This is a genomic window from Spirosoma validum, assembly GCF_014699035.1.
In the GTDB taxonomy this organism is placed as follows: domain Bacteria; phylum Bacteroidota; class Bacteroidia; order Cytophagales; family Spirosomataceae; genus Spirosoma; species Spirosoma validum.
Window position 1 is genome coordinate 57672 of the sequence record NZ_JACXAA010000012.1, and the last position, 202811, is coordinate 260482.

The 202811-nt window shown below is 48.5% G+C and carries 171 protein-coding genes, 4 tRNA genes, 1 pseudogene and 1 riboswitch (1 of these 177 only partly in view); of the genes and pseudogenes, 94 read left to right on the forward strand and 82 right to left on the reverse strand.

What is annotated here, in order from left to right; translation table 11 throughout:
* Positions 1-1040, forward strand: the end of a protein-coding gene (locus tag IC230_RS25885; protein WP_191041979.1) for a SusC/RagA family TonB-linked outer membrane protein. It extends 2086 nt beyond the left edge of the window; only the last 1040 of its 3126 coding nucleotides appear in the window; the start codon falls outside the window, past its left edge; its stop codon occupies positions 1038-1040.
* 60 nt (positions 1041-1100) lie between these two features.
* Positions 1101-2675 carry a SusD/RagB family nutrient-binding outer membrane lipoprotein gene (locus tag IC230_RS25890; protein ID WP_191041980.1) on the forward strand — a complete coding sequence of 525 codons (1575 nt, stop codon included), beginning with the start codon at positions 1101-1103 and terminating at the stop codon, positions 2673-2675.
* Between the two features lie 118 nt (positions 2676-2793).
* Here IC230_RS25890 and IC230_RS25895 read toward each other — a convergent pair whose 3' ends face one another.
* Together IC230_RS25895 and IC230_RS25900 are read right to left on the reverse strand one after the other, a co-directional pair.
* Positions 2794-4731 (reverse strand): histidinol-phosphatase, encoded by a 1938-nt coding sequence (locus tag IC230_RS25895; protein WP_191041981.1) that lies wholly within the window; start codon positions 4729-4731, stop codon positions 2794-2796.
* Between the two features lie 135 nt (positions 4732-4866).
* On the reverse strand, positions 4867-5502 hold the full coding sequence (locus IC230_RS25900; protein ID WP_191041982.1) for a hypothetical protein: 636 nt from the start codon (positions 5500-5502) through the stop codon (positions 4867-4869).
* Positions 5503-5903: 401 nt separating this feature from the next.
* Between IC230_RS25900 and IC230_RS25905 the strand changes: the two genes are divergently transcribed.
* The 9 genes from IC230_RS25905 to IC230_RS25945 all read left to right on the forward strand — a co-directional run bounded on the left by IC230_RS25905 (position 5904) and on the right by IC230_RS25945 (position 18606).
* A complete protein-coding gene (locus IC230_RS25905) occupies positions 5904-6701 on the forward strand; it encodes a HipA family kinase (protein WP_394355507.1) in 798 nt (265 codons plus the stop codon).
* A complete protein-coding gene (locus IC230_RS25910; RefSeq protein WP_191041983.1) occupies positions 6679-7062 on the forward strand; it encodes a DUF3037 domain-containing protein in 384 nt (127 codons plus the stop codon). The genes IC230_RS25905 and IC230_RS25910 overlap by 23 nt, the downstream gene beginning before the upstream one ends.
* 181 nt (positions 7063-7243) lie before the next feature.
* Positions 7244-7864 (forward strand): YceI family protein, encoded by a 621-nt coding sequence (locus IC230_RS25915; protein ID WP_191041984.1) that lies wholly within the window; start codon positions 7244-7246, stop codon positions 7862-7864.
* A gap of 263 nt (positions 7865-8127) precedes the next feature.
* A complete protein-coding gene (locus IC230_RS25920; protein WP_191041985.1) occupies positions 8128-9429 on the forward strand; it encodes a serine hydrolase in 1302 nt (433 codons plus the stop codon).
* A 109-nt stretch (positions 9430-9538) separates the two neighbouring features.
* A complete protein-coding gene (locus IC230_RS25925; protein WP_191041986.1) occupies positions 9539-10858 on the forward strand; it encodes a serine hydrolase domain-containing protein in 1320 nt (439 codons plus the stop codon).
* 1261 nt (positions 10859-12119) lie between these two features.
* Positions 12120-15287 (forward strand): SusC/RagA family TonB-linked outer membrane protein, encoded by a 3168-nt coding sequence (locus IC230_RS25930; RefSeq protein ID WP_191041987.1) that lies wholly within the window; start codon positions 12120-12122, stop codon positions 15285-15287.
* 79 nt (positions 15288-15366) lie between these two features.
* Positions 15367-16824: a SusD/RagB family nutrient-binding outer membrane lipoprotein gene (locus IC230_RS25935; RefSeq protein WP_191041988.1), complete on the forward strand. Its 1458-nt coding sequence runs from the start codon at positions 15367-15369 to the stop codon at positions 16822-16824.
* Between the two features lie 26 nt (positions 16825-16850).
* Positions 16851-17330, forward strand: coding sequence for a hypothetical protein (locus IC230_RS25940; RefSeq protein WP_191041989.1), 480 nt, complete (start codon positions 16851-16853; stop codon positions 17328-17330).
* Between the two features lie 118 nt (positions 17331-17448).
* Entirely contained in the window at positions 17449-18606 is a 1158-nt protein-coding gene (locus IC230_RS25945; RefSeq protein ID WP_191041990.1) for a pyridoxal phosphate-dependent aminotransferase, read from the forward strand.
* Between the two features lie 115 nt (positions 18607-18721).
* On the opposite strand, the gene IC230_RS25950 is transcribed toward IC230_RS25945, so the two are convergent.
* Positions 18722-19111 (reverse strand): DoxX family protein, encoded by a 390-nt coding sequence (locus IC230_RS25950; RefSeq protein WP_191041991.1) that lies wholly within the window; start codon positions 19109-19111, stop codon positions 18722-18724.
* Between the two features lie 525 nt (positions 19112-19636).
* On the opposite strand from IC230_RS25950, the gene IC230_RS25955 reads away from it, so the two are divergent.
* Positions 19637-20725, forward strand: a complete 1089-nt coding sequence (locus IC230_RS25955; protein WP_191041992.1) for an NAD(P)-dependent alcohol dehydrogenase — start codon at positions 19637-19639, stop codon at positions 20723-20725.
* A 57-nt stretch (positions 20726-20782) separates the two neighbouring features.
* Complete coding sequence (locus tag IC230_RS25960) at positions 20783-21289, forward strand: DUF4126 domain-containing protein (RefSeq protein ID WP_191041993.1); 507 nt, start codon at positions 20783-20785, stop codon at positions 21287-21289.
* 284 nt (positions 21290-21573) lie between these two features.
* On the opposite strand, the gene IC230_RS25965 is transcribed toward IC230_RS25960, so the two are convergent.
* The 4 genes from IC230_RS25965 to IC230_RS25975 all read right to left on the reverse strand — a co-directional run bounded on the left by IC230_RS25965 (position 21574) and on the right by IC230_RS25975 (position 28161).
* Positions 21574-24219 carry a DUF7133 domain-containing protein gene (locus IC230_RS25965; RefSeq protein WP_191042133.1) on the reverse strand — a complete coding sequence of 882 codons (2646 nt, stop codon included), beginning with the start codon at positions 24217-24219 and terminating at the stop codon, positions 21574-21576.
* A gap of 184 nt (positions 24220-24403) precedes the next feature.
* Positions 24404-25027, reverse strand: coding sequence for a bestrophin family protein (locus tag IC230_RS34140; protein ID WP_223860848.1), 624 nt, complete (start codon positions 25025-25027; stop codon positions 24404-24406).
* A gap of 21 nt (positions 25028-25048) precedes the next feature.
* Positions 25049-25420, reverse strand: coding sequence for a bestrophin family protein (locus IC230_RS34145; RefSeq protein ID WP_223860849.1), 372 nt, complete (start codon positions 25418-25420; stop codon positions 25049-25051).
* A 296-nt stretch (positions 25421-25716) separates the two neighbouring features.
* Positions 25717-28161: an outer membrane beta-barrel family protein gene (locus IC230_RS25975; RefSeq protein ID WP_191041994.1), complete on the reverse strand. Its 2445-nt coding sequence runs from the start codon at positions 28159-28161 to the stop codon at positions 25717-25719.
* Between the two features lie 593 nt (positions 28162-28754).
* Between IC230_RS25975 and IC230_RS25980 the strand changes: the two genes are divergently transcribed.
* From IC230_RS25980 to IC230_RS25995, 4 genes are all read left to right on the forward strand, one after another.
* Positions 28755-30941: an alpha-galactosidase gene (locus IC230_RS25980; protein WP_191041995.1), complete on the forward strand. Its 2187-nt coding sequence runs from the start codon at positions 28755-28757 to the stop codon at positions 30939-30941.
* Positions 30942-30959: 18 nt separating this feature from the next.
* Positions 30960-31328, forward strand: coding sequence for a VOC family protein (locus tag IC230_RS25985; protein WP_191041996.1), 369 nt, complete (start codon positions 30960-30962; stop codon positions 31326-31328).
* 202 nt (positions 31329-31530) lie between these two features.
* Positions 31531-31761, forward strand: a complete 231-nt coding sequence (locus IC230_RS25990; RefSeq protein WP_191041997.1) for a hypothetical protein — start codon at positions 31531-31533, stop codon at positions 31759-31761.
* Positions 31758-32180 (forward strand): PIN domain-containing protein, encoded by a 423-nt coding sequence (locus IC230_RS25995; RefSeq protein ID WP_191041998.1) that lies wholly within the window; start codon positions 31758-31760, stop codon positions 32178-32180. The genes IC230_RS25990 and IC230_RS25995 overlap by 4 nt, the downstream gene beginning before the upstream one ends.
* 8 nt (positions 32181-32188) lie before the next feature.
* Here IC230_RS25995 and IC230_RS26000 read toward each other — a convergent pair whose 3' ends face one another.
* Positions 32189-33970 carry an ABC transporter ATP-binding protein gene (locus IC230_RS26000; protein ID WP_191042134.1) on the reverse strand — a complete coding sequence of 594 codons (1782 nt, stop codon included), beginning with the start codon at positions 33968-33970 and terminating at the stop codon, positions 32189-32191.
* Positions 33971-34245: 275 nt separating this feature from the next.
* On the opposite strand from IC230_RS26000, the gene nusB reads away from it, so the two are divergent.
* From nusB to IC230_RS34150, 9 genes are all read left to right on the forward strand, one after another.
* Entirely contained in the window at positions 34246-35382 is a 1137-nt protein-coding gene (gene nusB, locus IC230_RS26005; protein WP_191041999.1) for a transcription antitermination factor NusB, read from the forward strand.
* A gap of 76 nt (positions 35383-35458) precedes the next feature.
* The gene (locus IC230_RS26010) at positions 35459-35761 is read left to right on the forward strand and encodes a YtxH domain-containing protein (RefSeq protein WP_191042000.1); all 303 of its coding nucleotides are present in this window, start codon (positions 35459-35461) and stop codon (positions 35759-35761) included.
* A 119-nt stretch (positions 35762-35880) separates the two neighbouring features.
* Positions 35881-36330 carry a DUF1573 domain-containing protein gene (locus IC230_RS26015; protein ID WP_191042001.1) on the forward strand — a complete coding sequence of 150 codons (450 nt, stop codon included), beginning with the start codon at positions 35881-35883 and terminating at the stop codon, positions 36328-36330.
* A 15-nt stretch (positions 36331-36345) separates the two neighbouring features.
* A complete protein-coding gene (gene yajC / locus IC230_RS26020; RefSeq protein ID WP_191042002.1) occupies positions 36346-36675 on the forward strand; it encodes a preprotein translocase subunit YajC in 330 nt (109 codons plus the stop codon).
* A 7-nt stretch (positions 36676-36682) separates the two neighbouring features.
* Positions 36683-37396 carry a YbbR-like domain-containing protein gene (locus IC230_RS26025; RefSeq protein ID WP_191042003.1) on the forward strand — a complete coding sequence of 238 codons (714 nt, stop codon included), beginning with the start codon at positions 36683-36685 and terminating at the stop codon, positions 37394-37396.
* Between the two features lie 41 nt (positions 37397-37437).
* Positions 37438-38043, forward strand: coding sequence for a dephospho-CoA kinase (coaE, locus tag IC230_RS26030; protein WP_191042004.1), 606 nt, complete (start codon positions 37438-37440; stop codon positions 38041-38043).
* A gap of 50 nt (positions 38044-38093) precedes the next feature.
* The gene (locus tag IC230_RS26035; RefSeq protein ID WP_191042005.1) at positions 38094-39761 is read left to right on the forward strand and encodes an amidase; all 1668 of its coding nucleotides are present in this window, start codon (positions 38094-38096) and stop codon (positions 39759-39761) included.
* A 72-nt stretch (positions 39762-39833) separates the two neighbouring features.
* Positions 39834-40406 (forward strand): DUF4136 domain-containing protein, encoded by a 573-nt coding sequence (locus IC230_RS26040; protein ID WP_191042006.1) that lies wholly within the window; start codon positions 39834-39836, stop codon positions 40404-40406.
* A gap of 236 nt (positions 40407-40642) precedes the next feature.
* Positions 40643-42061 (forward strand): OmpA family protein, encoded by a 1419-nt coding sequence (locus IC230_RS34150; protein WP_223860851.1) that lies wholly within the window; start codon positions 40643-40645, stop codon positions 42059-42061.
* Positions 42062-42158: 97 nt separating this feature from the next.
* On the opposite strand, the gene IC230_RS26055 is transcribed toward IC230_RS34150, so the two are convergent.
* A complete protein-coding gene (locus IC230_RS26055) occupies positions 42159-43067 on the reverse strand; it encodes a nucleotidyltransferase family protein (RefSeq protein WP_191042007.1) in 909 nt (302 codons plus the stop codon).
* Positions 43068-43317: 250 nt separating this feature from the next.
* Here IC230_RS26055 and IC230_RS26060 point away from each other — a divergent pair, with 250 nt between their 5' ends.
* The 7 genes from IC230_RS26060 (at position 43318) to IC230_RS26090 (ending at position 49824) form a co-directional block, all read left to right on the forward strand.
* Positions 43318-44493: a homogentisate 1,2-dioxygenase gene (locus tag IC230_RS26060; protein WP_191042008.1), complete on the forward strand. Its 1176-nt coding sequence runs from the start codon at positions 43318-43320 to the stop codon at positions 44491-44493.
* A gap of 47 nt (positions 44494-44540) precedes the next feature.
* Positions 44541-45662 (forward strand): 4-hydroxyphenylpyruvate dioxygenase, encoded by a 1122-nt coding sequence (hppD, locus tag IC230_RS26065; protein WP_191042009.1) that lies wholly within the window; start codon positions 44541-44543, stop codon positions 45660-45662.
* Between the two features lie 84 nt (positions 45663-45746).
* Complete coding sequence (gene phhA, locus IC230_RS26070; protein WP_191042010.1) at positions 45747-46472, forward strand: phenylalanine 4-monooxygenase; 726 nt, start codon at positions 45747-45749, stop codon at positions 46470-46472.
* Positions 46473-46528: 56 nt separating this feature from the next.
* Positions 46529-46966 (forward strand): MarR family winged helix-turn-helix transcriptional regulator, encoded by a 438-nt coding sequence (locus tag IC230_RS26075; RefSeq protein WP_191042011.1) that lies wholly within the window; start codon positions 46529-46531, stop codon positions 46964-46966.
* A gap of 39 nt (positions 46967-47005) precedes the next feature.
* A complete protein-coding gene (gene fahA / locus IC230_RS26080) occupies positions 47006-48193 on the forward strand; it encodes a fumarylacetoacetase (RefSeq protein WP_191042012.1) in 1188 nt (395 codons plus the stop codon).
* Positions 48194-48479: 286 nt separating this feature from the next.
* Positions 48480-48905 carry a hypothetical protein gene (locus IC230_RS26085; protein ID WP_191042013.1) on the forward strand — a complete coding sequence of 142 codons (426 nt, stop codon included), beginning with the start codon at positions 48480-48482 and terminating at the stop codon, positions 48903-48905.
* Between the two features lie 37 nt (positions 48906-48942).
* Positions 48943-49824 (forward strand): flavin reductase family protein, encoded by an 882-nt coding sequence (locus IC230_RS26090; protein WP_191042014.1) that lies wholly within the window; start codon positions 48943-48945, stop codon positions 49822-49824.
* Between the two features lie 25 nt (positions 49825-49849).
* Here the strand turns inward: IC230_RS26090 and IC230_RS26095 are convergent, their stop codons facing one another.
* Complete coding sequence (locus IC230_RS26095) at positions 49850-50857, reverse strand: AraC family transcriptional regulator (RefSeq protein ID WP_191042015.1); 1008 nt, start codon at positions 50855-50857, stop codon at positions 49850-49852.
* Positions 50858-51010: 153 nt separating this feature from the next.
* Between IC230_RS26095 and IC230_RS26100 the strand changes: the two genes are divergently transcribed.
* The 3 genes from IC230_RS26100 (at position 51011) to IC230_RS26110 (ending at position 53032) form a co-directional block, all read left to right on the forward strand.
* Positions 51011-51523 (forward strand): nuclear transport factor 2 family protein, encoded by a 513-nt coding sequence (locus tag IC230_RS26100; RefSeq protein WP_223860852.1) that lies wholly within the window; start codon positions 51011-51013, stop codon positions 51521-51523.
* 85 nt (positions 51524-51608) lie between these two features.
* Entirely contained in the window at positions 51609-52544 is a 936-nt protein-coding gene (locus IC230_RS26105; RefSeq protein ID WP_191042016.1) for a sugar phosphate isomerase/epimerase family protein, read from the forward strand.
* Positions 52545-52618: 74 nt separating this feature from the next.
* A complete protein-coding gene (locus tag IC230_RS26110) occupies positions 52619-53032 on the forward strand; it encodes a hypothetical protein (protein ID WP_191042017.1) in 414 nt (137 codons plus the stop codon).
* A 109-nt stretch (positions 53033-53141) separates the two neighbouring features.
* On the opposite strand, the gene IC230_RS26115 is transcribed toward IC230_RS26110, so the two are convergent.
* Complete coding sequence (locus IC230_RS26115; protein ID WP_191042018.1) at positions 53142-54569, reverse strand: glycoside hydrolase family 125 protein; 1428 nt, start codon at positions 54567-54569, stop codon at positions 53142-53144.
* Between the two features lie 204 nt (positions 54570-54773).
* On the opposite strand from IC230_RS26115, the gene IC230_RS26120 reads away from it, so the two are divergent.
* Together IC230_RS26120 and IC230_RS26125 are read left to right on the forward strand one after the other, a co-directional pair.
* Positions 54774-55346: an NADPH-dependent FMN reductase gene (locus IC230_RS26120; RefSeq protein WP_191042019.1), complete on the forward strand. Its 573-nt coding sequence runs from the start codon at positions 54774-54776 to the stop codon at positions 55344-55346.
* A 361-nt stretch (positions 55347-55707) separates the two neighbouring features.
* The gene (locus IC230_RS26125; protein ID WP_191042020.1) at positions 55708-57273 is read left to right on the forward strand and encodes a M81 family metallopeptidase; all 1566 of its coding nucleotides are present in this window, start codon (positions 55708-55710) and stop codon (positions 57271-57273) included.
* 188 nt (positions 57274-57461) lie between these two features.
* Here the strand turns inward: IC230_RS26125 and IC230_RS26130 are convergent, their stop codons facing one another.
* The 5 genes from IC230_RS26130 to rsmH form a co-directional block, all read right to left on the reverse strand.
* A complete protein-coding gene (locus IC230_RS26130; protein WP_191042021.1) occupies positions 57462-57809 on the reverse strand; it encodes a nuclear transport factor 2 family protein in 348 nt (115 codons plus the stop codon).
* A 153-nt stretch (positions 57810-57962) separates the two neighbouring features.
* Entirely contained in the window at positions 57963-59504 is a 1542-nt protein-coding gene (locus IC230_RS26135) for a YifB family Mg chelatase-like AAA ATPase (protein WP_191042022.1), read from the reverse strand.
* 113 nt (positions 59505-59617) lie between these two features.
* A complete protein-coding gene (locus IC230_RS26140) occupies positions 59618-59962 on the reverse strand; it encodes a hypothetical protein (protein ID WP_191042023.1) in 345 nt (114 codons plus the stop codon).
* A complete protein-coding gene (locus tag IC230_RS26145; RefSeq protein WP_191042024.1) occupies positions 59941-60396 on the reverse strand; it encodes a hypothetical protein in 456 nt (151 codons plus the stop codon). The genes IC230_RS26140 and IC230_RS26145 overlap by 22 nt, the downstream gene beginning before the upstream one ends.
* 148 nt (positions 60397-60544) lie before the next feature.
* Positions 60545-61450, reverse strand: a complete 906-nt coding sequence (gene rsmH, locus IC230_RS26150) for a 16S rRNA (cytosine(1402)-N(4))-methyltransferase RsmH (protein WP_191042025.1) — start codon at positions 61448-61450, stop codon at positions 60545-60547.
* A gap of 84 nt (positions 61451-61534) precedes the next feature.
* Between rsmH and IC230_RS26155 the strand changes: the two genes are divergently transcribed.
* The 4 genes from IC230_RS26155 (at position 61535) to IC230_RS26170 (ending at position 66408) form a co-directional block, all read left to right on the forward strand.
* The gene (locus IC230_RS26155; RefSeq protein ID WP_191042026.1) at positions 61535-62788 is read left to right on the forward strand and encodes a redoxin family protein; all 1254 of its coding nucleotides are present in this window, start codon (positions 61535-61537) and stop codon (positions 62786-62788) included.
* 81 nt (positions 62789-62869) lie between these two features.
* Positions 62870-63340, forward strand: a complete 471-nt coding sequence (locus tag IC230_RS26160; protein WP_191042027.1) for a MarR family winged helix-turn-helix transcriptional regulator — start codon at positions 62870-62872, stop codon at positions 63338-63340.
* 13 nt (positions 63341-63353) lie between these two features.
* On the forward strand, positions 63354-63944 hold the full coding sequence (locus IC230_RS26165) for a nucleotidyltransferase (protein ID WP_223860853.1): 591 nt from the start codon (positions 63354-63356) through the stop codon (positions 63942-63944).
* 10 nt (positions 63945-63954) lie between these two features.
* Positions 63955-66408, forward strand: a complete 2454-nt coding sequence (locus IC230_RS26170) for a 3-hydroxyacyl-CoA dehydrogenase/enoyl-CoA hydratase family protein (RefSeq protein WP_191042028.1) — start codon at positions 63955-63957, stop codon at positions 66406-66408.
* Between the two features lie 60 nt (positions 66409-66468).
* Here IC230_RS26170 and IC230_RS26175 read toward each other — a convergent pair whose 3' ends face one another.
* Complete coding sequence (locus IC230_RS26175) at positions 66469-67617, reverse strand: hypothetical protein (RefSeq protein WP_223860854.1); 1149 nt, start codon at positions 67615-67617, stop codon at positions 66469-66471.
* A 61-nt stretch (positions 67618-67678) separates the two neighbouring features.
* On the opposite strand from IC230_RS26175, the gene IC230_RS26180 reads away from it, so the two are divergent.
* Positions 67679-68347 (forward strand): DUF1345 domain-containing protein, encoded by a 669-nt coding sequence (locus tag IC230_RS26180; protein ID WP_191042029.1) that lies wholly within the window; start codon positions 67679-67681, stop codon positions 68345-68347.
* 9 nt (positions 68348-68356) lie between these two features.
* Here IC230_RS26180 and IC230_RS26185 read toward each other — a convergent pair whose 3' ends face one another.
* From IC230_RS26185 to IC230_RS26200, 4 genes are all read right to left on the reverse strand, one after another.
* Positions 68357-68542 (reverse strand): hypothetical protein, encoded by a 186-nt coding sequence (locus tag IC230_RS26185; protein WP_191042030.1) that lies wholly within the window; start codon positions 68540-68542, stop codon positions 68357-68359.
* Positions 68499-68963 (reverse strand): PIN domain-containing protein, encoded by a 465-nt coding sequence (locus IC230_RS34850; RefSeq protein WP_191042139.1) that lies wholly within the window; start codon positions 68961-68963, stop codon positions 68499-68501. The genes IC230_RS26185 and IC230_RS34850 overlap by 44 nt, the downstream gene beginning before the upstream one ends.
* 144 nt (positions 68964-69107) lie before the next feature.
* Positions 69108-69353 (reverse strand): hypothetical protein, encoded by a 246-nt coding sequence (locus tag IC230_RS26195; RefSeq protein WP_191042031.1) that lies wholly within the window; start codon positions 69351-69353, stop codon positions 69108-69110.
* Positions 69354-69403: 50 nt separating this feature from the next.
* Positions 69404-70639 carry a nucleoside recognition domain-containing protein gene (locus IC230_RS26200; RefSeq protein WP_191042032.1) on the reverse strand — a complete coding sequence of 412 codons (1236 nt, stop codon included), beginning with the start codon at positions 70637-70639 and terminating at the stop codon, positions 69404-69406.
* Between the two features lie 132 nt (positions 70640-70771).
* Here IC230_RS26200 and IC230_RS26205 point away from each other — a divergent pair, with 132 nt between their 5' ends.
* Complete coding sequence (locus tag IC230_RS26205; protein ID WP_191042033.1) at positions 70772-71455, forward strand: M15 family metallopeptidase; 684 nt, start codon at positions 70772-70774, stop codon at positions 71453-71455.
* Between the two features lie 11 nt (positions 71456-71466).
* Here IC230_RS26205 and IC230_RS26210 read toward each other — a convergent pair whose 3' ends face one another.
* The 3 genes from IC230_RS26210 to panC are packed head-to-tail and all read right to left on the reverse strand — an operon-like array spanning position 71467 to position 73010.
* Positions 71467-71973, reverse strand: a complete 507-nt coding sequence (locus IC230_RS26210; RefSeq protein ID WP_191042034.1) for a DUF6169 family protein — start codon at positions 71971-71973, stop codon at positions 71467-71469.
* Positions 71948-72121, reverse strand: coding sequence for a hypothetical protein (locus tag IC230_RS26215; protein WP_191042035.1), 174 nt, complete (start codon positions 72119-72121; stop codon positions 71948-71950). Before IC230_RS26215 ends, IC230_RS26210 begins: the two co-directional genes overlap by 26 nt.
* Positions 72122-72170: 49 nt before the next feature.
* Positions 72171-73010, reverse strand: a complete 840-nt coding sequence (gene panC / locus IC230_RS26220; protein WP_191042036.1) for a pantoate--beta-alanine ligase — start codon at positions 73008-73010, stop codon at positions 72171-72173.
* Between the two features lie 137 nt (positions 73011-73147).
* Between panC and IC230_RS26225 the strand changes: the two genes are divergently transcribed.
* The 5 genes from IC230_RS26225 (at position 73148) to IC230_RS26245 (ending at position 78863) form a co-directional block, all read left to right on the forward strand.
* Positions 73148-73954, forward strand: coding sequence for a glycogen/starch synthase (locus tag IC230_RS26225; RefSeq protein WP_191042037.1), 807 nt, complete (start codon positions 73148-73150; stop codon positions 73952-73954).
* Between the two features lie 182 nt (positions 73955-74136).
* Positions 74137-75975, forward strand: coding sequence for a glutamine--fructose-6-phosphate transaminase (isomerizing) (gene glmS, locus IC230_RS26230; protein WP_191042038.1), 1839 nt, complete (start codon positions 74137-74139; stop codon positions 75973-75975).
* 29 nt (positions 75976-76004) lie between these two features.
* The gene (locus IC230_RS26235; RefSeq protein WP_191042039.1) at positions 76005-77195 is read left to right on the forward strand and encodes a DmpA family aminopeptidase; all 1191 of its coding nucleotides are present in this window, start codon (positions 76005-76007) and stop codon (positions 77193-77195) included.
* A 160-nt stretch (positions 77196-77355) separates the two neighbouring features.
* A complete protein-coding gene (locus tag IC230_RS26240; RefSeq protein ID WP_223860855.1) occupies positions 77356-78063 on the forward strand; it encodes a GIN domain-containing protein in 708 nt (235 codons plus the stop codon).
* A 227-nt stretch (positions 78064-78290) separates the two neighbouring features.
* The gene (locus IC230_RS26245; RefSeq protein ID WP_191042041.1) at positions 78291-78863 is read left to right on the forward strand and encodes a DUF2911 domain-containing protein; all 573 of its coding nucleotides are present in this window, start codon (positions 78291-78293) and stop codon (positions 78861-78863) included.
* A 7-nt stretch (positions 78864-78870) separates the two neighbouring features.
* Here IC230_RS26245 and IC230_RS26250 read toward each other — a convergent pair whose 3' ends face one another.
* Both IC230_RS26250 and IC230_RS26255 read right to left on the reverse strand, forming a co-directional pair.
* Entirely contained in the window at positions 78871-79977 is a 1107-nt protein-coding gene (locus tag IC230_RS26250; protein WP_191042042.1) for an ABC transporter ATP-binding protein, read from the reverse strand.
* A 17-nt stretch (positions 79978-79994) separates the two neighbouring features.
* Positions 79995-82208, reverse strand: a complete 2214-nt coding sequence (locus tag IC230_RS26255) for a penicillin acylase family protein (RefSeq protein WP_191042043.1) — start codon at positions 82206-82208, stop codon at positions 79995-79997.
* Positions 82209-82454: 246 nt separating this feature from the next.
* Here IC230_RS26255 and IC230_RS26260 point away from each other — a divergent pair, with 246 nt between their 5' ends.
* Genes IC230_RS26260 through IC230_RS26270 form a run of 3 tightly spaced genes read left to right on the forward strand, consistent with a single transcriptional unit; the run spans position 82455 to position 84791 of the window.
* Complete coding sequence (locus IC230_RS26260; protein ID WP_191042044.1) at positions 82455-83012, forward strand: RNA polymerase sigma factor; 558 nt, start codon at positions 82455-82457, stop codon at positions 83010-83012.
* Positions 82984-83709, forward strand: a complete 726-nt coding sequence (locus IC230_RS26265) for a hypothetical protein (RefSeq protein ID WP_191042045.1) — start codon at positions 82984-82986, stop codon at positions 83707-83709. Before IC230_RS26260 ends, IC230_RS26265 begins: the two co-directional genes overlap by 29 nt.
* 2 nt (positions 83710-83711) lie before the next feature.
* A complete protein-coding gene (locus IC230_RS26270; protein ID WP_191042046.1) occupies positions 83712-84791 on the forward strand; it encodes a hypothetical protein in 1080 nt (359 codons plus the stop codon).
* Here the strand turns inward: IC230_RS26270 and IC230_RS26275 are convergent, their stop codons facing one another.
* A complete protein-coding gene (locus IC230_RS26275; RefSeq protein WP_191042047.1) occupies positions 84792-86615 on the reverse strand; it encodes a M61 family metallopeptidase in 1824 nt (607 codons plus the stop codon). It abuts the gene before it with no gap.
* Positions 86616-86967: 352 nt separating this feature from the next.
* On the opposite strand from IC230_RS26275, the gene IC230_RS26280 reads away from it, so the two are divergent.
* The 3 genes from IC230_RS26280 (at position 86968) to IC230_RS26290 (ending at position 93808) form a co-directional block, all read left to right on the forward strand.
* On the forward strand, positions 86968-87648 hold the full coding sequence (locus IC230_RS26280; protein ID WP_191042048.1) for a hypothetical protein: 681 nt from the start codon (positions 86968-86970) through the stop codon (positions 87646-87648).
* A 450-nt stretch (positions 87649-88098) separates the two neighbouring features.
* The gene (locus IC230_RS26285) at positions 88099-90666 is read left to right on the forward strand and encodes a TonB-dependent receptor (protein WP_191042049.1); all 2568 of its coding nucleotides are present in this window, start codon (positions 88099-88101) and stop codon (positions 90664-90666) included.
* Positions 90667-90943: 277 nt separating this feature from the next.
* On the forward strand, positions 90944-93808 hold the full coding sequence (locus tag IC230_RS26290; RefSeq protein ID WP_191042050.1) for a TonB-dependent receptor: 2865 nt from the start codon (positions 90944-90946) through the stop codon (positions 93806-93808).
* A gap of 251 nt (positions 93809-94059) precedes the next feature.
* Here the strand turns inward: IC230_RS26290 and rpoC are convergent, their stop codons facing one another.
* The 17 genes from rpoC to mnmD form a co-directional block, all read right to left on the reverse strand.
* Complete coding sequence (rpoC, locus tag IC230_RS26295; protein ID WP_191042051.1) at positions 94060-98409, reverse strand: DNA-directed RNA polymerase subunit beta'; 4350 nt, start codon at positions 98407-98409, stop codon at positions 94060-94062.
* Between the two features lie 106 nt (positions 98410-98515).
* Positions 98516-102385, reverse strand: a complete 3870-nt coding sequence (gene rpoB / locus IC230_RS26300; RefSeq protein ID WP_191042140.1) for a DNA-directed RNA polymerase subunit beta — start codon at positions 102383-102385, stop codon at positions 98516-98518.
* Positions 102386-102634: 249 nt separating this feature from the next.
* Positions 102635-103021: a 50S ribosomal protein L7/L12 gene (gene rplL / locus IC230_RS26305; protein WP_191042052.1), complete on the reverse strand. Its 387-nt coding sequence runs from the start codon at positions 103019-103021 to the stop codon at positions 102635-102637.
* 58 nt (positions 103022-103079) lie between these two features.
* The gene (gene rplJ, locus IC230_RS26310) at positions 103080-103613 is read right to left on the reverse strand and encodes a 50S ribosomal protein L10 (RefSeq protein ID WP_191042053.1); all 534 of its coding nucleotides are present in this window, start codon (positions 103611-103613) and stop codon (positions 103080-103082) included.
* Between the two features lie 3 nt (positions 103614-103616).
* Entirely contained in the window at positions 103617-104315 is a 699-nt protein-coding gene (gene rplA, locus IC230_RS26315) for a 50S ribosomal protein L1 (protein WP_191042054.1), read from the reverse strand.
* 26 nt (positions 104316-104341) lie between these two features.
* Positions 104342-104785 carry a 50S ribosomal protein L11 gene (rplK, locus tag IC230_RS26320; protein WP_191042055.1) on the reverse strand — a complete coding sequence of 148 codons (444 nt, stop codon included), beginning with the start codon at positions 104783-104785 and terminating at the stop codon, positions 104342-104344.
* Between the two features lie 168 nt (positions 104786-104953).
* A complete protein-coding gene (gene nusG, locus IC230_RS26325; protein ID WP_191042056.1) occupies positions 104954-105517 on the reverse strand; it encodes a transcription termination/antitermination protein NusG in 564 nt (187 codons plus the stop codon).
* A gap of 15 nt (positions 105518-105532) precedes the next feature.
* Positions 105533-105724: a preprotein translocase subunit SecE gene (gene secE / locus IC230_RS26330; protein ID WP_093832236.1), complete on the reverse strand. Its 192-nt coding sequence runs from the start codon at positions 105722-105724 to the stop codon at positions 105533-105535.
* Positions 105725-105737: 13 nt separating this feature from the next.
* Positions 105738-105811 (reverse strand) — tRNA-Trp (locus IC230_RS26335).
* Positions 105812-105924: 113 nt separating this feature from the next.
* Positions 105925-107112, reverse strand: a complete 1188-nt coding sequence (gene tuf, locus IC230_RS26340; RefSeq protein WP_191042057.1) for an elongation factor Tu — start codon at positions 107110-107112, stop codon at positions 105925-105927.
* 142 nt (positions 107113-107254) lie between these two features.
* Positions 107255-107326, reverse strand: a tRNA-Thr gene (locus IC230_RS26345).
* Positions 107327-107399: 73 nt separating this feature from the next.
* A tRNA-Gly gene (locus tag IC230_RS26350) sits at positions 107400-107472 on the reverse strand.
* A gap of 93 nt (positions 107473-107565) precedes the next feature.
* A tRNA-Tyr gene (locus IC230_RS26355) sits at positions 107566-107648 on the reverse strand.
* 115 nt (positions 107649-107763) lie between these two features.
* A complete protein-coding gene (locus IC230_RS26360) occupies positions 107764-108267 on the reverse strand; it encodes a hypothetical protein (RefSeq protein ID WP_223860856.1) in 504 nt (167 codons plus the stop codon).
* 118 nt (positions 108268-108385) lie between these two features.
* Positions 108386-110407 (reverse strand): M13 family metallopeptidase, encoded by a 2022-nt coding sequence (locus IC230_RS26365; RefSeq protein ID WP_191042059.1) that lies wholly within the window; start codon positions 110405-110407, stop codon positions 108386-108388.
* Between the two features lie 141 nt (positions 110408-110548).
* Positions 110549-111142, reverse strand: coding sequence for a thioredoxin family protein (locus tag IC230_RS26370; RefSeq protein ID WP_191042060.1), 594 nt, complete (start codon positions 111140-111142; stop codon positions 110549-110551).
* A 108-nt stretch (positions 111143-111250) separates the two neighbouring features.
* A complete protein-coding gene (gene mnmD, locus IC230_RS26375) occupies positions 111251-111919 on the reverse strand; it encodes a tRNA (5-methylaminomethyl-2-thiouridine)(34)-methyltransferase MnmD (RefSeq protein WP_191042061.1) in 669 nt (222 codons plus the stop codon).
* A 104-nt stretch (positions 111920-112023) separates the two neighbouring features.
* On the opposite strand from mnmD, the gene IC230_RS26380 reads away from it, so the two are divergent.
* The 3 genes from IC230_RS26380 (at position 112024) to IC230_RS26390 (ending at position 116681) form a co-directional block, all read left to right on the forward strand.
* Positions 112024-112497 (forward strand): DUF4293 domain-containing protein, encoded by a 474-nt coding sequence (locus IC230_RS26380; RefSeq protein WP_191042062.1) that lies wholly within the window; start codon positions 112024-112026, stop codon positions 112495-112497.
* A 134-nt stretch (positions 112498-112631) separates the two neighbouring features.
* On the forward strand, positions 112632-115127 hold the full coding sequence (locus IC230_RS26385) for a zinc-dependent metalloprotease (protein ID WP_191042063.1): 2496 nt from the start codon (positions 112632-112634) through the stop codon (positions 115125-115127).
* A 114-nt stretch (positions 115128-115241) separates the two neighbouring features.
* Positions 115242-116681: a hypothetical protein gene (locus tag IC230_RS26390; RefSeq protein ID WP_191042064.1), complete on the forward strand. Its 1440-nt coding sequence runs from the start codon at positions 115242-115244 to the stop codon at positions 116679-116681.
* A 72-nt stretch (positions 116682-116753) separates the two neighbouring features.
* Here the strand turns inward: IC230_RS26390 and IC230_RS26395 are convergent, their stop codons facing one another.
* Both IC230_RS26395 and mdh read right to left on the reverse strand, forming a co-directional pair.
* Positions 116754-117200 carry a DUF2846 domain-containing protein gene (locus IC230_RS26395; protein WP_191042065.1) on the reverse strand — a complete coding sequence of 149 codons (447 nt, stop codon included), beginning with the start codon at positions 117198-117200 and terminating at the stop codon, positions 116754-116756.
* 139 nt (positions 117201-117339) lie between these two features.
* Positions 117340-118281: a malate dehydrogenase gene (gene mdh / locus IC230_RS26400; protein WP_191042066.1), complete on the reverse strand. Its 942-nt coding sequence runs from the start codon at positions 118279-118281 to the stop codon at positions 117340-117342.
* A gap of 195 nt (positions 118282-118476) precedes the next feature.
* On the opposite strand from mdh, the gene IC230_RS26405 reads away from it, so the two are divergent.
* The 5 genes from IC230_RS26405 (at position 118477) to ruvA (ending at position 123344) form a co-directional block, all read left to right on the forward strand.
* On the forward strand, positions 118477-118938 hold the full coding sequence (locus IC230_RS26405; RefSeq protein WP_191042141.1) for a YkvA family protein: 462 nt from the start codon (positions 118477-118479) through the stop codon (positions 118936-118938).
* Between the two features lie 163 nt (positions 118939-119101).
* Positions 119102-119305: a Sec-independent protein translocase subunit TatA/TatB gene (locus tag IC230_RS26410; protein WP_191042067.1), complete on the forward strand. Its 204-nt coding sequence runs from the start codon at positions 119102-119104 to the stop codon at positions 119303-119305.
* A 143-nt stretch (positions 119306-119448) separates the two neighbouring features.
* Entirely contained in the window at positions 119449-120918 is a 1470-nt protein-coding gene (gene gatA, locus IC230_RS26415; protein ID WP_191042068.1) for an Asp-tRNA(Asn)/Glu-tRNA(Gln) amidotransferase subunit GatA, read from the forward strand.
* 94 nt (positions 120919-121012) lie between these two features.
* Entirely contained in the window at positions 121013-122623 is a 1611-nt protein-coding gene (locus IC230_RS26420; protein WP_191042069.1) for a lytic transglycosylase domain-containing protein, read from the forward strand.
* Between the two features lie 133 nt (positions 122624-122756).
* Positions 122757-123344 carry a Holliday junction branch migration protein RuvA gene (gene ruvA, locus IC230_RS26425; RefSeq protein ID WP_191042070.1) on the forward strand — a complete coding sequence of 196 codons (588 nt, stop codon included), beginning with the start codon at positions 122757-122759 and terminating at the stop codon, positions 123342-123344.
* A gap of 280 nt (positions 123345-123624) precedes the next feature.
* On the opposite strand, the gene IC230_RS26430 is transcribed toward ruvA, so the two are convergent.
* The 9 genes and pseudogenes from IC230_RS26430 to IC230_RS26465 all read right to left on the reverse strand — a co-directional run bounded on the left by IC230_RS26430 (position 123625) and on the right by IC230_RS26465 (position 133035).
* Entirely contained in the window at positions 123625-124701 is a 1077-nt protein-coding gene (locus IC230_RS26430; protein ID WP_191042071.1) for a Gfo/Idh/MocA family protein, read from the reverse strand.
* Positions 124702-124843: 142 nt separating this feature from the next.
* Positions 124844-125875 (reverse strand): galactitol-1-phosphate 5-dehydrogenase, encoded by a 1032-nt coding sequence (locus IC230_RS26435; RefSeq protein ID WP_191042072.1) that lies wholly within the window; start codon positions 125873-125875, stop codon positions 124844-124846.
* A gap of 50 nt (positions 125876-125925) precedes the next feature.
* A complete protein-coding gene (locus IC230_RS26440) occupies positions 125926-127527 on the reverse strand; it encodes an McrB family protein (RefSeq protein WP_191042073.1) in 1602 nt (533 codons plus the stop codon).
* A 119-nt stretch (positions 127528-127646) separates the two neighbouring features.
* Positions 127647-127814, reverse strand: a pseudogene (locus tag IC230_RS34155) (type II toxin-antitoxin system PemK/MazF family toxin); the annotation flags it as partial.
* Positions 127815-127960: 146 nt separating this feature from the next.
* Positions 127961-128188: a DUF2281 domain-containing protein gene (locus IC230_RS26450; protein ID WP_191042074.1), complete on the reverse strand. Its 228-nt coding sequence runs from the start codon at positions 128186-128188 to the stop codon at positions 127961-127963.
* A gap of 36 nt (positions 128189-128224) precedes the next feature.
* The gene (gene thrA, locus IC230_RS26455; RefSeq protein ID WP_191042075.1) at positions 128225-130696 is read right to left on the reverse strand and encodes a bifunctional aspartate kinase/homoserine dehydrogenase I; all 2472 of its coding nucleotides are present in this window, start codon (positions 130694-130696) and stop codon (positions 128225-128227) included.
* Positions 130697-130958: 262 nt separating this feature from the next.
* A complete protein-coding gene (locus IC230_RS34160; protein WP_223860859.1) occupies positions 130959-131201 on the reverse strand; it encodes a hypothetical protein in 243 nt (80 codons plus the stop codon).
* A 27-nt stretch (positions 131202-131228) separates the two neighbouring features.
* A complete protein-coding gene (locus tag IC230_RS34165) occupies positions 131229-131450 on the reverse strand; it encodes a hypothetical protein (RefSeq protein ID WP_223860860.1) in 222 nt (73 codons plus the stop codon).
* Between the two features lie 298 nt (positions 131451-131748).
* Complete coding sequence (locus IC230_RS26465) at positions 131749-133035, reverse strand: MFS transporter (protein ID WP_191042076.1); 1287 nt, start codon at positions 133033-133035, stop codon at positions 131749-131751.
* 673 nt (positions 133036-133708) lie between these two features.
* Here IC230_RS26465 and IC230_RS26470 point away from each other — a divergent pair.
* From IC230_RS26470 to IC230_RS26480, 3 genes are all read left to right on the forward strand, one after another.
* Positions 133709-135082: a neutral/alkaline non-lysosomal ceramidase N-terminal domain-containing protein gene (locus IC230_RS26470; protein ID WP_191042077.1), complete on the forward strand. Its 1374-nt coding sequence runs from the start codon at positions 133709-133711 to the stop codon at positions 135080-135082.
* A gap of 46 nt (positions 135083-135128) precedes the next feature.
* Positions 135129-137708, forward strand: coding sequence for a glycoside hydrolase family 9 protein (locus IC230_RS26475; RefSeq protein ID WP_191042078.1), 2580 nt, complete (start codon positions 135129-135131; stop codon positions 137706-137708).
* Between the two features lie 93 nt (positions 137709-137801).
* Positions 137802-138086 (forward strand): hypothetical protein, encoded by a 285-nt coding sequence (locus tag IC230_RS26480; RefSeq protein WP_191042079.1) that lies wholly within the window; start codon positions 137802-137804, stop codon positions 138084-138086.
* A gap of 66 nt (positions 138087-138152) precedes the next feature.
* Here IC230_RS26480 and IC230_RS26485 read toward each other — a convergent pair whose 3' ends face one another.
* From IC230_RS26485 to IC230_RS26505, 5 genes are all read right to left on the reverse strand, one after another.
* Positions 138153-139364, reverse strand: coding sequence for an ATP-grasp domain-containing protein (locus tag IC230_RS26485; RefSeq protein ID WP_191042080.1), 1212 nt, complete (start codon positions 139362-139364; stop codon positions 138153-138155).
* 155 nt (positions 139365-139519) lie between these two features.
* The gene (locus IC230_RS26490) at positions 139520-139954 is read right to left on the reverse strand and encodes a hypothetical protein (RefSeq protein WP_191042081.1); all 435 of its coding nucleotides are present in this window, start codon (positions 139952-139954) and stop codon (positions 139520-139522) included.
* An 81-nt stretch (positions 139955-140035) separates the two neighbouring features.
* Positions 140036-141517, reverse strand: coding sequence for a leucyl aminopeptidase family protein (locus IC230_RS26495; RefSeq protein WP_191042082.1), 1482 nt, complete (start codon positions 141515-141517; stop codon positions 140036-140038).
* Positions 141518-141596: 79 nt separating this feature from the next.
* Positions 141597-142673, reverse strand: a complete 1077-nt coding sequence (locus IC230_RS26500) for an alpha/beta hydrolase (RefSeq protein WP_191042083.1) — start codon at positions 142671-142673, stop codon at positions 141597-141599.
* An 87-nt stretch (positions 142674-142760) separates the two neighbouring features.
* Positions 142761-143189, reverse strand: a complete 429-nt coding sequence (locus IC230_RS26505) for a response regulator (protein ID WP_191042084.1) — start codon at positions 143187-143189, stop codon at positions 142761-142763.
* 410 nt (positions 143190-143599) lie between these two features.
* On the opposite strand from IC230_RS26505, the gene IC230_RS26510 reads away from it, so the two are divergent.
* From IC230_RS26510 to IC230_RS26535, 6 genes are all read left to right on the forward strand, one after another.
* Positions 143600-144766 carry a DUF4856 domain-containing protein gene (locus IC230_RS26510; protein WP_191042085.1) on the forward strand — a complete coding sequence of 389 codons (1167 nt, stop codon included), beginning with the start codon at positions 143600-143602 and terminating at the stop codon, positions 144764-144766.
* A gap of 77 nt (positions 144767-144843) precedes the next feature.
* A complete protein-coding gene (locus tag IC230_RS26515) occupies positions 144844-146013 on the forward strand; it encodes an imelysin family protein (RefSeq protein ID WP_191042086.1) in 1170 nt (389 codons plus the stop codon).
* A 30-nt stretch (positions 146014-146043) separates the two neighbouring features.
* Positions 146044-147393: an HTTM domain-containing protein gene (locus IC230_RS26520; RefSeq protein WP_191042087.1), complete on the forward strand. Its 1350-nt coding sequence runs from the start codon at positions 146044-146046 to the stop codon at positions 147391-147393.
* A 154-nt stretch (positions 147394-147547) separates the two neighbouring features.
* On the forward strand, positions 147548-149962 hold the full coding sequence (locus IC230_RS26525) for a TonB-dependent receptor domain-containing protein (RefSeq protein WP_191042142.1): 2415 nt from the start codon (positions 147548-147550) through the stop codon (positions 149960-149962).
* A 77-nt stretch (positions 149963-150039) separates the two neighbouring features.
* Positions 150040-150330 carry a nucleotidyltransferase family protein gene (locus IC230_RS26530; protein WP_191042088.1) on the forward strand — a complete coding sequence of 97 codons (291 nt, stop codon included), beginning with the start codon at positions 150040-150042 and terminating at the stop codon, positions 150328-150330.
* Positions 150323-150670 carry a HepT-like ribonuclease domain-containing protein gene (locus IC230_RS26535; RefSeq protein WP_191042089.1) on the forward strand — a complete coding sequence of 116 codons (348 nt, stop codon included), beginning with the start codon at positions 150323-150325 and terminating at the stop codon, positions 150668-150670. The genes IC230_RS26530 and IC230_RS26535 overlap by 8 nt, the downstream gene beginning before the upstream one ends.
* 120 nt (positions 150671-150790) lie before the next feature.
* On the opposite strand, the gene IC230_RS26540 is transcribed toward IC230_RS26535, so the two are convergent.
* The 7 genes from IC230_RS26540 to IC230_RS26570 all read right to left on the reverse strand — a co-directional run bounded on the left by IC230_RS26540 (position 150791) and on the right by IC230_RS26570 (position 159356).
* Complete coding sequence (locus IC230_RS26540; RefSeq protein ID WP_191042090.1) at positions 150791-152443, reverse strand: SulP family inorganic anion transporter; 1653 nt, start codon at positions 152441-152443, stop codon at positions 150791-150793.
* Positions 152444-152591: 148 nt separating this feature from the next.
* The gene (locus IC230_RS26545; protein WP_191042091.1) at positions 152592-152891 is read right to left on the reverse strand and encodes a hypothetical protein; all 300 of its coding nucleotides are present in this window, start codon (positions 152889-152891) and stop codon (positions 152592-152594) included.
* A 126-nt stretch (positions 152892-153017) separates the two neighbouring features.
* The gene (locus tag IC230_RS26550; protein ID WP_191042092.1) at positions 153018-154385 is read right to left on the reverse strand and encodes a HAMP domain-containing sensor histidine kinase; all 1368 of its coding nucleotides are present in this window, start codon (positions 154383-154385) and stop codon (positions 153018-153020) included.
* A 3-nt stretch (positions 154386-154388) separates the two neighbouring features.
* On the reverse strand, positions 154389-155072 hold the full coding sequence (locus tag IC230_RS26555) for a response regulator transcription factor (RefSeq protein WP_191042093.1): 684 nt from the start codon (positions 155070-155072) through the stop codon (positions 154389-154391).
* A 225-nt stretch (positions 155073-155297) separates the two neighbouring features.
* Positions 155298-156509, reverse strand: a complete 1212-nt coding sequence (locus IC230_RS26560) for a sialidase family protein (RefSeq protein ID WP_191042094.1) — start codon at positions 156507-156509, stop codon at positions 155298-155300.
* 2 nt (positions 156510-156511) lie between these two features.
* On the reverse strand, positions 156512-158878 hold the full coding sequence (locus tag IC230_RS26565) for a TonB-dependent receptor (RefSeq protein ID WP_191042095.1): 2367 nt from the start codon (positions 158876-158878) through the stop codon (positions 156512-156514).
* Between the two features lie 100 nt (positions 158879-158978).
* The gene (locus IC230_RS26570) at positions 158979-159356 is read right to left on the reverse strand and encodes a hypothetical protein (RefSeq protein WP_191042096.1); all 378 of its coding nucleotides are present in this window, start codon (positions 159354-159356) and stop codon (positions 158979-158981) included.
* A gap of 179 nt (positions 159357-159535) precedes the next feature.
* Here IC230_RS26570 and IC230_RS26575 point away from each other — a divergent pair, with 179 nt between their 5' ends.
* The 9 genes from IC230_RS26575 to IC230_RS26615 all read left to right on the forward strand — a co-directional run bounded on the left by IC230_RS26575 (position 159536) and on the right by IC230_RS26615 (position 175371).
* Positions 159536-159787 carry a hypothetical protein gene (locus IC230_RS26575; protein WP_191042097.1) on the forward strand — a complete coding sequence of 84 codons (252 nt, stop codon included), beginning with the start codon at positions 159536-159538 and terminating at the stop codon, positions 159785-159787.
* Between the two features lie 85 nt (positions 159788-159872).
* Positions 159873-163214, forward strand: coding sequence for a SusC/RagA family TonB-linked outer membrane protein (locus tag IC230_RS26580; protein WP_223860862.1), 3342 nt, complete (start codon positions 159873-159875; stop codon positions 163212-163214).
* A gap of 96 nt (positions 163215-163310) precedes the next feature.
* On the forward strand, positions 163311-164759 hold the full coding sequence (locus tag IC230_RS26585; RefSeq protein WP_191042098.1) for a SusD/RagB family nutrient-binding outer membrane lipoprotein: 1449 nt from the start codon (positions 163311-163313) through the stop codon (positions 164757-164759).
* A gap of 306 nt (positions 164760-165065) precedes the next feature.
* Complete coding sequence (locus IC230_RS26590) at positions 165066-167270, forward strand: penicillin acylase family protein (protein ID WP_191042099.1); 2205 nt, start codon at positions 165066-165068, stop codon at positions 167268-167270.
* Positions 167271-167409: 139 nt separating this feature from the next.
* Positions 167410-169053, forward strand: coding sequence for a TldD/PmbA family protein (locus IC230_RS26595; RefSeq protein ID WP_191042100.1), 1644 nt, complete (start codon positions 167410-167412; stop codon positions 169051-169053).
* 110 nt (positions 169054-169163) lie between these two features.
* On the forward strand, positions 169164-170480 hold the full coding sequence (locus IC230_RS26600; protein ID WP_191042101.1) for a TldD/PmbA family protein: 1317 nt from the start codon (positions 169164-169166) through the stop codon (positions 170478-170480).
* Positions 170481-170521: 41 nt separating this feature from the next.
* Positions 170522-171610, forward strand: a complete 1089-nt coding sequence (locus IC230_RS26605) for an alpha/beta hydrolase family protein (RefSeq protein ID WP_191042102.1) — start codon at positions 170522-170524, stop codon at positions 171608-171610.
* Between the two features lie 101 nt (positions 171611-171711).
* The gene (locus IC230_RS26610; protein WP_191042103.1) at positions 171712-174090 is read left to right on the forward strand and encodes a penicillin acylase family protein; all 2379 of its coding nucleotides are present in this window, start codon (positions 171712-171714) and stop codon (positions 174088-174090) included.
* A gap of 60 nt (positions 174091-174150) precedes the next feature.
* Complete coding sequence (locus IC230_RS26615) at positions 174151-175371, forward strand: serine hydrolase domain-containing protein (protein WP_191042104.1); 1221 nt, start codon at positions 174151-174153, stop codon at positions 175369-175371.
* A 39-nt stretch (positions 175372-175410) separates the two neighbouring features.
* Here the strand turns inward: IC230_RS26615 and IC230_RS26620 are convergent, their stop codons facing one another.
* Positions 175411-176022: an RNA polymerase sigma factor gene (locus tag IC230_RS26620; protein ID WP_191042105.1), complete on the reverse strand. Its 612-nt coding sequence runs from the start codon at positions 176020-176022 to the stop codon at positions 175411-175413.
* 333 nt (positions 176023-176355) lie between these two features.
* On the opposite strand from IC230_RS26620, the gene IC230_RS26625 reads away from it, so the two are divergent.
* The gene (locus IC230_RS26625) at positions 176356-176814 is read left to right on the forward strand and encodes a hypothetical protein (protein ID WP_223860863.1); all 459 of its coding nucleotides are present in this window, start codon (positions 176356-176358) and stop codon (positions 176812-176814) included.
* On the opposite strand, the gene IC230_RS26630 is transcribed toward IC230_RS26625, so the two are convergent.
* The 6 genes from IC230_RS26630 to metE form a co-directional block, all read right to left on the reverse strand.
* The gene (locus tag IC230_RS26630) at positions 176806-177732 is read right to left on the reverse strand and encodes an NAD(P)/FAD-dependent oxidoreductase (RefSeq protein WP_191042106.1); all 927 of its coding nucleotides are present in this window, start codon (positions 177730-177732) and stop codon (positions 176806-176808) included. The genes IC230_RS26625 and IC230_RS26630 overlap by 9 nt on opposite strands.
* Before the next feature lie 176 nt (positions 177733-177908).
* Positions 177909-179177, reverse strand: a complete 1269-nt coding sequence (locus IC230_RS26635) for a GTP-binding protein (RefSeq protein ID WP_191042107.1) — start codon at positions 179175-179177, stop codon at positions 177909-177911.
* 72 nt (positions 179178-179249) lie between these two features.
* Complete coding sequence (locus IC230_RS26640; RefSeq protein ID WP_191042108.1) at positions 179250-179561, reverse strand: hypothetical protein; 312 nt, start codon at positions 179559-179561, stop codon at positions 179250-179252.
* Positions 179562-179587: 26 nt separating this feature from the next.
* Positions 179588-179989: an acyl-CoA thioesterase gene (locus IC230_RS26645; RefSeq protein ID WP_191042109.1), complete on the reverse strand. Its 402-nt coding sequence runs from the start codon at positions 179987-179989 to the stop codon at positions 179588-179590.
* Entirely contained in the window at positions 179979-180227 is a 249-nt protein-coding gene (locus tag IC230_RS26650) for a cysteine-rich CWC family protein (RefSeq protein ID WP_223860864.1), read from the reverse strand. The genes IC230_RS26645 and IC230_RS26650 overlap by 11 nt, the downstream gene beginning before the upstream one ends.
* A gap of 116 nt (positions 180228-180343) precedes the next feature.
* Complete coding sequence (gene metE, locus IC230_RS26655; RefSeq protein ID WP_191042110.1) at positions 180344-182686, reverse strand: 5-methyltetrahydropteroyltriglutamate--homocysteine S-methyltransferase; 2343 nt, start codon at positions 182684-182686, stop codon at positions 180344-180346.
* A 163-nt stretch (positions 182687-182849) separates the two neighbouring features.
* Positions 182850-183053: riboswitch (cobalamin riboswitch) on the reverse strand.
* Between the two features lie 133 nt (positions 183054-183186).
* Here metE and IC230_RS26660 point away from each other — a divergent pair.
* The 3 genes from IC230_RS26660 (at position 183187) to IC230_RS26670 (ending at position 186788) form a co-directional block, all read left to right on the forward strand.
* The gene (locus IC230_RS26660; protein WP_191042111.1) at positions 183187-183516 is read left to right on the forward strand and encodes a DUF6660 family protein; all 330 of its coding nucleotides are present in this window, start codon (positions 183187-183189) and stop codon (positions 183514-183516) included.
* A gap of 71 nt (positions 183517-183587) precedes the next feature.
* Positions 183588-185792, forward strand: a complete 2205-nt coding sequence (locus tag IC230_RS26665; protein ID WP_191042112.1) for a TonB-dependent receptor — start codon at positions 183588-183590, stop codon at positions 185790-185792.
* A 72-nt stretch (positions 185793-185864) separates the two neighbouring features.
* Complete coding sequence (locus IC230_RS26670; protein ID WP_191042113.1) at positions 185865-186788, forward strand: cation diffusion facilitator family transporter; 924 nt, start codon at positions 185865-185867, stop codon at positions 186786-186788.
* A gap of 104 nt (positions 186789-186892) precedes the next feature.
* Here the strand turns inward: IC230_RS26670 and IC230_RS26675 are convergent, their stop codons facing one another.
* On the reverse strand, positions 186893-187624 hold the full coding sequence (locus tag IC230_RS26675) for a DsbA family oxidoreductase (RefSeq protein WP_191042114.1): 732 nt from the start codon (positions 187622-187624) through the stop codon (positions 186893-186895).
* A 12-nt stretch (positions 187625-187636) separates the two neighbouring features.
* Entirely contained in the window at positions 187637-188029 is a 393-nt protein-coding gene (locus IC230_RS26680; protein WP_191042115.1) for a DoxX family protein, read from the reverse strand.
* A 125-nt stretch (positions 188030-188154) separates the two neighbouring features.
* On the opposite strand from IC230_RS26680, the gene IC230_RS26685 reads away from it, so the two are divergent.
* The 5 genes from IC230_RS26685 (at position 188155) to IC230_RS26705 (ending at position 193101) form a co-directional block, all read left to right on the forward strand.
* The gene (locus tag IC230_RS26685) at positions 188155-188550 is read left to right on the forward strand and encodes a winged helix-turn-helix transcriptional regulator (RefSeq protein ID WP_191042116.1); all 396 of its coding nucleotides are present in this window, start codon (positions 188155-188157) and stop codon (positions 188548-188550) included.
* Between the two features lie 148 nt (positions 188551-188698).
* Positions 188699-189634 carry a heme-dependent oxidative N-demethylase family protein gene (locus tag IC230_RS26690; RefSeq protein ID WP_191042117.1) on the forward strand — a complete coding sequence of 312 codons (936 nt, stop codon included), beginning with the start codon at positions 188699-188701 and terminating at the stop codon, positions 189632-189634.
* Positions 189635-189898: 264 nt separating this feature from the next.
* The gene (locus IC230_RS26695; RefSeq protein ID WP_191042118.1) at positions 189899-190612 is read left to right on the forward strand and encodes a gluconate 2-dehydrogenase subunit 3 family protein; all 714 of its coding nucleotides are present in this window, start codon (positions 189899-189901) and stop codon (positions 190610-190612) included.
* Between the two features lie 115 nt (positions 190613-190727).
* Positions 190728-192446, forward strand: a complete 1719-nt coding sequence (locus tag IC230_RS26700; protein WP_191042119.1) for an FAD-dependent oxidoreductase — start codon at positions 190728-190730, stop codon at positions 192444-192446.
* 22 nt (positions 192447-192468) lie between these two features.
* Positions 192469-193101 carry a Uma2 family endonuclease gene (locus IC230_RS26705; RefSeq protein WP_191042120.1) on the forward strand — a complete coding sequence of 211 codons (633 nt, stop codon included), beginning with the start codon at positions 192469-192471 and terminating at the stop codon, positions 193099-193101.
* A 27-nt stretch (positions 193102-193128) separates the two neighbouring features.
* Here IC230_RS26705 and IC230_RS26710 read toward each other — a convergent pair whose 3' ends face one another.
* Entirely contained in the window at positions 193129-194058 is a 930-nt protein-coding gene (locus tag IC230_RS26710; protein WP_191042121.1) for a phosphotransferase family protein, read from the reverse strand.
* A gap of 33 nt (positions 194059-194091) precedes the next feature.
* Positions 194092-194574, reverse strand: coding sequence for a hypothetical protein (locus IC230_RS26715; protein WP_191042122.1), 483 nt, complete (start codon positions 194572-194574; stop codon positions 194092-194094).
* Between the two features lie 97 nt (positions 194575-194671).
* Here IC230_RS26715 and IC230_RS26720 point away from each other — a divergent pair, with 97 nt between their 5' ends.
* Together IC230_RS26720 and IC230_RS26725 are read left to right on the forward strand one after the other, a co-directional pair.
* Positions 194672-195181 carry a GNAT family N-acetyltransferase gene (locus tag IC230_RS26720; RefSeq protein WP_191042123.1) on the forward strand — a complete coding sequence of 170 codons (510 nt, stop codon included), beginning with the start codon at positions 194672-194674 and terminating at the stop codon, positions 195179-195181.
* Between the two features lie 99 nt (positions 195182-195280).
* The gene (locus IC230_RS26725; RefSeq protein WP_191042124.1) at positions 195281-195805 is read left to right on the forward strand and encodes a YdeI/OmpD-associated family protein; all 525 of its coding nucleotides are present in this window, start codon (positions 195281-195283) and stop codon (positions 195803-195805) included.
* A 3-nt stretch (positions 195806-195808) separates the two neighbouring features.
* On the opposite strand, the gene IC230_RS26730 is transcribed toward IC230_RS26725, so the two are convergent.
* Positions 195809-196741 carry a tryptophan 2,3-dioxygenase family protein gene (locus IC230_RS26730; protein ID WP_191042125.1) on the reverse strand — a complete coding sequence of 311 codons (933 nt, stop codon included), beginning with the start codon at positions 196739-196741 and terminating at the stop codon, positions 195809-195811.
* A 97-nt stretch (positions 196742-196838) separates the two neighbouring features.
* Here IC230_RS26730 and IC230_RS26735 point away from each other — a divergent pair, with 97 nt between their 5' ends.
* Positions 196839-197561: an SDR family oxidoreductase gene (locus tag IC230_RS26735; protein ID WP_191042126.1), complete on the forward strand. Its 723-nt coding sequence runs from the start codon at positions 196839-196841 to the stop codon at positions 197559-197561.
* A 455-nt stretch (positions 197562-198016) separates the two neighbouring features.
* Here the strand turns inward: IC230_RS26735 and IC230_RS26740 are convergent, their stop codons facing one another.
* Positions 198017-198505 carry an SRPBCC family protein gene (locus tag IC230_RS26740; protein WP_191042127.1) on the reverse strand — a complete coding sequence of 163 codons (489 nt, stop codon included), beginning with the start codon at positions 198503-198505 and terminating at the stop codon, positions 198017-198019.
* A 2-nt stretch (positions 198506-198507) separates the two neighbouring features.
* Positions 198508-198822 (reverse strand): ArsR/SmtB family transcription factor, encoded by a 315-nt coding sequence (locus IC230_RS26745; RefSeq protein ID WP_191042128.1) that lies wholly within the window; start codon positions 198820-198822, stop codon positions 198508-198510.
* Between the two features lie 477 nt (positions 198823-199299).
* On the opposite strand from IC230_RS26745, the gene IC230_RS26750 reads away from it, so the two are divergent.
* On the forward strand, positions 199300-199935 hold the full coding sequence (locus tag IC230_RS26750) for an FISUMP domain-containing protein (RefSeq protein WP_191042129.1): 636 nt from the start codon (positions 199300-199302) through the stop codon (positions 199933-199935).
* A gap of 319 nt (positions 199936-200254) precedes the next feature.
* On the opposite strand, the gene IC230_RS26755 is transcribed toward IC230_RS26750, so the two are convergent.
* Positions 200255-202465, reverse strand: coding sequence for a TonB-dependent receptor (locus tag IC230_RS26755; RefSeq protein WP_191042130.1), 2211 nt, complete (start codon positions 202463-202465; stop codon positions 200255-200257).
* Between the last annotated feature and the right edge of the window lie 346 nt (positions 202466-202811).

A 202811-nucleotide genomic window follows, 5' to 3' on the forward strand; every position in this document is an offset into this window, starting at 1 on the left:
GTCCGGCTGATAACCTGAAACCAGAAATATCGTCTTCAACCGAATTTGGCGCTGACATTCGCTTTTTCGGAGGTCGTTTAGGAGTCGATTTCACGTACTATAACAGCAACACCGTCAACCAGCTTCTCGAACTGGCCTTAGCACCAGCTTCAGGTTTTGCCAGCCAGTACGTTAATGCCGGAAAAATCAACAACAAAGGGTTTGAACTTACCCTGAGCGCGTCTCCGCTGAAAGGCCGCAGCTTTACCTGGGATGCTTCGCTGAATTTCGCCCGGAACGTGAATACAGTTGTCGAATTACACCCAAGTATTAAAACGGCTACGCTGGGCGGCAATACACGGACGACAACCGCTGTGGTAACCGAAGGGGGCTCTTACGGTGATCTTCAGGCCTATGGCTGGGCAACCGATGCGCAGGGGCGGCTCTTAGTGACGTCTGCTGGCGTACCGGTTGTGAGTGCGTTCAAAACCATCGGCAATTACAACCCCAAACTGACCTTCGGTTTCAGTAACACATTCAGCTACAAAAACTTTGTGCTGAGCTTCCTGATCGACGGTCGCGTGGGTGGTATTATGGTTTCCGGCACAGACGGCAACCTGGCGTATGATGGTACAGCGGCTTATACGACGCAGTACCGCGAAGGGAACTGGGTACTTCCGGCGGTAACGACAACCGGCGAAACGAACACCAAAGCCATTACGGCCGAGCAGTTCTGGCAAACCGTATCGCAGGGCCGCTACACCTGGGGTGAATTTTTCTCGTACTCAACGACCAACGCCCGCTTGAGAGAGCTCACGTTTGGGTACAACCTGCCCGTTCCACAAGGCTTCTTCATCCGGAATGCCCGCCTGTCGCTGACAGCCCGTAACCTGTTCTTCATTTACCGGGGCAATGCAACGATGGATATTCCTGGTTTAGCAACGCGCAAACTGCCGTTCGACCCAGATGTGAACCTTAGCGCAGCCAACTATCAGGGTTCTGAATACGGTGCGCTTCCGTCTACCCGTACGATTGGTCTTAACTTAAAATTAGGGTTCTAAGAACGACATTATCAGACAACATTTCTTTCTGGAACCAGGAAATAGAACACTGACATACTCATGAAACTAGCAGGTAATAAATTAATCAGAATTTCACTTTTAGGGCTTTTGGTCGGTACGTCCGGCGTTTGGGAAGGCTGTACGAGCAAGTTCGACGAAATAAATACCAGTAAAACAGCCATTACGACCTTAGGGCCAACGGAACTTCCGTATTTGTTTTCGAGAGCCCAACAACAGGCTTCCTATGCTGCAGGGACGTATCAAACCGCGCAGAATCTGTTCGCAGATTTATATGCGCAGTACTTCGCGACCACAACGCCTAATTTCCAGTCGGACCGGTACTTCATGCACCGCACCTGGATCAACTCCCACTGGAACCCGATTTACACACAGGTGGTGCCTCAGTTAAAGACGTTATTTGAGCAGACTGATCCGAATTCATCGCAGTATGCACTGGCCAATATCTGGTGGGTCTTTTCATTTCACCGGTTGACGGATTACTACGGTCCAGTGCCTTATTTCGATGCGGGCGTTCCGGCCAATAGTGTGAAATACGATGCTCAGGACAAGATCTACGATGACTTTTTCAAGCGTCTGGCCGCTGCTACGACTGTTCTGAAAGGCAAGACCTCGGAAAAGCCTTATGGTACGTACGACATCATTTATTCGGGTGACGTAACGAAATGGATCAAATTTGCCAACACGCTACGTCTTCGTTTGGCCATGCGCATCTCGAAAGTTGACCCGACCCGAGCCAAAACAGAAGCCGAAGCGGCTATCGCAGGCGGATTGCTGACTGATGTCGGCGACAATGCCGTAATGGTTAAAACACTGGCGGATAACAATGGTCTAGCTACCATTTCCGGCTGGGGCGAATTCCGGATGAGTGCTGCCATGGAATCGGTATTGAAAGGCTTTGAGGACCCACGTATCGGCGTTTATTTTCAGCCAGCCTATAATACCAAGACGTACGAAGGTATACGCAATGGCCTTGGATCGGTTGAGCTGACAGATCCGCTCAATACCAATGATAACAACTCGAACATTGGTGATCGATGGATAAAAAACACCGGGGCTGGTTCGGCTTGGGATCGTCAGTTGGGTTTCAGACAGGATATCATGCACACGGCAGAAGCTTATTTCCTGATGGCCGAAGCTGCGTTGAATGGCTGGAATGTCGGCAGTAATGGGACGGCTCAGCAGCTCTACGAAAAGGGCATTAAAGCGTCAATGGAAGGCTGGGGCATTACTGGTTCGGCTGTCGATACGTATGTGGCCAGCACAAAAACGCCGATCGCACCGCAAGATCAGCAAAAATCCCCGGCCCTATCGACCATTACGGTTAAATGGGGCACTACGGAAGCCGTTCAGCGCGAACAGATCGGTACTCAGAAATGGCTGGCCCTGTATCCTGACGGTATGGAAGCCTGGGCAGAAGCTCGTAGAACGCTTTTCCCAAAGCGCTATCCCGTTGTGAACTCGGTTAATACGGACCTGCCCATTACGGCATACCCTCGTCGAATTCCGTTCCTGTTATTGGAAGAACAATCCAACACAGAAGCCGTGAAAGCAGCCGTTTCACTGTTGGGTGGTCCAGACAACGCAGCTACGCGGCTGTGGTGGGACAAAAACTAACACCGTGAATTGACAGGTTTTCCGTAGTCTATCAACACCGAGGCCGTCTCAAACGAGACGGCCTCTTTTTGTCTTATAATAGAGGGAAGGTTTACATGCCTTTACTTAGCTTCACGTATCACTTACGACCTTCTTTTAATAGAAAATCGCGAGCCAGTTCCAGTTGATCCGTACTGATAAAATCGACACCTGCTTCGCGAAGTTTAGCCCACACCAGCGGATCTTCGGGACTAGCCCAGAGTCGGAGTTTTTTTCCTTCCCGATGCGTCCGATCAGCTAATTGACGCAGTTTCTGAATTTCTTCCGGGGAAATATCGCCTTTCCCACGCCAGTTTAACTGGTTTCCATACGCATCGCTAACGATTGGCATGACAGTCTGTTGATACCCTTTGCCCAAATCCCCAGGGCGACCGTCGAGCGACAGCAACCGTTTTTTGGCTTTCACTACGGTCTGTATGGGCCGATTACCCGACAAGACAACGTTTATGTTGCCCGGCTGGCTTTTACTGCCGTTGGTTAATAGCGATGGATACCGTTGCAGGAGTTTTTCCAGCACACGATACGTACTATCGGCTCCGGTTTTCGCATCGATCATAAGGTAGAAGGGGCCTTTATATCCTGCCAATACTTGCCCTTTGTTTTGCCGTAGGCGTTCAGCCAGGGGTTTGAGATACAGAGTTTCGAGAGTTGAAGCTGGATTTTTGAACGCAGGTCGGTCATGCGCTACGTATAACGTATCGCCGATGAGATGAACATCGGCTTCGACACTCGTGAAGCCATTATCCAGCGCATCCCAGAGTGGTCGTGACTGTTCATAATCATTGTGCGCATGGGCATTCGGGAGCGCTACAACGTTCGCGAGCGGTTGCGGAACCTGCCATTGCCCGATGGGTTGGGTCCAGGCTGTTTCAACATCACCCGGCATGAACGGATTGTATTTCGGCTTGCTCGAAATGATTTTAGACCGGACAAATAAAACCTCATCCGTTAGCGCATACGTAGCGTTTGTGTCGGCTACTTCCTGGAGCAGTTCAGCCTGCTGACGCCCTTTTCGAACCCCGAAAAACTGAATCCGGTACGTTACGTTCGGTTCAGGTTTGACCCGTATGGTAAGGGTTTTCTCAGTCTGAGGCAATTGTTTCAACGTAACGCCCGAAGTCGCATAGAATCGTCCGGCTTCCATAGCTTCGATCAGCGCCCGTGGCGTCAGTTCAGGCGCATCGACCATGACCCAGGCCCGCCCTGAATTACTGAATGATGGTCCGAAAAAATAGTAATTATGGCTATCGTCGGTCCCTAATCCGTACATCATAGGTCGCCCCTGCTGAAGGAAATGAAAGTTAATTTTATCCCACATTGATTCAGTTCCTTCATGCGCACTGTCGCCATAGTTATTCACTAGATGGTGGCCATTAAAAACCTCAAAAAACCGCTCGTACCGTAGTTTCATCAGGTCTTCGGCTTTAACAGCGTAGTAAAAATTCGGATGGTTAATGTGCGGGAACATAGGCTGTCCTGTCTGCCGACGTTGCGCTACGACCAGATCAATATTATTCTGCATCACTTCGGCTACACTATTACCCGGCTGGGGCCGAATGAGGTTCTGCACGTTCGTTACGTTCAGGTGAATTGGTTTACCCTGGTAACCCGTCGAGACTTCTTCGCTTTTGATGATCAGGAACTTGCCTGGCTCTTCGAAATAGCTCCGGTATTCGTCCAGTTTTTTAAGCCGAACTTTGAGCGAATCATTTGGTCCTTTCCGGTACGTTACCCAATCGGGTCCGAAGGTGCGCAGATACCGCTCAAACGTCCGTCGCCGGTCTTTCTGGTGGGGTACGTTCACCCACTTGTCAACGTCCTGAATGATATTATGATCCGACAGGCCAACAAACTGATACCCGTTGGCTTTATACCAGTCCATAATCATCTCAGGATAATCGTCGCCATCGCTCCAGAGCGAGTGTGTGTGCAAATTACCCTTGTACCAGTGTTGCGCCTGTGCTACGTATATAGTAAGACTCAGGATTAATAAGCTGAAACAGAGCCCTTTTTTCATTGCTGCTAGATCGTTTTTTCCGAAACACAATGATCGTTAAAATACCCGTTGGAAGGTACTCAACCAGTCTCACTACATACAAAATAAGCCAGTCATTATTACTGGCTTGCATAGCTAATCTCGACACGTATCAGTTTATGCTGTATGGTCGATCAGATAAGACATCAACCGGATCGCCGAATTAATGATCGGACCTGCCATCGGGTCAGCCTGCAAAGCACCGAACGGGCCTTGTCCAAAATACAGCCCATCCGAAACCAGGAAGGTCATTTTGATCATGCCCTCACCCGGAAACGGGGTACGCTCCTGCTCCCAGGGACCGATTTTACTGACAACCGCCAGGCTATCGGAAAAAAGCTGGTTGACTAAGTGGCTTGATTCGTTGGTCTGCGTATCCCAGACCAGAAGTTTTTCTGCATGATTAATGTATCGGCAGGTTCCATCGTTGAAGGCAGCTAACACATCGAGACCGTCAGCCAGGGGAACTTCAATAATGACGCCCAACAGCTCTTTCGTATTGATTGGAAAACCCTTTGCCAGCAATAGATTATAGGCCAGGATTTGCTGCCGCGTTTCAAGGCTTTCGTCCGAAGCAATAGCGGCTAGTTGGCCAGGCTCAGGATTATCGGACAGCAACGTATCCCAGGGATATTCCGATGACTGACTTTCTGTTTTGTACAGATCAATAGTGTCGCAAAAGAGGAGGTTATAAATTTTGTTCAGACTAGAATCGCGGTACGGGCTGATTGGTGTGTTCTGGATTGAATTCATTGGAATGAGTACATTTGGTTTTTGATATGGATTGATTAAGTGCTGCCAGAGTTGGTCTGAACAGTTTTGGACTTGATTGAACAGGACAAAGGTATAGCCACCAAAACTCCCGGCCCCGGCAGAATTAATAACTGGTCGAAACGGCTTAATAACTGACGGAAATACCGTATCGGTTAGCTCACGCGCTCTGGCGAGCTACGTATTGTGCAGGCAGTAAGGACAGTATTTATACGAAATTGGCTTTTAAAACCACGTTTTACTGTATAGTCGATTCAGGTACTTAATCGGTTTCAATCTCATGATCATTTAAGCTATTTCTCGAAAATTAACCCTAAATTTCCCCATCACTAGTTCGTCTGATCGCGGGTAATTCAATCGCTTATCAGACTACGTTTATTCTTGTGCTGAATACTGCTCCTCAACTTCGAACCGTCAACGTAACGCGCTACGTGATTCCATTGCGCGAAGGGGGCTCACTGCCCGCCCTTGCCGAGGCCGACGACGAATTTCTGTACGTTCTGAAGTTTCGCGGAGCAGGCCAGGGCACAAAAGCCCTGATTGCCGAACTCATCGCTGGCGAACTGGCGCGTGCTCTGGGTTTGCGTGTTCCGGAAATTGTATTCGCCAACCTCGATGCCGCCTTTGGCCGTACCGAACCCGACGAAGAAATTCAGGATTTACTACGTGCCAGCGAAGGGTTGAACCTTGGCCTGCATTACCTCTCCGGCGCCATTACGTTCGACCCTGTAATCAATACGGTTAGCTCTCAGTTGGCATCGCAGATTGTCTGGCTGGATGCGTTCGTCATGAACGTGGATCGCACAGCCCGAAACACGAATATGCTCATGTGGCACAAAGAATTATGGTTAATCGATCATGGTGCCGCGCTTTATGTGCACCATACCGGCCCGAACTGGCCCGAGCAAAGTGGGCGACCGTTTACACAGATCAAAGACCACGTATTGCTGCCTCAGGCTACTGAACTCGATGACGTTGATGCCGCTTTTCGCCAGCTTCTCACGCCCGACCGTATCGAATCCATTGTTTCGCTGGTTCCGGATGAATGGCTGACGAACGAAGCTTCCTCGGAATCACCCAGCGAACAGCGCCAGCTTTATGCCCAGTTTTTGAGAGATAGACTAGCTTCATCAGAAATTTTTGTCAACGCAGCGAAGGATGCCAGAAAAGCACTTGTTTGAGTATGCCGTTATCCGCGTCGTACCATGCGTCGAACGGGAAGAGTTTCTTAATGTCGGCGTCATTCTGTACTGTCGGTCACAAGGTTTCCTGCAAACGACTTCTGAACTGAACGAAGGCCGGCTTCGCGCTTTTTCAGCTAAACTCGACATCCAGGAACTACAGGAACGGCTTCGTGCTTTCGAACGGATTTGTGCGGGTCGTGCTCAGGGGGGCACCATTGGCAAACTTCCGATAGCCGAACGGTTTCGCTGGCTAACATCAACCCGTAGTACAGTCGTGCAGACGTCATCCGTTCATCCGGGCCTATGCACCGACGCGGGCGAAACCCTGGCCCGCTTGTTTGCGCAACTCGTTCAGTAACGAGAACACCTGATTCGCTACTTCGACTTAACTGGCGAAATCAACAATCTAGCTTTCTTTTTCAACAGCTCATCCGATTGGCTTTCCCGGAAATGGTCAGGCTTATCAATTTTTGCGCAGGTTTTGCCCAATGGCATGCACGTACTACACAACCTGTCAATCATTTTTCAGCCAAAATCAAATGAAAAAATTACCGCTATTTTTTGCCCTTGCGTTCTCAGCGTTCGTATGGAGTTGTACTGATCATAACGTACCGTCGTCAGCTAGTTACCAGCTCGACGATACCAAATCGGTTGCCGTTTGGAAAGGATCGCAACGAACCGGCTATTTCAACGAAGGGGCCATCACCGTAAAAAGCGAAAGTATGATGGTCACAGATGGTAAAGTAACGGGAGGATCGTTTACCATTCCTCTGTCTTCGATCGTCAATTTCAACCTGCCGACCGACGAGCTGAAACAGACATTGGTCCATCATCTGCAAAGTGCCGATTTCTTTAACATGGCTTTGCATCCGAATCTGACCTATACGATTACCAGCGTAACACCGTATTCCGGCACCGACGGGATTGCAGGAGCCAATTATCGGGTAAACGGCAATCTGACGATGCTAGGCATCAGTAATCCGGTTAGTTTCCCGGCGAAAATTGATCTGGCCAATAACCAAATTGCGGTCGATGCAAACGTAAAAGTTGACCGGACCAAATGGGGAATCGTCTACGCAGCTGATCCGGCTTTGTCTGATGCCAATTACATCAACCCTGACATCGACATTCAACTGAAACTGGTAGGCGGCAAACAATAAACAACACCCATCATCAACATACGAAAAGCCAGTTGGCAACGAATAAGTTTTCGTTGCCAACTGGCTTTTTATTACGTAACACCAGGTCTAGTGTGATACTAGTGTGACGTCGGTTACTCTTAACTGACGAGTGAGGTTTCTCAAAACCGAACGCTCAGGTACCAGAGATTTTAAGTCAGACCTAAGGATCTGACAACACGCAAGCCCGTTGCTACGTAACAAGCCGCTTGCGATTTCATGGGCTCTTCTGTATTTTGTTGCCCATGCAACCTTTCTCCGCGTTTCTCACGGTACTTTCTTTGTCAAGCCTGCTTGTTACGTCTGGCAATGGTCAGAGTCGAACCGATGCGTTGCTGACGAATCTGTTTGCCAAAAACAAAATATCGATTTTCCAGGAAGTAATCCGCCATCCGGAAACGTACCGCTTACAGATTATTTACACCCAAATCAATCGGGATAAACACAACGTTCCTTCGTTCAAAAACTATTATTTCCGCGTTGACAGTACGGAGTATTTCAATCCGGCGTCTACGGTTAAATTGCCGCTGGCGCTACTATCGCTGGAGAAGCTGAATAACCTGAAAATTCCGAACGTAACGAAGTTCACCCCAATGCAGTTCGATAGTGCTTACAGCGGACAAACAAAAGAACGGACAGATAAGACAGCAGAAAATGGGTATCCGTCCCTTGCCCACCTGATCAAAAAGGCTTTTTTAGTCAGCGAAAACGATCCTTATAGCCGGATGTACGAGCTTGTCGGGCAGGGCGATATCAACCGATCATTGCACGCACGAGGGTATCTCGACACACGGATTACGCACCGATTCGTACGGATGACTGCGGACGAAAACCGGCACACAAACCCAATTCGATTTATTCAGAAAGATGGTACGTTACTGTATGCGCAACCAGCCGTTTTTAATCAGGAGCCATTTGATTTCCGACGAATCGCCAAACTTGGCAATGGATATTACACCAAAGACAGCTTAATCCATAAACCGTTTGATTTCACGGAACGTAATAAACTTCCACTCGAAACTTTGCAGCAACTCCTGCAATCCGTTCTCTTTCCTCAGTCGGTTCCGGCGAAACAGCGGTTCAACCTGACGACGGATGATTACCGATTTCTCTATCAATACCTGTCGCAATATCCGGGCGAGACCAACTATCCTAAATATGACGCCAAGCAGTATTATGATAACTACGTTAAGTTCTTTTTTATGGACAGCCTGCACCACCAGATGCCCGATGGAGTCCGGGTCTTCAATAAAGTGGGATGGGCTTATGGCTTTCTAACCGACGCTTCCTACGTAGTGGATTTTGCGAACAAGATCGAATACATGCTAAGCGCTACGATCTACGTAAACAGCGATGGGATTTTGAATGATGATAAATATGAGTTCGAGACGGTCGGTCACCCGTTTCTATATCAGCTTGGTCAGACGATCTACTCGTACGAGCTAAAGCGAAAACGACAGTACGTATCTGATCTGAGTACGTTTACAATCAACTACGAAAAACGGATCAACGACAATCGGCCTGTGGTTAAAAATGTTGATAACTAACCACTGAGGCACGGAGAACACAGAGTTTTCAAAAAACTCAAAGGCAGAGAAAACTCTGTGTTCTCCGTGCCTCAGTGGTTAATTTTGGATTTATACAACAAAATCTCTCATGCTTCTTAAATCTACCTTCCGAATAGGGCTGCTGTTGGCCATAACGGCCTTCTCCCTTCGGGCACAAACTGCTACCAAACAGAGCCCTCCCCTGTTAACGGCGGCATCTCCCGAAACAGCTGGATTTAACCCGGAACGACTTAATCGACTCGACGGGCTTATCCAGTCTTATATTGACAAAGGCGCTTTTCCGGGCGTAGGCGCGATTGTGGTACGAAACGGCAAAATCGTCTATTACAAAGCGTTTGGCAAAGCCGATCTGGAAACCAATAAACCGCTCGCTAGAGATGCCATTTACCGCATTGCTTCCATGACCAAAGCCATTACGTCGCTGGCCGTGATGATGCTGCATGAAGAAGGCAAAGTCATGCTCGACGACCCGATCAGTAAATACATTCCGGAGTTTGCCAAGCCCGTTGTCCTCGACAAATTCAACGAGAAAGACAGTACGTATACAACCGTTCCGGCCAAGCGGGAGATTTCGATCCGTCATCTGCTTTCGCACATGTCGGGGATCAATTACAACGTGATCGCCAGCGATCCCAAAATGCGGGCCATTTATACCAAAGCCGGTATCCTCGATGCCTTTACCACCGACGACATCAAGATTGGGGACGTCGTCAAGAAGTTAGGCAAACTGCCGCTCAACCACCAGCCGGGCGAGAAATGGACGTATGGTCTGAGCATCGACGTACTGGGGTATTTGGTGGAAGTCATATCGGGTATGCCTTTGGATCAATTTTTCCAGACGCGGATTTTCGAGCCGCTAGGCATGAAAGACACCTATTTTTATCTGCCTGATTCAAAGAAGGATCGTCTGGTACCGCTATACACAGAAAATAAAGCTGAAAATAAGCTGGCGAAGCTGGCCGTAAATCGCGGCCTGGCGGCTAATCCCGACTATCCCATTACGGGCGCAAAAGCTTATTTTTCGGGCGGGGGTGGCTTGTCCAGCACGGCCTACGACTACGCTGTTTTTCTACAAATGCTGCTCAACAATGGAGTTTACAACGGTAAGCGGCTGCTGAGTCGGAAAGGGGTTGAGTTATTTACCAACAGTAATCAGACCGGTACGCTATTTCCTGATGCAGGCAATTATTTCAGTTTGGGTTTCAGTGTCATTAACCAGGCTGGGCATGCCAAAGACCTGAGTAGCGTGGGTACGTTCGCTTGGGGTGGCGCTTTCAGCACGCATTACTTTGCCGACCCGCAGGAAAAAATCTGCGTTGTGCTGATGAAGCAAATGTGGGGAACCAGTTTCGGCGGTGAGCTTGACAAAAAATTCGACGTGCTGGTTTATCAGGCGTTAGACGATTAATCGGTTACGCTCGCACAGGATCTGTCTAACCTTTCAGGAAGCAGATAGTGTCTTTAACATCGTCTTTTGTCATTTATTCCTCCGATCGAAATGACAAACCGCTCTAGCTATTGGCAAATCAACGAATGAACGTTCACCTAACGATACGCTCTGGACAGGCTAGCCGATGCCTATAAAACCAAGATGTACACACAATCGTATATTAAACGGTATCAGATCCGTAACTAGTAAGGTGCTTTTTTATTATGAAGGTAAAGAGTTAGCCACAAGTGTTGTGTCTAACGTTAAGCATGCGCTGGGTTTAAAAACGAGTAAACCAGCCAATCAGGCAACATGTACAAAGGAGTATTGGTCAAAAACAGTTCAGGTAGTCGGAGCTTATTACGGTCTGGCTGACGATACGATTCAAGCAGCCATCAACAGCCATAAAGAATACATTTCTAACAGATCGGCATAAGCTCATTTGATAGTAACCCAATTGTTTTTGTAAGGCTCCAGCTAAGGACCAGCAATGACTGCCTTAGCGCCGATGACGCCATGCGTCGGTTGTATAGCGGACAACTAAACAATCTGTTCCGTTTAATTTCTCAGGTTCTACCAGACTAGATGTTTCAACCCTCGTGAACAACAACGCATGAGGGTTGAAACATCTATAAATTAATCCGTTACGAAAGGATTACAGCAACAACAGCTGAATATAATTATTACAGGAAAAAATAGCTTATGAGTTATACTATATTTTACATTATTCTATTTTAATAAAATTTTATAGAGGTACTTAAAAAAATTATCAAAATACTGTTTGGCATTTAAGGCAAACACCTATCTTTGGCATCGTTAATAAATAGTTAAAATAAACTTCACGTACTGATTGCTTACTGGCCGCACTTGTGGAGTAATCAGTAAAGCTCACTGCTGGCGTACTAATTCGTCAGCAACTGAGAACCAGGCAGACTTTGTCTTACCGGGCATTGTATCTGTCGTTGAAAAATAGGATTGCCCGGTTGGCTCTGTCGATCAACCGCGACAATCAGCGTTCTTCTTTACCCGAATTTATTTCCTGCTTTATCCGCAGCCCATAAGGCACGCGGAGGCTGTTGTGTTACGCCTGGTCGGTTCGGATGGTTTCGGATCGGGCGGCCAGTATTCGGCATCGTTCGAGCCACCAGGAGTACGTAACAGTTTGATTACCAGTACCGGCTAGCGTACTAGCCAGCTCATCTTTCTTACCGCTAAACTAAGTACTTAATGTCGTTAACTTATGCAAAAACAGCTACTTATCTGGGCGCTGCTCTGGTGTTGGGCAGGGTTGAACGCGCATGCGCAAACCCGATTATTGACCGGTACCGTCAGTTCAAGTGAAGAAGGCGTATTACCCGGCGTTAACGTCGTCCTGAAAGGCACTTCTATAGGAACCACTACAGATTCGAAAGGTAAATATTCTCTCAATATTCCGGGAGATGGTACCATCGTTACCTTCAGCTCAATCGGCTTCACCACCGAAGAAGTTAATGTGGGCAACCGCTCCACTCTGGATTTTGTTCTGAAATCCGATATCCGGTCACTCTCTGAAGTCGTCGTAACGGCCTTTGGGGTTAAGAAAGAAGTAAAATCGCTGGGGTATGGCGTCCAGGAGATCAAAGGTAGCCAGCTCACCGAAGCCCGGTCGGCCAACGTAGCGAACGCGCTGTCGGGTAAAATAGCCGGACTACGGATCAGTAGTAATGGAGGCCCAGGCAGTGGGTCGTCTATCCAGATTCGCGGAGCCTCGTCGGTATCGGGTAACAATCAGCCGCTTATTGTCGTGGATGGGGTGCCCATTCAGCAAACGTCCGAGAAGCAATTTGGCGGAGGTTTATCCGAAATAAGCCCCGATAACATCAAAGATATCAGTGTTCTGAAAGGACCGAACGCAGCGGCTTTATATGGCTCGCGGGCAGCGAATGGCGTCATTATCGTTACGACCAAAAACGGGTCAGGCACGAAAGGCATCGGCGTTGAGATCAATTCCAATTTTACGGCTGAACGCCCCTGGATCAGTCCGAATTTCCAGAATATTTACGGGGGTGGCAACGGCTACCGTACCTGGTACAATGACGGCTGGAGCGGATCGATTACCGACCCCGCAGAAATCGCGCAGTATCGGGCGGCTTACCCGAATGGTGCCTTAAGCGGGACCGAAGGTACAGATGAGAGCTGGGGCGCACCCATGGATGGACGACTCGTTCGGCATTGGTGGAGCGGCAAAGACGTAGCGCCACTGACGCCCAATCCCAACAACTGGAATGATTATTGGCAGACAGGCAAAACCTTCACGAACAACGTAGCACTGTCGGGCAGTAACGATAAAGGCAGTTTTCGGATGTCGATTGGTCGGATGAAGCAGACCGGGATCATGGATTTCAATGATTTTTACCGGAACAACTTCAAACTGAATTCGGCCTACAACTTCACGCCAAAACTGAACGTAACGATATCGGCGGAATACGTCAAATCGGGCGGAAATCGGGGGTATCAGGAAGGGCAACAGTTCATCTGGGCACACCGCCAAACCGACTGGAATAAAATCCGTGACTGGCGTGATTACACCGGCGTTCACATTCAGCGCGCCCTGGCGGGCAAACCCGCCGATAACGATCCGCCGAACTGGCAGCACACGTTCTTTACGAATCCCTATTTTTCGAGCGAGCTCCTCCCTTACACCAACGAAAAAGACCGGCTGGTCGGCAATATCGCGCTGAATTACCAGATTCTGCCTTCTCTGAGCCTGATGCTACGTAGCGGTACCGATTTATGGACCGATACGCGGCTTAACGTAGTCAACTTCGCCCGTGTACGGAACGGAAATGCCACGCCGGGCCGCTATTCCGAAGAAGTGCTGCGTCGCCAGGAAACTAACAGTGACTTTATCCTGACATTCAACAAAGCACTGACCAGCGACATCACGGCCAACATTCAGGCGGGTGGCGTTCAGCGCACAAACTATTACAAGCGGAATTACACCTACGTTGGTGAACTCGTCGTCGATGGGGTTTATAACCTCTCGAACTCCAACGTAAGCCAGAACGCGGTTGAAAGTGCGATTCAGAAATCGGAGATGAACAGTTTGTTTGCCTCCGCTGAATTTGGCTGGCGTAATGCCCTGTTTTTGAGCGGTACAGCCCGAAACGACTGGTCCTCAACGCTGCCCAGCAATGCGCGCAGTTACTTCTATCCGTCGGTGTCGGTATCGGCTGTTCTGACGGAATTACTGGGCGTTCGGAGCAACGTATTATCGTTTGGCAAAGTGCGGGCTTCGTGGGCGCAGGTGGGGAACGATGCCGATCCATACCAACTGGCGCAAACGTTCCGCTCGGGCGGTTCCTGGAATGGCTCAATCCCGGAGTTTTACGAAAACACCAAAATTGCCAACTCCACGCTCAAGCCCGAAATCACGACCGGAACCGAACTCGGGATTGATCTGCGTTTCCTGAAAGGCCGCATTGGTTTAGACGTAACGTATTACGATCAGACCTCGCGAAACCAGATTCTGGCGGTCGATATTTCAAAAGCCAGTGGCTACAACCAGCGCGTTCTGAACGCAGGTCAATTGAGCAATAAAGGCGTCGAAGTGGTTTTAACCGGCATTCCGCTGAAATTCTCGAACGGATTTACCTGGGAGACGACGCTTAACTTTTCCCGGAACCGCAACCGGGTCATCGAACTGGCCGAGGGTTTAACAACCTACGTACTGAACAGTCGCCAGGGACTTAACTCAGAAGCTCGTGTTGGCCAGGCCTACGGTACGTTGTTTGGTATTGGTTTCGAACACGCACCCGACGGTCAGATCATTTATAACAATGGATTGCCAGTGGTATCGACCAATCCCCGCGTATTGGGCAACATCCAGCCTAAATGGACGGGTGGCTGGCTCAACTCATTCAGCTTCAAAGGATTCTCGATCTCGGCGCTGATCGACGCGAAAATGGGCGGTGATCTATTTGATGAAGGAACGGGCACAGCTCGCTGGACGGGTCAGTATGCCGAAACGGCCATTGGTCGTGAGGAGGGAATCATTGGAAAGGGGGTTATGAACGTCGGTACGGCAGAGTCGCCACAGTACGTTCCAAATACGGTGATCATGCCAGCCAATACGCTCTACGGCTACAACAACCCCCGGCGCTATCACGAAGCGGCTATTTTCGACGGGTCGTATATGAAGCTTCGCGAAGCAACTGTCGGCTATTCGATTCCCTCCTCCTTCCTGGTAGGCAAGTTCATTCGGACGGCTAAACTATCGGTGGTCGGTCGTAACCTGGCTATGTTGTTCAAAAACACGCCCCACATCGACCCCGAAGTCGACCGGTTTGGCGGCAACGCGCAGGGTTTTGCCTATGGCGAACTGCCTTCATCACGTAGCGTCGGGGTTAACCTAAGTCTTGGTTTTTAAATCCGTTTACGGCCTCGATTTGGGGATTATAGTGATCATCACCAAACCCTAAACCGAAGGCTCAAAACCATAAATTTCCATGAAACGAATCGTATTATGTATACTCACGCTGCTGACGGTCGGTTCCTGTACGAAGGAATTCGACAAGATGAACGTGGACCCCAATAACCCTACGGCTCTCAGCCCACAGTATCTGTTGCCGTATGCCATCGAGAAAGTAGTTGATCGCTCGTGGGGCGGGCGGACACGCTTCGAGCGACTGAATCTCGACGGTGCCATGCTCTGGATGCAATACCTGACCCGGAACATTTACTCCAACGAGGGTGATAACTACGGGCTGTCGGTTGCTTTTTACAACAACAACTGGACATCGCTTTTCAACGACGGGCTCGTTAATTTCCAGCGAATCGTTACGTTATCCGGCGCCGGTGGCCAGTACCAGAACACGAATTACGAAGGCATCGCGATGGTGATGCGAACCTGGACGTTCTCGCTGCTGACTGATCTCTACGGGCCAATTCCTTACACCGAAGCGCTGAAAGGAACCGCCGACCAGCCGAACTACACACCCTCGTATGACTCGATGGACAAGATTTACGCGGGCATGCTGGCGGATCTGAAAACGGCTAACGAGAAACTGGTCGTTGGTGGCGCAGCCGTATCGGGCGATATTCTGTATAATGGCGATATCCTGAAATGGAAGAAGTTTGCCAACTCGCTACGGCTACGGCTGGCGAACCGTCAGGCTGCGAAAAAGTTAGCGGAGTCGAAAGCCATTATGGCTGAGATTCTGGGCGATCCAACGAAGTACCCGGTCTTCACCAGTAATGCCGATAACGCTACGTTGAAAACGACCGAAGTGTTGTCGAGCAACAACGAGTTTTTTCTAGTGATGGTCAACGACAGCCGCACAGACTGGAACGTAAGCAAGACGCTGACGGACAAACTGAATGCCCTGGGTGATGAGCGACTAAAGGTTTACGCACAGCCCAACAAAGCCGGAAAATACGAAGGCCATGCCAACGGACTTCCTGACGCTATCGCCACGACGTATCTCGCGACCAGCTCAAACATCGGTACGTATTTCATCCAGAAAACTTCGCCAGAGGTGATCATGACGTTTGCCGAATTGAATCTGATTCTGGCCGAAGCCGCTCAGGATGGCGATATCACCGGTTCAGCGCAATCGTACTTTGAAAAAGGTATAACGGCTTCATTTGATCAGTACGGATTGAAAGTTACGGATACGTATCTCAAGACCGTTGGTGCTGTTTCGAAAGCGAACATCATGGAGCAGAAATGGATCGCGCTGTTTGGGCAGGGGCTGGAAGCCTGGACCGAATACCGCCGGACGGGTTTGCCGGTATTACCCGCCAAAGATCCACGGGCGGTGTTCGAGAATGATGGCGTTTTACCAACTCGACTGCCTTTCCCAACATCAGAATCGTCGCTCAATGAAGCGAATTATACCAAAGGCATTGCCCTCGTCGGCGGTAAGAACGATACGAAAGCGAAACTCTGGTGGGCCGAAAATTAAGGATCATTAAACGGACAATCAATCAAATGAAGGCATATAACCTACTCACGATAAGCTTGTTTTTGGCCACACTTGGGCTGTCGGCCTGCGAGAAAAAAGTAGATCCGTTTGTCGACCGTGTGCAATCGCCCGTCCTGGTCCTGATCGACAACGCGACCGGTGATGGTGGCGGCATGACGGCCGAACCGGTTGTATCGCAGAAAATAGGCGGTCCCGTTACGTTAGCGGTTCGGATTTATGAACTCGATAAGTCGGGGATTTTAGATAACAAGGTCGGTATTGATTCGATACCGGTAGCGTCGCTGGCCCTGAAACTGACAACGCGGACCGGTACAGCGCTTGGTAATCTAACAACCGATGCGTCGGGTAAAGCGACGATCTCAAAAACCTGGGCCGAACTGGGTGTTGCCAAACCGGCTGCAGGCAGCAGCGTATCGCTGACCTGGGTGGGCGAGTACAAGGGGCAGGCCTTTTCGCGGTATTCACGCGTACAAGGGACTAATTAATTGTAAGTGAAGAGTGTAGAGTGAAAAATAAATTATGGAAAGACTTTTTCTATTCTTCATTCTACTCGCTTCACTATTTATTCTTAACTCTTCATTTTTAATTCTTCATTGAAAGACCATGAATCTCAACCGTCGGAACTGGCTGAAAAATAGCCTAATGATGAGCGCAGGGGCCGTAGCGGCACCATCGCTGCTTTCTACAAATGCCTATTGCGAGCCCTGGCTCGATGCACCCGAAATGATGCCTACGCTGCCGCCCAAAGGGGGTGTCATGAAAGCCAGACTGTCAGCGAATGAGAATCCCTACGGTCCTTCGCCAAAGGCGTTGAAAGCGATTTCAGAAGCGGCATCCGACGGTTTTCTGTATCCGTTTAGCTATGCTGGTCAGCTCCAGAAAATGATTGCGGAACAGGAAGGGGTTCAACCAGAGCAGATTCTGTTAGCTCCTGGTTCGGGATCGCTGCTGACAGCGGCTGCCATTCACTACAGTCATATTAAACCCGGCGGCTCGATCATTTCAGCTGATCCAACCTACGAATCACTCATGCGTGCTGCCGTGCAACACGGTGCCAAGTGGGAAAAAGTCCCGCTGACGGCGAATGATTATGACCACAATCTGGCCGAGATGGAGAAACGCGTTGGCGACAACACCAGCCTGATGTACGTCAACAATCCCAACAACCCAACCGGCGTTACGATTGACCCTGTTGCGCTACGGGCGTTCGTGGATCGGGTATCAGCGAAGAAACCGGTGTTTGTCGACGAAGCATACATTCATTACACGAGCGATCCGAAGAAGTTTACGGTCATCGAAAACGTGAAAAAGGGGCAGGACGTACTGGTAGCCCGTACGTTCTCGAAAATTTACGGGATGGCGGGTTTACGACTGGGTTACCTGGTTGGCCAACCCGATACGTTAAAGGCGATCAGCAAGTGGGGCGGTGGTCCCGGTGGTCTGACCATGACAACGCTACGTGCCGCTCTGGCCTGCTACCAGGACGATGAGTTCATCAAATACTCGTTGAGCAAAGGTCTGGAAGCGCGTGAGTTTTTATATCAAACGCTGAAAACCAACGGCTATACGTATCTCCCATCGGGTACAAACTTCGTGTTGTTCCCAATTCGAATGAAGGGCGAAGATTTCGTGAGCCGGATGATGGATCAGGGCGTTAGTATCCGTCAGTGGAAGTTCGACGGTCAGTATTGGTGCCGCGTAAGCCTAGGTACCATGCCACAAATGCAGGCCTTTGCTGAAGGATTGAAGGTTATTTCCTAGTTGAGCTGGACGTACTGTGTGAATAAACGAAATGTAGCATGGGCATAAGCCCATGCTACATTTCGTTTATTCAGGAGATTCTATAAATCATGTATAGCTCCTGAATTGAACTGATTTATACATTATCGGTGCTCTTCAAGGCCCAATAGATCAGGACGGGCTGAAAAAACAACCGGACTAACCGTTTTCTATCTGTATCCAACCCAAATCCGTCTCGTTTACGGACGTACTGAGAGATGTTGCCAGGGAAAATTGCTGTAAAGAAACCCGCAGCTACTTTTCCCACCGTCTTTTGATGTTCTTTATCGGTTAGCAACAGGCTGCTGCCCAGGGCAATTTCGGCTATCCCCGAGTACACGACGGTGTCGTCTTTCGGCAGTGGAATCTCATCGGGGACCTGGGCCTTGAATTCTTTCCTGGCAAATGACAGATGGCTTATTCCCGCAAACACCAACATGCTCCCTAAAGCGATCCTGGCAATATTTTTCACGTTTTCTTCCTGCATAATACCTGTCTTGTTTATACACATTTACTAATCACTTCCCATCAATTCTATTCACATAATTCATCTAACCCGAATCTGTTTGATAAGTTTAGTGAATGGATTACCAGCCTAAAACGGATAGAACAATGAGCGAGCATCGGCCTGCGCTAATCGGGTTACTTTGTCGTAGTTGATAACCTTGATTAATTACAGACGCCTGCATTCAAGCCCCATAAACTACTGCAAGGCCCGAAGGTTAGGCGTTGACGAAACAAGAGTGCATTCCCTTACTTTTTCAAACTATGCTTTACTCGTGTAGTTACATGAAATAGTTTTCACTCCGTCAACACCGTCCATCATACGTAATGCGTATCGCTCCACTGGCATGGCTATTTCCTAACACGTGTTCCTTACGTAGCGGTACTGGACCAATACGTATCGTCATGCCCTGGCCAAGATTGGAAAACGAATTGGCTTAGCTCTACCCCAATACCGCTTACAAAACCCAGTGAATACTTACTCAACTACATAAACAGTTTTTAGTGAATGGAATCCTTAAAAACCAAAGCTTACGGCGCAAAAGCATCGCTGATTGACCAGTTCAGCAGCTTGTCCCGCATGGACATCGAACGACAGCCTCCCAAAGATGACGAAGTACAGATTGACGTGCTCTATTGTGGCGTATGCCATTCCGATGTGCACCAGGTTAGAAACGACTGGGCCAACACCATCTATCCCTGCGTACCGGGTCATGAAGTTATCGGTCGGATTTCGCAGACAGGCAGTGGCGTAACCAAGTTCAACGTCGGCGATACGGTGGGTGTTGGTTGCATGGTCGATTCGTGCGGACAGTGTTCCTCCTGCCACGAAGGCGAGGAACAATACTGCGAAGGGCCGGTAAGCTGGACCGCTACGTATAACGGCTATATGAAACCTAATGGTAACGGCTACAATACGTTTGGGGGTTATTCAACGTCCATTGTGGTCAAAGAATCGTTCGTGCTACGTATTCCAGACTCACTCGATATCAGCAAGGCGGCTCCAATCTTGTGTGCAGGTATTACGACCTACTCACCGTTGCGGCACTGGAACACCAAGCCCGGCGATAACGTAGCCATTGTTGGTTTGGGCGGACTTGGCCACATGGGCGTCAAGCTGGCAAAAGCAATGGGCGCAAACGTAACGGTCATTACGCACACCGAAGATAAGCGGGCCTTAGCTGAGGAACTGGGCGCGCACGAGGTATTGATTGAAAACGACAAAAAAGCGCTGAAGGATCACGAACGAACATTCGACCTGATTCTGAACACCATTCCCGACAAATACGATCCAAATCCATTTATCAAGCTGCTCAAGCGCGACGGAGTATTTGTAGCGGTTGGCGTGCTGGGGCCGTTTACAAGCCCGACCAATAACATGGAAGTAGCTATGGCCCGACGTAGCGTAGCGGGGTCAGTTATTGGCGGTATTGCTGAAACGCAGGAAGTATTGGACTTCTGCGCTGAACATCAGATTTTGCCCGATGTCGAAATGATCGCGATTCAGGACATCAATAAGGCGTATAGCCGGATGCTGGACGAGGACGTACGATTCCGGTTCATCATCGACATGCAATCACTCAAAGACGAAAATTAATCAGATTCCCAATTCGCCTGAATTGGGCAATTTTTCTAAAGAATAACTGACAACGTTATGTTTCAAACCTATTTAAAAGCCTTCCAGATCGGAGTAATTGCCGGAATGCGGGCGATGGCGGCCCCGGCGCTGCTGAGTCATAAACTGGTGCGGACAATCCCCGCCAAGGAACCCCAAAAACCAATTCATTATTTAACCCTGCCCCCAGTTTCTCTTGGCTTAAAGGTCGTAGCTGCTGGAGAAATGATTGCAGATAAACTGCCCAACGCACCGAATCGCACATCGCCCCCTCAGTTCATTGCCCGCGTTGCTTCGGGAGCGACTTGTGGCGCTTTCCTGAGCGAAGTAGAAGGTCAACCGGCTCCATACGGTGCCCTTGCGGGTGGTCTGGGTGCTGCCGTGGGAACACTTGTTTTCTTCAATCTACGTCGGTGGCTGGATCATGACCTGGGCATTCCCGATACAGTCGGGGCGCTAGCCGAAGATGCCCTGGTGATTGGTGTTGGCTGGCAAATTGCAAACAGCATCGAACCTAAGCTGGAAACCGCTGTCAGTGGAAATTGACAGGCAACATCGGTACTGGATAAGTCTCTTACATGACCACAAATGCAGGCTTTTTCCTATAGGCTGAAAATTCTCATAATTGATTATAAGTAGTTCAGCTAAGGTACATTAGGTTTTTTGTCATGCTTCGGCACCGGCCGCCCGGCTTCGTCAGCATGACAAAAACGCTATTGCAAAATACGCTAAATTATCTGTGCTTCAGCACTTAACAAGCAGAGCCTGGACATTTATATCCAGGCTCTGCTTGTTACAGGATTACTAGTTTTTACTTCCTAACGCATTCATCATTTCTTCTGCTGCGAGAGGAACGTAATGAGTGAGGCAAATTCTTCGTAGGAGAGGGCGTTCACTAGGCCGGTGGGCATCATGGAGGTTTCCATCTCTTTGCGGCTGAGAATATCGGACGCTTTGATGGTGTAGACCTGCCCGGCGATGTCGCGCAGAACAACTTTGCTGGACGACTCTTCCGTAACAAATCCTGTATAACTCTTATTGCCTTTAGCCGTAATCAGGACCGTAGAGAATCCCTGCGAGATGGACGCGTTGGGTTTCAGAATCGACTCGGCAATCTGCTCCCGGTTCATGATCGACCCGATTTGCCCCATGAACGGGCCTTTCATGGTTTCGCTACGTGTCAGACTATGACAGGCCACGCAGCCCTGTTGCGTAAACAGCGTTTTGCCCAGAGCCGCTTCCCCATTGATTTTAGCCATTGCCAGCATCACGTCTTCAATGGACGATTCGCCGACCTGGCCCTTTTTATTCCTGATTTTCTCCAGGTCCACTTTCGGTTCCTCTTTGGCAACCGTCACTTCTTCGACGCCAAACTCAGGAATCTCCATCCGAAGGCGGCTGTTCAAATCAGTGAAGACCGTTTTGTTGTCCGCCTTTTTCCATTCATCAACCAAAAACCGACTGATCACCGGCGACGATTCCCACGTAACACCTTTATAGTAAGGACCATGCGTATCGGGTCGGGTGCTCCACCACCAGGACCCGTCGTAGTCCGCTTCTTTTTTGTAGAGCCGGGATAAGGTCACCAGAATCTGATTTTTTAAAGCTGCATCGTTCGTCTTCTGATAGGCACTGATCAGGCCAGTAACGGCTTTAGGATCGTGCATATACCGTAACGCCCAGAGTGCCAGCGTTGAGTTCGCCGACCCGATGGCTTGTACGCAGGCATCGACGGCGTTCAGACTCACCAGCGATCGTACGGCAATGTGCGCCGGAATCAGGGCGGAGTTGGGCGTAGCGTGCGGGCCTTCGGTGCCCATAGCCGGTGCCGTAAACGAAGTCGGAACCTTCACCTGCAACAAAGCCGAAGCTGCTTCCGGCCGACCCAGGCGACCCAGGCCAATCGTAGCGGCCAGTTGTACGCGGGGTGACGTATCGGTAAGCCCCTGAAGAAAGGGCTCAATGGGCACTTTACTCAGAACGGGTTTCCGGTCGGCCAGTGCACGTAGCGCGAATTCCCGCATCGCTTCATCCGACGTTAGTTTCACCAGATTCGTAACGCCATCAGCCCCGGTTGCCTGTGCGTAGGTGTACATTCCGGCGACGCGACCGTAAAGCGGTACCCGTTTGTCGGATGCGATTTTCCAGGCCACTTTTGCTGTTTTTGCGGCCGGTCGTCTCAATAATTCCTGCTGAGCTGCTAACCGGGCTACAGCGCTCCCGGACGTCAGTAACGACGCCAGTTTTTTGACCGACGCTTTTTGTACATCCAGAAAGGGTTGATACGTCCAGTTTTTAGGCACCACCCGCACCACAAATCCTTTACTGTCACTGCCTGAATAACCCGCGCCGTCCCAGGCCGACAGATACATCCGGCCCGATGCATCGATATCCACGTCGGTAATCTGCGCCAGCTTGATAAACTCTTCTTCCTTCTGCGTATAACTGGCCCCATCCGGCGTCACCCGATGCAGATAAAGCTGACTACGGCCCCAGTCGGCCATCATCGGTACGTGATTGTATTTGTCCGGCCAGGTCGCATCGTCCATAAACAAAGAGCCCGTCCCGGAACCACCGCCCACATCGACCAGAGCGGGAATAATTTCATCCGTAAAATGCTTAAACAAAACAGGATAGCCGTATTCGCCCGATTGAATCTGGTTACTGAACCGGATGTTCCAGCCGCCCCCGTCGTTGGTGTTGTCGCGGGTAAATACGTTCATGTAGGGGTCAATCGCTACGTCGTAGATATTCCGCAGGCCGTGGGTAAAAATTTCCATTTCGGTGCCATCGGGTAGTACCCGAACGATGCCCCCGCCCAGCATGGTTAGTTTCTTTCCCGAACGATCCGTTGCGTTGTGGAAACCAAAATCGCCCACGGCAATATAGATCCAGCCGTCGATTCCCATGCGGATACCGTTCGTCGCGTGGTCGGTTCCCCGGCTTTTCAAAAAGTTCGGATTGCTGATGTGTTCAATCAGGGGTTTGGATGGCCCATCGGCCACGCCGTCGTGGTTCGTGTCGTCAAAAACCACCAAATCCATACCCGTTGCCAGCGCGGTTTCCGGCGAGAAAACGGTGTGCAGCACAAAAAGCTGATCGCCAACCGGCAGAATTCCCCGCGGATTATCGACCACCGCGAACGTCGTATGCTGATCGACTTTTCCATCGTTATTTGAATCGATCAGTTTGAGAATCCGTCCCTTACCCGGCTTTTTTCCAAGCGAGCCAATCATGTCCACCCCTACATAGACTTCGCCAGTGGGGGCAACAGCCAGGCAGGCCGGGCTGGGCGTCAGATCCGAACCTACAAAGGGCGTCACAGTTAGTTCACTTGGCCAACTGCCTGCGTTCCGCAACGTATCCACCGACGTACGTAGTTGACGGCTCGTGACCCGGTCAGCCGTGGTTTGCGACGTATTATTCCAGAATAGAAAAAGCAGGGACCAGAGTAGGGTGAGCGTAAATTTTAGCATATTCATATCGGTGTTTTACTACGTAGTAAGGCTCCGAAAGGCAGAAGCGTTACGTTCAGGGTGTCTTATCCAATAAATAACGTTCTGGTTATTTCTACTTCTGATTCTTCCAGAAATCTTTGGCTATAATATGGTGGTGTCGGGTTCTCAAACCCGACACCACTACACGCCGTATGAACACTTTTTAGAACAGTACGTTTTCTACAGGTTTCATTCGTTTAGGTAGATCCGATTCGCCTAACATGTCTTTCAGGTCGATCTCAATGGTGCGGACTATACTTTGAATCGGTACGTCGTTTATCAATCCTTCAAACGGATTTTCGCTGTAATCACCCGTGTATTCCATCAGCGAAAACACCCACGATACGATTAAATTGAAGGGAAGCAATAACCAGATAAGCTCCGGACCGTTCGCTTCAAATTCCTTTAACATCCCGAAAGGAAGCAGAAACGTAAAAATGAGGATAAAAATGGCACTTGACGTAGCGTATTGTCGAGGGAGGGGTGAGTTCTTTATCCGTTCACTTCGGCCTTGTTCGGTGTAGAGTTCAGTAATGATACTCTGTAAGGCAACGTGCCGAAAATCAGTCAGGAAACCCCGGCGTTTGAGGTCCGTCAAGTGCTGTGATTGCCGGTCGAGCAACTGTGCCGCCTTGTTTTGTTTGGTCTTTATCCAGGCCATCTCCTCGCTGCTGAGACAAGGGGCCGCTTCCTCTTCAAAGGAGGAAAAGTTAATCCGTTTGGTAAAATAATTACGCTGCCGAATACTATCTATCTGTTGGTGTTCCCAGGCGGTTCGTTGCCACATCGCGTGTTTTAGGGCATAGAGCTAGGCTAAATGGCGGTAAATCAGCGTACGAACTTCCGCATTTACGTCTTCCTGAGTAGCTGTTGCTGAGGCATCTTCAAGGTTGATAAACGCTCGACTGGCAGCCCCAAACGAGCGGCTGGTATTGGTAATACCTCCCCATATTTTACGAGCCTCCCAGCTACGGTCATAGGACTGATTGTTTTTAAAGCCCACATAAAAAGCAACCGCCGTACCAATGAGCGAAACCGGGAGCCAGGGAACAGCAACCCATTTCCACTCCAGATATTCGTAGGAGAGCAGGGCAATAAGGCCGGTGAAAAGGGACCAAAGTATCAGCCTCCAGCTGATAAAGTAGATGATACTAAAATTAAAGTAGTGCTTTACGTACATGTTGTTGACTAGCTGGTAAGTGAGAGCCGTTTATAAGCTACAAAAAAACCGATTGGATCGTAAAAAACGCCAATCGGTAGAGTTGAAATGACACGATTTTCAAAAACTCTCTTTTCGTGAGACTAATCTTTCTGTGCTTGAGCAAAGGGAAAGTCTTCGCACTACTCGTTTTTTATACTTGTGTTCATTAGTTAGCAATCATTTTGGATGTTTATAGCCGCTACCACAATCACCTGCACCTGACCTTCATATATCAGGACAGGTGCAGAGCTGATAATCCGCATGCATTGGTTTTTCTAGTTTGCCCGGCGGGTTTCGTCGTCGGAACCGGTACTTCGTTGGCGTTCACCTTTTAGTTTCTGATTGCCAAACGTGTACGTCAGATTGAGCATAGCCACACGCGTATCGAACATCAGGTGACCAACCTGGTTGCCATTAGGCGTGTTCACGCTTGGACGAAAAAGATTGGTGTGAAACACATCCTGAAAACTGAATTTCACTTTTAGTGCCGACGAAACCACTTTTTGCACACCGGTGTCTAAGGCACCCATCCAGGGCGTTGACCAGATACCATTGACAGCGGGCGTACTGACCCATCCATTCAGTTCGGCCGTCCAGCCGTGTCCCAGAGTAAAAGCGTTGTTCCCATTGATTCGACCCGCTACGTTATCGATTTGCAACAGCGTTCCTTCGTAATCGTACTGAAAGCGATTGTAATACCCCAGCACGTTCGCTTGCAGCTGCCAGCCTTTCGTAACCGTCAATGGCCAGCTCAGCGTCAGCGTATAGCCCTGTGAATGACCAAGATTCTCCGTCGTTACGTATGTTTTGTTGCCTTCCAGCGCATGAATTGTAAAGAACATCAGGTCAGATGTGTAATTAGCTCCAAGTGACACGAACACGCCCTTTTTCAAGCTTAGTTTACCTTCTACGGCGTGCGTGAACTGAGGTCTCAGATACGCATTTCCCTGACTGTAGGCATAAGGATCAACGTAGCCACGCGCCGGGTTCAGGTTCTGGTAGTTTGGGCGGTCGATGCGGTAGCTGTAGGAGAACGTTAGCGTTTGGTTCTCGGATAAAGGTTGCGACACAAACAGACTCGGAAACCACTTTAGATAGTCGCGCGTCACGACCTGATTTAGCGTCAGGGAATTACCTTCTGAGTGCGTATGCTCTGCCCGCAGTCCCAGTTGCACGTTTGCGTTCTTCCATTTTCCGGAAACACTGGCATAGATGGCGTTGACTCGTTCCGTGTACTGAAAATGGTTCGATAAAGTTGGGTCAGGAACCAAGCCTCCGTCGGGTCCGCTGCTTAAACGCAGGTCGTTATCCGTTTTTACCGAGGCACTTTTCAGCCCTGTTTCCAACTTCCAGACGTTGGACAGCGCTCGATTGTAATCGACCTTCATCGTGCGAATGTCAATAGTAGAAGGCTGCGTAATGAGCAGACCACCAACAGGCGCATTGGCGTCGCCAACAGCAATGAGCGTATTAGTCAGCAGACTATTCGTGTACTGACGGCTGAAATGACCAATGTCGAAGTCTGCGGTTAGTTGTCCGTGTCCACGGCGGCCGTCTTTCTCGCCAAATGTGTGCTGTAGATTGAGATTACCAAGCTGGTTTTGCGAAAAAGTTGTGTAGGTTTTCTCCGTCGATGTTTGTAGATAAACAGGCAGATTATCACCGCGCCGGAAACTGGCCCCCGCGGGTCCTTGCTCCCGGTGGTCACTCCACAAACCCGTCCAGACCAGGCCAATCGTCGTGTTTTTAGTCGGCGAAAAATCCAGACCTGCCTTGGCATTCTGACCCACATCACGAAACTTCAGATACGTGTACTGACTCACGATATTTCGTCGATTCGGATCGGTTGAACTAGGGTCGGGCTGGTTGCGATCGAGTAAAAAATCCCAGTAATTACCGCCCCGATTCAGGCTATACGTACCGAACAGATTCACCTTCCGTGTACGGTTATTGAGTTGCAAGCTGCCTCGCTCCCGATCAAATCGACCTGACCCTCCGGCTACAGAAGCCGTGCCATTCGTGCCTACGTTCGTATTTTTCTTGAGCCGTATGTTTATAATTCCCGAATTACCGGCGGCATCGTACTTAGCGGATGGATTGGTGATCAGCTCGATGGTTTCAATGTTGTCGCTCGACATACTCCGTAACGTAGCAATTACATCTTGCGCTGAGAGGTAGGTTTGCTTGCCATCGATCTGCACAATGACACCCTCTTTACCCCGCAACTGGAGTCGCTCGTTCTGATAGTCGACAGTTACACCGGGCGACTTTTCCAGTACTTCCAGCGCCGTACTGCCACTACCCACAATACTATTCGCTACGTTGACAACCATACGGTCGAGCTGCTGCTCCACAAATGGTTTCTTAGCCGTTACCTGCACCTCTGCCAGTTTGCCCGTGGTCTCAATGAGCGTAAGTGTTGGTACATCCGTAGGAGTGGACGTTACGTCGAATCCCGGTGAATGTATTTTCTGGTAACCGACAGCCGTAGCCCGCACTACGTAGCGTCCCGCCCGAACGTTCTCGAAAGCATATTGTCCTCGCTGGTCACTAGCGGTGCCTTTAGCAACACTCGAATCGCGGGCGTTGAGCAAGGCTACGCTGGCAAAGGCTAACGGTCTACCATTGCCGTCTCGAACGGTTCCGCTGAGTGTGCTCTGAGCCAGAACCAGCTTATAGGAGGTTATTATTGCCAGAAGAAAAAGTACGATTGTTTTCATAATTGTGTGGTATAAAATGGTCGTAAAAGCTACTTCGACTCTATGGTCCTGTTCAGTTGTCTACCGGTAGGGAATCACCATCTTCCACCTATTCGCTTCAGGGTGAACAGAAACCTATCCGGCGATTTTGCCTGGAATAGCCTTTTCATCCATTAGTCGTTGAAAAGCAATTAGTTGCTAACAGACCAACCGCTTGAGGAAATACATAACAGCATGCTCATTCAGCAATGCATGAACGATAGAGCAGGAAAAGACAACGTTGATATCGTCAGGCATACGATAACGACAAACTGAAGTGACGGTCAGGAATGACCAAACCTATTGACTAAAAGCATAGACAAACCCTAACATGCCGATCAGCTAAACCATGCTGAATCGTTGAGCCATTGTCGGGCGGATAATAAGAAGAGAAATAGAACCGCAAGGACAGACTATTCAGGATCGGCTCTTAAACACTCAAACATCTACTGGATTATACGAATAGGCAGGTCTGTCAGTTGGTTCGACAGATTGCCAATCGGTCGTCCTACCAATAATCGGTAAGTTGAGGCACCCGGTATACTTTTACTGGACTAACCTTTTGCTATATACGAATGTGTAGATTACTCTGGTTTCTCGGTTGCTGGTTGGTGGCGTACAGCGGATTCTGTCAGATAAAATCGTTACCCGTTTACAAACCCACTACCTTCAATGGCGATTGGCTCGTTACATCTGTTTCGCAAAAAGCGGGCGTATTCCAGGCTAACGGCGGAAAAGACCTGGTGCTGTCGAATGGCTTACTGACGCGTCGATTTCGGATTATGCCGAATCTGGCGACGATCGATTACCAGAATCTTTCCACCAATGAGCAATTTGTGCGTTCGGTGAAGCCCGAAGCCATGCTGACATTAAAGGGAAAGACGTATCGCGTTGGCGGGTTGTACGGGCAGAAAGAGCACGCGTACCTGCGCGAAGAATGGATCGATAATTTCACCACCAATCCGGCTGATTTTCAGTTCAAGACCTTCACCATTACGTCCCTGAAACCCTACATAAGCTGGCAGTCACGCACCTGGACGATGAACCGGAGCCAACCCACCGGTCAGGAATTAACGCTGCTTTTCGAATCGAACTTACCTGAACTGCGAGGGATCGACGTAGCTGTGCATTATACACTTTACGATGGTATCCCAACACTCTGCAAATGGGTGACGATTGAGAACAAAAGTCAGAAAGCGATTCACATCGATCAGGTTATCAACGAGATTCTGGCGACGCCAGAAGAAGAATCGGCCGTGGTGGGCAAGCCCGATCAGATGAAGAAACCGCAACGGATTTATATTGAAAACAATTTTGCGTTCAATAACGCGATGCGGTACGACCTATCGGATCAAGCGACGCATTGGAAAACGGATTCGCTCTATACCTCGCAGGTCAATTACAACTACGAGACGCCCTGTCTGCTGGAAGTGTATCCAACCCTCGGTGTGGGCACCGATCTGGAGCCTAATCAGACCTATACATCGATACGTAGCTACGAACTGCTGCTGGATTCCTACGACCGCGAACGTAACGGCCTTGCGCGTCGGAAGTTTTATCGAACCGTTACGCCCTGGACCACCCAGAATCCGGTTTTTATGCACCTGGTCAGCACCGATCCGACGACGGTCAAAAACGCAATCGATCAATGCGTCGAAACGGGCTACGAGATGGTGATTCTAAGTTTCGGTAGTGGTCTGAACATGGAAGATGCCAGCGACGCGAACGTCAAAAAATTCAAGGCACTGGCCGATTATGCGCACAGCAAAGGCATTTTGCTGGGTGGTTATTCCCTGTTCAGCAGCCGCCGTATTGACGATGAGAACGACGTAATCGACCCAAAAACCGGCCTGCCTGATAAAGGTGCTTTCTTTGGCCATGCGCCCTGCTTAGCCAGCCAATGGGGAATCAATTATTTAAACAGTCTGAAAAAATTCATTACCGAAACCGGTTTCGATCTGCTCGAACACGACGGCCCCTACCCCGGCGATGTGTGTGCGTCAACGACCCATCCGGGGCATAAAGGACTGAACGATTCGCAATGGGTGCAGATGGACATGCAGAAAGGCTTTTATCGATTCCTGAACGAAAAAGGCGTCTACATCAACGCGCCCGACTGGTATTTTATGGATGGGACGAACAAGATTGCGCTGGGCTATCGGGAAGTAAATTTCTCACTTTCGCGTGAACAACAAAAACTCCTGAACCGGCAGAATATTTACGATGGTACGTGGGAGAAAACGCCGGCGATGGGCTGGGGCTTTGTGCCGCTCACCAAATACCAGGGCGGTGGTCCCGAAGCCGTTCTGGAACCGCTTAGCGAACATTTGAGTGATTACGAGCAACTAATGATGCAGTATTACGGAGCCGGTGTACAGGCCTGTTATCGGGGACCACGACTATACGATACTGAAGCCACTAAACAAACCGTTAAGCGCGTAATCGACTGGTACAAGAAATATCGTCTTATTCTCAATTCTGATCTCATCCACCTTCGCCGGCCCGACGGCCGCGACTGGGATGGCATCATGCACGTCAACTCAATCTTGAAAGAGAAAGGCGTAGTCATGCTCTTTAATCCGTTGAAGACAAAAATCACCCGTACCATCAAGCTGCCCCTCTATTATACCGGTCTTCGCGAAACAGCGACAATACGGCAGGGCGAAGGCAAGGCAAAAACATATCGATTAAACCGGAATTATGAGGTGGAACTGCCCGTTGAAATCGAGCCGGAGAGCTACAGCTGGTGGGTAATTGAATAAACACTAATCTATACACAAATGACCCTCAAACACTTAAATTTAGCCGTACCCGACGTAGCGCAAACGAAAGCGTTTTTCGAAACCTATTTTGGTTTCCGATGCGATGAAGTAAAAGGCGATAATGTTATTGCGATTCTGGAAGATAAGAACGGCTTCATTCTCTCGATCAGCAATTTTACCAAAACCGAAACGCCCCAGTATCCTAAAGATTTTCACGTTGGTTTTGTGCAGGAAACCCCGGAACAAGTCATGGCGATTTATCAGACCATGAAAGCCGACGGCATCGACGTTGGCAAAGAACCGCATGCTTATAGTGGGCGAGGAACGATGTCATTCTACGTAACAGCACCGGGTAATTTTCTAATTGAAGTTCTGTGTATTATTTAACGTTTGAGCACCGGAACTAACGCAATTTTTGGACCAAGTCAGGAGAATTAGCGCGAACCATAGCAGAAAACAGGTCTACATTTTCGAGCGAGACACTTTTGAACCAGACGCGGGAATCCATATAATTTGCTGCTATTTTCGTAAAATTAACACAATTTCAGCCGTCAGTTGCCGACTAGCTAACTGAGCAACGCTACGTACTATGCAAATAACTGTTGAAGTAGAAGATAGTGTTATTGAATCGCTGGGATACGAGCGAGTCAAAGATTTATTAAGTGATTCAGCGGCTCACCTGGAAATGAATGTAGCTGCTCTGGAAATCCTTAACGAATTATCTGAATATGATCCTGTGCAAGATCCAGCCTGGCAAAATGCCCGTGAGCAGGCCTGGGAACAGGAAAAGCATAAGTATTTACGTAAAGACAAAGAGTGAGCTACGTCATTAATGCCAATGTGTTAATGAGTGCTCTAATTAGTGGCAAAGCGTTTTATAAAACCATTTTCGGATCACTTGACATCCTGTTGCCCGAATTCGCACTGGTTGAAATCGAGAAATACAAAGAGACCATTTTTCAAAAGTCGAAATTGGACGAAGTAGCCATGAGTTGTTATACGCTTAATTTATTCCAGCAACTTACTATTCTACCCAATTACTTTTTATCGACCAACGCATTAGCCGAAGCAAACCGTTTAATTGTTCATGTTGACGTTAAAGATATTAGTTATCTTGCCTTAGCCATACAAACTAATTCAATGTTGCTAACGCGCGACCAACCCATCTACAAAGCAGCGCGTCAGAACGGATTTCGCCGGATTATGTTGTTTGATGATTTTTTGCGGCAGTACTTATAAACCAATTGCTACACCTCTTCTGTTTGCAACTGCTTCTCGTACAATTCGCGGTAGGCGCCGTTCAGGGCTGTTAACTCTTCGTGCGTACCTTGTTCGATGATTTCGCCGTCGTCGAGCATGATGATGTGGTCGGCCAGTTTTGCGGAGGAGACGCGGTGCGAAATCACGACGGACGTTCGATCGGCCATGATGCGTTGCAGGTTGTTCAGAATGATATTTTCGGTGTTTGTGTCCACCGCCGACAGGCAGTCGTCCAGAATCAGGATTTTCGGATCGCGGGCAATAGCACGGGCAATGCTCAGGCGCTGTTTCTGACCGCCCGATAACGTAACACCCCGCTCACCCACACGCGTATCGAACTGCTCGGGGAAACCCAGTACGTTCTGGTACAAATCGGCGTCGCGGAGGGCCTGTTCAACACGCTCCTGCGGCAGGTCGGGCTTGCCAAAACGAACGTTATTGCTGATGGTTTCTGAAAACAGAAATACATCCTGTGGTACGTAACCCATCTGCTCCCGTAGCGAAGTCAGATTATAGTCTTTGATGGGGATACCATCGACCAGAATCTCACCAAACGTTACGTCGTACATGCGAGTCAATAAGTTGGCCAGCGTACTTTTCCCCGAACCTGTGGTTCCCAGAATCGCGACGGTTTCGCCCGCCCGAACATGCATCGAGAAATCTTTAATCGCCGTAATGCCTGAGTCTGGATAAACGAAACGAACGTTCTTAAACTCGATTTCGCCCTTGATCGTATGTTGGATGTTTTTTTGCGAAACGATGTCGGTTTTGATGTTCAGAAACTCGTTAATCCGCTGTTGGGAAGCAGCCGCCCGTTGTGTTTGACTCGTTGTCCAGCCAAGAGCCATCACGGGCCACGTCAGCATGTTCACGTATAGAATAAACTCCGTAATGTTACCCGGCGTCAATCGGCCCGCTATGATTTCCTGACCACCTACGTAAATTACCAGTACGTTGCTCAAGCCAACCAGAATGGCAACGATCGGAAAAAACAGCGAATCAACGCGTGTCAGACTCAGCGATTTCGCCCTATACTCGTCACTTTCGATTTCGAACTTAGTCGCCGAATTATTTTCCTGCACAAATGCTTTTAATACCCGAATGCCCGAAAACGCTTCCTGCACATACGTCGACAGGCGCGATAAAGACCGTTGAATCTCCTCCGATCGGCGAATGATGATATTATTGACCAGATAAATCGCCACCGACAAGATGGGTAGCGGCAGCAGTACGTACAAAGACAGTCGGGCATTGATGCTGACCATATACGTAATGACCAGAATGAACAGAATGATCAGGTTCAGCCCGTACATAATACTTGGTCCGACATACATCCGCACTTTGCTGACATCCTCCGAGATACGAGCCATCAAATCACCCGTATTATGCTGGCGGTAGAAACTTATCGGTAGTGTCTGGTAATGGTCATAAATCTCGTTTTTGAGATCGTATTCAACGTGCCGCGACATCACGATCAGCGTTTGTCGTACCAGAAACAGGAAGAACCCTTTCAGTAACGCCAGCGCAAGCGTCATTACACCGAATAATAGGATGCTAAACGTAAATACACCATACAGCGACGATTGCAAGGGCGACTTATCGTAGAGATAATAAATGTCCAGGGTTTCGCGCACCAAGTCGAGCGCGTACCGTACTAACTGCGCCGGGAAAATACCGAACAAGTTGGAAATGGCCGTGAAAACCGTCCCCAAAATCAGGTACCATTTATACTTAACAAGGTATTTGTTGAGATAGGAAAGTGCTTTCACAAGATGACCAACTGCGTTTTGTTCGTAACCGCAGGGATTTGGGAAAAGTTGCAATGGGGCAGAGGGCATGGGGGTAAGGGCATAGGGTAAAACGTTAGTAACAACCCTATGCCCTTACCCCCATGCCCTCTGCCATAAACTCTTGCGCTTTTACCTGAATTTCCGTACTTTTGCACCCAAATGGGGCAGTATTTCGCTTCAGACAGTTCTTTTTCATAGCGGTAGTTTTTAGATTCAGGCGGATGCTCAATAGGCGATTACTCCGAATAAAGGTCATGCAGGCATTATATGCACTTCGGCAGGCCCAGTTTTCCAATCAACAATTAGCCATCGACGGCATCAACGATCTCTTTCAGCCCGATCTCAATTCGATGGAGCCGCAGAACAAACGGCAACTCGAAGGCTACCGAAAGCTCGCTGGTCTGCTCTTCGAAGAGGCCATCAAAACCAATCAGCCGGCAAGCGATGACGATGCACCCACCAAAGTGCTCAAAGCCGCGAACGACGGGCTTCTATTCTATCAAATCCGCGCGAAAAAAGACCGCCAGCATCTTGCTCAAATGATGTTGAAGCAGGTTAATGGCATCTATGACGATTACCTGCTGGTTTTACAGTTGCTCGTCGAGCTTGGTCATGCCGCCCGCATTGATCGCGAACGCCAGTACCGCGACGTTGACGAGGCCCCCTTTCCATTTGAGTCGGATTTAAACGACAATACGGTCGTGCAGGCGCTGGCCGCGCATCAACCGCTACGTAATGAAATTCTTCGGCATGGCATTTCCTGGACCGAAGAACTGAGTTTTGTTCGCAAGGCGTTACGTGAAGTTCTGAAAACCGACGATACGTACCGGGCCTATTGTGAACAGAAAACGCATACTGCCGACGAAGATCAGACGTTGGCACAGTACGTGTTACGTACCCTGATTTTCAAACACGAGGTTATTCGTGACCATCTGGCCGAAATGGACCTAAGCTGGACTGAGAACAGCGAAGTCGTGCGGGGATTAGCGATTCGTACCCTTAAATCAGCGCAAAGTGTAACCGGTTTGCAACTCGAACCGTTAACCGACGACTGGGAAGAAGATGAGTTTTTCTTGAATACGCTGTTCGAAAAATCACTCGAAAACCACGCCGACTATGAGCAACTTCTGGCCGATCAGCTTCAAAACTGGGATGTGGAGCGGGTTGCGTTTCTGGATAAAATCATTCTAACGCTGGCCGTTTGCGAGTTGCTTAACTTTCCAAACATTCCGGTCAAAGTAACGATTAATGAATATATCGAACTGGCAAAAGCGTACAGTACGCCCAAAAGCGGTAAATTTGTCAACGGAATTCTGGATAATCTTTCCGAAAAGCTACAGGCATCGGGGCGGCTGCGCAAGAGCGGACGAGGATTATTGGACAATAAATAAACGAGTTTAGCGGTTGACTTCGTAATTAGCGGTTAACTAATAGGTGTCGAACGATAAACTACAAACTGTTTTAGAAATGAACAGACTTGGACGTGATTTAATCTTTTTGCTAACGGGTATTGCAGTGGGTTCTGCGTTTGGACTGCTGTATGCACCTGACAAAGGAAAAATTACCCGCGATCGGCTTTCATTCCGGTTGTCGAAATACAGGGAACAGATCAATCAGTTGCTGGAGGAATTGAGTGGTTCAACAGATATGCCCGAAAATTCGTCGAGAAACGAAGGTCAACGCGTAGTTGACGACGCCCGACAAAAAGCGGAAAAACTGCTGGAAGACGTCGATCGACTTATGGCTCAGATTAAGCAACAGAACACATAATACGTTAAGTGACAGAGTTTGTCGGTTGCAACGGTCTACCCAAACGATTTGTAGTTTTCAGCCAAATACAGATTGTCACGATGGACTCCTGCAACCAACAAACTTTAAACTTTTTAAAAATGCACGTCAAAAATTGGCTGCTCGCAGTCACGATCATCAGCGTTGGTTTTGGGCAATTCAGTTGCGACAATCGGCAGCAGGCGGAATCAGCCAAAGCCACCGCATCGGCCAAGCAACCCAAAATCACGTTCGCCGAAAAAGGCATTTACGATTTTGGTACGCTTACCGAAGGGGATACAGTTGAGCATGTGTTTGCGTTTACGAATACAGGTGAGTTTCCACTAATCATTAACAACATCACCGCTTCGTGTGGTTGCACGACTCCCGACTGGCCACATGAACCCGTAGCACCGGGCGACAAATCGTCGGTGCGGGTACGCTTTAACAGCCGGGGAAAAAGTGGCGAGCAAAACAAAACGATTACCGTCTTCGCCAACACCGATCCGGCCACAACTGACCTACAGTTTAAGGCAATGGTTAATGCCAAAGCTGATTCAACGAAAAACTAATAAATCGACCAAGACATGTACTCCATTTTGTTACAGGCCCTGACTGGTTCCAACACATCCATGATTTACAACGTACTGTTGTGGGTGGGAATCATTGGCATTTTTTATTTCTTCATGATCCGTCCGCAACAGAAAAAGCAAAAAGATCAGAAGAGCTTTGTCGATAACCTCAAGAAGGGCGATAACGTCGTAACAATCGGTGGTCTACATGGCCGGATTGTATCGGTTGACGGAACCACCGTTACGCTCGAAGTAGACCGGGGTGTTAAAATGACCTTCGAGAAAACATCCATCTCGCGCGAAGCGACGGTTAAACCAGCCGAGGCAGAAAAATCGGAGAAATAGTCGACGTGTGAACACTGCTCAGGATCTCAACTCATTTCAGCCAACCAAAGCCCTGCTTTGTTTAGGAGCAGCCGCCCTGTTCTGGCTTCTGAGTGCGCTTAATAAACCGGGCTATACGCTCAACGTTGAGTATCCTGTGCGATTTGTGTATAACGATTCTCTGTTCGTTCCAACCTCACCCCTGCCCCGAACGGTGCAGGTAAATGTATCGAGCGATGGTTGGGGATTGCTCCGCCATGCGTGGCTGCCCTTTCGAAGCGAACCGGTCAACTACGTAGTGAAACAGCCGTTGCAGGCATCTGTCATCAATACGTCTTCGCTGGCAGCCGCCGTCGCGGAACACGTGAAACGGTTGCACGTTAATTACGTGGTTGCCGATACGCTTGACATTCATTTCGACCGCCGTCTGACGAAAACGATCTATTTAGCCGTTGATAGTCTGCATATCAACATGGTTCCACCCTTCGTAGTCTCGAGCGTAATCAATCTTACGCCCCGAACGATTCAGGTAGAAGGTCCGGCCAAGTTGGTGCGTGGCCTTCCGGATACGCTTCGAGTGAAGATTCCACGTAAGCGCATTACCGATAATTACGACGAAGAATTACCACTGAATCAGCTACGACACCCGCTCCTGAAAGCCAGTGCTGATCGCGTGGCCGTCAGTTTTGAAGTCGGCGAATTGCTTTCCCCTCCAACTAATGACGCACGAGCGAAACAGTAAACGCTCGGATACGTAGCCACTTTTGCTTGCTCTTTTGTTTTATGGCTCCTCTACAAATTGGCGTAACGGGTGGTATTGGCGCAGGCAAAAGCGTTGTCTGTCAGGTGTTTCAGGCACTCAGTATTCCAATTTACGAAGCTGATGAACGGGCCAAATGGTTAACCGAACACGACCCTATTCTGAAGGCCGACATCACGCGTGTACTGGGACGTAACGCGTATGACGTGATGGGGCATTACAACCGGGCCTGGGTAGCCTCGCAGGTATTTTCGGATCCAGTCTTACTTGGCCAGCTAAATGGCGTTATTCACCCGCGCGTGCTCAGCGATACGGATGCGTGGGTCAATGAGCATCTTGGTAAACCATACGTAGTGAAAGAGGCCGCCATCATGCGGGCTGCTGGTGACAATAATTCGCTCGACAAAGTGATTGTGGTACGTGCTCCCATCGATGTTCGTATCGAACGCATTCGTAAGCGCGATCCGCATCGTTCGGCGGAGGAGATTCTCAATATCATTAACCGGCAGGTAAGCGACGAAGAGCGACTTAAAATCGCTGATTACGTCATTGACAACGACGATAGCCAGCTATTAATACCCCAGGTTATTCGGCTACACGAGGAATTTTTACGACAACAGACCAATTAATAGCCCGATTGGTGTAATTTGGGTCATATACTTCCTGAATAGCCAATTGAATGAAACAACTCTCCATTCTCCTTGCTGCCTGCATTGGTAGTTTTTTACTCGGGGCATTTATCAAGACAGACGATTCCCAGAAGCCGATTACGGCTGACATGGTTGAGGTAGCCGCCCACATAGTTGGTCTGGACTTTACCGCGGCTGAACGTGATTCGATGCTCGGAAACCTCAACAATGCCCGCCTAAACTACGAAGCGTTACGTAAAATTGATCTACCCAACGACATTGCGCCAGCCTTGTATTTCAATCCCCTTCCGGCAGGCTTTCGTATGTCCACAGGCCCGTCGTCGTTTAAAGCTTCCGCTTTAGGCAACGTTACGCTTCCAGCTAATCGCGACGACCTGGCCTTCTACACGGTAGGACAGTTAGGTCAATTAATTCGAAGCAAACAGATTTCATCCGTCGAACTAACCCAGTTTTTCCTAAATCGGCTTAAAACCTACGATCCTAAGTTACACTGCGTGATCACGTTAACAGAAGAATTAGCGCTAAGTCAGGCTAAACGGGCCGATGCGGAACTGAAAGCAGGAAAATACCGAGGCCCTTTGCATGGTATTCCTTATGGTGCCAAAGATTTACTGGCAACGAAAGGGTATAAGACAACCTGGGGAGCCGAGCCCTACAAAGACCAGACAATTGATATAGATGCTACGGTCATTCAGAAACTCGAAGTAGCCGGAGCCGTGCTTTGCGCCAAAATGACCCTGGGTGCATTAGCCATGGGCGATGTTTGGTTTGGCGGTATGACTCGTAATCCCTGGAATCTGACCAGCGGCTCCAGTGGCTCATCCGCCGGATCAGCCTCGAGTGTATCGGCGGGTTTATTACCGTTTGCAATCGGGACCGAAACTCTCGGCTCCATCGTCTCGCCCTCAACCATTTGTGGCACTACGGGGCTACGGCCAACATTCGGCCGGGTAAGTCGGCACGGAGCGATGGCGCTAAGCTGGAGCATGGACAAAATTGGTCCCATTACCCGTTCAGTTGAAGACTGTGCTTTGGTTTTCAACGCGATTTATGGCCCTGATGGGCATGACCCAACGGTAATGGCCGCCCCCTTTCGCTATGCACCAATGGCCTCCATAAAGGGTATGCGGATTGGTTACGTAAAAAAGGCGTTTGAAAGCAGCTATCCTAACCGCGCCAATGACTCGCTAACCCTCCAGACGCTACGTAATCTGGGAGCAGAGTTAGTACCGTTTGATCTGCCAACGGGTGTTCCGGCCAACCGAATTTCGTTCTTACTCAGCGCTGAAGCGGCCGCGTCGTTCGATGAGTTAACCCGCTCCGGGCGGGATGATCAGTTAGCTCGTCAAGCCAAAAATGCGTGGCCGAATACGTTCCGCTCGTCCCGGTTTATACCCGCCGTTGAGTACCTACAGGCCAATCGTGCCCGAACAAAACTCATTAATGAAATGGCAGCGCAACTGAAAGAAGCTCGCCTTGATGTGTACGTATCGCCCACGTATGCAGGCGGAAATCTGGCGCTAACGAACCTGACGGGCCATCCCTGTGTCGTACTGCCCAATGGTTTCTCCAAGCAAAATACACCAACCAGCATCACCTTTCTCGGCCAGTTATTTGAAGAAGGTAAGGTATTGGCCGTAGCCAAGGCATATCAGGACGCTACGCAATGGCATAAAAAACATCCTACGTTTCAATAGCGCTGTTACGTTCTAAACGCAAACCATTCGATTAGTCTATGCGTTTAGAAGAGAAAGATAAACAACAACGTTATGAAACGCTTATTGATAATTTTCGGTCTGCTGACCGTAGGATATGGCTGCTCCCCCAGAGTAGCGGTTGATAGTAATAGTCGAACCGATTTCAGCAAATACAAAACCTTTGCCTGGATGGAATCAGACGTAAAAGCAGGGCAAAATCCTGCGTACTATAATCAGTTGGCTACGCAGAGTGTGGAAAACACAATGGGCAGTGTATTAGAGGAAAAAGGCTTGAGGCAGAACGAAGCTAATCCTGATCTGTTGGTAGGCTACCACTTTTTTGTTGAAAACAAAACCCGAACTGTAGCGAATCCAACCTCCCCGTTATATGGTCCTTATCTGGGCTGGGGACGCTGGGGTTACCGCGGCTGGGGCCCTGGCTGGTGGGGCTGGGGTGGTCCTCAGTACACGCAGGAACAGTACAAAGCCGGTACGCTGGTTGTGGACATGGTTGACGCTCGGACGCATAAACTGGTCTGGCGTGGTGCTGTAGAAGACGCGGTTGTTAACCCAACTCGTATTACGGCTCAATTGACCAAAGAAGTCGAGCGAATCGTGTCCAAATTCCCGGAACGTACCAGCTAATCAACTGATAAACCAGTTAAATCTATCCCCGCTGTAGCAAGGCTATGCCCTGAGCTACGGCGGGGATATTTGCTTTTATGAGCGTCTTGCTGCTTTCCTACTACCCGCGGATCACTAGTGACGAAAAAGACCTGACCCGTCTAACTGCTTGTCGCTGCCTGAGAAAAGCTAGCTCTCTCCGGTAACAGCGATGTTTATGTAAGCAAACAAGTAACCTTTTAAACTTTTACTTCGGTATGGCGGTCAATTTGTTGGATTCAGCGAAGAGTTACCTTAGCGACGATGTCATAGGACAGGTCAGCAACATGCTCGGCGAAAAGCCGCAGAATACGCAAAAAGCGTTTGATGGTGCTCTTCCCGCTATTTTGAGCGGTTTGGTACAAAAATCGATTGAACCGGGCGGGACCAGTTCGATTATGGATATGATTGGTGAAGTGATGGCGCCCAACCGGGCAGCCGGTGAAGCGATCACACCCAGCGGTGGCATTCTAAGCCATCTGAGCACTTTGTTTACTAATGGCTCTCAATCCAGTACGTTGCTTTCAGTAGGAGCCAGCATCATTCAACGTTTGTTCGGCGACAAAGCCGGAGCCGTTGCTGGCGCTGTTGCTTCGTATAGTGGCATAAAGCAGTCTTCAGCGTCTTCGTTATTGAGCATTGCTGGCCCGGTCTTATTGAGTCTACTGGGTAAAAAATTAGCCGATGATGGTACGGGGGTTTCAGGGATAGCAGGTCTGTTGAGCAATCAGGCGTCCTACATTCAATCAGCGGTACCCGTAGGCTTAAGCTCTCTATTAGGCAGTATTCCAGGTTTAAGTTTTCTAGGCGGATTCGGTAGCAAAATTGGCGACCTAACATCTAGCGTAACCGAGCCTGTTACAAGAGTAACACCCTCTGCAGTAAACGTTCCCCCAGCTCGCCCGGCACCAGCGCCCGTTTACACAGAAGATGATGACCGATCGTCGGGTGGTGGTAATCGTTGGTTACCCTGGCTGTTACTTCTTTTAGGAGCGGCTGCGCTTTTCTACTTCCTGCGCTCATGCGGTAAAGAAAAAGAAACGGTCAGCACCACAACCGAAACGACCGTTGACAGTACGTCCTCAGCAATGAGCAACGGAGCCGACACCACCGAACTCAAAATAGGTGAAGCAGTCGATTCGGCGGGTAATGCGCTGAAAGATGCAACGGCAAAATTGGGCGCGTTCTTCAAACGAAAATTACCATCAGGACTTGAGCTGAACATTCCTGAGTTTGGTATCGAGAACAACCTTGTGAAGTTTATCGAAGACACGAGCAAGCCTGTCGATAAAACGACCTGGTTCAATTTTGACCGACTGTTGTTCGACACCGGCAAAGCTACGTTACGGCCTGAATCGCAGGAGCAACTCACCAATATTGCTGCCATTCTGAAAGAGTATCCGAACGTACACATCAAACTGGGTGGCTATACGGACAATACAGGCAGCGCCGAAGTCAATAAAAAGTTGTCGCAGGAGCGTGCTGATTCCGTGATGGGTGAGTTAATACGACTCGGCATCGATAAATCTCGTCTGGAAGCAGAAGGCTACGGTCCTGAGTACCCGGTAGCTTCGAATGATACCGAAGCCGGTCGCGCTGAAAACCGCCGAATCGCTATACGGGTTACACAGAAATAAGCAAAATTTCTCTATTGAAAAAAGGCGGCTTTGTCAGATTGACAATGCCGCCTTTTTGTTAAAACCGATAAAGTCTCCAAGACCTTATCGGTTTTATTTACCATAATTTCTCAGGATACGCACCTTCATCATGTAGCTTTTTTAAGGCTGTCTGAACTGTTGGCTTATCATCGGGATACGTAACGCCAAACCAGGCCGACTGGCTGCGGAATACTTTGCAACGACCCGTATCGGTCTCAATAAGGGTTGTCATAACCGTCGGAATGTAAAACTCAGCCTTCGGCGTATTGATATTGGCGATGGCATAGCTTTCAAATTGATGCTCAACCAGCGGGAACACACTGGGTTTGAAACCCCAGAAGTTCATCGATACGGGTGTATCGGGCGCTAATGGTGTAAGATTGTCTGCTTCTTCGTAAACGATCTTCGCCGGTCCTCCATTTTCTGTCTCGTAGATTTTCGTTCGCTCAATGACCGATATGAGATTGCCGTTTTCCGCAACTTCACAAACGCCCCGCGATACTGATCCATTTTCAGATAACGTGTTTTTTACTTCATAGCCAACCATGGCATGAAGCATATCGTCCTGATCCGTTTTCAGGAAATCGCCGATTAACTGAAACGCTTCGAGCCCGTAAAAATCATCGGCGTTAATAACAGCAAAAGGGGCATGCGTGTGGTTTTTCGCACAAAGCATGGCGTGACCCGTTCCCCAGGGTTTCGTACGTCTGACTTCCCCTGCTTCAGCGGGTACGTATGAGGTCAATGACTGAATTGCGTAATCCACTTCAATCTTTCCAGCTAATTTCTCGTCAAAGACTTCCTTGAAATCGTCCAGAAGTTCTTCGCGGATGATAAAAACAACCTTGCCAAAACCAGCCCGAATAGCGTCAAATAACGAATAATCAATAATTGTTTCGCCGTGTGGACCGAATTGATCAAGTTGTTTAACACCACCGTATCGGCTGCCCATACCAGCGGCCAGAATCAAAAGCGTAGGTTGCATTTTTAGTCGTTAGTCAATAGTTATCAATAAAACCTACAAAGTCTTCAGGATCTTACAGGTTTACAAATTGCCCCGCCAAAATTAGGGAAAAGCAATTGGCTCTGATACGTTAACGCTTCATAAAGCCATTTTGTCCTCAACAACACCTTTAAATAAAATTATTTCTAAACAATATACTATTTTCACTAGTTGTCGTTATAATTGTATGCTAAACAATAGTTGTCTTAGCAATTAAAAAATACCGACGACTATGCCTTTTTATCACACACTTGGCCAGATACCTTCTAAACGCCATACGCAGTTTGAGAAACCGGCTGATGGTTCTGGTAAATCGCCTGGACTCTATTATGAGCAATTGTTTGGTACAATTGGATTTGAAGGGATGTCGTCACTCCTGTACCATGTTCATCGCCCAACAATGGTACGTGAGGTATTGGAAAGTGTAGACGTAACGCCGAAGCTGGCTGTAGCCAAAAACATGCTTTCGAGAAAATTCATCGGGTTCAATATTGAACCCACCGATGATTTTCTGGATAGTCGGGTGCCGTTGCTGGTCAACAACGATCTGATTTTCGGACTGGCCGCTCCCCAACACTCCCTAACGAATTATTTCTACAAGAATGCCGATTCAGACGAACTGCTGTTTATACACCGCGGCTCCGGTAAATTACGTACTTTACTGGGCACGATTCCGTTTCAATACGGTGATTATCTGATCATTCCGCGTGGCATGATCTACCAGATCGAGTTCGATACAACAGACAATCGCCTGCTTTACGTCGAATCGCATTCGCCAATTTATACGCCGAAACGGTATCGCAATCATTTCGGGCAATTGCTCGAACACGCGCCTTTCTGCGAACGCGATATCATCCGCCCACGCGATCTGGAAACCCACAACGAAACCGGTGATTTCCTGATGAAAATCAAAAAGCAAGGGTCGCTCCATTCACTCGTTTTTGCGTCGCACCCGTTCGACGTAGTGGGTTGGGATGGCTACAATTATCCGTATGGGTTTTCGATCTTCAATTTTGAACCGATTACGGGGCGCGTACATCAGCCACCTCCAGTGCATCAGACATTCCAGACCGATACATTCGTCGTCTGCTCGTTCGTGCCGCGTCTGTTCGATTATCATCCGAAAGCCATTCCGGCGCCTTACAATCACTCGAATATTGACTCTGACGAAGTCATTTACTACGTAGATGGCGACTTCATGAGCCGTAACGACATTGCGCAGGGGCACATTACGTTACATCCCGGCGGTATTCCGCACGGTCCGGCTCCCGGTGCAATGGAACGGAGCATTGGCAAGAAAGAAACGCAGGAATACGCCGTCATGGTCGATACGTTCCGCCCACTCATGTTGACGGAACAGGCATTGCAAATTGACGATGGGAAATATTATAAATCGTGGCTAGAGTAGCCAAGCGATACGGCATTCCGGTTCGCATTACACAACATCAATAAACAATGGAAGCACTTGATCTTTTAGAACCAGCAGTAGATGATTTCTTACCGCTAAATGGTACAGATTATCTCGAATTGTACGTTGGCAACTCCCGGCAGTCAGCGCACTATTTTCAGACAGCATTCGGGTTTCAGCCAGTCGCTCATGCAGGATTATCTACGGGTATTCGCGACCGGGAATCATACGTAGTACAGCAGGGGAAAATTCGACTCGTGCTAACATCCCCTTTGTACGGCGACAGCGAAATCGGCCGACATATTGATCGTCATGGTGATGGAGTTCGAGTGATTGCTTTGTGGGTCGATGATGCGACGAAAGCATTTAAAGAGACAGTCCGCCGAGGAGCAAGTGTTTACATGGAGCCAACTCGCTCGCATGACGATCATGGGTACGTCATTCGTTCGGGCATTCACACGTATGGCGATACGATCCATGTCTTTGTTGAACGTAACGACTATACCGGTGTATTCCTGCCGGGATACGAACCGTGGAATCCAGAATACAAACCAATTGATGCAGGCCTGAAATACGTCGATCACATGGTTGGGAATGTCGGCTGGCACGAGATGAATCACTGGATGAGCTTCTACCACGACGTAATGGGTTTTCAGCAACTCGTATCGTTTGACGACAAAGACATTTCGACGGAATACACGGCGCTCATGAGCAAGGTAATGAGCAACGGAAACGGTCGTGTGAAATTCCCAATTAACGAACCCGCCGAAGGTAAAAAGAAGTCGCAGATTGAAGAATACCTGGATTTCTACGGCGGACCGGGTGTACAGCACATTGCTGTGGCAACCGATAATATTGTTGAAACCGTACTGACCCTCCGCGACCGGGGTGTTGAGTTTCTAAGCGTTCCCGATACGTACTACGACAATCTGGCTGAGCGGATCGGTCAGATCGATGAAGAAATCGCGACGTTACGTCCACTGGGTATTTTGGCCGACCGCGACGAAGAGGGGTATTTACTCCAGATTTTTACGAAGCCGGTATGCTCCCGTCCAACGTTGTTTTTTGAGATCATTCAGCGTAAAGGTGCCCGCTCGTTCGGCAAGGGCAATTTCAAAGCACTCTTCGAAGCCATCGAGCGGGAACAGGCGTTACGGGGAACGTTGTAATTAATTTTGAATAGTCGATTGATTGAATGATAGAATAGGGTTTTGCGCTAACCATTCAATCAATCGATCATTCACTCATTGACCATGAACCAAACCTATTCAACCTATACCTCCGACCAACAGGCTGTCTGGAAACTGCTGTTTGAGCGGCAGATGGCCCGGTTGCCGGGGCGGGCCAGTCAGGCCTACATGGACGGAATTGTGGCGACGGGTTTTCCGAACACCCACATTCCCGACTTCGAACGCGACCTGAACCCGCGTTTGCTGCCCATTACGGGCTGGCGTGTTGTGGCGGTACCGGGATTGATTCCGAACCGGGAGTTCTTTGAGCTGATGGCTGATCGGCAATTTCCGGCTACAACCTGGCTACGTACCCGTGAACAGTTGGATTATTTGCCCGAGCCGGATATGTTTCACGATACGTTCGGGCACGTGCCGGTGCTGACCAATCAGCATTTCTGCGATTTTCTGGCAGCACTGAGCCGGATTGCACTCGACCACGTTGATAACCCGGAAGCCGTTGAGATGATCTCGCGATTATACTGGTATACCGTTGAGTTTGGGCTGATCCAGGAACCGGAAGGGCTACGGATTTATGGTGGTGGAATCCTATCGTCGCCGGGCGAAACGATATACAGTCTGGAAAGCGATATTCCTAAACGCACCCCTTATGACGTACCGACACTGCTACAAACGCCTTACATCATCGACCATTTCCAGGAGCAATACTTTATAATTGAATCCTACGAGCAATTATTTCATTCGGTTCCTGAAATTGAGTCAAGGTTAGAAAGCCTGTTAGTAAGTTAAGCTTATTGTCATTAGCTTCGCCGGTCCGCCAGTGAAGCTAATGATCCTTTCCACTAATGACGCATCCATCTGATACGCGTGCTTATTTTTTCAAGATTGATACGACGATCAAGAAGATTCGGAATGCTCTGCAAAAGCAATTCAATGATGCAGGCTTTGATCTAACCGTTGATCAGTGGGTTGTGATTGATCATCTCTATAGAAACCCGGGTATTAGTCAGAATACGATCTCGGAAATGACCACGAAAGACGCACCTACCGTTACACGTATCATTGATCTGCTCTCGCAAAAAGGTCTCACCGAGCGACGCATGGCCGATTCGGATCGGCGCAAGTTTCTGGTGTATCTGACCGAAGCCGGCGAGGCCAAGTATCAGGAAGTGCTACCCGTCGTGTCCGCCATGCGACGTAAAGGCTGGGGCAATTTAAGCGACGACGATTACCAGCACTTCGTTAGAATTATGGACTCGATTTATAGCAACATCAGCGAATAACAGTGGCTTAGTGATACGGCATCCCGGCCACTTTTTAGTATGTACGGTATTTTCAGTTACGGTATCACATTGCCCCGGATTGGATGGAAACAGGGAAATCGTATCCTTGATCTCGAAGTCGTTGGGTTATTGGGCTATTTTTCGGATCTGAACATCGATCCGGCTGTCTTTGCGCAACCTGTATTAAACGACTTTATCGCCCTCGGAAAACCAACTCACCAAGCCATTCGTCAGCGGATCATTGACTTGCTGGCCGACAAAGCCGGGGTTCTGAAATCTGTTCACGAGCAGGTTTTCATCCATGAATCGCGGGCACAGATGCATTTGCCAGTACGTGTTGGCGATTACACCGATTTCTACGCGGGTATTCATCATGCTGAAAACGTAGGCCGTATGTTTCGACCCGATGGCGACCCATTGTTACCGAATTATAAACAGTTACCAGTAGCTTATCATGGCCGAGCCTCGTCGATTGTCGTATCCGGTACGCCCATTCGTCGGCCTAATGGTCAGTTTCTGGGGTCAGATAAGCAACCCGTTTTCGGGCCATCGCAGGCACTTGATTTTGAACTCGAATTAGGGCTGATTATTGGCAAGAGCATTCCACTCGGCGAACCAATTTCGGTACACGAAGCCGAGGAGTATATTTTTGGCGTTACGTTGTTCAACGACTGGTCGGCGCGCGATATTCAGCGATGGGAGTACCAGCCACTGGGACCGTTTCTGGGCAAAAACTTTGCGTCGAGTCTGTCGGCCTGGGTATTACCCTTCGATGAACTGGAGCCGTTTCGCATAGCCGGTCTTCACCAGGAACCGACGCCCCTATCCTATTTACAAACCGCGAAACCGAGGCACTTTACAATTGAACTGGAAGTTTGGCTGAAGCCTGCTGATGGCGAAGAAATTTGCATCGCTCGCACCAACGCCAAATACCTATACTGGAATTTTGCTCAGATGATTGCGCATCATACTGTTGGTGGGTGCAACTTGAACATTGGCGACGTATTGGCGACGGGTACCATCTCAGGCCTGGAGCCCGGCAGTTATGGTTCCTTACTTGAGCTAAGCTGGAATGGCACCCGTCCATTGCATTTGTCACATACCGAAGCACGAACCTTTTTGGCCAACGGCGATACCATTACGTTACGGGGCTGGGGCTTTTTGAATGGTATTCGTGTTGATTTGGGTGAGGTTTCAGGAAGTATTCAGCCAGCGCTCCAATTATAAATCTAAGCTGCGCATCTCCTTGATTTTTCTGGATTTTTCGCCACTTTATTCTTGATGTTAACAGGTATTGACATGCTTAAGACTACAGTGGTGAAAAGTGCATTTATGTGCGTCCAGAATAGACTAATTCAAGTATCAATTATTTTTTCTATCATATACTTCCCTTATAAACAGAGGGATACAAATAGATTAAGGAAGAAAACGAAGTCTGACAGTTAGCCAGATCATGTTTTTTTATCGATGAAAAATAATATAACTTGGTTGCAAATCTGCCTCATATAAACCAATGAAACACCATAAGATACCGTTCAACAAGCTGATTGAAAATTATGTATTCAGTGTATCCAAAAAGTATATTGAAGAGGTTGGAGAAGACGCGCAAAACAAATTAATTAACTTATTTATTCATGTCGGCAATGAGCCGCATCCTGAACCCGTAGCCAAACCGATTTCCCGAAGGCGGAGTTATCGGGATGAGCGTATAAAGACAATCGAACACCTCATTTCGATTCATCAGGCTTGTATTGATGCCACTCGTAACTATATCCTATTCTATGATCAGTTGCTAAGCCAAGTCAGCCAAAATATAGTTAGTCAGGAGAGAAGGTGTAGACTGACTAGTCATTATCAGTCCTTGAAAACCAAGTACATGGACTATTTAACTAAGTTACAAGAGTTCCAGCAGCTTGAGCGTAGTAAGCTTCAGACTTAAACGATGTAAATTAGCATCGCACTATCAGGTCTTATTTGTGAGAACCATCAATCCCGCCGATTTACAGCCTAACGAGTTTTATCGATACATGATTGGCACCATCGGCCCACGACCGATTGCATTTGCCAGTACGGTCGATGCCGCGGGTACTGTCAATCTAAGTCCGTTCAGCTTTTTCAACGTCTTTGGCTACAATCCACACACGCTGGTGTTCTCGCCAAGCATCAATCGGCACGGCCATAAAAAACACACGTTGCTGAATCTGGAAGAAGTAGGCGAAGTCGTGATCAACGTAGTGAATTATGCGATGGTTGAGCAAATGTCGTTAGCTAGCGCTGAGTTTGAACGGGATGTCAATGAATTTGAGAAATCGGGGTTTACGCCTTTGCCATCCAACCGCGTTCGTCCGCCAAGAGTGGCTGAATCACCAGCCGCGTTTGAGTGTACTGTTCGGCAAATCATCACAACGGGCGAAAAACCGGGTGCCGGTACGTTAATTATCTGTGACGTACTCATGGCTCATTTTCACGATACAATTTTCGACACTAACGGGGTTATTGATCCACATCAGCTTGATTTGATCGGACGGATGGGTGGTGATTGGTACTGCCGCGCTCAGGGTGACGCACTCTTTAAAGTAGCTCGTCCAGCTGTTGGCCTTGGCGTTGATCAGATTCCCGAGTCGATACGCACTAGCGCCATTTTATCCGGAAATGATTTGGGAAAGCTGGGCAGTTTTCCCGCTCTGCCGACTAGCGATGAGGTAGAAGAATTCCGGATTTCAGGTGTTCTGAACGAACTGTTCGACGAAGCTCGTTACGGTTGCCAATATCTGCCCGATTTGCTGCATGTTCGGGCGAAACAATATCTCGCAGAAAACCGAGTACGCGAAGCCTGGCTAACGCTGTTGCAGGCATAAGCCTTAAAGAGAATTTAGAAATGAATCAACGCTTCTGATACGTAACGGGCGTGCTGCCCGTCCACCGTTTGAAAGCGCGGCTAAACGCACTTAGCTCATTGTAGCCGAGCAAATACGAAATCTCTTTGATCGGATATCTTCCGGATTCCAGGTACGTAACGGCCAGTGACTTTCGAATCGAATCGGCCAACTGCTGATACGTAACACCCTCCTCCTGAAGTTTACGCTGAAGACTCCGGGAACTGGTATTAAAATTAGCGGCAATCTCTTCCAGCGTAGGCATTCCCAGATACGCGTTGGCGATCAGGTAGTTTAAAATTCGCTCGTTCAACAGTTGACCCGTTCCGAACGTATTCAGTAAAGCGCTCGCCTTTTGCAGTAAAATCTGTTGCAGCTCATGATTGGCCGTCAGGATAGGCTCATCCCAATATTGGCCATCAAATACGAGTGAATTTGCGTCTGTTTTCTCTATTGGCCGGCATCGAAGTACGCGCTCGTATTCAGGTGTATCAGCAGTGTCGTAAGCAAGCGTCACTACGTCGGGTTTAATACGCTTCAACACCAGTCCATCTACTTCGTGCAGCACAAACGCCATGGACAAATCCAGCATCTGACGTAACGCAAACGGTGATTCGGCAGCCCGATCGGGATGTGGAATGAACTGAACCGAGAACGTTCGATCCGTTCGGGACACGTCCATATCGAATAGGTTTGTCAGTAACTGAATGAAGTCAGCAGCGTGCGTTAAGGCTTCGCCCACGGTCTTACTGGTCTGAATAATCTGCCCGACAACCCCCAACGCAGCCAGTTGCATCGACTCACCAAAATGCAATCCAAAAAGAGGATCATTGCTTAAATGGCTGGCATTCAACCAAAGGTCATTCAACTGCTTCGGTGTAATTACTACGCTCGTTTGTTGCTTGAAGGCTTCCAGATCAATTCCCGAAAGCGTACATAAGCGCTCGGGCGAGAGGTTCCGCTGCGTAGCATATCCCAGCAGATTACTGACGAAAAGCAATTGAAAATCATTCATGACGTACCGTTTGTACGAAGGTAAGTGGAATCTTCTGACGGGTCCAGACACTGGCGGAAAATGGTAAGTGATTGGCGGGTTGGGGTAAGTCCTGGATCGGTACCCGGCTCTAGTTTTGCATCGTTCAAACACAGTTAACGAATTGCAAACGCCATGAAAACGTATTCAATTTTGGGCATTATCCTATCAGGATTGCTGATTTCAGGAAAGCCCATATACGCTCAGCCAACCAATCAATCAACCATAAACCAATCCAGATCAACGACCATGGACAATCAGGCCGCTCAAACCGTCAGAACCTTCCTAACCGCCGTTCAAAAAGGCGATAACCAAACGCTGGCAGCGCTTATTCACCCGACTATTTTGTGGAATCAGCCGGGCACGAATCGTTTTTCCGGCAAAAAAACGTCCAGCACAGCCGTCTTTCAGATGGTTGGCGATATGTTTGCAGCAACGGCGAATACGCTGAACCTTGCTGAGATTAAACAGGTAACGGTCAATAGCAATAAGGTAGCTTGCCTTATTCGGTGGAAAGCCATTCAACCCGGCGGAGGTGTTTTAGATGTCAATAATATTGACGTGTACACCGTCGAAAATGGGAAGATTGTCGAAACCACCGTGTACTCGGAAGACATTGCGCAGGAAGATGAGTTCTGGGGAAAATAAACGTAGTACGTAGCACAAAATCCGTTGGAGGAGTAAATTCAACGGATTTTTGCGTTATTTCCCTAACGTCGAATTGTTCGTACCAATGAATTCTGTATCACGTCGTGGTTTTCTGCAGTCATCCGCTATTCTGGCGGGCAGTACATTCATAAACCCTGTTTTTGCAGCTACCAACGCAGCTCCAAAGTCACTACGGTTAGGAGGGCCCATTTTTCTGAAAAGCGATGATCCCGAAGCACTCGCCCGTGAACATCGGCGATTGCGCTACAGTGCAGCCTACGTACCACCGGTTGAGTTGACCGACACGGATAAGATCAAAACCATTCAGAAGGCGTTTGCTGCCCAGAACGTGATCATTGCTGAGGTCGGCGCCTGGGTGAACATGCTCGATCTGGATATCGAAAAACGCCGAAAAAATCTGGCTTATGTTACGGAGCGACTGGCTCTGGCCGAAGCAGTTGGCGCGCTGACGTGTGTCAACATTGCCGGTTCGTACAATCCTAAAAACTGGGATGGGCCGGATGCCCGGAATCAATCCAAAGAGTATTTTGATGCCACAGTCGAAAACTGCCGGAAAGTAATTGACGCCGTGAAACCCAAACGGGCCAAATTTGCGCTCGAAATGATGGGCTGGAGTCCGCCCGACGGAGCGGATTCGTACCTGAAATTTATCAAAGCCATTGACCGTCCGGCGTTTGGGGCTCACGTCGACATTGCTAATATCATCAACACGCCCGACCGGTATTACAACAACACCGCGCTGATCAACGATACGTTCCGAAAGCTAGGACGCTGGATTGTGTCGTCGCACGCGAAGGACATATACGGCAAAGACGGTCATTTTGCGGAGACAATGCCCGGACGGGGCGGGATGGACTACGTTACGTACATCCGCAACGTAACGTCTTTAGCGCAGGCAGTTCCGTTGATGCTGGAGCATTTACGAACGGCTGAAGAGTATGATGAAGCCCGTCAATATGTTATAGGTCAGGCGACTAAAGCTGACATTCCGTTAGCCTGATTAGTTGATTACGCTCTCCACGCAACGTTTTACGGAATAAGCTCATCTTAAATCAAAATATAAATCTCTTCTCTATGTCTATCAAAGCTTTATTCACAGCCTTCGTATTACTGGCTGCTACGTTCCAGTTCGCGAAGGCACAAACATCGTCGACTGGAAACGATACGTTAAAAACGTTCGTCGGCAAATGGTCTGGCACGTATGCAGGCGATTCGTCGGGCAAGTTCGAGTTAGTTATTAAGCAGGACAACGGGCAAAAGTTAACCGGACAGGTACTCATGCTGACAGACGATCCTAATCAGAAGCCTATTAATCTGAAAACAATTTCCTGGAAAGATGGCACATTAAGCGCTACGTATACTGACCCGGCAGAAGGCGATGAAGTAAGCTTTACGGGAATTTATACCAATCCAGATTTAGAAGGCTCCTGGAAATCAGATGAAGGTCAATCCACCGGGACCTGGCAACTAACGCGTGTAGACCCGTAGTTAAGCTAGTAATTATGATTTGACCCCGGCTGGGGTCAGATATTTATAGTCAAATCAACGTTGCTATAAATATCTGACCCCAGCCGGGGTCAAATTATAAGATTCTATTTTACACTACTTTGCTTAGCAAATGGGGTCGCTCGTTGGCCACTTTCAGAATCAGTTCGCCGAAGAGCGTGTTTGCCCAGGCAAACCACTTACGGGTAAACTTCGCCGGATCATCTTTATCGAACGACTCATGCATAAAGCCCGTGCCAGCATGGGTTTTCTTTAATTGCCGGAGTTGCATTAAAATCTCCTGATCGTTGGTGGACGTAAGCGCACGCATGGTCAGGCTCATTGTCCAGATATTATTGACCAGCGTATGCGGACTGCCCACGCCTTCAGCCGCTTTGCCTTTGAAGAAATAGGGATTGTCGGGACTGAGCACAAACCGGCGCGTATTCTGGTAAACGGGGTCGCTGGGCGAGCAAGCACCCAAATACGGGAGAGCCAGTAGATTTGGTACGTTGGCATCATCCTGAAGCAAGTGATTTCCGTAGCCGTCCACTTCCATGGCATACATCTTACCGTATTTCGGGTGGGTATAGATCGCATATTTCTTCAGCGCGTTTTCTACTTCATCGGCCAGCGCCTGGCAATCTTTTGAAAACGCAGCATCAGGACGTAGCTGATCGATCATGGTAGCTAGTTGACGGAACGAAACCACAGCAAACCAGTTAGACGGCACGTAGAACGGAAACACCGTAGCATCATCCGATGGCCGGAACGTGCTATTAATCAATCCAATTGGTCGCGTTGGATTACCATAGCCATCACCCGGTACGGTATCGGTTGACCATGAGGTTGAACGGCTGAAATGATATGGTCCCCGGCTGGTTTTACGTTGTTGTTCCCGGCAGGTTTTCAAGGCTAATTGCATGGCCTGCACCCAGTCGGCATCGAACGGACTGGTATCGCCCGTGGTTTTCCAGTAATGATACGCTAATCGAATTGGATAGCAGAGTGAATCGAGCTCCCACTTACGCTCGTGAAGGCCCGGTTTCATATCCGTTACGTCCTTCTTCCACTCCCCTTCTTTCGTTGTGTCCGAATAAAATGCATTCGCATAGGGGTCCCATCGAATGCACTGTGCCTGCCGCCGAATCACACCGGCAATCAGTTGACGGAGAGAAGCATCCTGTTTGATCAGGGGCAAATACGGCCATACCTGAGCCGTGCTGTCACGCAGCCACATAGCGTCGATATCCCCCGTAATGACAAACGTATCGGGTTTGCTGCCGTCGTTTTTAAACTGGACAGTTGTATCGAGCGTATTAGGAAAACAATTTTCGAAAAGCCAGGCCAATTCTGGATCACGGATGGTTTTGTGCATTCGTTCGATGGTCTGTTCAACGGCTGTACTGGTAAAATTCCGTTTACCAGCCACTGTGCGCACAGTGGGAAAACCTGATTCGGAAGTAGCCGGCAACGACTGACTATTGAGCACTAAACCGGCACCGATAGCCGATTGCTGAATAAAATGACGACGATTCATGTTACAAAAATGATGAATTATGAATGATAAATGATGAGTGGATATCGCTCAGTCTGGCATTCATCAGTCAAATCTTCACTTTACACATTATATCTCGTTGACGTATCTGATAGCAACTATCCTTGAGGGTAGCTTTAATTTTTAGTAAGTAAATGCTGGCTATACTTGTACCGAATCAGTACCATTTGACAACCTATTGAAAAAATGTACAAACTTAAAATCATTGTCTCTACCGTTCGGCCGGGGAGAAAAGGACCTCTTGTAGGCCATTGGATTGCGGAAGAGGCTCAAAAGCAGGGAAGTTTCGATGTAGAAATCCTCGACTTAGCTGAAATTGGCCTACCGCTCATGAATGAAGCGATCCATCCCATCATGAAGCAGTATGAGCATGAGCACACGAAACAATGGAGCGCTAAAATCGACGAAGCAGACGCGTTTATTTTTGTGACCGCTGAATATAACTACAGCTATCCTGCCTCGCTGAAAAATGCGCTTGAGTACGTAATGCATGAATGGGCCTATAAACCGTCGGGTATTGTCAGTTATTCGGCAGGACCTTTTGCCGGGGTTAGAGCTGTCATCAGTTTGAAAGCCGATTTAATAAATTTCCGGAACGTAGCCCTTTTTGAAGGCGTTACCATTCCCACCATCGGCGACTTTATTAATGAAGATGGGGTATTTGTGCCCAACGACCGACTGACAACAGCAGCCACTCAGATGCTGACCCAACTGGTACGCTGGACAAAAGGCATGAAAGCTATCAAAGAAGACCAGTAGATAAGCGCTGCTCGCCCATCAGACAGGTTGAATAAGAAGCTAGTCAACCTACTTTGTTTTCGCAAATGCTAAGAAGTAGGTTAAGCTATTACTCTGGGGTAGTAGGTCCGATCGGTACTAATTCTCTAATCGTAGCGCCGTAGGTTCGGCCTAAAGATGGCCAAATAGGCCGCACCTACGGCGCTAAAAATAGTCAATCCCCCTTTTCCTAGTAAGCAGGTCGCCCCTGACAGGGCTTTTTCTAGCTCAAACTACTTCTATAAATTGCATGACACATCGAATTCATAGTACATGGAAGTCAGCTTTGCATGGAATAGACAAAAACGCTTGCCAGCTCTATTGAATGCATTAACTTGTGGGCATGAAACATCTCCTGTTCGCTCTCACAGCCTGGTTTTCTCTCAACAGCTCTGGATTTGCCCAATCGACAACCAGTGCTTTGCCACGCATCGCCATCGCCGGTTTAGGCATTGAGTCCAGTACGTTTTCTCCGGCCGTTACGCAGGAAGAAGCGTTTCATGCCCGGTACAGTGGTGAAGTGTTCAATGCTTATCCGTTTATGATGGGTGCAGCTCCTTTACGTCGACAGGCGTTCTGGGTTCCTACCGTCGTGGGTAAGTCGCTTCCTGGCGGGGCCGTAGCACGGGAAGCCTATGAGTCGCTGGTCAGTAAAATGCTGGATTCGCTTAAAAAGTATGGTCCTTATGACGGCCTGTATTTCGACATTCACGGTGCCATGAGCGTGAAAGGACTGGACGACCCGGAAGGCGATTTACTGACGCGAATCAGACAGGTGATTGGTTATAAAACCCTCGTTTCCACTTCGATGGACCTTCACGGCAACGTATCATTGCGGTTGGCTCAAAACACGGACTTGATGACCTGCTATCGGATGGCCCCACACGAAGATGCCATGCAAACCAAGGAACGGGCTGTGGTCAATCTGCTTGAACGGATCAAGAGCGGAAAAGGTAAACCCGCCTACAAGGCGCTAATTACTGTACCTATTCTGTTGCCGGGTGAAAAAACGAGTACACGTATCGAGCCGGGTAAAAGCCTTTACGCGGATATTCCCTCGCTGGTGGATAAGCAGGAAGGTGTTGTCGATGGAGGCATCTGGATTGGTTATGCCTGGGCTGACGAGCCGCGCAACCACGCAGCCGTAATGGTCACTGGCGATGATAAAACTAAAGTGGCACAGGCCGCCGAGAAATTGGCCAGTCATTTTTGGAATGTACGCTCACAATTCGGTTTCGTAGCTCCCACTGGTACGTTGGATGAAAGTTTGACCAAAGCTATTGCCAGTCAAAAACGACCATTCTACATCAGCGACACGGGCGATAATCCGACGGCTGGGGGTGCTGGTGACGTAACGTGGACAATTACGCAAATCCTGAAACGGCCAGAGTTTCAGAAAGCAGATGGGCCTTCGCTGATTTATGCGTCAATTCCTGATCCTGACTTTGTAAAAAAGGCTATTGCAGCGGGCGTTGGTGGACAAGTAGACGGGAAAGCAGGCGCCCTTGTCGATTCGCGGTTTGCTCCACCCGCTCCGCTTAAAGGCACTGTAACGGCAATCGAGTATGGTGATAAAGATGCTGCGGTAGAGGTTGTAGTAAAAGTGGGTAGCGTTCACGTTATTGTTACGCAGAAACGTAAGCCCTATCACGAAGAAAAAGACTTCAAACGATTGGGTCTCAATCCCCGCACAGCCGATGTTGTGGTCGTTAAAATAGGTTATCTCCAACCCGAACTTTATGATATGCAAAAGGACTGGATTATGGCCCTGACACCAGGTGGCGTCGATCAGGATTTGTTCCGATTGCCCTATAAACGTATCCAGAAACCTATGTTCCCATTCGATAAGGAGATGAAAACACCGGATCTATCAGCTAAAATGGTGCCAGTGTCAGGTATGGCTAAATAGTATCCTAGTGCTGCTTTGATTATGCTGATAGATCTTACAACTAACCAAAAAGTAGGGGATGGATTTATTATGGTTCAGACGCACCAATCAGCTTTTTTGATGAAGTAATTTCGTCTATCTGCTCCCTTTCGATATAGTGCCAATAACTCAGCGATTGGCACTATATCGAAAGGGAGCAGATAGAACGGTTAGGCTTTTTCAATCTCCATTCGCTCTATTTTACCATCCTCAATGGTATACAAGTGTTTCACCAGACCGTCTGTCAGAATCTGACCAGTCAAGTCTTTAATAATCTGATGAACACTCACCTCAAGTTGTCCGCTGGGCTTTTCCTGTACCGCAACGGGGATCACTGTCGGATCAATTTCCTGCCACTGTCGTTGCCAATACTTCCGCACTTCGGCATGACCATTGACGTAGCCGCCCTCCCATCCATTCGGCCAATGCACAGTCGGATGGAAGAATTCAAGTACGCCATCAATATCTCTGGTATTGAAAGCCTGATAGACTTGATCAATTAAGTGCTGGTTCATCATGATCTGGAGAAGAAATTATGATTCAGTATCGGTTTTTCTCCTCAAAAGAAGTCGATCGCTCACAAGTGTAGCACCGGTAAAAATTGAGATTTTATCGGTCATACTGGCATACGATAACTACCGGCTTCTTTTTCCCAAAAATCGTCAAGCGTATTACCCCGCCCAACTTTCCCGGTCCAGACTCCGGTACTGAATGGCTTCGGCAAGGTGTTCAATTTTGATCTCCTCGCTGGCGGCTAAATCGGCAATGGTACGTGCCACTTTCAGAATTCGGTCATACGCACGGGCCGAGAGACCCAGCCGTTCCATTGCCGTCCTAAGCAAGGCCCGCCCCGCATCGTTAATGACACAAACTTCTTTCACCATCTGAGACGGCATCATGGCATTGGAATAAATCCCCGGTTTATCGGCGAAACGGGTGGTTTGGATTTCGCGGGCACGTATCACCCGCTCCCGAATCGCTTCGCTGGTTTCCGCAGGGCGATTGGCAGTCATCTGATCGAACGAGACGGGCGTAACTTCTACGTGCAGATCAATCCGGTCGAGCAGTGGGCCACTGACTTTGGCAAGGTATTTCTGCACGACCCCCGGCCCGCAAACGCACTCTTTTTCGGGATGGTTGTAATAGCCGCAGGGACAGGGATTCATACTGGCAATGAGCATAAAACTAGCCGGAAATTCCACAGCCCATTTTGCCCGGGAAATGCTAACTTTACGATCTTCGAGCGGTTGCCGCATCACCTCCAGCGCCGACCGTTTGAACTCGGGCAACTCATCCAGAAACAACACGCCATTGTGCGCCAGGGAGATTTCGCCCGGCTGCGGAAAACTACCTCCACCGACTAAAGCCGCATCGGAAATTGTGTGATGGGGTGACCTATAGGGTCGGGTTGCCATCAAATTTGCCCGCGCGCCAAGCTTCCCAGCGACCGAATGAATCTTTGTTGTCTCCAACGCTTCCTGCAAAGTGAGCGGTGGAAGTATACTAGGTAAGCGTTTGGCCAACATGGTTTTACCCGCGCCGGGAGGCCCAATCATAATGACGTTGTGGCCACCCGCAGCCGCAATTTCCATCGCGCGTTTGATGTTCTCCTGCCCCTGCACATGCGAGAAATCAGCATCATACGCGTTGATCTGGCTCATGAACAGATCCCGTGTATCACTCGACAGCGGTTCAATATCTTTCTTGCCTTCAAAAAACTCAACGGCGTCCTGCATGGTCGCTACACCAATGACGTCTAACTGATTGACAATGGCCGCTTCCTGGGCATTCTCCGCGGGCAAAATAAATCCTTTATAACCCTGCTTCCGGGCTTCAATGGCAATGGGTAACACACCTTTGATCGGACGTAACGTACCGTCGAGAGCCAACTCACCCATAATTACGTAATCTTCCAGATTACGCTTCGTCGTGATCTGTTCAGAAGCTTGTAATACGCAAAGAGCAATCGGCAAATCGTAAGCTGTCCCTTCTTTGCGAATATCAGCGGGAGCAAGATTCACAACGACCTTCTGGCGTGGCATGCGAAAACCAAAGAACTTCAGCGACGCTTCAACGCGCTGTTCGCTTTCCTTAACGGCGCTGTCGGGCAGTCCAACTAAATGAAAATGTAATCCCTGCGCAACAACGACTTCAATGGTAATAATACTGGCATTAACGCCATAAACGGCCGCACCAAAGGTTTTGGCTAACATAGTATACAAGTAAACGGTTAAGGGCAATACGTATCAAAACTACGTAGCGAATGAGCAATTAAAAACCGACCACTGAAAAATGAGGTCGGTTTATCAAGTTAACATAGTTCTAATCAGGCATGAGCCGGTTCGATGATGGGTGTAATTAAATACGTTTCATCACCTATTTCCTGTTCGATACGATTCATTGCTTCAATCGGACTACCGAATGCCCAAATCATATTGATATGTCTACGGATTTCCGGATCTACTTTTGGCGTAACTAATTCACGCACTTTTTTTACCTGTTCTCCTATAGACAAGTTTTTAAACGTTGGTGAGCTAACAACAACAATGAATGATTGGGCTTTAAAGATTAATTGGGGAGGAATTAAATAAACGCTTTCGATAGGGGTTCCCTCTCGATCAATTTCTTCAAAAACGTTCCGTAATTGCTTTACCAGTGAGGCCTTATCCATTGCAAAAAAATGTTGACTGAATCAATAAAACTCTGCACCGCTGCCTGCTCTTTTCTTACTGAGGTTTCATAGCGGTATTGTTCTGTCCAGGATAACGTGCGAATGATCGTCCAGGCATCGCCAAGTGGAATATCCGCCGTAATTGCTGTTTCCAATTTAAAGTACAAACCCGACAATACCAACAGAGTTCCGTAGTCATGGGTTTTAAACTTCTGGACAATATCATCCTTTACTTTTGCTCCATGCGCTTTTGATGAATACGTATCGAAAAAATCATCAATATTTAATGTCTTGCAAATAGCAGACTTCAGCGCGCATTCAACAGCATAACCCGCCAGATAAAAGGCACCGTCAGGATAGTTTTGGGTTAAAAGTATATTGGCCTCATCAAGACGTAGTACAGCCAATTCCTGAAATTCAATACGTTTGGGCACAGTGGGTTGTAGGTTACTGTGCATTAGACGTCGGATGCCGTAAAAGTAGCGTGGACCGCTGGTCCGCGTAGCCGTAGGCTATCCTTTGCAAAGTATATACAATTAAAACTACAACTTAGCCTACGGCTACGCGGACCAGCGGTCCACGCTACAGTTTCTCCGCAATCCGGAGTTTAGCGCTTCTGGCACGGGGATTGCGAGCGATCTCGTCAGGCGTAGCTTCAATGGGTTTGCGCGTTACAGATTGAAGTGGTTTCAGATCATTACCAAATAAATCTTTTTCAACTTCGCCCTGAAATTTGCCTTTGTTGATGAAGTTTTTCACTAACCGATCCTCGAGCGAGTGATACGACATGACAACTAACCGACCGCCTGGTTTCAAAATATCCGGCACCTGCTCCAGAAACTCCTCCAGCGCCTGCAATTCTTCGTTCACTTCGATACGTAACGCCTGGAAAACCTGCGCGAAATACTTGTTTTCTTTGCCGCGTGGCGCGAAACGCTGTAAGGCCGCCTTCAGATCATTCACGGTTTTGAGTTGTCGGTTCGAGCGGGCCGACACAAGGGCGCTGGCAGCTGTTCGGGCGTTGGTGATTTCGCCGTACATACCCAGAATTCGGTGCAGATCGGCTTCCGAATATTCATTGACAACCTGAGCGGCTGTACGGTCGGCGTTCTGATTCATGCGCATATCCAGATCCGCATCGAAGCGGGTCGAGAAGCCGCGCTCGGGCGTGTCGATCTGATGCGACGAAATACCTAAATCAGCCAGAATACCATCCACTTGCTCAGCTTTATAGAGCCGCAGATAGCGTTTGATATTTCGGAAATTAGACGCAACGAATGTCAGACGCGAATCACCAATAGCCTGGGCATTCACTTTTGCATCGGCATCCTGATCAAAACCAAATAATCGCCCTCCATCCAACTGATTCAAAATTTCGCGACTGTGCCCTCCCCCACCGAACGTAATGTCGACATACGTACCGCCGGGTTGTAGATTTAGCCCGTTGATGCAGGCTTGTAGTAAAACAGGTTCGTGGTAATTACTCATTCAGAAACTAACCGGCTTTAGCGGTCGTTAAGTTGGGCATTGAAGCTCTGTTATTATACAACCTGCATTCAGCGCCTGTCAAACATGAAAAAGCTCCTTCCTCTGGTAGCCATTACGTTACTGTTACTGCCAACAGCCTGTTCCAGTCAATCGTCACCTGTTTCGGTAAAACCCGGTCAGTATCGGGCTGTGCTGAAAACACGCGGGGGCGAATTGCCCTTCGGTCTGGATATTCAGCCAAATCCGAACGATCCCAAAACATACACCGTCTTTGCCCTGAATGGCAACGAGCGACTACCGATGGACGCAGCCACCATACAGGGCGACTCACTACGTATTCCTATGAGCTTGTTCGAGTCGGAATTAGTTGCAAAGATAGACGGTAATCTGCTCCGGGGCGTATGGCGTCGGCGTCGAATTGCACAATCGTCTCAGACCCTACCGTTTGAAGCGCAGCATGGCCTGACTTATCGGTTTACGCCGAACGGCAAGCCCGCATCGGCCGATCTGACGGGTAAATGGGCGACTGATTTTGGCAGTAAAACCAGCAAAGTCGATACGGTCAACGCCGTTGGTGTATTTAACCAGAAAGGCAATCGCCTGAGTGGTACGTTCCTGACACCCACCGGCGACTACCGCTATCTGGATGGCAACGTAGTGGGCGACAGTCTTTTCCTGTCCTGCTTCGACGGTTCACACGTTTATTTATTCAAAGCCAAACATGATCCGGCCACGAAAACGCTAACCGGTGGGCTCTGGGCGGGCATTGCAGGCTACGAATCCTGGGTGGCCCATTTTGATCCAAAAGCCGAACTACCCGATCCGGCGAAATTGACTTATCTGAAACCTGGATCGAAAACGCTTAACTTCTCCTTTCCGGAAACAAACGGCAAAAACGTTTCGCTTTCCGATCCTCGTTTCAAAAACAAAGTTACTATCGTTCAGATTATGGGCTCGTGGTGCCCGAACTGCATGGACGAAACCAATTTCATGAGTCCGTGGTACAAAAAGAATAAACAGCGGGGCGTTGAAATCGTCGGATTATCGTTTGAGCGTTCACCCGAAATGGCGGTATCGGGTCCGAAGATTGATCGGATGAAACAACGCTTTCAGATTGATTACCCGGTTGTGTTAGCGGGTACGAATGATAAAGCACAGGCGTCTAAAGCGCTGCCGGATTTAAATGCCGTCGTTGCTTTTCCAACCACGCTGTTCATCGACAAAAAAGGGCAGGTTCGTCATATTCACACGGGTTTCTCCGGACCTGGCACCGGCAAATATTACGATCAGTACGTAGAGGAATTTAATCGACTGGTAGATAAACTGCTGGCGGAGTAGCCAAACTATTATGCATGCATACTATTTTTCCAAAAAATTGTCGAGCTTTACGTGCTGAAGTTGATCAGGACAACATCGACCATGAAAAAGGAAAAAACCGTTGATTTTCACATAAAATGGGGTTGGCATGCCATCTCGCGCATGTACAACGCCTACGCGGCTCGCTTCGACATCACGATGGCGATTGGCTACGTATTGCTGAACATCGACCTCGACGAAGGCACCCCCGCCACGAAAATCGGGCCACTGCTGGGTATGGAACCTCGTTCGCTGGTACGGATGCTAAAGAGTCTGGAAGAGCGCGGACTGATACGTCGGGAAGTGGATGGCAATGATAAACGGTTTGTGCGCATTTATCTGACAGACGAAGGAAAGGCCAAACGCGAAATGGCGCGCGATGGCGTACTTCAGTTCAATAACATGGTTCGCGAGAAGATTCCCCTCGATAAATTAGTTGTCTTCTTCGATGTGATTAAGGAAATCAACAAAATGGTGGAAGAAGAAAACGCCCGCATCAAAGCCGCCGAGCCCGAAGAGTTACCATTGGATTAACCATACAGAAGTCATGCCTATCACCGTTGAAAATCTCTCAGAGAATCGCTTGAAGGCATTTACTCGGCTGATGAATATGGCGTCGAAGTTATATCACGCTAATCCCAAAAATCCACCCAAACCCATGAATATTGCCGATGACGATGTGCAGAATTTATTGGAAAGCCTGAATCGGCACAATGTTCAATTTTTGCTGGTAGGTGGCATGGCAGGCGTCGTACATGGGCACATCCGAACGACGCAGGACATGGATTTATGGCTGAAATCAGATCAACAGAATAAAGCTAATCTGGTTCTGGCCCTGGAAGAAAACGACGTAGCAGGCGCATCTTACTTAAAAAATGTTCCCTTAATCTTCGGTTGGACATCAGTTGCGGTCGGGAAGTACGGTTTTACGCTTGATATGGGTTATCAGTTGAAAGCTTTCCGCGATGTTGATTTTGATGACTGTTATACACGGGCTCTTGACGTAACGTTCGATGGCATATCGTTTAAGGTTATTCAGCTAAATGATTTGATTAAGGAAAAACTGGCAACTGGTCGTCCGAAAGATATTAGCGACGCCGACGAGTTAATTAAGATAAAAGAAAGGAACGAGGATTGAATTCAAAACCATGGAAGCTACCTTAGAAAAACCCAAAACCTCCCAAACGAAAAATCGTACGATCCGGCGCGTAGCTGTGTTAGGCTCAGGCATTATGGGCTCGCGTATTGCCGCCCACTTTGCCAATATCGGTGTCGACGTACTGCTGTTAGATATCGTCCCGAAAGAGCCAAATGCTGCCGAACAGGCGAAAGGGCTGACCGTTGAAAATCCAGCGGTACGTAATCGGATCGTTAATGATGCGTTCCAGACGATGCTTAAAGCGAGTCCGGCATCACTTTACAGCCCGAAGATTGCGGAGCGGGTCAAACTGGGAAATTTCGATGATAATCTGAAGGAGATTGGCACTTACGATTGGGTGATTGAGGTTGTCGTCGAACGGCTGGACATCAAACGATCCGTTTACGAACGTGTTGAACAATTCCGCAAACCCGGTACGCTCATTACGTCGAACACGTCGGGGATTCCGATGCATCTGCTGGCCGAAGGACGTAGCGAAGATTTCCGCCGGAATTTCTGCGGGACCCACTTCTTCAATCCACCACGCTATCTGCGCCTGCTCGAAATCATTCCCGGCCCTGACACTGATGCGGCCGTCATTGATTTTTTGATGCAGTACGGCGATTTGTTTCTTGGGAAAACTACCGTTTTATGCAAAGACACGCCCGGCTTCATTGCGAATCGATTAGGCATTCAGTCGTTGATTCAGACAATTCGGGTAGCTGAAGAACTGGGATTGACCGTCGAAGAAGTTGATAAACTCACCGGCCCGGTTGTTGGCCGTCCAAAATCTGGTACGTTCCGACTATCGGACGTAGTAGGTCTGGATACTACCGTCAATGTAGCGGGTAATCTCGTTAAGATAGAACACGACGAATCGCGGGCATCGTTCGAATTGCCGGAGTCGGTGAAAAAATTGATGGAAAACAAATGGCTCGGCGATAAAACCGGTCAGGGATATTACAAGAAAACGAAGGACGAAAAAGGTCAGACGCTGATTCTAGCGCTCGATCTGAAAACGTTTGAGTATAAGCCTTCTCAGAAAGTCAAATTCGCTACGTTAGAAAGTACGAAGGCGATTGATAATCTGAGAAAACGCTTCCCAGTGCTGATTGCCGGAAAAGACAAAGCGGGTGAGTTTTACCGAAAAACATTCGCCGATGGCTTCCGCTACGCTACGTATCGCATTCCCGAAATTTCAGACGAACTATACCGGATCGATGCCGCCATTACAGCTGGGTTCGGCTGGCAAATGGGCCTGTTCGAAACCTGGGATGCCATTGGCGTTAAGCAAGGCGTCGAACTAATTGAATCGCTCGGTCAGAAACCCGCCCAATGGGTGTATGAGATGCTCGATGCCGGTTTTGATTCATTCTATAAAGTCGAGAACGGCAAGCGGAAATACTACGACATTCCGACGAAGAGTTATAAGGCAATTCCCGGTACGGAAGTGTTCATCATTCTGGAAAACCTCCGTGGCGACGGACCGTCGAATAATATTGTCTGGAAAAATTCGGACGCTAATATTTACGATCTCGGCGATGGCATTCTAAACGTCGAATTCCGGAGTAAGATGAACACTTTCGGGCAGGGTGTTTCAGAAGCACTGATGAAAGGAATTTCGCTGGCCGAAAAAGACTTCCGGGGTTTGGTCGTTGGTAACGATTCGACGGATGCGTTCTCGGCTGGGGCCAACCTGGCTACGTTGTTCATGTTTGCCGTTGAGCAGGAGTTCGATGAAGTAAACCTGATGATTGCTCAGTTTCAGAAACTCATCACGCGACTACGGTACTCCTCCATTCCGGTTATTGTTGCCCCCCATACGCTGACGCTTGGTGGTGGCTGCGAAGCCGTTTTGCACGCCGACCGCGTAGTGGCTCATGCAGAGAGCTACATCGGTCTGGTCGAAGTAGGCGTTGGTCTGATTCCGGCGGGTGGTGGTACTAAAGAAATGGCGGCCCGTGCTTCGGATTTGTACCAAACTGGTGATCCGGAGTTAAACATTTTGCAAAGCGCATTCATGAACATCGCTACAGCGAAAGTATCAACATCAGCGCAGGAAGCCCGCGAAATGAATTACCTCCGCTCAACCGACCAGATTGTGCTGAACCGGAGCCGTTTGCTGGCCGAAGCGAAACAAGCGGCTATTGAACTGGCCGACAATGGTTACACACAGCCTAAACCCCGTACGGATATCAAAGTACAGGGAAAAACCGGTATCGCGCTTTTCAAAGCGGGTATTACGGCCATGCGGATGGGCAACTACATTTCGGACCACGACGTAAAAATTGCCGACAAACTGGCCTACGTCATCTGTGGTGGTGATTTAAGCAGTCCACAGAACGTATCAGAGCAGTATCTGCTTGATCTGGAACGTGAAGCTTTCCTTTCGCTAACAGGCGAAAAGAAAACCCTGGAACGTATTCAGAGCTTGCTAACGGGCGGCAAACCACTACGGAATTAATGGTATCACGGACTTTAGTCCGTAGACGTATCATTGTACGGACTAAAGTCCGTGATACCATTAAAAATCGAAAAACGAAAGATCATCTGGTTTCTGGATGCGGTACGTTTTCAACCATTTCTTCAATAAACCTGGGTCAGCAAACGCTTTTACGTCGGATTTGATTTGTTTGATGTCCCGCTTCATTTGGGCGATGTCACTGTTGAGACTAAACTCCAGGGCAATCGGCGAACTGACCGCAAAGGATGGTCTGCCCGTCATGGCCGCCAGTTCATTTTGTAACGTAAAGAATTCGTTGTCCAGCTCTTCAGATTGCTGTTTCAGGATCTTATTATAGTACTTGAGCTGCTCTTCGGCCAGATTTTCGAGGTGTGTCTGGTCGATGTGCTCAAATTCGAGTTGCAAACGTAACAAGGCCAGCAAATCGCTTTTTTCGTAGGCGTCCGTTACGCGATGCATCACCTCAGTTTTACGCTGTTTCTCGGCCTCGTCCGGCTCACGGTCAGGGTGAAAGGCTTTTACTAAATCCATATACAACGTCCGTACGGCCTTCGTAATGTTACGTTCGTCAACCTGTTTTTTCGCTTCCCGGGCCTGTTGTTTTTCCGATTTAGGCTTCTTATTACGTTGTTCAGTGGCCTGTTGCTGACGTTCGGCTTCGGCGCTTTCCCGTTGCGCCAGTTGCTCCTGCACGTAGGCCGTCATTTTCTGCGGATCGCTGAGATCAACAGTCTCATCAAACTGAATGCCGAACATATTGCTCATCATCTCCTTCATCAGATCGGCGGTTAGCTCGTCCGATTCCGTATTTGTCTTGTCAAATCCATTCGTGTCGTATTTATCATAAATGGGTTTGAGGTCATCGATACCGTATTGATCAATTAACTCAAACGCTACGTTCAAAATAAGATCAGCCAGTTTTTTCTTCTCGGTTTTCGAGAAATCCTTATTCTCGTAGGCCCGATCGAATACGCGTACCATATCGGCTCTGTACTGAGCATATTGTTCAACTAAAGGTCGATAATCCCGTTGTATACGTAGTTGAATGTGCTGGGTGGCCTCGCGCAGATCGTGTAACTCGCTGCTTAGTTTTTCTATTTTTCGGATGAGCCGGTTAAACTCTTTCTGCGACTTCGACAGAATGGCTTTCTCCTTCGGCGTACCAATCTGGACAACCTGATGTTGAGACGGTTTGGTTATAAGACTCATCGTAGCTGAAATCGTACAGTTATGGTTATCTATGCAGTACGTTACGTTTTATATCAGAATCATGTTCTCTGCTTTACTTCGCAAAATTAGCCATTTCGATTCCAATCACCGGTTGACCATTGCGCTCCTTGTTGCCACGCTGACTTTTTTTGTAGTACCTGCCCCATTTTTTACGTCAATTCACCTGACAATTGTCTGGATTGCGTTCGCGTCAACGGTATTGTTACTGGCCTGGGTGACTATTTTTATTGCCCATCCCCGCGATCTGCCCAGCCTGTCGCGGATGGAAGACTCAAGCCGGACGTTAATTCTGGTATTTGCTATTGCCGCAGCAATGGCCAGTTTATTTGCCGTGATTGATCTGCTCGGATCGACTAACAAGCAGGACCCAAACCAGCCGCAGCACGTTCTGTTAGCAGCGCTGGCGGTTATCAGTGCCTGGAGTTTAGTTCATACGGTTTTCACGCTCCGATACGCTCACCTGTACTACGGTAATGATGAAAAACAGAAGAAACGGCCCGGTGGACTTGATTTCCCACACGAAGAGGAACCCGATTTTCTCGACTTCGCTTATTTCTCGTTTGTCATCGGTATGACCAGTCAGGTATCTGACGTAGCGATTGGATCGAAAATTATGCGTCGAACAGCACTGGCGCATGGTGTGCTCTCGTTTGCTTTCAACGCCATTATCGTCGCTCTAACAATCAGCGGGCTATCCGGCTTGATCTAAGTAGATTGGTTAGTTTCCAGAACGACGATTTGTGGCCCCATTTTGCCGCTTCGCTTTTTCGGCCTGCTCACGTTCGTATTCGTCACGCTGGCGTTTATCGGAGAGGAGATTTCGGTAAAGGCCATTTAATACGTAGATATCATCTACTTCGTCAATCAGTCGATGGAGATGTTCGCGGACTTGGGTAATGTTCATTCGGTTGATTAGTTGAGTCAGGTTCGTCAAGTTGGCGGAATAATTCCTCCAATGTAATGATATTCTTAAAGCTCTTTGTGCGCAAACCATCGGCTAGAGGTTTATCACGAGTAAGCAAAGGTATATCCAGTTGTATTGACAAGGCAACGTAATCGGTATCTTTTGGATCAATATCACGGCACAACATAAACGCCTGATAATAACTCTGCGTACTAGTCAGCAAATTTGGTACAACGGTAACCCGTTCAAACACAGTTAAAACAAATTGTTGAAACTTGTCTGGCAGCAGCTTAGTACGTTGGCTAATAACTTCCTGATGTAATTGGAGTTCCTCAAATACAAAATCCGTTGTGAAAATTCGATTGTCGGCAAGAAACTTCAGATGAGTGTCCCGACCACTAATCAGAAAACTAAACAGGATATTAGATTAGCATCAATAACGAATTCGCGAGAGCGAAGTGATGGAATCATAGGCAGAGCAAGAATTAAAACGACCTATTTAAAGTCGTTATTCCGACGGGCCAGTAGCCGGAAGTGTGCGTGTCAAAGGCAATCAAAAGAGAAATTACTCAAAAGCCTCGGGTGGAAGTTTATCTTCAATTGTGTATTTGTATTTATCCCAAGCCCTCTGACGAACTTCCTCTGAAATTTCTTCCAAAGAGATATTTGCGTCATTCAAGGATTTTTTAATTTCCTGCGCTTCCACACTTAATTCCTCCCAGGCCAAAAGTCGTTCAAGTCGTTCTATTAACGCCTGAGTACCATATCGGGCAAGTGTCTTATCGCTGACCTGTATTTGAATCGTTGACATATCTGCTTTCCTTTCTTTACCAAATATAACAGCTACTCCAACGTTTTTGGTCAGTGAAAAAAGAAATACCCGAGTGCAATACCAGCGATTACACCAACGAAATCAGCGAACAGGCCATACGGAATGGCATACCGTGAATTACGGATACCAACCGAACCGAAATATAACGCTACGATATAAAACGTTGTATCAGCCGATCCCTGAAAGATACAGACCAATCTCCCCACGAACGAATCGGGTCCAAATTGTTTCATGGAGTCGATCATCAGCGCACGCGCTCCGGCACCACTCAGGGGCTTCATAAGCGCAACGGGCAGGGCGTCGGTAAAATCGGTATTCATGCCTGTTAATGCAAACAGATATTTTAATCCTCCAACGAGATAGTCCATAGCGCCCGCATTTCGGAAGGCACCGATAGCAACCAGCATACCAACGAGATAAGGAATAATTTTTACGGTTGTTTCAAAACCTCCCTTTGCGCCTTCAATAAAGGTTTCAAAAATCGGCACTTTCCGACGTAACGCGCCTAACAGAAAGGAAACGACAATAGTCAGCAGAATCAGATTACCTGTTACCTTCGAAATTATTTCGATCTCTTCTTTCGGCTTACCCGACAAAAACCACAAAGCCAGTCCAAGTAACGTTGTGATACCTCCCAGCCAACCTAGTACGGTGGTATTTATTAAGTTTATCCGTTGCTTAATTCCAACCGCTATTAAGGCAATCACAGTCGTTACGTAGGTGCCGATTACACACGGAATAAACACGTCGGATGGGTCTTTTGCGCCCAGAATGGCCCGTTGTGCCATGATACTGAGCGGGATAATCTGTAGTCCCGATGTATGCAGCACCAGGAACATAATCTGAGCATTGGAAGCCGATTCTTTGTTGGGATTCAATTCCTGTAGACTAGCCATCGCCCGCAATCCGAAAGGCGTTGCAGCGTTATCCAGACCCAGCATATTCGCCGAAAAATTCATGATCATCTGCCCGTTCGCCGGATGGTTTCTCGGTACTTCCGGAAAGAGTTTATTGAAAAAAGGACCAATGACGCGCGCCATCAGATTAATAGCGCCAGCTTTTTCTCCCACATTGAGCAATCCCAAAAAAAACGTCATCACACCCGCCAGCGGCAAGGCAATATCCATGACGGCCACCTTCGATGATTCAAACAAACCTTCGACAATGATTTTAAAAATTTCGGTATCACCCAGAAAAATCAACTTGGCGAGCGCCACCAAAAACGCAATAACAAAGAAAGCAACCCAGATGTAGTTTAGTGCCATCGTTCACAAAGAGTGAAAGAGCGAATGAGCGAAAGAGTGAAGCTACCTCGCTACTATTTGCGCTTGTCAGTTTAGAAATCCCGTAAGTTTACGCGAACATTCGTCTCAAACCAATTTTCTGTAAACGTAGTAATGCACTTTATCTCTGTTTTCCTGACTGTTTTTTCGCTTATTTACTCCTTCGCTCTTTCGCTCTCAGCCCAGCCCAAAGTCGAGCAGGTTATGATCAAGCAAGGTTTGGTTGACGTACAGAAAGTAGACCCCAGTATTCTGGTTGAACTCAAATATTCGACGACCGACAATTTCATTGGTAAAGATGTGTACGATGATCTGACCCGGGCGTATATGCAACCGATGGCCGCTCAGAAGCTTGCTGCGGCCAGCAAGTACCTACAAGCACATCATCCCGATCTGCGATTACTTGTTTATGATGCAGCGCGGCCCCGTTCGGCTCAATGGAAACTCTGGAACGCTCTCCCTAATATGTCGGAAAACGAGCGTCAGAAATACGTAGCAGACCCACGAAAAGGCTCTATTCATAGTTACGGCTGTGCTGTGGATTTGACGGTTGCCACCAAAGACGGGAAACCATTAGACATGGGCACGAAATACGATTTCTTTGGTAAACTAGCGTACCCGTCTCAGGAAGATGAATTATTGAAGTCGGGCAAACTAACGCAACAGCAAATCGACAATCGCCACATTTTGCGGACCGCCATGCGACAGGGTGGCTTCAGCCCGATTGAATTTGAGTGGTGGCATTTCAACGCCCTCTCCCGGGCAAAAGCAAAAATGGTCTTTCGAATTGTGGACTGATAAGTATAATATTACTTATCTGGGTCATACTGCTGTGCAAGCACGTCAAACTCGTCGATGATGATATGGCGGTCTGGATGATTACGTCGAAAAATGAGCGAGATGTAATAAGTCAGACCGTTCGTATCGGGAAACTGAATATCTAATTTTAAGAATTTTGACGTGGTAAACTCCCGGAACCAGGCATCGAACTTACGAACACGAGCCAGATGACGGGCATCGGCCGTTTCACAGATATACAGTAGAATCCGTTCTTTATTGGCGAAGAAATCCCGACAAATAGCAAGAACAGTTGGGCCAATCGCGGGATCTGCCCGAAGCTTGTCCGCTGTAGGACGATAGACTAATTCAATGACTAACTCATAAACTTGTTCTCCCAGTTTAGGGAAGTTCACAAATAGATAAGGCGTTGGTTTAAACTTAACTTGGTAGGTAACTTCATTAGTGGTCTCGAATACGTAAGAGTTGGACGCGCCACCAACGTATTCAAATTCATAAGGACTTTGATTCAGATTCATAAGTACGTTGCTTCAACCGAGCAATAGCATTTTGCACTTCCGGGTCAGTCTCAAAAGACTCCCGCATCTGCCGTTTCGTTTCCCGCTTTTCAGCAGCCAGCCGACGTAGTAAGGCAATGGTTTTGTTAGGAGTTTCTTCTGTGTTCATTGGTTTCATAGTCTTGGTTCGTTACTTCTGTAAAGATAATCGTTACTTATCAAAACACCAGATTGTCAATCAGCCTGACTTTGCCTAAATGAGCCGCCAGACAAATAGCCGTTTGACCGGGCGCCAGCACTTCACTAGCAATCTGAAGCGTATCAGCATTGACAATTTCGACGTATTCTAACCGAAAATGAGGTCTGTCGTTTATAAAATCAGCGACAGCCGCTTTCGCCCGATCTACGTCGTATCCCTCAGCCAGGAGTTCACGACCCAGCGTTAATGCCTGAAACAACGTAGTGGCCTGCTCACGCTCGTCGGACGTAAGGTTACGGTTACGCGACGACATAGCCAGACCATCAGCTTCGCGTACAGTTGGACAACGTATCAACTCAACCGGAAAACTCAGGTCACGGATGAGTCGGCGGATGACAGCGACCTGCTGTAAATCTTTCTGACCAAAATAAGCCCGATCGGGCTGGACGATGTTAAAGAGTTTAGCCACTACAATCCCGACGCCATTGAAATGCCCCGGCCGGAACGCACCTTCCATAGTGGTTTCCAACTCGCCAAAGTTTAGCCGAAGCGTGACAGGTTCAGGATACATTTCTTCTACGGATGGAGCAAAAATCACATCACAGCCAGCCGCTTCAAGTTTCCGGGTATCTTCTTGCAGTGTCCGAGGGTAGCGGGCAAGATCATCCGCATTATTGAATTGAGTGGGATTGACGAAGACGCTGCTCACCACTACGTCGTTCTCCTGTTTCGCTTTTTCGATAAGCGTTATGTGCCCTTCATGCAGGGCACCCATGGTCGGAACAAGGCCGATTTTTTGCGTTGGACGGACTGTATTTACGTATTGACGAAGGCTGATAATCGTGTCAAAAAGCTGCATAACGTTTCTATTTTTTTCAGGCTGCAATGATACGAGTTGAGTATCTTTTTTCAGGCAAAATGTATTGAAATATGGAAAAAATTTGCTTAATTTTGCAAGTTTTTTGATTCACTCAGACAACACACGTTCCCTTACTTATGAGCAAATTACGAATCCTGTACGTAGCCAGCGAGATCAACCCTTTTTTAAAAACTTCTGATGTAGCTGACTTCGTCCGCAAGCTGCCACAGGCAATGCAAGAGCGGGGGATGGAAATCCGAATTCTGGTGCCGCGTTTCGGTCTGATTAATGAACGCAAAAACCGGTTGCACGAAGTAGTAAGGTTATCGGGTATTAATATTGCCGTAGGCGATGATGAGAAGCCGCTGATTATCAAGGTAGCTTCAATTCCAACCGCTAAATTACAGGTCTATTTCATTGACAATGAAGACTATTTCCAACGAAAATACGTCTTCCACGACAAAGAGAACCGGTTCTACGACGACAACGATGAACGGGCTATTTTCTTCTGCAAAGGAGTGCTTGAAACCGTTAAGAAACTGGGTTGGGCGCCCGATATCGTTCACTGTAACGACTGGATGACCGCGCTGATTCCGTTGTACCTGAAAACAACCTACAAAAACGACCCAATGTTTAAAGACACGAAGTCAGTTTTCACGGTTTACAACAATTCATTTGAGCACCGGTTCGAAGGTGACATCATCGAGAAAGCCCGCATGATGGACATTGACGATGAGATGCTGGCTGAATTAAAAACAGCTGATTTTCAAGGATTTATCCGTATTGGTTCTACGTATGCCGATGCTGTTGTTCGGGCCGACGAAGAGTCCAGCGAAAGCCTGAACGCTATTTTAACTGACCTGCCTGAGCACAAATTTGAAGCCGTTGACGATGAGGATGTAACAGATCGTTACTACAATCTTTACACACAGTTGGCGGGATGACGTAACGTTTACCTTACTTATTCGATGTGTATGGGCATCGGAAACGTTCAATACGTAGACCAGTCGTTAGATCGACGTAGCAAAAAGCCGGAATGTCCGGCTTTTTGCGTTTACTTTACTTCCGAAAATAGCTGGTCCAGCAGATTACAATTCATTGTACGACCAAAACTAACAACTGACTTATGTGCGGCATCGTAGCGTATGTTGGGCACCGTGAAGCGTGTCCATTAGTCATAAAAGGATTAAAACGGCTCGAATATCGGGGGTACGACAGCGCCGGGGTTGCTCTCATGAACGGCCAGGGTCTGCGAGTCTATAAGAAAAAAGGCAAAGTAGTTGCTTTGGAGCATGAACTCGATGGCAAGGACACACACGCAACCATTGGAATGGGGCATACGCGCTGGGCCACGCACGGTGAGCCGAACGACGTAAATGCACACCCGCATTACTCATTCCATCGCAAGCTGGCTATCATCCACAACGGTATCATTGAGAATTATGCGGCCATCAAACAGGCACTTCTAAAAAAAGGGCATACGTTCACCAGCGAAACCGACACCGAAGTTTTAGGGCAGTTTATTGAGGACATCTGGGAAAACCAAGGGGGTACGTTAGAGAATGCCGTCCGGTTGGCGTTACAGGAAGTTGTCGGTGCCTACGCTATCGTGATTATGAACGAAGCTGATCCTACACAATTGATTGCCGCCCGTAAAGGCTCGCCCCTGGTAATTGGCGTTGGTGAGAACGAGTTTTTTCTGGCATCCGACGCTACGCCGATTGTGGAATACACGAAAGACGTAATCTACCTGAACGATTACGAAGTTGCGGTTATCAAAGATGGTACGTTAAAAGTTGTTACGCTCGACAATACAACCACAACACCTTACGTCCACAAAATTGAATTGGAGCTTGAAGCCATTGAGAAAGGTGGTTTTGATCATTTCATGCTCAAGGAAATCTTTGAACAGCCTCGTTCCATTGCTGATTCCATGCGTGGACGGGTCCAAGTTGATGCCGGTACGTTGCAACTCGGCGGTCTGCGCGACTATTTGGACAAACTGGCGAAATCAAAACGTATCGTGATTGTTGGGTGTGGTACGTCCTGGCATGCGGGCCTGGTTGCCGAGTATATTTTTGAAGAACTGGCCCGAATTCCTGTAGAAGTAGAATACGCATCGGAGTTTCGGTATCGGAACCCGATTATTAAAGAGGGCGATATCGTTATTGCCATTTCGCAATCGGGGGAAACGGCCGATACGTTGGCCGCTATTGAACTGGCGAAGTCGAAGGGAGCTACCATTTTCGGCGTTTGCAACGTAGTGGGTTCATCCATAGCGCGGGCTACGCATGCGGGTGCTTATACGCACGCGGGACCCGAAATTGGCGTGGCCAGTACGAAGGCGTTCACGGCACAGGTAACCGTATTGACGCTAATTGCCCTGGCTGCAGCAAAACGTAAAGGCACTATTTCCGATTCACTATTCCGACTATTGCTGGCCGAGCTGGAAAGCATTCCGGCGAAAGTTGAACGAGTATTGCAGGCTGCGGATAAGATTAAGGAAATCGCTTACATCTTCACCTACGCCCGTAATTTTATCTATCTCGGCCGGGGGCTGAATTTTCCCGTTGCACTGGAAGGTGCCTTAAAGCTGAAGGAAATCAGCTACATCCACGCGGAAGGGTATCCAGCCGCCGAAATGAAGCACGGTCCTATTGCCCTCATCGACGAAGATATGCCGGTGGTGGTGATCGCCACGAAAGATTCTTCCTACGAAAAAGTCGTTTCAAATATTCAGGAAGTAAAAGCCCGCAAAGGCCGGGTTATCGCCATTACTACCGAAGGTGATACAGACTTACCGGGTATGGTCGATTTCACGATTGAGATTCCCAAAGTCCATGAAATACTTATGCCGCTGGTATCGGTCGTTCCGCTGCAATTACTAGCCTACGACATCGCTGTGATGCGGGGACGTAACGTGGATCAGCCGAGAAATCTGGCGAAATCGGTGACGGTCGAGTAAAGTCAGGAACACTTCTAACTACAGCTTTCATGCGCACCAGCCTACTAGTTACCTACCTGCTTATTGGCTTTACTCTTCTGGCAGCAGCCCAGTCGAAGCCGCGTGCCCGTGACCTGGATATACCACTTGATGGAATGCCCGGCCCATATAATGCCATCACCGATGTGAAGGGGGTGGAAGTAGGCATGGTAACGCTTATTTCGGGAAACGGTAAATTAGAGGTCGGAAAGGGGCCGGTACGTACGGGCGTAACCGCTATTCTGCCGCGCGGCAAAACCTGCGACCCGGTATTCGCCAATTGGCACACGCTGAACGGAAACGGCGAAATGACGGGCACTACGTGGGTAACGGAATCAGGGTTCCTAGAAACGCCCATTTTGATTACGAATACCCATAGTGTTGGCGTCGTTCGTGATGCGGCTGTTGCCTGGGAAGCCAAAAACAAATTTTACAAAGATCTGGGCAACGATATCTGGTTTTCGTACCCACTTGTCGCCGAAACGTATGACGGTGTACTGAACGACATCAACGGCTTTCATGTCACCAAAGAACACGTCATGCAGGCGCTCGACGGCGCGAAAAGTGGCCCTGTTGCCGAAGGAGCCGTCGGGGGCGGCACGGGGATGATTTGCCTGGGCTTTAAAGGTGGCACTGGAACCGCATCAAGAATCGTGAATGGCTACACAACAGGGGTGCTTGTACAAGCCAATTTTGGCAGTCGGGCGCAGTTGACAATTGCGGGCGTCCCTGTTGGGAAAGCGCTGCTCGATACGTTAGCCTGGCGTATGGATGGCGAACAAATCTATGGCAAACCGAAACCGAAGGAGTCGGGTGAGCGTGGTTCGATCATCGCCATTGTGGCAACCGATGCTCCGTTATTGCCCCACCAATTGAAACGTATCGCCCAACGTGTTTCGCTGGGTATCGGTAAAATGGGCGGTGTCGGCGGCAATAGCTCGGGCGACATTTTTCTGGCGTTTTCAACGGCCAATCCAGGTATTTTCGACCGAAAAGCAAAGACGAAACCGGTGCAGATGTTAACAAACGACCAGATGGACCCGCTCTTTACGGCAACGGCGCAGGCGACTGAAGAAGCGATTCTGAACGCTCTGGTGGCGGCAAAAGACATGACCGGCATCAACGATAACTTTATCCCTGCCTTACCCCACGAGAGCATTCGCAAGGTTTTGAAACAATATAACCGACTGAACAGCAGGTAACTGTCAAGGGCTATATCGAGCCGCACGACCCCTGCCCCCGTACCCAATTCATCCTGCTAATTAGCCGTTCTAACGTATAAAATACTCGTTTGGAATTATACTACGTAGCTTCCCCGACGCTGCCAGCTAAACTTTATGGTCAGAAACAACGAGCATGACCATGAAACAGCAACCTATCTTTTACGCTTTAATAGCCTTTCTCGCCATCTGGATGGAGTCTTGCAACCAGGACCTGGGGCCATATAAGGAAGTCAATCGTACCTATTCACAAACGAATTTCGACCGACTGGATATAGGCAGCGCCTTCCATGTTGACGTGCGGTCAGGCAGTACGTTTGCCATCAATATACGGGGGAATGAAGCCGACGTAAATGATTTGGATCTAAGCGTACACAATGGCGTATTCCACGCTGAGTATCGAGGAACGGGGCGTAGGCAGCGATACGATACGTATTTCACGATCACTATGCCAACGTTACGTGGGGTTAGTTTCTCCAGCGCAGTCCAATCAACGATAACAGGCTTTGCGAATTTGACTGAAGTAGACGTAACGTTATCAGGCGCGTCAAAGGCAAATCTCAATCTTACCGCTACACGCCTTAATACTGATCTGTCGGGTGCGTCATCAGCGGCTATCATCGGAAGTGGCACAACGCTGGCAGGTGAGTTATCGGGAGCCAGTAAGCTGGAAGCCTACGATTTTCCGGTTACGCAGGCTGATCTGGACGTATCGGGTGCCAGCAGCGCAAAGATTCGGGTTCAGGACGCCTTGACCGTAAAAGCCAGTGGAGCCAGCACCGTACGGTACCGTGGTACGCCCCGTATCAATTCAACTCTATCCGGAGCCAGTACGTTATCGCAGGAGTAAGCAACCTACGTAGTTTATATGGAATCTAATTGATTAGGGCCGCTAGTACGTGGCCAATTTACATGTACCAGCGGCCCTTCTTAGCATAGTAATGATCAGCAGCCTATAGAAAGTTAGCTCATTGACGTCTATCTTAGCGTCTCCCTAACCAAACTGCGAGTCACATAGGTCTACAGCAGATGGCGAAATCCACGGGTTTTACAAAAAGTCCTCTTTCTACAAATAGCATGAAAAAAATTAGTCTCCTGTTCGGCTTACTTTGCTTTGCACTTTTTGGCGCCAATGCCCAGACATTTAGAGGTCTGGATAAATCACCAATGGATATAGCTTATTATCCGGATGATTACGCGCACGACCGCAAATTTGCTCCTGCCAAAATCGGCAATGACAAGGCCATGGTTCGGATTACGTATACGCGTCCGGCGAAGAACGGTCGCGAGGTTTTCGGCAAATTAGTGCCTTACGGTAAAGTCTGGCGGGCAGGTGCCAATGAAGCCCCGGAGATAAAATTCTATCAGGATGTTACGATCGGGGGCAAAAAAATACCGGCTGGTAACTACGCCTTATTGACCATTCCAAATGAAAATGAATGGACAATTATCTTAAGTTCCGATCTGGATCAGTGGGGCGCCTATAGCTACAACCAATCGTTAGACGTAGCACGCGTTAATGTACCTGTACAAAAGTCGGACAATGTACTCGAGAATTTTTCGATTCAGTTTGCCAAAAAAGACGCCAAGACTGCGACGATGTACATGGGCTGGGACACAACCGTGGTTGCCTTGCCAATCTCATTATAATACGTTGTCATCGAAGCCGCTCTTCCGTTTGCGCATCAAAGAAGTAGAGTCGGTCGGTATCAAAACCAATTTCGATTACGTCCCCAGGCTGGTAACGAATATCCGACGAGACACGCAGGCAACACGTTTGCCCCGTGAGTGTGAAGTAAACAAAGGTTTCGCTGCCGATGGGCTCAACAACATCGATCGTGATCCGTTGCGGCTCAGTCAGCGATTTACCCGCTGCAAACTGGCAGTCGTGCACATGTTCGGGGCGGAACCCAAAAACGACGTTCTTACCGGCCTGGCCTTCCAACGATTCAGCTTGCGTAGTAGGAATCTGAAATGTAAGTTCCTGATTCGTGAATTGGAACGTACCGTTTTTATTGACCAGTTGGCCACGACTGAAGTTCATGGACGGACTTCCAATAAAACCGGCTACGAAAAGGTTTATCGGATCATAGTAGAGATTCATGGGCGAATCGGCCTGTTGAATGACGCCCGCTTTCATCACCACAATTTTATCGCCCATGGTCATGGCCTCCACCTGATCGTGGGTAACATACACCATGGTCGCGTTGAGTCGCTGATGCAATCGCTTGATTTCCACCCGCATCTGCACCCGTAGTTTAGCATCGAGATTGGAGAGCGGCTCATCAAACAGAAACACTTTCGGCTCGCGCACAATGGCCCGGCCGATCGCTACGCGCTGCCGTTGTCCACCCGACATGGCTTTCGGCTTGCGGTCCAGCAGGTCATTCATGCTCAAAATATCGGCGGCAGCCCGCACGCGCTTGTCAATCTCGGCTTTCGAAAACTTGCGAAGTTTCAGACCAAACGCCATGTTCTCATACACGCTCATGTGCGGATAAAGCGCGTAATTCTGAAACACCATCGCAATGTCGCGGTCTTTGGGCGAGAGGTTATTGATGCGCTGCCCGTCGATCAGTAAGTCTCCCCCAGAAATGTCTTCCAGCCCGGCAATCATCCGTAACAGCGTTGACTTACCACAGCCCGACGGTCCAACCAGCACAACAAACGATTGATCGTCTATGGTTAAATTGGCATTTGGGATGGCGGGTTTTTCTGCACCCGGATACTGTTTAACGAGGTTACGAATTTCTACGGTTGCCATGCATTTAGTTTACAGAGTTACTCGCCCGGATGATACGTCCGCTCTACGTGTTGCTTGACATCTTCGGGATAAAACCAGACGTCTTTAAACTTCCCTTCGCAATACATACCCGCCTGGTCGGTAAAATGCTGCATGCCGGGTTTACTGCTCTGCCCGCCCGTAACGACGGAACGGGCTTTTACTCTCTTACCAAATTCCACGACAGCCACAAAACTATTGCCTACGTAGCCATACCGCTTTTTAGTATTGGGAGCCGTACGCGCGCCATAAGCCGCCAGCGAACCCCAGACAGAAGGGGTAAAGCCAACCGGAATACTCGGTTTTTGATCGTCGTACGTTTCCTGAATTTTTCCGGTTAGGCGTTGATACCGGTTGATGTCGCCCCAGGGCGTTTTCCACGTACCGAAATCACGGTTCAGTTCGCTAATTGCTTCTTTCAATACGTTTACTTTTTCCTGTGGTGTGGTCTTTTCGACCACGAAAGCCGTGAAACTCAGGAAATCAAGGTGTTGAGTAGCCGGAACACGACTACGGGCCAAACGCTGAATTTTTTCGCCCCAGAAAATAGCCAGTGTTGTTCCAACGGACGTAATACCGTAACATTTGTTCCAATCTCTCAAAATTTGAATGGCTTCCGCTACGTCTTTGGATTTGTTGGCTGAATCGGCTGATACGGTCTGGTAAGCCGTCAGTAAAGCAGGAATCAATTCATCAAAACCGGCTAGATGCGGGTCGTTCGCGGCCGCAATCAACGTATCGAGCGTAAAATTTGATTTTTGGCTTAACACACGAACCGCATTGATACCGCGATAATTTTCAGCATCGGGCGCCATGTAGGTCGGGTATTGGCTTTTGGCAGGGCTGCTATTTCCCGATACGGTAAAAGGAGTCGAATTGCAATTCTGAATCCAGCCACTAGCGGGGTTTTTCACCTGTACGAGTTCATCAACCGAATGCAAGCCTTTCCATTCCGTTTCGGGGTTACTGCCCTCAACCGGCTGGCTCCAGTCGAATTTAGAATCTCGTTTCGGCATGAAATTACCGTGCCAATAGGCAATGTTTCCGTCGCGATCGGCAAAAACGGTGTTATTGGACGCGTTGCCATTCAGTTTCATGACGTCTTTGTAGCTCGCGTATCCTTTTGCTTTTGTTCGCAAATACGACTGTTCCAGGGCCTCCAGGGGCGTGTTCATCATATCGACCGCAATCCATTTGCCATCTTTCTCCCCCACAACAGGGCCGTGTTGCGTCCAATACATCGTAAATTCTTTGTACTGAATGCCATTACCTGATTTATACGGCAGTTTTATTTTCTGCGTACGAACGGGTTTGAGCGTATTGCCATATCGATAGAAGAACGTATTGTCTTTCTTCTCGATGGTTTCCAGGTACTCGTCCATGGAATCGGCACCGCTGGACGTGTGCATCCAACCACAGTATTCGTTAAAGCCCTGATAAATAAAGAATTGGCCCCACGTAACAGCGCCATAGGCATTCAGCCCTTCCTGACTATTCAGTTGCACTTCTGACCGAAAATAAAACGATGTGTGCGGGTTGATCAGCAACATCGCATTTTTCGTCGCACTTTTAGAAGGTGCAATCGCAAAGCCATTCGAGCCAACGGGTTCACGCTCATATTTGTCGAAATCGTTGATTAACGAGGTAAATTTATTATGCTCATAGAAAGCCTTTAGCCGCTCAGTCGATATCACGCTGATATTTCCCCCAATGCTTCCTTCGCTGAAAATCAGCGGCATCCACGGCTGAAAACGGGTCAGTAATTTAGGCTTAACCTCAGGGTGCGTATAGAGATAATAATTCGTCCCATCAGCAAACGCGTCCAGCAGTTTTTTCATCCAGCCCGGACTCTTTTTGTAGATAGCAATCGCCTGGGTCGAGTCCAGAAACAGCCGGGCCCGCAAATCGTGATACAACGCGGACTCTCCTTCAACTTCAGCCATGCGCCCAATAGCATCGATGTAGTTTTCCTCAACGCGGGCAAAATCATCTTCGCACTGCGTGAACAATACGCCAAACACTACGTCGGCATCGGTTTTACCGTAAATGTGCGGAATACCCCACGTATCGCGCGTAATCGTAATCTGTTTAGCCTGTTGCTGCCAGCGAGCAATTTCAGTTTTAGTGAACGATTGAGCATGGGCAGATGTAGCCCATAGAATACTAAAGAAAGTGCCAATTAGACGAATAAACGACAGTCGAGAATAATTCATTGATGAATAGAAGAGAGCAGATGGGTTATTTGGCAAAAATAGGGTTTCCTGATAGTATTGATCACACAAATTGACAAATACGCTTTTTTGCACCTCGAATAACAGAATCTACCAAAAGAGTATACTAACGTAGCGTATAGATTTCCAGCCGAAGTCTTATAAATTTTTTTTCCACTCAGCAGGCAACCCTTTTTTCAGAACTGGCATTTCTGTCATTGAAACCAGGTCGTTTAACCCGAACTAGTTATGTCTAAGCAACTTGTCGAACAGTGTCAGCGGGGTAATTCCTTTGCCCAAAAGCGGCTGTATGACCAGTACGCGAACCGGTTGTTTCGGGTTAGTTTGCGTTACGTTCGGAATGAACCCGAAGCTGAAGAAGTGCTGATGAACGGCTTTCTAAAAGCATTTCGTGCCATTGGCGATTTTACGTATCGCGACGATAACGGGCTGGAAGCCTGGCTCCGACGTATTGTGGTCAATGAAGCCTTGCAATACCTGCGAGCTAATCGACACCTGCCGCTTTTTCAGGCCGATGACGACGTGGAAGGCCAACCCGATTCTGTTCCATTACCTGATACCAATCTGGATGCGGAACGGATTTATGCACTCATTCGGGAATTACCTCCCGGTTATCGGACGGTGTTTAATCTGTACGTGATTGAAGGATATACCCATCGTGAAATTGCAGAGCAGTTGACTATCTCGGAGAACACATCAAAATCGCAACTGAATAAAGCGCGTGCCTTATTACAGAATTGGTTAACCCATTACGGCTATGAAGCAGAAACCCGACGAAACGCTTGACTCGTGGGTGCAGCAATCGCTCCGGCAATTACCCGATACGTCTCCACCCGGTTCAACATTCGATCCAGAGCGCTTGTGGTCGCAACTACGTCCTGAACTTCAGGCTACGTCTTCGCGACGAAAAGTAAGTATAATGTGGTGGGCGACCGCAGCCTGTCTGGCAAGCTTAGTGTTGGGTTGGCTCTGGTCACAGCAATCAGCGGAGAATCATCCTACGAACGTAACGCGCAGCATGATACGTAATGTAGATACGCCAAGTGTAAGTCATCAGGGTAAAAAGCCCATCAGTGAGGTATTGGTCGAAGAGTCTGCCATTGCTGACCATACAACATCCCAAGTACGTTTAAAAACCCGTCATCGCTCAAACGTGAGTATAGCAGTTGAGTCGCCTTCATCACCGCCCGACGAATCAGTGAACGTTGTCACGCAAAACTCTGAATCACCACTTCCGGTGGAAATGCCTATCACTATCGAAAAACCAACGGAACGTAACAAACCCAACGTAGCCGTTGTTGCGCCCAAACGCCGATTTCGGGTTATGCATGAAAATGAATTACGTGCTGAAGAAGAAACCCAGCCCAAGCTCTATCGACCCGATCATTTTGTCCGCATAGGTACTGGACGAAATGAGGAGCCGATATCAGAATCCTACCCTAGTGACCTGATCACTCACCTTACGACTAAAAAAACACAATAATCATGCGTTTATTTTTTCTGATTACTACGCTCCTGATGAGCGTAGCTGAGATCTCTATGTCTCAGTCAACCGGTTCGCGTTTAACACAGCCAGGTGCCAGACGAAAGTTTGTCGGTATAAGCCATATTGAAGTCGATTTGGGTCAGCGCAATACGTTACTCATTGGCTTCGATCAGTACGCGCAGGTTCAGGCTCACAAAAACATCGATTCGGTACTACGTTTGTTTGTGGCTGACTACCGAAAGGTGGAAGACACGACTCAGAGTCCGACACGGGCGACGCATGCACTTTATCGCCTGGGTAATACCGACCGGGATCTGGCGTTACGTTACGTGCCTCAACCCACTACGTCATTTCGGTTCCGTGATGCTGATGAACCTGTTCAAGTAAAAACACAACAGGACACGCTCCAGATTGCCTGGGTTTCAGCTTTAGCCAAAGCCGTACCTACCGATTTCGCCGTCTATTTTTTCGTCAATAGCTTACAAGACCTCGAACGTTTACTCAGCAAAGGCGGGATTAATTCGAAAGTAGAACAAGCGCTTGAATCGGTACGTGACTTTAAACATCACAACCTGACCAACCCCAGATACACCTTTGACCTGCTTCAAAGCGTTGACAACAAGCCAACCTTCCAAACGCCGGGTCTTGCTGGCGAGCCTTTTCTCAGTTTTCATCCCGGCATTGGCGTAGGGCTTATTCGCACACAGTGGATTCCATCACTTAACTTCGATCTCGAACTGATTCCTAACCAGTTCCGACGAGTAGGCTACACCATAGGCTATACCGGAAATTTCTTTTTTGGACAATCGAATACGGACATCACCGTTCGTGATTTTCTCAACGTGGGCGTTAGTTTTTACCGTTACAATAAAGATAGACGTACAGTAGCCTTTAGTCGACAGATAGCTTCTTTTTATGTTGGTATACCACTACGTCGGAATGAGTACTTTTTTGAGCCAAATACCATCCGCCTGGGGGGTACTGTCTATCATAATGGACTATTTAAAGTTCAGCCGGAACTCTACATGAGTAATTTTAAGAATGTATACCCAGCCTTGCGCTTGGTCGTTGGGCTTTAACTAGTTACGAAGCCAGTCAGTCAGGATAGCGTTCTGTAGTTTGTCAGGATTGGGTAAACGGGTTATCTGAAAACTACGCTCAGATTTTTTGCCCGGCGTAATCGACTTTTCAGTGACTTGTCCACGTTGGGCCACCACCAGTTTAACGGGTACGTCTGGATTAAGTGATTTAAGAGCGGAAACGGTTGCTGGTTGGTCATTTAGTTTTAACACTACAGATCCGCTACGTACGCCCGCTTTCCAGGCGGGTGACTCCCAGTCAACATCTGATACGTATACGCTGTCTGATTTTTCCCGTACGGCCAGACCGAGCCATGCCTTAGAGACTTGTTTGAACGTAGTGTCAACTGCCAGGCCAGCGTAAGCAAGGTATTTCGGGTAATCGATGGGCTTAACAGTTGATGCATAATCGAACACCTCGATTAAGGACGTACCGGCCGTTTTTTCAGACACTTGCCGAAATTCCTGATCCGTAAACCCACGGTTTTTCTTCTGGTAATATTCCTGATAAAGCGTCTGCATTACATCGTCGAGCGACTTCTTATTCTTCGTCTCATGGCGGATTTTGAAGTCGAGCAGCATACCCAGAACTGGGCCTTTCTCATAATACGAAATCGTTTTATAGGCATCGTCGCCCGTGCGGCCGAAGGGCCCGTCTTCCCAGGTTTCGTAACTGGCCTGGGTTGCTGACTGGAATAAATGACCGGGTTTGTTTTCGTAGGCAGAGAGGTTGGTACGTAGTGCATTCAGCAATTCATCGTCCGTCATTAATCCGGCGCGACGGAGGATCAGGTATTCGTAATACACCGTAAACCCTTCCGAAACCCAGAGCATGTTGGTCCGGTTTTCCCGATCATAATCAAACGGCCCCAGCGACACAGGCCGAATGCGCTTTACGTTGTAGTGATGGAAATATTCGTGGGCCAGGAATTTATACAAGCGTAATTTTCCCTGCGGTGTGTTTAATCCGTTGCCATCGAAGCTGATGGAGGTAGAGTTTAAATGTTCAATACCTCCCCCACCCGGTCCAATGGCAATAAATGTGTAATGCTTATACGGTATATCGCCAATGACTGCGGCCCCTGCTTCTACAATCTTTTTCAGATCGCTAACGAACTGCTGCTGGTCAAACTTTCCGATGTTGTACCCAACGAAATAGTGCGGGATGCCATTCACTGTGAACGAAGGCAGTTGATCCAGGTTGCCCATCAGCATCGGACTATCATACAATACGTCAAAATTAGGGGCGGTAAACGTATTGGATTGGCCAGGAATCGAGTCCAGTCCCGTAGCAATAGTCGATTTCCAGCCAGAATAAGGATGAAGCGTAACGGTAGCAGGCTGCTGAATCTGGTTCGCTACGTGCATAAATACGCCAGCCGGTGAGATGTACCCTCTATTCTCGTCCAGATAATTACCAGCGACAAAATTGCGTGTCGCTTTTACGTCATACAAAAGCTTTAACTCCGAGGCTTTATTTGTATTCACTCGCCAGGTGTTATTGCCTGTCTTCTCCCATTTTAAGGCTTTGCCCGCCTTATCGGTCGCCTGAAAATTTTCGACGTTACTGGCATAATTCATTAGCTGGTAATACCCGGGTGTCCAGGCCGGTAGTTTAAAGTCAATGGCTTCACTGCCCTTATTTACGTAGTGGAGGGTTACGTGAAATAAGTGATTAGCGGGCTGATTCATCGTCACATCGAACGCCATCACCTCCGCTGTTTTCTGGGCAAACAACTGAGTTGAGATGGATAAAAAACCGCTAACGAAAACCAGACAGCAATACGTAGTGAAACCAGTAATTTGGTAGAATCGACGAGACATAGCTATATAGAACGGCGGGTAATAATCATTCGCTGACTGACAAGCGTAGTTGATTAGGCAGCATTGGTACGTATCAAATATAATCGAATGTCGGTCTGCTGACGCTACGTTTTGGCAGGTTATTGAAAAGGTTAAACTGCGTCTTGTCAAACGTCAACCAAGTGACCCAATTCGCCTTTAATTACGGCCCTAAAACAGCCGAATAACTTATCGAAATCGGCTTGATTTTGTCGAAATTATCCCTTTGTTTTCAGCGGTTTATCCTGTATATTTACTTCCCCAATTTCCAACAAACAACCATACTAATGAGCCAGATTCCGGTAATGAACCCACGTCTGGCAACTCAATCCGCATGAAAAAAGGACGCTCGAATTCGAACCAGCTCCAGATTGATTTTCTGGCCGCTTATCGTCAGATGTTGATTAGTCTGGGTAACTCCGACAACCTGCCCGTCAATGAAAGTCTGTTTATGCGCATGACTGACCAGTGGGAAAACACGCGCGCCATCCCGGCGAATCTTCTGTTTCAGAAAAGCCCCGTTGAAGCGGTTGTTTTCCGATTGCAGAAAACCGATGATCGACTACGTTTCCCCGATGAATTTATTGCGGGTGAAATTCGCGGTGAGCAGGGGCTAACAGGTTTCTCGGCTAAATTCCGGGAGCAGGGCTGGGTGATTCTGCCCAGTGAATTGTCGGCTATGTATAAAAATTTGTTTTTGAATATTCTGGCAGCTTCCGTTGGTCTGGAGTATCTGTATCCATCACGGAAAGAATTAGTGGCCGAAGCCGAGCGCGTATCTCTGGCCGCTATGCTTCCTGAAGCTGAAGTGCGTAAGTTTTTTGGTCTGCGCCTGTCGCGTTTCCCCGACAGCTTCCGTAGCGAAGTGGCGAATTACTTCAACCTACCATTCGACTACGTATTAAAACGCGCCAACCATCTCGGCATGGTTTCCGAGCAGGTGATTGAGGAAGCCAATTCGCAAACGCTACGTTCGCCGATTCTTCGTCGTCCGCAGAGTAGCCGGGCCGCGTAAATAGCTAGTTGATTTTTAAAAGCCGGTAAAGTGAATCTACTTTACCGGCTTTTTTTGTGACCTGGCTTGTCGTCACATTCATTGATCTGAAGTATAGGATTTCTTATAATTAGAACAGCATAACCATTGAATCGCGACAACTTTCTCTCTGTAAAGACGAAGTACCAAGCAATTGTTCTTTTTCAAGACGCTCCATTTATTAAACAAGAAAATCAATCGATTAGGTGAATTTTTTAGGATTCTACTTGGAAGTACGACGAAGATACTGCTGTTTTGCAAACCCTATCAATTCAATAGATTATAACTACTAATAGTCTATCTAATATAGGGAGAATACAAAACACCCATAAACTACGTATTACGAAAGCATATTAATAAATATAGTATTTCTATAGCATTAAGTAATAATTCGTGATGCGTGAACCACAACAATACCAAACATAGTTAGGAATGAAACAAATTTTAAAGGCAACTTTTCTGCTAGGGGTTTTTCTTATACCCTTATTTTTATCAGCTCAAAATGCACCCGTTATAAATTCGACAGTATCTGGAAAAGTTGTTGACGCACGTACCAAAGAATTCTTGATTGGCGCCACCGTAACGATTAAAGGCATAACCAACGGGGCTTCAACCGACATAAATGGCCAATTCAACCTGCTTACAGCTCAGAAGCTACCGTTTACAGTTGTTGTCTCTTTTGTGGGCTATCAGACGAAAGAAGTTGTTTTAAACGATAATAACGTAGAAATTCCGCTTGAAGAGGGAGCGAATCAGTTAGACGACGTAGTGATTACGTCCCGACGTCGTCAGGAGTCGGCACAGGACGTTCCCATTCCAATCTCGATCGTAAGTGGTAACCGCGCCGAAGATGCCGGCGCTTTCAACGTGAACCGGCTAAAAGAATTGGTACCAACGGTTCAGCTATATGCGTCAAATGCCCGGAATACAACCCTTAACATTCGTGGTTTAGGTTCTACGTACGGGTTGACAAACGATGGCATTGATCCAGGCGTCGGATTTTATGTAGATGGCGTGTATTATGCCCGTCCGGCAGCTACAGCGCTCGATTTCATCGACATCGAACAGGTTGAAGTGTTACGAGGTCCCCAGGGAACGTTATTCGGCAAAAACACAACGGCCGGAGCCTTTAACATTACAACTCGTCCGGCCGCTTTTACCCCGAGCGGAACGTTTGAATTGAGTTATGGTAATTATGGGTTTATCCAGGCCAAAGCATCCCTTACGGGGCCATTGAGTAAAAAACTTGCCGCACGGGTGTCGTTTACTGGTACGCAACGAAACGGAACATTTTACAATGTACATACCCAGCTTCCGATCAACGACATTAACAATATTGGTGTACGGGCACAACTTCTGTATACTCCAAGCGATAATGTAAGAATTACCTTGATTGGAGATGTTTCTGATCAAAAACCGAATGGTTACGGCTGGCCAGTAGCTGGTGTTGTGCCCACCAAACGAGCTGCCTATCGTCAATTCAATGCCATCATTGCCGATTTAAATTACAAACTTCCGTATTCAAGCGCTTTTGACCGGATCGTTGACCTTGATACGCCCTCAAAAGCAGATAATCAGCTTGGTGGCGTATCGTTGAATGCCGACATTAAATTAGGGGGCGGTACACTGACCTCTACAACGGCCTGGCGTCACTGGCAATGGACTCCCCTGAATGACCGTGACTATATAGGCTTACCCGTCTTTACGATTTCGGCAGGTAACTCGGTCCATGACCAGTGGTCGCAGGAAATACGGTATGCGGGCAGAATTTCCCCCCGATTGAGCGGTGTTGTTGGCTTATTTGGCCTTTGGCAGGATTTGAAGTCTGATCCTGTACAGACCGAAGAAGCTGGTTCTGCCCAATGGCGATTTGCCCAAAGTTCCACCAGTGCTCTCTGGAGAACCCCCGGTTTATTCGACAACTTCGGTATCCGCACAACTAATCGTATCCAGAGCACAGGCTTGGCTGCCTTTGGTCAACTTGACTGGGCCGTAACCGATAGAATCCACGTTTTACCAGGTGTCCGGTATAATTACGATAAGAAGATAGCCAACTATAAACGGGAAACTTATGGAGGTCTGCAAACAACCGACCCTGCTTTAGTGGCTTTAAAGAACGGCGTTTACACGAATCAGGCGTTTGACACGGAGGTATCGGAAGGTAATTTCTCTGGACAGGTTACCCTGCAATATAGAGCTGGGAAGTCGATTAATGCCTTTGGTACCTATGCGATAAGCTACAAACCTGTCGGGATCAATATTGGCGGACTACCAACGGCTAATGGGCAGACATTACTTGACCTGGCCAGAGTGAAGCCCGAACATGTAAACCACCTCGAATTTGGCCTGAAAACAAAACCATCCCCTAACTCTGTCCTGAATCTGGTCCTTTATAACACAGAAATCAAAGACTTTCAGACACAGGTGCAAACGCCTGAACCAGGCGTTAACCGAGGCTATCTGGCCAATGCGGAGAAAGTACGTGTTATGGGTGTGGAGGTAGACGGAAATATACGGGTAGCCAATCGATTAACCCTGAACGCAGCCGTTGCCTATACGGATGGCAAGTACGTGTCGTTTACGAACGCGCCGGTGCCGCTCGAAGAAACGGGGGGAGAGCAAGCCTTTAAAGACATTTCAGGAGGGGTTTTACCTGGTATTTCAAAATGGTCAGGTTCTGTTGGTGGCGAGGTAACCGCGAGAGGAAATCTAATTAGCCTGAAAGGAAATTACTTTTTCGGTGTGGATGCGTTTTATCGTTCATCGTTTTCGTCGAGCCCCTCACCTTCTCAGTATTTGAATATCGACGGCTATTCCCTGGTAAACAGCCGACTTGGCTTTAGAGCTTCAAACGGAATTTCGGCTTTTATTTGGGTTAGAAATTTATTCAATACAAATTACTACGAGCAGCTATTAGCAGCTCCGGGAAGCGCAGGGCATTATGCCGGAATCGTGGGCGATCCACGTATGCAGGGTGTTACGATACGGTACACTTTCTAACTGAGGTGCTTGAAAAAAGATAAAATATCTTGATCTGGCTACGTAGTGCACGTTTAATTACAGGTGTCTGATGAGTTTACTCATCCTTAACCGGAAGCGCTTAGTTTATCAAAAAATACATTAAGTAACTTTTTATTTAGGGGGCTTTTCTTATATTTACGAAAGCTGTTTGTGTTAGATATACTAAACACAAACAGCTTTCGTAGTTTTACGCACTACTATGAGCTTACCGCATGCTATTTTATTCGGATAAGCTTTGCTTTAGTAATCCAACTCTATGAAATTTTTTGTCCTATCTATAACGCTTGCGTTACTGACTGTTACAACGGCTTGGGCACAATTAAACCTGGCTGGCAGTGTAACTGATGAAAAAGGACATCCATTAGAAGGAGCCATCGTTATCATTCGGGGAACCAGTAAAGGAACCATTTCGCAGGCTGATGGTCAGTTTTCCTTTCGATCTACGGAGTCGCTACCCCTTACCCTTATCGTATCATTTATCGGTCATCATCAACAAAGTGTTCAGGTTCGGGGTAATAATTTCCGCCGTATCGTAGTGCAACTCACCCCTAAAAGTATTTTAAACGATCAGGTAGCGATCGCAACCAGTCGAGTACCCGAAGCAATTCAGAAATCGGCTTTAACGGTTGAGAAACTTGGTGTAAAATCATTTCAACAATCGCCCAGCCTTAGCCCTTTCGACGCGCTTCAGAACGTAACGGGTGTTGATTTTCTGACCCAGAGTCTGCTGTTTAAGTCAGTTAATCTACGTGGCTTTGGCTCTACGACGAACAATCGTTTTCTGCAACTTACCGATGGCATGGATAATCGCTCGCCCGGTCTAGGCTTCGGCTTCGGGAACGTAGCGGGCCTTCCGGACCTGGATGTTGAAAGTATTGAACTGGTACCGGGTGCGTCATCGGCACTTTACGGTCCTGATGCCATTCAGGGAATGATGCTGACAACCAGTAAAAATCCCTTCATGTATCAGGGATTAAGCGCTCAAGTCAAGGTTGGTGTTAATAATATTGGAAAAGCGGCTTTCGGCCCAAAGGTTTATACGGACATGGCCATCCGCTATGCTAAACAATTGGGTACACGCCTTGCGATCAAAGCCAGTTTCCAACGAATAACCGGTACTGATTTTATCGCCGACGATTATAGTGATCGCTCAACGAACGCTCGCACCAGCTTTTTTCTAACCGACGCCCGTAGAGGAGGAATCGCCACCGGCATTGGCTATATACCTAATGCAGACGCCAATACGAATTTTGAGTACGACGGCGTCAATGTTTATGGCGATGATGTCAATAGTGGAGGTGCTTTTCGGTTTCCTGATAACTATGCAAACGTATTACTAAGCAAGAAATTAGTGACGCGAACCGGCTACACTGAACTAGACGTATTGGGTAATAATGGCCAGGTTTTTAACAACCGCGCTACTGCATCCTTACATTATAAGCTTACGAATAGCTTAGAGGCTTCGCTGGGATGGTATTACGGGAACGGAAATTTCCTTGAGACGGCTAGCTATCGTAACTATTTTCCAAACTACCAGCGACATCAATTTAAAGCTGAATTACGGGGTGATAATTTCTTTTTGCGAGCCTATACGACTCAGCAAAACGCCGATGGTTGGAACATAGGCCAAACAGCTACAGCCATCACTAACACCTGGAAATCGTTGAATCAATGGGCTGCCGAGTTTGGACAAGCTTATGTAGAAACGAAAGTTAGCGTAGGGCTGGCACGGTCTTCAGCCAACCGTGGCCGTTATGAACCGGGTACAAATGTTTTCAATTCCACACGCGACGCCTACGCGAATACGTATAACACGGATTTTCTTCCTGGCTCTACCACCGCTCGAGGGCGCCGTTTCCGCGACAACTCACAGCTGTGGCATTACGAAGGCATGTATAATTTCACGAAGTTGCTACAAGTGGCCGAGGTAATTGCGGGAGCCAGTTGGCGACATTACGCCTTAGAATCTGGTGGTACCTCTTTCTCTAAACAGGCCGACGGCTCCGAGTACACAATCAACGAAATTGGGGCTTATGTGCAGGCATCTAAAGAATTTAGTTTACATAACGTAACGATTAGGCCCACCGTAGCGCTTCGCTATGATAAAAATCAATATCTAAAAGGGGGTCTAACTCCCCGATTGTCAGCCGTAGCCAGTTATGGGGAGCATCACCTTCGGGCATCCTGGCAGACTGCCTTTCATAACCCTACCCCTGAACAGCTATTTTCGACTCCTGCTTCAGGATCAGGTGGCCAGGTAGGTGGCCTGGCTCAAGCTTACACTAGCGCAGTACTGGATACGAATCCGGGTTATCTTCAATCGGAGGCCGCACTTTACCAGGCTAACCCTCAGACAGTCGCTCGCCCAAATCCGTTTGTGATTGATCCAGGCAGGTATACAACCGAGAAGATGAAAACGTGGGAGATTGGCTACAAGACCCTCATCAAGAATAAATTCTATATTGACGCTTTTTATTTCGCCAGCCACTACACTGATTTTAGTACAACCCAGACGCTGTACCAATTGCTAACGCCAGGGGCTGGAGCAGCCGCCTTACTAATACCAGCTAACTACAGGACCCTACAGGTAAATACCAATACCGCAAATGAGGCTTTTGTACGTGGGGTTGGTATTGGTGTCGAGTATGGGTTAGGGGATGGTTTTATGCTACGCGGTAATTACACCTACCAAAATGGCTTGGTAACTCTCTATGATACAGAAGGTAGCATCCGTAATGATTTGGCAGGTGCACCGGTTATTAAGCGAAAAATGAGTAATCCCGAAGTAGCACAACTGGGGAGGAACTTCTTTAATACGCCCGAAAACCGGTATAATCTTACCTTATGTAACCCGCGATTAACGGATAAATTAGGCGCTACAGTTACCTATCATTGGACTGACAAAATGTGGTATGAGCAGGGAATTACGGCCGGTGATGTTTGGTTACCTTCCTGGACAAGTTTAGATGCGCAGATATCGTACAAATTTCCTCTACTCAAATCGATCATTAAACTCGGAGGCACTAATCTTTTAAATCAATACTATACGCAGGGATACGGCTTGGCGCGCGTTGGAGGCATGTATTATATGAGCATTACGTTTGATGAATTAATGCGCTAATTGCTTGTCTGTTTTAGTTGTCTCTCCTTCTCAAGCGAATTACTATCAACTACGTTGGGTAACGTCTTTCTGGCGAGTGTGCTCCTGCTCTGGCTCGACGGATGACTGAGCAGTGAATAGACTATTCGTTCATGTACTGATGGTGATCTTTTCTATTGGCATAATACGTTTTGCCCTACCATTTTTCCTTTAACCCAATAAAAAACCGCCCCAGTGTTTGCCGGGGCGGTTTCGTGTATTTAAATCTAATTTTAGACGGTTGCCCGTTTCTTGGCACGAGCGAACTGTTCGCGCGATTCGGTAATCGTTTCCAATTCCTCCTTCGAGCCAACGATCGCGTTTTGGTAATGACGAATACCTGTACCCGCAGGGATCAAATGACCTACGATAACGTTCTCTTTCAGGCCATCGAGCGTATCACGTTTGCCACGGATCGACGCTTCGCTAAGTACCTTCGTCGTTTCCTGGAAGGAAGCCGCCGAGATAAAGCTATCGGTACCCAATGACGATTGTGTAATCCCCATCAGCGTTGGTTGAGAAACGGCAGCCATGGCGTCACGTACGGTCACAAGAGCCATATCACGACGTTTCAGGCTGGAATTTTCGTCGCGTAGTTGACGACTCGTTACAATCATACCGGGTTTGAAATTGGCCGAATCGCCAGCGTCCATAACCACTTTGGCATCAAGTACTTTGTCGTTTTCTTCGCGGAAAGACCACTTATCGACAACCTGACCTTCAAGGAAATTGGTATCACCTGAGTCGATAATTTCAACTTTCTGCATCATCTGACGCACAATGGCTTCGATGTGTTTGTCGTTGATTTTCACCCCTTGCAGGCGGTAAACTTCCTGAATTTCATTCACCAGATACTCCTGAACGGCCGTCGGACCTTTAATAGCCAGAATGTCGCTTGGAGTAATGGCTCCGTCAGATAATGGTGCGCCAGCCCGTACAAAGTCGTTATCCTGTACAAGGATGAACTTCGACAGCGGTACGAGATACTTCTTCTTCGTGCCGTCTTTCGACTCGATGAAGATTTCGCGGTTACCACGTTTGATAGCACCATACGTAACGACACCATCAATTTCGCTCACTACGGCTGGGTTCGATGGGTTCCGGGCTTCAAACAATTCCGTTACGCGTGGCAGACCACCCGTAATGTCGCGGGTTTTACCAACATTACGTGGAATTTTCGCCAGTGGTTGACCAGCTTTAATTTTCTGTCCTTCTTTTACAACCAGACGAGAACCAACCGGTAGGTTGTAACTCTTTTGCAATGGACCGCCATCATTATCAGGCAGGTGCAGCGTCAGTGTTGTCGTTCCTTGTACAACGATAGCTGGGTTCTTCGCTTTATCGCGGCTTTCGATGATTACCTTCTCCTGAAAGCCGGTCTGCTCATCAAATTCTTCACGATATGTGATACCATCTTCAATCGCATCAAACGTCAACGTACCGGTCAACTCAGAAAGAATGACAGCGTTATATGGATCCCAGGCGCAAATATCATCGCCTTTCTTCACGACATCGCCATCTTTCACCCGAAGGAAAGCACCGTAAGGAACGTTATTGCTGATCAGAACCTGATTACGATCATCAGGGTTGACAATGCGAACTTCGCCTGAACGACCCATTACAACCGTTTGTGCGTTCCCTTCACTGTCTTCCGACTCAACGGTCCGCATTTCTTCAAGTTCAATCAGACCATCAAACTTCGCCTTGATCGATGCATCAACAGCAATGTTCGACGCCGTACCACCCACGTGGAACGTACGAAGTGTTAACTGTGTACCCGGTTCACCGATGGATTGAGAAGCAATTACGCCTACAGCTTCACCGATGTCGACCATGCGACCCGACGCCAGGTTCCGACCGTAACATTTGGCACAAACACCCTGCCGCGATTCACACGTCAGCACTGAACGGATTTCTACCGTTTCAATGCTTGTTTCGTCAATCTGGGCAGCGACTTCTTCTGTAATCAGCTCACCCGAACCAATAATCAGTTCTTTCGACAGCGGATCATAGATATCGTGTACTGTTGTTCGACCCAGAATCCGTTCCGACAACGGCTCAACAATATCTTCATTATCTTTCAACGCCGACACTTGCAGACCACGTAACGTACCGCAATCATCTTCACTGATAATTACGTCCTGTGCTACGTCGTGCAGTCGACGGGTCAGATAACCAGCATCAGCCGTTTTCAGGGCTGTATCGGCCAGACCTTTCCGGGCACCGTGCGTTGAAATAAAGTACTCCAATACGTCGAGTCCTTCTTTGAAGTTCGACAGAATTGGGTTTTCAATGATTTCACCTACTGAACCCTGCAGATTTTTCTGAGGCTTAGCCATCAGACCCCGCATACCACCCAGCTGACGAATCTGCTCGCGAGAACCACGGGCTCCCGAGTGCATCATCATATAAATCGAGTTGAACCCACCCTGGTCGGCTTCGAGTTGCTTCATCAGCGTCTCGGTCAGACGAGAGTTTACGCGGGTCCAGATATCGATTACCTGGTTGTAGCGTTCGTTTTCCGTAATCAGACCCATCAGGTAGTTATCCCAAACGCCCTGTACTTCAGCTTTCGCTTCGTCAACAAGACCTTGTTTCGCTTCTGGAATCATGACATCGCTCAATCCGATGGACAAGCCACCTTTGAACGCCATCTGGAAGCCAAGTTCTTTGATTTCATCAAGGAATTGAGCCGTCCGTGCTCCGCCCGAAATCTTGAAAATGAGCGCAATGATTTGCTGCAGCTTCTTTTTCGTCAGGAGTTCGTTGATGTAGCCAACTTCTTCAGGTACAGCCTGGTTGAACAACAAACGACCTGCTACCGTGTCAATGACTTTATAAACCAGCTCGCCATTTTCGTCCCGGAGTTTTACCCGGCACTTAATGTTAGCGTGCTTGGAAACTTTGCCTTCATTGATACCAATAATAACTTCTTCGGTACCGTAGAAAGTCATTCCTTCACCCGCAATTGGGTACTCCGGAATGCTCTTACGACCTTTCGTTACGTAGTATAGGCCTAACACCATGTCTTGCGAAGGTACCGTAATTGGCGCTCCGTTAGCTGGGTTAAGGATATTGTGCGAGGCCAGCATTAACAACGACGCTTCAAGCACAGCTTCCTGACCAAGTGGTACGTGAACAGCCATCTGGTCACCGTCAAAGTCAGCGTTGAAAGCTGTACAAACGAGTGGGTGTAACTGAATCGCTTTTCCTTCGATCAGCTTTGGCTGGAACGCCTGAATACCCAGGCGGTGAAGCGTTGGAGCCCGGTTCAGCAGAACGGGGTGGCCTTTCAATACGTTCTCCAGAATGTCCCAGATAACCGGGTCTTTCCGATCAACGATTTTCTTAGCCGACTTCACTGTTTTTACAATGCCCCGCTCGATGAGTTTGCGAATAACGAACGGCTTGAATAATTCAGCCGCCATATCTTTCGGCAGACCGCACTCGTGCAGTTTTAGCTCAGGTCCAACGACAATAACCGAACGACCTGAATAGTCAACACGCTTACCGAGCAGGTTCTGACGGAAACGACCTTGTTTCCCTTTTAGCATGTCGGATAGTGACTTCAGAGCACGGTTACCTTCCGAACGAACGGCGTTCACCTTACGCGAGTTATCGAACAGCGAATCGACGGCTTCCTGTAACATCCGCTTTTCGTTACGGAGGATTACTTCAGGGGCTTTGATTTCGATAAGCCGTTTCAGACGGTTGTTCCGGATGATAACCCGACGATACAGGTCATTCAAATCAGACGTAGCAAATCGGCCACCATCAAGAGGAACAAGCGGACGAAGTTCGGGTGGAATTACCGGTACCATCTTGATGACCATCCATTCAGGACGGTTTTCGATGCGGCCATTCGCTTCCCGGAATGCTTCGACAACTTTTAACCGTTTCAGCGCTTCAGCTTTCCGTTGCTGCGACGTATCAGTAGCCGCAGCATGACGTAGTGAATACGACAATTCGTCTAGCTGAACACGCGACAACAGCATTTCTAACGCATCGGCCCCCATCTTGGCGATGAATTTATTCGGGTCTTTGTCGTCGAGGTGCTGATTGGTACTTGGCAGTTTATCAATGATGTCCAGGTACTCGTCTTCCGTCAGGAAATCGAGTTGGTTAATACCGTCTTCGGCTTTCACACCTGGCTGAACCACTACGTAGCGTTCGTAATAGATAACCTGATCGAGTTTTTTCGTCGACAGCCCCAGCAGATAACCAATCTTGTTCGGTAAGCTGCGGAAATACCAGATATGCGCAACAGGCACCACCAGTTCGATGTGACCCATGCGCTCCCGACGAACTTTTTTCTCAGTTACTTCAACTCCGCAGCGATCGCAGATAATACCCTTGTAGCGAATCCGCTTGTATTTACCGCAATGACACTCCCAGTCCTTTACAGGCCCGAAAATGCGCTCGCAAAACAAACCGCCCATTTCGGGTTTGTAGGTCCGGTAATTGATGGTCTCCGGCTGTGTCACTTCGCCGTAGGAACTCTCCAAAATAGACTCTGGCGATGCCAAACTGATTGTTACGCTGGCAAAGTCGCTGTTGAGTTTTTTGTTCTTTTTGAACGACATTGGTTGGAGATTATAGGTTTGAAAGAGAAGCTAAGAGCGAGGAGCACGGGGCAGGGAATTTGCTTACGCATCACCCTTGCTCCTTGCTCCCTGCTCCTCGCTTCAGTTACTCTAATGTAATTTCAAGCGCCAAACCACGTAACTCATGAACAAGTACGTTGAATGACTCAGGAATATTCGGCTTCGGCAGGTTTTCACCTTTCACGATCGCTTCGTATGCTTTCGCACGGCCGACTACGTCATCCGATTTGACAGTCAGGATTTCCTGTAGAATGTTCGAGGCTCCAAAAGCTTCCAACGCCCACACTTCCATCTCACCAAACCGCTGACCACCAAACTGCGCCTTACCACCCAGCGGCTGCTGCGTAATGAGCGAGTAGGGTCCAATCGAACGAGCGTGCATCTTATCATCCACTAAGTGGCCCAGTTTGAGCATATAAATGATCCCAACTGTCACGGGTTGATCAAAACGTTCACCCGTCAGACCATTGTATAGGTACGTCCGACCGAACGATGGCAAACCTGCCTCATTCAATTCATCAGCCACCTGCTGTTCCGTCGCTCCATCGAAAATTGGGGTTGCATATTTACGGTCCAGCTTTTGTCCGGCCCAGGCGAGTACGGTTTCGTAAATCTGACCAAGGTTCATCCGGCTCGGTACGCCAAGTGGGTTCAGCACGATGTCAACCTTCGTTCCATCTTCGAGGAACGGCATATCTTCGTCACGTACAATCCGGGCAACAACCCCCTTGTTTCCGTGACGACCTGCCATTTTATCCCCTACTTTCAGCTTACGCTTTTTAGCGATATACACTTTAGCCAGTTTCACGATGCCTGCAGGCAGTTCGTCACCCACTTCAAGCGTAAACCGTTCCCGCTTAAACCGACCTGTGATTTCACTGCGACGGTTGTTGTAGCTTTTCACCAACGAAACAACCATCTCATTTACTTTCTCATCGTCCGTCCAGTCGTTCAGATTCATGTCGGCCAGAAGATTAGCTTCTTCTGGAACAGCATAGCCACTTTCGTCACGGTAAGCATTTTTGTCAGGGAAGAGGTTATCCGTAATGTTCTTCCGGTTGAACTTCACCCCTTTGCTTACAATTTCGTCACCAAACTTATGCTTAACACCTGCACTAGTTCTACTTTCCAATAAAGCCACTGTTTTTTCAATCATACGAGCGCGGAAGTCATTCAACTCACGGCCGTATTTTTTCATCAGTGCTTTTACTTCATCTTTATGCTTACCCCGATCTTCTTTCGCCGGACGTGCAAACAACTTGGTATCGATAACAACACCTTTCAATGACGGTGGTGCTTTCTTCGAAGCATCCTTCACATCACCGGCTTTGTCTCCAAAGATGGCACGTAGCAGTTTTTCTTCCGGGGTCGGATCGCTCTCACCTTTTGGCGTGATCTTACCGATCAGGATATCACCTTCTTTTACTTCAGTACCGACGCGTACGATACCGTTTTCATCCAGATTCCGAACGGTTTCTTCCGATACGTTGGGAATTTCAGAAGTTAATTCTTCTTCGCCCCGTTTTGTATCCCGAACTTCCAGTTCAAATTCTTCAATATGGATCGACGTGAAAATATCTTCCCGTACAACACGTTCCGAAATCACGATAGCATCCTCGAAGTTATACCCCTGCCATGGCATGAAAGCAACTTTCATGTTACGTCCCAGTGCTAGCTCACCTGCCTGCGTCGCGTAACCTTCGCAAAGTACATCGCCTTTTTTCACCTTCTGGCCTTTCAGCACGGTTGGTTTGAGGTTGATACAGGTATCCTGGTTCGTCCGACGGAATTTAATCAGATTATACGTCTTTTTGTCCTCATCGAACGTAACCGCCAGTTGATCGTCGTCGAGGTCATACTTAACGACGATTTTGGTTGAGTCAACAAACTCAATGACACCATCAGCTTCAGCAATGACCAGCGTCCGTGAGTCAACAGCAACGCGACCTTCTAAACCTGTACCTACAATCGGCGCTTCAGGACGTAGTAAAGGAACAGCCTGACGTTGCATGTTCGAGCCCATCAGCGCACGGTTAGCATCATCATGCTCCAGGAACGGAATCATAGAAGCAGCTACCGATACAATCTGGTTCGGAGCAATATCCATGAACGTAACGTTCGCTGGTTCAGCGATTGGGAAGTCACCTTCGAAACGGGCTTTCAGCCGGTCGACCTGGAAGTTTCCTTTCTTGTCGATGTCAGCATTCGCCTGTGCGATATAGTGCGTATCTTCTTCTTCAGCCGTTAAATACATCACTGGTTTATCCATTGACACCTTACCGTTTTCGATAATTCGGTATGGCGTTTCAATGAAGCCCATGCTATTGATTTTCGCATAGACGCACAGCGAGGAGATTAGACCGATATTCGGACCTTCCGGGGTTTCAATGGTACACAGACGACCATAGTGCGTATAGTGTACGTCACGAACCTCAAAACCAGCCCGTTCACGCGATAGACCACCAGGTCCGAGAGCCGACATACGACGCTTGTGCGTCACTTCGGCTAATGGATTGGTTTGGTCCATAAACTGCGATAGCTGGTTCGTACCGAAGAACGAGTTGATCACCGACGACAATGTCCGGGCATTGATCAGGTCAACAGGTTTGAAATCCTCGTTATCCCGAACGTTCATCCGTTCTTTAATCGTCCGCGCCATCCGGGCAAGACCAACACCGAATTGCGCATATAACTGCTCACCCACTGTCCGAACACGTCGGTTGCTGAGGTGGTCAATATCATCGACAACGGCCTTCGAGTTAATCAGACCAATCAGGTACTTCACGATGGATACAATGTCCTCCGTGGTCAGTACCTTCATGTCCGACGAAATGTCCAGACCGAGCTTTTTGTTAATACGGTAACGGCCAACATCACCCAGATCATAACGCTTATCCGAGAAGAACAGGCTCTGAATAATTTCACGAGCAGTCTGTTCATCGGGCGCATCGGCGTTCCGAAGCTGCCGATAGATTTGCTCCACGGCCTCTTTTTCAGAGTTAGAGCTATCTTTCTGCAGTGTGTTATAAATAATATTGTAATCGGCCATGTTCATGTCTTCCTTATGCAGGATGACTGATTTCTGACCTGAATCCGTAATGACGTCAATGTCATCCGCCGAAATAGCTGAGTCGCGCTCCAAGAGCACCTCATTCCGACTGATAGAAACCACCTCGCCTGTATCCTCATCCACAAAGTCTTCCGTCCAGGTACGTAGTACCCGGGCCGCCAGCCGACGACCAATCGCCTTCTTCAGATTAGCGGGCGTCGCAGGTACTTCTTCCGACAGACCAAACAGATCAAGAATGTCTTTATCTGAACCGAAACCGATGGCACGTAACAGCGTCGTTACCGGGAATTTCTTTTTCCGGTCAATGTACGCATACATGACATTGTTAACGTCCGTCGAGAATTCGATCCACGAACCTTTGAACGGAATAATCCGGGCCGAATACAACTTGGTACCATTCGTGTGCTTACTCATCGAGAAGAACACACCCGGCGAACGGTGCAATTGAGAAACAATCACCCGCTCGGCTCCGTTAATGACAAACGAGCCTTTCTCGGTCATATACGGAATGTTACCTAGAAATACTTCCTGCTCGATCGTCTCAAAATCCTCGTTATCGGGATCGTTGTTTGACAGACGCAGTTTAGCTTTCAGGGGTACTGAATAGGTCAGACCCCGATCGATCGACTCATCGACCGAATATTTCGGCGGATCGACTGAGTAATCAATGAACTCCAGCTTGAAATTCTCGCGAGAGTCTGATATTGGGAAGTTTTCCTGAAAAACTTTGAACAGACCTTCTTCCGACCGTTGGTTGGAAGGCGTGTCAAGCTGGAAAAAATCTTTGAAGGATTTTACTTGAATATCCAGAAAATCTGGGTATCCAATCACTGGCTGAATCGTCGCAAAATTTTTGCGCGTACTGATTTTCGCGTTTGTCGCCAAGATTGTGCTTCGTTTAGTGCGTAACCGATTCTTAATGAGTGCGTTGCGAAGATTTGCCACGGCACTCGAAATAAGCGGCTATTCAGACCCCGGGTGTCACCCGACCCAAGGGGCGTAAATAGTCAACATAATGCAATAAAAAATAGTTTGTCTTTTGCAAGCACTTAAGACAAAAATAGCTCCAAACAGGAAAAGACCAGACGTCGGTCTGGCCTCCCCTATCTGGAGTGATATGCAAAGAGCAGTTGCTTACTTAACTTCTACTTCAGCACCAGCTTCTTCAAGTTGCTTCCGCAGTGATTCAGCTTCGTCTTTAGCAACGCCTTCTTTCACTGGTTTTGGAGCGCCATCAACCAATTCTTTGGCTTCTTTCAGGCCCAGACCGGTCAGGTCTTTTACCAGTTTCACGACAGCGAGTTTAGCAGCACCAGCCGACTTCAGAACAACGTCGAAAGACGTTTTCTCAGCCACAGCCGGAGCAGCATCACCTGCACCTGCGCCACCGCCAGCTACCATTACAGGAGCTGCAGCAGCAGGCTCGATACCGTACTCATCCTTCAGGATCGTAGCCAGTTCGTTAACTTCTTTAACTGTCAGGCTTACAAGCTGCTCCGCGAACGCTTTCAAATCTGCCATTGTAGTATTTTCTTAATTTGATTGTGATACAATATTGAAAAACTATACGTCGGAAAAATTAAGCTGCTTCCTCACGCTCCGACAGCGTTTTGAGGATACCGGCCAATTTGTTACCACCACTTTGCAATGCCGAAATAACATTCTTAGCAGGCGATTGTAACAGGCCGATGATTTCGCCAATCAACTCTTCTTTGCTCTTCAGTGCGATGAGCGTATCAAGTTGGTCAGCACCAATAAACAGGCTGTAATCAATCGAAGCAGCCTTTAATTGCAACTTATCATTGGTTTTGCGAAACTCTTTAATAAGCTGCGCCGGTGCTTTGCCATTCTCAGGGTGAAACATCACCGCTGACTGACCATGTAGCACCGTATCGTTGAACGGTGTATAATCCGTATCGAGGGGTTCGAGTGCTTTTTTGATGAATGCATTTTTCACCACTTTGTACTCAATACCACGCTCAAAACACATCCGACGTAACGTATTGACTTCAGCAACCGTCATGCCATTGGCTTCCGTGATATAGAAGAAGGGAATGGTCTGAAACTTTTCAGCCAATTCCTCAATAATTGCTCCTTTTTCTTCGCGTTTCATGGCTTAAACCCCGGCTACCGAGCCTTTATCAATCGTTACTCCCGGACTCATCGTACTCGACAGATTAATCGTTTTCACATACGTACCTTTTGCCGATGAAGGCTTCAGTTTCAGTAGCGTGCTAATGATTTCCTGCGCGTTTTCAGCCAGTTTTTCTGGCGTGAACGATACTTTACCAATACTGGTGTGAATAGCACCTTGTTTATCGACTTTAAAGTCGATTTTACCTGCCTTCACCTCACGAACAGCTTTACCTACTTCTGGTGTTACCGTACCCGATTTCGGGTTTGGCATCAAACCACGTGGCCCTAATACTTTACCCAAACGACCAACTTTAGCCATTACGTTCGGCATCGTGATAATCACATCAACGTCCGTCCAGCCTTGCTCGATTTTTTGAATATAGTCATCCAGACCCACGAAGTCAGCTCCAGCCTCTTTCGCTTCGTTCTCCTTGTCCGGGGTGCAAAGCACCAGAACGCGAACCGTTTTGCCTGTACCATGCGGCAACGTAGCAACGCCACGAACCATTTGGTCAGCTTTACGCGGGTCAACGCCTAACCGAACGTCAATATCCACGGAAGCATCGAATTTCGTATACGCAATGTCTTTTAGAATCTCAGCGGCCTGTTGTAGCGAGTATTCTTTTGACGTATCGTATTTTGATTGAGCTTCCTTTTGTTTTTTCGTTAACTTAGCCATCTCTGTGTTTGCTTAGGCAAGTCTAATTAGTTCTCGAAGGGCGATGCACCCGTCACCGTAATACCCATACTGCGGGCTGTACCTGCCACCTGCTTCATAGCCGACTCAACTGTAAAAGCGTTCAAGTCGGGCATCTTCGTTTCTGCAATGGTCCGAACTTGATCCCACGATACTGAGCCCACTTTTTTGCGATTTGGTTGAGCAGATCCGCCTTTCAGCTTTGCTGCTTCCATTAGCAGAACCGGTGCCGGTGGCGTCTTGATGACGAAATCAAAGGACTTATCCTTATAATACGTGATCAAAACCGGTAATACCATTCCCACTTTATCCTGCGTTCGTCCGTTGAACTGCTTGCAGAATTCCATGATATTTAAACCCTTGGAACCCAGAGCTGGACCGATTGGAGGAGCGGGGTTGGCTTGCCCACCTTTGACTTGCAGCTTAACATAGCCACCTACTTCTTTTGCCATTGTGGTAATTTAGTTACGACCGCGTGAACGGCCCCGTTACTACTTAGTTTTCTAACTGGTTCGTCACATAACCAATCCGCACACTTTTCGTAACAAATCAACTGGTTTTGGCTGGTCATCCTCTGAGGGAAGCATAGAATGCCGAACCACGGAGAACTAATCTGACGACTAGTTTTCCTTTTCTACTTGTGCGTAACTGAGTTCTACCGGAGTGTTCCGGCCAAATATCTTTACGACGACGTTCAACTTCTTCCGGTCGTCAAATACTTCTTCTACTGTACCAATGAAACCGCCAAAGGGTCCATCAACAACTTTTACATTTTCGCCTTTGAGATACGTAGCCGTTGGTGCTGAAACTTCCTGTGTTTCTTCTTCACTCACCTTACCCAGAATACGGTTTACTTCAGCCTGACGTAGTGGTACAGGTACTTTTGAAGTTGTTCCAACTTGTGAGTTGCCCAGAAAACCTAACACCCCTGGCATATTCAGAATCATGTCAAGCGCCCGATTATTACCCAAATCAGCCGATATAAGAATGTAGCCAGGAAAGAATGACTTTTCCCGAACGCGCTTTTTACCGTTACGCATTTCGTACACCTTCTCCGCCGGAATTAACACCTGCGGAATTACTTCGTCCAATTTCTGACGGATAATCTCGTTATCGAGGTAAGATTTAATTTTCTTCTCCTGACCCGACACTGCCCGAATGACGTACCATTGTATGCCGCTCATGTTTCGTAAGTCAGTTTAGAATGACTGATAAAATGCATTCAGTCCGTTCTCAAATACTAAATCAATTAACCCGACCAGTAGCGCAAAAATCAGCGATGCTACAAGTACCAGTGTAGAACTGGATTGGAGATCGCTGAATTTAGGCCAAGTCACGTTATGCTGAACTTCCTCCCAGGAGGCTTTCAGAAACGATACAAACTTGTCCATATTTAATAAGGATTGGCACGGGTGGAGAGATTCGAACTCCCATCAACGGTTTTGGAGACCGCTATTCTACCCTTGAACTACACCCGTTTAGATAAATCCGAATCAGTATGCTTCTGAAACGGACTGCAAAAGTACGAAATAATCTCAAAAAACAAGTGCACTCCCGTAAAGAAATGCACTTGTTTTTGATTTACTACCTATTAATCAAGGATTTCTGTCACCTGACCAGCCCCTACGGTACGGCCACCTTCGCGGATAGCGAAACGGAGACCTTTTTCCATAGCGATTTTGTTGATCAGCGTTACATCGATCGTAATGTTGTCACCTGGCATCACCATTTCAACATTAGCAGGCAACATGATTTCGCCCGTTACGTCAGTGGTACGGAAATAGAACTGTGGACGGTACTTGTTGAAGAATGGGGTATGACGACCACCTTCTTCTTTCGACAGTACGTAAACCTCAGCTTTAAACTTCGAGTGTGGCTTAACCGAACCGGGTTTGCAAATAACCATACCACGACGGATATCGGCTTTCTCAATACCACGGAGCAGAAGACCTACGTTGTCACCGGCTTCACCACGGTCCAGAATTTTCCGGAACATTTCAACACCCGTTACAACTGATTTCAGGTTTTCAGCACCCATGCCCAGGATTTCAACTGGTTCACCCGAGTTGATAACACCCCGTTCGATACGACCCGTTGCTACTGTACCACGACCCGTGATCGAGAATACGTCCTCTACCGGCATCAGGAACGGAAGATCCGTTTGACGAGGAGGTAGGGGGATGAAGCTATCAACGTTGTCCATCAGTTCTTCGATGGTTTTTACCCACTTGGCATCGCCGTTCAGACCACCAAGAGCCGAACCTTGAATAACAGGGATATTGTCGCCATCGAAATTGTAGAAGCTCAACAGCTCGCGGATTTCCATCTCAACAAGTTCGAGCAACTCAGGATCGTCAACCATGTCCACTTTGTTCATGAACACAACGAGCTGAGGTACGCCAACCTGACGAGCAAGCAGGATGTGCTCACGAGTCTGTGGCATTGGTCCGTCCGTAGCCGCTACCACAAGGATAGCACCGTCCATCTGGGCAGCACCCGTTACCATGTTTTTCACATAGTCAGCGTGGCCTGGGCAGTCAACGTGGGCGTAGTGACGATTCGCCGTTGCATACTCAACGTGCGATGTATTGATGGTGATACCCCGCTCTTTTTCTTCCGGAGCATTGTCAATCGATGAGAAATCCCGTACTGCGGCCAGACCCTTACCGGCCAGCACTTTCGTAATGGCAGCCGTAAGCGTCGTTTTACCGTGGTCAACGTGACCAATCGTACCGATGTTAACGTGCGGTTTCGAGCGGTCAAAATTCTCTTTTGCCATGTTTTTAAAACGCTATTGTGAACTGTTGTTTGTTATTGAATGAATTCGCTGTATTTCAATTAAACCCAGCGAAATCATCCCGTTTTGAGGTCTGACGCCATTTGGGCTTAAAACGTCAAAAAGACTCCGCAAAGAAGTCTTGAGCCGTTACGGGGACTTGAACCCCGGACCTCTTCCTTACCAAGGAAGTGCTCTACCGCTGAGCTATAACGGCTTGTTTTTAACAGTCACTAGTCGCCAGCAGCTATTCGTTAGAAAACGATACTGTTAACGACTAAGAACTACTGAGCGGAAGACGGGTCTCGAACCCGCAACCTATAGCTTGGAAGGCTATCGCTCTACCAATTGAGCTACTTCCGCAAAAAAAGAAGTTTTAAAGTTGGACAATCAAAAAGTTGTAGCTGTATTAACATCCACTAACTCTGCGACTGTAGAACTCTATAACTTCTTCTGTGGGGAGTGGAGGATTCGAACCTCCGAAGGCGTACGCCAGCAGATTTACAGTCTGATCCATTTGGCCACTCTGGAAACTCCCCAAAAAACCTTGTTAAAGAACATTTTCCGCCCCGTTTCCGGTTTGGAGTTGCAAAATTACATGTTTTTGCGGTGTTGTCAACAGATGGTTTAAAAATAATTTGAATAAGCCCGTGGTTAACGTAGTAGTTCCGTTAGTTGCTTCCTATTTGGATACAGCATATCTGTGATACGCCACCGACCTGCCACCTGCTGAAGGTCAATCTTTATTTCCTCTGGCTTCCCTTTATTTTCGAACGTTACGTAAACAACTGCCCTCGTTCCCGCTACTGCAGCTGGCTCCACCCACATTTTTTTAATAGCGTCATCTGGTGCATTAAAGAGGAGATTTGTTTTCGTACGATTCACTTTTCCTGAAGACTTTTGTGCATCGTTCCAGATAAGATCAGCGGTCGGTTTCGCAAAAAACTGATCGACTAATCCACGGTCTTTTTTCTCGCGAAATGGGTTTTCGGTCTTGTTATGTTCAAAATAAAGCGATCGTACTAACCGATCAGATGCTGAACGGGGCGCACCAGCCGCAGGGCGTTTCGCTAATAGAGCGGCACTGTCTACTGATGCTGTGGCGGTGGTTGAGGTTGTTTCGGTTTCCTGCTTCGGTTTGCTTTGGCAGGCTACCATGATTCCTAGTAGTCCTATAAAAAATTGCAGTCTAGGCATAGTAAAATGTTTAGGGCTAAAAGTTTCAGGGTTTCTGTTCCTACCTAAAAACGTTTAGCCCTAAATGTTTTATCGCTCTTTACCAGACTTTAATACGGTCTTCCGGTTTTTTATACATCTTGTCGCCAGGCTGTACATTAAAGGCTTGATACCAGGCATTGATGTTCGATAAGGGGCCATTACAGCGATAAAGGCCCGGCGCGTGAGGGTCAACCATAATCAACTGTGCCTGTGTTTCTGGTAAGACGTTAATCCGCCAGACTTGCGCCCACGACAGGAAAAACCGCTGATCGGGTGTAAAGCCGTCGATTGTGCTTTTCTTACCGGTCGCTTTGCCCTGAGGTGTCTTTTTAAAAGCGTCATAGGCAATGGCCAATCCACCCAGATCAGCCAGGTTTTCGCCGAGCGTCAACTGTCCGTTAACTTTAATGGAATCAAGAACTTTAAACCCAAAGAACTGCTCTTTGACCTGATCGGCCCGCTTTTTAAAATTGTCAGCGTCTGTCTTGGTCCACCAATCGCGTAACGTACCGTCTGCATCGTACTGACGACCCGAATCATCGAAACCATGCGTCATTTCGTGGCCTATTACGGCACCTATACCGCCATAGTTGATGGCATCATCGGCCTCAAAGTCGAAGAAGGGGAATTGCAGAATGGCGGCAGGGAAAGCGATTTCGTTGTTGACGGGGTTATAGTAAGCGTTCACCGTTGGCGGAGTCATCCCCCATTCTGTTTTATCAACCGGCTTACCGAGCCTATTGATCATGTAGTTGTACTGCCATTTGCCAGCGGATTGCACATTATCGTAAAAACTATTACGGGCAATCGTAACGCCCTCATAACTTTTCCATTTATCGGGATAAGCAATTTTACGTTTGAAGGCTACTAGTTTAGTTAAAGCTTTCTTCTTGGTGTCTTCGCTCATCCAGTCGAGGTTTTTAATATGCTCTTTATAGGATGTTTCAAGATTATCTACAAGGGTAAGCATGCGCTGCTTGGCTTCAGGCTTGAAGTATTTCTGAACGTAAAGTTGTCCCAGTAAATCACCAAGTGTGCCATCAATCAAACCACTTACGCGCTGCCAGCGGGGCGTTTGTTCTTTCTGACCGCTTAATACTTTCGAAAAAGCGAAATTCTGCTTCACGAACGCATCGCTGAGGTAAGGAGCCGCGCCTTTAAGAATGTTCCACCGCATATACGTACGCAGGTCCTCAATGGGCGTATCTGCAACCAGGCTATCGAGCGAGCGGAAGAACGCCGGGTTTTGCACCAATACGGTATCCTGCCCTTTTGCACTATATTTTAACAACTGATCGGCCCAGTCAATGCCGGGAGTTTGCTTGCTGAAATCGGCTACAGCAAATTTATTGTACGTTTTGTAGGGATCTCGTAGATCAACACGAGGCATTTGCGCCTTTGCCAATGCCGTTTCAATACGCATAACCACATCGGCATCCTGTGAAGCCTGGGTTGGTTCCTCCCCAATCAGGGTAAACATTTTTGTCAGATTATCAGCGTACGCATCACGGATTTTCTGACTACGTGGGTCGTTTTTGAGGTAATAATCACGGTCAGGCAAGGTTGTACCGCCCTGACTAAATTGCGGCAGATACTTCGATACGTTCTTACGATCCTGCGCCACAAAAAACCCAAATAACATCCCATTACTCTGGGTGCGCTGATAAGCGAGTTCGTCGAGGAAAGAGGGTTTATTATTGACTTTATCAATCCGTGCAAGATCTGGTTTGATCGGATCGAAACCTAGCTTTTCGATAGTTAGGCTATCCATGCCACTCACGTAATAATCGCCAACCATCTGATATAGCCGCCCTTTTGTCGTCGTTTTTGAGGCCTCTTCGAGCAAAGATTTCATGGCATCGAGACTCTTCTCCCGCAATTCATTAAAACTCCCCCAGGAGGTTTTCGAAGCCGGAATAGCATTCTTTTTAAGCCAATTACCGTTAGCGTACTGGTAAAAATTATCGCCGGGCTTCACGGACATATCCATGTTTTGCGGATCGATGAATTTGCGGGAGTCGGCAGCCATAAAACCGATCGCCACAATCGCCACGAAAAGAAAAGCCACTTGCTTATTCATATACTTTCAAATTGGAGTTGATGAAAGGTACAAAAATACGTAACGCGGGTGGAAACCTACGCTCGTTGGCTATATGATTAGCAACTATTGAGCGTAGGTTTCCACCGCAACGGCGGACCGTCCGCGTTACGTATGAGTCCGTTATTTACTGGCCGCCAACGAGGTTTGATACGATTTGACATACGTACCGGCCTTATATCGATCAAATGGCTCTTTTTGGTGATAATCATTACCAAAGTACGTAATGATCTGATGGAATGTGCGAGCATCCAGATACCCACCTATCGGCTGAATGAGGTTAAATTTCTCATCCAGAAACACCGTAGTCGGGTAACCCATCTGATTTTTCAGCAAGGCTGCAGCCAGTTCGTGTACGCCATGGCTGCCTCCGCTAATGTATTTGAACGTCTGTTTACCTAATGTCACGTCCGCCGTTTGCTCAGCGTTAAAGCGAACGGGATAAAAATTCTCGTTGACATAATCGACAATGGCAGGCTGCGAAAAAGTTTTGCGGTCCATGACTTTACACCAGCCGCACCAGTCGGTATACACATCGACTACAAATTTCTTGGGCTTTTTCTGAGTCAGGGCGTAAGCCTGTTGGATCGTTAGCCAGTTGATGTGCTTCCCTTCACCACTCGGTTTACTCACAAGTTGTTCGGTAGGCAACGTAGTACGAAATGCACTAATAGTTAGCAGGACAAAAGCAGCGAAAAAGACAAGCAGACGATTCATAGTTGATCAGGTCGTTGAAGCAGTTACGTTTACTTAATAACGATCGATCAGTAATAAAATTAGCACAACGCGCCTAGAGTAAAGATTAAAATATCGTGCCTTGATAACTCATCTCTTGACTGCCCTTAGTATGTCTCGTTTATGTAGTGGACCGGGGTGTTTTTCGACGGTTAAGCCTGCTGCCCGCATGTTACGTTGCACATAGCTTCTCGAACAATACGTCGTCAGTATGCCGCCGGGCAGTAATAAGTTGGCCAACTGCTCAAATATTTCCGGTTCCCAAAGTTCAGGCTGGGCGGTTGGCGCAAAGGCATCGTAATAAATCAGGTGAAATCGGCTGGACGTTTGCAGATTCTGTAATTGTTCTTCAAGCTTGGTTAATCTGATATACGTCGTTAGATCAACTGGCTCATTCCAGGGAGATTCATGTAAGGATGGCAAATAATTTGTCCCGAACAAGTCATCATAATTCAGCAAGCGGGCTTCATCAGACGGCAACGGATAGGCCTCAATGGCAACGTAATTAATCCTGCGTTTGTGGCGTTCCGCTTCCCGGGCAGTTAGTAACGCGTTTAGCCCCGTACCAAACCCCATTTCAAAAATACACAGCTCCTGATCATCGAACATTTCGAATGCCGCGAACAAGCCTAATTCTATGTATACCCGTTGCGATTCCTGATAAGCTCCGTGAACAGAGTGGTAGGTTTTATCGAGAATCTGGTTGATGGCCGTGTGTGATCCATCAGCTGTTATCATCAGACGAACGTCTGCTTTCATAATCTATCAGTTTTTGGGCTATTTTTGCCACTCAGTTCACTATATGATGACGTACGTACCGACTCAATCATATAAGTGAGAAGTATTCATTATTCATTAAAACAATGATCCAACGAGTTCAAACAATATTTTTGTTTCTTATTACCCTCGCCATGGGGGTTGCCCTGACGACACCGATCTGGGAAAAAGCCGGAGCAAAATCTCCGGAGATGGCCCATCTAACAGCCCTTCAATACAGTCAGCAGGAAGGAATCACTACGTATGCCAATACAGTCTGGTATTTAGCGTTACTCATTGCTTTAGTGGGTTTGGTGGCACTTTATGCGATTTTTCAGTACCGTAACCGATTGACACAAACGGCGTTATGCGCGGTTAATGCGCTGATGTTAACGGCAGTCATGGGTATTACGCTATACCGGACACTGTATGAAGGCAAAAAATACGGTGATCCTGCTGATCAGGGTACCTTTCTAACCGGTTTTTACGCCATTATCGCAGCCTTAGTGTTTAACGCGCTGGCAAACCGGTTTATTCGTCGCGATGAGAAACTAGTCCGAGGTTCCGATCGATTACGATAGATATCTTGGCTTGAATGTATCCGGCAGGTTAGTCAATTGATCGATAAACTTGCCGGATTTTTTATGCCCTTTTGTTAACGTGCGTTTGTAATGGCTTTCCACGTATCTTGAATCTTAATACTACCTCTGCCAACATGAAAAAACAGTTATTTACACTTCTCTACGTCGTATTTGGCACAATTTGCCAACTCAAAGCGCAAACACCGAGCGGACCGGTTTCCACGAGCAGTATTACTACGTTTACGAATGGCATGGAGCGTAATCCAGGCTTCATGACGTATTACTGGGACGCAAAAAAAGGAAAAGTCTGGCTTGAAATCAGTACGTTCGATACCGAGTTTCTGTATTATCCAACCTTAGCGCAGGGTGTTGGCTCCAACGACATTGGGCTGGACCGTGGACGCCTAGGGCAGGAGCATATTGTGAAATTCCAGCGTAGCGGCCCAAAAGTGCTGCTTATTGAACCTAACTATGCTTACCGGGCAATCAGCAACGATCCGCTTGAACGCCGGGCAGTTGAAGAATCGTTTGCCAAATCCGTTCATGCCGGATTCGACGTAGTAGCCGAAGAGAGTGGAAAAGTTCTTGTGGATTTGACGCCGTTTCTCATGCAGGATGCCGTTGGTGCTGTGCAGGCCATCATGCGAACCAAGCAAGGTGCGTTTAAATTCGATCCGACACGTAGTGCCATGTACCTGCCCCATACAAAAGCATTCCCGCAAAATACCGAGTTCGAGACCATCATTACGCTGACAGGTGAGAATCCTGGGGCTTTTCTACGCGAGGTTGTACCTACTCCTACCGCCGTTACGGTCCATCAGCATCATTCCTTCGTGCAGTTGCCGGATAACAATTACAAGCCCCGAGTTTTTGACCCACGTATCGGTTACGGTGGTATTGAGTATTTTGATTACGCTACGCCGGTTAGTCAGCCGATTATGAAACGGTATATTTCCCGCCATCGGCTGGAGAAAAAAGATCCTTCAGCAAAAGTCAGTGAGGCAGTCAAACCAATTATCTACTACGTCGATCCGGGTACGCCAGAACCCATTCGCTCGGCACTGATGGAAGGAACCGCCTGGTGGAATCAGGCCTTCGAAGCGGCTGGCTATAAAAATGCGTTTCAGGTTAAACTGCTCCCCGCAGATGCTGACCCTATGGATGTCCGTTACAACCTGGTTCAGTGGGTACACCGGTCAACGCGGGGCTGGAGTTACGGCGGTAGTATCAGCGATCCACGTACGGGTGAGATCATCAAAGGAAAAGTAACCCTCGGTTCGTTACGTGTCCGGCAGGATTATCTGATTGCTCAGGGTTTGGTAGGTGATTATTCCGGGGCAACCAATCCGTCGTCCGATCCAATGATGCAGATGTCCATCGACCGGCTTCGGCAATTGGCAGCCCATGAAGTCGGGCATACCTTGGGCTTACCACATAACTACATTGCCAGTACTCAGGGTGGTTCACCCTTTGGTCGGGCTTCGGTCATGGATTACCCAACGATGGTGGCTAAAATAAAAGGCGCCACCAGTATCGATCTATCGGATGCGTACGCGAAAGGCATTGGTGAGTACGATAAATGGAGTATTCGCTACGGCTATGAGCAGTTTCCCGGCAACACCAATGAGAAACAGGCGCTTGACAAAATAGTCAACGATATGCACAAAACCGGCTTGACTTTCCTGACGGATCAGGATGCCCGACCCGAAGGCTCGGCTCACCCCGGTACGCATTTGTGGGATAACGGGGCTAATGCCGTCAATGAATTAAAACGCGTATCAGACGTTCGGAAAATTGCGCTGACCAGCTTTACAGACAAAAAAATTCCGAGCGGAACGCCAATGGCCATGCTTGAAGAAGTGCTCGTGCCGATGTATATGTTCCATAGGTATCAGGTGGAAGCCGCTGCGAAAGTTGTGGCTGGGCAAACGTATACGAACGCATTACGGGGTGATGGTCAGCCCGTTGTCTCGACGGTTCCTGTTCAAGAGCAGAAACGTGCGCTGGATGCTCTATTAGCTACCATTGACCCTTCTTTCCTGGCGCTTCCTAAGTCTACAGTCGCCATGATCCCTCCCCGTCCGTTCCGGTACGACCCAAATTTACGCGAGGTTTTCAAACGTCGTACGGGTATTACGTTCGATGCCATGGCAGCGCCCGAAGCGGCAGCGGGCATGACGCTACAAATGCTCTTTAACGGGGAGCGTGTAAGTCGACTGGTGATACAATCAGCCCTCGATCCGGGTCAACTTAGTCTGGAAGACATGCTCGACCAACTGCTGTCCGCTACGTGGTACAAAGCCGATCCCACGGATAGTTATGAAGCCGAAGTAAAACGTCAGACAGACAAGCTATTGCTACAAAAGTTGATCGATCTGGCAAATAATCAGGACGTAACATCACAGGCGCGGGCGATAGCTGGCTTAAAATTGAATCAGTTAAAAGGTAAGCTTAATGCAACCGCTTCTAACTCCAAAGCGGCTGCTCATCAGTTTTTTGCGCTTGAGCAGATTCGTCGGGCGGATGATAATGTCGCCGACGTTCGTCCGACCAGTGCCCAAACGCCACCCGATGGAATGCCAATAGATACCGGTCAGGAATGGCTGGCTCCAGCCTGCGACTGGCGTTAATCTAATTTTGAACTTACGCTACATTCATTCTGATCTTCTTTTAACTCAATTTAAAAACGCGTGGCCTAACTTTGGTCGCGCGTTTTTAGGTAAGAATTATCAGACTGACCTGTTATGAAGAAACTATTTATTTCACTGGCCTGGCTCAGCAGTAGTTTTGCCTTGGCTCAACAACCAGTTAACCCTTCAACACAATCCGATCCGGTCAAATCTTCAACCTTGATAATTAGTGGGACTGTTACAACCTCTCCCAAGCCAGCAGTAGAGAAGAATGAATTAAAATATAACCTCAACGAATCCGGCTCGCACTTTTTCAAAATTACGTTTCTAAATCAAGCCTGGCTCCGATACAATCAAAGCAATCCTGGGACTACGGTCATCAGCGAGCCTAAAGACAATACGTTCGATATTGGTCTACGACGAACCCGGATGCAACTGTTTGGTCAGATTTCTGACCATGTCTATCTCTATTTCCAGTTCGGGATGAACAATTTCAATTACCTGAATGGTGGTTTCAACCCGAATGCTTCTTCCAACCGGAAAATACACGCTTTCTTCCATGACGCCGTGGGTGAATACGTCGTCTGGAAAAACAAAGATTATCTAAAAATCGGAAGCGGTTTGACCATTGCCAATGGCCTATCCCGGTTTAGTCAGCCCAGTGTCAGTTCAATCATGAGTATGGATGTACCTGTGTTCGCGCAGGCAACCGTTGACCAGACGGATCAGTTCTCGCGCAAACTGTCTCTCTATGCGCGGGGCCAAGTTGGTCATCTCGATTACCGCGTAGCCATTAGTGACCCCTTCCCCATCCAAACCAGCGGTTCTGCGCTACCAACGTATGGACCCAACTCCGTTTTTGCGTTGAAAGGTCATCACAAGCAGTTTCAAGGATTATTGCTGTGGCAGTTCTTCGATAAAGAAGCCCACCAGACGCCTGGTTATATGACTGGTACGTATCTCGGAGCCAAAAAAGTCTTTAACCTTGAGGCCGGTTTCATTACGCAGAAAAACGCTATGGTGAGCGTACCAACGGCTGCCGACACAGTTTATCAGAACATGAATTTGTGGTCGGTTGCTTCTTTCCTAGATATGCCAGTCAACAAAGAAAAAGGAACAGCGGTAAATGCTTATCTGGGCTATTTTTATACCGACTATGGCACCAACTACCTGCGCTTCAACGGCATCATGAATCCGGCAAGTGGCGTAGCGTCGGGTTATGTTTCTGGTACGCAGGGGAATGCCTTCCCGATGTTCGGTACGGGCAGTGTTGTATATGGGCAGTTCGGTTACCTGATGAAGCGCGATTTATTCGGCACTAGCAATGGTACGTTAATGTCTTACATACAAGTACAAATTGCTGACTACCAACGCTTATCACAAAAGATGGGCGTTTATAACGTTGGGCTCAACTACTTAATTAAAGGCCATAACGGTAAATTGACGCTCGATTATCAAAACCGCCCTTATTACGAAGCCGTCTCAGGTTCTTCACAGCTTTCATCAGGAGGACGACGTGGCCAATTAACCCTACAATACCAGGTCTTTATTTAAGCTGTACTAATCATCAGCGAAATAAAAACCCCTGACAGATTTATCAGGGATTTTTATTTATACGCCTGGAAGTTAGTTATTGAGGGCTTCCTGACAATTATCAACTGTCATGCCATTCATGTCGCGCTTAGCTGTATTCTCCGTTACCTCTGACATCTCCAGACGAGACCTGGTAATGCTGGTTTTGAGATCACCACGGACGTAGTATTTCTTACCCGCTTCAATCTCTAAGTCAATGCCTGTCTCTTTTTTAAAGACTTCTATCCCGCCGTTCCGAGCTGTCAATGATAACGTGCCGGGCTTGACTTTATATTCGATGTACCGGTTGTTACTAAGCTTGCATATTTTCTCTCCGTTGGCGTAAATGGCGTAGTTCAGGCCCGATCCGAAAAATTGGCCACCCCTGTAAATATAAACCGTAGCAAAATCGGCGGTTGGATTTTCATTAATTGAATCGCTACGGAAAGCCGAACTGATAATTAGTAAACAAAGTGATGTGAATAAAAAAGCGGTTTTCATATAGGACAAAATCAGTGTGGAACCTGGAGCAATAATCGTATTGAACCGGATCAAACCGAACAAAAAACTTATTAACCGTATACGCAAAAGGGTTTCGCGAACGAAACCCTTTTGCGATGGTAAGTATGGTAAGCCGTTCCTAAACGCCGATATTCAGCGTACTTAGCACACCATTCATATTCCGAACGGCATCGGCTGACTTATTAAAAGCTGCCTGCTCTTCGTCGTTTAGCTTATAATCAATGATTTCTTCCCAACCGTTACGTCCCAAAACGACCGGTACGCCCAGGCAAATGTCTGACTGACCATATTCACCTTCCAGCAATACACAGGACGGAATCACACGCTTCTGATCGCGCAGGATGCTCTCAACCATATAGGCACCCGCTGCACCAGGCGCATACCAGGCCGACGTACCAATCAGGCCTGTCAACGTAGCACCACCCACCATCGTGTCGGCAGCAACTTTTTTCAGGGTTTCCGCGTCCAAAAAATTACTCACGGGTACGCCTGCTTTGGTCGCTAAGCGCGTCAGAGGAATCATCGTTGTATCGCCATGACCGCCAATAACCGAAGCCTGTAAATCGTTAGGCGAACAATTCAGCGCCAGCGATAAATAGGTTTTGAAACGAGCCGAATCCAGTGCCCCACCCAGACCAATTACCCGATTTTTAGGCAGTCCAGACGATTTCAACGCCAGATATGTCATCGTATCCATTGGATTGGAAATGATGACAAAAATTGCGTCGGGTGAATGTTTTAGAATATTTTCCGTTACGCCCTTTACAATACCCGCATTGATACCAATAAGATCTTCGCGGGTCATACCAGGCTTACGGGGGATACCCGACGTAATGACAACGACATCCGACCCTGCTGTTTTTTCATAATCATTCGTTGCACCCGTCAGTTTAACGTCGCAGTCGAGTAATGTCGATGCCTGGAGCATATCAAGTGATTTCCCTTCACTTAGACCTTCTTTAATGTCCAGCAGAACGACTTCATGGGCGAGTTCCCGGCGGGCAATGTTGTCGGCGCAGGTAGCTCCAACAGCCCCGGCTCCTACTACAGTAACTTTCATACGGTATTCAGAATTAAAAGGTTAACAAGCGAGCGCAAAAGTAAGGCCCCAGCTCAAGACAAACCAACAGCATTCAGATTAAACTTATGACCCGATTACTAGGTTTATGTATTATTTACTGAAATTTCCTGTTAGACATTAAGTAGTATCTGCTTTGCTAGGTAAGCATTTGGCAGAATGACAGACCACAAATCGATGAAGAACGGTAATCTTGTTGGGCGAATTTTATCCTCTATTTTCTTTAAACGGGCCAACGCTGGTGCTGCTCGTTATGCCCGGGATAAGCGAAGTTTACTAGGCTTGGTTCAGGAAGCGTTACGAAAAAGTGGTGGGCTTTCAGGAGCTAATATTTCCATTTTCCGCGAACAGTTAGGCGTTGTAACGCGCTTGCTGAAAGCCTATACATCAGGTCAGTATCGCGAGTTGCCCTGGAAAACACTGATTCGGGTGATTGCCGTGTTGATTTATTTCGTTTCGCCAATTGATATCCTCCCTGATTTTTTACCTATTGTGGGGCTAACAGACGACATTGCGCTGATGCTCTGGCTGTTCAGCGGTATCAAAGACGACATCGATAAATTCCGCGAGTGGGAACTGGGAACCACTAAATCGGGTGAATCAGCATCCCGCCCGGTGCAAACGATTAAGATTGGATAAATTTTTAAGTTTTAAGTATAACATTAACGATTCTTCAATGATCTTGAAATATTCAATGTTATCTTAAAACTATATCAACCGATGTTACGTAAGTTTTACTACGTTTTAATAGATTGTACGAGAGAGTTTTGTTAATTTTGCATACATTCAAATCCCAGGTATCATGATTTCGGCTAGCATATTGGCATTTATGGGTTTGGGCGGTCAGGAAATGATCTTTATTTTCCTGGCACTGCTCCTGTTGTTCGGCGCAAAGAAGATTCCCGAACTCGCACGGGGACTTGGTAAAGGCATCAAAGAATTTAAAGACGCTACGAAAGACGTTCGCGAGAATATCGAAGAAGGTCTGAAAGAGCACGAGAAATAAGTCTATTCTTTTACAGACAGACAATCAGACGGTTCCTACCTGGAGTCGTCTGATTGTCTGTTTTTATTAGTTTGTGATTCGTATTTATCAGGCACGCTTCAGCGGTTATGATATCCGATTCGTCAAACGATAAACGATTGCCTGTGACTCCCTACCGTAGCTTTTCGGCTGTTCAAGCCGACCTCGAGACCGGCCAAACGACCTGCCGCCAGTTGGTAGAACAATACCTCACTCGCATTGACGGGCACCAACACCTCAATGTATTTACCGAAGTTTACGCTGACGAAGCCCGACAACAGGCAACTGTCGTCGATCAAAAGATAGCCGCTGGAACTGCCGGACGTCTGGCCGGAATGGTCATCGGCATTAAAGACGTATTGAGTTACGCGGGTCATGCCGTTCGGGCAGGCAGCCGAATTCTGGACAATTTCACGGCGCAGTTTACCGCTACGGCTGTACAACGGTTACTGGACGAAGATGTCATTATCATTGGCCGGCAAAACTGCGACGAATTTGCGATGGGTTCTTCGAACGAAAATTCAGCGTTTGGCCCCGTACGTAATGCCGTAGATACAGATCGTGTCCCCGGTGGCTCGAGCGGTGGTTCAGCCGTAGCCGTGCAGGCAGGTCTTTGTCTGGCTTCCATTGGCTCCGACACAGGCGGTTCAGTACGCCAGCCAGCCGCGTTCTGTGGCGTGGTGGGCCTGAAACCAACCTATGGTCGTATTAGTCGCTGGGGCCTAATTGCTTATGCCTCCTCATTTGATTGCATTGGGCCCATCGCAAATACCGCCGAGGACGTAGCGTTACTGCTTGAAATTATGGCTGGTGCCGATGAATTTGACAGCACCGTATCCAGTCAGCCAGTACCTTCATATAGCACCGCTCAACTCCCCGACCGCCCACTACGTATCGCTTACCTTCGCGATGGTGTCGAAAGCGAGGGAGTAGACAAAAGCGTTCGCGAGGCTACACAAACTAGCATCAATATCTTGCAAAAAGCAGGCCATACGGTAGAACCGGTCGATCTGACGCTTTTAAAATACCTGCTTCCAACGTACTATATTTTAACCACCGCCGAAGCCTCATCAAACTTATCCCGATTCGACGGCGTACGGTACGGTTATCGAAGTGTCGCAACAAATACATCAGCTTTGGATCTTTTGTCGTTGTACAAAAAAAGTCGTACGGAAGGCTTTGGTGCAGAAGTTCGCCGGCGGATTTTACTAGGTACGTTTGTACTTAGTGCCAGCTATTACGATGCCTACTATACCAAAGCACAGCAGGTACGTCGGCTGATTCGTCAGGAAACAGAACGTCTGTTTGAGCAATACGATGTTTTACTCTCCCCCACTACGCCGACACCGGCGTTCAAATTGGGCGAGAAAACCGGGCAGGATTCCGGGGCCGATCCATTACAAATGTACCTGGCCGATATTTTTACGGTTCAGGCTAACGTAGTTGGTTATCCAGCGATATCTATACCGAACGGCACTGATGCCTCCCGTGGCGACGGACCGGGTTTACCGATTGGTTTGCAATTTATGGCGCCACCTTTTGCCGAAGAACAATTAGTGGCGTTGGCGAAGAGCCTGGAAATGAATAAGTCTTAATGAGCATTCGGCTTTACATTTACAAAGCTGATGTCTAATTATATAGCTAACCATTATCTATTCAAACAACGTAACGAACCTAATCGCCGATCGCATGAAGTATCTGAACCGAAGCCTTTTACGAACAGGGCTGTTAAGTACAGCGTTGGGTCTGACAATGATGGCTCGCGCCGAACGGATCAACCAGTCAGAATCCCAGCAGATAAACAATTCGACCAGTAAGCAAGACACGCTCGTTGTTGTAAATACGGTTCCAGACAGTTTATTACGTGAGCGTCTGGCCAGGCTTCAGAAAGATATTCCGTTAACGTATCATAAAGCGGTTCAATCCTACATCGATTACTTCACCTTCCGCAAGCCGAGCATCACCAAACTAATGCTCGAACGTCAGCCGCTCTTTTTCCCTCTCTACGAACGCATGCTGGCCGAATACGAACTGCCAGATGAATTAAAATACCTTTCCATTGTTGAGTCGTCGCTAACACCTCGCGCCGTTTCGCATTCCGGAGCGGGCGGTTTATGGCAGATTATGCCCGGTACCGGTCGCGACCTAAAGCTGTATCAGGACGATTACATCGATGAGCGCATGGACCCCGTCAAGGCAACTGAAGCGGCCTGTAAATACCTTCGCGATCTGTATGCGATCTTTGGTGATTGGGAATTGACGTTGGCAGCCTATAACTGCGGGCCAGGCGCTGTCAAGCGTGCTATGCGCCGATCAGGCAAAGGGTCCTATTATACCATTTACGACGTTTTGCCGAAAGAAACCCGCGGATACGTGCCTCAATTTGTGGCCTTTACGTATCTAATGCATCACGCTAACGATCACGGAATTTTCGCTGAGAAATATGAGTATCCAATTCCGATGGACACCGTTCAGATCACGGGGTATTTCAATCTTGAGACGTTTGCGAAACACAGCACTATGGCGCTGACGGATTTGCAAAAAATGAATCCAGCCATCACCACAACAATTCTACCTCCTAGCACCAATCGTTATCCATTACGTGTTCCGCGTCAGCAATACGCTTATTTTGCCAGCCGTCGCCAGACCATTCTGGATTCGGCCAGCAAACTACCAGCTAGCATGGAGCATATTCTGTTAGCTCACGCTGAAGATGTTCAATATGGTGCAGAGTCAGAGAAAGACTGGTCGGCTTTGAGTCGTAATCCTCTGGCTAATGTTCGTACAGAGGAAACTCCTACTGAAGAGATGATTGCTTCAGCGGCTAAATCGTCAAAGTCAACTGTTCTGTCAACCGAGGGTGAAGATGCCGATAATCCGGAGGAAGATCTGGAAGCCGTTGTCAAGCGTAAACCCAGGAAACAGCTGTATGTAGTCAAAAAGAAAGATAACCTGGCAGATATTGCCGAGCGGCATGGCGTTGAGTTGTATGATCTGAAACGCTGGAACCATCTTCGGTCAACAACACTTCACCAGGGACAGCAACTGGTTCTTTTGAAAGAAGTTGCCGAAACGCATAACGAGCGTCTGGCTGATCAGGGCACAACAAAAGCCCGCAAAAAAGCAGAAGTCGTTGCTAAAACGAAACGATACAAACCTCGTTACCACCGCGTACAAGATGGCGATACACTCTGGAATATTGCCCAGCGCTACGGTGGCCTGACCATTGATCAGCTCAAGAGAATGAACCACATCCGTACCAATGCTCTCCGGCCGGGACAAAAGCTAATTGTGGGCTGACCTATATTACATTCAGGTTCTGGACCTTAGACGTTACGTATCTAACCCACGATTTTCACTAGTAAAAGTCGTGGGTTTTTTGTATCTTTAACTTTACACAATTGCCTCAAAAACAGGCATTTTTGACGAACAAATGATTGCTTATCTAGACGGAATCTTATCCTATAAAGAACCTACTCATGCCATAATTGACGTACATGGCGTCGGCTATATGGTTCATATTTCTCTGAACACATATTCGGTTTTACCAGGGGGAGGTGAGCGAATAAAGTTGTTTATTCATCACTTGTTTCGTGAAGATTCTCAATCGCTATATGGCTTCGTGAACGCTGATGAAAAATCTATTTTTCTGGACTTGATCGCCGTTTCAGGCGTAGGCCCAAACACGGCTCTCGGCATGCTCTCGGCCATGCAGCCGGGTGATTTACGATTAGCTATTCTGGGCGAGAATGTGCGAGCCGTACAGGCGATTAAAGGTATTGGCGCTAAAACGGCTCAACGTATCATTCTCGAATTGCGCGACAAAATGAAACGGTCAGGCGTTGTATCCAATGGTCCTACGTATCGCCAGTCGGCGATTGATCCTATTCGCGAAGAGTCACTAGCGGCCTTGGTCGCCCTAGGCTTCCCAAAACCAACGGCAGAAAAAAGTGTAGACGATGCCCTAAAAGCGGAACCGAACTTGACCGTTGAAGAAGTTATTCGCCGGGCATTACGTTAAGCAGCTCCCTGGTAAAAACAATGTGGGACGACTACGATCAGTCGTCCCACATTGTTTCTAATTCGTTACTAGTAGCCCTTTCAAATTGGTTTCCAGATACGTAGTGTATTGCTCAGTTGTGTAGCAGCGCTATAAACTTCAGGGCTTTATCAGCTACTGAATAAACGTAGTAATCCAGTTAATGCTACGTGGCCCTGTCGAACCATTAAGTTGCGCACCAGAAAAAATGGCCTGTTAAAACGTAGTGTATCGTTGTTTGGATTGGGCTTTCGCCACGTTTTTAAAATTTTACGGGTAAACCTGTCTTGGTCGATTCATAAATTGCCTGGAATAAAGCGACAACTTTACGTCCATCCTCACCCGTGACCAGCGGTGGTCGCTTATCGCGAATGGCATCCCGAAAATCGGCGATCTGTATACCGAAGTAGTAGACCGTAGCGTCGATTGTGTTGAAGAAGGCGGTGTCTTCGGTCACGAACTGAGCCAGTAAACTTTCTTCGCCCGGCACCGTCCAGAGATCGTTAACGGGTGGGGCCGTAATACTCGACATTCCGGCAATAAATAAAGCCCCCCCATCCGTCTGAACGCCTACTGACGCACCATTCTGTCCATGTACGTGAACTTTACCAAAAATGCCCGGCTTTTGTGAATTACTCACGATGATGTTACCAAGCCCACCGTTCTTAAATTTGACAATGGCCAAAGCAGTATCGTCAACTTCGATATACGGGTGGTTCAAATTCCGCCAGACACCATATACCTCGTCGATCTCGCCCATATACCAAAGTAACAAATCCAACTGATGGGGCGACTGATTCACTAAAACACCCCCACCTTCGTCGGCCCACGTACCACGCCAGGCATCGCTTTTGTAATAAGCTTCGTCGCGCCAGCCGAGCATCTGAATCGTGCCCAGTATAGGTTTCCCAATTTTGCCCGAATCAATAGCGTCCCGAATACGCATGGACGGCGCGTAGAATCGGCGCTGGCTGATAGTTCCCAGATACCGGTCGTTACGTTTGGCAGCGTCAATCATGGCGTCGCAGTCTTCGAGCGAGGAGGCCAGTGGTTTCTCAACCAGTACGTGCGAACCTGCATCGAGAGCGGCTACTGTTGTTTCACGGTGGGATGGATGCGTCGTACAAACCAGACACAGGTCTACGTTCTCACGGTCGACCATGTCATAAATATCGCTATACGCTCGAATACCATATTGGTTCGCAAAATCTTCAGCTTTCTGATACGTACGTCCATAAACAGCGACTAATTCTGTATCAGGAGTTTGTAAAACAGCTTTGGCATGCAGATGAGCCACTTTACCGGGGCCAATAACGGCAACACGAAGAGGGATAGGCATAATTAGTTTTCAATGTATTCCAACGAAATACGTTGATACGGACGCATCTACTCAATGATCAGCAAAAGTTATACAACGTTTCCTGTTCTGGGGAACTGGTTATCAGCGTATCGGATTGATTTCCGCAGTAAACCTTATTCGTTTACGGCTTCAGGACCACTTTAATCAGGCCTTTTTCTTTAGCATACAGTCGTTTAAACCAATCAGCGCCTTCTTCCAGCGGCACTTCGGCGCTCAAAATGGCTTCGACATTGATTCGTCCCGACGAGATTAGGGCCAAAGCGGCTTCGTATTCACCGTTGATGGCGCAGGAACCTTGTAAGCGCAATTGCCGCGTCACAACAGCCTGTAATGGAATGTCAACGGTTGGTGCCAGATTGCCCACCAACGTAACGGTCGCTCCTTTCCGAACACAATCGATAGCGGTTTTGACAGTCGGTCCTGCGCCAACAACTTCGAACGATACGTCGGCTCCGCGTCCGTGGGTAAGTGCCTGGACCTGCTTTGCTACGTCGCCACTTCTGGCATTAAGCGTATGGGTGGCACCAAGGGATTTCGCCAGCGCGAGTCGGTCATCATCGAGATCAATGGCGATGATGGTACCGCAGCCCGCTAATTTCAGCGCCTGAATCACAAACAAACCAATCATACCTGCACCGACAACCACGGCCGAATCATTGACCTGAATCGGCGTCAGACTCAAGGCATGGAGCGCTACAGCCACTGGCTCAACCAAAGCGGCCTGCGTGAACGTAACGTTATCCGGAACAGCATACAGAATGTGCTGGGGCACGACTACGTATTCAGCAAACGCACCCTGCCGTTTAAAATCCGGCGTCGAAACACCAACGACTTCGCGTCCGTCGCTCAGGTTGTATTGTCCCCGGCGGCTGTACCAGTCGTCAAGTACATATACTGTCGAGTCGAACGTAACGCGGTCTCCAGTAGCCCAGCCACGTACTTCATCGCCCACTTCAGCAATAATACCACTGGCTTCGTGGCCCATCACGATTGGAGGAATACGTCGGCCACTGCTGCCGTCCATGCCATGAACATCAGAGCCGCAGATCCCCACAGCCTGCACCCGTACCAGCACCTCATTAGGGCGAATAGTGGGTTTGGGCAGATCCTGTAAGTCGAAATGGTTGTATTCGGTTAGAACGAGCGCCTTCATGGGTATCAATGGGATTTAGGTTTTGCTAACGGGCTAAACCCGTTAATGCATTATTTTTGATAAATCTTGATAAACGCTTCAGCAGGAATCTGTTCGTAATCGCCCTGTTGAAGATGTGGGTTGATTTCATACGTAACAACCTCATCCATTGCATCGGGTAGTTCGCCGAACAACTTACTGGCGGCATTAGCCGTATATTTCTTTTTGATCCAGATCAGCCGTTGCTCTGGCTCTTTTCCCCAGATGGGATTATCGCCCAACACCAACTGAATTTTTGACCAGTCGTTGAAAAAATATTCCTGCAACAGCGGAATAATTCGATCGCGGAATGCAGTGCATAGATCTGAAAGGGTTTCGACACACGTTAAGTACGCATGGCCAATTTGATGATCGCGGTCAAGCAGATATTCGATACGTTCATTCATCATCCGTAAGAGCTGTGCCAGATCGATACCCTCGACAGTGCCTAAGATAGACGGATCGGGCAACATTTCACGAAAGGCAAACCGACGACGTAACGCAATATCCAAGAGCGCAATGGAGCGGTCGGTCGTGTTCATCGTGGCAACCACAAACAGGTTGATGGGTACGCCAAACCGCTCTCGCGAATAGGGCAGGGTTACCCAGAGTTCATGGTCGGCGCCAAGTCGTTTGTCTGCTTCGAGCAACGTAATCAAATCCCCAAATACACTCGCTACGTTGGCCCGATTCACTTCGTCAATGAGCAGATAATGCGCCGGGGCTTTCCGCAATTTATGACTCCGGTTCTCCGGCGTATCGTTCAGGCAATCAGCCAGCGTACTATACCCCGCCTGGTTAATTGCGGATAAACACGCTTTGTGAAAAATTCCCTTTTGAACCCGGTAGCTAATCTGCCCGTTGTTAGCTTCCGGCCGAATACCTTCGACAAATTCTTCATAGCTATACGATGGGTGAAACGTGATCAAACTGGAGTTTTCGTTTCGCAGATAGGGCTGTAGAGCAAAGGTTTTGCCCGTACCTGGTGGTCCGAACAGGATTAGATTATGCGGTTGATCAGGAAGTATAGATTCAGTTTCGTAATCAGCCTCGGATTCTTCAACGCTATGTCCATTCAAGATTCGATCCGGTCCGGCGTACCGGCCCAGGGTAGGATCATCAGCCAATCGGATTATTTCACTCAGAAACGCTTCATCTTCAGCAGCCTGATAGACGTCGGCATTATGCCGGGCGGAATGCGGACCACGTTTGTTACTCTCAACAAGTTCAAGCAGACAGTCCTCCCAACAGGTTCGCAGTGTTGGGTTATACAGCAGGTGGACGTTGGATTGACCGATAACGATCGTCAGATAGTCCGACTTCTCGGTCAGTGGCTCAAACACCAGTTCCTCAATGCTTTTCAGCCGATCGTAGCACGATTTTTTGACCGTTAGATGGTATTCAACCTCACCCCGACGGGGCTTCTGAATACGTAGCGCCTGAAAGAAATTAATATTCGCCGTAATGGACGATTTGTCCTGCCGCACGACAAATGCCAGTCGAGCATCGCCATTGGGCAGGTTGACCATATCGATCAGCTCTTTCAGCAATCCGAAGAAACGTCGGACCGATTCGGGATGTCCGATGTCTCGAATGCGGTCAGTAAGGGCCTGCTGATGGGGATCGGCGATCACGGAGGAAGAATAACTTGTCGTTTACGAAGTTACGATTTTTTCTGGTTTTTGTGCTATATCTACCTTCTCATGGGCTTGCTAAGCCAAGTAGCTCCCGATGATTACGACAGCCTCGGCCGTCATAGTTGTAATAATAATCTCAGATTATGATGAACCGACTGCAATTGATTATGGTCTACTACCCCTAAGCGGCCTTGAACCAGTGACGCATCGATAGTCGCCAATTTACTGAGCCGAACTAGTGAAGGTTTTTTCAAACCATTGACACTACTTGGCGTAAGCAATACGTCTGTCGGTTCATGCCATTAAAGTTGTGTTGTGATGAAGCCCAGCGTAACATCGAGTGATGTTGCGATCAAGACTAATGCAGGTCTGATTTTACTGCCTGACAAATCAGTAAACGGAAACGGAATCAATACTAAATCACCCTGTTTCATTTATACCGCTCTTTCAAATCATCCAGCATATACAAATCCTCTTCGTCATGCAAAAAGCCAAAGGCATCTGAGGTTTCAACCAATCGTTCTATTCCTTTTTGCAGAACTGCTTCTTCATGCTTTTTTAGGATGTATGATGCGAAATCAACTACTTCACTGATCTTATCTTCAGGCAGTTGATTAATGGCTTGCATAGCCTGTTCTACTAATTGTCGACGGCTCATAGCTAGTTTGTTCGTTTTCAACGAAGTTAACAATTCCTACGCCAAATAACTCCCGATGCTCACCACGTCAGCGAAGACGCCCGATGCCGTTACCTCTGCCCCCGCGCCGGGTCCCTTTATCACAAGTGGTCGATCTTTATACCGTTCGGTTGTGAACGAAACAATGTTATCGGCGCCCGTTAGCTGATAGAAGGGGTGATCTAAGCCCACAGGTCGTAAGCCAATGGTCGCTTTGTTGTTCTCGAAACTGGCCACAAACCGTAGTTTCTCCCCTCTGATTTCGGCGTCACGAAGCAGGTTTTCGAAGTATTCGTTGTTCCGTTCCAGTTCCTCAAAAAAGGCCGGAATGGTGGGTGCGTCCAGGCAGGATTGTGGCAACAGGTTTGTAATTGTTACGTCTTCCGGTTCGAGTGGAAAACCGGCTTCACGCGCCAGAATCAGAATTTTTCGCGCTACGTCCTGACCGCTCAGATCATCGCGTGGATCGGGTTCAGTATACCCTTTCTCTTTGGCTTCACGCACGACATCGGCGAAGGACGTACCGGGCCGGAACGTATTGAAAATGAACGACAACGTACCGGATAAAATCGCTTCGATTTTCAGAAAACGATCACCAGATGTCATTAGGCCCTGCACGGTGTTGATGATCGGCAAACCCGCGCCTACGTTCGTTTCGTAGAGAAATTTGACGCCCCGGTTCAGCGCAGTACGTTGCAACCGTCGGTATTCGCTATATGGACCGGAGTTGGCTACTTTGTTAGGCGTAACGACTGAGATATTGGCATCCAGCAATGAATCGTAAAACTGGACGATGTCTTTGTCGGATGTACAGTCGATAAAGACGGAGTTGGGTAGGTTGTAATCTTTAATCCGTTCAACAAAAGCCGGCAGTGACGTCGTTACACCCTCGGTTAGTAGCCGTTCGCGCCAGTCGTCCAGCGAAACGCCCTGGGGGTCGAGCAGCATCTTTTTGGTATTGGTCATGCCTACTACGCAGACCTTTAGTAACTTCTCTGAACGCAGAAATTCTGACTGATCGAAAATCTGCTTCAGCAACGTTCGCCCTATCAGACCCGTACCGACTAAGTACAGATTCAATACCCGCGCTTCGGACTGAAAGAAGATGTTATGCAGCGAGTTAAGGGCTTTCGATAGGTTATTTTTGTTGATAACTACCGAGATGTTTATTTCCGACGATCCCTGCGCAACGGCGACGACATTAACCCCATTCTTGCCCAGAACCGAGAACAGTTTCCCGGCAATGCCCGAGCTTTTTTTCATACCCTCCCCTACCGTTGCAATGACTGACAAGTCGCGCTCAATGGTGATGTTATCGATATGCCCGTGTTCAATTTCGACGGCAAATTCAGCATCCAGCACCGCCTTTACATTCTCGGCTCCGCGCGGGTCGATGGCGAAACAGATAGAGTGTTCCGACGATGCCTGTGAGATCAGAATAACGCTGATTTTATGAGCAGCCAGTATACCAAACAGTTTGGCCGAAACGCCTGCGACACCGATCATCCCCGACCCTTGAACGTTTACGAGTGCAATGTCATCGATGCTCGAAATCCCCGTAATGGTATATTGCCGACGGTCGGCGGTGCGACTAACGACGGTGCCTTTGTGTTCTGTGTTAAACGTATTTAAGACGCGAATCGGAATATTGCGGGCGAAGGCGGGCTGCAAACTCGGTGGATAGATCACTTTGGCGCCAAAGTGACTGAGTTCCATGGCCTCAGCATACGTAATGGTCGGGATGTTAAATGCGTTGGGAACCTTACGCGGGTCAGCCGTCATCATGCCGTTTACGTCGGTCCAGATGTCGATAACTTCGGCATTGAGAGCCGCGCCGATAATCGACGCCGTATAATCCGAACCGCCCCGACCGAGGGTTGTCGTTTCATTTTTCTCCGTCGAGCCAATGAAACCGGTGATCATCTGTACCGGAGCGCCGGACCGATCAGACGATTTAGCGAAATGGTCCTGAATCAGCTGATTCGTTAGCGTATAATTCACTTCGGCATGACCAAACTGCGCATCGGTTTTGATCAGTTGACGCGCATCGCAGTACTGCGCTGGAATGCCCCGGCTTTTTACACATTCGGTAATGACCGTTGTGGATAAGCGCTCGCCAAAGCTGGTAATGAGGTCATGCGTACGTAACGTAAGTTCGCGGATCAGTGAAACGCCCCGCAACAGATCTTCCAATTCGTTGATAATTCCCCGAACGTTGGCAAATATCTTACTCTGCTCTTTTACCGGAATCAGCGCTTTTACTACGTTAAAATGCCGATCTTCAATCCGCCGGACCAGTTCCATATAGTCCGTTTCGCCCGATGTAGCCATCCGGCCAATCTCGATTAGCTGATTGGTTACGCCCCCCATTGCGGAGAACACAACGGCTATGTGATCACCGTTTTGCCGGTGACTATCAATAATCTGAATAACTTGTTTGATGCTCTCAACTGAGCCGACCGACGTACCGCCGAATTTAAGAACCTGCATTAATACTGAGCGAAAGAATGAATTGGTGCCGCAATGGATATTGAATGAATAACGATGCGTTATTGACCCATACAGAAATCTATTAAGATTGACGAAGTGTTGAGAACCGCAAAGATAAGCGAAAGCAATGACCTGTTACGTAACTCCTTGATTCTGGTGAAAGGCGGGTAACTAATCATTTTATGCGGTGAGCCTGGTCAACGATAAAGCCCTGCCACAGTTCAGAACTGTAGCAGGGCTTTGTCTTATCGTCTATAGATACTTAATTTTCCTGAGGAATTGCGGATTCGTTTATCAGTTGCCAACCTGTCCCGATAGCCAATACATCTTCGGCCAGAGCAACCAACGGATCGGCGAAACCTTTCTGGTGTGTAAACCAATGACGCAGATGAAAAAACGCAAACGTACCGGTAGCAGCTCCCAGCGCACCGAAAACAGCACCAAACGTAGCCGACTTACCATCTGATTCAGTCAAGGCGGCTCCCGACATAGCGCCCGACGCCATCCGACCAAATACGGAAATTGGTATCGTTCAGTCGGAAGCGTTGGGCAGTTTATCCCCAATCAATTCACCACCGGCCATCACTCCTAAAACCGTTGTAGCCGTGGGCGATGCCAGAAAATGAAGCTTCGAGTCAGCAGGCAGTTTGCCGTTTAGATGCGACAGTTTATAACTGACAAGAGCTGGAGCCGTCATACTACGCATGCCAGCCACTAAACCAATCTGAAACGCTTTGAGAGCAGCTTGAATCATGGGTATAGTCCGTTGAATTATTGAGTAACCGCCCAGTAAAGTGCTTTGTTCGGCTAATTGCCTACTGCCCAGGGCTGTTAAATACTAATCCCATAGGGATGCAATCTTTGTAGAAAATAATTGAATAGGCCCTCCAGAACTCCGTAGGAGTGACATTTTACACCAAAGATGTCACTCCTACGGAGTTCTGATAATACGATCTGGTCTTCTCTGCTACTAAGATTGCATCCCTATAGGATAAAAAAATAGAACTTAACAGCCTTGGGATACTGCCTACTTTGAAAAATATTCGTCACTATTATGCGCTGGCAGGTTTGGCTTCCGCGGCTTCATCCTGTTTGCGTTCAGCCGCCGTTCTGTCGGTATATTTTCGGGCTTCTTCAGGCAAGCGCAGGGTCCACCAGACAACGACGACCGACGATAAGGCACAAAAAATAAACGGTGCTTTCATACTCACTCCCGATAACAACGTATTCACTAGAGCCGTCACGAAACTGGCTAAGCCGCCCAACCCCTGAATAGTACCGAATTGCTCGCCTTGGCCCCCGCCTGCCTGAGTCACGTTCGTCAACATACCGCCGATCAATCCACCAATGATTGAGACGGTAAGTGCATCAACACCAGCCACTACGTACAGCAACGTAACGGACGACTCGGAGAAACAATAACCGATCTGTACCAGAATACTGAGCAGCACGATAGCGATAACCGTTTTTCGTTTATTGACATGACTGACGATGTACCGAAAAAATACGATGTTGGCTAGACAGGCTAGTCCACCAAAATAGAGGAAGAAGTAAGCCGTATCCAATGGCTCCATGGCCAGGTCACTCTGCGTCAGAAAAGCCACAAAAAAGGCGTAATAACCAAAGCCCAGGGTCGCCAGCATATTCAGAATAAAGATTGATTTACTCCCCGGCACCTTTTCATCGGCTTTGCTTAACTGGCTCCATGCTGCTCTTATTTTGAACGCACTAATGGCCTTATCTTTTAACTCACTAAACGTTACTTTCTCCTTAGGCTTATCGTTAGTTTCCTTATAGAAAAGAGCTAGTACGATGTTTAGTCCGCACAAAGCAAGCATCAGAATAACCAGTGGCAACGCATCATGACGTGCTTCGTGCAAGGGTATCAACAATAAAGCGCCGACCATTGGACCAAGGAACGCTCCGCCACCAACGATAAAGCTCAGCAGACCCGAATATTTGACAAGCTCCTCACCCTTCGTCAGATCAGCAACAGACGAACGTAGCACCGCATATAGCCCATTCGTTGCGCCTTTGGACACTCGGTTTGCTACGTATCCCCAGGCCTGAACAGGCAACAGAAATAATGACGACAATAACGAGAAAATGGTTGTCGCTATGACAGCTGGTCTGCGACCAATTTTGTCGGACCAATGACCAATGGCAGGCGAGAACCCTAGTTGAATCGCCAGCATCAGCGCAGTTCCACCGGTAAGCAGTACGGGTTTAGCGGGCAGGTCTATTACGAATTTATTCAACAGAGCACCCAAAGCACCAGCCGCAACCACGTCGACCAGGGCCATAACAAAGATCAGCAGTAACCGACGGTCGTTAAACATAAGATGAGTCAGCCAACGACGAATTCCGAATCTTATTCACGAAAGTCGTATAGCGATAACTCTTAAGTCTTAGATGAACCAGGTTGTTAGTAGATAAGAGGAATCTATTTAAATAATCCTATGCCATTCACTGTGGATTATATAGCCACGTAGCGATTCGTAGGAGCCCAGGCTTTTGCCTTTCCTAATAGAATCAATAAATCACGCGATTGAGAAAATTTTCATGTAATCAACCAATACTTTTTCGCAAAAGACAATTTATTGATTTTTAGATCAATAGCTCAAAATAAAGCTAACATATGCAGCGATCATTTCACTGATCTGAAACTTTTTTGTAATTATTTTCAAACTAATGAAATCCGAAAATCGCTGCTTCTCGTAGGTATCTACGAGAAGCGTTCTTAGGATAAGCTTTTAGCGAAGCAATTACATTTCCGTTGAGGGATGCAATGATATAAGCAACCAGAATTAGTTAAGCAAAACGCATATTATCCAACTATTGACATTGTGAAGCCAGAAATGGCTTGAGCATTAAAAGCTCTAATAGGGAGGCCGGGAAACCGGCAGGGTGATGTGAAAGGCATCGGGGATTTTCCCGGTGCCTTTTTTTTGACTTTTCCGTACGGCTTTTTTTTGTTGCTTGCGTCCGAATCCGCTCACGTTAGCAAGTCATATGAAATTCGTTCGCATTTTCCTGAAAATTCTGCTGGGTCTGGTTGCGTTTATTCTTCTGGTTCTGGCTGTCAGTTTAGCTCCCGTTGATGATACACCTTATCAGCAGATGCCCTATTACCAGCAAACAAAACAACGTCTGGCGAAACTTCCAGCTTCTCCAGCGCCAAAAGCGGCTATCCGGGCGGGTTGGGCAAAAGCGAACATTACCCCCCCCTACTCCACACCGACCGGCGGTTATGGTGCCCGACAAGGTAAACATTGGCATGTTGTCAGTGACTCGATTTATGCTCGCGCCATCGTCCTCAATAATGGCAGTACCAACGTAGCGGTTGTTGGTTTAGACCTGCTTATTACGCCCCCAACCGTAGTGGAAGTCCTGAAGAAACGCCTGCCTGAAGTTGGGTTGCGCTGGGAGAATGTGTATATGGGCGCGATCCATTCGCATAACAGCATGGGCGGCTGGGCACCAGGATTGGTCGGTCAACTAATTGCCGGTGGTTATGATGAGACGATCGTGACGCGCATTACGGATGGGGTGTTGCAGGCGATACGTAGTGCCCAGTCGAATATGGCCCCTGTACAGATTGGTTACGGCCAGGTTGATGCTACCGATCATATCTACAATCGAATTGGCGACTCAGGACCAACTGGTCCACTCGACGGAAAGATTCGTCTCCTGAAGCTTCAAAAGATTGCCAATCCAGATCGGACTCAGGGCGAATCAGCACTGCTCTGTTCATTCGCAGGCCACGCTACGTTATTTGATGATGACAAATGGAATTACCTCAGCCGCGATTATCCGGGATCATTGGTTGATCGGCTGGAAAAGAAATCGGCGGATTTTGCCGTATTTATGGCTGGAGCCGTTGGTAGTACAGGACCGGAGGCAAGAGGCAAGACCGACTTTCAGGAGGTTCGAAATTACGCGGGCGATCTGGCACTACGTATCGAACGTACTATTCCTGAAATTCAACTAAAGTCCGACAGTACGCTGAAAATACTAAGCTTACCGCTCGGTCTTCGCGAACCACACCCACGCGTAATTGGCAACTGGCGCATTCGCCCCTGGTTGTTCTACGCGATCTATGGCGACTATCCCTCTGATTTGAAAGCGCTACGTATCGGCAAAACTGTACTGCTCGGCACCCCCTGCGATTTTTCGGGCGAACTATCAGCCCAATTACAGCCAGTAGCGGCAAAAAAAGGGTTTAATTTACTGATTACCAGCTTTGACGGTGGCTACATCGGTTACGTAACGCCGGATAGTTACTACAATCGACCAACCTACGAAACGCGGGACATGAACTGGTTTGGCCCCTACAACGGCGATTATTTCAAGGAAATGATGATGGGACTGCTGAATAAGCTATAGAACTTGTTTAATTTTCTAGCACCCATTTGACAATTAGCCGAGAATCATGTTCGCTCGTTTAATTCTTTTTATTGCTCTCCTTGTCAGCTCACTGGCTCTTACTCTTCCTGATGAGCCGTCTGCTGTTATCCGGGTCAACTTGCTTGGGTATCGTCCTGGCAGCCCCAAGGTTGCTGTTTGGGGAAGTTTAGCGGAACAGACAATCGCTCAGTTTCAACTCGTTGATGAACCAACTAATCAGGCCGTTCAACAGCTGTCAGCCGGTAAAGAATTTGGGAGTTATGGACCGTTTCAACAAACATATCGACTCGATTTCTCGACTTTCCAGAAACCCGGCCGGTATTATTTACGCACGGCAGATGGCGTTCGTTCACCTACGTTTTGGATTGGCGAGAATGTGTACAATGGTGCGGCTGACTTCTGCTTGCGATACATGCGCCAGCAACGTAGCGGCTACAACCCATTTCTAAAAGATTCCTGCCATACGCATGATGGCTACACGATGTATGGCCCCATGCCCGACAGTACGCACATCGACGTATCGGGTGGCTGGCACGACGCAACGGATTACCTGCAATACGTAACGACCTCGGCCAACGCGGCTTATCATCTATTGGCTGCTTTTCGAGATTTCCCTCAGGTATTTACTGATGGTCATCAGGCGAACGGTCTGGAAGGAGCGAACGGTCAGCCAGACGTACTGGACGAAGCGAAATGGGGACTCGACTGGCTTCTGAAAATGCACCCGACCGACGATTGGCTGTTCAACCAACTCGCCGACGACCGCGATCATGTTGGCTTTCGACTACCCAAAGAAGATCCGTTTTATGGCAAAGGATTCGAGCGTCCGGTTTACTTTGCTACGGGTCAGCCACAGGGCTTATTTAAGTATAAAAATCGGGCAACGGGCGTGGCCTCTACAGCGGGTAAAGTGAGTAGTGCACTAGCACTCGGTCATCAACTGATACGCCGTCGCCCGACTGATGAGACTAGCCAGCGTTACGTTGATCTACTCCGAAAACGGTCCCAGACGGCGTATCAACTCGGTTTGCAAAAGCCAGGTAACTGTCAGACGGCTCCCGGCCGAGCACCTTATTTCTACGAAGAGGACAATTACACCGATGATATGGAATTAGCTACAGTTGAACAACTAAACGTAACAAAATCGGCTGATAAACAATCCACTACGTTGTTGAATACCGCGCTGGATTTCGCCCACCGGGAACCCGTTACGCCCTGGATTCTAAACGATACAGCCCGGCATTATCAGTGGTATCCGTTTGTGAATGTCGGCCATGCGGAACTGGCAAAAAAGCTGACGGGTAATCGCCGAAAAACAGTTACTGACTTTTACAAAGCCGGTATCGAGACGATCTGGAAGCGTGCTCAGCAAAACGCGTTCTATCGGGGCGTGCCGTTTATCTGGTGCAGCAATAACCTCACGACCTCGTTCACTACGCAATGTTTCTGGTATCGTCAACTCACCGGCGACCGTCACTATCTGGCTTTTGAACAGGCTAACTTCGACTGGCTTTTTGGCTGTAATCCGTGGGGAACCAGTTTCGTGTACGGCCTTCCTACCAATGGCGATACGCCTGTTGATCCGCACTCGTCGTTTACGCATCTGAACAATTATCCGCTCGACGGTGGGCTGGTCGACGGGCCAATACGGGGAAGTATTTATGGAAAGCTGCTCGGTATCGAGCTACACAAACCCGATGCCTATGCCGCTTTTCAAAGCAACGTAGCAGTGTATCACGATGATTACGGCGATTACAGCACCAACGAACCAACAATGGACGGCACGGCTACGCTCATTTATCTGCTGGCCGCTAAACAGGCCGAACGTATCACGCCCACCCGTAACGCTACGTCACCAAGAAAGACAAGTCAACCTGTCATAAAACAGAGACAGCCAACAGCTATCGATCCGAAATCGACGTATTTTAAAGGGGCTAAAATTCGGGGTGATACGACGCGTAAACGGCTGGCGCTGGTTTTTACTGGCGACGAGTTTGCCGACGGTGGCTCAACCATTGCCCGGACATTGCGAAAGCATAACGTCCGGGCTTCATTTTTTCTGACAGGCCGTTTTTTACGTAATCCGGCGTTTACCGATCTGATTCAGCAACTGGTTCGGGACGGGCATTACGTTGGTCCACACTCCGATCAGCATCTGTTGTATTGTGACTGGACAAAGCGCGATAGTCTGTTGGTTAGCCATGAACAGTTTTTAACCGATTTGCGGGCCAATTACGTAGCGCTGAATCATTTCGGACAGCGTTACAAAACCCGTCTGTTTCTGCCACCTTATGAATGGTATAACGATAGAATTGCTACTTGGACGAAAGCTGAGGGCATCCAGCTCATTAACTACACGCCCGGTACGTTAAGCCACGCTGACTATACTACGCCGACGGATCGTAATTATCGAAGTAGTGAGACCATTCTCCAATCCATTCAGCAGTATGAGCAAAAACATCCTGCCGGTTTGAACGGATTTATGCTATTGATGCACCTTGGCACGGCTCCTGCTCGTACGGACAAGCTCTATACGCATCTGGATGATTTCCTGACTGATCTCCAGCAGAAATTGTATCGGTTTGTGCGGGTTGATGAGTTGTGAATTTATCCTAAACCTTACGCGTGAAAGTTGGTTGATGTAGTTGTAGCGTTTCCGATTCTCAGATAAACTCTACTTACTCAACGAACTCAATTTATGCGTCCAGTTATTCTTTGCTTCGCTTTGAGTCTATATGGCTCTGTTTGTTTCGGCCAAGCCGATTCGTCAAAGACGCTCCAGCAGCCCGTTCAAAAACAAGTTGCTGTTCCGGGCGTCGATACACCCGTTTCCGGCGGGGGGCTAACGGCACAAACCCCGACTAATCCCGTACCCCTTACTCAGGATGGAGATAAGAAAGGAAAGACGCAGCCACCGAGTGATCCCCGTTCGTTTGGCGTATCAGTGCCGATCAAGGGAAAAGCTAAAAAAGATAGTCTGTAAGGTATATCCGCGAGCTTCAGTCCGTGATGTGTAGCCTCATTACGGGCCAACGCTCGTGGATACTAATTAATTTGTAGGCTTGTCGGGAACGGGAGCCGACGCGTGGAATTCCTGGTAGATTCGATGCATGTAGTTGTCCAGCAGACTCAGAATACGTTCCCGGTCGTTCGATTGGACAATCAACCCGACGTGGTATTCACGCTTAATTCGCCAGTTGATTTCCGGTTCGGTAAATACCGACATATCTGGCCATTGCTGCCGGGCCAATGACACAATCAGACCTGCATACCCCCCTGTATCGACGGGTGGTACGTAGTGTTCTTTACAGGCCATAGCCACTTCGAGTTTAGCCCATTCGCTCCAGAGGTTCACCCCCGATGCGGCTTCGACCATCTCGGCAATATGCGCTCCGCCCACTCGTGATGCTGTTTCCAGAAAATACAGTTCACCATCGTGGTCGCCCCGAATAAATTCGGAATGCGAGGCACTGAATCTCATTCCGAAAGCACTCAATACCTGATCATTAATCTGATGAAGCGCGTCGGTTTCGGGTGTATCAAGTGGCAACGTAACCGTTCGAAATACGCCACCCCCGTGAGCTACTTCCATAGGCGTTGCCAGATATTGACTGACACGGGTAAAAACGGCTTTTCCGTCAACAGACAACGCATCGACGTGATAAACTTTTCCGGGCTTGAACTCCTCAATGAGATAATGGTGGCGATTATCGCCCAGCAAATGAATGGCCGACCAGGCTTCGTCCAGTGAATGTACTTTTCGAATACCCGTCGCCGACGCTTCGGAGCGCGGCTTAATCAGCCAGGGTGCTTCCGTCGTCTGCAAAAACGCTGTAACGGTTTCGTCATGAAACAATGAACTGAAAGCGGGTACACGAATCCCTACCGAAGCCGCCCGCATACGCATGGCCAGTTTATCACGGAAATAGCGGGAGGTTGTCTGACCCATACCGTCGATACGGAACGTCTCCCGAATGAGGGCGCCTTTTTCTACGTCGAAATCATCCAGCGCCACTACGCGATCGATTTTTCGGGAACGCATCATGTGCGATAAGCCCAGTATCATTTGTTCTAGATCTTTCGGGGCATTGCTCGGCGAGGGCAGAAAGAAGAATTCGTCGATGGCCTCACGTGGCCAGGCTTCGTTGGCGAGTTTCTGATCCGTCAGCAGATAAACGGTATTTCCCAGCTCCTTGCAGGTACGCATGAAATCGTGCCCTTTGAAAAACGTAGCGATGCACAAAAATGACAGTTGACTCATATGGCGGGTGCTTATTTCGACGAAAAAGATACGGCCAAAAGATTAAACAACGAATTTTTCTGATACTGATTCACAAATTTCTCCATAGATAAACCAACAAAACCCGACAGGTGCCGGGTTTTGTTGCTAACGTTCTATCCAAACCAGGAAAAACCTTATTTCGAAGCCGTGAAGCTAATTTTTGCTGTCAGGAACGGATAATCAGTCGCATTAATTGTATTGTTACTCCAATAGCCGACTTTAGTCGTACCATCATACAAATCAACATTCGTACCCGATTGCTGTAGATTAATGGTTTTCGAATCGGTAATGGACTGACCGCCTACTGCGCTGGTTATCGAATAAGCCGCTGTAATTTGTACCTGATCGAGCGCACTCCCATTACGGGCTACGACTACGGATGCCGCCGTAGGGGTAGCGGGAAGATTAGCAGGTAAACCACCAATAGCCGTTACTCGATACGTACCGACCAGGTTGGCCGCTAAATCAGGGGGCGTTGTCGTCTCCGATTTTTTACACCCAACTACGTACATACTTCCGAGAGCAAGCAGCATTAGTAACCGGGTCGTGTGAATGGATTTTGCTTTCATGATTAATTCAGTGTTGTTCGTTAATTAGCTAAGTAACGAACAAAAGAGCGTCAGGTATCAACCTGAATGGGTTAAGTCTTTCTATTTTCCGTGATTTTCGTCAGTCAGCGTCTGTAGATACGCCACCAGTAACCGAATGCCAAAGCCCGTCGCGTTTTTCTGAGAGCCGAATTCATTATCTGCGAAGGCCATTCCAGCAATATCTAAGTGTGCCCAGGCAGGATGTTTTTCGGTAAATACTTCCAGGAACTTAGCCGCGCTAATAGCTCCGGCAATGGGTTTACCACTGAAATTTTTCAGATCCGCTACGTCCGATTTTATATCCTCGCGATAAACATCCCAGATCGGTAGCCGCCATACCTGTTCGCCGGTTTGGTTTGCAGCCTGAATGAGTTGCGTGGCTAATTCGTCGTTTGGCGTAAATAGCCCAGCTGCATGATACCCTAATGTCGCAATGACGCTACCAGTCAGCGTCGCCAGATCAATTACTACGTCGGGCTGGAAATTACGAATCATATACCCCAGCCCATCGGCCAGAATCACACGTCCTTCGGCATCGGTATCAATGATTTCGATGGTTTTGCCGATATACGACGTAATGACATCACCGGGTTTGGTGGAACGACCGTCGGTGGAGTTTTCCGTAGCTGGAACAATGCCGATTACGTGAATGGGTAGCTCAAGTTTAGCTGCTACTTCGACCGTACCGAGTACAGCCGCAGCGCCCCCCATGTCGCTTTTCATAAGGTGCATATTTGTCGACTGTTTAATCGACACGCCACCCGTATCGAACGTAACGCCCTTGCCAACTAAACCTACTTTCGGCGGGTTATCAATCCCTTCAGGCTTGTATTCGGCAACGATCAACACGGGCGGTACGTCGCTACCCTGACTCACGCTCAACAAGGCGCCCAGTTTCTGTTTTTCCAGTTCTGCCTTGTTGAGCACCGTTACGGTATAACCATATTGTTTACCGGACGATACAGCCCAATCGGCCAGCGTTTGAGGCTTTTTATAGTTAGCTGGCGCGTTCATTAAATCCAGCATTTGCCGCTGCGTTTGTGCAATGGCTTCCGCCCGAGTCAGCGCTTCCTGGGCTGAAGTCAGTTGATCATCGTTAACGTAGAGCGTCAACTGACCAGCCTCCGAAAAGAAAGCAGGGCCTGCCGGCTTATCGGTCTGATACAGTTTAAGATCATAACCTCCCCAACGAACACCCAATACTAGAGCTTCTACTACGTTACTGTCAAAGGCGGTCAGGTCAATACCGAGTTGCGTCGGCAATTTAGTTTTCTGATCGAAAAACAGTTTACGAAAAGCCCGTAGCCAATCGATATCCTGAGGATCAGTACCCAATCCAAGCAGATACGTTTTATATCCCTCAGCATTGTATAACGGCAGAACCTCCTTGGCTTCGGCTTTAAAATCGCGTTGCAGAGCCGAAGCTGGTATAGCCAGTCTGGACGCTAGTTCGGCAAGTTGATCGGCTAATGATTCGGTTTGTATGACCGGGATAATCAGATCACCAGTGATGGGTGACTGGGCAGTTAAGGTAATGTTCACAGGAGAAATGAGCGTTAAATGCGTTCAATAGTTCCGGTTCCAAGTTGTTGGGTCTAGCCGAATATTGAACGACGTATTGTTAATAAAATAGCCACTCGACCGCTTTCGGAAATTCGCGGCTCCAGTGCGCTTCCTGATGAATGCCGGTTGGGTCAACGGACAGATGAATATCGATTGGATTACCACCATAGTTCTGCCGCACCAGTGCTTCATTGAAGCGCTGAATGCTAGGCACCATGTAGCTTGATTCTTTTTCACCCCCATACGCATAGACTTTCATCGCTACAGGTGCCTGAAAACGAATGGCATCAAAATAAATCTTGGGCGAAATCCAGAGAGAAGGAGAAAACACCAGCAGCCGGCCAAAAACCTCGGGATGCATCAGGCCGGCGTAAATACTGATCAGTCCGCCCAGGGAACTCCCGCCAATGCCGGTATGGGCCGCATCGGGTAAAGTACGGAAACTCCGGTCAACAATCGGTTTTAACGTACGACTAACAAAATCTAAATAATATTGGCCCCTCCCCGCTCCCGCTCGGGTGCGGTGAAGCGTAAATTCACGGATACGTTCGTCATTTCCATGATCGATAGAAATTAGAATCACTTCATGGTGGTTTCGGGCAGCCAGAAGCGCCATTTTCTGATCAATTTCCCAGCTACCGTAGCCACTCCCCCCCCCAAACAAATTCTGGCCGTCGTGCAGATACAATACCGGATAGCGTTTGTCCGTATGGTCGTAGTCATGCGGCAGTAACACATGCACCCGGCGCATCCGATCGAGCATAGGTACGTCGAACGTGTCGCCCAGTAATCCTATTTTGGGTAGAAAGGCCGGATTGAAAGGCATTCCGAACCATCGCCAGTGGGGTACATGTTCCCGCTTTACATCAACGGTACGTACTACGGTTCGGTTAGCAACGCTTTCGCCCGACGCATCGAGTTCAACATGATCCCAGCCGCCACGGGTGTATTTATACTCCAGTTGTTCAGGTAAATTCAGTTCCTTCGAAAATTCATATTCGTACTGCCCCGGACCAGTTGGTCGCATTTGAAATACCTCTAAATCGGGGAGCCAATCGCAGAAATTGCCCGACACAAACACCGGGCGGTCATCAATGGTATGTGTACTTAATTCTAAACGTAGTGATGAAGACATACGTACAGAATCGGATACCAGGGGAAGTTGGTTCAGATCAGGCCGAAAAAATTATGGTTCGGGACGGGTGATTTCTGGGAGATGAGCTTACGCTAATGCCCATTCTTCGGTCAAGTCTTTAACGAGGTTAACTAACTGATTATAATTCGCTGGCTTCGTTAAAAATTGATTAGCGCCCAGGGCTAAACTGCGCTGACGGTCGGAATTATCGGATGAAGTGGTCATCATAACAACCGGCAAGTGGGCAAATTCAGACGTTTTACGGAGTTGCGCGAGCGTATCGAAACCATTCTGCCGGGTCATGTTGATGTCCAGCAGAATCAATTGAGGTAATTTATCGCAGTTCGTTAATTGGGCTAATAGTTGATCCCCATCGTTGATCGGCAGAACTAAAATCTCTTTGTCAAGATCTTCAAAGGCCGATTGGATAAAGATCTGATCGTCCTCATCGTCGTCAACGACCCAGACAGAAGGTGTGGTGTTTAACATAATACCCGTTGAGAAGTGAAAAGCCATGACGAGCACTCGTTTAAAATGAGTTGTAAATCGCAAAGCTTACTTACCGACTGACTACGGTATAGTGAAAAATGAATCTCGCTGATTCGCAAAACAGTACTAGGTAGTTAACTTTTGGAGCGCCCTGAACTGGCTTTTTACGAAGCCAAACTGTGGATGTGTGAATAACGAAGCTTGAATCAAAGATAGGTCTTTCTTAGCTAATTAAGCAACTTTTTTAGCACAATTAATAACAATTTAACTATTTTCTTACACCAGCTCAGTGTAATAAAATAAGTCTACTACTTAAAACAAGGACCATTGATATTCAATGGGTTACATTTTTCTTCTCAAATATTTATAGCCTATATTTATAATAAGTCTAAATACTACTTACTTTTGAACGAAAATTATTCATAAGCCATTTGATAATGTTAAAACTAAATTTACTTCTTCGATTTGCGCCCGTCCTCTTGCTTATCGCAAGCCTGTCAGCTTGTAAAGAGGATAACCCAATTACTGTTTCTCCGCAGCTTCGCCAAAAAGTAGATTATGCCAGGCTAACCGATACTACTACGTATGCCAATTTCTTTGTCGATGACAAAGGCGCTAAAACCGTCGATCTGACCAATAGCGCTAACCGCCTGCTGATGTTCCGGGCCATCAATACGTACAATGGCACAGCCGCCAGTTCGGGCGCTGTACTCGACGCGACTGTCCTGAAAAATATGTTTTCGAACACGGGCAGCCCATTCTCGGGGACGGCCAATACAGCCTTAAATACATCGGGTGTTCAACTGCGTAATGTAACAGCTTCTTCGTTAGCAACAGCTGATGCTGAAAAGGAACGGACAACGATCGAAGCGGCTTTCCCAGCAATCGCTACGGCCAGCAAATCGGCAACCGCCACCGCTTCGGAAGGCAAAGCCGGTAAATTAGGTACGTATCTGGTCGATGAAAAAGGCATCGAGTGGGCGCAGATTATTCAAAAATCGCTCATTGGCGCTTTCCAGGTTGATTACATCGCTAACGTTCTCCTGAGTGATAAAAACTTAGCTGCGGATAACCTGACACTGGTTTCCGGTAAAAACTACACGCAACTGGAACAAAACTGGGATGAGATCTACGGTATTCTTACCGCGAACCCTGTCTACGGTGCAAAAGCGACTACCACTTCATCCGGCGAAAGCTTTATCGGGTCGTATCTGTGGGAGTATAATAAAGATGATTTCCCAAAAATTAACAAAGCCCTTCTGACCGGTCGGGCGGCTATTGTCAATAACGACATGACAACGCTGAAGACACAGGCAACCTTCATTCGGTCGGCGATGGAAAAGGCTATTGCGGCAGCGGCCCTTGGCTACCTGGGTAAATGGAAAACGGCTGGCACAAACGTCTCTGCCGCTGCCCATGCGATGGGTGAAGGCCTGGGTTTCATTTATAGCCTTCGCTACGCTAAACTCAACGGTGCCGATGCCACTTTCTCGGATGGCCTGCTCAACAATCTGGTTTACTCCGCTCCGAACGGATTCTGGGGGCTGACCAATACGAAGATCGACGCAGCTTCCAGTGCGATCCAGACGAAGTTTAAATTATAAGCAACAAGGGATTACTAACCTCATTTTTAGGATCAGCAGAGCGGTACAGGACGTATCGCTCTGTCCCTTTTTAGATTATGACACGATTCAGGTGGAAACAGATCGGGTTTGCGTGCGCCTTCGTGGGCGCTTTATGGGCTTGTGGTGGTGGCGGAGGAACCGATAATTCCACACCAACGCCGACACCGACCAATCCTACTGACCAGGCGAGCAGTGACCGAAAGGCGATGCTAACGAACATTGCTGATAATATTATTCTGCCCAGCTACGCAAATTTCAAGACGAAGTTCGACGCGATGCTGGTTAAATCAGATGCGTTTGCGGCAAAACCCGACAAAACCACGTTAACGGAACTTCGACAATCCTGGGTTGATGCGTACACCGAATGGCAAAAAGTTGAGTTGTTCGACGTTGGTCCAGCCGAGCAACGTACCCTCCGCAATTTCTTCAACATTTACCCGACCGACGTAACGGGCATCGAAGCCTATGTAACCGCCGGTTCGGGCGCGTTCGACGTACCGGCTTCGTATCCTAAACAGGGCTTTCCCGCTTTAGATTATCTGATCAACGGTCTTGGCGCAACCGACGATGCCATTGTGGCGCGTTACACAACGGCCGCGGACGCTGCGAAACGAATTGCTTATCTGAAACGGCTGACCACGCAGATGAATTCGATGTTCACCACCGTCTATACAGACTGGACGACCGGCGGTTATCGCGATACGTTCATTAACTGTACGGCGTTGAATGCTGGTTGTTCAACCTCAAAACTGGTCAACGGCTACGTACTCAACTACGAACGCTACATCCGGTCCGGTAAATTCGGGATTCCATCAGGCGCCATGGCGAATGGTACGGTGGCGCCCGACAAAGTGGAAGGATATTACAAAAAAGACCTTTCGCTCACACTGGCCAAAACAGCGCACCAGGCTACGATTGACTTCTTCAACGGTAAGAACGTAAAAACCGGGCAGGAAGGGCCTGGTCTAAAAACGTACCTGAATTCGCTGGGTGCTAAAGACAGCAGCACCGGTACATCGCTGGTCGATATTATCAACAAACAATTTGACCTGACGAACCAGCAGCTTAACGTATTAAAACCGAATCTCTCCGACGAGGTAAAGACCAATACGGCTGCAGTGGTTGAAGTCTACACGCGCATGCAAAAAGCCGTTCGGATGCTCAAAGTTGACATGACGACGGCCATGAGCATTACCATTACGTACACAGATAATGATGGAGATTAATTAAGCAGCCATCAGTGATAATTAATAAGTATGCGAAACTATCTTCGCAAAACGACTTCGGCGGCTCCGTTGGCGGTTTTCAGAATCTTGTTCGGACTAATGCTCTTCGGGAGCATTGTTCGTTTCTGGAGTAAGGGCTGGATTGACGAATTGTACGTAAAGCCCCGTTACTTTTTCCCGTTCTACGGCTTTGAGTTTGTGCATGCACTGGGTCAGAATACTTATCTGCTCTTTGCGGTCTGCGGCTTGTCAGCCTTGCTTGTGGCCCTGGGACTGTTCTATCGGGTAGCCATTATTGGGTTGTTTGTCAGCTTTACGTACATTGAATTGATCGACAAAAGCACGTACCTGAACCATTACTATTTCACGAGTATGGTTGGCTTACTGCTCATTTTCTTACCGGCTCACGCGTATTTTTCCGCTGACGCATATCGCCGTCGCACGCTGTTGGCCGACCGAATTCCAGCGTGGTGCATCGATTCACTTAAGTTATTCGTCGCGCTATTGTATTTCTTCGCGGGACTGGCGAAACTAAACAGTGACTGGCTATTTCATGCGCTCCCGTTACGTATCTGGCTACCGGCTCATAACGACATTCCGATGGTTGGTTTTTTGTTCAACTACCACTGGATTCCGTATGTATTCAGTTGGTTCGGCTGTCTATACGATTTGAGTATTCCGTTTCTACTCCTGAACCGCCGAACACGTCCCTGGGCCTACGTAGCGGTAGTGATTTTTCATGGGTTAACGGCGCTACTCTTTCCCATCGGCATGTTTCCATACATCATGATCGTAACGGCGCTGATCTTTTTCTCAGCGGACTTTCACCAGATAATTATTGATCAGATAGGCGTTTGGTTCTCCGCATCAACCCGATTTATGCGGCCGTATCGAGGGTATACGTACCAGCCACTTGTAACGAAGGCGATTCTAATCAGCTTCGCCGTCTTCTTTACGATTCAGTTGCTGTTTCCCTTTCGGTATCTGCTTTATCCAGGCGAGTTGTTCTGGACCGAACAAGGTTATCGGTTTTCCTGGCGCGTGATGTTGATGGAGAAAGCCGGGTATGCCCAGTTCACCGTAAAAGACAATTCGGGAAACCGCATCATTGTCAACAACACCGAATTTCTGACGCCTTTGCAGGAAAAAATGATGTCGACGCAGCCGGATATGATGCTTCAGTATGCTCACTTGCTGCGCGACTATTACGCCCGGCATGGTTTTCGTTCACCACAAGTCTACGTCGATTCTTACGTAGCCCTGAACGGACGGATGGGCCGACCACTGATTGATCCAAACGTCGATCTGGCCAATGAACAGGAATCATTCCAACATAAAGCATGGATCACCTCTTTCAATGATACGATTTACGGTTTTTAGTTTTTTTGACCTGCATTCAACAAGTGACGTCAGGTTCTTAAACCTGACGAGTGTGGTTTCTCAAAACCGTCTGAACCGTCTTAGACATTCGCTTTTGAGAAACCGCACTCTGTCGGGTTTAAGAACCCGACAACACGGGCACCATCGATTACTTATTAAATCAGCCACTTGTTTCTTTTTTTTAGTCAATACGGTAACCGTTCTCGCTCAACATCGGCTTTCGGGAACGGTACTGAGCAGGCAGGACAGTGTGGCTGTAACCGGATGCACCATCTATCTGAACAATGGTAAGCGCTCTGTTTTAACCGATAGCCTGGGCCAGTTTTCGTTTACCGATCTGCCGAATGGGCACTACGTATTGCATACCAGTTCGCCTGATTTTAAGTCTGCCAAAATCTCGGTAAATCTTGCCGAACGCGATCAGTACGTAGTGATTCAGTTGGCCAGTCGGCTCGAAACGCTGAGCGAAGTGACGGTTACGGACAAGCAGTCTGATTTTGGATTTACGCGGATGCGGGGTGTTGAAAGCATGGGCATTTACGAAGGCAAGAAATCAGAAGTGATTATCCCAGAGCAATTGGTAGCGAATTTGTCGACCAACAACGCCCGACAAATTTATGCGCGGGTGGCCGGTTTGAACATCTGGGAGAACGAAGGCGCAGGCTTGCAATTGAGCGTTGGCGGTCGCGGACTCGATCCGAACCGGAGTTCAAATTTCAACGTCCGGCAGAACGGCTACGACATCAGCGCCGATGCGTTAGGCTATCCAGAAAGCTATTATACACCACCGATTGAAGGAGTTGGTCGTATTCAGATTGTGCGGGGTGCGGCTTCGCTTCAATATGGTACGCAGTTTGGTGGCTTGCTCAACTTTGTGATGAAAAAGCCCATTACCGATCGTACGTTCGAGCTAACAGCCCGGCAAACGATTGGGTCATTTGGTTTTTATAATGCCTTCACCAGCGCCAGCGGTACGATTGGAAAACTGAGTTATTACACGTTCTTCCAATACAAAAAAGGCGATGGCTGGCGACCGAATTCCCACTTTACCAACTACACGGCTTTCGCCGATATCGATTACCGCTTTTCGGAACAAACAACGCTGGGTTTCGACATTACCCAGATGAGCTACTTAGCGCAGCAACCCGGTGGCTTGACCGATGCTATGTTCGCCGAAAATCCACGGCAAAGCAATCGGGAACGGAACTGGTTCAAGGTAAACTGGACCATGCCCGCGTTGCATTTCGATCATAAAGTCAATGCCAATAACGAGTTAAATCTGAGGCTGTTTGGCTTATACGCCTATCGCTATTCGCTGGGTTTCCGCCCAAACCGCGTAGCGAGTATCGACGATATGAGCGAACGCGATTTAATCAAAGGCGACTTTCAGAACTACGGTGCTGAAGCGCGGTACCTGAAGCGGTACTACGTTGGTAAAAAGCAGGCCGTTTTGCTGGTGGGAGGCCGGTATTATCATGGGTACAATCACAGCATCCAGGGATTAGGCAGCACTGGCAAAGACGCCAATTTCAACTTTATCGATAATGAGCAGGCCATCGCATCAGACTACCAATTCCCGAATCGGAACGTAGCGCTGTTTGCGGAAAACATTTTTTATATTGGTGATAAACTGTCCATTACACCTGGGCTTCGCTACGAGTACATTCATACGACAGCCGATGGCTTTTATGGCACCATTGCGCGCGATTTGGCCGGAAATATTATCAACTCCGTTCGCACCAGCGAAGCCCGGACCAACAACCGGCAGTTTGTGCTGGGAGGCATCGGCATCAGTTATAAACCAGTAGCCCAGCTTGATATCTACGGTAATCTTTCGCAGAATTATCGTTCCATTACGTTCAGCGACATGCGAATTGCCAACCCCTCTCAGGTAATTGACCCTAACCTACAGGATGAAAAAGGGTACTCATTGGACGCCGGGATACGTAGCACGCAAACGACACTGTACAATTTCGACGTTAGTCTGTTTTACCTCAACTACAATAACCGCATTGGGGAAGTACAGTTCTACGACCAGAACGACCGGGTCCTGCGTCGTCGGGGCAACATTGGCCAGGCGGTTATTATGGGACTGGAATCGTACGCCGAAGCTGATTTTCTGCGATTGGTCAATCCGTCAAACGCCAATCTAAGTGGCGTTTTATTCGCTAACGTAGCGTTGATTCATTCGACGTATAAAGCGAGTGAAATCGCCGGGGTGGTCGGTAATCAGGTGGAATTTGTACCGGATATAAATCTGAAAAGTGGGGTTCGGTTAGGCTATAAAAACCTGAAAGCGTCATTTCAATACACGCACTTATCGGATCAGTTTTCCGATGCAACGAATGCCCGCGACGGTGGTGTTTCGGCGGTTATCGGTCTGATTCCAGCCTATACGATTATGGACGCCAGCCTATCCTACCAGTTCCGTCGGTTTCGATTGGAGGGTAGTCTGAATAACCTGGCAAATAAAGCTTACTTTACCCGCCGGGCTACCGGCTATCCGGGGCCGGGCATTCTGCCTTCCGACGGACGTAGCGTATACATAACTCTGCAAGTAAAGCTCTGATTAAAAGAGCTGTTTTTGAAAGCCAGTATCTCCTGATGTAGAAATTATTATTTTTGTCTAAAACGAATTGGCGACTTATGAACGCATTGCAGGATACTCGACGCTTGCTGGCGCAGAATCGGTCACAACTAGCAGCTCGTTACCCAATCCAACGGCTTGCTCTATTTGGATCGTATGCCCGAAACGAAGCTACACCCGATAGTGATGTTGATATTTTAGTGGAATTTAGTCAACCCGTTGGTTTAAAATTTTTCGAACTAGCGCAAGAACTTGAGCAACTTTTAGACAGACACGTTGATCTGGTTTCCCGAAACGGTATAAAACCAGCTTATTTTGCCGCCATTGAACCCGACTTGATTGATGTCTAAGCGTATTCCAGCTTTACTGATAGCCGATATTCTAACCTCCATTGCAAAAATCGAAAGCTATACAAGTGGGCTTATTTATGAATCATTCCTGGCTGATAGACGTACGGTTGAAGCTGTTGAACGAAACTTCGAAATAATTGGTGAAGCCGCTAACCAATTATCGAAAGATTTTCAGCAGAACAACAGCCATATTCCCTGGCATAGTGTCGTTAGTTTCCGAAACCGACTCATTCATGGCTATTTCGGCGTAGATTACGAGATTATATGGTACGTAATAACCGTTGATTTAATCGACCTGAAAAAACAATTCGAGCGACTCCAGGCTGGTTTGGACAGCTGACTTCAATAGCTAATTTTTTGATAGTCTAAAGCGGAATCCCATCAATCGCAAATCTTTTGCTCGATTGATGGGATTCCGCTTTTTGCCTGTGCACAGAGGTTACGGATAATTTTCATGTACCTAGCCTCTAACAGGCGTAGTGTGTAGATTAAGCTTTACGTCACTGCGTCGGTACGTATTGAACAGATCCTTCGGCGTGTAAACGGGTGTCGGATCGCTGATTGAACTTGGTAAAAAGATAACCTGAATATTCCGTTGACGAGCGGCAACGCCGAAATTCTCAATGGTGGAAATCACGTCGCTGTCGATATACGATGAGCTGCTTCCGTCAATTTCTATGATTGCATTATCGGGAACACTCTTCAGTAGCTTTACTAGTTTGGCTTTGCTCAAAAACGAAACGTGCTCACCCAAACTCACCTGGATTCGTTTAACACCGTGATCCAGATCCATTTTAACACGGTGCGTATTTTGGTAATGCTCGTGCAGGATAAAGAAAATGCCCGTAGCCATCCCGATGCCGATACCCGTCAGCAAATCAGTCAGTAAAATTGCCAGGATCGTTACCACGAATGGGATAAATTTCGAAGGGCCTTCCGCGAAAATCGCTTTAAAGACTTCAATTCGGGCCAGTTTATAACCAGTCACCAACAGAATAGCCGCCAGGCTCGCCCACGGAATTTTGTTCAGCAACGTAGGCAGCGTTACGACACAAACCAGCAACAGTGTTCCGTGAAGTAAGGCAGCCAGTTTGGTACGTGCACCGGCGTTGATACTCACCGAACTTCGCACAATAACCGACGTTACCGGAATCCCGCCAATCAGTCCACTAATGATGTTCCCAACACCCTGTGCTTTTAGCTCATGGTTGGCCGGTGTTTTCCGTTTGATCGGGTCCAGTTCGTCCGAAGCCTCAATGGCCAGCAGCGCTTCCAGGCTTGCTACCAGCGCAATAGAAACGGCCGATGTATAAACTAACGGATTAGTCCACTGCGAAAAATCGGGGAACGTAAACAGCTGAAAAAACGCCTGAACCCCTTCAGGAACGGGTAGTTGAACCAGGTGATTGCCGCGTAATACCAAGGGCGGAAAAGCAACGCGAACGAGTTCGTTCAAGCTGATACCCAGTACGACAACGACCAGCGCAGCCGGTACGTTTCTGGCGAATGCCTTCTGTCGAAAACTGGGCTGTTCCCACAAATAAAACACCGCTAGCGATGTTAATGCAATCATAATGGCTACTCCACTAAACTGGCCGAGGGCCATTTGGAGCTGCTCAATGATGTTGAAACCACCAGGCTGAAACAGGGCAAATCCTTCGGCCGCATCGGCGTCGTAGCCAACTAAGTGCGGTAACTGTTTTATGATCAGAATGATACCAATACCGGCCAGCATCCCTTTAATGACAGACGAGGGGAAAAAGTTACTGACGATACCAGCACGAGCGTATCCCAGACCAATCTGAATCAGGCCCGCTATACACGTAGCCAGCAGAAAAGCCGGAAATGAACCCAGTGACTGAATGGCGCTTAACGTAACAACAATCAGACCCGCTTCCGGACCCGAAATACTTACTGCCGAGCGACTGACGAGTCCAATGACCAGTCCACCGACAATACCAGCAATGATACCGGCAAAAAGCGGAGCTCCCGACGCCAGGGCGATCCCCAGACACAATGGAACCGCTACCAGAAAGGAGATCGCGCCCCCCCGGATATCACCCTGAAGGTTGCTTAGATCGATTGATTGAAAAAACGTTGACTTCGTATTCATGCCAATTTCTGGTTGTATAAACCTGTTTTGTGCCTACGCCAGCAGGTCATGGTGCACTTGTGAATGACGCTCAAATCAAGTATACCACAACCTTACTGGGCAGGTCTTTTTCTTCAGTGAGAACATTGAGTAGCGATTGGTTATAGTCTTATAATTCGCTTGTCACCAATGATTTTGCAGACGTAGTCGGCTGGCTTACGGACACTTTTTCCGTAGTTCCTGACTCTATTTGCCGAAGCCGATGCTCCAGTTGAAGAGCCGCTCTGTGCAGTGAATCAGCCCGTTGACTTTCGACCTCAAACTGCGTGCGGTAGTATTTTTTTTCCAGGCGGGTCTGTCGGTTGTCGAAGTACAGATTGAACGCAATGCATCCAAAAATCAACCCCCAAACAGTTATCCAATTGACTAGTTTATTCCCTCTTCTCTTCGAGTTGCCGTTGTTGTTCATGATTCAAAATGGGTTATAGTTCCACTCAGAAATTCACACAACAAAGTTCTTTTAATTAATCACTCCTTTAATTAAGGGCTGGTTAGAAGGCAATGAGAAACCAATTAGAAGCTGATTAGAAAACGATTAGAATTTTTTGGGCAGACGTACCACGAACGTAGTGCCTTTATCGAGTTCGGAAGCCACCTGAATCTGCCCACGGTGAAGCTGGATAATCCGGTACGTTAACGGCAGTCCGACGCCATGTCCATGAATGCGCTTCACATTCTGCGCGCGAAAAAAAGGCTCGTAAATATTTTTGATATCGTCTTCCGCAATGCCAACCCCCTCGTCTTTAAACGCAATCGTTATCCATTGGGCATTGGCATCAAGCACGACATCGACTCGTTTCTTCTCCGAAAACTTACAGCCGTTTTCCATCAGATTGAAAAAAGCCGAGTACAACAGCGACGTATTACCTTCGATGGTGAGTGAAGGCTGAATCTTCTCGATTTCGCCGTCAAACGAGAAAACAACCGAGTAATCAGGTTGTCGATTCATAAGCATCTGGGCCGCCTGATAAATCACCTCATCGATAGCTACTTGACTGAATTTCAAGGGTGTTGCCTCCAGACTAACCAGTGTTAGATTGAGCAGGTTATTCGTCAGTTTGTTCATGCGCTGAATGACCTCCAGCGCCGATTTCCATTTGGCTTCGTGTTCTTCGACCGTACGACGTTTCAGCAGGGTTACTTCGATCTGGCCCGTAATGATCGTCAGGGGTGTACGTAGTTCGTGGGATGCGTTGGCCACAAAATTTCGCTGCACCTCAAACCCTTCCTGCACCCGATCAAGCATGAGGTTGAACGTATGAGCTAGCTGGGCAACCTCATCGTGGTCATTGCCCGCCGTTACGCGTTGATTCAAATTAGACGCCGTGATCTGATCAACCTGGCGCACAACTTCCGAGATTGGCTGGAGTGAACGACCGGCGTAGGCCCACCCAATGGCGCCCACAAGCGCCAGGCTACAAACCAGCCCCACCACCATGATCGTACCCAGATGCCCGATTTCTTCAATCCCGTATTCGTCGTAAGCGGAAGCTACCAATACGTATTCCTGCCCGCCGTGCAAGTAGGTGAACCCAACCACTTCAGCCCGGTTTCGGCGAAAAAATAATTCTTTCTTTTTCCGAATGAGGCTAAGAACCTCGTCCTTTACGATGGAACTATCCCGTGTCGAATAAAGAATCTGATTGTTCTGATTGTAAATATTGATCTGCTCCTCAGGTAACGCAGTGAGGTTATTTCGTTCAATAATCCGCAGCATCCGGGTATTAATCTCGTCCTCATCCAGCAGCAGCCGGGCCGTATTTTTTGCCTTATCGCTCAAGCGAAGGTAGAAATCCCGCTGCCGAAAATATTCGGCGGTGGCGTACACCACAAACGAAAACAGCAACAGAATAGCGGCAACGACACCCACAAAGGTGATCGACAGTCGAGAACGTATCTTCATGCGTTAATCTTCAGCAATTTGCATGATATAACCGATTCCGCTGATCGTATGAATCAGCTTGACCGGAAAATCCTTATCGATTTTTTTCCTCAGGTAATTCACATACACATCCACTACGTTGGTGCCCGTATCGAAATTAAGATCCCAGACGTGTTCCATGATTTCGTTTCGACTAAGGGCCCGATTCGGGTTCTTCATAAAAAATTCGAGCAGGGCCAGTTCACGAGCGGTCAATAACAGTTTATGATTCCCCCGTTTTACGGTTTTACTTTGCAGATTCAGCTCAAGATCAGCCATTTTAAGGGCAGTCAGCTCTTGTGAAACAACGCTGTTACGTCGGTTGAGCGCACGCAGCCGGGCTACCAGCTCGCGAAACTCGAACGGTTTCACCAGGTAATCGTCGGCACCCGCGTCGAAGCCACTCACTTTGTTATCCGTGCTGCCAAAGGCTGTTAGCATCAGAATCGGTAAAGTCTCAAATTTATTCCGGATCATCCGGCACAGATCATACCCATTGATAACCGGCAGATTTACGTCCAGAATGACCGTATCATAATCGCGTTCAGCCAGTTGCTGTTGAGCTTCCATGGCGTTACCCGCCGTATCGGCCTGGAAGTCGTATTCTTCCAAACCACTTTTAATTAGCGCAGCCACCTCCCACTCATCTTCAACAATCAAAACTCGCATAGTATCTCTTTGTACTGGCCCATCAACGACGTCTAAATTTAACAAGCTTATCGAAACGAACTCGCTATTCTTTAATCTGATTTTAATCTACCTCTAAAACACGACAGTCAGGCGTATTGTTAGTGATAATTACTTATCTATAATTAGCTAATTGATAAGGGTAAGGTATCATGGGCTTCAGCCCGTGTAGCTAATCTATAACACGGGCTGAAGCCCATGATACCTTTATAAGTTCGTTAGCAGCCGAAACGTAATCACTGGATTCTCCTTTTCTGTTACCTGTTCATACGCCACCAGTGTACCTGTTTTCGTAATCATCACGGCGGGATATGTCGCGTTAACGGAGTCGGATGTAAGGTATGTTGTGGGGCTGACTACGTTTCCGTCAAACGTTCGCATACCGATTCGCTGCACGAAGGAACCCATTTCGCCAGACCCATCCCGGGAGATCGACTCATCCCAAACCCACATGAGCCGCTGCCCATTTGACGCGATCTGCGGATGTCGGGCCCGATCAGAGAATACGCTCGAAACCAGCTTATCGGAATCCCTACGCGCTAACCGCAGTCCGATGGCATCCTCTTTCCCCGAAAACCAGGTTGTCAATACGTCGTTACCCAATTGCGCGACTACCGGTCCTGCGTGTGGACAGGCATTGACTTGCCAGCGATCCGCAAAAACAACCTTCGGTTTACTGAAGCTTTTACCACCATCGCTCGAAATCGACGTACTGATATCCCGATAGGCCACTTCCCCGCCTTTGGCAGACTGTAAATCGCGATACGTCAAATGGATACGTTTCTGTGCATCGACAAACACATTCGTACGGCAGCACTGGCAGGCGTTTTCATCGACCAGAACAGCTCCTCCGAAGCCTTGTTCTTTGGTCGTTCGCGCAAACACCACCGGACGACCTTCCTGACCCGGTCGTTTTTCATCAAGCCAGACCGCGCCGATTTCACCGTTGGGCAATCGTGTAAGATCACTGAATGAATGGCTTTTCCCCGGCGATGCATCCTGATGAATGGGCTTAGGCTCCATCCAGGTTTTCCCGTTATCTGTTGACATCGTATACAGCAAATCCCCGGCAAAGCGCGACTCCGGCGTTGGACGGGGCACTTCGAAAACAGCCAGTAACGTACCATCAGCTTTCACAGCTATTTTAGGCATACCTTCCGCGTGCGACGAGATAGTTGACGGTGCTTTCACCTGAATTTTCGAGCCAAAGGTTTGTCCCCCGTCTTTCGATACAGCGAAGTAGAATGACGCTCCTTTGTCACCGGCTTTCTCAACCCAGCTCAGCAATGGATTTCCGGCCGCATCGGTCGTCAGGCGAGGTACGGCACCAACGAATTGAGAATCAGAAACGGTTGTTTCGGTGGCAGGCAGTAAGACTAGCAACCAACCAAGGATAGAAAATAGAAAGGAATAGGTCATAATCATTTTCCGGAAAAAGTATACTGAATACCGAATACGAATGTGCGGGGTGCCGCCGGGTTATAAGTCGTGCGATCCGTGGCGTTATTGCCGCGTGTGGCGTTGCTCGCGAACAGAGCATTGGTTACGTTCAGTACGTTGGTAAACAACTCGACACCTCGCCACTGATAACCGGCCCGAACATTGGCGAAGTCATAACCGTCATAACGGACCGTATTGATCTGATTCTGGTACCAGCCCGATACGTGTTGCCACTCCACCGACGCCCGGAAATTTTTAAACCAGGCTGGGTAATAGCTGATTTCGGTATTCCAGAGCGCACGCGGAGCCGACGGCATGTCTTTTCCATTTACGTTCTGTACAACATCGGAAGCGCGCTGACTGAGTGTAAACTCGATGAACCGATGCACCGCATACGTACCACCGAACCGAAAAAACACCTGCTTCGACGGTCGATACGTAACGCCTAGTTCAACACCCCGGTGCAACGTTCGCCCCGCCGATTGGTAATCGAATGAGTTGTCGGGCAGGCGAATATTGAGTAGTTCGTTGGTTCCGTTCATCTGGTAAATCGCCCCGTCGATGTAAACTTTGTTACGTAGCAGCGAGGCCCAGCCACCAATTTCCAGGTTGTCGAATTGAGCGGGTTGCAGGTTGTAGTAGAACAAATCCCCGGCAGCGGTTGGCGTGGTCCGTTTCAGGAAAATCGCGGTCAGCGCCGGTGGCGAAAATCCTTTGGCGAAGTTGGCGTACAATCCCAGACTGGATGGTCCTTTACCACTTCCCAGATCGTACGTAGCGCCGAACTTGGGCGTTACCTGGCTATAGGCTTTTCCTCCCGAACTATTGTCAAGCGCGTTGGTGTAATCGAAAGCCATCTGGTCGTATCGTAGCCCGGCCGACAGTCGAAGTTTGTGTATCGGCTCGAAATCATATTGCAGATACGTTGCTACGTTGTGAATATCAGCCTGGTAGTTGGCCAGTTGCAGATCTGGCCGTTCACGTAGCTGCGTATATTTCAGAACTGATCGCTTGTCAGGTCGTAGTTCGGCAGCCAACTCCGTCTGGTAGGCGTAATACGTGTTCGGTGAAAGATCGAGCGTAGTGCCAACTATGAGTTTACTGTTCAGAAAATTCAGGGGTTGGGTGTGCTGAGCAATGACTCCGTAACTTTTAAAATCGTTGCTGTTAATCTGCCCCGTAGCGGTTGACGAACCACTTGTCCAGCGTATTGAGTAGGTCGGATTTTGCCCGATGCTATTGTCGCGCACAAAAGCGGTGATAAACGACTGCGCCGATGCACCTGACTGTCCATTTCCCCAGTCATGCTCCAGCGTCAGACGGCTACGTAGTGAGTAGGTTTTTCGATACGTAAAATCGGTTGTGCTGACGTACTGTCGGGCAAAAAAAGCCGTGCTGTCGACATTGCCGCTGGTCTGTGAGTTGTAATCATTGTACGAGAACGTACCGGTCAGACGGGTGCGCGGTGAAAAGGCGTATTCGAGCCGGGCGAAATAAGAGGATTTATTGTAATCGGAACTCGCTAACCATGAATTACGCTGCCGCGATAAAAAGCCGCCAAGATAAATCCCAAACTTACCCTGACGGGCACCTGCGCCAAACTGAAGCCGCTGGTAACCCCATTGATCAGCCTGTATGCCAACACGAGCCGTCGGTACAGCCGTTGGTCGCTGGGTAACGAAGTTCACGGCACCGCCTACCGCTTCTGGTCCGTAAATCGACGAGACGGGTCCTTTCACCACTTCAATCGAACTGACCGTAAACTGATTCATTTCGAGCAACGCGTTGTGATTGAACACACCCATCGGCCGAATCGGTACGCCGTCTTCCATGTACAGAAAGTACGAATTAGTGGTCATTGGCTGCCGAATCGCCATCATGTGCTGCTCGTTTCCCAGATTTACCATCAGTACCCCCGGCGTTTTATTGATCACCTCGTAAATAGCGGTTGGCTTGGTTTCTTCAATCAGTCTGGGCGACAGTCTGGAGATGGCCATGGGCGTTTCGGTACGTAGCGCGGCTTCACGGCTACCCGTCACGACCACCGTTTGCAAATCCTCCACGGCTGACTCCAGGGCAATACGTAGCGGTTGGTCCGACGCTACGTCGATTTCCTGCCGCCGATAACCTACAGCTGACACCGTGATTTTGGCTATCGTATTGATCAGGGAGAACCGGCCATTGGCGTCCGTGATCGTACCGAATTTACCGTCAGCCGTTGCCAGCGTTACACCCGGAAGTGGTTCTTTGGTCTGAGCATCGAAAACAAGCCCTTGTCTGACCGACTGCGCCCATACGCAGCCCGTAGTGGTAGCCCATAACCAAGCGGTTATGAGAACTTTATACATGTTCACAGAAGATTTTAGTTTAGATAGAAAAATGGAATAAGCCAATCCAACACCTGTCAACAGGTGCCTGAATTGTTGTTCTTACCAGGAATTAATCGATCTAAACTTGAGGTGGACGTAACAGATCCACTAAGGGAGAAGCGTAAGAAGGAAATTGATAAGAGGGCACGCCCAACGCAGGCAACTCAACCCATCTCGGATTGAACTCGAATAAGTGTCCAGCCTCCCAGAAGAGTTGCACGACCGGCGTATTCTGCACGCGCTCAGTCGTTTCCTTATCCTGTTTGTCCTGCTGTGCTTTCAGTTGTTTGGCCAGGTAGCATTGGCCATCGCAGTGCAGTTGGGGTTTATCGCGGTTTTCGCAGAGAACCCGGGCAATGTAATCCTTATTGACATGATAATACGCAATCGTTCCCCACTGGCTGACCGTTGGCAGCAGCGTCGCAAAAAGCAGGAGAACGATCAGCGCATTTTTCATGACGGAGCAAATGTATAGCAAGATTCTTTTGAGTTGTTCATCCGCCGATTAATTTCCTTTCTCTCTCCATGCCAGACTCGCCCCGAATCCTATTATAAGCCATCAGAAAAAATTTTTTCGATCCTGGGGTACCCGACCGCCTGGTTCGATTGTCTTCTGAGTGATAAAGCCAAAATCCAATGAATGAGCGCAAATTTCTAGAAACCTTATTTGAACGCTATGTCAATAATATGGCCACCGATCATGAGCTGGAGGTATTTCTGGATTTACTTAAACAGGGGAAGCTGGATGAGTTGGCGAGGGCTTACATGGATCGCGAAGCCGAGAAAGAAATAAATCCCGATGTGTCAACGATGGGTCAGTTCCGGCCCTGGATACAATGGCTGAATATAGCTGCCTCCCTGTCCCTGGTTCTGGGGCAGATCGTCTGAAACCCCATCAGGCCTAGCACTTCTTTTACAAACGAGTACCCGCGTAGCGTTTGCCGATAAACAACCGACTAACTGATTGAAAGCAATGAGATTACCATTACAAAACAGAATACGGGTCTTAGGCTATTTAGTGGTTTCCGCTGCGACGGTAACGACTGCCAATGCCCAGAACCGGCTCCCGGAAAAAGGAGATGGTGTTCATTTCGCCAAAAATGAGAAACGTACAGCATCCAGCCAGGATGTATCCTCCGTAACGACCAACGTACCGACTGCCATACTCATCAAAGGGAAGGTGACGGCGCAGGAAGATCGACTGGCGCTGCCGGGCGTTAACGTCACCATAAAAGGAACAACGACTGGCACTTCAACAAACGCTGAAGGCAATTACACCCTGAACGTACCGTCCGGAGAAAGTACGCTGATTTTCTCGTTTCTGGGCTACGTCTCGCAGGAAATTCAGGTCGGTACGCAGACGAACATTAACGTAACACTGGTTGCCGACTCCAAACAGCTTAACGAAGTGGTGGTTACGGCGCTGGGCTTCAAAGAGGAAAAAGACCGGCTGGGTTCTACGTTAGCCACCGTTAAACCCGAAGATATCAAACGCTCCGGCGAAACGGGCGTTATCAACGGACTAGCGGGTAAAGCAGCGGGCGTCCTGATTTCCCGATCAACGGGCGATCCGGGGGCGGGTTCGTATATCCAGATTCGTGGACAGAACACCATTACGGGTTCCAACCAGCCACTGATCATTATTGACGGGGTTCCGATGAGCAACAGCACCTCGGGGGATTCACGGGGGGGCGTAGCGCAGCAATCCCGCCTGAACGACATCAACCCGGAGGATATTGCCAGCATGCAGATTCTGAAAGGGGCTTCGGCCGCTGGTTTATGGGGATCACGCGCGGCTAACGGCGTTATTGTGATCACGACGAAGCGGGGAAATGCGGACAATAAACTGAATGTCAGCTTTAGCTCAACCGCTTCCTTTGATAAAGTCAACGTATTGCACCCACTACAGGAAGCCTACGGACAGGGATCGTTAGGGGTTTATAACCCAACCACGCAATATTCCTGGGGCGACAAGATTGCCAATCGTTCGGGAGCCGACGATGCGGTGAACATGAACGGTGCCCGCTTCGAGTCGTATCAGGGGAAAACATTCTACCCGATCCTTACGAAAAATTCGAAAGAGACATACAACGAAGCGCGTCGGGATGCCATTTTCCGAACCGGTACGTATTACGACAACAACATCAGCCTGAGCGGAGGCAACGATAAAGGCAACTTTTACCTAAGCCTGGGCAATCTGAGCCAGCAGGGAATTTTTTCGGGGCTGAGCGATTACAAGCGGAATTCCGTCCGTTTCAATTCCAGCCGTCAATTCAATGATATTGTCCGGGCGTCGGCCAATGCGAACTACATCCGAACCACATCCAACCGGATTCAGAAAGGGGATAATACCAGCGCGTTGTATCTGGGAATGCTACGTTCCGCACCCGATTTCGACAGCCGGTACTGGAAAGGAAGTTATTTCTCATCGCCAACAGCTGCTGCCATTCGGAACCGGCAACGATCGTACCGGAATTATCTGGGCGCTTCGGCTAACCCGAGCTACAATGATCCTCTCTGGACGATCAATGAGCTGACCAACTTTTCCGAAGTCGATCGGCTGATCATGAACTCCGAATTAGTGGTTACGCCGAAAGACTGGCTTAGTATCACGGCCCGGGGTGGCATCGACATGTTCAGCGATCGTCGGGTAACCAATAACCCCGTATCGTCGGTGGAAAACTCGGGAGCCGGTAACTACGACCAACGAACTATTTCGGAGAAGGAAATGAATCTGGACGTGATTGGCCGGGCCAGCAAGGATTTTGGCGAAAACTTCACCAGTACGTTAATTGTCGGTTTCAACGTCAATGACCGTCGGTACAATCTGTTGGGCGGCACGATGAACAACTTCATTCTGGAAGAAGCCCCACCGAACTTTGCCAACTCCATTGCCGCCAATAACCTTCCGTTCAATACGGAAACGCATCGCCGAACGGCCCGTTTGTACTCGACGGTAAATCTGGGATTCTATAACCAACTGTATGTCAACGGATCACTAGCCAGTGAATCGGGCTCTACGTTCGGCAGCGCATCAAAATCGACGTTCTACTACCCATCAGCGGACGTAGCGTGGCAGTTCAGCCAGTTGCCAGTGTTCCGGGGTACCCCGCTGTCATTCGGCAAGTTGCGGGCTTCATTCGGTATTGTGGGTATCCAGCCCGAACCGTATCGGAACACCACCCCATACATAGCGGCCTCTTTCAGTAGCTGGGCCACGACACTGACGGGTTCGGGTTACGGGGGTGCTTACGTCGAAAGCGCTACCCAGGGCGATCCAAACCTCCTTCCCGAGCGGAAAACGGAGTGGGAAGTGGGTGCTGATTTTCGCTTTTTCAAGAACAAGCTGACCGTAGGTTATACGTATTACCAGAACCAGATTCGGGACTTACTGCTTCAGGTTTCATCGGCGGGTTCGACCGGATACAGCCAGAAATATACGAATGCGGGTATCATGGAGAACAAAGGGATGGAGCTGGAATTCAACCTGAACGTACTCCAGAAAAATGACTTCAACTGGAATGTGTTTGCCAACTGGAGCAAGAACCGCAACAGGGTAACCAATCTGGGCGGCACCGAAATCATTACGTTTACGGGCGGTGCGCTGAGCACGGTTGCGCACGTAGGTGATGCATTGTCGTCTTTCTACGGAGGAACCTACCAACGAAATGACGATGGGTCGATGAACCTGACCCCAACAGGCTTCCCTAAATTAAGCACGACGCTGGGCATCGTGGGCGATCCAAACCCCGATTGGCGAGGTGGTTTTGGTACGAACCTCTCTTACAAAAAACTGTCGCTGAACCTCTTGTTTGAAACCTTCCAGGGTGGTGATTTCTATGAAGGTACACGGGGTGTGCTGGTCAATTTCGGTACGTATGCCGACGTAGGCAACGAAGTAACGCTGGCGCAGGATACGTATAACTATGCCGGGACGCTGTTCAAATCGGGAACAACGTTACGGGGTAACATAGCCAATTACGGTGGTGGGCCTGTTTTACTGGACCAATCGTTTTATACCTCACTTGGTGGGCACTCAGGCCAGTTGGTTGAGCAATTCGTGCGGGATGGCAGCTGGACGCGAATTCGTGAGATCACGCTGGGTTATCAGCTCAACTCTCCGGGTTTCCGCAAAAAAACGAAGCTGGAATCCGTCAGTTTCGGCGTAACGGCCCGGAATCCAGTACTCTGGACCAAAGTTGTGGGTATCGATCCCGAAACCAACGTATCAGGTGTTGGCAACGCTCGGGGCGTGGACTATTTCAACAATCCAAGTACCAAATCGCTGGTCTTCAGCCTGAAAATCAATTATTAACGGAGGAGAGGGAGGAAGGGGAGGAAAGGCTTACTACCTTCTCCATTTCATCCCCTTCTTCCCTCTCCTCCTTCCTCCCAAATTATCAAAGGAACTATGAAACTTCGCTATAAAACCATTTTTGCTGCCCTGATTGGCCTGGCTTCGTTCTCATGCGAGTCGATTGTGGCCGACATGAACCAGGATTTAAATAACCCAACGGATGCTTCGGCCGAGTATGTTTTTGCGGGTACGCAGATTGCCCATATTGCCGCTCAGGAAGGCATGGCTAGCCGATTAACGACCGTCTGGACGGGATACGGCTTCGGTGCCTTCCAGCAATTCGGTACGTGGGGACAATATCAAATTACAGCCGCCAATTTCGACGACGACTGGAACCTGTTCTATACGGGTGTCAATAAAAATGCCGTACGGACGATCGAGAAAGCGAATCAATTGGGCAACCGTGTCATGACCGGAATCACCAAAATCATTCAGGCCCAGAACATTGGCACAGTTACGGAGCTTTGGGGAGACGCCCCGTTTACCGAAGCAGCCAACTCCGCTACATATGCTAACCCCCGTTTCGAAACGCAGGCCGAACTGATCCCCAAGCTCATCGCGCAATTGAACGATGGGATTGCAGACCTGGAATCGGGTATCGGAACCGTGGGCACCCGCGACATTTTCTTTAGTGGCGATGTCACGAAATGGAAACAGGTTGCCAATACGTTAAAAGCCCGGCTGTATCTCGATTTAAAGCAATATAACGAGGCTTATACGGCGGCCCAGGCGGGCGTGAGCACGTATGCCAACTCGATGTACGCGACACACGGCACCACCGCTAGTGTGAACGAAAATCAGACGTATAGCTTTCTGACCAACATCCGGGCAGGCAGTATCACAGCCGAAGGCGCTTACAATGCCGAACTGCTCAACCCGGCCAAAACCGCTACGTATCGGGGAAACGCCAAAACGAATGAGACCGCCCGGTTCAAATTTTACTACCTCGAAAACGGCGTCAATGCGGTGGGTGTCATCGAACCGAATACATTGACCACCACAGCCACTCGCGGGTTTTTCGCCCGGGATGCCAGTTTCCCGCTCGTTACGTATCAGGAGAACATACTGACGCTGGCCGAAATGGCGCTCCGTTCGGGAAAAGGTTTCGATGTGGCTCTCGGGCATTTAAATACGTACCGCAGTTTTCTGAACGGTGGCGGGTATCTGCATTCAACCTATAAAGTGGCTGGTACGTACAAATACGACCCCTACGTAGCGGCTGATTTTGCCGCGGGTGGTATCGAGAACAAAGATGGCATTACGGCTAACAATGCGTTGTTACGGGAAATTCTGGAAGAACGCTACGTGACGTTCTACGGTCAGCATCTGGGCTGGGATGATGAGCGTCGCACCCGCGCCGAAGGCTTAGGTGTTAAGCTCAAACCTAATAACGGCAGTCAGTTGCCTGGCCGATTCATCTACTCGCAGAATGAAATCAACTCCAATCCAAACAGTCCTCGCTCCGTTCCAAGCCTGTTCGAAACGATCACTATTTACAAATAGCTGAGGGCATATGGGTTGGTGTGACCCCGCTGGGACGGTCGACCGGGGTCACACAGCGATAATCTAAACTAGTTATGCTTAAACAATTAGGCAGAAGCTTGTGGAAAGGTAGATGTTTTAATATTCGTGGTGTCAGGTTTTTCAACCTGACACGCGAGGTTTCTCAAAACCGAACGCCGGGCTTTCGAGATTCACGAGGTTTTAAGAAACCTCGCTACGTCGGGTTGAAGAACCCGACGCCACAGAAAGTATTGGTAATGTTAGACGGTCGGCCGCCACAGAACGGAAAAATAGTACCTCAACTCTATGAGAAAATTCAGCATTCATATTATTTCCCTGATAATCAGCTTTTCAGCTTTTAATGGTTATGCACAAACGACATTTTCTCAACAGGAAATCAGTGCGTTACAAAAGCAGGCTAAAGGCATTGAAATTGTAAAAGATACTTACGGCGTTCCGCACATATACGCAAAAACTGACGCCGACGCGGTGTTTGGCCTCATGTACGTGCAATGCGAAGAATTTTTCGACAAAGTAGAAACTTCATTGATTAGTCGCCTGGGTCGAACGTCCGAAATTGAAGGAGAAGCCTCACTTTACAAAGACCTCTGGACGCGCATGTTCATCGACTCGGCGCAGGCGGTGCAGTTGTACAAAAAAACGCCGGACTGGTTGAAAAAGCTCTGCGATGGTTACGCGGCCGGGATTAATTATTACCTGATCACTCATCCCGAAGTTAAGCCCAAACTGCTGACGCGGGCTGAACCCTGGATGATCCTGATGAACAACGTACCGGCCATGGGTGGAAGCAACGTTGGCGAAGCGGATTTTAAAGCGTTCTACGGGAAAGAGGTAGCTCAGGCGGCTACCAATAGCCGGAGTTTTACGGCCGAACCACCCAAAAACGACGGTTCCAACGGCTTTGCCCTGGCTCCTTCCCGAACGCAGAGTAAAAAAGCGATGCTCTTCATCAACCCTCACGCTGAATACTACGGGCGACTGGAAATTCAAATGGTTAGTGAGGAAGGACTTAATTCCTACGGGGCGCCTTTTCTGGGTCAGTTCAACATCTTCCAGGGCTTTAATGAGTTCTGTGGCTGGATGCACCCCGTTTCGCTTTCCGATGCGAAGGATTTATATGCCGAAGCCGTCGAACGAAAAAAAGGAAAGCTGATGTACCGCTACAACGGCACCTGGAAACCCGTCGATAGCACGACACACACGTTACGTTACAAGAAAGGCGATACGTGGTTGACCAAGCCCTTTGTTACGTATCGCACCCATCACGGGCCGGTGGTCTACGCGACGGCTACCCGGTGGATTGCCCTGAAAACCTTCGAACCCAACATCGAATTGCTGGCTATGAACTGGCTGAAGATGAAGGCGCGCAATCTGAAGGAATTTACAACCGCGATCAATGCCCGCGCCATGGTCGGCAGCAATATCGTCTATGCCGACAAAGCCGGTAACATCGCCTATTGGCACGGCAACTTCGTTCCGAAGAAAAACCAACTGCTGGACTGGAGACGCCCCGTTGACGGCACGACGTCGGCAACGGAATGGCAGGGAACGCACGAGTTGAAAGACATTCCGCAGTACCTAAATCCGACCAGCGGCTGGCTCCAGAACTGTAACTCAACGCCTTTATACGCAACGGGTGTGCTCGATACGGTGATGCTGAAATTACCAACGTACATGCTGCCCGATGGTCACACGCCCCGCGCCGTTCATGCCGTGCGCGTACTGACGCCCCTGAAAAACGCAACGATGGATGATGTAATTATGGCGTCGTATGATACGTATCTGCCCAGCGGGGAGCGGTTTATTCCCAGTCTGATTGCGGCTTATAACACCGTAACGAATGACTCGCTGAAGACCAAACTGGCGCAGCCCATCGAAACGCTAAAAAACTGGAATTTCAAGACCGATACGAACTCTGTAGCCACTACGCTAACGGTACACTGGCTGGAAAAAATCATTCAGATGGACATGGCCCGGCTGGCTAAACCCGCTACGACCGAAGAGCAATATTCACTGACCAACGGAGCCGCGCTCACCACGGAATTTCTGTCACCGACGGAGCAAGTAACAGCGCTGGCTCAGGCGGTAGCCGAACTGGAAAAGGAATTTGGAACCTGGCAGGTAACCTGGGGACAGGCGAACCGATTTCAGCGGACGACGGATAAAGAACCCAGTGATGACAAACTGAGTTGGGGTGTACCCGCTACGCCCGGTTTTATGGGGTCGCTGAATGCGTATGTGAGTAAAAAATCACCCAAAACCCATAAGCGGTATGGTATTACTGGCAATACGTTCGTCGCTGCGGTTGAGTTTGGGGATAAGCTTCGCGCCAAAACTATTCTAACAGGTGGGGCCAGCTCGGACCCGAATTCACCGCATTATATCGATCAGGTAAATGGCTATATCAACGGTCAGTACAAGGAGATTTATTTCTACAAAGACGACGTATACAAACACGCTGAAAAAATCTATCATCCTGGTGATAAATAAATGATTGATTATAAAGTGTGTTTTTGTCATCCCGACAAAGGAGGGATCTTCGGTAGCAGGTAAATTTAGGTCAGCTACCGAAGATCCCTCCTTTGTCGGGATGACAAAAAAATCAACTTCCTAACAACCCGTTACATCTATGAAAAGGCGTGAGTTTGTAAAATTATCCGGTTTGGGCATGAGTGCTAGTCTGTTGCCTACTGGATTGATGGCGGGGCGCCAAATTTCGGTGGAGGATTTAATGAATCCGGGGATGGACGTAGCAGGCAAGAAACGGCTGGCCGACATAGCGCTGAATGCAGCCAAGAGCAAAGGTGCTACGTATGCTGACGTACGGATTGCCCGGTATCTGCGTCAGTACTTGTTTACCCGCGAAAAAAAGGTACAAAACCTCGTCAATTCTGAATCGTACGGCATCGGTATCCGCGTGATCGCCAATGGCACCTGGGGATTTGCAGCCACGAATGAAATGACCCCGGAAAGCATTGCCCGGTGCGCCGAAGAAGCCGTCGACATGGCCAAAGCCAATGCAGAGATTCAGTTGGAACCCGTGGTGTTAGCTCCGCAGAAAGGTGTGGGTGAACAGACCTGGAAAACACCGATCCAGAAAAATGCCTTCGAGATTCCGGTCAAGGAGAAGATCGACCTGCTTATGGACGTGAATGGGGCGGCCCTGAAAAATGGCGCGTCGTTCGTTACGTCCAACATCTTTTTCGTCAATGAGCAGAAGTATTTTGCCTCGACCGACGGCTCGTATATTGATCAGGACATCCACCGAATGTGGCCTACGTTTACCGTTTCGGCCATTAGCAAGCAAACGGGTCGTTTTAAATCCCGCGATGCGCTGAGTGCGCCTATTGGTATGGGGTATGAGTACTTGTCGGACAATCCTGCCGAAAAAATCGTGATTCCCAACGGGCCTACGGTGTACCGGTATGCCTATAATATGATCGAGGACGCCACCGCAGCGGCTTTGCAGGCGAAGGAAAAGCTCACCGCCAAATCGGTACCAGCGGGGAAATACGACATGATCCTGGACCCCTCCAACCTGGGCCTAACGATTCACGAATCCGTTGGACACCCGCTTGAACTCGATCGGGTGCTTGGTTACGAAGCTAATCTGGCCGGAACGAGCTTCGCTACGTTAGAAAAGCTGCAATCGAAGAGTTTTCAGTACGGTAGTAAAATCGTCAATCTGAGAGCGGACAAAGTCCAGCCGAACACGATGGGGCGGGTTGGCTACGATGATGAAGGCGTTCCCGGCAAGCAGTGGGATCTGGTGAAAAACGGGATTCTGGTCAACTTCCAGGCCACCCGCGATCAGGTGCATTATCTGGGCGAGAACGAATCACAGGGGTGCAGTTTCGCGGAGAGCTGGGATAGCGTACAGTTTCAGCGGATGCCGAACGTATCGCTGCAACCCGGACCGGATAAATACAGCATCCACAACATGATCAAGGATACTGAAAAGGGTATTTATATTCTGGGACGCGGTTCGTCATCCATTGATCAGCAACGGTATAATTTTCAGTTCAGCGGACAGCTTTTCTACGAAATCAAAGACGGTGCCATTGTGGGCATGCTCGACGACGTAGCGTACCAGTCCAACACGCAGGAGTTCTGGAATTCATGCGCCCGTATCTGCGACAAAGACGATTATCGCTTATTCGGTACGTTCTTCGACGGAAAAGGCCAGCCGGGTCAGGCCAGCGCGGTCTCCCACGGCTGCCCCACAACACGATTCAACGGCGTGAACGTAATCAATACCGGACGGAAAATTTAGTTTAGGGTGTCGGACGATCGGCCGCAGCCGTTCTCAAACCCGACGCGATTATTGCCGATTCAAATGGGTCGGGTTTAAGAACCCGACACCACAACTACGATAAAAAACTTATGGCCATCCTAACCCAGGAAGAAGCAAAAAAAATCATCGATAAGGTTTTGAGTTACTCCAAAGCCGACGAGATGAAAGTAGAATTAACCGGTGGGCGATCCGGCAATATTCGCTTTGCCCGTAACTCGGTCTCTACCGCCGGTACGTCCAATAACCTGTCGTTATCCGTAACGGTCGTGTTGGGCAAGAAAATTGGTACGTCCGACATCAACGAATTTGACGATGCTTCGCTGGAGAAGGCTGTTCGTCGGGCCGAGGAAATGGCCCGGCTGGCCCCCGAAAATCCGGAGTACGTTCCGATGCCGGGACCGCAAACCTACGCGAAGACCAACGCGTTCGTTGAGACAACGGCCAACATGAAAGCCCCGGATCGGGCCAAACTCGCGGGAGCCAGCATCAAATCCGTTATGGCCAGTCAGTTGAGTGGGGCTGGTTTTCTGGAAGATTCCGCCAATTTCAACGCAATTGGCAACAGCAAAGGGCTATTCGGCTATCACAAAAACACGGCTGTTAATTTTTCCCTGACCATCCGTACACCCGATGGAACGGGGTCGGGCTATTCGGCGGGTGATGTCAACGACGTCAGTAAGCTGAATACAGCCTCGCTAACCGACGTAGCGATTCAGAAAGCCAAAGCGTCGCAAAAGCCTGCGGCCCTGGAACCGGGGAAATATACCGTCATTCTGGAACCGCTGGCCGCTGGCGAATTAGTGCAATTCATGGTTCGGGCCATGGAAGCCCGTACGGCTGATGAAGGCCGGAGTTTCCTAAGCAAAAAAGGGGGTGGCACCCGGCTGGGCGAAAAGCTCCTGGACGAACGCGTTACCATTTACTCCGACCCGATGGATGCGCAGATTCCCAGTTCGCCTTTTTCGTCGGAAGGTTATCCCCAGGAAAAAGTAATGTGGTTCGACAAAGGCGTAGTTAAAAACCTGTCATACTCAGCCTATTGGGCAAAGCAGAAAGGTGTGAAACCGCTGCCCGAACCATCGGGATTTGTGATGATGGGAGGCACACAATCCTTAGCCGAACTCATCAAAGGAACGGAAAAAGGTATTCTGGTCACTCGCTTCTGGTACACCCGCTGGCTGGACCCGCAAACGTTGCTCTACACGGGACTAACCCGCGACGGTACGTTCTTCATCGACAACGGCCAGATCAAACACCCCGTGAAAAATTTTCGATTCAACGAAAGTCCGGTCATCATGCTCAATAACCTGGAAGCACTGGGTACACCGGTTCGTACAAGAGGCAACCTGGTTCCCCCCATGCGTATTCGCGACTTTACGTTCAGCAGCCTTTCTGATGCGGTTTAACCCGTTCGCTTTATAGTAACTACTCTTTCTTTCCCCTACCAATGAAAAAAATTACCGGACTGTTCCTATCACTACTAACCGGAACACTGCTTTACGGCCAGACAAGGGCACAAACGTCGGAGACAAATCAGGTCGCGGCTTTGCAACGGCAACTGGCGGGCATGCAGCACCAATTTGATGCACTCGATAAATCCATTGACGATCTTACCTGGTCGCAACGTCTGGGCGACGCTACGTTGGTCGACAAAGTGATTATCACCGGCCCACCACCCGCCGTTATCAAAAACCCGACCGGTCAGGGTGCCAAAAATCCGGTGCGTTTTTCGGCCTATGTATTTATTCCATCCCGTATCGACCCGTCCAAAAAATATCCGTTACTGGTTCTGCCGCATGGTGGAGTACACAGCAATTTCAATACGGCTTATGCACACATCATCAAAGAGTTAACGGCCCAGGAATACGTAGTGATTGCGCCCGATTATCGGGGTAGCACGGGTTACGGCCAGGGATTTTATCAGCTCATTGATTACGGCGGACTTGAAGTTGAGGATACCAAAAGCTGCCGGGATTACATGCTGGAGAATTACGATTTCATCGATAAGAAACGCGTCGGCATTCTGGGCTGGAGTCACGGCGGGATGATTACGTTGCTTAACCTGTTCAACCATCCATCCGACTATGCTGTTGGCTACGCGGGCGTACCAGTGAGCGACCTCATTGCCCGGATGGGTTACAAGAGCCAGAGTTATCGAGATGCTTATTCCGCGGACTATCACCTGGGTAAATCAGCCGATCAGAATGTCGAAGAATACCGGAAACGCTCGCCAGCCTGGAACGCCGAAAAACTGCAAACGCCCTTGCTGGTTCATACCAATACAAATGATGAGGATGTAAACGTATTGGAGGTCGAACATTTGATTAAGGCGCTGAAAGCTGAAGGTAAAAAGTTCGAGTACGAGATTTACAAAGAAGCACCGGGAGGTCACACGTTCAACCGGATTGACTCCTACGGCGCGAAAGAAAGTCGGATGAAGATCTACAATTTCCTGGCGCAATACCTTAAGCCCAATAAGAAATTTAAAGACGTAAAAGAGCTTATCGAAGTAAGCTATTTCCCAAAATCGAAATAAATTTTATTACCACAGAGGCACGGAGACCACAGAGTTTTTCAGGACTATTTGTCTCTGTGGTCTCCGTGCCTCTGTGATTAATCAATTCCTAAATGTTCCTCATGTCCTGTTCGCGCATACTCCTGGCCTTACTCGTCTTCACTACACTAACCGCATCGGCCCAGACGCTCAAAATGCCGGGTCTACAGCAGCCCGTCGAAATCATTCGGGATCAGTGGGGCGTTTCGCACATTTATGCCAAAAACGAACATGATCTGTTCTTTGCGCAGGGCTACGTAGCGGCCACCGACCGGATGTTCCAGTTGGAATTATGGCGACGACAGGCGACGGGAACCGTAGCGGAATGGCTCGGACCATCTGAAATCAAGCGGGACGTTGGTACGCGTCTCTTCAGGTTTCGCCAAAATCTGGATCAGGAATTTGCGCATTATCACCCGCGGGGCAAACTGATCATTACGGCCTATACTGCAGGCATCAATGCCCGAATAGCCGAAGTACGAAAAGATACGACCAAGCTTCCCTTTGAACTCAAGTTATTAAAATCGCTACCGGATTTCTGGACGCCCGACGTAGTGATTAGTCGACACCAGGGACTGATCGCCAACCTGACGAGCGAGTTAAGCTACGGTCGGCAGGTGCATCTGATGGGCGAAGACAAAACCCGCGAACTCAACTGGTTTCACCCAACGCGTAATCCTGACAAGGAGCCGAAACTGACGCTGGAAAAAGGCGTAGACGGAAACGCTCTTTTTCAGAATATTCTGGATGTTTATAATACGTTTCGGGCGCCCATCCGCTTCAAAAAAGAAGGCGATAAACTTGGGCAGGCTTTCGATTTCATGAAGTGGTACGAAACAGAAAAGGAATATACTGGCTCGAATAACTGGACGCTGAGTGGTGAAAAATCGGAAAGTCATTTTCCCATGCTAGCCAACGACCCCCACCGCACGCAATCAACGCCTTCGCTACGGTATTGGATACATCTGAATGCACCCGGCTGGAACGTAGTGGGCGCTGGTGAACCTACCCTACCCGGCGTTTCTATCGGTCATAATGACTACGGCGCCTGGGGCATTACCATCTCACGAGCCGACTGCGAGGATTTGTACGTGTATGACACGAACCCCAGCAACCCAAACCAGTATCAGTACAAGGGTCAGTGGGTTGCCATGAAGGTGATGAGTGACACGATTCCGGTCAAAGGACAGCAACCGCACATGGCTACGTTGAAATTCACCCGTCATGGCCCTGTTGTGTTCGAAGATACGAAAGCACATAAAGCCTACGCCGTACGGGCCGGTTGGATGGATATTGGCTGTGCGCCATATTTGGCCAGTCTGCGCATGAACCAGTCGAAAAACTGGGATGAGTTTCGGGATGCCTGCTCGTACTCGCGGCTCCCTTCGCTCAACATGATTTGGGCGGATAAAAGCGGCCACATCGGCTGGCAAATTTCGGGTCTCTCCCCTATCCGCCCGAATTGGTCGGGGTTAGTTCCCGTACCGGGCGATGGTCGCTTTGAATGGGCGGGCTATCTGCCGATCAAGCAACTGCCGCATGTAAGCGATCCGGCGAAAGGATTTGTGGCCACGGCGAATAGTAACCTGACGTCTCCCAATTTTCAACCCCGTAACGCGATGGCCTGGGAATGGTCGACGCCCTACCGTACGAACCGGCTGGAAGAAGTGCTGGGCTCCGGCAAACGGTTTAACCTGAGCGACTTTGCCCAATTGCAAACGGATCTGCTTTCCATACCGGCCCGTACGCTGGTGCCGCTCCTGGCTTACGCGCCTATGCAAGATGAGGACGTAAAAAAAGCTGCCGACATGCTTCGAAACTGGGATTTTCGATTAGCCCCCGAATCGGTGCAAGCCGCCATTTACATAGAGTGGGAAGATAAACTGAGTGATTACGTCTACGCAAAACTAGTTCCGAAGGATGCCCAGACGCATTTCCGTACGCTATCGACAAAAGTGCTGATTGATAACGTCCTGACACCTTCGCCAATCGTCTTTGGTGCCAAGGCGCTGGAAACCCGGAACCAGGTTGTTGCTTCCTGCCTGAAGGATGCGCTGGACGTATTGACCAAGCGATTAGGCAAGGACATGAGCAAGTGGACGTATGGGCAAGCGACAAACAAACACATCACCATTACACATGCGTTCAGCGATCTGGTTAGTCCAGACATGCAGAAGAAGATCAACATCGGTCCCGTTCCACGCGGTGGTAACGCTGAAACGGTCAATAACTCCGGCAATACGCTGAATCAGACGCACGGCCCATCGTTCCGAATTCTGGTCGATACCGAAAACTGGGATAAAACGCTGGGTGTGAACAGCCCGGGGCAATCCGAAAACCCCGACGATCCACATTACCGGGACTTGTTTGATTTATGGAACCGGGGAGAATATTTTCCGGTCTATTTCTCGAAAGAAAAAATCAAAAGTGTCGCGGATAAAACATTGACATTAATCCCCTAGCGTAGCGGTAGCGCGGATCTTCAGTCCGCGTAGCCGAGCCGTCAGGCTAAGTTGTAGCTCATGTTTTTTAGCCTGACGGCTACGCGGACTGAAGATCCGCGCTACCTAAAAACCATACGAATGGTAACCCTATATCGATTTTTTTTCGGAAACGCATTAAGTATACTACTGGTAATTAGCTTCTTTTCGAAACTTCAAGCGCAAACAGTTGACGATAGTTACGTTAAAAATTATCTGCAACACGTAGCGAATGAAAGTAGTGCGCCCGGCGTTTCGGCAGCCGTATCGATAAAAGGAAAGACGGTTTTTTCGGGCGGAGTCGGATACGCTGATCTGGACAATCGAGTGCCGCAGACTGGCGAAACGGTTCATTGCATTGGCTCGGTTTCTAAAGCTGTTGCTGTGATCGCGATTATGCAGCTGGAAGAAAAGGGCTTGCTTAGCCTGACGGATGAGATTCAGAAATACCTGCCTTACATGCCCAAAAAGCAAAAGCCAATCACGATCAATCATATCCTTACACATACCTCCGGCATCCGGCATTACGCCAAACAGGATAACGATAACTACGGCATTAAGCGAATGCGGCATTATGATACGTTCGAAGAAGCTACCACGATTTTCCGGGACGATCCGCTGCTGTTTGAGCCGGGGACGTATTATTCGTACTCGTCGTATTCCAGCAATTTAATGCACGGCATTGTGGAGAAAGTATCGGGTATGCCGTTCGAAGAATACATGAAAAAGAACGTATGGCAACCCGCGGGCATGTTGAGTACCTGCTTTGATATTCCTTCCCGAATTATCACGAATCGCGGCAAAGGTTACGTAAAAGATGAAGCCGGCAATCTCATCAATGCGCCGTACGAAGATGTCAGCTATAAATACGCTGGCGGTGGTATTCTTTCCACGCCGGAGGACATGCTCAAGTTGGCTATCGCTCTGAACAAAGGGATTCTATTAAAACCGGCTACGCTGGAGAAACTATACAAACCTCAGTTCGATCGAAATAAAAAAGCCTTTAAACCTGATGCGAGCCAGCAAAAAGAACCGTCCTGGCAGGGATTGATCTGGTGGAGTGGTAAAGATCGTCAGGGCCGTACCTGGTATGGACATAGCGGTACGGTAAAAGGCACGCGATCCTTCCTGATGAATTTTCCGGCCGAACAACTCGTCGTAGCCATTCAGGCGAATATTGGCAGTATAAAAATTGATGAATACGCGCTCGAACTGGCCGAGCTATTTTTAGCTGAAACCGTTACGTTACCAGCTAAACAGTAGGCAGTACGTGGGCGTTATTATACCCGCCTTGCCAGAATTTCAGATAACTTCCAGCAACATATTGCCGGACTGAGCGACTAGTTCGATAAAGATACTGAAGGCAATTCCCATATCTTTTTCGACGGCAAACTTGATCACTTTCATCGACCTGACCATGTGTTTCTTGATCGCACTACTCGATACGCCCAAAATCTGCGCAGCTTCTTCGTAGCTTTTTTCCTGCTGTCGGCATAGCTTAAACACGGCCCGGCTTTGGGGTGGTAACGTATCAAGAACAGCCTGGAGAAACTGCTGATACTCCTTGACCAACAGTACGTCTTCCGTGTCATTTTTGGACACAGAATAGCTTTTTAAGACCTCCCCTTTAATGCGATCTTCAACGGCCGCGCGTTTCAGGCAATTGAACGTATGATTTTTGGTGATGGTAAACAGATACGATTTAAACGAATTGATTTCCTGAATGACCGAGCGCTCTTCCCATAGTTTCATGAAGACTTCCTGACAAATGTCGTTCGATAGCTCGGCGGACTTGATAAACTTGTAAATGAACCGGTAGATGCTGGGGCGGTAAAAATCGTGGAGCTTATTGAACGCTTTTTCATCGCCAATGGCGACCTGGTTAAGCAACATATTTTCGTTTGCAAAAGTCATTTCATACAATGAGTTTGGTTATCAGAGGGAGTGATAATGCAGGCTTGCCAGATACGCAGAACTCATTCGTCAAATCGCAATCGATTGATTTATAAAAACTCCTGCGATTATCCTACTATCTTACAATACCATAAAATATAATTCTGCATAATTATCAAATGTAAAAATTTTGTATCTCACTACCCTACATAGTAAAAATTAAATTTCAGAATTGCATCTCTGGTAGCTGTTTCTGTATTTTCAGGAGATTTCTGGAAAGAATGATGTTTTTAGAGCGGCTATACTTGCAACAAGGTTGCACAATGTGCATATTTGTCGTTAAGACTTCTGCTTATGCGCTACGTAATCACTTTCAGTATAGTGATGTGCCTGATTGGCTGTTCCGGTCAATCGGATGCTGACAAAGCCCTGCTTGACGAAGCGGGCCGTTATCACATGGAAGCTATTGACATCCAGGAACAGGTAGAGCCGGTCATTGATCGGATTGACTCCGTGCGGACGTTGCTCGCAAAAAAAACGTCGCCCGAAGCGAAAGCAGCGGGGCAATCGCTCGACAGCCTGAAAACGGCGTTTGAGGAGTGGGAAGAAAACCTGGTCGAAGTACCCGGTTTGAAACATGACCATCATGAGCATGGCGAGGGCAAACACCATCATCACCACCATCATAACAACGACACCAAGGATATGCCCGCCGATCAGCTACGTGACCTTCAGCAGGCATTCCTGGCGAATATCAGGCAGATTCAGCAGCAAACGCAGCAGGCCATGGAACGAGCCAACCGTTTACTGTAATGCGCGTTGAAATTCCTCTTCGATTAATTCTTTGTTGATGAAAACGGCTGTCCGTAAGCCATTCGTACCCGCCACCATGACCTGACGCATCATCGTGTGCGTATCGCCAGCCGCAAACACGCCCGACACGCTGGTTCGTCCCCAGTCATCAACCTGCACAAAACCCACGTCATCGTGCAGACAGCCTAACTGCTGAGCAATCGGCGATGCCTGACTGGATAAAGGACGGGCAAACAAAGCATCCAGTGGGTAATGAGTCTGGTCATCCAGCAACACGCTGGTCAATTGCCCATTCTGGTGCGTGATGGCCATAATCGGCGTCTCAACAAGCCTCACCTGATGACGGAACAAAGCGGCTTTCTGCTCGGTCGATAACGTAGCAGGCCCATTGGTAAACAGAGTGAGATTCGGGCTCCAGTGCTGGATCAGTTTCGCAAACTCGAACCCCTCATCGCCATTGCCCAGTACGCCCAACGCCTGACCATGCACCTCGTAGCCATGGCAATACGGACAGTGCAGCACTGAAATGCCCCAGCATTCCCTTATCCCCGGAATGGGCGGAAGCTCATCGTTTAACCCCGTCGCCAGTAGCAAACGGCTAGCCGAATACGTAGCGCCCGTGTCCGTCGTCACCTCAAAAACGGTATCCTGCTGCGCAGCCGTGGAGACAGTAGCCTTTATCAATTGTACCGTCGGATAAGCCAGTGCCTGCTGGCGGGCGATAGCGCTCAGTTCAGCGGGTGTTGCGCCATCGCGCGTCAGAAAACTATGCGAATGCGGAGTTTGCCGATTGGCGGGTTTGCCATTGTCCAGCACCAGCACCCGACGTAGTGATCGGCCCAGGACTAAGGCCGCACTTAAACCGGCGTAACTACCGCCAATAATAATGACGTCGTATGTTGATGCATATGTCTCCATGGCCTAAATCAGGTTTGATACGTTTATTCGGTACATTAGTCCGATGACCAACTGGGTCCTGGCTCGCCGAGACAGGCCATTTGGCCGGAGGGGAGTGCTTGACCACGAAGAAAGTACCCAACCATCGAATGGCCTTTAGTCACTCACCCTCCTGCAACAAAATTTTTACTTTCCCTTTATTCCCAAACCGGAAAAGGATCGTTGAAGCGCCCGCCCGTTTCCAGGTGTTTTAGTTCGGCTTCAGTACAAAGACAGGCCTGTAATTCGTTCGTGATTTGGACCGGATTCAAGTCCTGCCCGATAATGACCAGCTCATTTTGCCGATCGCCAAACCGCTTATGCCAGCGCGCTTCAATAGCCTTTTGATTTTGCACAAACGATACGTAGCGAACTCGCTGGCTGAACGGCATGGATGCCCACCAGATACCCGCCGATTCAGCCCGCAGGCTACCGCCCGCCTGACTGAAGTTGAGTGCATCGCTGGGTCGGGACGCTAGCCAGAACAGGCCCTTGCTACGGAGTACACCTGCCGGAAAGTTCTCGCTCAGGTAGCGCCAGAAACGTACCGGGTGGAACGGGCGACGGTCGCGGAAAACAAACGATGAGATGCCGTATTCTTCTGTTTCGGGCGTATGACCTTTCCCCTGTTTATGATTTTGTAATTCCTGAATCCAGCCTGCCGACTGCGAGGCTTCGTCGAAATTAAATCGGCCCGTGTTCAGAATTTCAGCCGGATCGATTTTACCAAACTGACTTTCAATCAGCTTTGCCTTCGGGTTCAGTTTGCGCAGGATAGCTTTCAGCTCACCAATGGACGCGTTGAAAAGCATATCCGTTTTGTTGAGGATAATCACGTCGGCAAACTCAATCTGATCGGTCAACAGATTGACGATGGTTCGCGTATCGCTGCTATCCTGGTTAAGTTCACGGTCACGTATCGTATCGACGCTACCAAAATCGCGGGCGAAGTTAAAGGCATCAACCACCGTGACGAGCGTATCAAGACGGGCGAAACGGGAAAGGTCAATTTTCTTTTCGTCATCAACCGAAGCGTCGGAGCGAAATGAAAACGTCTGGGCAACCGGCAAAGGCTCTGAAATGCCCGACGATTCAATCAGTAAGTAATCGAATCGACCTTCCTGCGCCAGTTTTTCCACCTCAACCATCAGATCTTCCCGTAGCGTACAGCAAATGCAGCCGTTGGACATTTCCACTAGTTTTTCTTCCGTACGCGAAAGCGCTCCCTCCTGCCGAACAAGTTCAGCATCTACGTTCACCTCACTCATGTCGTTGACAATCACGGCTACTTTTAAGCCCTGTTTGTTGTGAAGTACATGATTGAGCAAAGTGGTTTTGCCAGCTCCCAGAAAACCACTCAACACCGTAACGGGCAAACGCGGAGCGGATGATGCACGAGAATTTACTACGTTCGTTTGACTTACCATACGGCAAATCTAACGATATTTTTCTTTTTGCAACAATGTTGCAAAAAGAAAAATATAAATTCACGTCAACACCTACGAACAGCTTGTGTCTACTTCATTAATCAGTTGCTGGATGGCAAGTTGCAGGTCCGACGGTACTGATTCAGCAGAATAGTGTAGTGTTTCCTTAATTAGCCGCCATTGATCTGAACTCAGCAGAATCAGTTCGGTCGAGAAATCGACGGTTGGCTGATTAGCGTCGCTGCGGGTAATGAGTAAACGCTGCTTTATGGCTTCCGCCAACTGATGGCATAACTCACTTCGGACGTATTGATCTAACGTATAGGCTGGGATTCGCCCTTCGGTATCGGCTTTTTTTAACGTAGTGATTGCTTTATAATTCATTGGTTTGGCTTACGGGAAGCGATTCGTTACAGAATGCGAATCGGTTTTTTATCTTCATCCAGCGCCACGAACGTAAACGATCCGTGAATCGCCTGGTGCCGCTCCATGGAATACATTTCCTCCACGTAAATCTCGACGGCAATCCGAATGCTGGTATTTCCCACGTGTTCCACCCGTCCAACCAGTTCGATAATCGTTCCAGCCGGAATCGACTTGGTGAAATTGATTTTATCGGACGAAACGGTCACCATGCGTTTCCGGGAGAACCGGGTAGCTGTGATAAAAGCGACCTCGTCCATCAGTTGCAGGGCCGTACCACCAAAGAGCGTATCGTAGTGATTCGTTGTATTCGGGAAAACAGCTTTAAAAATTCGGGTTTCCGCAGCGGCTATTCGAGCGGTTATTTCGGGGGTTTCGTCAATGGCCATGCAGTAATTTTGTTAATCTGTTCTGATGCGTCTGCTGGTTGTATTCCGTTCGGAGTGCCAGTAAACAGTCGGCACACAGACAGCCCTGATACTGCGAACTGACGTAGTGCTGTTGCGCGTCCGACAGCTGAACACGCTGGCATTGGCATAAGTTGATGCTGCCAACCCGACATTCAAAAGAACGCTGGCAACGTGGGCAGGCCGTGTGTTCGTGTTTACCAATACAATCAGAGTTCATCTTTTCTAATGTGTTTTTTAACCGCAAAGGACGCAGAGGTCATTCGCAAAGATCGCAGTTGTATAAAGCTTTGTGTTCTTTGCGAATGACCTTTGCGCTCTCTGCGGTTAACACGTTTATACCGACTCAGTGACTAGTTCGCGGGCTGTTTGGGCGGCCTGCACCATGTTTTTCAGGGCTTCGGTGGTTTCCGGCCAGCGACGTGTTTTCAGGCCACAATCGGGGTTCACCCATAAATTCCGGGCAGGCAGTACGTTGGTGGCTTTCTGAAGCAGGTCAACCATCTCCTGAACCGTCGGTACGCGCGGGCTGTGAATGTCATAAACGCCCGGTCCGATTTCGTTCGGATACGCAAAACGGGCAAACGCATCCAGCAATTCCATCTGCGAGCGCGATGTTTCAATCGTAATCACATCAGCGTCCAGATCGGCAATGGCACCGATAATGTCGTTGAACTCCGCGTAACACATGTGCGTATGAATCTGGGTATGATCCTGTACACCCGAAGCGGCCACCCGGAACGCCATAACGGCCCAGTTCAGATAGGTATCCCAGTTCTCCCGACGGAGCGGCAAGCCTTCCCGTAGCGCCGGTTCATCGATCTGGATCACGCCAATACCGGCGTTTTCCAGGTCAACCACTTCGTCGTGAATCGCCAGCGCAATTTGCAGACACGTATCCCGACGGGGCTGATCATCACGTACAAACGACCATTGCAGAATCGTAACGGGTCCGGTAAGCATGCCTTTCACGGGCTTGCTGGTCAGCGACTGCGCATATTGCGCCCAACGTACCGTCATCGGTTCGGGCCGGTGAACGTCGCCGTAAATAATCGGCGGTTTCACACACCGCGAACCGTAACTCTGCACCCAGCCGTTTTCACTGAACCCAAAGCCGTCCAGCAGTTCGCCGAAATACTCGACCATGTCGTTTCGTTCGAACTCACCGTGTACCAATACGTCCAGCCCGATTTCTTCCTGCCAGCGAATGGCCTGCTCGGTTTCCTGTTGGATGAACGCGTCATATTCCTCTACCGATTTCTCACCTTTCTTAAATTTAGATCGGTTTGCCCGTACGGCTTCCGTCTGCGGAAACGAACCAATCGTCGTGGTCGGAAATAGCGGTAAGTGCAGGCGTTCATGTTGTAAAGCCTGCCGCTGCGTGAATGCGCCAGTACGTTGCGCATCTTCTTCGGTCAACTGCTTTAACCGAGTTTGTACAGCCGGACGATTGATAATCGGCGATTGACGACGAGCCGTGTGAGCCGCCTGATTGGCCGTCAACGTAGCATTCGCTTCAGCATTATCCGGCTCACGAATGAGGGTTGCCAACGTAGCAATCTCGTCCAGTTTTTGCCGGGCAAAGGCGAGCCACTGTTTGATTTCTGGAGTCAGTCCCTCTTCATTCGTTTCAGAATCCAGATCGCAGGGAACGTGCACAAGGGAGCAGGAGGGCGCAATCAGTACGCGCTCCTGCCCGATTGCGTCAATCGCCCGTTGAATTGTTGCCTGCGATTTCGCCAGATCGTTAATCCAGATGTTACGTCCATCCACAACGCCCAGCGACAACCGCGTTTGTTTATTGACAAAATCCGGTTGCAGAATATCATCCAGTTGGCTTGGGCAACGTACCAGATCAAGGTGCAACGCATCGACGGGCAGTTGAATCGCCAGGTTTAGATTGTCACCGTAACATTCAAAGTAGGAAGCCAGCAACAGCTTGAGTTTCGGAAATTTAGCACGTAGCTGACCGTATGTTTTCGCGAAAGCTGCGCGCTGTTCATCCGTCAAATCCAGCGATAACGTCGGTTCATCGAATTGAATCCAGTCGGCACCCTGATTTTCCAGTTGCGTCAGTATTTGTTCATAAACGGGTAGGAGCCGGTCCAGCAGATCCAGGCGATCGAAGCCGGTTTTCTTCTCCTTACCAAGCAGTAAGTACGACACAGGGCCAAGCAATACGGGTTTCGCTACGGTATCCAGTGTTTGCTTTGCTTCCTCAAACTCCTCGAAAATTTTCTCAGAAAGCAGCGTAAACGACTGATCAGCGGTAAACTCCGGTACGATGTAATGATAATTGGTATCGAACCACTTTGTCATTTCCATCGCCTTCAGGTCCAGACCATTCTGCTGATATCCCCGCGCCATCGCGAAGTACAGTGTCAGCAAATCAGCGTTCGGTCGATCGGCATCCAGCTGGTCACGTAGCGGTTGAAACCGGTTAGGGATCGCGCCGACGGTCAGGGACATGTCCAGCACCTGGTCGTAGAACGAAAAGTCGTTGCAGGGAATCAGTTCGATGCCTGCCTGTTGTTGGGTCAGCCAGTTGCTTTGTCGAATTTGCCGACCAGCTTCCTGTACTTGCTGACGCGTGATTTTACCGGCCCAGAATTGTTCACAGGCCCATTTGAGTTCGCGGTGGCTACCGATTCGTGGATAGCCGAGATTGTGTGCGATCATGCTGTTAAAAATAGATAAGATGATTGATCGCGTTCGATGCCGAACTCCATACGCCAATCCCATTACCAGTACTTAATCAACACGACACACCGCTCCCAGCTCCGGATAGAAAGCAGGAAAGAGAGAAGAGGTCAATCTTGATGAAGCCCAATAGCGTGTAGGCGCAATCAGCAAAGCTAAGGCAAGTCTCCTGGCTTGTGACGGTATCTGCCGTCCTTCTCATTCTGCCGAAGCAAAACAATGGACATCGAGGGCAAACCCTTTTCTAAACGGTCACTGACAGTAGCAACGTCTGCTCGTGAATTTCACACGATTCCTTTTTAATCTCCTGAAACCTCTCAGGAAAACCATAGCCTGTTTGACGGAAAACAAAGAACGTTGCGACAAACTAACTGGATTGAACCGGCAAAAACAAGGAATAAACGGTGAATACCGGTAACATCCTCATAATCCTTGGTTTTTGACTACCGGTTGCATTCGTCCAAACTTTACTTTTGGGTATGAAGTGGACGGTCTACCTCTTTTCGTTCTGGCTATTGCTCCTGACAGGCTTGCCCTGCCCGGACGCCGAATGCCACGCACACGAGAACGTAGCCACCAGCTCGTCATCGTCTCACTCCGCTGATGATGACCACGAGCATGGGCACAAAGCCCCTTGCAGTCCTTTTTGTCACTGTGCCACCTGCGTTGGCTTCTCAATTCCCCGGCTGTTTCACTACGTTGTTTCTTCTGAAATTACGTCTCGCATTCCGTCTGAGCAGCTCTTTACGTACCAGTCTCCCAGCCATGCCGACGTAGCTCAGTCTATCTGGCAACCGCCTAAAGTATAATCGTTTTTCGTGGATTTTTTCAAGGCCAGTCATCTATTGGCCAGATTGTTCCATTGTATTCTTCATACAAGATGAAAAACGTTATCCTGTTATTTTTCACAATCTTTTTGGCGCGTTCAGCTTCCGGACAGGACACACTACGTATCAGTGTCCGCCATGCGCTCACGAATCAACCGATTCCCGGTGCCACGATTTTACGGATTGGCACGACAACCGGCGCAGCTACCGATACAGCTGGTTATACGCAATTTCAACTTCCTCCACCCGGTCCGCATCGGCTCCGTATTTCGGCGGTTGGTTTCCAATCCGTAAATCATACCGTAATTACCTCCTCTACCGATACACTACGTATCGCACTTGAACCATCGGAGGAAGAGCTGGACGAAATTACCGTTTCCTCAACCCGGAGTGGCCGTACCGTTGCGGACGAACCGACGCGGGTTGAGGTGATCGACGCGGAAGAGCTGGATGAAAAAGCCAATATGCAGCCCGCCAACATTGCGGTAATTTTGCGCGAAAGTCCGGGGATTCAGGTGCAGCAAACGTCGGTTATGTCGGCAAATGCGACGTTTCGGATTCAGGGGCTGGATGGTCGATACACACAACTTTTGCAGGATGGTCTGCCGCTCTACAGTGGGTTTTCGAGCGGCTTGAGCCTAATGCAGGTGCCACCGCTGAATCTGAAACAGGTCGAACTGATCAAAGGCTGTCAGTCAACGTTGTATGGCAGCGGTGCCATTGCGGGCCTGGTTAATCTGGTGACGAAAGAGCCAACCCGCGAGCGCGATCTATCGTTTCTAATTAATGGTACGTCGGCATTGGGACTGGATCTGAACGGCTATTATGCGCAACGTAACGACAAAGTGGGCGTTACGTTTTACGCTACGCGAAACCTGCAACGGGCTTTTGATCCTAACCATGATCAGTTTTCGGATTTGCCGCAAATAGCTCGTACAACGCTGCAGCCCAAGTTTTTCTGGTACCCAAGTCCCACAACGACTCTTTCGGCTGGCCTTATCTGGACTGAGGAGCAACGTACCGGCGGGTATTTACCAACAATCAAAAACGAGTCGATAACGGGCTATACCGAAGCGAACAATTCCCGCCGGTTAGCCACCCAGTTCCGGCTGGAAAAGCGGTTTGCCAACGATGCGGTGTTAACGGTTAAAAATAGCTTTAGTCGTTTTAAACGCGCCATTGTTTTACCCAATTACCGATTCGATGGGTTACAGCAGTCGTCATTTTCGGAAGTGAGTTATTTTAAACACTATACCAAATCCGACTGGATCGCGGGGCTGAACGTCTGGACGGATAGCTTCCGTGATGATAGTCCAGCGAATGAGCCCTTTCCAGCGACAATTTATCGCCAGACGATTGCCGGAGTTTTCATCCAGAACACGCTTACCCTTTCGGACCGGCTTAGTTTAGAAACCGGCTTGCGAGCCGACGTAGTGAGCACTCAGGTAACCACGACAACGGGTACTGACCCGGCAAAGGTGTTTTTATTGCCTCGGTTCTCGCTGCTCTATCGGGCCTCGGAGCACTGGACGAGCCGGTTAGGTGGCGGGTTGGGTTATAAAGCACCAACCATCTTTACAGAAGATGCCGAGCGTCTGCTGTTCCGAAACGTCGATTTGCGGTCGATACGTAGCGATCAAACGGAATCATCAATGGGTCTGAACTGGGACATTAATTACCGAACGACCATCGGCGACGAAACCACACTGTCGGTCAATCAGTTATTCTTTTATACCCAGCTCAATCGCCTGACAGTGCTGTCGCCAACGGGTCTTGCTGCGTTTCGCACGGCCAACGGGCATCTCTCGACGCGGGGATTTGAAACCAATGTCCGGTTGGGTTATCACGATGTTCATGGTTTTCTGGGGTACTCATTCATTGACACACAACGTCGTTACGACAACCTGACGGGGATGATTCCACTAACCGCCAAACACCGGCTTTATTTTACAACGCTTTACGAAACCGACAAGCTGAAAACCGGATTTGAAGCGTTTTATTCGGGTCCACAGCAACGTACCAACGGCACCATCACGCCGTCTTACTGGACGCTGGGCTACATGATCGAGAAAAAATGGAGCTTTGGCCGACATGCGAAGGGTAGCGTCTTTATTAATTTCGAGAATTTCCTCGACGTTCGACAGTCGCGCTTTGAAACGCTGGTTACCGGCACTCCAACTCAACCTAATTTTGTCACGGATATTTACGCCCCTACCGATGGACGAGTCATTAACGGGGGAATTAAACTGAAACTCTGACAGGTACCACGGACTTCAGTCCGTATAATTAATTAAAATACGGACTGAAGTCCGTGGTACCAACATAAACATATGGCACACGACCATCACGACCACGCCGGGCACAATCACGGTCCGGTAGTCCTAACTAGCATCAATCGGGCCTTAATCATTGGGGCCGTTCTGAACGCGGCTTATGTTGTCGTAGAATTCGTTTTGGGTTTCTATTATAACTCACTCGCGCTCATCGCCGACGCCGGCCATAACCTCAGCGACGTAGCGAGTCTGTTACTTTCACTATTGGCGTTTCGGTTAGCGCGGGTTCGTCAAACGCCCGGCTTTACGTACGGCTACCGAAAAAGTACAGTACTGGCTTCGCTGACCAACGCAGTCATATTGTTGATAACCATCGGGGCCATTTTGTGGGAGAGTTTCCAGCGTTTTCGCCATCCCGAACCAGTTGCGGGTGGCGCTGTGGCCTGGGTAGCCGGGTTCGGAATTATCGTCAATTCGGTATCGGCTCTACTTTTTTACCGGGATAAAGACCATGACCTGAACGTAAAAGGCGCTTATCTTCACTTACTGACCGACGCACTGGTTTCGCTGGGTGTCGTTGTAGCCGGTATTGTTATTAGTTACACCGGCTGGGTCTGGCTCGATCCGGTCATTGGTATTGTCGTAGCTTTCGTCATCATGGGCTCGACCTGGAATCTGCTGACGGATAGTCTACGGCTGTCAATGGACGGTGTTCCAGTCGGCATTGATCTTCCGGAAGTTCTGGCCGACTTACGGGCCGTGGCGGGTGTGCAGGATGTACACCATGTGCACGTATGGGCCATGAGTACGAGCGAAAACGCTATCACCGCCCACCTTGTTCTGAAACCGGGCCTAACTGATGAACAGGTTGCCGCACTCAAACACGACGCCCGCCATAAACTCGAACACCGAAATATCAACCACGCTACGCTCGAGACAGAGATCGTCGCTGAAGATGACTGCGAAACGGAAGTTTGTTAGTTGCAAATAGAACGCAGATCGTCATGATCTTTATGATTTCATCTGTTTAATCATAAAGATTATGACGATCTGCGTTCTATTCTTTAGAAAAGACTTTTTTCAGATCACACGCACTCGCCGTCCGTTGTGCAGATTGATCCTTCGACTACTTCAAGCACGGTTTCAGCCTGTGCTTTTTTCCACTCTGCGTAGGATTGTCCAAGGGCACCTAGAAACGTCTGGCTCTCCTGCGCTCCCGATACAGCATATTTCCGGTTGAACACAAAGAACGGAACCCCCTGAACGCCTAACTGACGAGCTTCGTAGATATCAGCCTGTACATCATTAGCGTATTGATCGCTTTGCAGGACCGTTTTTACTTCGTTGGCATCCAGCCCGATATCAGTACCCAACTGAACCAACGTAGCATGGTCGGCGGTGTTCCTGCCATCGGTAAAATAGGCCGCAAACAGCTGCTCTTCGAGCTCGTTTTGCAACCCATTCTGTTTAGCCAGATGCGATACCCGGTGCGCATCGAATGAGTTCGCCGTCACGGCTTTATCGAAATGAAACGTAAGACCTGCCTGTTTCGCTACGTTCGTTACGTGGTCGGTCATTTGCTGAGCCTGCTGAACGCTCATCCCTTTTCGCTCGGCCAGATACTGCTGAACCGTTTTGTTGGGAACTGTTGGCTGATTCGGGTCGAGCTGAAAGCTTTTCCAGACAATATCAATCTCGTCTCTATCTGAAAACTGCGCCAGCGCATTTTCAAATTTCCGTTTGCCGATGTAGCAAAACGGACACATGACGTCTGACCAGATTTCGACCTGCATTTTATCTTGATTTGCACCAGGCATAGCTTAGGTTGTTTAATGGGTAGCCCCGGCTAGTTGACCACCCACGGCATGTAATTTGTGGAAATAGCGATAAGAAACCACCAATACAACGAACAACACGATTGGGGCCATAACCATTCCCACCGGATCACCGCTGCTGATGTGTGCAATAGCCGCTGAAATGAACGTAATACCGACGCCTGCGTAAGCCCATTCCTTAACCTGAGACGGCACTGTAGGAATTGCCAGTGCCAGAGCCCCTATGATTTTGGCAATGCCTAATTCCGCTCGGAAATAATCGGGGAAGCCTAAATGCTTGAACCCTGCTTTTACCGCTGGATCTGTGAAATAAGCAAACCCCGCAAATCCTAAACTCAAAACGACCAGAGTCGTTGCTACCCAATACACTAGTTTATCGCGTTTCATAAGAAGTAAGTTTTTTTGATTAGCTTTCTTGTTAACCGATGCAAACCTATCTATATTTGCTATACAATATAAAGTACTATACCGTTGTATAGCGCTATACTCTGAGATAGTAAGGCCAGTTTATCATGGAAGCACAAACAGAACTTATAATCGATCCTGATACCTATATCACACGCACTCCACTCGACCATAGTGAGTGCACAGGCATGATTCTTCCGGTACGGGATGCGCTGGATATCTTGAGTGGCAAATGGAAGTTACCAATCATTATTGCGCTTTCATTTGGTGCTAAACGCTTTGGACAGATTGCCAAAGAGATTCCTAATATTACCGACAAAATGTTGTCGAAGGAATTAAGAGAACTGGAAATGAATGACCTGATTAAACGTACCGTCCACGATTCTTACCCGGTAGTGATTGAGTATTCGATGACGCCGTACGGTCATTCACTGGAAAAAGTAATCGAAGAGCTTCGGAAATGGGGCATTCAGCACCGCAAACGGATTTTAGGGAAAGAGTAATGAATTGCTTTTACAAATAAGATAAGAAATATGGCTTATTGCCTTTTATTTAAAATAATTTTCTGAATTATAAGTCAATTATCAATATTTAATGCCGAAAATCAGGAAAACACATAGTTTAGTAGATACTAATTTATCCAATTAAACTATGCTTCCTTATTTTCCGTTTGACAATGAGTTTGACCATCGCATGGGAACGGCTCCTCTCCGACCCGATGAATCGCTGGTTGAGGTGGATGATGATTACGAACATGAGATTGGGCTGAAACGGGAGCTGCTTACGCAGGATTACCGATACTACTTTCAGGCGCAACCCGGCACCGAAATCGCGCAGTGGGATGTCCTCGAACGACTACTAACCGAAGCCGCTGATACGTATCCGCAACATTTCTCGCTCACAAAATCAGGGAGTGCTTGGCATTGGATTAATCATCTTCTCTCGGAAGAACAACAGTTTACCGTCGGTAATCCTAACTCCTTACCACTACCTCCACTCGACTGGGTCGGACAGCAAGTGCAGGAAGATCTGATTATCCTGAGCGCCGACGGAACAGCTTCGCTCGTGGCTGGCCAGTTGTGTTTTCCAAACGGTTGGTGTCTGGATGATAAGTTTGGGCAGACGTTTTTAGGTATACACCGTCCGGCTCCGTCTATGGTGCAACCTACGTTGCAGGCTGCTCACAAACTACTGGAGCGAATTCCAGAACATCGGCCTATCTGGCGAGCCAGCTGGAACTTCAAGATAACTGATCAGCTGGATATGTCTACAAAGTATACAGCTGATTACAATGACAACCTGGCAAAACTGGCTCCTACGCTTACGGCAGATACCATTGGCGATCAACTCTTTATCCGTATCGAACGCCAGACCTTCACCCGACTTCCCAATTCAGGAGCTGTTCTATTCGGCATTCATACGTATCAGAATTCATTAGCCAGCGAAGCAGCTGACAGTGACCGCGCCCAGCGCATGCTCGGTACGTTACGCACAACACCCAGCGAAATGCTTGCCTATAAAGCCATTGCCCCGTTTGAAGACGCGCTGATCGGTTTTCTGGAGAATCGAATCCACGTGCTTCAGTAACAAAAATCTGATCAAAATTTAACGGCGGAGGACGCAGGGGTTAATCGCAGAGATCGCTAAGAAATACTACGCTGCGTTCTTTGCGGTTAACCCCTGCGTCCTCCGCCGTTAAATTTTGGATTTCTAAACCAGTTCCCTCATCAGTAGGATTTCCGGTTTCCAGCCTCTTGTAGTAACTACTTCTGTATAATGGGCTTATCTTTACTATAAACTCATCTCCGTTTCTGGAACGTAGCATCGTCAACGCGTTTTACCGAATTTCTCATGAATCGTAGAGAAGCAATTCTTCAGGTAGCCCTCACGATGGGCAGCGCCTTATCGGCCCCATCCATGGCTTCTATTATAGAGGGGTATCAGCCGCATCGAGTCAGGAAATCGCCCCCGTCGAGGTTTGCGTTACGTCCTGATCAACAGGTTCTTCTTGATGAAATCACAGAAGTAATCATGCCGGCTACGTCGACACCGGGGGCTAAAGACGCTAAGGTGGCACCGACAGTCGAGCTGATTTTAAAAGATTGTTACAAACCAGCGCAACAGGAGCATTTCCTGAAAGGGCTGGATGCTGTTGATGCCGAAAGCAAAAAAGCGTATGCCAAACCGTTCGTTGAGCTGTCTACTGAGCAGAAAACGGCAATTCTAAAGCAGTTTGAGCAGCTATCCAAAACCGAAGCCAAACAGCATCCGAAACGTCAGGAGAAACTGGCTAAAGATCCGGAAACAACGTTAGGCGCTTTTGCTCCAGCGGGTACCGATCAGACGGAAGCCAAAATGGTGGATGCCGAAACGGGCGTAGTCGTGAAAGATGCTGAGAAAAATGCGCCCCTTACGCCATTTTTTAAGTTGGTGAAAGAACTGACCATTCTGAGTTATTTCAGTTCAGAAATCGGCTGTACGCAGGCACTAGCCTATGTACAAATTCCAGGACGCTACGAAGGAGTCGTCAAACTAAAAGAAGGCCAAAAAGCGTGGGCAACGTAACATCAGTTTATGAGTTTACAGTTTTCTGTTTACAGTTGACTGGCCGCACCGGCAAAAGCAATTACGCGTCAGCCAACTGTAAACAGAAAACTGTAAACAGAAAACTTATAAAAGAATGAACCTTAATCTTGACGCTAAAAAAGGAATGACTTACGACGCTATCGTCGTAGGCTCTGGTATATCCGGTGGCTGGGCTGCCAAAGAATTAACGCAGAAGGGCTTGAAAGTGCTGATGCTGGAGCGTGGTCCTGATCTGAAACACGTAACGGATTATACGACGGCTATGCTGAATCCCTGGGAGTTTCCGCACCGGGGCAAAATTGAGCTTTGGGCCGCCGAAGAATATTGGGCCAACGCGCGTTCGGGCGGAAAACCCGGCGAAGATCAGCGGCACATGTTCACCAAAGATGTGGACGTACCGTATATCGAAAAACGCCCCTACGACTGGATTCGGGGCTATCATCTGGGTGGGCGTTCACTCATGTGGGGACGCCAGAGCTACCGTCTAAACGAACGGGATTTTACGGCTAACCTCGAAGATGGTCATGGTACTGACTGGCCAATTCGCTATAAAGACCTGGCACCCTGGTATTCCTACGTCGAGAAGTTTGCGGGCATTTCGGGGAATAAAGATGGACTGGCCGTCCTGCCTGATGGTGAATTCGTACCACCGATGCAGATGAACAGCGTTGAGTTGCTGGCCAAGTCAGGAATAGAAAAGAACTTCAAAGGTCGCCATCTGGTCATTGGCCGCCCGGCGATCATTTCAGTCGCGCAGAAAGTGCATACCGATGGCGGGCGGGCATCGTGCCAGTTCCGGAATTTGTGTGTACGGGGCTGCCCGTTCGGTGCCTATTTCAGCACGCAATCCTCTACGTTGCCAGCCGCTGTAAAAACGGGCAATCTGACGGTGATTACGGATAAGATTGCGTATCAGGTAATCTATGACGACCAGAAAAATAAAGCCACGGGTGTTCGGGTCATCGACCAGAATACGAAACAGACGCAGGATTATCACGCGAAAATCATTTTCCTGAATGCCTCCACGCTGAACACGGCCTGGCTCATGATGCAGTCTACGTCGAAGCGTTTTCCGAACGGTTTGGGCAACGATTCTGATCAGTTGGGCCGTAACCTGATGGATCACCATTTGGGCGCTGGTGCATCGGGTGAGTACGAAGGCTTGCAGGATATGTATTACTACGGGCGCCGGGGCAACGGGATTTACATTCCGCGCTTTGCCAACTGGGGAGACGATAAACGGAAAGATTTTGTGCGCGGTTTTGGCTATCAGGGCCGCGGTGCCCGCCGGGACTGGGTGGCCGGAGCGTCTCAGGACGGCTTTGGTCCGGAATTCAAGGACAACCTCACGAAACCGGGTCGCTGGGAATTTAGCATCGGCGGCTTTGGCGAAACCCTACCCGATCCCAACAACCGGATGCGACTGTCCGATAAGAAAGACAAATGGGGGTTGCCAATCATCGAGTTTGATGCAGCCTGGGGCGAAAACAGCGTTGGTATGCGAAAAGCGATGATGAACGATGCCGCCGAAATGCTCGAAGCTTCCGGTCTGAAGAACATCAAAACACGTAACGACCAGGACAAAAACCCCGGCATCGGCATCCACGAAATGGGATCAGCGCGGATGGGCCGCGATCCAAAAACGTCGGTACTGAACTCCTGGAATCAGGTCTGGGGTGCGAAAAACGTATTTGTTACCGACGGTGCCGCGATGGTTTCCTCTTCCTGTGTAAACCCATCGCTGACCTACATGGCGCTCACCGCCCGCGCAGCCGCCCATGCCGTAGGTGAGTTGAAACGGATGAATTTGTAGCATCTTACCGAAAAACCTGAGTATGCAGACTGTAGCGCAACAGCAACGCCGTAATCTGGCGACTGCCCGAAAGCAGCCGGTTGCGCTGGAATCGTTGGTATATGAAGTGCTGGATGGACGTCCACTGTACTACCGCGGCTATGAGGACGTACTGGCGGGTAAAAAATTACCAGAAGATATTATGGGGTCGAGTTCGCTCCACTGGGTAATTGCTTCCTACTTTATGCAACTCATGATTCTAGATTTGGATGGCAAAAAATATTGGTTTGCATCCAACGAAGCGGGCGTTCACATTGACCATTGGAATAATTTATCCCAAGACGTTGCGATCTACGACAAACAGGTGCTAACGCCTGATAAAATCAATACGCAATACGTCAATGTACCCGCTAAAGTGGCAATAGAGATTGATGTGAAAGCTGACGTTTCAAAGGTGGCTGACTTCAACTACGTTAATCGGAAAACGAAAAAGTTACTTGATTTCGGTTCGGATAAAGTCATCTGGATTTTTAGCAGTTCGCAACAGGTAATGGTTGCAGAACGTAATGCAGATGCCTGGCTCACTATGGATTGGCATCGCGATTTGGAGTTATTGGATGGTCAAATCTTTAACATTGGCCGCTATCTGGAAGAAGAAGGAATTCAGGTAGAGTAATGTAGTACCGAACCGCGCGGTTCGGTACTACTGAATACGCGCTTTATACCGCTCAATATCTTCGTCGTACCAGTCTCGTTGGTTACGATTCGCTTCCAGAAAAATATTTCCGAGGAAAATATGGAGGTAAGAGGCTCGAACCCGTTCATGCAGATTAGGAACGGATAAGCCTTTGTCTGCTGCCCACTGCCGAAAAGCACCAATGTAATCGACGCCCAACGTATCGTGGTAGGCCATATAAGCCAGATCATACAGCCAGTCGCCACAGCGTAGTTCCGCCCAATCCAGAATCGCCGTTAGCTGATTGCCTTCGGCCAGCGCGTTTTCGTAGCCGAAATCACCGTGGACGTAATGCTGCTCATTCGGCAGAAACGGCAGCAGGGAGACCAAACGCTGATGCGCATCCTGCACGATGGCTTTATCCAGAAACGTAGTGGTAAACAATTCGTCCCATGGCCTATAAATCTCATCACCACGCGGGGTGAATGTTTCCGCGAAATCGTCAATAGCACCGAGAAAATCAGACCAGGAGACGTAGCGTTTTCGGCATTGGCCTACGCCGTTTAGAATACCAAATCCCGTTTGCGATGACACCGGCACCCGGCTCATTGCCAGCAGATTTTCGAATAAAGACGGCAACAAAGCTTCCGTTCCAGCTTTATCGAAATCGGTCAGAATTTGACCTGAAAGCCATTCCGAAATACAGAAAAAACTTACCTCGTCGTATTCGCCAATCGCCAGTACGTGCGGAATTTTTATCACCTGCCCTAGCTGTTCAGAAGCAAATCGATCCTTCTCAAAAGCTTCCCGCGTAACGCCGATACGTAACACAAACGTCTTCTCATCCGCATCAAAGCGATACGCCTGCGAAAACATACCGGCTCCAATCGACTGAAGATTATGCGCTGAAGAACGGAAATGAGCACACAGAAAAGCAATGAGTTTTGGATCACTCATTCTTATGCTATGGGTTAGCCAGAAAATGAGATCCTAAGACAGTTTCATGCGACCTAAACTCCATTTACCTTTCAGCAACGTATAGGCCCCGGCGGTTACTAACCCACCCACCAGATACCAGCCAATCGTCATGACGGTCGTAGCAGGCGTTCGGGTTGTAGGCGCCGTTCCTAAGCCGAGCGGGCCGGGGAGTCCGACGGCACCAACGCCAGCGGCAAGCCCCAGCGCCGTACCCGCCACTAAGGCATGTTTCGGTTTTGCCAGACCAACCAGGCTATAATAAAGCGCATTGGAAACGATATCGCCCCCTAATGTCCAGTAATAGAGATCATCGCCAGCGGGCGGGTCCAGATCCGCTTTTTTCATTACTTTTTTAATAGCCCGTTCGCCCAGGACATCAGCGCGTGGCGCGTCGTCAGAAAACTGACGAACAGTTTCGTGGAGTGCGGTTAAGACCGTAGCGCCAGCCAGACCACTCGCCAGCGATTGCAGTATTGTTTTGTTTAGATCAGCCATATGTGCTTAACTTGTAAGGAGGTAAAATGTTAAGCCGTTTACGGCTCAGATTATACTGTAACGACCGTATACGTAACGTACGGAATAAATAAACTCTATGACGTTTACTTTCCGAAATGATCAGCCTGATCTAGCAATCGACATACTAAAAGAAGTAGGCCAATGGCTCGTCGATAACGACCGCCAACTCTGGAATGTCGATACGCTTACGCCCGAAAACCTGCTCGATGAACACACAACGGGCAATCTCTATGTCATGTACGCCGATCGGGGCGATGGAACCGAACCAGAGCCAGCCGCCGTATTTATTTTACAATGGAAAGACCCGCTTTTCTGGCCCGACGTACCAGACAATACGTCTGCCTTCATTCATAAGTTAGCCATTCGCCGACCATTTTCGGGTCAAAACCTATTTGCAGCTATTCTTGATTTTGTTCGGGATGAATGCCTTAAACGAGGCATCCGCGTTTTCCAACTCGAAACTGACGCAACGAAGCCCAAACTCATGCAGTTCTACGAACGCTACGGTTTTCAACCAACGTATCAGAAACAGATCACCGAGTTTGGCGATACGTTCCTTTGTCAATTTTATATCATAAAGTTTTAACAAAGGGAGGAATGAAATGAAGAAAGAAGAGATCATACATCCGTTTCCTTTTGTCCTTTCCTCCCTTCGTCCTTTTCTCCTTTAGTTCCCTCCTCCCCCATGCCCACCTTCACAACAGTTCTCAAAAAATTCGGCGAAAAAGGCGATAAAACGCGCTGGACATACATCGAAATTCCGACGGCGATAACAGACGAACTGAAACCAGGGCAGAAAACAACGTTTCGGGTAAAAGGCACGCTGGATGATTACCCAATTAAATTGATCGCGCTTCTGCCACTGAAACGCGAAGACGGGTCAGGAACAGGCTTCATGATGCCCATTAACGCCACTATGCGCCGGGGTTTGGGAAAAGAGGAAGAAGGAACAGCCATTCGGGTTAGTCTTGCAATTGATACGGACCCGATACCCCAATCGGTTGATTTGCTGGCCTGTCTGGACGATGATCCTGACGCAAAACGACACTTCGACTCGTTGGCGAAAAGCCATCAGAATTACTTCTCAAACTGGGTTGAGGAAGCCAAAACGCCCGCTACCAAAGACGACCGAATTTCCAAATCCGTTCGGGGGCTGAGTATGGGCATGAACTTTGGTGAGATGATCCGGTATTTTAAGAAACAGCACTAATTCTCACGGTTTTGCACCGGGTAACCCAGCTGATTTACCCCAATTGGTTAATTCTTCTTCCGTCCATAGTTCCGGGAAAAACATAATACGTTGTTGCTTCGGGGGCAGGTACGTTTGCCAGTTGGTGCCGCCCGTTGCCTGAATCTCTTGTTCCTGTTTTAAATGTCGCACGGCCGACCGCAGATGAGACAGTTTCCAGCGAATATTAACCCGCCAGTCGTATTCACGTAGCGCAGCGACCAATTCAAGTGTGCTTTGTCCGTTACGTTCCAGCTGCTGATAGCGATGAAGCAGATTCTTACCCTGATGTTCTTCGGCCATCCGAATAAGCTGTGGACCGTAATGCTGGTCAAATTGCTGCAACGTCAGTGTTTTTTGCTGACTGACCAGATCAATAGCGCCCTGTTTCCAGTACATAAATTCGTACAGGTCCGAAACGTATTCAGGTTCTTCGGGTGCTCCGATGAGCAGGTTGCGAAAATCGGTCGAGGCAATTTCGATCTGCCGAAACTGCGCCGACTGAAACCCACTCGTCGGTAGCAACGCCATCCGAAACTTAAGAAATTGCTCCCGATTCAGTCCCGCGATCATTACGCCAAACGACTCTTCCAGCAAACCGAAATAGCGGTTCAGCCGGCCCATACGCGCTACGAAAAATTCAGCTGTCAACATCCCAGCGTTGGCAATCTGAGCAATTTCGTGCAGAATGAGTTTGAAGTATAATTCGGTGATCTGGTGATACGTAACGAAAACCAGTTCATCTGGCTGGCTCGTTTTGGGATTTTGCAACGACAGCAGGGTTTCGAGGTGAATATAGTCCCAGTACGTTAGGTAATCAGCCTGGAGCAAGCCTTCGAGGTAAGCCGCCAAATCCTGCCCACTTGCCGCAAATTTCTGCTCAAGCTGGTTTAGTTTATCAATCAGTGACTCATGCATAGACGTATCGTTTGAAACAGAAACAAAGGTCGCAAGCTCAACATTTCTTTGCGAACTTTGCGAAATCCTCCGCGATCTCGGCGGTTAAAAAATTATCATGAACGTAGAAAATAAAACCGTTATTATTTCCGGGGCCTCACGGGGCATTGGCCGCGCGACAGCCATGCGACTGGCCGAACACGGTGCCAACGTAGTGGTCACCGCCCGCAACGGCGACGAACTCAATCAGTTGGTTACGGAAGCCACTCAAAGCCACGTCCGGGGAAAAATCGTAGCTGTACCGGGCGATGTCAGCAACGAAGCCGACATGGCTAACGTAGTAAAAACCGCCCTCGACCAGTTCCAACATATCGACGTACTGATCAACAACGCGGGCTATGGCGTCTTTAAAAACGTTGACGAAATTTCCGTTGATGAGTGGGATAACGTAATGGCCACCAACGTTAAAGGTACGTTTGTCCTGACGAAAGCCGCCCTGCCCTCCATGAAATCGCATGGTTCCGGTCACATCGTTGTCGTAGCTTCCGACGTAGCGAAACGCACCTTCGCGGGTGGGTCGCTCTACACAGCCAGTAAATACGCGCAGGAAGCCTTCATGGGCGCGCTACGTAAGGAAGTTCGCCCGTTCGGCATCAAAGTGACGGGCGTCTACTCCGGCCTTGTCGATTCGCATTTCCACGAAAAAGGCCACGGCCACGAAACCTCGAAAAACTGGTTGAAAGAAGAAGACATGGCCGAGTCGATGTTGTTTATCGTTAGCCGTCCCGCCCACGTCGTGATTGATGAATTCATGGTGCATCCACTGGAGCAGGAATATTGAGAACAGGGGAAACTACGCGATAAAACAGCGTGCAATATTTTTATCGCGTAGTTCAAATGAGCCTTACATACAAGTGGGTGGTTCTGCTAAAAAAGTCCGGGCCACCGGGCAGACAGTTCACATTTCGCCTTTACGTCGCGTACGATTTGCGATCACTTCGGCTCACAGTGGCGTCTACGATCTCAGAGGAAGAGGGTTTATTGAAAATGCACGTTTTAGGTTACTAGTCTGATAGTGTACTATCGAATATCTGACAAACTCAACCAGTAGCATACGAGCCGGTGCGGCACTTACCATTTGTTTGTAGGCTCAATCACCGGGTTACGGCTTGGCGATGGTGGGGTAGTTGAAAGCTGTCTGCTGAACAACGTACTACTGTTGATTTAACTGACAATATTGGATAGAGAACGTTTAGTCCCACTTCGCTAAGCCGATGGTAACGGCAACTTACTCCTTTACTTTTGTTGCGATAAAGTTGCCAATAACTCCTCCAGGTTTTTCAGTGTCATAGCCGTCCCTTCCCTGAAGCCCATTTCAAGCATCTTCTCTAGGCGGACAAGGGATTCATTATAAATACTGACACGTACGGTTGTTTTCCCGTTTTGCTCGCTGAACGTTAAATCCCACTCAGAACCGGGCAATTCTGGGTTTTCATCTTTATCGGCAAAAGCATTCAACAATTTGAAATTGGTTTTCGGACTAATGGACGTGTATTTTTGAATTGACCAATGCTCTTGTCCTTCAGGGCTTACCATCGCATAAAACCGTCGGCCGCCAACTTCAAAATCCATAAATTTTGTTTTTGAGGTCCAGGGTTTGGGCGCCCACCATTGATCAAGAATTTCCTGCTTCGTGTACGCATCCCATACCAACGAAAGGTCGGCATCAAATTCTCTGGAGAAGGTTACCGTTTTTGTTGTTTTGTCAACGGTGAAATGGTTCATTTTTAGCCTTTTTTGAGGGTTGATAATACGTCGTCAAGTTGATTAAAACGAGTTTCCCAAATTTCCCTGAATTGGTTTACCCACTGATCAACCTCTTTTATTTTTTCAACTTCAAGGGAGTAGTAGATCTCCCTGCCTTGCTGTTGCTGTTTCACCAGTTCGCATTCGGTAAGTATGCGAAGGTGTTTGGAAACAGCTTGTCGGGTCGTGTTGAAGTTGTCCGCAATGGCGTTGGGTGTCATTGCCTGCAAGGCAATCAGGGTGATGATTGCCCGTCTTGTGGGGTCGGCAATTGCCTGAAAAATATCTCGTCTCATCTTGTTTACACTTTACTTTGCGAAACCGAATGGCTGCAAATATACGTGCAACCGTTCGGTTTCGCAAATTTTTTTAGATTGAACGAAAAACAGTTGGCATTGTCGGCTTGGGGGGGCATCATAAAGTTGCTACTGACTTACCGATTGCCTCACTAAACGCCGATTACGTACGAAGTTTCTTTCGTCTCAAGAAGGGGCGTTTTTATAAGACAGTTGTATAGGCAAAATTATCGTACAGCATATCCAACTGCATAGAAGCCAAACTTCATAGTAGTCCGTGAAAGCGGCATTTACGTTTCGTTAACCTTCTCTTACCGGTTCTTAACAGACGCCAAGATAAATCATTCTAGCTTTGTTGAAATCCTCAAAAAAAAGAGAAATGACTAAATTCCTGCATGTTTGTGCTTTATTGATGGTTTTGTTTCACGCTTCCTGTGGGGAGTTTTACTAACACTTTTAATACAAACCGAATCAAATATGATAAAACGGCACATCCCTACTTTACTTGCTACCTTGTTTTTTACTCAGGAAGGAATTGCCCAATCCATCGGCTCCTTTACCGACTCACGCGATGGGCAAACCTATAAAACTATCAGCGTTAACAATACTTTGACAGGCACTACGGCTACCTGGATGGCACAAAACATGAACTACAGAGTCGAAGGGAGCTATGCTTATTATGACAAGGAGAATAATCGAAAAGAGCTGGGTTTGCTTTACACTTGGGAGGCAGCGAAAAAAGCCTGTCCCAGTCGCTGGCATTTATCAACGGATAGCGAATGGTCTCTGCTGGTAAGTGAATTTGGAGGAACTGACAAGTCCGGTGAAGCCCTAAAAAGCATCAAAAGCTGGAATGAAGACGGTAACGGCACTAACAGCAGCGGGTTCGATGCGCTTGCAGGAGGTTTCCGAAGACCTGATGGCAGTTATATGAACCAAGGTACTCTCGGTGTCTTTTGGACGTCCTCACCTACTAATTCGGTTGATAAAGCCTGGGCATGGAACTTTCATTATGGTGGTCCTCCCAGTAGCCATAAACAAAATTTAAAAAAAGCGTTCCGTTTCGATGTTGATGTGGCTGGCGGACTCTCGGTTCGTTGTGTTCGGGATTGATTTGATTTATCTAGTGAACTCTAAGGGCATATAGGGTCAGAAATAATGTGTATGCTGTCTCTTCAAACGCCCGTTTCTCCGAGGCAGTTAACGGCTCCTTTGTTAGATCAAATTTAATAAATACAAGCTGCCTTAACTTGCCAGCTCATCTATCAACGTCGCATATTGTAAGCCTCACCCGGGTTTGTGAGATAAAATTAGCTCTAATTCTAAACGACGACAAGGGTCAATTGCGAATTGTCAGAACAGTCCCTGACGTCCATTGCACCACAAATACTCAAAAACGTCAGCGACCGAATTAGGGTCCTTCGCCCTTTCTCTATAATGTATACTTCAACGCTACGTTCACAATACGGCCTTCGAGCGGTGCCCAGATGGGTCGGAAAGATGGCTGTGAGATCGAACCTGTTACAACCGTTTCGTAATTAGCCTGTTTAATATTGAAGATGTTTTCGCCGTTCAGGACTAGTCGCCAGTGATCGTTGTAGTGATATTCAGCAGCACCAGCGAAGAACCAGTAGTTCGCTACTTTCTGATTATTATAGAGGTATTGCGTACCGACGTAACTGCTCTCGATGCCAAACCGAAAATGTTCATTCTCCCAGGCCAGTGTCGTTGAGAATTTATCCTGCGGAGCCAGTGGCAGATACGTATTATCTGATGGGTCCGGGCTGGATGGCCCATCGCGCCGGGCGAGGGTATGGTTATAGCCGAAATACAGCTCGTAGGCTTTGTATTCGAGCCGGACGTACGTATCGGTTCCCAGACTAAAGAGATTGTAGGGGGCATTAATCAATTGCGTGTAAGCACCCAGATTGCTCGATAAACTGGCAAAGGCGGATACCACCGGCGAGTTGACACGCGTATAATAAAACGCCTGATCGACCTGCACCGAAAATCCACTCGCAAAGGTTTTTGAGTAGGCTACGTCAATATTCGTTCCTACCGACCGTTCTGCTTTTACCGTTGCTACGTCGATTGGCAGTAAGCGCGGAAAAATCAGACTGACGTTCAGGGCGCCGGGCGTTTGGTTAACAAACAGGTTAGGCGTTTTATAGCCCGTCCCTACGCTCAACCGTACCGTCCAGGGATCGGATGGTTTAATTTTCACGGACAAGCGGGGCAGCAGAAAATTCCCGAACGTATTGTGGTGATCGAAACGTAGCCCGGCCTGTACGGCAACTTTCCCACCAACCTGCCAGTCATCCTGCACGAACGTACCAATCGTGTTGTAGGTGTAATCCACCAGCCGGGTGCTATCCGGGTTTTTCCGAAAGGCTTCGACTGTTAGGTTCGCGCCGACAATGAGTTGCTGTTTCCCGAAATGGACTAAATCATTCGCTTCTAAATAGACTGACGATTGCCGCCCGTCAGACAACTTTTGGTAATCTGTATTCTGACGATGGAAGGTACTGAAAGCGCCTTTAAACGTAACAGCATTGGTTTCTGAGGTGTTGTGGCTGGCGTTGAAATCGACTGTGTGCCGTTGTAAATCTGTGATGTTTTTATAGGCTGTAGGCGTAGTGCCTTCAAGGGCGGGCAGATAGCCCCCTTCGCGGTTTTCACTGGTAAAAGCGTACCCAATATCGAGTTTAGTGTGATCGGTTGGATTCCAGAAAAAGCGGGGGTGAAAATTAAATTGCTTAATTCCCGGACTATCCGTAAACCCGTCGCCCGTTACGTCCACCGCTTTCTGGTAGGTATACCCACTAAACAGCGTCAGGCCGATTTTGCCGTACCGCTGAGAGTAATAGGCGTTCAGGTTGGTTTCTTTCAGATTTGAGTGATTCAGCAATGCCGTAAATTCGGGCGTCTCGGAGGTCGGTGATTTAGACACAATGTTGATCATGCCACCAATAGCGCCACCACCGTACAGTGTTGACACGGAGCCTTTCACTACTTCAATCTGTTTCAGATCCAGCGGAGGAATTTGCAACACGCCCAGATTACCCGAAAATCCTTCGTAAAGCGGCAGTCCGTCGCGCAGAATCTGCGTGTATTTAGGATCGAGCCCCTGCATCCGGATGGCCTGATTCCCGTTTACCGCCGACGTTCGCTGAACGTGAATAATGGAAATATCGCCCAGAATACTACTGACGTTTCCCGGCACGACGGCACTTTCTTCGTTCATATCCTCCTGCCCCAATACCTCAACTTTAATTGGTAAATCCTCAATGCGTGAGTTGGTTCGGGTCGACGTAACGGTCACCTCATCGAGTGACTGATCCTGACTATGTAGTTGAAAAACGAGCGTATCACTACCGATAGTCAATGGAAACGATTCGGTTTCGTAGCCAACCGCGCTCACCGTCAGTGTCGTTACGTTGGCGGGAAGTGTAGGCATAGTTGCTATGCCCTTGGTGTCCGTGACGGCCCCAACAACCGGTTTTATCGCTGACGGCGTACGTATCGTTGCGCCGATGACAGGCTCATGTGTGGCACTATCCTCAACCCGAATAACGCGGTTACTTTGACCGAATACCGGCACGATGGCCAGCGTCAATAGCGTACTAAAAAACAGATTTTTCATCACTTGCAGCATTTAACCACAAGGTTCGGGATGAATTATGAAGAGAATTTGAAGTTCAGAAGCTGTTTCTAATTTAAAACCAGACGAGCAGTTCACAGAGTATACTGCTTTCCGACGAATCAGACTTTTTCAGGGCTCTGACGACTTGAAACGGATACAGGCAATTGCTGGTGAGCACAGCCAAAAAGTTTTCCTGGCCGATAACTTATGTGAATAAACGATTCGGTATACACAATTTCGACATAACAGCAGTTTAACATTTCCTCAACGTTTTTTTGTCATTCTATGTTTGTGCGCGTTCCTTTTTGAGTGCCTCCGTCGGTAGACTACCTTTTGTCAAAGGTCA

Coding starts and splice junctions, on each gene's coding strand:
- IC230_RS26055 (WP_191042007.1), bottom strand. CDS start 43,067: ATGCAACCTACGCTTTTGATTCTGGCCGCTGGTATGGGCAGCCGATAC.
- IC230_RS26435 (WP_191042072.1), bottom strand. CDS start 125,875: ATGAAGGCGCTCGTTCTAACCGAATACAACCATTTCGACTTACAGGAT.
- IC230_RS26175 (WP_223860854.1), bottom strand. CDS start 67,617: ATGAGTCTTATAACCAAACCGTCTCAACATCAGGTTGTCCAGATTGGT.
- IC230_RS26115 (WP_191042018.1), bottom strand. CDS start 54,569: ATGAATCGTCGTCATTTTATTCAGCAATCGGCTATCGGTGCCGGTTTA.
- IC230_RS26160 (WP_191042027.1), top strand. CDS start 62,870: ATGAAAAAGGAAAAAACCGTTGATTTTCACATAAAATGGGGTTGGCAT.
- IC230_RS25940 (WP_191041989.1), top strand. CDS start 16,851: ATGAAGGCATATAACCTACTCACGATAAGCTTGTTTTTGGCCACACTT.
- nusG (WP_191042056.1), bottom strand. CDS start 105,517: ATGAGCGGCATACAATGGTACGTCATTCGGGCAGTGTCGGGTCAGGAG.
- IC230_RS26615 (WP_191042104.1), top strand. CDS start 174,151: ATGTTTTTTAGCCTGACGGCTACGCGGACTGAAGATCCGCGCTACCTA.
- IC230_RS26515 (WP_191042086.1), top strand. CDS start 144,844: ATGACACGATTCAGGTGGAAACAGATCGGGTTTGCGTGCGCCTTCGTG.
- IC230_RS25945 (WP_191041990.1), top strand. CDS start 17,449: ATGAATCTCAACCGTCGGAACTGGCTGAAAAATAGCCTAATGATGAGC.
- IC230_RS26075 (WP_191042011.1), top strand. CDS start 46,529: ATGACGCATCCATCTGATACGCGTGCTTATTTTTTCAAGATTGATACG.
- IC230_RS26640 (WP_191042108.1), bottom strand. CDS start 179,561: ATGAATTATAAAGCAATCACTACGTTAAAAAAAGCCGATACCGAAGGG.
- IC230_RS26275 (WP_191042047.1), bottom strand. CDS start 86,615: ATGTCTCGTCGATTCTACCAAATTACTGGTTTCACTACGTATTGCTGT.
- IC230_RS26650 (WP_223860864.1), bottom strand. CDS start 180,227: ATGAACTCTGATTGTATTGGTAAACACGAACACACGGCCTGCCCACGT.
- IC230_RS26675 (WP_191042114.1), bottom strand. CDS start 187,624: ATGCCTGGTGCAAATCAAGATAAAATGCAGGTCGAAATCTGGTCAGAC.
- IC230_RS26390 (WP_191042064.1), top strand. CDS start 115,242: ATGAAGAAACTATTTATTTCACTGGCCTGGCTCAGCAGTAGTTTTGCC.
- IC230_RS26105 (WP_191042016.1), top strand. CDS start 51,609: ATGAATTCTGTATCACGTCGTGGTTTTCTGCAGTCATCCGCTATTCTG.
- IC230_RS26210 (WP_191042034.1), bottom strand. CDS start 71,973: ATGAATCTGAATCAAAGTCCTTATGAATTTGAATACGTTGGTGGCGCG.
- IC230_RS26665 (WP_191042112.1), top strand. CDS start 183,588: ATGAAAAACGTTATCCTGTTATTTTTCACAATCTTTTTGGCGCGTTCA.
- IC230_RS26060 (WP_191042008.1), top strand. CDS start 43,318: ATGCCTTTTTATCACACACTTGGCCAGATACCTTCTAAACGCCATACG.
- IC230_RS26670 (WP_191042113.1), top strand. CDS start 185,865: ATGGCACACGACCATCACGACCACGCCGGGCACAATCACGGTCCGGTA.
- rsmH (WP_191042025.1), bottom strand. CDS start 61,450: ATGAGTAATTACCACGAACCTGTTTTACTACAAGCCTGCATCAACGGG.
- IC230_RS26215 (WP_191042035.1), bottom strand. CDS start 72,121: ATGAACACAGAAGAAACTCCTAACAAAACCATTGCCTTACTACGTCGG.
- phhA (WP_191042010.1), top strand. CDS start 45,747: ATGAACCAAACCTATTCAACCTATACCTCCGACCAACAGGCTGTCTGG.
- IC230_RS26520 (WP_191042087.1), top strand. CDS start 146,044: ATGCGAAACTATCTTCGCAAAACGACTTCGGCGGCTCCGTTGGCGGTT.
- IC230_RS26695 (WP_191042118.1), top strand. CDS start 189,899: ATGAATCGTAGAGAAGCAATTCTTCAGGTAGCCCTCACGATGGGCAGC.
- IC230_RS26645 (WP_191042109.1), bottom strand. CDS start 179,989: ATGGCCATTGACGAAACCCCCGAAATAACCGCTCGAATAGCCGCTGCG.
- tuf (WP_191042057.1), bottom strand. CDS start 107,112: ATGGCAAAAGAGAATTTTGACCGCTCGAAACCGCACGTTAACATCGGT.
- rplK (WP_191042055.1), bottom strand. CDS start 104,785: ATGGCAAAAGAAGTAGGTGGCTATGTTAAGCTGCAAGTCAAAGGTGGG.
- IC230_RS26680 (WP_191042115.1), bottom strand. CDS start 188,029: ATGAAACGCGATAAACTAGTGTATTGGGTAGCAACGACTCTGGTCGTT.
- IC230_RS26480 (WP_191042079.1), top strand. CDS start 137,802: ATGCGTCCAGTTATTCTTTGCTTCGCTTTGAGTCTATATGGCTCTGTT.
- IC230_RS26705 (WP_191042120.1), top strand. CDS start 192,469: ATGCAGACTGTAGCGCAACAGCAACGCCGTAATCTGGCGACTGCCCGA.
- IC230_RS26420 (WP_191042069.1), top strand. CDS start 121,013: ATGAAGTATCTGAACCGAAGCCTTTTACGAACAGGGCTGTTAAGTACA.
- IC230_RS26505 (WP_191042084.1), bottom strand. CDS start 143,189: ATGGCTTTTCACTTCTCAACGGGTATTATGTTAAACACCACACCTTCT.
- IC230_RS25965 (WP_191042133.1), bottom strand. CDS start 24,219: ATGCTAAAATTTACGCTCACCCTACTCTGGTCCCTGCTTTTTCTATTC.
- IC230_RS25930 (WP_191041987.1), top strand. CDS start 12,120: ATGCAAAAACAGCTACTTATCTGGGCGCTGCTCTGGTGTTGGGCAGGG.
- IC230_RS26380 (WP_191042062.1), top strand. CDS start 112,024: ATGATCCAACGAGTTCAAACAATATTTTTGTTTCTTATTACCCTCGCC.
- IC230_RS26265 (WP_191042045.1), top strand. CDS start 82,984: ATGAAGCAGAAACCCGACGAAACGCTTGACTCGTGGGTGCAGCAATCG.
- IC230_RS26405 (WP_191042141.1), top strand. CDS start 118,477: ATGAAGAACGGTAATCTTGTTGGGCGAATTTTATCCTCTATTTTCTTT.
- IC230_RS26010 (WP_191042000.1), top strand. CDS start 35,459: ATGAACAGACTTGGACGTGATTTAATCTTTTTGCTAACGGGTATTGCA.
- IC230_RS26555 (WP_191042093.1), bottom strand. CDS start 155,072: ATGCGAGTTTTGATTGTTGAAGATGAGTGGGAGGTGGCTGCGCTAATT.
- secE (WP_093832236.1), bottom strand. CDS start 105,724: ATGGACAAGTTTGTATCGTTTCTGAAAGCCTCCTGGGAGGAAGTTCAG.
- IC230_RS34165 (WP_223860860.1), bottom strand. CDS start 131,450: ATGATTCAAGCTGCTCTCAAAGCGTTTCAGATTGGTTTAGTGGCTGGC.
- IC230_RS26370 (WP_191042060.1), bottom strand. CDS start 111,142: ATGAATCGTCTGCTTGTCTTTTTCGCTGCTTTTGTCCTGCTAACTATT.
- IC230_RS26735 (WP_191042126.1), top strand. CDS start 196,839: ATGAACGTAGAAAATAAAACCGTTATTATTTCCGGGGCCTCACGGGGC.
- IC230_RS26225 (WP_191042037.1), top strand. CDS start 73,148: ATGAGCAAATTACGAATCCTGTACGTAGCCAGCGAGATCAACCCTTTT.
- IC230_RS26475 (WP_191042078.1), top strand. CDS start 135,129: ATGTTCGCTCGTTTAATTCTTTTTATTGCTCTCCTTGTCAGCTCACTG.
- IC230_RS26540 (WP_191042090.1), bottom strand. CDS start 152,443: ATGAATACGAAGTCAACGTTTTTTCAATCAATCGATCTAAGCAACCTT.
- IC230_RS26365 (WP_191042059.1), bottom strand. CDS start 110,407: ATGAATAAGCAAGTGGCTTTTCTTTTCGTGGCGATTGTGGCGATCGGT.
- IC230_RS25895 (WP_191041981.1), bottom strand. CDS start 4,731: ATGAAAAAAGGGCTCTGTTTCAGCTTATTAATCCTGAGTCTTACTATA.
- IC230_RS26110 (WP_191042017.1), top strand. CDS start 52,619: ATGTCTATCAAAGCTTTATTCACAGCCTTCGTATTACTGGCTGCTACG.
- IC230_RS26595 (WP_191042100.1), top strand. CDS start 167,410: ATGAAAAGGCGTGAGTTTGTAAAATTATCCGGTTTGGGCATGAGTGCT.
- IC230_RS26585 (WP_191042098.1), top strand. CDS start 163,311: ATGAAACTTCGCTATAAAACCATTTTTGCTGCCCTGATTGGCCTGGCT.
- IC230_RS26605 (WP_191042102.1), top strand. CDS start 170,522: ATGAAAAAAATTACCGGACTGTTCCTATCACTACTAACCGGAACACTG.
- IC230_RS26750 (WP_191042129.1), top strand. CDS start 199,300: ATGATAAAACGGCACATCCCTACTTTACTTGCTACCTTGTTTTTTACT.
- IC230_RS26560 (WP_191042094.1), bottom strand. CDS start 156,509: ATGACCTATTCCTTTCTATTTTCTATCCTTGGTTGGTTGCTAGTCTTA.
- IC230_RS26600 (WP_191042101.1), top strand. CDS start 169,164: ATGGCCATCCTAACCCAGGAAGAAGCAAAAAAAATCATCGATAAGGTT.
- IC230_RS26185 (WP_191042030.1), bottom strand. CDS start 68,542: ATGAACATTACCCAAGTCCGCGAACATCTCCATCGACTGATTGACGAA.
- IC230_RS25950 (WP_191041991.1), bottom strand. CDS start 19,111: ATGCAGGAAGAAAACGTGAAAAATATTGCCAGGATCGCTTTAGGGAGC.
- panC (WP_191042036.1), bottom strand. CDS start 73,010: ATGCAGCTTTTTGACACGATTATCAGCCTTCGTCAATACGTAAATACA.
- IC230_RS26270 (WP_191042046.1), top strand. CDS start 83,712: ATGCGTTTATTTTTTCTGATTACTACGCTCCTGATGAGCGTAGCTGAG.
- IC230_RS26690 (WP_191042117.1), top strand. CDS start 188,699: ATGCTTCCTTATTTTCCGTTTGACAATGAGTTTGACCATCGCATGGGA.
- IC230_RS26195 (WP_191042031.1), bottom strand. CDS start 69,353: ATGTCAACGATTCAAATACAGGTCAGCGATAAGACACTTGCCCGATAT.
- IC230_RS26510 (WP_191042085.1), top strand. CDS start 143,600: ATGTTAAAACTAAATTTACTTCTTCGATTTGCGCCCGTCCTCTTGCTT.
- IC230_RS34150 (WP_223860851.1), top strand. CDS start 40,643: ATGGCGGTCAATTTGTTGGATTCAGCGAAGAGTTACCTTAGCGACGAT.
- IC230_RS26740 (WP_191042127.1), bottom strand. CDS start 198,505: ATGAACCATTTCACCGTTGACAAAACAACAAAAACGGTAACCTTCTCC.
- IC230_RS26450 (WP_191042074.1), bottom strand. CDS start 128,188: ATGAGCCGTCGACAATTAGTAGAACAGGCTATGCAAGCCATTAATCAA.
- thrA (WP_191042075.1), bottom strand. CDS start 130,696: ATGCAGGTTCTTAAATTCGGCGGTACGTCGGTCGGCTCAGTTGAGAGC.
- IC230_RS26155 (WP_191042026.1), top strand. CDS start 61,535: ATGAAAAAGCTCCTTCCTCTGGTAGCCATTACGTTACTGTTACTGCCA.
- IC230_RS26135 (WP_191042022.1), bottom strand. CDS start 59,504: ATGTTAGCCAAAACCTTTGGTGCGGCCGTTTATGGCGTTAATGCCAGT.
- IC230_RS26570 (WP_191042096.1), bottom strand. CDS start 159,356: ATGAAAAATGCGCTGATCGTTCTCCTGCTTTTTGCGACGCTGCTGCCA.
- IC230_RS26125 (WP_191042020.1), top strand. CDS start 55,708: ATGAAACATCTCCTGTTCGCTCTCACAGCCTGGTTTTCTCTCAACAGC.
- IC230_RS26685 (WP_191042116.1), top strand. CDS start 188,155: ATGGAAGCACAAACAGAACTTATAATCGATCCTGATACCTATATCACA.
- IC230_RS25985 (WP_191041996.1), top strand. CDS start 30,960: ATGACCCTCAAACACTTAAATTTAGCCGTACCCGACGTAGCGCAAACG.
- IC230_RS26485 (WP_191042080.1), bottom strand. CDS start 139,364: ATGAGTCAACTGTCATTTTTGTGCATCGCTACGTTTTTCAAAGGGCAC.
- nusB (WP_191041999.1), top strand. CDS start 34,246: ATGCAGGCATTATATGCACTTCGGCAGGCCCAGTTTTCCAATCAACAA.
- IC230_RS26430 (WP_191042071.1), bottom strand. CDS start 124,701: ATGCCTATCCCTCTTCGTGTTGCCGTTATTGGCCCCGGTAAAGTGGCT.
- IC230_RS26660 (WP_191042111.1), top strand. CDS start 183,187: ATGAAGTGGACGGTCTACCTCTTTTCGTTCTGGCTATTGCTCCTGACA.
- IC230_RS25915 (WP_191041984.1), top strand. CDS start 7,244: ATGAAAAAATTACCGCTATTTTTTGCCCTTGCGTTCTCAGCGTTCGTA.
- IC230_RS26635 (WP_191042107.1), bottom strand. CDS start 179,177: ATGGTAAGTCAAACGAACGTAGTAAATTCTCGTGCATCATCCGCTCCG.
- IC230_RS26280 (WP_191042048.1), top strand. CDS start 86,968: ATGAAAAAAGGACGCTCGAATTCGAACCAGCTCCAGATTGATTTTCTG.
- glmS (WP_191042038.1), top strand. CDS start 74,137: ATGTGCGGCATCGTAGCGTATGTTGGGCACCGTGAAGCGTGTCCATTA.
- IC230_RS26535 (WP_191042089.1), top strand. CDS start 150,323: ATGTCTAAGCGTATTCCAGCTTTACTGATAGCCGATATTCTAACCTCC.
- metE (WP_191042110.1), bottom strand. CDS start 182,686: ATGATCGCACACAATCTCGGCTATCCACGAATCGGTAGCCACCGCGAA.
- IC230_RS26720 (WP_191042123.1), top strand. CDS start 194,672: ATGACGTTTACTTTCCGAAATGATCAGCCTGATCTAGCAATCGACATA.
- IC230_RS26715 (WP_191042122.1), bottom strand. CDS start 194,574: ATGGCTGATCTAAACAAAACAATACTGCAATCGCTGGCGAGTGGTCTG.
- rpoC (WP_191042051.1), bottom strand. CDS start 98,409: ATGTCGTTCAAAAAGAACAAAAAACTCAACAGCGACTTTGCCAGCGTA.
- IC230_RS26730 (WP_191042125.1), bottom strand. CDS start 196,741: ATGCATGAGTCACTGATTGATAAACTAAACCAGCTTGAGCAGAAATTT.
- IC230_RS26240 (WP_223860855.1), top strand. CDS start 77,356: ATGAAACAGCAACCTATCTTTTACGCTTTAATAGCCTTTCTCGCCATC.
- IC230_RS26465 (WP_191042076.1), bottom strand. CDS start 133,035: ATGTTTAACGACCGTCGGTTACTGCTGATCTTTGTTATGGCCCTGGTC.
- IC230_RS34140 (WP_223860848.1), bottom strand. CDS start 25,027: ATGTGGCAACGAACCGCCTGGGAACACCAACAGATAGATAGTATTCGG.
- hppD (WP_191042009.1), top strand. CDS start 44,541: ATGGAAGCACTTGATCTTTTAGAACCAGCAGTAGATGATTTCTTACCG.
- IC230_RS25920 (WP_191041985.1), top strand. CDS start 8,128: ATGCAACCTTTCTCCGCGTTTCTCACGGTACTTTCTTTGTCAAGCCTG.
- IC230_RS26470 (WP_191042077.1), top strand. CDS start 133,709: ATGAAATTCGTTCGCATTTTCCTGAAAATTCTGCTGGGTCTGGTTGCG.
- IC230_RS26710 (WP_191042121.1), bottom strand. CDS start 194,058: ATGAGTGATCCAAAACTCATTGCTTTTCTGTGTGCTCATTTCCGTTCT.
- IC230_RS26550 (WP_191042092.1), bottom strand. CDS start 154,385: ATGAAGATACGTTCTCGACTGTCGATCACCTTTGTGGGTGTCGTTGCC.
- IC230_RS25900 (WP_191041982.1), bottom strand. CDS start 5,502: ATGAATTCAATCCAGAACACACCAATCAGCCCGTACCGCGATTCTAGT.
- IC230_RS26575 (WP_191042097.1), top strand. CDS start 159,536: ATGAATGAGCGCAAATTTCTAGAAACCTTATTTGAACGCTATGTCAAT.
- IC230_RS26290 (WP_191042050.1), top strand. CDS start 90,944: ATGAAATTTTTTGTCCTATCTATAACGCTTGCGTTACTGACTGTTACA.
- IC230_RS25890 (WP_191041980.1), top strand. CDS start 1,101: ATGAAACTAGCAGGTAATAAATTAATCAGAATTTCACTTTTAGGGCTT.
- IC230_RS26285 (WP_191042049.1), top strand. CDS start 88,099: ATGAAACAAATTTTAAAGGCAACTTTTCTGCTAGGGGTTTTTCTTATA.
- IC230_RS25925 (WP_191041986.1), top strand. CDS start 9,539: ATGCTTCTTAAATCTACCTTCCGAATAGGGCTGCTGTTGGCCATAACG.
- IC230_RS25955 (WP_191041992.1), top strand. CDS start 19,637: ATGGAATCCTTAAAAACCAAAGCTTACGGCGCAAAAGCATCGCTGATT.
- IC230_RS25910 (WP_191041983.1), top strand. CDS start 6,679: ATGCCAGAAAAGCACTTGTTTGAGTATGCCGTTATCCGCGTCGTACCA.
- IC230_RS26235 (WP_191042039.1), top strand. CDS start 76,005: ATGCGCACCAGCCTACTAGTTACCTACCTGCTTATTGGCTTTACTCTT.
- IC230_RS26385 (WP_191042063.1), top strand. CDS start 112,632: ATGAAAAAACAGTTATTTACACTTCTCTACGTCGTATTTGGCACAATT.
- IC230_RS26610 (WP_191042103.1), top strand. CDS start 171,712: ATGTCCTGTTCGCGCATACTCCTGGCCTTACTCGTCTTCACTACACTA.
- IC230_RS26490 (WP_191042081.1), bottom strand. CDS start 139,954: ATGAAAGCAAAATCCATTCACACGACCCGGTTACTAATGCTGCTTGCT.
- IC230_RS26590 (WP_191042099.1), top strand. CDS start 165,066: ATGAGAAAATTCAGCATTCATATTATTTCCCTGATAATCAGCTTTTCA.
- IC230_RS26565 (WP_191042095.1), bottom strand. CDS start 158,878: ATGTATAAAGTTCTCATAACCGCTTGGTTATGGGCTACCACTACGGGC.
- IC230_RS25935 (WP_191041988.1), top strand. CDS start 15,367: ATGAAACGAATCGTATTATGTATACTCACGCTGCTGACGGTCGGTTCC.
- IC230_RS26165 (WP_223860853.1), top strand. CDS start 63,354: ATGCCTATCACCGTTGAAAATCTCTCAGAGAATCGCTTGAAGGCATTT.
- IC230_RS26530 (WP_191042088.1), top strand. CDS start 150,040: ATGAACGCATTGCAGGATACTCGACGCTTGCTGGCGCAGAATCGGTCA.
- IC230_RS26015 (WP_191042001.1), top strand. CDS start 35,881: ATGCACGTCAAAAATTGGCTGCTCGCAGTCACGATCATCAGCGTTGGT.
- IC230_RS25960 (WP_191041993.1), top strand. CDS start 20,783: ATGTTTCAAACCTATTTAAAAGCCTTCCAGATCGGAGTAATTGCCGGA.
- IC230_RS25980 (WP_191041995.1), top strand. CDS start 28,755: ATGTGTAGATTACTCTGGTTTCTCGGTTGCTGGTTGGTGGCGTACAGC.
- IC230_RS26040 (WP_191042006.1), top strand. CDS start 39,834: ATGAAACGCTTATTGATAATTTTCGGTCTGCTGACCGTAGGATATGGC.
- rplJ (WP_191042053.1), bottom strand. CDS start 103,613: ATGAAACGCGAAGAAAAAGGAGCAATTATTGAGGAATTGGCTGAAAAG.
- IC230_RS26755 (WP_191042130.1), bottom strand. CDS start 202,465: ATGAAAAATCTGTTTTTTAGTACGCTATTGACGCTGGCCATCGTGCCG.
- rplL (WP_191042052.1), bottom strand. CDS start 103,021: ATGGCAGATTTGAAAGCGTTCGCGGAGCAGCTTGTAAGCCTGACAGTT.
- ruvA (WP_191042070.1), top strand. CDS start 122,757: ATGATTGCTTATCTAGACGGAATCTTATCCTATAAAGAACCTACTCAT.
- IC230_RS34160 (WP_223860859.1), bottom strand. CDS start 131,201: ATGGCGTCGGGCGCTATGTCGGGAGCCGCCTTGACTGAATCAGATGGT.
- IC230_RS26260 (WP_191042044.1), top strand. CDS start 82,455: ATGTCTAAGCAACTTGTCGAACAGTGTCAGCGGGGTAATTCCTTTGCC.
- IC230_RS26625 (WP_223860863.1), top strand. CDS start 176,356: ATGCGCTACGTAATCACTTTCAGTATAGTGATGTGCCTGATTGGCTGT.
- IC230_RS26500 (WP_191042083.1), bottom strand. CDS start 142,673: ATGTCTTCATCACTACGTTTAGAATTAAGTACACATACCATTGATGAC.
- fahA (WP_191042012.1), top strand. CDS start 47,006: ATGTACGGTATTTTCAGTTACGGTATCACATTGCCCCGGATTGGATGG.
- IC230_RS26095 (WP_191042015.1), bottom strand. CDS start 50,857: ATGAATGATTTTCAATTGCTTTTCGTCAGTAATCTGCTGGGATATGCT.
- IC230_RS26395 (WP_191042065.1), bottom strand. CDS start 117,200: ATGAAAACCGCTTTTTTATTCACATCACTTTGTTTACTAATTATCAGT.
- IC230_RS26745 (WP_191042128.1), bottom strand. CDS start 198,822: ATGAGACGAGATATTTTTCAGGCAATTGCCGACCCCACAAGACGGGCA.
- IC230_RS26035 (WP_191042005.1), top strand. CDS start 38,094: ATGAAACAACTCTCCATTCTCCTTGCTGCCTGCATTGGTAGTTTTTTA.
- IC230_RS26725 (WP_191042124.1), top strand. CDS start 195,281: ATGCCCACCTTCACAACAGTTCTCAAAAAATTCGGCGAAAAAGGCGAT.
- IC230_RS26130 (WP_191042021.1), bottom strand. CDS start 57,809: ATGATGAACCAGCACTTAATTGATCAAGTCTATCAGGCTTTCAATACC.
- IC230_RS26245 (WP_191042041.1), top strand. CDS start 78,291: ATGAAAAAAATTAGTCTCCTGTTCGGCTTACTTTGCTTTGCACTTTTT.
- IC230_RS26200 (WP_191042032.1), bottom strand. CDS start 70,639: ATGGCACTAAACTACATCTGGGTTGCTTTCTTTGTTATTGCGTTTTTG.
- IC230_RS26120 (WP_191042019.1), top strand. CDS start 54,774: ATGTACAAACTTAAAATCATTGTCTCTACCGTTCGGCCGGGGAGAAAA.
- IC230_RS26545 (WP_191042091.1), bottom strand. CDS start 152,891: ATGAACAACAACGGCAACTCGAAGAGAAGAGGGAATAAACTAGTCAAT.
- IC230_RS26620 (WP_191042105.1), bottom strand. CDS start 176,022: ATGACTTTTGCAAACGAAAATATGTTGCTTAACCAGGTCGCCATTGGC.
- IC230_RS25990 (WP_191041997.1), top strand. CDS start 31,531: ATGCAAATAACTGTTGAAGTAGAAGATAGTGTTATTGAATCGCTGGGA.
- IC230_RS26410 (WP_191042067.1), top strand. CDS start 119,102: ATGATTTCGGCTAGCATATTGGCATTTATGGGTTTGGGCGGTCAGGAA.
- IC230_RS34145 (WP_223860849.1), bottom strand. CDS start 25,420: ATGTACGTAAAGCACTACTTTAATTTTAGTATCATCTACTTTATCAGC.
- IC230_RS26180 (WP_191042029.1), top strand. CDS start 67,679: ATGTTCTCTGCTTTACTTCGCAAAATTAGCCATTTCGATTCCAATCAC.
- coaE (WP_191042004.1), top strand. CDS start 37,438: ATGGCTCCTCTACAAATTGGCGTAACGGGTGGTATTGGCGCAGGCAAA.
- IC230_RS26140 (WP_191042023.1), bottom strand. CDS start 59,962: ATGGATAAGGCCTCACTGGTAAAGCAATTACGGAACGTTTTTGAAGAA.
- IC230_RS26700 (WP_191042119.1), top strand. CDS start 190,728: ATGAACCTTAATCTTGACGCTAAAAAAGGAATGACTTACGACGCTATC.
- IC230_RS26360 (WP_223860856.1), bottom strand. CDS start 108,267: ATGGTAGCCTGCCAAAGCAAACCGAAGCAGGAAACCGAAACAACCTCA.
- yajC (WP_191042002.1), top strand. CDS start 36,346: ATGTACTCCATTTTGTTACAGGCCCTGACTGGTTCCAACACATCCATG.
- IC230_RS26170 (WP_191042028.1), top strand. CDS start 63,955: ATGGAAGCTACCTTAGAAAAACCCAAAACCTCCCAAACGAAAAATCGT.
- IC230_RS26205 (WP_191042033.1), top strand. CDS start 70,772: ATGCACTTTATCTCTGTTTTCCTGACTGTTTTTTCGCTTATTTACTCC.
- mdh (WP_191042066.1), bottom strand. CDS start 118,281: ATGAAAGTTACTGTAGTAGGAGCCGGGGCTGTTGGAGCTACCTGCGCC.
- IC230_RS26580 (WP_223860862.1), top strand. CDS start 159,873: ATGAGATTACCATTACAAAACAGAATACGGGTCTTAGGCTATTTAGTG.
- IC230_RS26250 (WP_191042042.1), bottom strand. CDS start 79,977: ATGGCAACCGTAGAAATTCGTAACCTCGTTAAACAGTATCCGGGTGCA.
- IC230_RS26630 (WP_191042106.1), bottom strand. CDS start 177,732: ATGGAGACATATGCATCAACATACGACGTCATTATTATTGGCGGTAGT.
- mnmD (WP_191042061.1), bottom strand. CDS start 111,919: ATGAAAGCAGACGTTCGTCTGATGATAACAGCTGATGGATCACACACG.
- IC230_RS26255 (WP_191042043.1), bottom strand. CDS start 82,208: ATGAATTATTCTCGACTGTCGTTTATTCGTCTAATTGGCACTTTCTTT.
- IC230_RS26100 (WP_223860852.1), top strand. CDS start 51,011: ATGAAAACGTATTCAATTTTGGGCATTATCCTATCAGGATTGCTGATT.
- rplA (WP_191042054.1), bottom strand. CDS start 104,315: ATGGCTAAGTTAACGAAAAAACAAAAGGAAGCTCAATCAAAATACGAT.
- IC230_RS26085 (WP_191042013.1), top strand. CDS start 48,480: ATGAAACACCATAAGATACCGTTCAACAAGCTGATTGAAAATTATGTA.
- IC230_RS25975 (WP_191041994.1), bottom strand. CDS start 28,161: ATGAAAACAATCGTACTTTTTCTTCTGGCAATAATAACCTCCTATAAG.